Origin of the sequence: Aeromonas salmonicida (genome assembly GCF_028355655.1) — a bacterium.
GTDB lineage: Bacteria > Pseudomonadota > Gammaproteobacteria > Enterobacterales > Aeromonadaceae > Aeromonas > Aeromonas salmonicida.
Genome location: NZ_CP110645.1, coordinates 2,833,598 through 3,064,283 on the forward strand (window position 1 = coordinate 2,833,598; position 230,686 = coordinate 3,064,283).

At 58.1% G+C, this 230,686-nt stretch carries 184 protein-coding genes, 6 tRNA genes, 1 other RNA gene, 1 pseudogene and 1 riboswitch (2 of these 193 cut by a window edge); of the genes and pseudogenes, 75 read left to right on the plus strand and 117 right to left on the minus strand.

Translation table 11 applies throughout. From position 1 onward, the window contains the following. The 4 genes from ONZ54_RS13390 to pspA all read right to left on the minus strand — a co-directional run. On the minus strand, positions 1–1,223 hold the 5' portion of the coding sequence (locus tag ONZ54_RS13390; RefSeq protein ID WP_265431797.1) for a YcjX family GTP-binding protein. Its footprint begins 184 nt before the window's first position; the window shows 1,223 of its 1,407 coding nt (coding positions 1–1,223); it begins with the start codon at positions 1,221–1,223; the stop codon falls past the left edge of the window. Between the two features lie 131 nt (positions 1,224–1,354). Further along, entirely contained in the window at positions 1,355–1,759 is a 405-nt protein-coding gene (gene pspC / locus ONZ54_RS13395) for an envelope stress response membrane protein PspC (protein WP_271786409.1), read from the minus strand. Next, a complete protein-coding gene (pspB, locus tag ONZ54_RS13400) occupies positions 1,756–1,992 on the minus strand; it encodes an envelope stress response membrane protein PspB (protein ID WP_005310764.1) in 237 nt (78 codons plus the stop codon). Before pspB ends, pspC begins: the two co-directional genes overlap by 4 nt. Positions 1,993–1,995: 3 nt before the next feature. Then, positions 1,996–2,676 (minus strand): phage shock protein PspA, encoded by a 681-nt coding sequence (pspA, locus tag ONZ54_RS13405; RefSeq protein WP_005310762.1) that lies wholly within the window; start codon positions 2,674–2,676, stop codon positions 1,996–1,998. Between the two features lie 195 nt (positions 2,677–2,871). Here pspA and pspF point away from each other — a divergent pair, with 195 nt between their 5' ends. From pspF to ONZ54_RS13435, 6 genes are all read left to right on the plus strand, one after another. After that, on the plus strand, positions 2,872–3,906 hold the full coding sequence (pspF, locus tag ONZ54_RS13410; protein ID WP_271786410.1) for a phage shock protein operon transcriptional activator: 1,035 nt from the start codon (positions 2,872–2,874) through the stop codon (positions 3,904–3,906). A 182-nt stretch (positions 3,907–4,088) separates the two neighbouring features. After that, positions 4,089–5,684 carry an ABC transporter substrate-binding protein SapA gene (gene sapA / locus ONZ54_RS13415; RefSeq protein ID WP_155603451.1) on the plus strand — a complete coding sequence of 532 codons (1,596 nt, stop codon included), beginning with the start codon at positions 4,089–4,091 and terminating at the stop codon, positions 5,682–5,684. Positions 5,685–5,686: 2 nt separating this feature from the next. Next, entirely contained in the window at positions 5,687–6,646 is a 960-nt protein-coding gene (locus ONZ54_RS13420; protein WP_005310757.1) for an ABC transporter permease, read from the plus strand. 35 nt (positions 6,647–6,681) lie between these two features. Next, the gene (locus ONZ54_RS13425; RefSeq protein WP_058394657.1) at positions 6,682–7,575 is read left to right on the plus strand and encodes an ABC transporter permease subunit; all 894 of its coding nucleotides are present in this window, start codon (positions 6,682–6,684) and stop codon (positions 7,573–7,575) included. Further along, complete coding sequence (locus ONZ54_RS13430) at positions 7,575–8,573, plus strand: peptide ABC transporter ATP-binding protein (protein WP_017411679.1); 999 nt, start codon at positions 7,575–7,577, stop codon at positions 8,571–8,573. Before ONZ54_RS13425 ends, ONZ54_RS13430 begins: the two co-directional genes overlap by 1 nt. Before the next feature lie 34 nt (positions 8,574–8,607). Next, positions 8,608–9,393 (plus strand): peptide ABC transporter ATP-binding protein, encoded by a 786-nt coding sequence (locus ONZ54_RS13435; protein ID WP_005310752.1) that lies wholly within the window; start codon positions 8,608–8,610, stop codon positions 9,391–9,393. Between the two features lie 156 nt (positions 9,394–9,549). On the opposite strand, the gene miaE is transcribed toward ONZ54_RS13435, so the two are convergent. From miaE to lrp, 8 genes are all read right to left on the minus strand, one after another. Next, positions 9,550–10,308 (minus strand): tRNA isopentenyl-2-thiomethyl-A-37 hydroxylase MiaE, encoded by a 759-nt coding sequence (gene miaE, locus ONZ54_RS13440; RefSeq protein ID WP_271786411.1) that lies wholly within the window; start codon positions 10,306–10,308, stop codon positions 9,550–9,552. A gap of 223 nt (positions 10,309–10,531) precedes the next feature. Beyond that, on the minus strand, positions 10,532–12,052 hold the full coding sequence (purF, locus tag ONZ54_RS13445; RefSeq protein ID WP_005310748.1) for an amidophosphoribosyltransferase: 1,521 nt from the start codon (positions 12,050–12,052) through the stop codon (positions 10,532–10,534). 21 nt (positions 12,053–12,073) lie between these two features. Continuing rightward, positions 12,074–12,562, minus strand: coding sequence for a CvpA family protein (locus tag ONZ54_RS13450; RefSeq protein WP_271786412.1), 489 nt, complete (start codon positions 12,560–12,562; stop codon positions 12,074–12,076). Between the two features lie 187 nt (positions 12,563–12,749). Further along, positions 12,750–14,045, minus strand: a complete 1,296-nt coding sequence (serS, locus tag ONZ54_RS13455) for a serine--tRNA ligase (protein WP_271786413.1) — start codon at positions 14,043–14,045, stop codon at positions 12,750–12,752. Positions 14,046–14,400: 355 nt separating this feature from the next. Next, positions 14,401–15,744 carry a replication-associated recombination protein A gene (locus tag ONZ54_RS13460; RefSeq protein ID WP_271786414.1) on the minus strand — a complete coding sequence of 448 codons (1,344 nt, stop codon included), beginning with the start codon at positions 15,742–15,744 and terminating at the stop codon, positions 14,401–14,403. A gap of 118 nt (positions 15,745–15,862) precedes the next feature. Next, positions 15,863–16,471, minus strand: coding sequence for an outer membrane lipoprotein periplasmic chaperone LolA (gene lolA, locus ONZ54_RS13465; RefSeq protein ID WP_005310741.1), 609 nt, complete (start codon positions 16,469–16,471; stop codon positions 15,863–15,865). A 77-nt stretch (positions 16,472–16,548) separates the two neighbouring features. Next, entirely contained in the window at positions 16,549–19,074 is a 2,526-nt protein-coding gene (locus ONZ54_RS13470) for a DNA translocase FtsK (protein WP_058394661.1), read from the minus strand. Between the two features lie 202 nt (positions 19,075–19,276). After that, a complete protein-coding gene (gene lrp, locus ONZ54_RS13475; protein ID WP_005300047.1) occupies positions 19,277–19,768 on the minus strand; it encodes a leucine-responsive transcriptional regulator Lrp in 492 nt (163 codons plus the stop codon). A gap of 150 nt (positions 19,769–19,918) precedes the next feature. Between lrp and ONZ54_RS13480 the strand changes: the two are divergent. From ONZ54_RS13480 to ONZ54_RS13490, 4 genes and pseudogenes are all read left to right on the plus strand, one after another. Then, a pseudogene (locus tag ONZ54_RS13480) lies at positions 19,919–20,119 on the plus strand (alanine dehydrogenase); the annotation flags it as partial. Positions 20,120–20,435: 316 nt separating this feature from the next. Further along, a complete protein-coding gene (locus ONZ54_RS23285; RefSeq protein WP_225854437.1) occupies positions 20,436–20,624 on the plus strand; it encodes a hypothetical protein in 189 nt (62 codons plus the stop codon). 218 nt (positions 20,625–20,842) lie between these two features. Then, positions 20,843–21,793 carry a thioredoxin-disulfide reductase gene (gene trxB / locus ONZ54_RS13485; RefSeq protein ID WP_021140586.1) on the plus strand — a complete coding sequence of 317 codons (951 nt, stop codon included), beginning with the start codon at positions 20,843–20,845 and terminating at the stop codon, positions 21,791–21,793. Between the two features lie 57 nt (positions 21,794–21,850). After that, positions 21,851–23,098, plus strand: a complete 1,248-nt coding sequence (locus ONZ54_RS13490) for a response regulator (protein WP_271786415.1) — start codon at positions 21,851–21,853, stop codon at positions 23,096–23,098. 102 nt (positions 23,099–23,200) lie between these two features. On the opposite strand, the gene ONZ54_RS13495 is transcribed toward ONZ54_RS13490, so the two are convergent. After that, positions 23,201–23,671 (minus strand): outer membrane lipoprotein, encoded by a 471-nt coding sequence (locus ONZ54_RS13495; RefSeq protein ID WP_005310731.1) that lies wholly within the window; start codon positions 23,669–23,671, stop codon positions 23,201–23,203. Positions 23,672–23,690: 19 nt separating this feature from the next. On the opposite strand from ONZ54_RS13495, the gene aat reads away from it, so the two are divergent. The 3 genes from aat (at position 23,691) to infA (ending at position 25,398) form a co-directional block, all read left to right on the plus strand. Further along, positions 23,691–24,398: a leucyl/phenylalanyl-tRNA--protein transferase gene (gene aat, locus ONZ54_RS13500; RefSeq protein ID WP_005310730.1), complete on the plus strand. Its 708-nt coding sequence runs from the start codon at positions 23,691–23,693 to the stop codon at positions 24,396–24,398. Continuing rightward, positions 24,395–25,111 carry an arginyltransferase gene (locus ONZ54_RS13505; protein ID WP_005310729.1) on the plus strand — a complete coding sequence of 239 codons (717 nt, stop codon included), beginning with the start codon at positions 24,395–24,397 and terminating at the stop codon, positions 25,109–25,111. Before aat ends, ONZ54_RS13505 begins: the two co-directional genes overlap by 4 nt. 68 nt (positions 25,112–25,179) lie before the next feature. Then, a complete protein-coding gene (gene infA, locus ONZ54_RS13510; protein ID WP_005300033.1) occupies positions 25,180–25,398 on the plus strand; it encodes a translation initiation factor IF-1 in 219 nt (72 codons plus the stop codon). Between the two features lie 68 nt (positions 25,399–25,466). On the opposite strand, the gene clpA is transcribed toward infA, so the two are convergent. Together clpA and clpS are read right to left on the minus strand one after the other, a co-directional pair. Then, complete coding sequence (clpA, locus tag ONZ54_RS13515; RefSeq protein WP_059169068.1) at positions 25,467–27,719, minus strand: ATP-dependent Clp protease ATP-binding subunit ClpA; 2,253 nt, start codon at positions 27,717–27,719, stop codon at positions 25,467–25,469. 59 nt (positions 27,720–27,778) lie between these two features. Next, positions 27,779–28,096: an ATP-dependent Clp protease adapter ClpS gene (gene clpS / locus ONZ54_RS13520; protein WP_005310725.1), complete on the minus strand. Its 318-nt coding sequence runs from the start codon at positions 28,094–28,096 to the stop codon at positions 27,779–27,781. 229 nt (positions 28,097–28,325) lie between these two features. Here clpS and cspD point away from each other — a divergent pair, with 229 nt between their 5' ends. Further along, positions 28,326–28,544 (plus strand): cold shock-like protein CspD, encoded by a 219-nt coding sequence (cspD, locus tag ONZ54_RS13525; protein ID WP_005300025.1) that lies wholly within the window; start codon positions 28,326–28,328, stop codon positions 28,542–28,544. Positions 28,545–28,654: 110 nt separating this feature from the next. On the opposite strand, the gene folD is transcribed toward cspD, so the two are convergent. After that, the gene (gene folD, locus ONZ54_RS13530; RefSeq protein WP_005310722.1) at positions 28,655–29,518 is read right to left on the minus strand and encodes a bifunctional methylenetetrahydrofolate dehydrogenase/methenyltetrahydrofolate cyclohydrolase FolD; all 864 of its coding nucleotides are present in this window, start codon (positions 29,516–29,518) and stop codon (positions 28,655–28,657) included. Positions 29,519–29,721: 203 nt separating this feature from the next. Between folD and ONZ54_RS13535 the strand changes: the two genes are divergently transcribed. The 3 genes from ONZ54_RS13535 (at position 29,722) to ONZ54_RS13545 (ending at position 30,040) form a co-directional block, all read left to right on the plus strand. Continuing rightward, positions 29,722–29,798 (plus strand) — tRNA-Pro (locus ONZ54_RS13535). A gap of 37 nt (positions 29,799–29,835) precedes the next feature. Next, positions 29,836–29,912: transfer RNA gene (locus ONZ54_RS13540), tRNA-Arg, on the plus strand. A 52-nt stretch (positions 29,913–29,964) separates the two neighbouring features. Next, positions 29,965–30,040: transfer RNA gene (locus ONZ54_RS13545), tRNA-His, on the plus strand. On the opposite strand, the gene ONZ54_RS13550 is transcribed toward ONZ54_RS13545, so the two are convergent. From ONZ54_RS13550 to dauA, 28 genes are all read right to left on the minus strand, one after another. Further along, positions 30,041–31,297 carry a hypothetical protein gene (locus ONZ54_RS13550; protein WP_271786416.1) on the minus strand — a complete coding sequence of 419 codons (1,257 nt, stop codon included), beginning with the start codon at positions 31,295–31,297 and terminating at the stop codon, positions 30,041–30,043. A gap of 177 nt (positions 31,298–31,474) precedes the next feature. Continuing rightward, the gene (locus ONZ54_RS13555; protein ID WP_271786417.1) at positions 31,475–32,041 is read right to left on the minus strand and encodes a hypothetical protein; all 567 of its coding nucleotides are present in this window, start codon (positions 32,039–32,041) and stop codon (positions 31,475–31,477) included. Further along, positions 32,031–34,757 (minus strand): glycoside hydrolase family 19 protein, encoded by a 2,727-nt coding sequence (locus tag ONZ54_RS13560; RefSeq protein WP_271786418.1) that lies wholly within the window; start codon positions 34,755–34,757, stop codon positions 32,031–32,033. The genes ONZ54_RS13555 and ONZ54_RS13560 overlap by 11 nt, the downstream gene beginning before the upstream one ends. Positions 34,758–34,791: 34 nt before the next feature. Beyond that, the gene (locus ONZ54_RS13565; RefSeq protein WP_271786419.1) at positions 34,792–36,837 is read right to left on the minus strand and encodes a type VI secretion system Vgr family protein; all 2,046 of its coding nucleotides are present in this window, start codon (positions 36,835–36,837) and stop codon (positions 34,792–34,794) included. A gap of 11 nt (positions 36,838–36,848) precedes the next feature. Continuing rightward, a complete protein-coding gene (locus ONZ54_RS13570; RefSeq protein ID WP_111588344.1) occupies positions 36,849–37,136 on the minus strand; it encodes a type VI secretion system PAAR protein in 288 nt (95 codons plus the stop codon). A 291-nt stretch (positions 37,137–37,427) separates the two neighbouring features. After that, positions 37,428–38,864 carry a VasL domain-containing protein gene (locus ONZ54_RS13575; protein ID WP_271786420.1) on the minus strand — a complete coding sequence of 479 codons (1,437 nt, stop codon included), beginning with the start codon at positions 38,862–38,864 and terminating at the stop codon, positions 37,428–37,430. Between the two features lie 44 nt (positions 38,865–38,908). Beyond that, entirely contained in the window at positions 38,909–42,406 is a 3,498-nt protein-coding gene (gene tssM, locus ONZ54_RS13580) for a type VI secretion system membrane subunit TssM (protein ID WP_334312707.1), read from the minus strand. A 41-nt stretch (positions 42,407–42,447) separates the two neighbouring features. After that, complete coding sequence (tssA, locus tag ONZ54_RS13585) at positions 42,448–43,893, minus strand: type VI secretion system protein TssA (RefSeq protein ID WP_271786422.1); 1,446 nt, start codon at positions 43,891–43,893, stop codon at positions 42,448–42,450. Between the two features lie 8 nt (positions 43,894–43,901). Next, positions 43,902–44,507, minus strand: a complete 606-nt coding sequence (gene vasI / locus ONZ54_RS13590; RefSeq protein ID WP_131730997.1) for a type VI secretion system-associated protein VasI — start codon at positions 44,505–44,507, stop codon at positions 43,902–43,904. Beyond that, positions 44,507–46,045, minus strand: coding sequence for a sigma-54 interaction domain-containing protein (locus ONZ54_RS13595; protein ID WP_271786423.1), 1,539 nt, complete (start codon positions 46,043–46,045; stop codon positions 44,507–44,509). The genes vasI and ONZ54_RS13595 overlap by 1 nt, the downstream gene beginning before the upstream one ends. Before the next feature lie 2 nt (positions 46,046–46,047). Continuing rightward, positions 46,048–48,690, minus strand: a complete 2,643-nt coding sequence (tssH, locus tag ONZ54_RS13600; RefSeq protein ID WP_271786424.1) for a type VI secretion system ATPase TssH — start codon at positions 48,688–48,690, stop codon at positions 46,048–46,050. Positions 48,691–48,711: 21 nt separating this feature from the next. Continuing rightward, positions 48,712–49,491, minus strand: coding sequence for a type IVB secretion system protein IcmH/DotU (gene icmH, locus ONZ54_RS13605; RefSeq protein ID WP_059112428.1), 780 nt, complete (start codon positions 49,489–49,491; stop codon positions 48,712–48,714). Between the two features lie 23 nt (positions 49,492–49,514). Further along, entirely contained in the window at positions 49,515–50,849 is a 1,335-nt protein-coding gene (tssK, locus tag ONZ54_RS13610) for a type VI secretion system baseplate subunit TssK (protein ID WP_271786425.1), read from the minus strand. Positions 50,850–50,851: 2 nt separating this feature from the next. Next, a complete protein-coding gene (gene tssJ / locus ONZ54_RS13615) occupies positions 50,852–51,367 on the minus strand; it encodes a type VI secretion system lipoprotein TssJ (protein WP_005310697.1) in 516 nt (171 codons plus the stop codon). Next, complete coding sequence (gene tagH, locus ONZ54_RS13620) at positions 51,367–52,602, minus strand: type VI secretion system-associated FHA domain protein TagH (RefSeq protein WP_271786426.1); 1,236 nt, start codon at positions 52,600–52,602, stop codon at positions 51,367–51,369. Before tagH ends, tssJ begins: the two co-directional genes overlap by 1 nt. A gap of 40 nt (positions 52,603–52,642) precedes the next feature. Beyond that, entirely contained in the window at positions 52,643–53,641 is a 999-nt protein-coding gene (tssG, locus tag ONZ54_RS13625; protein ID WP_271786427.1) for a type VI secretion system baseplate subunit TssG, read from the minus strand. After that, positions 53,605–55,371 carry a type VI secretion system baseplate subunit TssF gene (gene tssF, locus ONZ54_RS13630; protein WP_005310691.1) on the minus strand — a complete coding sequence of 589 codons (1,767 nt, stop codon included), beginning with the start codon at positions 55,369–55,371 and terminating at the stop codon, positions 53,605–53,607. The genes tssG and tssF overlap by 37 nt, the downstream gene beginning before the upstream one ends. 3 nt (positions 55,372–55,374) lie before the next feature. Next, entirely contained in the window at positions 55,375–55,806 is a 432-nt protein-coding gene (gene tssE, locus ONZ54_RS13635; protein WP_087755878.1) for a type VI secretion system baseplate subunit TssE, read from the minus strand. Positions 55,807–55,812: 6 nt separating this feature from the next. After that, entirely contained in the window at positions 55,813–57,291 is a 1,479-nt protein-coding gene (tssC, locus tag ONZ54_RS13640; protein ID WP_256688174.1) for a type VI secretion system contractile sheath large subunit, read from the minus strand. Between the two features lie 38 nt (positions 57,292–57,329). Next, positions 57,330–57,833, minus strand: a complete 504-nt coding sequence (gene tssB / locus ONZ54_RS13645) for a type VI secretion system contractile sheath small subunit (protein WP_111588352.1) — start codon at positions 57,831–57,833, stop codon at positions 57,330–57,332. A 656-nt stretch (positions 57,834–58,489) separates the two neighbouring features. Then, positions 58,490–59,848: a tetratricopeptide repeat protein gene (locus tag ONZ54_RS13650; protein WP_271786428.1), complete on the minus strand. Its 1,359-nt coding sequence runs from the start codon at positions 59,846–59,848 to the stop codon at positions 58,490–58,492. Positions 59,849–61,323: 1,475 nt separating this feature from the next. Further along, a complete protein-coding gene (locus ONZ54_RS13660; RefSeq protein ID WP_271786429.1) occupies positions 61,324–61,545 on the minus strand; it encodes a hypothetical protein in 222 nt (73 codons plus the stop codon). A 2-nt stretch (positions 61,546–61,547) separates the two neighbouring features. Next, a complete protein-coding gene (locus ONZ54_RS13665; protein WP_271786430.1) occupies positions 61,548–66,395 on the minus strand; it encodes an RHS repeat-associated core domain-containing protein in 4,848 nt (1,615 codons plus the stop codon). Next, complete coding sequence (locus ONZ54_RS13670) at positions 66,392–67,123, minus strand: DUF4123 domain-containing protein (RefSeq protein ID WP_271786431.1); 732 nt, start codon at positions 67,121–67,123, stop codon at positions 66,392–66,394. The genes ONZ54_RS13665 and ONZ54_RS13670 overlap by 4 nt, the downstream gene beginning before the upstream one ends. After that, positions 67,113–69,158, minus strand: coding sequence for a type VI secretion system Vgr family protein (locus ONZ54_RS13675; RefSeq protein ID WP_271786432.1), 2,046 nt, complete (start codon positions 69,156–69,158; stop codon positions 67,113–67,115). The genes ONZ54_RS13670 and ONZ54_RS13675 overlap by 11 nt, the downstream gene beginning before the upstream one ends. A gap of 306 nt (positions 69,159–69,464) precedes the next feature. Then, on the minus strand, positions 69,465–69,983 hold the full coding sequence (gene hcp1 / locus ONZ54_RS13680) for a type VI secretion system effector Hcp1 (RefSeq protein ID WP_021140316.1): 519 nt from the start codon (positions 69,981–69,983) through the stop codon (positions 69,465–69,467). Positions 69,984–70,571: 588 nt separating this feature from the next. Then, positions 70,572–70,659, minus strand: a tRNA-Ser gene (locus ONZ54_RS13685). A gap of 274 nt (positions 70,660–70,933) precedes the next feature. Continuing rightward, on the minus strand, positions 70,934–72,670 hold the full coding sequence (dauA, locus tag ONZ54_RS13690; protein ID WP_058394667.1) for a C4-dicarboxylic acid transporter DauA: 1,737 nt from the start codon (positions 72,668–72,670) through the stop codon (positions 70,934–70,936). A 290-nt stretch (positions 72,671–72,960) separates the two neighbouring features. Between dauA and ONZ54_RS13695 the strand changes: the two genes are divergently transcribed. The 13 genes from ONZ54_RS13695 (at position 72,961) to ONZ54_RS13755 (ending at position 85,888) form a co-directional block, all read left to right on the plus strand. Continuing rightward, on the plus strand, positions 72,961–73,248 hold the full coding sequence (locus tag ONZ54_RS13695; RefSeq protein ID WP_271786433.1) for a hypothetical protein: 288 nt from the start codon (positions 72,961–72,963) through the stop codon (positions 73,246–73,248). Then, positions 73,239–73,314: transfer RNA gene (locus ONZ54_RS13700), tRNA-Asn, on the plus strand. Before ONZ54_RS13695 ends, ONZ54_RS13700 begins: the two co-directional genes overlap by 10 nt. 2 nt (positions 73,315–73,316) lie before the next feature. Next, a tRNA-Asn gene (locus ONZ54_RS13705) sits at positions 73,317–73,392 on the plus strand. A gap of 213 nt (positions 73,393–73,605) precedes the next feature. Further along, the gene (locus tag ONZ54_RS13710) at positions 73,606–74,070 is read left to right on the plus strand and encodes a hypothetical protein (RefSeq protein ID WP_192895780.1); all 465 of its coding nucleotides are present in this window, start codon (positions 73,606–73,608) and stop codon (positions 74,068–74,070) included. 231 nt (positions 74,071–74,301) lie between these two features. Next, entirely contained in the window at positions 74,302–74,787 is a 486-nt protein-coding gene (locus ONZ54_RS13715) for a YqhA family protein (RefSeq protein ID WP_005310510.1), read from the plus strand. A gap of 121 nt (positions 74,788–74,908) precedes the next feature. Next, on the plus strand, positions 74,909–75,358 hold the full coding sequence (locus ONZ54_RS13720) for a hypothetical protein (protein ID WP_271786434.1): 450 nt from the start codon (positions 74,909–74,911) through the stop codon (positions 75,356–75,358). 4 nt (positions 75,359–75,362) lie between these two features. Continuing rightward, entirely contained in the window at positions 75,363–78,383 is a 3,021-nt protein-coding gene (locus tag ONZ54_RS13725) for a YncE family protein (RefSeq protein ID WP_271786435.1), read from the plus strand. Further along, complete coding sequence (locus ONZ54_RS13730; protein WP_271786436.1) at positions 78,383–79,222, plus strand: FTR1 family iron permease; 840 nt, start codon at positions 78,383–78,385, stop codon at positions 79,220–79,222. Before ONZ54_RS13725 ends, ONZ54_RS13730 begins: the two co-directional genes overlap by 1 nt. Before the next feature lie 86 nt (positions 79,223–79,308). Then, entirely contained in the window at positions 79,309–80,733 is a 1,425-nt protein-coding gene (locus tag ONZ54_RS13735; protein WP_271786437.1) for an NAD(P)/FAD-dependent oxidoreductase, read from the plus strand. A gap of 142 nt (positions 80,734–80,875) precedes the next feature. Beyond that, positions 80,876–81,436 (plus strand): hypothetical protein, encoded by a 561-nt coding sequence (locus ONZ54_RS13740; RefSeq protein WP_271786438.1) that lies wholly within the window; start codon positions 80,876–80,878, stop codon positions 81,434–81,436. A 106-nt stretch (positions 81,437–81,542) separates the two neighbouring features. After that, the gene (locus ONZ54_RS13745) at positions 81,543–82,817 is read left to right on the plus strand and encodes a hypothetical protein (RefSeq protein ID WP_271788286.1); all 1,275 of its coding nucleotides are present in this window, start codon (positions 81,543–81,545) and stop codon (positions 82,815–82,817) included. 96 nt (positions 82,818–82,913) lie between these two features. Continuing rightward, positions 82,914–84,560: a 6-pyruvoyl-tetrahydropterin synthase-related protein gene (locus ONZ54_RS13750; RefSeq protein WP_271786439.1), complete on the plus strand. Its 1,647-nt coding sequence runs from the start codon at positions 82,914–82,916 to the stop codon at positions 84,558–84,560. A 125-nt stretch (positions 84,561–84,685) separates the two neighbouring features. After that, positions 84,686–85,888: a Bcr/CflA family multidrug efflux MFS transporter gene (locus ONZ54_RS13755; RefSeq protein ID WP_219590920.1), complete on the plus strand. Its 1,203-nt coding sequence runs from the start codon at positions 84,686–84,688 to the stop codon at positions 85,886–85,888. A 120-nt stretch (positions 85,889–86,008) separates the two neighbouring features. On the opposite strand, the gene nhaD is transcribed toward ONZ54_RS13755, so the two are convergent. Next, positions 86,009–87,433 carry a sodium:proton antiporter NhaD gene (gene nhaD / locus ONZ54_RS13760; RefSeq protein ID WP_005310493.1) on the minus strand — a complete coding sequence of 475 codons (1,425 nt, stop codon included), beginning with the start codon at positions 87,431–87,433 and terminating at the stop codon, positions 86,009–86,011. Positions 87,434–87,542: 109 nt separating this feature from the next. Next, positions 87,543–88,010: a DUF4357 domain-containing protein gene (locus ONZ54_RS13765; RefSeq protein WP_005310491.1), complete on the minus strand. Its 468-nt coding sequence runs from the start codon at positions 88,008–88,010 to the stop codon at positions 87,543–87,545. A gap of 197 nt (positions 88,011–88,207) precedes the next feature. Between ONZ54_RS13765 and ONZ54_RS13770 the strand changes: the two genes are divergently transcribed. From ONZ54_RS13770 to ONZ54_RS13780, 3 genes are read left to right on the plus strand one after another with little or no spacing between them, the layout of a single operon-like run. Further along, positions 88,208–88,888, plus strand: coding sequence for an ABC transporter ATP-binding protein (locus tag ONZ54_RS13770; protein ID WP_271786440.1), 681 nt, complete (start codon positions 88,208–88,210; stop codon positions 88,886–88,888). Positions 88,889–88,915: 27 nt separating this feature from the next. Then, the gene (locus ONZ54_RS13775) at positions 88,916–91,357 is read left to right on the plus strand and encodes an ABC transporter permease (protein ID WP_271786441.1); all 2,442 of its coding nucleotides are present in this window, start codon (positions 88,916–88,918) and stop codon (positions 91,355–91,357) included. Next, positions 91,354–92,433, plus strand: a complete 1,080-nt coding sequence (locus tag ONZ54_RS13780; RefSeq protein WP_271786442.1) for a lipocalin-like domain-containing protein — start codon at positions 91,354–91,356, stop codon at positions 92,431–92,433. The genes ONZ54_RS13775 and ONZ54_RS13780 overlap by 4 nt, the downstream gene beginning before the upstream one ends. A 197-nt stretch (positions 92,434–92,630) precedes the next feature. Here the strand turns inward: ONZ54_RS13780 and ONZ54_RS13785 are convergent, their stop codons facing one another. Next, positions 92,631–93,578, minus strand: a complete 948-nt coding sequence (locus ONZ54_RS13785; protein WP_334312735.1) for a hypothetical protein — start codon at positions 93,576–93,578, stop codon at positions 92,631–92,633. 782 nt (positions 93,579–94,360) lie between these two features. Between ONZ54_RS13785 and ONZ54_RS13790 the strand changes: the two genes are divergently transcribed. Then, the gene (locus ONZ54_RS13790; protein WP_271786444.1) at positions 94,361–94,846 is read left to right on the plus strand and encodes a hypothetical protein; all 486 of its coding nucleotides are present in this window, start codon (positions 94,361–94,363) and stop codon (positions 94,844–94,846) included. Positions 94,847–95,199: 353 nt separating this feature from the next. On the opposite strand, the gene ONZ54_RS13795 is transcribed toward ONZ54_RS13790, so the two are convergent. Beyond that, complete coding sequence (locus ONZ54_RS13795) at positions 95,200–95,991, minus strand: alpha/beta fold hydrolase (protein WP_021140618.1); 792 nt, start codon at positions 95,989–95,991, stop codon at positions 95,200–95,202. Positions 95,992–96,097: 106 nt separating this feature from the next. Between ONZ54_RS13795 and ONZ54_RS13800 the strand changes: the two genes are divergently transcribed. The 3 genes from ONZ54_RS13800 to ONZ54_RS13810 are packed head-to-tail and all read left to right on the plus strand — an operon-like array spanning position 96,098 to position 97,330. Continuing rightward, the gene (locus ONZ54_RS13800) at positions 96,098–96,454 is read left to right on the plus strand and encodes an MmcQ/YjbR family DNA-binding protein (RefSeq protein ID WP_271786445.1); all 357 of its coding nucleotides are present in this window, start codon (positions 96,098–96,100) and stop codon (positions 96,452–96,454) included. Positions 96,455–96,462: 8 nt separating this feature from the next. Next, a complete protein-coding gene (locus ONZ54_RS13805; RefSeq protein ID WP_416995538.1) occupies positions 96,463–96,939 on the plus strand; it encodes a GNAT family N-acetyltransferase in 477 nt (158 codons plus the stop codon). Between the two features lie 55 nt (positions 96,940–96,994). Further along, entirely contained in the window at positions 96,995–97,330 is a 336-nt protein-coding gene (locus ONZ54_RS13810; protein WP_005310468.1) for a DUF3802 family protein, read from the plus strand. Between the two features lie 355 nt (positions 97,331–97,685). Here ONZ54_RS13810 and msrA read toward each other — a convergent pair whose 3' ends face one another. Then, on the minus strand, positions 97,686–98,318 hold the full coding sequence (msrA, locus tag ONZ54_RS13815) for a peptide-methionine (S)-S-oxide reductase MsrA (RefSeq protein WP_271786447.1): 633 nt from the start codon (positions 98,316–98,318) through the stop codon (positions 97,686–97,688). 270 nt (positions 98,319–98,588) lie between these two features. Here msrA and argA point away from each other — a divergent pair, with 270 nt between their 5' ends. After that, positions 98,589–99,917 carry an amino-acid N-acetyltransferase gene (argA, locus tag ONZ54_RS13820; RefSeq protein ID WP_017411372.1) on the plus strand — a complete coding sequence of 443 codons (1,329 nt, stop codon included), beginning with the start codon at positions 98,589–98,591 and terminating at the stop codon, positions 99,915–99,917. A gap of 108 nt (positions 99,918–100,025) precedes the next feature. Then, positions 100,026–100,250, plus strand: a riboswitch (Lysine riboswitch). A gap of 89 nt (positions 100,251–100,339) precedes the next feature. Then, positions 100,340–101,692: a lysine-sensitive aspartokinase 3 gene (lysC, locus tag ONZ54_RS13825; RefSeq protein WP_271786448.1), complete on the plus strand. Its 1,353-nt coding sequence runs from the start codon at positions 100,340–100,342 to the stop codon at positions 101,690–101,692. A gap of 91 nt (positions 101,693–101,783) precedes the next feature. Here lysC and ONZ54_RS13830 read toward each other — a convergent pair whose 3' ends face one another. Next, positions 101,784–102,872, minus strand: a complete 1,089-nt coding sequence (locus ONZ54_RS13830; protein WP_021140612.1) for a protein kinase family protein — start codon at positions 102,870–102,872, stop codon at positions 101,784–101,786. Between the two features lie 252 nt (positions 102,873–103,124). Here ONZ54_RS13830 and ONZ54_RS13835 point away from each other — a divergent pair, with 252 nt between their 5' ends. Further along, positions 103,125–105,398, plus strand: coding sequence for an LTA synthase family protein (locus ONZ54_RS13835; RefSeq protein WP_271786449.1), 2,274 nt, complete (start codon positions 103,125–103,127; stop codon positions 105,396–105,398). Positions 105,399–105,467: 69 nt separating this feature from the next. Here ONZ54_RS13835 and ONZ54_RS13840 read toward each other — a convergent pair whose 3' ends face one another. The 8 genes from ONZ54_RS13840 to ONZ54_RS13875 all read right to left on the minus strand — a co-directional run bounded on the left by ONZ54_RS13840 (position 105,468) and on the right by ONZ54_RS13875 (position 115,263). Further along, on the minus strand, positions 105,468–106,481 hold the full coding sequence (locus ONZ54_RS13840) for a S66 family peptidase (protein ID WP_271786450.1): 1,014 nt from the start codon (positions 106,479–106,481) through the stop codon (positions 105,468–105,470). Between the two features lie 193 nt (positions 106,482–106,674). Then, the gene (locus ONZ54_RS13845; protein WP_271786451.1) at positions 106,675–107,433 is read right to left on the minus strand and encodes a substrate-binding periplasmic protein; all 759 of its coding nucleotides are present in this window, start codon (positions 107,431–107,433) and stop codon (positions 106,675–106,677) included. A gap of 168 nt (positions 107,434–107,601) precedes the next feature. After that, positions 107,602–107,919, minus strand: coding sequence for a heavy metal-binding domain-containing protein (locus ONZ54_RS13850; RefSeq protein ID WP_005310453.1), 318 nt, complete (start codon positions 107,917–107,919; stop codon positions 107,602–107,604). Between the two features lie 208 nt (positions 107,920–108,127). Next, complete coding sequence (locus ONZ54_RS13855; RefSeq protein WP_005310451.1) at positions 108,128–109,420, minus strand: NAD(P)/FAD-dependent oxidoreductase; 1,293 nt, start codon at positions 109,418–109,420, stop codon at positions 108,128–108,130. 78 nt (positions 109,421–109,498) lie between these two features. Continuing rightward, positions 109,499–110,038, minus strand: coding sequence for an alpha/beta hydrolase YcfP (ycfP, locus tag ONZ54_RS13860; protein WP_005310449.1), 540 nt, complete (start codon positions 110,036–110,038; stop codon positions 109,499–109,501). A 385-nt stretch (positions 110,039–110,423) separates the two neighbouring features. Beyond that, positions 110,424–112,232, minus strand: coding sequence for a M3 family oligoendopeptidase (locus tag ONZ54_RS13865; protein ID WP_271786452.1), 1,809 nt, complete (start codon positions 112,230–112,232; stop codon positions 110,424–110,426). 154 nt (positions 112,233–112,386) lie between these two features. After that, a complete protein-coding gene (locus ONZ54_RS13870; protein ID WP_271786453.1) occupies positions 112,387–114,165 on the minus strand; it encodes a M3 family oligoendopeptidase in 1,779 nt (592 codons plus the stop codon). Positions 114,166–114,345: 180 nt separating this feature from the next. Next, positions 114,346–115,263, minus strand: a complete 918-nt coding sequence (locus tag ONZ54_RS13875) for a DUF808 domain-containing protein (protein ID WP_005310445.1) — start codon at positions 115,261–115,263, stop codon at positions 114,346–114,348. 211 nt (positions 115,264–115,474) lie between these two features. Between ONZ54_RS13875 and ONZ54_RS13880 the strand changes: the two genes are divergently transcribed. Next, positions 115,475–116,077, plus strand: coding sequence for a DUF924 family protein (locus ONZ54_RS13880; protein ID WP_271786454.1), 603 nt, complete (start codon positions 115,475–115,477; stop codon positions 116,075–116,077). 260 nt (positions 116,078–116,337) lie between these two features. Here ONZ54_RS13880 and purL read toward each other — a convergent pair whose 3' ends face one another. After that, positions 116,338–120,255, minus strand: coding sequence for a phosphoribosylformylglycinamidine synthase (gene purL, locus ONZ54_RS13885; protein ID WP_271786455.1), 3,918 nt, complete (start codon positions 120,253–120,255; stop codon positions 116,338–116,340). A gap of 150 nt (positions 120,256–120,405) precedes the next feature. Here purL and mltF point away from each other — a divergent pair, with 150 nt between their 5' ends. Together mltF and ONZ54_RS13895 are read left to right on the plus strand one after the other, a co-directional pair. Then, complete coding sequence (mltF, locus tag ONZ54_RS13890) at positions 120,406–121,896, plus strand: membrane-bound lytic murein transglycosylase MltF (RefSeq protein ID WP_034524249.1); 1,491 nt, start codon at positions 120,406–120,408, stop codon at positions 121,894–121,896. A gap of 176 nt (positions 121,897–122,072) precedes the next feature. After that, positions 122,073–122,219 (plus strand): hypothetical protein, encoded by a 147-nt coding sequence (locus ONZ54_RS13895; RefSeq protein ID WP_011898860.1) that lies wholly within the window; start codon positions 122,073–122,075, stop codon positions 122,217–122,219. 30 nt (positions 122,220–122,249) lie between these two features. Here the strand turns inward: ONZ54_RS13895 and ONZ54_RS13900 are convergent, their stop codons facing one another. From ONZ54_RS13900 to trmJ, 20 genes are all read right to left on the minus strand, one after another. Further along, entirely contained in the window at positions 122,250–122,483 is a 234-nt protein-coding gene (locus ONZ54_RS13900) for a zinc ribbon domain-containing protein (protein ID WP_265431326.1), read from the minus strand. A gap of 104 nt (positions 122,484–122,587) precedes the next feature. Beyond that, positions 122,588–124,087, minus strand: a complete 1,500-nt coding sequence (der, locus tag ONZ54_RS13905) for a ribosome biogenesis GTPase Der (RefSeq protein ID WP_271786456.1) — start codon at positions 124,085–124,087, stop codon at positions 122,588–122,590. A gap of 74 nt (positions 124,088–124,161) precedes the next feature. Further along, complete coding sequence (gene bamB / locus ONZ54_RS13910) at positions 124,162–125,346, minus strand: outer membrane protein assembly factor BamB (RefSeq protein ID WP_005310434.1); 1,185 nt, start codon at positions 125,344–125,346, stop codon at positions 124,162–124,164. Then, a complete protein-coding gene (locus ONZ54_RS13915) occupies positions 125,339–125,989 on the minus strand; it encodes a YfgM family protein (RefSeq protein WP_005310432.1) in 651 nt (216 codons plus the stop codon). The genes bamB and ONZ54_RS13915 overlap by 8 nt, the downstream gene beginning before the upstream one ends. 3 nt (positions 125,990–125,992) lie before the next feature. Continuing rightward, positions 125,993–127,270 carry a histidine--tRNA ligase gene (gene hisS, locus ONZ54_RS13920; RefSeq protein WP_099993729.1) on the minus strand — a complete coding sequence of 426 codons (1,278 nt, stop codon included), beginning with the start codon at positions 127,268–127,270 and terminating at the stop codon, positions 125,993–125,995. A gap of 138 nt (positions 127,271–127,408) precedes the next feature. Next, positions 127,409–128,524: a flavodoxin-dependent (E)-4-hydroxy-3-methylbut-2-enyl-diphosphate synthase gene (ispG, locus tag ONZ54_RS13925; RefSeq protein ID WP_058394700.1), complete on the minus strand. Its 1,116-nt coding sequence runs from the start codon at positions 128,522–128,524 to the stop codon at positions 127,409–127,411. Between the two features lie 10 nt (positions 128,525–128,534). After that, positions 128,535–129,473: a RodZ domain-containing protein gene (locus ONZ54_RS13930; protein WP_271786457.1), complete on the minus strand. Its 939-nt coding sequence runs from the start codon at positions 129,471–129,473 to the stop codon at positions 128,535–128,537. Beyond that, positions 129,463–130,254: a PilW family type IVa pilus biogenesis/stability lipoprotein TapF gene (gene tapF, locus ONZ54_RS13935; RefSeq protein WP_087755913.1), complete on the minus strand. Its 792-nt coding sequence runs from the start codon at positions 130,252–130,254 to the stop codon at positions 129,463–129,465. The genes ONZ54_RS13930 and tapF overlap by 11 nt, the downstream gene beginning before the upstream one ends. Before the next feature lie 12 nt (positions 130,255–130,266). Continuing rightward, positions 130,267–131,370: a dual-specificity RNA methyltransferase RlmN gene (gene rlmN / locus ONZ54_RS13940; protein WP_005310420.1), complete on the minus strand. Its 1,104-nt coding sequence runs from the start codon at positions 131,368–131,370 to the stop codon at positions 130,267–130,269. 169 nt (positions 131,371–131,539) lie between these two features. Continuing rightward, positions 131,540–131,968 carry a nucleoside-diphosphate kinase gene (ndk, locus tag ONZ54_RS13945; protein WP_005310418.1) on the minus strand — a complete coding sequence of 143 codons (429 nt, stop codon included), beginning with the start codon at positions 131,966–131,968 and terminating at the stop codon, positions 131,540–131,542. A gap of 283 nt (positions 131,969–132,251) precedes the next feature. Continuing rightward, positions 132,252–133,535: an aminopeptidase PepB gene (gene pepB / locus ONZ54_RS13950; protein ID WP_271786458.1), complete on the minus strand. Its 1,284-nt coding sequence runs from the start codon at positions 133,533–133,535 to the stop codon at positions 132,252–132,254. 37 nt (positions 133,536–133,572) lie between these two features. Next, complete coding sequence (pepB, locus tag ONZ54_RS13955) at positions 133,573–134,877, minus strand: aminopeptidase PepB (protein WP_271786459.1); 1,305 nt, start codon at positions 134,875–134,877, stop codon at positions 133,573–133,575. A gap of 159 nt (positions 134,878–135,036) precedes the next feature. Next, positions 135,037–135,375, minus strand: coding sequence for an ISC system 2Fe-2S type ferredoxin (fdx, locus tag ONZ54_RS13960; protein ID WP_005310414.1), 339 nt, complete (start codon positions 135,373–135,375; stop codon positions 135,037–135,039). A 1-nt stretch (position 135,376) separates the two neighbouring features. Continuing rightward, positions 135,377–137,224, minus strand: a complete 1,848-nt coding sequence (gene hscA, locus ONZ54_RS13965) for a Fe-S protein assembly chaperone HscA (RefSeq protein WP_265431331.1) — start codon at positions 137,222–137,224, stop codon at positions 135,377–135,379. Positions 137,225–137,252: 28 nt separating this feature from the next. Then, positions 137,253–137,771 carry a co-chaperone HscB gene (gene hscB / locus ONZ54_RS13970; protein ID WP_265467551.1) on the minus strand — a complete coding sequence of 173 codons (519 nt, stop codon included), beginning with the start codon at positions 137,769–137,771 and terminating at the stop codon, positions 137,253–137,255. Positions 137,772–137,886: 115 nt separating this feature from the next. Beyond that, complete coding sequence (gene iscA / locus ONZ54_RS13975; protein WP_005310407.1) at positions 137,887–138,210, minus strand: iron-sulfur cluster assembly protein IscA; 324 nt, start codon at positions 138,208–138,210, stop codon at positions 137,887–137,889. Between the two features lie 15 nt (positions 138,211–138,225). After that, positions 138,226–138,609: a Fe-S cluster assembly scaffold IscU gene (gene iscU, locus ONZ54_RS13980; RefSeq protein WP_005310405.1), complete on the minus strand. Its 384-nt coding sequence runs from the start codon at positions 138,607–138,609 to the stop codon at positions 138,226–138,228. Between the two features lie 41 nt (positions 138,610–138,650). Next, on the minus strand, positions 138,651–139,865 hold the full coding sequence (locus ONZ54_RS13985; protein WP_059112288.1) for an IscS subfamily cysteine desulfurase: 1,215 nt from the start codon (positions 139,863–139,865) through the stop codon (positions 138,651–138,653). Positions 139,866–139,922: 57 nt separating this feature from the next. Then, positions 139,923–140,426: a Fe-S cluster assembly transcriptional regulator IscR gene (iscR, locus tag ONZ54_RS13990; protein WP_271786460.1), complete on the minus strand. Its 504-nt coding sequence runs from the start codon at positions 140,424–140,426 to the stop codon at positions 139,923–139,925. A gap of 93 nt (positions 140,427–140,519) precedes the next feature. Beyond that, entirely contained in the window at positions 140,520–141,242 is a 723-nt protein-coding gene (gene trmJ, locus ONZ54_RS13995; protein WP_271786461.1) for a tRNA (cytosine(32)/uridine(32)-2'-O)-methyltransferase TrmJ, read from the minus strand. 180 nt (positions 141,243–141,422) lie between these two features. Here trmJ and ONZ54_RS14000 point away from each other — a divergent pair, with 180 nt between their 5' ends. After that, positions 141,423–141,839: a hypothetical protein gene (locus ONZ54_RS14000; RefSeq protein ID WP_271786462.1), complete on the plus strand. Its 417-nt coding sequence runs from the start codon at positions 141,423–141,425 to the stop codon at positions 141,837–141,839. Here ONZ54_RS14000 and ubiT read toward each other — a convergent pair. Then, positions 141,786–142,325 (minus strand): ubiquinone anaerobic biosynthesis accessory factor UbiT, encoded by a 540-nt coding sequence (gene ubiT, locus ONZ54_RS14005; protein WP_125607807.1) that lies wholly within the window; start codon positions 142,323–142,325, stop codon positions 141,786–141,788. The genes ONZ54_RS14000 and ubiT overlap by 54 nt on opposite strands. A gap of 189 nt (positions 142,326–142,514) precedes the next feature. Between ubiT and ubiU the strand changes: the two genes are divergently transcribed. Both ubiU and ONZ54_RS14015 read left to right on the plus strand, forming a co-directional pair. Next, the gene (gene ubiU / locus ONZ54_RS14010) at positions 142,515–143,510 is read left to right on the plus strand and encodes a ubiquinone anaerobic biosynthesis protein UbiU (RefSeq protein WP_271786463.1); all 996 of its coding nucleotides are present in this window, start codon (positions 142,515–142,517) and stop codon (positions 143,508–143,510) included. A gap of 77 nt (positions 143,511–143,587) precedes the next feature. After that, the gene (locus ONZ54_RS14015; protein ID WP_096118509.1) at positions 143,588–144,460 is read left to right on the plus strand and encodes a U32 family peptidase; all 873 of its coding nucleotides are present in this window, start codon (positions 143,588–143,590) and stop codon (positions 144,458–144,460) included. Positions 144,461–144,780: 320 nt separating this feature from the next. On the opposite strand, the gene nlpI is transcribed toward ONZ54_RS14015, so the two are convergent. The 7 genes from nlpI to queA all read right to left on the minus strand — a co-directional run bounded on the left by nlpI (position 144,781) and on the right by queA (position 151,777). Continuing rightward, positions 144,781–145,728, minus strand: a complete 948-nt coding sequence (gene nlpI / locus ONZ54_RS14020; protein ID WP_282790523.1) for a lipoprotein NlpI — start codon at positions 145,726–145,728, stop codon at positions 144,781–144,783. Positions 145,729–145,818: 90 nt separating this feature from the next. Next, on the minus strand, positions 145,819–146,187 hold the full coding sequence (locus ONZ54_RS14025) for a rhodanese-like domain-containing protein (RefSeq protein ID WP_005310388.1): 369 nt from the start codon (positions 146,185–146,187) through the stop codon (positions 145,819–145,821). 99 nt (positions 146,188–146,286) lie between these two features. Next, positions 146,287–147,234, minus strand: a complete 948-nt coding sequence (gene secF, locus ONZ54_RS14030; RefSeq protein WP_131731039.1) for a protein translocase subunit SecF — start codon at positions 147,232–147,234, stop codon at positions 146,287–146,289. A gap of 9 nt (positions 147,235–147,243) precedes the next feature. Beyond that, complete coding sequence (gene secD / locus ONZ54_RS14035) at positions 147,244–149,097, minus strand: protein translocase subunit SecD (RefSeq protein WP_011898866.1); 1,854 nt, start codon at positions 149,095–149,097, stop codon at positions 147,244–147,246. An 18-nt stretch (positions 149,098–149,115) separates the two neighbouring features. Continuing rightward, positions 149,116–149,451: a preprotein translocase subunit YajC gene (gene yajC / locus ONZ54_RS14040; RefSeq protein ID WP_021139832.1), complete on the minus strand. Its 336-nt coding sequence runs from the start codon at positions 149,449–149,451 to the stop codon at positions 149,116–149,118. A 51-nt stretch (positions 149,452–149,502) separates the two neighbouring features. Beyond that, complete coding sequence (tgt, locus tag ONZ54_RS14045; protein WP_005310380.1) at positions 149,503–150,639, minus strand: tRNA guanosine(34) transglycosylase Tgt; 1,137 nt, start codon at positions 150,637–150,639, stop codon at positions 149,503–149,505. Positions 150,640–150,709: 70 nt separating this feature from the next. Further along, positions 150,710–151,777, minus strand: coding sequence for a tRNA preQ1(34) S-adenosylmethionine ribosyltransferase-isomerase QueA (gene queA, locus ONZ54_RS14050; RefSeq protein ID WP_271786464.1), 1,068 nt, complete (start codon positions 151,775–151,777; stop codon positions 150,710–150,712). Positions 151,778–151,988: 211 nt separating this feature from the next. Between queA and ONZ54_RS14055 the strand changes: the two genes are divergently transcribed. From ONZ54_RS14055 to ahpF, 3 genes are all read left to right on the plus strand, one after another. Beyond that, a complete protein-coding gene (locus ONZ54_RS14055; RefSeq protein WP_017411391.1) occupies positions 151,989–152,435 on the plus strand; it encodes a CBS domain-containing protein in 447 nt (148 codons plus the stop codon). Between the two features lie 655 nt (positions 152,436–153,090). After that, positions 153,091–153,657: an alkyl hydroperoxide reductase subunit C gene (gene ahpC / locus ONZ54_RS14060; RefSeq protein WP_005900002.1), complete on the plus strand. Its 567-nt coding sequence runs from the start codon at positions 153,091–153,093 to the stop codon at positions 153,655–153,657. Positions 153,658–153,768: 111 nt separating this feature from the next. Continuing rightward, entirely contained in the window at positions 153,769–155,361 is a 1,593-nt protein-coding gene (gene ahpF / locus ONZ54_RS14065; protein ID WP_113720347.1) for an alkyl hydroperoxide reductase subunit F, read from the plus strand. 72 nt (positions 155,362–155,433) lie between these two features. Here ahpF and ONZ54_RS14070 read toward each other — a convergent pair whose 3' ends face one another. Beyond that, positions 155,434–156,717 (minus strand): MFS transporter, encoded by a 1,284-nt coding sequence (locus ONZ54_RS14070; protein ID WP_034523940.1) that lies wholly within the window; start codon positions 156,715–156,717, stop codon positions 155,434–155,436. Between the two features lie 130 nt (positions 156,718–156,847). On the opposite strand from ONZ54_RS14070, the gene ONZ54_RS14075 reads away from it, so the two are divergent. Next, positions 156,848–157,093: a helix-turn-helix domain-containing protein gene (locus tag ONZ54_RS14075; RefSeq protein ID WP_005310368.1), complete on the plus strand. Its 246-nt coding sequence runs from the start codon at positions 156,848–156,850 to the stop codon at positions 157,091–157,093. A gap of 84 nt (positions 157,094–157,177) precedes the next feature. Here ONZ54_RS14075 and ONZ54_RS14080 read toward each other — a convergent pair whose 3' ends face one another. The 7 genes from ONZ54_RS14080 to ONZ54_RS14110 form a co-directional block, all read right to left on the minus strand. Then, on the minus strand, positions 157,178–161,506 hold the full coding sequence (locus ONZ54_RS14080; protein WP_271786465.1) for an NACHT domain-containing protein: 4,329 nt from the start codon (positions 161,504–161,506) through the stop codon (positions 157,178–157,180). Positions 161,507–161,753: 247 nt separating this feature from the next. After that, positions 161,754–164,630, minus strand: coding sequence for an aminomethyl-transferring glycine dehydrogenase (gene gcvP, locus ONZ54_RS14085; RefSeq protein WP_271786466.1), 2,877 nt, complete (start codon positions 164,628–164,630; stop codon positions 161,754–161,756). Between the two features lie 303 nt (positions 164,631–164,933). Beyond that, on the minus strand, positions 164,934–165,323 hold the full coding sequence (gcvH, locus tag ONZ54_RS14090; protein WP_271786467.1) for a glycine cleavage system protein GcvH: 390 nt from the start codon (positions 165,321–165,323) through the stop codon (positions 164,934–164,936). Positions 165,324–165,413: 90 nt separating this feature from the next. Continuing rightward, positions 165,414–166,511 (minus strand): glycine cleavage system aminomethyltransferase GcvT, encoded by a 1,098-nt coding sequence (gene gcvT, locus ONZ54_RS14095; RefSeq protein WP_271786468.1) that lies wholly within the window; start codon positions 166,509–166,511, stop codon positions 165,414–165,416. 415 nt (positions 166,512–166,926) lie between these two features. Further along, positions 166,927–168,162, minus strand: a complete 1,236-nt coding sequence (locus ONZ54_RS14100; protein ID WP_271788287.1) for an FAD-dependent 2-octaprenylphenol hydroxylase — start codon at positions 168,160–168,162, stop codon at positions 166,927–166,929. 102 nt (positions 168,163–168,264) lie between these two features. Beyond that, the gene (ubiH, locus tag ONZ54_RS14105) at positions 168,265–169,488 is read right to left on the minus strand and encodes a 2-octaprenyl-6-methoxyphenyl hydroxylase (RefSeq protein WP_271786469.1); all 1,224 of its coding nucleotides are present in this window, start codon (positions 169,486–169,488) and stop codon (positions 168,265–168,267) included. Positions 169,489–169,716: 228 nt separating this feature from the next. After that, a complete protein-coding gene (locus ONZ54_RS14110) occupies positions 169,717–170,286 on the minus strand; it encodes a UPF0149 family protein (protein WP_017411397.1) in 570 nt (189 codons plus the stop codon). Between the two features lie 173 nt (positions 170,287–170,459). On the opposite strand from ONZ54_RS14110, the gene zapA reads away from it, so the two are divergent. Then, positions 170,460–170,792: a cell division protein ZapA gene (zapA, locus tag ONZ54_RS14115; protein ID WP_005310350.1), complete on the plus strand. Its 333-nt coding sequence runs from the start codon at positions 170,460–170,462 to the stop codon at positions 170,790–170,792. Positions 170,793–170,808: 16 nt separating this feature from the next. Further along, a non-coding RNA gene (gene ssrS / locus ONZ54_RS14120) (6S RNA) lies at positions 170,809–170,991 on the plus strand. 80 nt (positions 170,992–171,071) lie between these two features. On the opposite strand, the gene ONZ54_RS14125 is transcribed toward ssrS, so the two are convergent. Together ONZ54_RS14125 and fdhD are read right to left on the minus strand one after the other, a co-directional pair. Next, on the minus strand, positions 171,072–173,363 hold the full coding sequence (locus tag ONZ54_RS14125) for an FdhF/YdeP family oxidoreductase (protein ID WP_271786470.1): 2,292 nt from the start codon (positions 173,361–173,363) through the stop codon (positions 171,072–171,074). Next, complete coding sequence (fdhD, locus tag ONZ54_RS14130; RefSeq protein ID WP_271786471.1) at positions 173,350–174,138, minus strand: formate dehydrogenase accessory sulfurtransferase FdhD; 789 nt, start codon at positions 174,136–174,138, stop codon at positions 173,350–173,352. Before fdhD ends, ONZ54_RS14125 begins: the two co-directional genes overlap by 14 nt. 180 nt (positions 174,139–174,318) lie before the next feature. On the opposite strand from fdhD, the gene ONZ54_RS14135 reads away from it, so the two are divergent. Continuing rightward, positions 174,319–175,227, plus strand: coding sequence for a LysR family transcriptional regulator (locus ONZ54_RS14135; protein WP_271786472.1), 909 nt, complete (start codon positions 174,319–174,321; stop codon positions 175,225–175,227). A 54-nt stretch (positions 175,228–175,281) separates the two neighbouring features. On the opposite strand, the gene emrD is transcribed toward ONZ54_RS14135, so the two are convergent. From emrD to ONZ54_RS14170, 7 genes are all read right to left on the minus strand, one after another. Next, a complete protein-coding gene (emrD, locus tag ONZ54_RS14140; RefSeq protein WP_021139812.1) occupies positions 175,282–176,481 on the minus strand; it encodes a multidrug efflux MFS transporter EmrD in 1,200 nt (399 codons plus the stop codon). Positions 176,482–176,771: 290 nt separating this feature from the next. Then, positions 176,772–178,205: an ABC transporter ATP-binding protein gene (locus ONZ54_RS14145; RefSeq protein WP_271786473.1), complete on the minus strand. Its 1,434-nt coding sequence runs from the start codon at positions 178,203–178,205 to the stop codon at positions 176,772–176,774. Next, complete coding sequence (locus ONZ54_RS14150; protein ID WP_059112307.1) at positions 178,202–179,008, minus strand: ABC transporter permease; 807 nt, start codon at positions 179,006–179,008, stop codon at positions 178,202–178,204. The genes ONZ54_RS14145 and ONZ54_RS14150 overlap by 4 nt, the downstream gene beginning before the upstream one ends. A 2-nt stretch (positions 179,009–179,010) precedes the next feature. Then, positions 179,011–179,973 (minus strand): ABC transporter permease, encoded by a 963-nt coding sequence (locus tag ONZ54_RS14155; protein ID WP_334312708.1) that lies wholly within the window; start codon positions 179,971–179,973, stop codon positions 179,011–179,013. Further along, a complete protein-coding gene (locus ONZ54_RS14160; RefSeq protein ID WP_271786475.1) occupies positions 179,970–181,499 on the minus strand; it encodes an ABC transporter substrate-binding protein in 1,530 nt (509 codons plus the stop codon). Before ONZ54_RS14160 ends, ONZ54_RS14155 begins: the two co-directional genes overlap by 4 nt. 228 nt (positions 181,500–181,727) lie before the next feature. Continuing rightward, complete coding sequence (locus ONZ54_RS14165; protein WP_021139807.1) at positions 181,728–182,390, minus strand: glutathione S-transferase family protein; 663 nt, start codon at positions 182,388–182,390, stop codon at positions 181,728–181,730. Between the two features lie 196 nt (positions 182,391–182,586). Continuing rightward, positions 182,587–183,042, minus strand: coding sequence for a hypothetical protein (locus ONZ54_RS14170; RefSeq protein ID WP_011898874.1), 456 nt, complete (start codon positions 183,040–183,042; stop codon positions 182,587–182,589). Positions 183,043–183,241: 199 nt separating this feature from the next. Between ONZ54_RS14170 and suhB the strand changes: the two genes are divergently transcribed. Beyond that, positions 183,242–184,045, plus strand: coding sequence for an inositol-1-monophosphatase (gene suhB / locus ONZ54_RS14175; protein WP_005310327.1), 804 nt, complete (start codon positions 183,242–183,244; stop codon positions 184,043–184,045). Between the two features lie 366 nt (positions 184,046–184,411). Here suhB and ONZ54_RS14180 read toward each other — a convergent pair whose 3' ends face one another. Next, positions 184,412–186,043 carry a methyl-accepting chemotaxis protein gene (locus ONZ54_RS14180; RefSeq protein ID WP_059168972.1) on the minus strand — a complete coding sequence of 544 codons (1,632 nt, stop codon included), beginning with the start codon at positions 186,041–186,043 and terminating at the stop codon, positions 184,412–184,414. A gap of 367 nt (positions 186,044–186,410) precedes the next feature. On the opposite strand from ONZ54_RS14180, the gene ONZ54_RS14185 reads away from it, so the two are divergent. From ONZ54_RS14185 to ONZ54_RS14205, 5 genes are all read left to right on the plus strand, one after another. Continuing rightward, the gene (locus ONZ54_RS14185) at positions 186,411–187,343 is read left to right on the plus strand and encodes a ZIP family metal transporter (RefSeq protein WP_058394724.1); all 933 of its coding nucleotides are present in this window, start codon (positions 186,411–186,413) and stop codon (positions 187,341–187,343) included. A 97-nt stretch (positions 187,344–187,440) separates the two neighbouring features. Continuing rightward, entirely contained in the window at positions 187,441–188,199 is a 759-nt protein-coding gene (locus tag ONZ54_RS14190; RefSeq protein WP_011898876.1) for a substrate-binding periplasmic protein, read from the plus strand. Between the two features lie 103 nt (positions 188,200–188,302). Beyond that, positions 188,303–188,995, plus strand: coding sequence for a 5'-methylthioadenosine/S-adenosylhomocysteine nucleosidase (mtnN, locus tag ONZ54_RS14195; protein ID WP_271786476.1), 693 nt, complete (start codon positions 188,303–188,305; stop codon positions 188,993–188,995). Continuing rightward, on the plus strand, positions 188,992–189,942 hold the full coding sequence (locus tag ONZ54_RS14200) for a cobalamin biosynthesis protein CobD/CbiB (RefSeq protein WP_271786477.1): 951 nt from the start codon (positions 188,992–188,994) through the stop codon (positions 189,940–189,942). Before mtnN ends, ONZ54_RS14200 begins: the two co-directional genes overlap by 4 nt. Then, positions 189,935–190,750, plus strand: coding sequence for a cobalamin-binding protein (locus tag ONZ54_RS14205; protein WP_271786478.1), 816 nt, complete (start codon positions 189,935–189,937; stop codon positions 190,748–190,750). The genes ONZ54_RS14200 and ONZ54_RS14205 overlap by 8 nt, the downstream gene beginning before the upstream one ends. 104 nt (positions 190,751–190,854) lie before the next feature. On the opposite strand, the gene ONZ54_RS14210 is transcribed toward ONZ54_RS14205, so the two are convergent. The 7 genes from ONZ54_RS14210 to flaA all read right to left on the minus strand — a co-directional run bounded on the left by ONZ54_RS14210 (position 190,855) and on the right by flaA (position 197,990). Beyond that, complete coding sequence (locus ONZ54_RS14210; RefSeq protein ID WP_271786479.1) at positions 190,855–192,942, minus strand: motility associated factor glycosyltransferase family protein; 2,088 nt, start codon at positions 192,940–192,942, stop codon at positions 190,855–190,857. Positions 192,943–192,949: 7 nt separating this feature from the next. After that, positions 192,950–193,249: a hypothetical protein gene (locus ONZ54_RS14215; protein WP_271786480.1), complete on the minus strand. Its 300-nt coding sequence runs from the start codon at positions 193,247–193,249 to the stop codon at positions 192,950–192,952. Continuing rightward, positions 193,246–193,668, minus strand: coding sequence for a flagellar export chaperone FliS (gene fliS / locus ONZ54_RS14220; protein ID WP_005310311.1), 423 nt, complete (start codon positions 193,666–193,668; stop codon positions 193,246–193,248). Before fliS ends, ONZ54_RS14215 begins: the two co-directional genes overlap by 4 nt. A gap of 25 nt (positions 193,669–193,693) precedes the next feature. Then, positions 193,694–195,088 carry a flagellar filament capping protein FliD gene (fliD, locus tag ONZ54_RS14225; RefSeq protein ID WP_017413037.1) on the minus strand — a complete coding sequence of 465 codons (1,395 nt, stop codon included), beginning with the start codon at positions 195,086–195,088 and terminating at the stop codon, positions 193,694–193,696. 27 nt (positions 195,089–195,115) lie between these two features. After that, entirely contained in the window at positions 195,116–195,556 is a 441-nt protein-coding gene (locus ONZ54_RS14230; protein WP_011898878.1) for a flagellar protein FlaG, read from the minus strand. A 34-nt stretch (positions 195,557–195,590) separates the two neighbouring features. Next, complete coding sequence (flaB, locus tag ONZ54_RS14235) at positions 195,591–196,496, minus strand: flagellin B (protein ID WP_087755942.1); 906 nt, start codon at positions 196,494–196,496, stop codon at positions 195,591–195,593. 582 nt (positions 196,497–197,078) lie between these two features. After that, positions 197,079–197,990, minus strand: a complete 912-nt coding sequence (gene flaA, locus ONZ54_RS14240; protein WP_096118487.1) for a flagellin A — start codon at positions 197,988–197,990, stop codon at positions 197,079–197,081. 401 nt (positions 197,991–198,391) lie between these two features. Between flaA and ONZ54_RS14245 the strand changes: the two genes are divergently transcribed. Both ONZ54_RS14245 and ONZ54_RS14250 read left to right on the plus strand, forming a co-directional pair. After that, a complete protein-coding gene (locus tag ONZ54_RS14245) occupies positions 198,392–199,024 on the plus strand; it encodes a trimeric intracellular cation channel family protein (protein WP_005310300.1) in 633 nt (210 codons plus the stop codon). 102 nt (positions 199,025–199,126) lie between these two features. Continuing rightward, complete coding sequence (locus ONZ54_RS14250) at positions 199,127–199,519, plus strand: hypothetical protein (RefSeq protein ID WP_271786481.1); 393 nt, start codon at positions 199,127–199,129, stop codon at positions 199,517–199,519. Between the two features lie 98 nt (positions 199,520–199,617). Here ONZ54_RS14250 and thiI read toward each other — a convergent pair whose 3' ends face one another. Next, on the minus strand, positions 199,618–201,066 hold the full coding sequence (thiI, locus tag ONZ54_RS14255) for a tRNA uracil 4-sulfurtransferase ThiI (protein WP_271786482.1): 1,449 nt from the start codon (positions 201,064–201,066) through the stop codon (positions 199,618–199,620). A gap of 177 nt (positions 201,067–201,243) precedes the next feature. Here thiI and ONZ54_RS14260 point away from each other — a divergent pair, with 177 nt between their 5' ends. Continuing rightward, on the plus strand, positions 201,244–202,203 hold the full coding sequence (locus ONZ54_RS14260; protein WP_271786483.1) for a hypothetical protein: 960 nt from the start codon (positions 201,244–201,246) through the stop codon (positions 202,201–202,203). 73 nt (positions 202,204–202,276) lie between these two features. Here the strand turns inward: ONZ54_RS14260 and pbpC are convergent, their stop codons facing one another. From pbpC to ONZ54_RS14275, 3 genes are all read right to left on the minus strand, one after another. Further along, the gene (gene pbpC / locus ONZ54_RS14265; protein ID WP_416995552.1) at positions 202,277–204,631 is read right to left on the minus strand and encodes a penicillin-binding protein 1C; all 2,355 of its coding nucleotides are present in this window, start codon (positions 204,629–204,631) and stop codon (positions 202,277–202,279) included. Positions 204,632–204,638: 7 nt separating this feature from the next. Beyond that, entirely contained in the window at positions 204,639–209,528 is a 4,890-nt protein-coding gene (locus ONZ54_RS14270; protein WP_271786485.1) for an alpha-2-macroglobulin family protein, read from the minus strand. Between the two features lie 169 nt (positions 209,529–209,697). After that, positions 209,698–211,386 (minus strand): FAD-dependent oxidoreductase, encoded by a 1,689-nt coding sequence (locus ONZ54_RS14275; protein ID WP_271786486.1) that lies wholly within the window; start codon positions 211,384–211,386, stop codon positions 209,698–209,700. 134 nt (positions 211,387–211,520) lie between these two features. Here ONZ54_RS14275 and ONZ54_RS14280 point away from each other — a divergent pair, with 134 nt between their 5' ends. The 3 genes from ONZ54_RS14280 (at position 211,521) to ONZ54_RS14290 (ending at position 216,040) form a co-directional block, all read left to right on the plus strand. Further along, on the plus strand, positions 211,521–214,460 hold the full coding sequence (locus ONZ54_RS14280; protein ID WP_198315531.1) for a sensor domain-containing phosphodiesterase: 2,940 nt from the start codon (positions 211,521–211,523) through the stop codon (positions 214,458–214,460). A gap of 65 nt (positions 214,461–214,525) precedes the next feature. Then, on the plus strand, positions 214,526–215,311 hold the full coding sequence (gene pflA / locus ONZ54_RS14285; RefSeq protein ID WP_059168524.1) for a pyruvate formate lyase 1-activating protein: 786 nt from the start codon (positions 214,526–214,528) through the stop codon (positions 215,309–215,311). An 87-nt stretch (positions 215,312–215,398) separates the two neighbouring features. Beyond that, positions 215,399–216,040 carry an energy-coupling factor ABC transporter permease gene (locus ONZ54_RS14290; RefSeq protein WP_058395758.1) on the plus strand — a complete coding sequence of 214 codons (642 nt, stop codon included), beginning with the start codon at positions 215,399–215,401 and terminating at the stop codon, positions 216,038–216,040. Positions 216,041–216,144: 104 nt separating this feature from the next. Here the strand turns inward: ONZ54_RS14290 and ONZ54_RS14295 are convergent, their stop codons facing one another. Further along, positions 216,145–216,669 (minus strand): acyloxyacyl hydrolase, encoded by a 525-nt coding sequence (locus ONZ54_RS14295; protein WP_212540394.1) that lies wholly within the window; start codon positions 216,667–216,669, stop codon positions 216,145–216,147. An 842-nt stretch (positions 216,670–217,511) separates the two neighbouring features. Here ONZ54_RS14295 and ONZ54_RS14300 point away from each other — a divergent pair. From ONZ54_RS14300 to ONZ54_RS14345, 10 genes are all read left to right on the plus strand, one after another. Further along, positions 217,512–218,312, plus strand: coding sequence for an ABC transporter permease (locus tag ONZ54_RS14300; RefSeq protein WP_271786487.1), 801 nt, complete (start codon positions 217,512–217,514; stop codon positions 218,310–218,312). 4 nt (positions 218,313–218,316) lie between these two features. Further along, complete coding sequence (locus tag ONZ54_RS14305; protein ID WP_271786488.1) at positions 218,317–218,967, plus strand: ABC transporter ATP-binding protein; 651 nt, start codon at positions 218,317–218,319, stop codon at positions 218,965–218,967. A 31-nt stretch (positions 218,968–218,998) separates the two neighbouring features. Then, positions 218,999–220,192, plus strand: a complete 1,194-nt coding sequence (locus ONZ54_RS14310; protein WP_271786489.1) for a KpsE/RkpR family capsule polysaccharide export protein — start codon at positions 218,999–219,001, stop codon at positions 220,190–220,192. A gap of 13 nt (positions 220,193–220,205) precedes the next feature. Further along, positions 220,206–221,858, plus strand: coding sequence for a polysaccharide biosynthesis/export family protein (locus ONZ54_RS14315; protein ID WP_271786490.1), 1,653 nt, complete (start codon positions 220,206–220,208; stop codon positions 221,856–221,858). Positions 221,859–221,947: 89 nt separating this feature from the next. Further along, positions 221,948–222,907, plus strand: coding sequence for a CgeB family protein (locus ONZ54_RS14320; RefSeq protein ID WP_271786491.1), 960 nt, complete (start codon positions 221,948–221,950; stop codon positions 222,905–222,907). Positions 222,908–222,958: 51 nt separating this feature from the next. Beyond that, positions 222,959–224,134 (plus strand): non-hydrolyzing UDP-N-acetylglucosamine 2-epimerase, encoded by a 1,176-nt coding sequence (gene wecB, locus ONZ54_RS14325; protein ID WP_271786492.1) that lies wholly within the window; start codon positions 222,959–222,961, stop codon positions 224,132–224,134. Positions 224,135–224,205: 71 nt separating this feature from the next. After that, positions 224,206–225,456 (plus strand): UDP-N-acetyl-D-mannosamine dehydrogenase, encoded by a 1,251-nt coding sequence (gene wecC / locus ONZ54_RS14330; RefSeq protein ID WP_271786493.1) that lies wholly within the window; start codon positions 224,206–224,208, stop codon positions 225,454–225,456. 30 nt (positions 225,457–225,486) lie between these two features. After that, positions 225,487–228,621, plus strand: a complete 3,135-nt coding sequence (locus ONZ54_RS14335; RefSeq protein ID WP_271788288.1) for a glycosyltransferase — start codon at positions 225,487–225,489, stop codon at positions 228,619–228,621. A gap of 177 nt (positions 228,622–228,798) precedes the next feature. Next, positions 228,799–229,815, plus strand: a complete 1,017-nt coding sequence (locus ONZ54_RS14340; protein ID WP_271786494.1) for a galactosyltransferase-related protein — start codon at positions 228,799–228,801, stop codon at positions 229,813–229,815. A 171-nt stretch (positions 229,816–229,986) separates the two neighbouring features. Then, positions 229,987–230,686 carry the 5' portion of an alpha/beta hydrolase family protein gene (locus ONZ54_RS14345; protein WP_271786495.1) on the plus strand. The gene runs 545 nt beyond the window's last position, so 700 of the gene's 1,245 nt are visible here — the first part of the coding sequence; its start codon is at positions 229,987–229,989; its stop codon lies off the right edge, out of view.

Here is a 230,686-nt window from a genome sequence, read left to right on the forward strand (position 1 = left end):
GAGAGGCTGGTACCGCGGATGGCGGGAAACTCACGGCCATTGGCCACTCCCTTGCCCACCTCGGTCGCCTTGATAGCAGCCAGCGCCAGACACTCTGTGGTGATCCCCTCAAAGCGTGCCTGACCCCGGCCGCTGCGCACCAGATGCTGGAGCAAAGAGACCAGAGGGCCGTGCTGCTCGGGGGTGACGTGATCGGCCTTGCTCGCCACAAACAGCAGCTTGTCGATGCGCGGCGAGAAGAGCCGTCGCCACCAGTTGCTCTTGCCGTAGGCAAAGCTCTCCATGATGCGGGCGATGGCCTGCTGCATGTCACCAAAGCTGGCGGCGCCGGCATTGAGGGGTTGCAGGCAGTCCACCAGCACTATCTGACGATCGAAACCGGCAAAGTGCTGCTCATAAAAACCCTGCACCAGATGCTGTTTGTACTGCTCGAAACGCTGCTTGAGGGTGGCATAGAGGGTGCCATCGGCGGGCTCGCCAGCAGGTTTGGCCCACATCCATGGCACAAACTGCAGCATGGGGGCACCGGCATACTCTCCCGGCAGCACAAAGCGACCGGGTTGGATGAGGTGCAGCCCAAGCTCGCGCTTGCAGGCATGGAGGTAATCGGTGTAACGCTCGGCAAGCTCCGCCACAGGCCGCTCTTCGAAGGTCTGCTCGGCCTGCCACTCAGTCGCCAGCCACGCGGCCGCCAGCGCCTGCAACTCGGGGCGACGCAGCTGATCACGCACCTGTTCGCTCCACTGCTCATAACTCAGTTCAAGCAACGGCAAGTCGAGCAGCCACTCCCCCGGATAGTCCACCAGATCCACATAGAGGGTGGACATGTCTCCCAGGTGCTTGCGCAAGGGATGGCGGGTGCGATAGCGGATCTCGAGGCGAACCTCGGCCACCCCGCGAGTGGGATCGGGCCAGGCAGGGGGATCGCCAAACAGGGCATCGAGCCCGCGCTCATAGGCAAAGGTGGGAATATGGGCATTTTTCTGGGGCACCCGACGGGCGCCCAGGATCCGCCCCTGCCGCTGGGCATCCCACAACGGCAAGCGGCCATCGATGGCCGCATGTTCAAGCTGGTTGACCAGCGCTGTGATGAAGGCGGTCTTGCCGCTGCGGGAAAGACCCGTCACTGCCAGTCGTATGTGACGATCCCGTACCCGGTTCACCACGTCGGTGGCCTTGTGCTGCAAGAGCGACCATTTTTGTTCGAGTTTGTTGCGTATCAAAGCGGATCCCGTTCTCCCGTTTGTCCCATTTATTCTCGATCGTACGACCCGGTTGCACTCACCGAACCTGCCAACCAGATTGGTCATGCAGGTTCGATGAGTCCGGCAGGCCTCATCGAACCGTCACGGATTCACAGCTTGCTGAATTCCCGTTGCAGGGTGAACTCCTTGGAGGTCACCAGCTTCTCGATGCGCTGCAGCCTGGGCTCCAGAGTATCGAGCTCCTGCGCGATACGGCCCAGTGCCTGATGGGGCGTGATCCCCGCCTGCCAGCTGCGCGCCTTCATGCGCACCTCGGCAAAATCTCCCTCCTCGTTTTGATAGAGGGTGACCGGCTTTTTATCGAGCAGAAACCAGGCTGCTATGTAGGCGGTTAAGGTGATGAAACCTGCAAAGATGAGACCGCTGATGGCCAGCAGCCGCACGATCCAGGTCTCCACCCCAAAGTAGTCGGCAAGGCCGGCACACACACCGGCTATCTTGCCCTGTTGGGGGTCGCGATAGAGATTGCGCCCCTCCCGATTCGATGGACTCATACCTTGTTCCTCCAGCCCGGGACTTCCGCATCCAGAATGGACTCCAGCGCGCCGACCCGCTCCTGCATCTTCTCGGCGCGGGCCAGCAAGCCTTGCAGTTGCTCCCGTTCGCTATCGGCGAGACCGGTACCGATCCGCCCCTTGGCTCTGTAGTGCAGCACCAGCCAGATAGGGGCCACCACCACCATGAAGACCACCATGGGAACCATCAATACGCCCAGCAGATCTTCCATCCGTTACTCTCCCTGTTTTGGTGTGGTGTCGCCCTGGCCCAGCTTCTGACGCATGGCCTCGAGCTCTTTGCTTATCTGATCGTCGGCTTCCAGCTCGGCAAACTGCTGGGCCAGGGCCTTGTCCGATTGTCCCAGATCGGCACGGGCTTCCATCTCGTCGATGCGACGCTCCATGCGCTCGAACTTGCTGACCACGGCCTGACTGTCGCCACGGGCAACCTGGCTCTGCACATTGAGGCGGCTGCTGGCAGCTTCGGTGCGGATCGCCATCGCTTTTTGACGGCTGCGGGCATCTTCCAGCTTGGCTTCCAGCTGACGTATTTCGTCACCCAGTTTCTCGATGCCGCTGTCCACTGCCTGCTGCTCGCGATAGAGGGTTTCGGCCAGCTCGCTCTGCTTCTTCTTCTCGATAAGGGCGGCACGCGCCAGATCTTCGCGCCCCTTGGCCAGCGCCAGCTCGGCCTTGCCCTGCCACTCGTTCACTCGCTCCTGATGGCGACTGACCTGACGGCCTATCTCTTTCTGGCTGGCAAGGAAGCGAGCCAGATTGGAGCGCTCCTTCACCAGTTCATCTTCCATTTCTTGGATGATCAGGCGCACCATCTTCTGGGGATCTTCTGCCTTGTCGAGCAGGGACGTCAGGTTCGAATTGATGATGTCGGCCAGACGGGAAAAAATACTCATGATAGAACTCCTGTGGTTGGCATACGTTGTTTCTCCATTGACAATGGCAACTTGTGTGCCAATCTGGAACAGAATTTAACTTGTTGATTTATATGGGGCCTATGGGTCGAGTTTCAAGATACCCCATGCAAGTGATGATTAAAATCACCAACTTTTGGTAAGATTGACCAGATTTTACAACTGACAGGGATCACTATGAGCACGGCCACGGAAAGCCTGTTGGGGGAATCCAACGCATTCCTCGAGATCATTGAGCAGGCCTCCCGCCTCGCACCGCTGCGCAAACCCGTGCTGATCATCGGCGAACGGGGAACGGGCAAGGAGCTCATCGCCCATCGCCTACATTATCTCTCGGGGCGTTGGGATCAAAGCTTTGTCACCATCAACTGCGCCACCTTGAGCGAGAGCCTGCTGGAAACCGAGCTGTTCGGCCACGAGGCAGGATCCTTCACCGGCGCAGCCAAGCGCCATCAGGGCCGGTTCGAGCGCGCCGATGGCGGTACTCTGTTCCTCGACGAGCTGGCGACCACCAGCGCCCGGGTACAGGAAAAACTGCTGCGGGTCATTGAATACGGTGAATTCGAGCGAGTAGGTGGAGCCAAAGCCCTCAAGGTGGATGTACGGCTGGTGTGTGCCACCAACGAGGATCTGCCCGCGTTGGCCGACAAGGGGCACTTTCGCCACGACTTGCTGGACAGGCTTGCCTTTGATGTCATCACTCTGCCCCCCTTGCGGGAGCGGCGCGAGGACATACTGATGCTGGCGGAGCACTTCGCCCACGGCATGACCCGGGAGCTGGGTTATCCCCTGTTTGCCGGATTTTCGCGCAAGGCGACCCAGCTGCTGCTGGATTACCCCTGGCCCGGCAACGTGCGGGAGCTCAAGAACGTGGTGGAGCGCAGCATCTATCGTCAGGGCAATCCCCAGTTGCCGCTCTCGGATCTGGTGCTCAACCCGTTCGATTCCCCCTGGCGGCCCCGTGCGCAAGGCGCCCCTGCCATGCACATCGCCAGTGAGAGCCTGCCACAGACTAACCCGGCCGCTCAGAGCCTGCCGCTGGATCTCAAAAGCGCGGTGGCGGAGTACGAGATTAATTTACTCAAGCAAGCCATGCAGCAATCCCAGTATAATCAGCGCAAAGCCGCCCAGTTGCTGGCCCTGAGTTATCACCAGTTCCGTGGCATGCTGCGCAAATACCAGCTGCTGGACAGTGATAACGATGCGGATTGACGCCACAGGAAATGCTGGCCCTGCGCTATCACCAGTGCCGTGGCATACGGCGCAAATACCCGCTGCAGGATAGTGATAACGATGCGGATTGAAACCACAGTAAGCCCGGTTCAGGCCGACTCCTGCAACTCGCCAGCCCCGATGCTGGCACATTTGTATAAAAACATGGTTCTACAATGAGAATGCTCAAACCCTTGCTGCTTGGATTGCTGGTGCTGGTTACCGGTTGTCAGAAACAAGACGACGCGTCCAGGACGGGACTCATCTACTGTGCGGAAGGCTCGCCCCAGACCTTCAATCCCCAGGTCTCCAACTCCGGGGTGACCCTGGATGCCAGCTCCCGCCCGCTCTACGATCGTCTGCTGGAGGTGAACCCCAACACGCTGGCGCTGGAAGGGGGGCTCGCCACCCGCTGGAACGTGAGTGAAGATGGTCTCTCTTACACACTGACTCTGCGCAAGGGCGTCACCTTTCACCACACCCCCTGGTTCAATCCCTCACGCAACCTGAATGCCGACGATGTGCTGTTCACTTGGCAGCGGCTGCTGGACAAGCAGCACCCCTATCACGCCATTTCGGGGGGCGAGTATCCCTACTTCTACAGCCTGGGGCTGGATCAACTTATCAAGCGGGTCTACAAGAAGGGACAGCTGCAGGTGGTGTTTGAACTGAATCGGCCGGATGCCTCCTTCCTCGCCACGCTGGCCAGCGACTACGCCATAGTGCTCTCCGCCGAATATGCCGACCAGATGCGCAGCGCTGGCACACAGGCACTGCTGGACACCCAACCGGTCGGAACAGGTCCGTTCAGCTTCAAGGAGTATCGCCACAACGAATATGTGCGTTACCTGCGCCACCCGGGTTACTGGGGCGGCGAAGCCAAGATTGAACAACTGGTCTATGACATCACGCCAAAGTCTGCCAAGCGACTGGCCAAGCTGCTGACGGGCGAGTGCGATGTGATGAGTACCCCCGTTGCCAGCCAGTTGTCGGTGATCAAGCAGAACCCGAAACTGAGCCTGTCCATACAGTCGGGCATGAACGTGGCCTTCCTTGCCCTCAACACCCGCAAGGCACCCTTCAACAAGGTACAGGTACGTCAGGCCATCGCCAGTGCCATCAATATCGACAACCTGTTGCAAGCGGTCTACTTCGAGACAGGACAACCGGCCAACAGCCTGCTCCCTCCCCTCTCCTGGGGCTACAATCCTTCTCTGCCTATGCGTCAGCAAGACTTGAAGCGATCACGTCAGCTGCTCAAGGAAGCCGGGCTTGAGCACGGATTCGAGATGCAGGTGCTGGTACAGCCGGGCTCGCGCCCCTACAATCCGGATGCCCTCAAGACAGCCCAGCTGATGCGCAGCGATCTGGCCAAGGTCGGCATCAAGCTGAAAATCGTGCAGCAGGAGTGGCCTGTCATCGAGACGCGCCTCGCCCATGGCCACTATGACAGCCTGCTGTCGGGCTGGATTGCCGACAACGCCGACCCCGACAACTTCTTTCGCCAGTTGCTGAGCTGCACCGCCGTCGAGCGTGGCAACAACTACAGCCGCTGGTGCAGCCCGGCCTTCGATCAACTGCTGGATGACGCTGTGACCACACCCCAGCTGGCGTTCCGGTTGCGCAACTACTATTACGCCCAGACCCTGCTCAACGAGCAGTTGCCGCTCATTCCGCTGGCCCATGCCCTGCGCACCCAGGTCAGTCGCAGCGACATTGAGGGACTTTCCCTGATGCCTTTTGGCGGCACCGTCTTCTACCAAGCACACAGGGAGTAAGCATGTTTCTCTATATTCTGCGCCGCATCAGCCTGCTGCTTATTACCCTGCTGGCGCTGACCTTTGTCGCCTACCTGCTGGATTATCGGCTCATCGGCCTGCAAGCCAGCTTCTGGAGCGGTTATCCTGACTTTCTGAGCAACATTCTGGACGGGGATCTGGGGCTTTCCAGTGTCTCAGGTCTGCCTGTGCTAGACGAGATCCGCCACTACTTCCCGGCCACCCTGATCCTCTGTGCAACGGCATTTGCCATCTCGCTGCTGGTGGGCATTCCGCTGGGCACCCTGGCGGCACTCTCACAAGGCAAGCCGCTGGATCTCTCCATCATGACCGCCGGCCTAATCGGCTACGCGGTACCTGTGTTCTGGCTGGCGCTGCTGGTGGTGATGTTCTTCTCGCTGGATCTCGGCTGGTTGCCCGCCTCCGGCCAGATCAGTCTGCTCTATGACGTGCCCTCCATTACCGGCATAGCACTGATCGACGTGTTGATGAGCCATGAACCCTGGCGCCAGGCGGCGCTGCACGACGCCCTGCGCCACTTGATCCTGCCCTCGCTGGTACTGGCGGTGGTGCCCACCACAGAGGTGATCCGCCACGTGCGCAGCTCCCTCATCGACGTGATGAAGCAGAACTACATCAAGGCAGCCGCGAGCCGTGGTCTCTCCCGCCGGCAAATTGTCTGGCGCCATGGCCTCAAGAATGCCTTGCCCCCCGTGTTGCCGCTGCTGGGTCTGCAGCTGGGCAGCGTGCTCACCTCCGCCATGATCACGGAGGTGGTGTTCGAGTGGCACGGGATCGGCCGCTGGCTCATCAGCAGCATAGCCCTGCAGGACTATGCCGCCATCCGGGGCGCCACCCTGGTAGTGGCTGGTTTCGTCATTTTTACCAGCGTCAGTACAGAGCTGCTCACCACCATCATCTATCCGGCGCGGCGCAAAGAACTCTATGCAAAACAAGACTGAACGTGCTCATGGCATGACCTGGAGCCAGGAATCCTATGCAAGACAAGACTAGCCTCTACCCCGAGCTCAAGATCCTCTCCCCGCTGGAGCAGACCTGGGCCTCCTATCGCCGCAATCCACTGGCAATGGGGGCACTCTGGTGCTTCGTGATCCTGCTGCTCATCACCCTCATTGGCCCATTGCTGGTGCCCTACGGCATCGATGATCAACACAGCTCCCGCCTGCTGCTGGCCCCCTCCTGGGCCAACAGCGGCAACATAGACTACTTCCTTGGCACAGACGATCTGGGCCGTGACATCCTCTCCCGTCTGGTGGTGGGCGCGCGCTTCACCTTCGGCAATGCCTTGCTGGTGGTGCTGATCGCCATGGTGGCCGGCACCGCCATCGGCATCCTGGGCGGCATGAGCAAGGGGCTCAAATCGAGCGTACTGCACCACCTGCTCGACACCCTGCTCTCCATCCCTTCCCTGCTGCTGGCCATCATCATGGTCGCCATTCTGGGGCCCGGCCTGTTCAACACCCTGATCGCCATCACGCTGGCGCTGATCCCTCCCTTCATCCGGGCGACCTACAACGCCGTTCACACCGAGATGCAAAAGGAGTACATCATTGCCAGCCGCCTCGATGGATCGCCCCCGTTTCGTATCATGCGTCTGGCCATACTGCCGAACATAGTGGAGACCCTGGTCGCCCAGACCACTCGCACCCTCTCTGCCGCTATCCTCGATATCTCGGCGGTGGGTTTTCTCGGTCTCGGTGCCCAGTCTCCCCAACCGGAGTGGGGTGCCATGCTGGCCGACTCGAGCGATCTCATCTATCTCGCCCCCTGGACCGTGACCCTGCCGGGCATGGCCATACTGTTCAGCGTACTGGTGACCAATTTAGTGGGTGAAGGCATTCGCGAAGCACTCAAAGAGGGGAATGATTAATGCCCTTGCTCGACATACGCAACCTTACCATCGAAATTGACACGCCACAGGGCAAGGTCAAGGCGGTGGACAAGGTGAGCCTGACCCTGACCGAGGGGGAGATCCGCGGCCTGGTGGGGGAATCCGGCTCCGGCAAGAGCTTGATTGCCAAAGTGATCGTCGGCATCCAGAAAGACAACTGGACGGTACGTGCCGATCGGATGCGCTTCAACGACATGGATCTGCTGACCATGGCCCCCAAGGAGCGGCGCCGGATCATGGGCCGCGAGATAGCCATGATCTTTCAGGACCCCATCAGCTGCCTGGATCCGTCCGGGGAGATTGGCGCCCAACTGGAAGAGGCTATCCCGACCGATTCGTTTGAAGGGAAATTCTGGCAACGCTTCCAGTGGCGCAAGAAAAAAGCCATCGCGCTGCTGCACAGGGTCGGCGTCAAGGATCACCGCAAGGTGATGCGCGCCTATCCGCACGAGCTCTCCGACGGCATGTGTCAGAAGGTGATGATCGCCATGGCCATTGCCAACAAGCCGCGCCTGCTGGTAGCCGATGAGCCCACCAGCGCCATGGAGTCCACAACCCACTCCCAGATCCTGCGGCTGCTGGACAAGATGAACAAGCTGGGCAACACCACCATTCTCATCATCAGCAACGACATTGCCGCCATCGCCAACCTGACCGACACCATCAACGTGATGTACTGCGGCCAGATGGTGGAGGTTGGTACCCGGGATCAGATCCTGGATACCCCGCACCACCCCTATACCGATGCCTTGCTCAAGTCCATTCCCGACTTTGACAAGCTGGTGCGCCACAAGTCGCGACTCGAAACCCTGCCCGGTGTCATTCCACCGCTGCAGCATCTGCCCATAGGTTGCCGACTCGGTCCCCGTTGCCCCTATGCCCAGAAGCAGTGCGTACAAACGCCGCTGATGAGCAAGATCAAGGGCCACCAGTTCAGTTGCCACTTCCCGCTGAACATGGAGGAGCCGAAAAAATGATGTTCGTTAACGCCCCCGTCAAGGAGCACAGCTTGTGATTGAACCCTCCCTGTTGCAGGTCAGAGGCCTTAGCAAGACCTATCAAAACCGCACCGGCCTGTTTCGCCGCCGGGCGGTGGAAGCCATCAAGCCGCTCTCGTTTGATCTGGACGTGGGCCAGACGCTAGCCATCGTCGGTGAAGCCGGCTCCGGCAAGAGTACCCTGGCACGGATCCTGGCCGGCATGATAGAGCCCACCAGCGGCGACATCGCCATCGAGGGTCAGACCCTGGTCCACGGCGACTACCAGACCCGCTGCAAGCTGCTGCGCATGATCTTCCAGGACCCCAACTCCTCCCTCAATCGCAAGATCCGGGTCGGCCAGATCCTGGAGACACCGCTGCGGCTCAACACCGAAATGAGTGACGAGGAGCGCCACGACAAGGTAGTACAGACCCTGCGCATGGTGGGCATGCTGCCGGATCACGCCCTCTTCTACCCCCAGATGCTCTCCGCCGGTCAGCAACAGCGGGTGGCGCTGGCACGGGCGCTCATTCTCAATCCCAAGATAGTGGTAGCCGATGAGGCGCTCTCCACCCTGGATATCTCGGTACGCTCCCAGATCATCAACCTGCTGCTGGAGATGCAGGAGACCATGGGACTGAGCTATGTGCTGGTAGCCAACGATCTGGGGGTAGTCAGCCACATCAGTGACGAGGTGCTGGTGATGCACGACGGACGAGTGGTGGAGCGCGGCAAAACCCTCAAGGTGTTCGCCGATCCCCAGCATGAGGTGACCCGCCGCCTGATCCAGAACTACAACAACGAATACCGCCGCTGATCCCGTGGCCGGTGCCAGCCCAGGCACCGGCACTCACCCCTGCTCACCTGCTTGAAAACGCGCAAAAAAATCCCGGCTCAGGGGCCGGGAATTGCGCTCAAAAATGATGCGTCGCTCGTAGTAGGAACAGGGTCATGGTAGGCAGCCCCCTTTACATCAACAACTGTCAGATCTGACAGGCAGCCCGCTATGGAACCTGAACTGCGGATCCGGCGAGCAGATAAGCTCGGCTTCGAGTTTGCCAAAATACGCGACCCGCGAGCTGATATCCTCACCCGCATATTGCTCAGCCAGGGCCAGATAGTCCTGATAATGGCGCGCCTCGGAGCGCAGCAGGGAGACATAGAAGCGGCCCAGCTCCTCGTCCAGATGGGGCGCCAGCTTGGCAAAACGCTCGCAGGATCGCGCCTCTATGTAGGCACCGATGATCAGCTTGTCAACTATGGTTGCAGGCTCGTGGGTGCGTACATGCTGCATCAGGTTGCGGGCGTAGCGGGAGGCGGTCACGGGGCCATAGGGGATGTTGCGCGCGGCCATCAGCGCCAGTACCTGCTCAAAGTGGTGCAGCTCCTCCTGGATGAGGCGCACCATGGGAAACAGCAGCGGGTTGCGGGCCAGCTCCTCAAACACGGTGCGATCGGACTCCCCCATGCTGCGCTTGCCCAGGATCTCGGCCTTCTCCGGGATGGCATCCAGCTCCCGATAGAATTCCAGCTTGGGCAGCAGATGACGTTTTCCCTTGGGCAGGCAATAGCGACGCACAAGGCTGTGGGCTGTGAGCGCAGCCTTGTTCTCGCAGTTGGCGTGATCGATAAGCAGGGTGGGCAGATGGGCGGGATCGCGCGCCATTGCCACCCACTCGTCCGGGGTCTCACACTGCAAAAACTGGCGCACGGGGGCTAACAAGTCATCCATCTGAATTCTCGTCTGTTCTGGTTGATACGGCATTTAGTCGAGTGGATACGACTGCGCGAAGGGCGCGACAGGGCTACTATGCTAGCGGATCCCGCCGCCACTGCCCATACCCGGCTGCATAAGTGCTTTTTTTTCAATCAGATAAAATCCCTCCCCCATTGCCCAGACACAACAATGGGGGCCGCAGCCCCCATCTCATCTCTGTCATTGACAACGAAAACGTTTAACTGCCTTCGTTGAAAATTTCCAGATTGCTGGTGCCTTCCTGCCACTCACGCACCGCCTTGTTGTCATCGCTGCGCATGGCGTTCAAGTGATCCAGATAGGACTGATCCACGTCGGAGGTGACATAGTGACCGTTGAACACCGAGGTCTCGAAGTGGCGCAACTCGGGGTTGATCTCCCGCACCGCTTCTTCCAGATCTTCCAGATCCTGGAAAATCAGGCCATCGGCACCAATCAGTGCACACACCTCTTCCACTTCCCGGCCGTGGGCGATCAGCTCGTTGGCGGTCGGCATATCGATGCCATAGACGTTGGGGAAACGGATTTCCGGTGCCGCCGAGGCGAAGTAGACCTTGGCCGCGCCCGCTTCTCGGGCCATCTGGATGATCTGCTCAGAGGTAGTACCGCGCACTATGCTGTCATCCACCAACAACACCTTCTTGCCCTTGAATTCGGAGCTGATGGCGTTGAGCTTGCGGCGTACCGATTTCTTGCGCTGGGTCTGGCCCGGCATGATGAAGGTACGGCCTATGTAGCGGTTCTTCACGAAGCCCTGACGGTACGGCAGGTTCAGGGTATGGGCTATCTCCAGCGCCACGTCACAGGAGGTCTCCGGGATGGGGATAACCACATCCACATCGAGATCTTCCCACTCGCGCGCAATCTTCTGGCCCAGCTTGCGACCCATGTTGAGGCGGGCGGCGTAGACGGAGACCTTGTCGATGCACGAGTCGGGACGGGCGAAGTAGACATATTCGAAGATGCAGGAGCTCATCTGCGGGTTTTCCGCACACTGCTCGGAGAAGAGCTGGCCCTGCTCGGTAATGTAGATGGCTTCACCCGGCGCAACATCGCGCACCGTCTCGAAACCGATGGCGTCAAGCGCCACGCTCTCGGAGGCGAGCATGTACTCCACCTGGCCCTGCTCGTCTGCCCGACGACCCAGGATCAGCGGACGAATGCCGTTGGGATCACGAAATCCGATGAGGCCATGACCAATCACCAGGGAGACGACGGCATAGGCGCCACGGATCTGCTGATGGGTCTTGCGCACCGCAGAAAAGATATCCTCCGGACGCAGCGCCATCTTGTCGCAGAGATCCAGCTCGTGGGCCAGCACGTTCAGCAGCACTTCCGAATCGGAGGTGGTGTTGATGTGACGACGGGCCACCTTGAACTGCTGCTCCTTGAGATCCTTGGCGTTGGTGAGGTTGCCGTTGTGGGCCAGCACCATGCCGTAGGGAGAGTTCACGTAAAAAGGTTGGGCTTCAGCGGCACTTGAGCTGCCTGCGGTGGGATATCTGACATGACCTATGCCGATATGCCCCTTCAGTCGCTGCATGTGACGCACTTCAAACACGTCCTTCACCAGGCCGTTGGCCTTGCGTTGCCGGAAGTTTCCACTGTCTATGGTCACGATCCCGGCGGCATCCTGTCCCCTGTGCTGCAACACCGTCAAGGCGTCGTAGAGGGCCTGATTGACGGGGGTGGTGCCAACTATACCGACAATACCACACATGTCTTTGCTACCTCGAAGTCACTATACCTGTTTAAGAAAACTGGATGAGTTCAACATGAACCCGAAAAACCACTGGATAACCGGTTTGAACTCGGGTACCAGCTTGGATGCCACCCACCAGTCGCTCTGGGAGAGGCTGGTGAAGGTATCCATAAAAAACAGCAGGGCACTGACGATCAGCACTCCGCGAATGGCGCCAAAACAGATGCCAAGCACCCGATCCGTTCCTGACAGGCCGGTCTTTTCCACCAGCAAACCCACCACGTAGTTCACCACGCCGCCCAGGATCAGGGTAGCCACGAACAGGGCTGCAATGGCCAGGCCGTTGCGTATCAGGGGATCGGAGAACGAGGTGAAATAGACGGCGAGATCGGGATAGAAATGGCTGGCGATAAAGAAGGCGATAAACCAGGTGACAAGGGACATGGCCTCCTTGACGAAGCCGCGCACCAGGCTGATGAGGGCGGAGAAACCGACGATGCCGATGATGGCGTAATCAATCCAGACCATAGGAAAAAGTGTCCTGCGAAATTGCGGCGCAGTCTAACAAAAACGATTGCGCAATGCTTGATAAAAATGTGTTAAATGTTCGACCGGGGGCCGGATGAAGCACTTTTTTCGGCGCCAACGCGAAGATTTGGCGCCCAAACGCACAACGCCATGGCATGGCCATGGCGTTGTATTTACGCGAGTGCGCTTAGCCTATGTGGGTCAGACCGCCCATGTAGGATTGCAGCGCCGCCGGGATGGCGATGCGGCCATCTTCCTGCTGGTAGTTCTCCATCACGGCCACCAGGGTGCGACCCACTGCCAGGCCGGAGCCATTCAGGGTGTGCAGCAGCTGGGGCTTGCCATCGATACGCACGCGAGCCTGCATGCGGCGCGCCTGGAAATCGGTGCAGTTGGAGACGGAGGAGATCTCGCGGTAGGTGTTCTGGGCCGGCAGCCACACTTCCAGATCGTAGGTCTTGGCGGCGCAGAAGCCCATGTCACCGGTGGCCAGCGCCATCACGCGATACGGCAGCTCCAGCAGTTGCAGCACCTTCTCGGCGTGACCGGCCATCTCTTCCAGCGCTTCCCAGGACTTTTCCGGGTGAACCAGCTGCACCATCTCGACCTTGTCGAACTGGTGCATGCGGATGAGGCCGCGGGTGTCACGGCCATAAGAACCGGCTTCGGAACGGAAGCAGGGGCTGTGGGCCGTCATCTTGATGGGCAGCTCCTGCTCATCGAAGATTTCGTCGCGGGCCATGTTGGTGAGCGGCACTTCGGAGGTCGGGATCAGGGAGAACTTGCGCACCTTGCCCTCGTCTTCCCCTTCGCCCTCGATACCGGTATTGAACAGGTCCAGGGAGAACTTGGGCAGCTGGCCGGTACCGTACAGGCTGTCCGGGTTCACCAGATAAGGCACGTAGCACTCGGTGTAGCCGTGCTGCAGGGTGTGCAAGTCCAGCATGAACTGCGCCAGCGCACGGTGCAGGCGGGCAATCTGGCCCTTCATCACCACGAAGCGGGCACCGGACAGCTTGACGCCGTTCTTGAAGTCAACGCCCTTGGCCGCTTCACCGAGATCGATGTGATCGCGCACCGGGAAGTCGAACGCACGCGGGGTACCCCAGCGGCGCACTTCAACGTTGTCGTTCTCGTCACGACCCACCGGTGTGGTGTCACTCGGCAGGTTGGGAATGGCATCGGAGATGGACTTGATCTCAGTCAGCAGCGCGTCGAGCTCAACCTTGCTGGTTTCAAGCTCGTCGTTGATCTTGGTCACCTCGGCCTTGAGCGGGACCACATCTTCACCACGACGGGCAGCCTCACCGATGGACTTGGAGCGGGCATTGCGCTCGGCCTGCAGCTCCTGGGTACGGGACTGCAGATCCTTGCGTTTCTCTTCCAGAGCATTGACAGCCGCTACGTCCAGAACGTAGCCACGTGTCGCCAGACGAGTGGCAGCTTCATCGATCTCGCTACGCAGATATTTGGGATCCAGCATGGTTTACCTACTTTTTTAAAATGGGATCTGGGCCTGGGTCATCAGACCGGGCGAGAAAACAGATCCGGAAGTTAACATCGGTTGGCGCACCCCTATCGTCTTCAGCTTCGGGCCTTCAAAATCAGGCCTTCGAAATCAAGAAGATGGCGCAAGGCCAAGACAAGCGGGGTCAGAGGGGCAGTGTATCAGACCGCCCCCCCGCGCGAACAGGGACTATTTATGTCGTTTTTACTGACGTTACCTGCCATGTAAGGGCAAATACGCCCCCTGCTGGCCCCTTGACGATGCAAGGCTCATATAGCACCGGGGATCACCCAGCACACTTAGTCGAATGCACATAGGCTGGCTCGCCCTGTCAGGTGTCCCGCTTGCGTGGGCTCTGTTTATCCAGCTCGTGGAGATAATCGAGCTTCTGGGCGATCTGCTTCTCGAGACCGCGATCCGTGGGCTGGTAGTACTGCTTGCCAGCCAGCTGTGGCGGGAAATAGCTCTCCCCGGCAGCATAGGCCCCGGGTTCGTCGTGGGCATAGCGATACTCGGCGCCATAGCCCAGATCGCTCATCAGCTTGGTGGGTGCGTTGCGAAGGTGCGGCGGCACCTCGAAGTCAGGCAGGTTTTTGGCGTCGTTGAGCGCCGCTTTCCAGGCGGTGTAGACCGCATTGCTCTTGGGAGCGCAGGCGAGGTAGACGATGGCCTGGGCGATGGCCCGCTCCCCTTCGGCAGGACCGATGCGGTGGAAGCAATCCCAGGCCGATAACGCCACCTGCATGGCACGCGGATCGGCATTGCCCACATCTTCCGAGGCAATCGCCAGCAAGCGGCGGGCGATGTAGAGGGGATCGCAACCTGCGCTCACCATGCGGGCATACCAGTAGAGCGCCGCATCGGGGGCAGAGCCGCGAATGGACTTGTGCACCGCCGAGATGAGGTCGTAGAAGTGATCGCCGCCCTTGTCAAAGCGCGCCACATGCTCACCCACCACGGCGGCGAGCAGGGCACTGTCGATCACCCTCTCCCCTGCCCCATTGGTCTCGGCCATGTCGGCCAGCAGCTCCAGATAGTTGAGGGATTTGCGCCCGTCACCATCCACGGCTTTGGCCAGCGCCTCCTTCACTCCGGGGGCAAAGGTGAGTGCCGGATCATTGAGGCCGCGGGAGTCTGTCATTGCCTGATCGATCATGGCGAGGATGTCGTCCTCTTCCAGCCGCTTGAGCAGATAGACCCGGGCCCGGGAGAGCAGTGCGTTGTTGAGTTCGAACGAGGGGTTTTCGGTGGTGGCACCGATGAAGGTGATGGTGCCATCTTCGATGTGGGGCAGGAACACATCCTGCTGGCTCTTGTTGAAGCGGTGCACCTCATCGACGAAGAGGATGGTGCGCACCCCGCGCCAGCTGTTCTCCTTCGCCTTGTCGATGGCGGCGCGGATCTCCTTGATGCCGGAGGTCACCGCGGAGAGCCGCTCCACCTCGGCCTGGCAGTAGTGGGCCATCAGCTCGGCGAGGGTGGTCTTGCCGGTGCCGGGCGGCCCCCAAAAAATCATGGAGTGGCAGTGACCGGCCAGGATCGCTTTGCGCAGGGGCTTGTCAGGCCCCAGGATATGCTGCTGACCTATATACTGGTCGAGGTTTTGCGGCCGCATCCGGGCCGCCAGCGGACGAAAGTCCGACGAAAAATCCAGCGATAAATTGCTCATCTGCATTGACCATCCAGCGTCATGCCGACCGCCAGTGGCGGACAGCTCGACGATAGATCCAAAGACATCATGCGGGCCGCCAGCAGGTGATGGCCCGACGAGACATCCAAAGAGAAATTGCTCATCAGCGCTGGTCGTCCAGCTCGACCCCCTTCGGGATCTTGAAGACAAATTCGTTGCCCTTGAGCACCGGCTTTCGGTTGAAACTGCTCAGGGTGAATTCGCTCCACTGCCCCTGTGCCTCTTTCACATCGAAACGACTGATGTTGTTCTGCCTGTCGAACGTGACGCGAAAGGAAGCGATCAGCTCATCCTTGTTGCGGCTGGTAACGGTGTAGACATTCCCTTCTTGGGTCACGTCATAGTGCTTCCAGAATTTGTCATCGTTGCCGGCGATCAGGATGAAGGGGGTATTGAGGACCGCATCCTTGAGTTTGAGGGCGGTTACCTGCTCGACGAAGGGGTCATAGACCCAGACGTCCTTGCCATCCGCCACTATCAGGCTCTCGTCCGGCGAGGTGGTATGCCAGTTGAAACGATTCGGGCGCTGCACCAGCAGATCGCCACCGGCCTTTTGCAGCTCCTTGCCCTTGCTGTCGTAGACGGTCTGGGCAAACTTGGCGGAGAAGAGGCTCACATCGGCCAGCTTCTGCTTGAGGCTGCTGGCCGCATCCGCCCACACCTGACTGCTGGCAACCAGCAATACAGACCCTATCAACAGTTGTTTTTTCATCACGCTTTTCATGAAGACGCTCTCGATAAAAGGCCACGCCCGGTGAGGGCATGGCCAGGGTAGAGGAAGGGTGAGCCTTAGTCCCGTACCGGCGGCGGTGCCAGCACATCGCGCTGACCATTGCCGCCCGGCGAGCTGACGATACCCTGATTTTCCATCTGCTCGATGAGACGAGCCGCACGGTTGTAACCAATCTTGAATTTGCGCTGCACGCTGGACGTCGAGCCACGGCGCGACTCCACCACAAAGGCCACCGCCTCGTCAAACAGGGGGTCGAGCTCTTCGTCGCCACCACCGCCATATTCGCTGCTGCCGCCCTCGCCGCCCGACTCACCGGAGAGGATCTCTTCGATGTAGTTGGGCTCACCGCGCAGTTTCCAGTCCGCCACCACCTTGTGTACCTCGTGATCATCGACGAAGGCGCCGTGGACACGGGTGGGGTTGGAGGTGCCGGCCGGCATGTAGAGCATGTCGCCCATGCCAAGCAGGGATTCGGCACCGCCCTGATCCAGAATGGTACGCGAGTCGATCTTGCTCGACACCTGGAACGAGATCCGGGTCGGTATGTTGGCCTTGATAAGACCGGTGATCACATCCACAGAGGGACGCTGGGTCGCCAGTATGAGGTGAATACCGGCGGCCCGCGCTTTCTGGGCAATACGAGCGATGAGCTCTTCGACCTTCTTGCCGACAATCATCATCATGTCGGCAAATTCGTCCACCACCACCACTATGTGGGGCAGTTTTTCCAGCTCCGGCGGCATCTGATCCATGGAGTCACCCGGGCGCCACAAGGGATCCCGCATCGGTTCACCCTCAGCAGCCGCGGCCAATACCTTGTCGTTGTAGCCCTTGAGGTTACGCACCCCGACCGCCGACATCAGCTTGTAACGGCGCTCCATCTCGCCCACACACCAGCGCAGGGCGTTGGCAGCATCCTTCATGTCGGTGACCACCTCGGTCAGCAGATGAGGGATCCCTTCGTAGACAGAGAGCTCCAGCATCTTGGGGTCGATCATGATGAAACGCAGATCGTCCGGGGACGACTTGTAGAGCATGGAGATGATCATGGTGTTGACCCCCACCGACTTGCCCGAACCGGTCGTACCGGCCACCAGCAAGTGCGGCATCTTGGCCAGATTCACCACCACGGGCTCCCCTGCAATGTCCTGACCGAGCCCCATGGTAAGGGGGTTGCGGCTATCGCGGAAAGCATCGCAATCGAGGGTCTCGCGCAGGTAAACGGTCTGGCGCACCCGATTGGGCAACTCGATACCGACGAAAGTCTTGCCCGGGATCACTTCCACCACCCGCACACTGCTGGCGGAGAGGGAGCGGGCCAAGTCCCGCGACAGGTTGGTGATCTTGCTCGCCTTCATGCCAGGGGCCAGATCCAGCTCGAAACGGGTGATGACAGGGCCCGGATAGACACCGACCACCTTGGCCTGCACGTTGTAGTCGGCCAGCTTGGCTTCCACCAAACGGCCCATACGGTCCAGCTCGTCTTTGCTCATCATCTGAGTCTTTGCGGGCGGTCTGTCCAGCAGCTCAATGCTCGGCAAGGGAGGCATGCTCAGTTGCACACGGCGCTTGGGCTTGCCCGGCGCGGCGGCAACCGGTGCGACCGGCTCATCCTCACCCTCGGCCCAGGGCAGATCGAATTCGTCATCCTCGTCATCTGCCGTGGTCAGGGCCGGCTGGCGACGGGCATTGGCAGCGGCAGCGCGCTTGGGTTTGGCCACGGGTGCCGGCTCGTCATCTTCATCATCAAACTGCGGGTCGAACTGGAAGGTATCGTCATCGAGCTCCGGCAGCCACTCATCGGAGGTTGCCTTCTGGCCCTTGGCGGTACCGTTACCCTTGGGACGACGGGTCCAGCTGGAGTGCGGCTCATCCTCGTCTTCATCATCGAGCTCGAGGGCACCGACACCCCCTTCCAGTAAGGGATCGGCTCCCTCGTAACGGGGCTGACGCCAGCCACCGGTCAACCAGCGACCCAGTGTAGTGGGGAAGTGGTAGATGGCGCTGACCGAACCGGTACAGGTGGCGCCAATCCGCTCGACTATGGTGAGCCAGGACCAGCCGGTAAACAGTGTGATGCCGGTTGCCACGAAGCAGAGCAGCATCAGATTGGCACCGACGCCGCCAAACAGCGGCACCACGGCGGAGGCGATCACGTCCCCCACCAGGCCACCGGCGGAAAAATTCTGCATGTCATTGAAGTTCATGCTGGCAATGGCGGACATGCCGAGCACGGTCAGCACGAAGCCGACGATGCGCACCGACAGGGTGAGATAGTCCACATCCAGCAGCCGGCTCGGACGCCAGAACAGGCTCCAGCCCAATAAAACCACCAGGGGGGGAACCAGATAGGAGAAAGCCCCAAAGGTAAACATGGTGATATCGGCGAGCCAGGCCCCCGCGCTACCGGCGAGGTTCTTCACCTCCCCTTGCCAGGAGGTCTGCGACCAACCGGGATCGGCGGGATGATAGGACAACAGGGCAAGCAAGAGATAGGCAGCCATCAGAGTGATGGCGATCAAGACGGCTTCGAAGATCCGTTGTGTACCTGATAAAGGAGTAAACAGCTTTTTATCGGCCAAACTCCGGCTCCTTTCTGAAAACATATAATGCGGGGGGATAAGGGGGCCTAGTATCCCTGAAAAGCCCACCGATTGTCAGCCAGTGCCTGATGGGCTGGGCCATATTCACAACCAACTCGATAAGAAGAAACGAGCGGACCGGCCGCTCGTTTCTGACTGTCGTGACTTGTCATTAGCCTGGCAAGCCACAGCATAACCCAACTCAACGGGTGCTGATCACCAGACGACTGCTCTGCTTGACCTCTTCCATCACCACATAGGTGCGGGTGTCATTGACGCCGGGCAGTCGCAGCAGGGTTTCCCCCAGCAGGCGGCGATAGGCCGACATGTCGCTGACGCGGGTCTTGAGCAGATAGTCGAAATCGCCGGAGACCAGATGGCACTCCTGGATCTCTTCAAGCACCTGAACAGCCTTGTTGAACTGTTCAAACACATCCGGCGCACCGCGATTGAGGGTAATTTCCACGAACACCAGCAGAGACGCATCCAGATAATGAGGGTTCAGAATAGCGGCATATCCTTCGATATAACCTTGTCGCTCGAGGCGACGAACCCGTTCCAGACACGGTGTAGGACTCAGGCCAACTCGCTTGGACAACTCAACGTTCGAAATCCTGCCATCCTTTTGCAGTTCATTCAGAATGTTGCGGTCAATCCTGTCCAAATCCTTTAGCCGACTCTTAGCTTCCATCATTTTATTCCATCCTTTGGCTATTTTTTGGTAAGAATCACCAGTCATTTTATAATTATGGTCACAAATCCTGTCAATACCTGAATATGCTAGGCGCAAATGTTACGTAACCTTGAAGCAACATAAAACACCGGTCGATAGACGAGGGATAGCATGATTATCGGTGTACCTAAAGAAATAAAAAACCATGAATATCGCCTAGACATGGTTCCGGCCAGTGTACGTGAACTGACAGCACGAAACCATACTGTTTTCGTCCAAAGCGGCGCAGGAAGCGGCATTGGCTTGGATGAGGCAGATTATCGCGCTGTCGGTGCCGATATTTTGGTCTCTGCAGCAGCCGTTTTCGCCCAGACCGGATGATCATCCAGACCAGATAACTCCGCACATCAAGCATGCCTGATCCGCGGGGAACATCCCCTCTTTTAATCCCGTTGTGCCACCTGTTTGCATTGGGTCCCGGGCACTGACCCTATCCGTCAATCGCGGCCCCCTCTAAACCATCCGCCCGAAATGACCTGACGCTGCCGCCCATGACGAAGAAAGTGGCTGAACGCATCTCTATTCATTTGAATAGCCCGCATGCTCCTCTTCTGCCTGACTGTCTTGGTGCTCTGCTGAGGGTCATCTTGCTGTTGAAGTGGTCAAGACAGTGTTCAGCTACGCAATGATGGCACCGGGCGCCACTGCGCCAAGAGTTGTCAACCATGACCATATTGTCCGCATGAAGCCGGGTTCGGCCATCGTCGACATGACACAGATACGGGCAAAGACGAGAAGCCCCCTCACCCGTACACATCCGGTTGACGGCTTCTCCAACGAGGCAAGACACGACAACGCAGCCGAAATACCGGGGTAACCAAGGCCATCCCGAGCGAACTCGCAAGCCACGCCCAACATGGCGTCGGCAAACGCACTTCTCTGAGTCAGGATCCGTCCAGAATGGACTCTTTTCACCTCAAAATGAGCATCAGCCTGCACCTATCATCGATTGGCACAATCGACTCACTGACCTTTGACCCCATATCACGAATTACCTACAATCGCGCAAACTCATCACGTCTCGGAAATCACATCATGAGCCAAGTCACTCACAGCAAACTGCTGATCCTGGGGTCAGGCCCGGCCGGTTACACTGCCGCCGTCTACGCAGCCCGCGCCAACCTGAATCCTCTGCTCATCACAGGCATGCAGCAAGGTGGTCAGCTGACCACCACCACAGAGGTGGAAAACTGGCCCGGTGATCCCGAAGGTCTGACCGGTCCAGCCCTGATGGAGCGCATGAAGGCCCATGCGGAGAAGTTCGATACCCGCATCCTGTTTGATCACATCAATGAAGTGGAGCTGACCCAGCGTCCGTTCCGCCTCAAGGGCGACAGCGCCGAATACACCTGCGATGCGCTGATCATCGCCACCGGCGCCTCCGCCAAATATTTGGGACTGCCTTCCGAAGAGGCCTTCAAGGGACGCGGCGTCTCCGCCTGCGCTACCTGTGACGGCTTCTTCTATCGCAACCAGGAAGTGGCGGTGATCGGCGGCGGCAATACCGCAGTGGAAGAGGCACTCTATCTTGCCAACATCGCCAAGAAGGTGCACCTCATTCACCGCCGCGATGAGTTTCGCGCCGAGAAGATCCTGATCAAGCGTCTGCACGACAAGGTAGCGAGCGGCAACATAGTGCTGCACACCCACCAGACCCTGGACGAAGTGCTGGGGGATCAGATGGGCGTGACCGGTGTGCGCCTGCGCAGCACGCAGGATGACACCACCACGGATCTGCCGCTGATGGGCGTATTCATCGCTATCGGCCACCAGCCGAATACCCAGATCTTCGAGGGCCAGCTGGCGATGCAAAACGGCTACCTGATCGTCCGTGGCGGGCTGGACGGCTTTGCCACCCAGACCAGCATTGAAGGGGTATTTGCCGCCGGTGACGTGGCCGATCACAACTACCGTCAGGCCATTACATCTGCCGGCACCGGCTGCATGGCCGCCCTCGATGCCGAGCGATATCTGGACGCGCAATAAGCGCAAGGGATATAAAAGGCATGCCGTGAGGCATGCCTTTTTACGTTAAGGAGCCGGATGAAACAGAAAATATTGATTGTCGAAGATAGCATGACGATCCGTCGCATGTTGATCCAGGCCATCGCGCAGCAAACTGGCCTGGAGATTGATGCCTTCGATACCCTGGAGGGGGCACGTCACTGCCAGGGAGACGAATACGTGGTCGCGCTGGTGGATCTCACCCTGCCTGATGCTCCCAGCGGGGAAGCCGTCAAGGTGCTGCTGGAACGAGGCTTGCCAGTGGTGATCCTCACCGCCGACATCAGCGAAGACAAGCGGGAGGCCTGGCTGGAAGCAGGGGTGCTGGATTATGTGATGAAAGATTCACGTCACTCCCTGCAATACGCGGTCGGTCTGGTGCATCGCCTCTATCTCAATCAGCAGATTGAAGTGCTGGTCGTCGATGATTCACGCACCTCCCGCCACCGCACTATGGCACAGCTACGCAAGCAGTTGTTGCTGGTCCACGAGGCGAGCCATGCCCGCGAAGCCCTGACCATCCTTGAGCAGAATCCGGCCATCCGGCTGGTACTGGTCGACTACTATATGCCGGAAATTGACGGCATCAGCCTGGTGCGGATGCTGCGAGAGCGCTACAGCAAGCAGCAGCTCGCCATCATAGGGATCTCGGTGTCGGACAAACGGGGCTTGTCTGCCCGCTACCTCAAGCAAGGGGCCAACGACTTTCTCAACCAGCCGTTCGAGCCGGAAGAGTTGCAGTGTCGGGTCAGCCATAACCTGGAGGCGCTTGAGCAGTTCAACAGCATTCAGGAATCCGCCAACCGCGACTACCTGACCGGGCTTTATAACCGGCGCTACTGGTTCAACGAGGGGCAAAAGTGGTTTGAGGAGCATCAGCGCCAGCAGACGCCGCTCGCGCTGTGTGTCCTCGATGTGGATCACTTCAAGCAGGTCAACGATCACTGGGGTCATGCCATCGGCGATCAACTGCTCTGCCACCTCACCCGGTTGCTGACCCAGTTCTTCCCCGATGCCATGATTGCCCGCTTTGGGGGAGAGGAGTTTGCCCTTATGGTGCCCCATTGCACAGTGCCAGTGCTGCTCAAACGGCTGGAGGGACTGCGCCAACAACTGCGTCAGCAACCCTTGTCACGGGAGACGCCGCTGTTCGTTCGCGCCAGTTTCGGGGTGATCAATGTCGGGCGAGTCTCCATGGACGAGGCACTGAGTGAAGCGGATCGCCTGCTCTATCAGGCAAAAAACACAGGTCGCGACAAGATAGTGTCTCAGGGCTCATCTGCATGAGCTAGATGAGTTCCGTGTAGTACCGCCCGACTGGCTCCTGTCAATGGAGACCGTCGGGTTGCTCCCCTTCCCTCTTCCCTGCTTCGCTCGATGCGCCCTGTCTCAGTAGGTCTTGTCGACTCGTACCCCATCGTCGAAATAGAGGATGCGCACCTTGTCTCCGTTCATGAACACCATGGCCGGATCGTAATCCTGGATAACGTTGACCAAACCGTTTTGCTCGTTGCGAATGAGCAGCTCTACCAGCTTGTTCTCCACCACGGATCCACCTGATTGATAATGCTGCGCGGCAGCGGCCCCTGCCAGTGCCCCCACGGCGGTGGCAATTTCACGGCCGTGGCCGCCGCCAAACTGGTTGCCAAGCAGTCCACCCAGGACGGCCCCGCCCAGGGTTTTCCAGCCGGAATGTTCAGACTCCAGGATCTGGCGCTGGGTGATGTTGCGTACCGTCTCCACCTGGCCAAACACCACCTGATTGACGGGCCGCGCCGTGTTGCGCTCGTAAACCTGGGCCCCGGCAGGCGCAGTGACAAAGCAGAGCAAGCTGGATACTATCAGGATAATGGCCTTCATCTGTGAACCTCTTCGCCTTATGTCTCGCTATCTTACCCAATTGGATGATGCGCTGTGCTGGTTTCCCGACCCCGAGCACGCACTGGATGAACCCAACGGCCTGCTGGCGATCGGCGGGGATCTCTCCCCTGAACGATTGCTGGCAGCTTACCACAAGGGGATCTTCCCGTGGAATGAGCCCCACCAGCCGTTGCTGTGGTGGTCGCCGGATCCCAGAGGGGTCATCATCCCCGAACAGCTGCACATAGGTCGCAGCCTGCGCAAATTTATCCGCCGCACCTCATTCGATATTTCCATCAATCGCGCCTTTAATGAGGTAATAGCGGCCTGCGCCGCCCCCCGTCGCAGCGCCAGTGGAACCTGGATAAGCACGCCCATGATCGACGCCTATCGACAACTTCATCGCCTTGGCCATGCCCACTCCGTCGAGATCTGGCAGCATGGCCAGTTGCAAGCTGGCCTCTATGGCCTCTCCCTCGGCCGCCTCTTCTGCGGTGAGTCCATGTTCAGCCGCATCGACAACGGCGCCAAGCTAGCCATGGTGGCGCTCTGTCACCACTTCGCCAGCCACGGTGGTGCACTGATCGATTGCCAGATGCAGAATGATTTTCTGGCTACCATGGGGATCCAGGAGTGGCCAAGAGAGACGTTTTTGACGGCGCTGACCAAACTGAGCCGGCAGCCGTTGGCAGATAACTGCTGGCAAGCGGGGAGCATCAGCCTATGACAGAAGAAGTGATCCTAAAAGTAGGTCTGACCCCCAAGCATCAATGCAGCTATCTGGGCCATGAACAGGAGCAACTGCTGGTATTGATGGACCACAACCTGCTCAATGCCAGCGGCTATGAGCGGTTGCTGACGGCGGGATTTCGGCGCAGCGGAAATGACATATATCGGCCCCACTGCCCGGCCTGCAGTGCCTGCCAGTCGCTGCGCATTCACAGCGAACGCTTTGTGCCAAGCCGCAGCCAGAAGCGGATCCGGCAGTTGAATCAGGACCTTGAACTGGTGCTCAGCTATGACGACAAGCCCGAGTATTACCAGCTCTACGAGCGCTACATTCGCGAGCGTCACCATGACGGCAGCATGTATCCCCCCAGCCGGACCCAATACAAGGGCTTTTTGCATTGCGACTGGATGCCGCCACTTTACCTCGAAATGCGCAAGGACAACCGGCTGATCGGGGTCGCTACTACGGATCTGCTCCCCCACTCCTTGAGCGCCATGTATACCTTTTTCGATCCGGCTCACGCCGATCGCTCCCTCGGTACCTTTGCCATTCTGAGTCAGCTGGATCTGGCCAAGCGCACAGGTCGCACCTGGTTGTATCTTGGCTATCTGGTAGAGGCGTGCCGCAAGATGAATTACAAGCGCCAATACCTGCCTCACGAGCGGCTGATACAGGGGGAATGGAAAAATATCGACACCAAGCCCGAGTAAACTTTACACATAGCCTTAAATCCGGCATGATCCAGCGGATTTTTGTTGTGGCTTATCAAGAGGATTCAATGGCTAAAGAAGACAGTATTGAGATGCAGGGCACCATTCTCGAAACCCTGCCCAATACCATGTTCCGTGTGGAACTGGAAAATGGTCACGTGGTTATCGCTCATATTTCCGGCAAGATGCGCAAAAACTACATCCGTATCCTGACTGGGGACAAAGTAACGGTAGCTCTGACTCCGTACGATCTCTCCAAGGGACGTATTGTTTTCCGCTCTCGCTAAGCCAGGAATTCAGCAAAAAACCCCAACCTCTCGGCTGGGGTTTTTTGTCGCTTTCTAACTATCAGTGCTTAGTGGGAGACAGCTTCAATATTGACCTGAAAGTCAAAGCTGAGGCTGTCATTTACCAATTCAACCTTCACTACCCCTCCATCAACCAGTGATCCAAACAGGATTTCATTGGCCAGTGGTTTCTTGAGGTGTTCCTGGATGACCCGTCCCATGGGTCTGGCTCCCATGGCCCTGTCATATCCCTTCTCGGCCAACCAGTGGCGGACACCCTCGGACACTTCAAGAGACACGCCCTTGGCATCCAGCTGTACCTGCAACTCGACAATGAACTTGTCGACCACCTGGTGGATCACCTGCATATCCAGATGGTTGAACCAGATGGTGTGATCCAGCCGGTTGCGGAACTCAGGACTGAACGTCTTGTTTATCACCGCCATGGCATCGTGACTCATATCTTGTTGCTGGAAGCCAATGGACTTGCGCTGGGTCTCCTGCACACCGGCGTTGGTGGTCATCACCAGGATCACGTTACGGAAATCCGCCTTGCGCCCGTTGTTGTCCGTCAGGGTCCCGTTGTCCATTACCTGCAACAGCAGGTTGAACACATCCGGGTGCGCCTTCTCAATCTCGTCCAGCAACACCACCGAGTGGGGATGCTTGAGCACTGAGTCGGTCAGCAAGCCGCCCTGTTCAAAACCGACATAACCGGGAGGGGCACCAATCAAACGTGAGACGGTATGGCGCTCCATGTACTCGGACATATCAAAACGAAGCATTTCCACCCCGAGCGCCTTGCCAAGTTGCTGGGTGACCTCAGTCTTGCCCACCCCGGTTGGGCCGGCAAACAGGAAGCAACCCACCGGGCGGCGTTCATTGCCAAGACCTGAGCGTGACAGCCGGATAGCATCGGTCAACACCTCTATGGCCTTGTCCTGGCCAAACACCACCATCTTGAGATTGCGCTCCAGGTTCTTCAGCACTTCCTTGTCGGAAGAAGAAACAGATTTCTCCGGGATACGGGCAATCTTGGCAACGATGGCTTCGATTTCCGGCACATTGATCACTTTCTTGCGCTTGCTCACCGGCAGCAGACGCTGCCCTGCCCCGGCCTCGTCGATCACGTCGATGGCCTTGTCAGGCAGATGGCGGTCGTTGATGTACTTGGCCGAGAGTTCGACCGCAGCACGGATCGCCTTCACGGTATAACGCACACCGTGGTGCGATTCGTAACGGCTCTTGAGCCCCATCAGAATGCGGGTTGTATCATCCACGCTCGGCTCGACGACATCGATCTTCTGGAAACGACGGGCCAAGGCACGGTCTTTCTCGAAGATCTGGGAGTATTCCTGGTAGGTTGTCGACCCGACACAGCGCAGCAAACCATTGGAGAGCAACGGCTTGATGAGGTTGGCTGCGTCAAGCTGGCCACCCGAAGCCGCACCGGCCCCAATAATGGTGTGGATCTCGTCGATGAAGAGGATGGCCCCTTCTTGGCGCTCAATCTGCTTGAGCAACACCTTGAGGCGTTTTTCGAAATCACCACGATACTTGGTGCCCGCCAGCAAGGACCCCATATCCAGTGAATAGATGGTGCTACCGGCAATCACCTCGGGCACATCTCCCTTGACGATGCGATAGGCCAGGCCTTCGGCGATGGCTGTCTTGCCAACACCGGCTTCACCCACCAGCAGCGGATTGTTCTTGCGGCGACGGCACAATACCTGGATGGTACGGCTCAGTTCCTGATCGCGGCCGATGAGCGGGTCGATACGCCCTTCCAGCACCAGCTGATTCAGGTTGGTGGCAAAGCTTTCTATCTGGGCAGCAGAGACATCATCGTCAGACTCGGCATTGTTACTGCTGTTGTCCGGCTTGCTATCTTTTCGCACCCCGTGGGAGAGGAAATTGACCACGTCCAGCCGGCTTATCTCGGCCTTTTTCAGAAAATAGGCCGCCTGAGATTCCTGCTCACTGAAGATTGCTACCAGCACGTTGGCGCCGCTGACCTCAGTATTGCCAGAGGATTGCACATGGAAGACAGCACGCTGCAGCACTCGCTGGAAGCCAAGCGTGGGCTGGGTTTCTCTGTCTTCATCATCGCGGGGAATAAGCGGGGTTGTTTGACCGATGAATGCGCTGATCTCTTTGCGCATCAGTTCCACATCAGCACCACACGAACTCAACGCCTCATGGGCTGAGCTGTTATCCAGCAGGGCTAACAACAGGTGCTCGACAGTCATGAATTCGTGGCGCTCGTCACGGGCCAGTTTGAAAGCCTCGTTCAGCGTCTTTTCTAGATCTTTATTCAACATAGGCACCTCCCCTAGTACAGCAACAATGTGGTGTCGTTCTCGCCATCAAGTCATCAGATTCAAGCCTTTTCCATGGTACACAGCAGTGGATGTTCGTTGTTACGTGAATAGGTGTTGACCTGGACCACTTTGGTTTCGGCAATCTCGGCGGTAAACGTACCACAGACTCCCTTACCACTATAATGCACACTCAGCATCACTTGGGTTGCCTTGTCCAAATCCATACCAAAGAACTTTTGCAGCACCTCCACCACAAACTCCATCGGTGTGTAGTCATCGTTGTTCAGGACGACCTTGTACATGGGTGGCGGTTGCAGCTTCGTTTTCTCTGCTTGTGCAATCTCTTCATTAGCAAAGAGTTCTTTCTGCTTGCTCATAGTCGCGCTTCGGTACCTCTAGATTACTACCGTCTAACACAAGATTGTCAATAGACTTGTTAACCAGATCACATCAGTTGTTAACAACTCCTTGACTCGCTCAAAAGTTAGACTAGATTGGTTACTTGCTAATCGGCGCCCGTCTGCTATAGACGTATGCTACTAGTTATAAAGGGCTGGCGCAGGTTACTCAACGACTTCAGGGTAATCAATAAAAGGATGTAGATGTATGGCAACCGGAACAGTCAAGTGGTTTAACAACGCAAAAGGATTTGGGTTTATCTGTCCGGAAGGGGGTGGTGAAGATATCTTCGCCCACTACTCCACGATACAAATGGAAGGTTACAAGACCTTAAAAGCAGGTCAGGCAGTCAACTTCGAACTGCAGCAGGGGCCGAAAGGAAATCACGCCTCTGTCATCGTGCCAAACGAAGCACAGAACATGTAAGAGTCAAACTGGATAAATAAAAAACCCGGCGAACCGCAAGGTTGCCGGGTTTTTTATTGTGAGCTTTGAGTGCGAGCGTGAAGCCAATCAGATGCAGGCTTCACCCATCATCACAGTGCCTGGTCGTGATAGTCCTGACAGGCACTCAGGGTGTTTTCCATCAGGCTCGCTACCGTCATGGGGCCGACACCACCCGGAACCGGTGTGATGAAAGAGGCATGATTACGCGCCGTCTCGAACTCCACATCCCCCACCAGAGAGCCGTCAGCCAGACGATTGATGCCCACGTCGATCACCAGGGCCCCCGGCTTGACCCACTCTCCTGGAATGAAGTTCGGCTTGCCCACGGCCACGACCAGCAAGTCGGCACGACGCACCTGTTGTTCCAGATCCTGAGTGAAGCGGTGGCAGGTGGTCGTGGTGCAACCAGCCAGCAGCAGCTCCAGCGTCATCGGGCGCCCCACTATGTTGGATGCACCGACCACCACAGCATGCAGACCATGAGTCTTGACGCCAGTGGTCTCTATCAGGGTCATGATGCCCTTGGGCGTACAGGGGCGCAGTGCCGGAATGCGTTGCGCCAGACGGCCCACGTTGTAGGGGTGAAAGCCATCCACGTCCTTGTCGGGACGAATACGCTCCAGCACCTGAGTCGTATCACAATGAGCCGGCAGCGGCAGTTGCACCAGAATGCCGTCTACATCCGCATCATCATTGAGCCGATCGATCAGGGCCAGCAGCTCTTCTTGGCTCGCCGTCGCGCTCAAATCGTAAGAGCGGGAGATAAACCCAACCTCTTCACAGGCGCGGCGCTTGCTGCCGACATAGACCTGAGACGCTGGATCCACCCCGACCAGGATCACCGCCAGACCTGGCGCCCGTTTACCTTGTGCCAACCGCTGTTGGACTTGCGCTGCGACCTGATTGCGAATCGTTTGCGCAACCTGTTTTCCATCAATGATTTTGGCAGACATCGTTCTTCACTCACCATGTGTTCAACTGCCGCGCATTGTCGCATTTTTTTGGCGCGGGTGTTAGCAGCGCTCGCTGGGCGGGCAATAAGTAGGCACTTGAATTTACTAGCGGAAAAATACGTTGACGCTGCCTTTCCCGCTTGGGTATGATGCCCGCCCGTTGCCCAGTACCGCCGCTATCGGTATGCTGGACAGGAAATTTTCGGTGATTAGCGCAGCCCGGTAGCGCATCTGGTTTGGGACCAGAGGGTCAAAGGTTCGAATCCTTTATCACCGACCAAGTTCATCGATGAGCCACCTTGGCTAATCGATACAGAGCGCCCTTAGCTCAGTCGGATAGAGCAACGGCCTTCTAAGCCGTGGGTCGCAGGTTCGAATCCTGCAGGGCGCACCATTAATAAATCCTCTCTCCCCGGGATGGATGGTATTAATGGATATTTTCAGTGGTGGCTGTAGCTCAGTTGGTAGAGTCCCGGATTGTGATTCCGGTTGTCGTGGGTTCGAGCCCCATCAGCCACCCCATTACCCCCTCGCCTGCTCATTCCTTTTCTCAGAATCATCTTTGCTACCCTGCTCGGTCACAAACACCTCAAAGTGCACGGCTTTACTGTCGGCGCCTTTCACGAAGCCGCTTGCACCGGCAGTGGCTATCTGATGTTCGCCCCAGTGACCGATGACCTCTCCGGCCTGCACCGCTATCGGATTATCACTTCGGTCAACAACGGGCGCATTCTCTTTGAATTCGACGGGTAGGCACGGCTCGGTGGCCAGTCCCGCACCCATCTTGCTTTTTGCCAACCAACCAAGCGACCCTGTGCCTGCATTGGTCATCACCCGATTGGCGCTGTCTTTGACGGAGCCGCTGCCCGCCTTGAACACCTGCACTTTACGAAACTCGGTCGGGCCGCCACCGACGGTCACCATCTGTGACTCACCAGATACCACCACCTCACTGCCAGCAGGCAGCCCCAGGCTCCCCGCCGTGGTGTCAGCCGTTTGCCGTAACCAAGTGTTACTGGGGATGTTATGACGGGCCGGTTTGCCTTCTGGTGGGGTCATCCACTTCGGCTTTTGCGGATATTCCTGCTGCAACTGGCTTTGTGCGATATAGAACGGGCTGTTCGGTTCATCGACGTAGTGCACCAGAAAGTAATTGTGGACCTCATCTCTGTGGTTTTGCAGATTGCTCGGAGTTTGCTGGAGCAACTTCACCTCAGCCCCCGTTTTCGCATGCACAGGGTTATTGCCCGACAGTCGACGTGTCAGCTTGAGGGGATCCCCCTCCGCCACCGGTTCATAGGTGGACACGCCTGTCCCCTTGACGGTCACTCGCGCCGCCTCTGGGCTGTTGTAAGTGTTCTCACACGCGATGTGCATGTAGAGGCTGTAAAAGGTCAGACGGTTCTTGTTTTGCTCACCCGCCTCGTAGTGATGGCGTACCAGACAAAACGACTGGGAGGTATACAAGTCAATGCCTTCCCCCGGTTTTCCTGCTTCGGGGCTGCGGGTCGCCTTGGCGGGTTCGGTCGCCAGCCGGTAGGCCACGATTTCCCCATCCGCAATGGAGCGTACAGCGCCGCTCGGGTGCCAGCCCCCTTTCTCATTGAGGTGGATGCCGCCGTGCCAGATGCGGTTGCGACCAATCAAGAAGGTGCCGCTCTTGAGACTGTTGATCTTCTCGATAAACGCATCAAGGGATGCAACCTCGCTGGGGGACTGCCTCCCCCAGCTGTCATCCCTGATCTTGAAAAGCGACTGTGGTGATAACGGGCCAAACAACGCCTTGCTCAGAAAGGTGGGTGTCCTAGAATTTCTTTATGTCGCTAATCATTAACAATTAATTCAGCGAGATCAGCAGCCATGGCGTGATCACCATCACGCCACAGACCAGACATTCGGAAAGAAAACCTTAACCCAAAAACATCCCCCTTGTTGCCTTGGGGAATACTATTTTTGTCAATTTATCTTGAATTCCTCAAACATGCCTGTATCGACATTAAATGTTTCGCTATGGTTCTCATCACAAAGTTGAGAGAAAACATTTTTTTTATATTCATTACGTTCCTTTCTGTCAACCTTTAGTCCCATTTTTTCTGACTCTAAAGTATGGTCATTAAAATTACCTTGATAGAAAAATGAATATCTGAATAATCCAGAATAAAATGTTAAAGCAACAGAGCGTTTAATTCCACCCTCACCACACATTTTATTTTTCTCATCTGGGCCACCAATAACACCACACGAACCATCAATTTTAAAAAAAATCCCCTCTGGGCTCATTGCCTCTTCAGGATATATTAATTCTATCTTTTTAGGTGTACCGTATCTATATTGAACCAATGTCATATCTTTGTTTTTATCGCCCACAGGGACACCGCAAAATGAAACTATTTTTTTATTTTTAAGTGTACATGACGCATATACTTGCTCTTGGCTGCTACACAGAGAGCCTAAGATATAATCGCCCGCATAAGAATGCGATGAGAAAATGACAAGGGGGATTAATATATATTTATTGATCATGGAGAACCTCCTCATTCCATAGGCGCCAAAAGTTATTTTTTCTTTTTTGTCTGGAATCTGTATTAAGATTTATGATGTTAGTAATTCTATCCACTGCTGCATCGCTTGCTTCATTTGCATAATCAAAGCATTTTGCGCGTGAATCTGGATTTGCATTACTACTATTGCTTATCCAAAACCATGCTGCTGACCTTGTAGCAAACTTCATTTTGGATAGTATTTCAAAATCATCAACAGCATTAATTATATCATTAGGCCATTTCGACTGATTGTTTTGATGCCAGTAATTAAAACTTGTATAGTTACTTTTTCCTGTGACTTGCTTCAGGCCTCTTCCTCTATAGTTCCACCCATCATTAGAGCTATAGGAGCCATTACCCAGTTCAGCTCTATTACCATATATTGTATTGACAATGGCAATTTGATCATCAATGGTAACATCGTTGCCATCGTTTTTAATATATCTACGTGGTCTTTCTGTTTTTGTAACATATCCATGGACATCTGCATAAAGACGCCCATCTGGATAGCGACGAGTTCTCCCCCCCCGAAAAGATTTTATAGCACTAACACTCCAAACCCCTCCTTCAATAACATTCAAGTCCGGCCCTGTTTCCTGTAGGATTTGTGCAAAAAAATGGGTTCTCTTTAACGGGGTGTCAAGCTGGTAAAATTCAATATGTTCATTCAGTTCATCAGCTATTCCTTGTAACTCATTATCCTTACTATTGTTACTCTGGAAATTGGAGTATATACGTTTCATTACATCGAGAGTAAATGTAAAGCCACGTTTTTTTCTTCCCACCAACCCCATCATCCCCGCAGGATGAATAAACCAAGGCTTGGTATCACCCAATATCGCGCTGGCATCTTCCATCCACGCCATATTGTTGTGTACCTGCTTTGCGTACTCATAGAGCTTCGGCTGGTCAGCTAACTCCTGCTCTAAACGCGGCCACTCGCCTGGCTTTACCCATTCGCTTTTGTGCTTGATAAACAACATGCGCAACTTGCCCGCCAACTCCTCATCGGCCAGCGCGGCCTTGATATCGTTGCCGCTCAGGGTGCCATCGTTGTCCCTGTCTGTCACCAGTTTGTCATAGAGGGTGCTGAAAAATTCGCTCGCCTCTTTCTGCTGGGACTCTTCACTGTCAGTGGCCGTATCCGCCTTGTCCAAAAAGCCATCTTCATCACTGCTGCCATCGACCAGCTTGACGCCCAGCTTGTGCCAGTCATGCTGGCTGACCACCTCGACACCATCGGCCAGCAATACAAACTCGCCCGCCAGCTCCCCGTCAGCCGCCGTCCGTTCACGCACCTTCACAAAGTTGTTGGCACCGTGACTGACTTTATCGGACTCTTTCACGGCCAACGGTAAGACCAGTGGCCCAAATTTGGCAACATCGTGAAAACCATGCTGGCTATCGCTGGTGAGACGATAGGTGGTGACCTCTTGGTTCAATAGCAGGTAGCCTTGGCCACCGCTTACCCGCGCCTTGTTATTGATACAATCTTCCAGCGCCTGCTTGTCGCTGTCTGCAACAAACACCTCAAAGTGCACGGCTTTACTGTCGGCGCCTTTCACGAAGCCGCTTGCACCGGCAGTGGCTATCTGATGTTCGCCCCAGTGACCGATGACCTCTCCGGCCTGCACCGCTATCGGATTATCACTTCGGTCAACAACGGGCGCATTCTCTTTGAATTCGACGGGTAGGCACGGCTCGGTGGCCAGTCCCGCACCCATCTTGCTTTTTGCCAACCAACCAAGCGACCCTGTGCCTGCATTGGTCATCACCCGATTGGCGCTGTCTTTGACGGAGCCGCTGCCCGCCTTGAACACCTGCACTTTACGAAACTCGGTCGGGCCGCCACCGACGGTCACCATCTGTGACTCACCAGATACCACCACCTCACTGCCAGCAGGCAGCCCCAGGCTCCCCGCCGTGGTGTCAGCCGTTTGCCGTAACCAAGTGTTACTGGGGATGTTATGACGGGCCGGTTTGCCTTCTGGTGGGGTCATCCACTTCGGCTTTTGCGGATATTCCTGCTGCAACTGGCTTTGTGCGATATAGAACGGGCTGTTCGGTTCATCGACGTAGTGCACCAGAAAGTAATTGTGGACCTCATCTCTGTGGTTTTGCAGATTGCTCGGAGTTTGCTGGAGCAACTTCACCTCAGCCCCCGTTTTCGCATGCACAGGGTTATTGCCCGACAGTCGACGTGTCAGCTTGAGGGGATCCCCCTCCGCCACCGGTTCATAGGTGGACACGCCTGTCCCCTTGACGGTCACTCGCGCCGCCTCTGGGCTGTTGTAAGTGTTCTCACACGCGATGTGCATGTAGAGGCTGTAAAAGGTCAGACGGTTCTTGTTTTGCTCACCCGCCTCGTAGTGATGGCGTACCAGACAAAACGACTGGGAGGTATACAAGTCAATGCCTTCCCCCGGTTTTCCTGCTTCGGGGCTGCGGGTCGCCTTGGCGGGTTCGGTCGCCAGCCGGTAGGCCACGATTTCCCCATCCGCAATGGAGCGTACAGCGCCGCTCGGGTGCCAGCCCCCTTTCTCATTGAGGTGGATGCCGCCGTGCCAGATGCGGTTGCGACCAATCAAGAAGGTGCCGCTCTTGAGACTGTTGATCTTCTCGATAAACGCATCAAGGGATGCAACCTCGCTAGGGCCATTCTCACCTTCCAGCTGCATGGGATAGACGATTTTCATCTTTGCTATTCAATCCTGTGTTATTCGTCGAACATCAAGCGGAGGGCTGATAATCGCTATCGGGCTCCAGCGCCTTGAGCAACGCCTCCATCGCCTTCTCGGTGGCGATCGCTTTGCCCAGCTCAACCAGTTCGGGGGCTTTCACCACTTCCACCCCTTTGGGGATGACGGGCACCTGACCCGCCCAGCCGGATCCTGAACCTGCGCTGCCGCCTGCGTTGAGCTTGATGGCGGGGCCGACCAGCTTGATGCCGCTCGGGTCAACCTTCACAAAGCTGCCGCCCCCCTTGAGGGTGATCTCGGAGCCCGCCTCCAGTACCAGCTTGTCGCCCACCTTGATATGCACTTCCTGACCGGCTTCCACCAGCAGGGACTGGCCCAGCTTCTGATGCAGGGAGGCATCGACGGTCAGCGAATAGTCTGCCTTGATATGGTCCCGCTTCTCCCCCTCCACGCTCAAATGGTCGTTGGCCTTGATGCGGGTGACGCGCTCGTTGTCGATATCTGTGTGCTGGTCATGCTTGATGTGCCAGGCGGCATCGTTTTCGATGAGCACGTTTAGGTCTTTCTGACCGTGGATATAAATCTCTTCCTGACCTGCCTGGTCTTCGAAACGCAGCTCATTGAACCCTTCACCCTGGTGGGTTTCGGTGCGCAGCACGGTACGAGTCTTGTTGGCAGGCAAGTCGTAGGGCGGCCGGTTGGTGGCGTGGAAGGTGCGACCGGTGACGATAGGCTGGTCGGGGTCCCCTTCCAAAAATGAAACGATAACTTCGTGGCCGATGCGCGGAATCGCCATCATGCCGTATTGGCCACCGGCCCAGCCCTGACTGACACGCACCCAGCAGGAGCTCTGGTCGTTGGAGCTGCCATATCTGTCCCACGGAAATTGCAGCTTCACCCGACCGTGTTCGTCGCAGTAAATCTCCTCCCCCTCGGGGCCTACCACGATGGCAATCTGCGGGCCGTCCACCATGGGCTTGTGCGGCGCTTGTGGGCTGCCGATACGGGCACGCCAGGTGGTCGCAGCTTTGACCACCCCAAACTCGTTGTGGTAGACGGTAGGGCCGCTGCCCCCCTCCTCTTCCAGCGCCTGGGGCTGCAAGCCGGTGTGGCTGATGCGCACAATTTGCCAGTCGGTGTTGAGCGCCCCGTTCGGGTGCTCGGTCAGCGAGAAATACTGGCCCGGCAGCAGGGCTGCACTGTTGGATTTGCCGCTGCCCGCCACGGCGTCATTGCGAAGCGCATCGAGCCAGTGTTGGGCAAACGCCTTGCCACTCGGGTCCTGCTTGTAGCGGCCGGGGTAGTCGAAGTGCTGGTAGCTATCACGCTGATGCTCCAGCTCGCTGCCCTGCTTTTTGTGGGAGAGCCCGTAGGCCGGGGTCTTGAAGCTGTAGTCCTTGAGCTCCACATCAGAGGGGCGCACCGCTTCCCGGTAGTGGAACTGACGCACATAAGGGCCCTGCTCCAGCGAGCGGTTGCCGAGATTGAAGAAGAGTTCGGGGCCGGCTGTTAATGCAGCCGCATCGTCGGCAAACACGATGCGGTGCTTGCCTGCGTCGAATTCATGAAAATAGAAGAGCCCCTCTTCCGCGGCGAGCCGGTTGACGAACGCAAGGTCGGTTTCCCGGTACTGCACGCAGTATTCCCGCTTGGCGTGCTCATTCTTGAGGGCAAAGGCGTAATCGGTAATGCCGTGCTCTTGCAGCAGGATGCTGAGGATTTCATCGGGTTTCTGCGCCTGGAAGATGCGGGAATTGTGACGAAGCGAAAGCCGCCACAACGCCGGCTGCACCAGCAGCTGGTAGCGGGTGCGGCGAAAACCGCTGTCCCCTTGCGCAAAATCACTCACTACCCCGCACACCCGCCGCTGCAGCTCGCCGTTGTACCACACCATGAGCTCGCACGGCTGATCCAGCACATCGGCAAAATCGACATCCGGCTGGGGGCTGGCCAATTCCAATCGCAACTGGAACGGGCTGTTCAGCGCCTCTTCCAGCGCAAACTCGGCCACCACGAAAGTGCTCTCGGGCAGCGCCCCTACCTTGACGGTGAATTGTAATCCTGTGCTGTCTGCCATAACGCTGTTCCTTATCCTGCCTGTCCGCTGCCCGAGCCAATCACTACCCCACCGCAACCGATGGCGGTACCGGTCACGGCGATGGGCTTGCCGTTGACCAGAACTGTGCCGACGCCCCCCGAGATACTGCGCGGATGGGGGGGATTGTTGGGTTTGTCATGGGGCGCCAGCGGATCGCCCTGCCGGGCCACTGGCTTGCCGTCGAGAAAGACATCCGGGCTGGCGGCAATCACGGGGGATGGGTGAAAACCATCGTGGTCGGTGCCTATGTCACCGAGCAATGCAATAGAGGGACACATATGAACTCTCCGTATGGGCAAGGGAGCCACCCGAGGGACTCCCGCCATGCCTCGTGCTCACCGTCGTGACCATGGGCTCAGATACACTTGGGGTGGCTACCCAGCAGCCTTTGTGCCATGACAAAGATGCCAATAATACTGTTTTAAATCAGCCTATTAGGTTTATGGACCACAAGGCTGGCAGGGGCTGCTGCAATAGCTTGCGCAATACAGTGTGATCGCCAGGCCAGATATTGCGTTGGCAGTCAAACACACCATAATGCACGCAACTTGTTGCTCAGCGCAGCATGATCAACTGCCTGCGCTGCTCTGCTGCAACTGGTAGAGGCGGATATTGAGTGCTTTCAGGTCGTTCTCCAGACCTTTCAGCTCGGCTGCCGTGACGGGCTCCTGGGATGCCTTTCTCGCCTCCAGTTCGCTCAGGCGCAGACTGAACGGGATATCCTGCATCAGGTTTTTCTGCACCTCATAGAGCTGGGACTTGAGATAGGAGATGGTCACCGTCTTGCGCTGGCGCTCCAGCTCCAGCAACTGATCGAGCAAGGCGTCGACACCGGCGCGAGCATCCAGATAGGTCGGTACGCTGATCACATCCCCCTGCTGACCTGCCAACGCCGTCTGCCACTGCTTGTCCAGCGCCTTGACCGCCAGCGAGTCGGGATAGAGCATCTGCAGCGAGTTGCGCAGCCCTTCCCCATAGCGATACCAGTAGAGCGGCGAGGTCTGCTCAAGCCGTCCCAGCTGGGCTTGATAACGGGCCACCAGCTCGCTTTCCATACCTTGCAGGGTCTGTTCCCCCAGTACGATGCGTGCCTGGCGGATATCGTCATAACTGAGAGCCCGTGGCAACTCGGCGGCCGGTTGCTGCAAGCGCTGGGCAGCCACGGCTTTCTCCTGCTGCAGATGCTGCCAACCCAGCCAGCTCATCACTGGCAGGGCACAACTGATCAGACCGCAGCCAAACCAGAACCAGGCAGGGCGCTGCTTGCGGTGAGGTTCAATCTTGAGCACTGTGGGTTTGACCTGCCCCTTCTCGCGACCAATCAGTATGCTGCCCTGGGGCAGGTGTGGCGTGCTGGAAGAGGGCGCTGAAGAAGAAGGGCTGTCGTGCTCCATGTCGGACTTGAAGAACACCATGGGCGGGATCTGCAGCTCCTCCTTGAGACCGGGCTCATCGGAGACGATGACGATCTCGGTCTCGTCGAACAGATGGGTATACCCCTCGATGAAGTGCACCAGATTTTCAACCCGGGGAATGCGGCTCAAGCCCACGTTGTGCAGCTTCTCGCTGATAAGCTGCAACGCCCGCTCGCAGCGATAGACGAGGCGCTTGTCTTCGTGGCTGATCTGGTACTGGCGGATCACGTCGCTGATGCGGGCAATGAACCAGTCCAGCATTTCGATACGGGCTCGCTCCTGATGCACTGGTGGCCAAAAGCTCTCCCACTGGGTCACTATCAGGTTGGCCAGAAACTCGCACCCTTCGGTAAAGCCGTTCAGCCCTTGCAGGCGCGACCGCGCCAGGGTGAAGTAGATGGCGGTTTGCAGGTCCACCCCGTGCTTTTCAAAGATAAGGCTGGCGAGCCGATGGATCTTGAGCCAGTCCACCTCGGGGCGGGAGGCATGGCTGAGTTTGTTGATCTCGCTGCGCAACGCCTCGTATTCCGGCAACATGCGGGGATCGCGCCCCACTTTCAGCGCCTGCTGGCCTTGTTGATTCTGTGACATATCGGCTTCCAAAGCTTGAGGGGGCACACAGTGCCCCCACTTTATCAATAGAGAGACTCAGGCAATCTGAACTGACTGAACAGGCCGCCGGTGAAGGGGTTTTGCGCGCTGTCGGTGTAGACGCGATAGGTCATGGAACCCTGATCCACCGGGAAGCGCACATCGAAGGTGGCTTCATTGACCTGGGTCAGCTCCCCCTTGTCCATCAGTCGGAACATGGCCCAGGGGCCGACGAAGCCTTCGCTGCGCGGTGAACGTTCCCTCGCTGCCGGCACCAGGGTGATCTTGCTCTCGGCACCGTCACGCATGGTGTTTGGCCACACCAACGGCACCTTGGTACGACGGCCATGGGCATACTCCAGCAACTGACCGTCCAGGTTCAGCACGCTGCGCCGCTTGTTGGCGGTGAGCTCGATGGGCTCGAGGGCGAACTGCACCTCCAGGTTGCCCTGCTGGGTGAAGAAGATCTGGCGGATACGAGCGGCTCTGTCCAGCTGTTTCACCAGCTCGGTCTGGATAGGCGAGCTGAACTCACCCTCCATCAGGCCACTCTCCACCATGGGCTTGAGGTTGACCTGATAGAAGCTGTCCAGGGTGCCACCCGGCGCGAAGAAGCGCTCCATCTCGGACAGCGGCACATCCTTGGTTGAGCCCGGATCAAACGGATAACGACCGGCCAGCTGGCTGTTGAACGGTGCCAGTACCTTGTCCTGCCACTCTCGATTAAGGGACGACATGGCCAAGTCGATCACCAGACGAGAGCTCTGCTCGGAGAGCTGACCCACCCAGCGATCCAGCGGGGCCGGCAGGCTGCGGGCATATTGCTGCAGGGCGAACACGGGATCGGCGTACTTGTTGGTCAGACGCAGCTGCACCGCCTTGAGGGCGGACTGGCCCGGCTCGGTGGCGTTGACGATGAGTTCCAGATAGTGCTGCAGCTCCACCAGCTTCTGATTGACCTCCTGGATAAGCGGCCCCTGCTCGCCACGACCGCCAAGGGCGGCATTGGTCGCCATGAAGGGACGGCCGATGCGGGCCGTGATGGCCTGAGCCGGGTCCCCTTCCACATCCGATATCTTGCGGATCCGGGTGTTGTCATCCAACGAAGCCAATACCCGCTGGAACGGCTGATCGTTGCCGGTAATGGCAGAGAGCACGTCCAGTGCCTGCTCCGGGCTTTCAAGGGTCTGCACGTCCAGATTGGTCAGCAGTTTCTGCCACTGGTTGACGTAATCGGTGACATAACGGTCGTTGACCTGACGACCGATCTCCTTGCGATCCGCCTCGCTCAATTGACTCAGCCTGCGCTGACCCAGCACCCAGGCATCCATGGCGGTGAGATCAATCAACGCCTTGTCCTGCTTGAGGAAGAAGTCGTTGAAACCGGGCCAGGTCAACAGGCGTGGCACTTGCCCTGCATTGTCACTGCGCAGGGCAAACACGGTGTCAAAGGTTGGCCCCACTTCGTCACGTACGTTGAGATCCGGCGGCAATACGTCGTTCGCCTTCACCACCAAGTTCTGATAGACCCGCTGATACATGGGCAACTTGCCAAGCTCGCGCTGGGCGCCGTAGACAGGCTCCTTGAACGGTGCGAAGGCGATGATGGCGGCCTGATCACGTTCAACCCTGGCACCATGCCAGTCGGTATGATCGAGGGCGTAATCCAGGTGCCCCATCAGCTGCTCCTGCACAGCGCCCTGCCCCGGGAAGGCGCGCTGCCAGCGGCTTGCCATGTACTGCTCCACCAGGTCCTTGTTGCGACCGGAGGCATCATCCAGCATCCGCATCACCCGCAGTATGGAGAGCTTCTCCTCGCTGCCGGCCGGCGCCTGATTGAGATCCTCCAGCAGCCCCTGCATCTGGGCTGGCAAAAAGCGCTGACCCAGCAGTTGCAGATAAGAGCCTTCCACATGAGGACCGATTTCGTCCCCCTGATAGAGACCCAGATCCGCCACCAGCGGCGTGCGTTCGCGGTAGTTGCCAAAGGCGAGGGTCGCCTCGCGGATGAGGTTCAGACGCGGCAACTGACTCACACCGAAGGCATGCTCATCGACGACCTCGTTGGTCTCCATGAAGGCTTGTGCCTTGGTCAACACGTTGCGACCGGCCTCTTCGTTGACCCGATAGAAGTAGTGCCAACCGCCGATCAGCGCCGCCGAAAAGAGTGACAGGCAACCGAGGCCAATGGCCATGCGCCGACGACGATAGAGAGTATGCAGCCGGTTCTCCCCGGCCAGGTGGGCTTCAGGGAAAATGATGGAGGAGAACAACCTGCGCACGAAATAGGTATTGGACTCCCCGCGCAGGGCCGAGTGAATGGGCTCTGGCAGGTTGTAGCGGCGGGATGCCGCCTGGGCAAACGCATCGAACGGCACCCCTTGCTGATAGACGGAGCTGATATAGACGCCGCGCACCAGCAGTGGCTTGCTCTCCTCAATTTGTAGCGTCTCATCGAGCAGCGCTGTCACATAATCCTTCAGCCCCGCCAGCTGACGCACGAACGAGAAAAGCGCGTTGCGCTGGGTGGCATCGAGCCGTGCCAGCATCAGCTCGGGCAGGTTCTGGTTGAGGTTGTCCACCCACTGATCCCAGAACAGAGCCAGATCCTGCTGCCAGGATTTTCCACGGCTGTCGGCCGGGTTGAACGTCACCCCCAGCACGGCCTCGCGGGCCTCCTTGTCGAGCTGCTCATACACCACATCGAAACCGCGCAGCAGATCGAGCTTGGTAAAAGTGACATAGAGCGGCAACCGGGTATTCATGGTGGCCGACACCTCTTGCAGGCGAGAGCGCATCAGCTGGGCATAAGCCTTGCGTTCGGCCACGCTGGCGCCGGAGAGCCAGGCCAGATCCACGGTCAGCACCAGACCGTTGAGGGGCTGGCGGCGGCGGTGTTCGGAAAGCCAGTTCAACAGGTGCAGCCAGAGCCGCTCATGCTTGCGCGCCAGCGGATCGAGTTCCGGCTCGGATTGAGACAAGAGCTCACCGGCGGGATCCAGCATCACCGCCTGCTCCCCCAGCCAGCAATCGATCAGCTGATCCTGCGCCACGTCCCTGAGCTCGGTATCGAGTCTGGGGTTGAGCTTGTTGGCCGGATTGGCTCTGTGGATCAGGCTGCTCTTGCCGCTGCCGGGCAGACCCAGCACCAGATACCAGGGCATGGCGTAGAGCGCCCCCTTGCCCAGGTGTTCGCCAAGGGCCTGCAACCAGCGATTGAGAAACAGCGCCTGCTTGTCGATGAGTCCTTTCACCGGATCCTGCACCAGCACGGTTTCATGCTGACGCTCGGCCTTGAGTTGCTGCATCTTGCGCCACACGCGCCAGGAGAGGATCCCCAGCATCAGCCAGAGCCAGAGCAGGGTGAATACCACCCGCCCCCACAGCGGCTCGAACGGTTTGGCGCCGCGGATCTCGAGGCGAGGACCCAGCCACCACACCAGAATGAGGGCAAGTCCCCAGAGCACCACGCCGAGCAGGGGCCAAGAGGGTTTCAATTTCGGCAGCTGTTGCCGCAGAAAAGTTAAGATGGTTTTGAACATAAAATGTGATCCAACTCCGACTCAATGACTCATTTCGGCACTTATTTCGACAACGGGGCCGCATGGCTTTCCAGGCGACTGACCAGCCCGGGCTCCCATTGCGCCAATCCCAGGCGACTTGCCTCTTGCCTCAAGTGTTGATAGTGCTGGCTAGCCAGCGAATTCATGCCTTCCTGCGCCAACAGCTCCGCCTGCACCAACTGGGCATGGAAGCGGGCTCTTGGCTCTTTCAACTGCGCCATCCTTTCATCGAGCAGGGTGAGGGCCGCAGCCACCCCCAGCTCCCCATGACGCAGGGCAACCTCTTCGGCCAGACTGGACTCCCCGTCCCCACCTGCACCACCCACCTTGGCAGGCTGCAACCAGCGGCTGCACTCGGGTGACAGGAAGGGACTGCCATCGCTGAAGGTGAGATCCCGCAGCGCCGGCAGACGCTGCAAGAAACCATCCAGCTCCTGCATGATGGCCTGGGCAACGGTGCCAAACCCCAGCTTATGGGCCACTTCGGCCGAGAGCCGATGCCCCTCGAACCAGTAGGGCGCCAGGGTCAGGCTCTGTTCGATCCGCTGCCAGAGCGCCAGATCCGGCGCGGACCGCTCCAGTGTGGCCAGAGCGGCGCGGTACTCATCCACCATGTCCACCGACATGGGGGCCAGCTGGGTTTTATTGCCCTGAGCCGTCATGGGTGGCGTGGTGATCCCGGCCCAGATGGCGTGGCGACGCAGACGATAGCCCACCGCCGCTTCCGGCTGGCGCTCGATAAGCAACTCGGCCACCTTGAGCAGTGTCTGGCGCCAGGCACGATCGTTGGAGCTGTCAATCTCGACTCCGGAGCCCTTGCTGCTGCCACTGAGCACCATGGTTCCCGACATGCCGCTCGCACTGGCTGTGGCAGCAACAGTGCTGCTTGAAGGTTGGCCACCGGCATCTGCCTGGGCCTGGGCAACCTGCTGGCGCTGGGCCCGTTTCAGCCCCATCAACAAGGGGGCGAGCAGCTCGCCCTTGTCCGGGCACTGGGCCAGCCAGCAAGCCTCCAGCTGCTCGGCCTGGGCCAGCAGCTGGGCCAGTTCAGCCGGCGAGGCGCTCTCGCTCACTCGCGGCAAGGCCCCTTCAAAGCGTTTGACGATCTGTACCATCAGCCGCTGTTTCTGGCTGGTATTACCGGGCCAGGCTTGCAGCCAGTAGGCCCGGATCCAGGACTCCAGCAAACTGAGCGCGGCCCCCAGAGGGGTCGCCTTGGCCGGATGTTGCAGGCAGCGCAGCAGCTGGGCCAGCACCCGCATGTCCTTGGTACGGCTCTCCAGCAAGCCAAGGCAGGCTTCGGCCACCGCATTGAGATCCACCTGGCTGTGGGCCAGAGAGCCCAGCTTGACCAGTTCGGTCTCCACGTAATCCCAGCGCGGCTCGTCGGCCAGCACGGCACCTTTTATCTGCTCTTCCGGCAAACTGGTGAGCAAGCGGGCACACCAGGGGTGTTGATAGCTCATGGCGCCCCCTACCAGCGACACTGTTGGCGCAGGGGCTGCAGCGCCTCTTTCAAACCGCTGAGATCGACCCGGAGCAAGGCGCCGTTGTCGGCCTTCACCTGCAGCTCGCGATGACCTATCCAGCGCTTGAGCTCCTCGATGGCGGGCAAGCCGCGGCCATATTCCAGCAGCAGGCCCTGATCCCGGATAAACCAGCTCTGGGCGTTGCGGCTGGGCTGGCCATCCAGTTCAATCTGTACCCGCTCACCAACCCAGGGGGCATCAAGCCTTAACCGGATATGGGTAATGCTGTCGACACAGCCTATGGCCAGGGTCGCCCCGCGCAAGGCTGGGCGAGTGAGGGTTTCGCTGCCACGCCCCGCATCGCTTTGCAGCAGGAAGGTAGCACTCTCAGGCGTGCGGGCCTGCTCCTGTGCCCAGATGGCCTGCCAGGCGGCAGACTTGGAGGCACCGCCCTCGCTCGTCTGGGCGAGGCCATTGCCGATGGCGTCATAGCAGGCCAGCCGGATCAGCGGCGATGGCTCGCGGCGACACGCCTGCAAACTGGCCATGTCTTGTGGGGGTAATGCGCTGCCGGTCGCCAGCAACAGGGGCAAAAGGCCAAGGGCGCTCATCAGTTCACCTCCAGTTTCTGGCACTTGTGATCCAGGGTGCGCTTGGGAATATTCAGGCTCTCGGCCACCAGCATGCGATTGCCCTGGAAGTAGCGCAGACGCGCCTCGATGACGGAAGCCTCGTACTGCTGCATGGCCCGGCGCAGATCCCGAATGTGGTTGTAATCATCCAGCGACCCGGGCAACTCGACGCAGACTCGCTCGCGCAGCTCGGGGGGCAGCGCCTCCAGTACCACCTCTTCCCCGTGACGGGTGTGGGCGCAGGCGACCTCCAGCAGATTGCGCAGCTCGCGCACATTGCCGGGAAAGTCATAACTTTGCAGTTGCTTCAAGAACTTGCGCTGCAGCCCCGCCAGGGTCTTGCCATCCTGGGCGGCAAACTGGGCCATGAAGTGCTGGCACAGCAGGGGGATGTCATCCATGTGTTCCCGCAGGGGGGCGATGAGCAGCAGACACTGGCAGAGGCGGTGATAGAGATCGGCCCGGAACTGCCCCTCCTCCACATGCCGGGTGAGCGGCTGATGGGTCGCGGCGATGAGGCGAAAATCGGAGTGGCACTCCTGCTCGGCCCCGAGCGGCCGGTAACTGCGAGTCTCAAGCACCCGCAGCAGCTTGGCCTGCATGGCGGCGGGCATGTCGCCCACTTCATCCAGAAACAGGGTGCCGCCATTGGCCTGGGCCACCAACCCTGTCTTGTTGGACAGCGCGCCGGAGAAGGCCCCCTTCTGGTAACCGAACAGCTCGCTCTCGATGAGGTTCTCCGGAATGGCGGCGCAGTTGATGGCCACGAACGGTTTGGCGGCGCGATCCGAGCACTGGTGCACCAGCCGGGCGACCACCTCCTTGCCACTGCCTGTCTCCCCTTGAATGAGCACGGTCAGTTTGTGTCGGCCCGCCAGGCTTATCTGCTCGCGCAGCCCGCGGATCACCGCCGACTGGCCGATCAACTGATCGCCCAGCAGCTTCTCATGCTGGCGCTGGCGCTCTCCCTCCCCCTTCATCTGGCGCAAGGAGTCGCGCAGCACGCTTTGATCCCGGCGGCTAAGCCCCAGATCGCGGATAAGGGTGAGCTGGTTGCAGAACACCTGTGACAACTGGGCCAGCTCGGGGCGGGCCGCCCACTCTTGCAACACATCGCCGCTGTCCATCATGGCCAGCACGGCGAACGGCTTGCCATTGCCATCATTGAGGGGAAAGGCATGCAGGCCGCACTGCTGGCCCAGATTGGCAAGCAAGGTACGAAACGCGACGTGCTCGATGCGGGCGCCGCCGTGCAGGGAGTCCCAGGTACGGGACTGGGCCTTGTGCAGCACATAGGCGAGCGGATGTGAAAAATCATCCACCGCCAGCGCCAGCGACACCGCCTGCCCCTTGACCCAACCGCTGCATTCGAGCTGGCGCCCGCTCACATCCAGCATGCCCAGCAGTATCCCCTTGGGCTGAAAGCTGGCATTGAGGGTCGAGGTCCACCAGTGGCACAGGTGCTGCTCATCGCGCTGCTGGGTCAAGGCGAGGGCAAATGCGAGGGCTTGTTCCATGTTCAGCCCTCCACCTCGGCCACGAACTGGCGCTCGCTCACAGAGAAACGCACCCGCTTGATGGGCTCACCGGCCGAGAGACGCTGCAGCAGTTGCAGGGAGACTGGCGGCAGCAGGGCACCGTCGATGACGGATTCCAGCATGCGGGCCCCGTTCTCGCTGCGATTGGCGCGGCGCAGTATCTCCTCAGCCACCTCGTCCTCCAGCACCACCTCGGCACCGAAACGCTCCTTGAGCAGCTTGACCAGTCGGTTGAGTTTGCCACCCACGATCTGCACCAGCGTATCGTGACCCAGCGGCAGATAGGGGATCACTTCCATCCGTGCCAGCAGGGCCGGCTTGAAGAAGGCGGCCAGCTCCGGATACAGCGCATTGAGCAGCTCGTCGGGCTGCTCGGCGTAATCGACTATGGTCTGGAAGCCGAGGTTGGAGGTGAGGAAGAAGACCACGTTCTTGCAGTCGATGATGCGCCCTTCCCCGTCGGCCAGCTCGCCTTTGTCAAACGCTTGATAGAAGAGGTTGAGCACGTCCGGATGGGCTTTTTCCACCTCGTCCAGCAGCACCACCGAATAGGGCTTCTGACGAATGGCCTCGGTCAGCACGCCCCCTTCGCCAAAGCCGACATAGCCGGGAGGTGAACCAATGAGGCGGGAGACAGTGTGTTTTTCCTGGTACTCGGACATGTTGATGGTGGTCAGATACTGGCGACCGCCAAACATCAGCTCGGCAATCTGCAGCACGGTTTCGGTCTTGCCGACTCCGCTCGGTCCCACCAGCAGGAAGGCTCCCAGCGGACGGCCCGGGCGGCGCAAGTCGGCGCGGGCCGTGAGCAGGTGCTTGTGCAGATGGGCCACCGCCACATCCTGCCCCTTGATAAGCTCGCCCAAGTACTCCGGCAGACGGGTCACCACGTCCAGCTCCCCTTGCGAGATGCGATTAAGCGGCACTCCGGTCCACTCGGCGATCACGGCCGCCACCTGGGTTTTGTCGACATGGGCCGAGACCAGCACCTCACCCTGTTGCAGCTCGGCCAGCTCGCGCTCAAGCCCGGCCAGCTGCTCGGCGGCCGCTTGCGGATCCAGAGGCGCATCAGCGAGATCCAGCGCCTCTCTGGTCAGCATCTCATCCTGCTGATCGGCGAGCAGGGCGGCGCGCAGCTCGACAATCTTATGCACCAGCCCCTGTTGTTGTTGCCACTTGGCTTCCTGCTCGCGCAGGGCATCACGGCTGGTCTGTTGGGCAGACTGCAGCTCGGCCAGTCGCTCTGTGTTGTCACCCAGCCCGATCAGGCTCTGGCGCTCCAGCTGGCGGATCTCCAGCTCACGCTGACGCAACGCGTTTTGCAAATGACTGACGGCACGCGGCGGCGTAGTCAGGTTGATGGCCACCCGGGCACAGGCGGTATCGAGCACGTCGATCGCCTTGTCCGGCAACTGGCGACCTGAAATATAACGGGCGGAAAGCTGGGCAGCGGCTTGCAGCGCCTCTTCGTCGATCAGCACACCATGGGCCTTCTCGTAGATGCTGCGCAGGCCGCGCAGGATCACGGTAGCCTCATCGGCATTGGGCTCGCCCACCTTCACCAGCTGGAAGCGGCGCGAGAGGGCGGCATCTTTCTCCACGTATTTCTTGTACTCACCCCAGGTGGTGGCGGCTATGGTACGCAGCTCGCCCCGGGCCAGCGCCGGCTTGATCAGGTTGGAGACATCCAGCCCACCGGCCTGATTGCCAGCCCCGATCAGGGTGTGGGCCTCATCGATAAAGAGGATGATAGGACGCACCGAATCCTTGACCTCCTGCATTACCCCCTTGAAGCGCTTCTCGAACTCCCCCTTGACCGACGCACCGGCCTGCATGGCACCAAGGTCGAGCGTCATCAGCTCCACCTCGCGCAATTTTTCAGGCACCTGATCCGCCACGATGCGCAGCGCCAATCCCTCTATGAGTGCGCTCTTGCCGACACCGGCCTCCCCCACGACGATGGGGTTGTTCTTGCGGCGCCGCGACAGGATGTCGATCATGAGATCGATTTCGTGATCCCGACACAAAACTGGGTCCAGACGGCCCTGGCGTGCCTGCTCGGTCACGTTGATAGTAAAGCGGGCCAGCAGGCTGGCATCGGCTGGCAGGGCGGCCTGAGTTGAGGTGCCGTTTGTAGAAACAGTAACTTGGGTCTCGGCGGACTCTTTCACCCACTCGTCAAACTGCTGGCGCAGCAGCTCGCGGTTGACGTTGGCCAGCAGCCGGGTCACAGAGCCTGGCAGGTAACGCTGGGGAGTCATCAAGAGCACCAGCAGCATGACGCCGCTGCGCAATTGGGCGTGCTGCAGCTCGGCGGAAGCCAGCAGCCAGCTGTCTTGCAACCACTCCACCAGGAGCGGCGAGAAGGAGGGGTAACCCTGGGCATAACCACTGTCTGCACCGGCAGGCTGAAGCAGGGTTTTGAGCTCGTCGACCCCGACGTCGGCCCGCTTGAGGATCTGGCGCACATCACTGAGTGGTGTCTCCAGCATTTTGAGCAGCAGGTGCTCGATGCGGATCTCCGCCCCCTGATGGTTGACGCAGAGGGCCGCAGCCTCCTCCAGCATGTGACGACAGATGGGGTTGAGTCTTTCCACCAGTACGGGTAGCTCTATACGAATCAAGGCGTGCTCTCCTCAGAATAATTATTTTAATAATTCGCCCAGTTGACGCAGTACGTCCTGGGTCTGGTTATTGAGTTGGTGATGATAGAGGCCAAAGATAATGGCCAGGATCAGCGTGCCCCCCATGAACAGGCTGCGCAGGGAAATCTGCTTGCGCAGTCTGTAACGGGAAGCCTGACGACCGAGATCGAGGTGAAAGACGCTGGGGGCTTCACCGCTTGTCTCGGGGGCCAGCTGCTTGTGCAACTGTTTGACGATGCGCTCGAACTCATCCCGCCCCTTGCTCATCACCTTGTAGCGTCCCTCGAAACCGAGACACAGGCACAGATAGATGAACTCCAGGATGTCGCGATAACGCACCGGGTCTTCCTGCAGACGGGCGAGCAGCACGAACACCTTCTCCCCGCCCCAGGTCTCGTTGTGGAAACGGGTCAGCAAGGAGTGTTCCGACCATTCGCTCTGGCTACCCCAGTCGCGACCCATGACGGCCTCGTCGATGAAAGTGCAGAGGATGTAGCGAAACGACAACACCACACCGTTCTCGTAGCCCTGGGCCATCAGCTCCTGCTCTATGGCCTGGATCTCGGTCACCACCCGCTGGTACAGCTCGGGCACCCGGTCGTAGCGCGACAGCAGGCGCACCCGCTGCACCAGCCCCAGCAAGGGGGTCACCGCATCAATCATGGGGTTGATGCTCTGGCCGCGCAGGCGGAACCAGTAGTCCGAGTCCATGTCCAGCTGCTCGGCATGATCGAACAGCAGATCGCTGAGTTGCTCGTTCTTGATAATGTCCGTGGTCATCTCTGCTTGTTTCCTTGATGCGATCACTGGCTGCGAATGGCCCAGAGCTGCATGTCGAGCTCGGGGAAATCACCGGCGATGTGGAAGGCGAGCGTGTTGCTGACCGCCAGCATCTGCCAGGCCGGGCTTTGCCGATCGAGCTGGAAGTAGCTGTAACCGGCGTGATAGGGCAGCTGGCGCGGCGCCACCGGCAGCGGCAACAACGGAATGCCGGGCAGCTGCAGGCTGATGAGCTCGCGGATCTTGTCGCTGGAGGCAACCTTGGTCTGCTGCAGCAGTTGCTTGCGCAGCTGCTCCTGGGGCATGCGGGCGCGCACCGCCAGCACGAAGTCGGCGCTTTGCATCAGCTCGCTCTCGTTGATCATGGCCACCATGACGCCGTACTGGTGCTTGCGCAGCTGGATGGAGACGGCACGTGGCGACAGCACTGTGCTCAGCGCCTGACGCAGAGCCAGCATCACAGGCTCGAAACTCACCTGCTGATCGTCGTGACGATAGGCGGCAAACTCGGGTGGCAGACGGGACTCATCGGTGAAGGTCATCAGCTCGCCACAGATCTGCACCAGGGCCTCGTGCAACCGTTCCGGATGCAGGGTGCCAAGACGCGCCAGATGGGAAAGCTGGGGCTGAGCGCGGTTGAGCAGTTGCAACATCATGAACTCGGCCACATCGGCGACTCCCTGCTGACCCGGCGCGGCGATACGCTGGGAGAGGCTGCGAGCCCGCTCGGCCACGAGGCCAGCCGACTCGCCGAGGAAGCGCTTGAGGGTCGGGATGGCGGAGACGCTGATGCTGCAGGGCATGAAGTTGGGATCCAGCACCAGACCACCGTCCGGACGCTTGTCCAGAATGCGGGCGATGGCGAGCGAGGCATAGGCGCTGCGATCTTCGCGCTCCAGCATCAGCCGCAGGCTGACTCGCCCCACTTCCAGGGAGACAACATCCCCCCCTTCGCTGTGCAGATCGCGCACATCGTGGCGATGGGCCTGCAAGCGGGTCGCGACCTGGCCGCCCTGATTGACTTCGTTGACCCCGTTCACCGAGAGCGGCAATGCCAGGTAAACCTTCTGGTTGGCGACCGAGGCGTCGGTAATTTCCAGGGGCGCCGGCAGCACATCGTCATTGGGAATATTGAAGACGGTGCCATCGGGCAGTATGCCGGTGGCACCTACCAGGGCGATACGGCCAAACCCCAGGTAGTCCTCGTTGATGGCCAGCGACTGCAAGCCATAGAAATAGTCGCTGAGCGCACTCAGTCTGGCGTGCAGCGCATACTCTGAATGTCTTTGTTGTTGCTGGAAGTGCTGGGGCTTGATGAAGAGCCCCTCACGCCAGATAACCCGATTTCGACTCGACATGGTTATTCTTCTTCTTTTTGCAGTTCTACTTCATCCAGACGCAGATGAACCAGGATTTGATAGGCTCGCCCCATGCTCTTCACCTTGATGACCTTGCGCCACTCGGCGCTGTCCGGATCGGCATAACGGGCAATCACGCCGATGTAGCGGGTCTTCTCATCGAGCTTGATGGGCGGCAGATACTTGAACTGGCCCGGCAGCAGTGTGTAGTCCTGATGATCCAGGTAGTTCTTGCCAAGGGCCTTCTCCACATCCTCGGTCACCTGGTCGTAATCAGTGGCAAGCAGCTTGGAGTCTTCGGCCAGCAACACCACCTGGAACTCGATGGGTGCCGCCTCCCCGCTCTCGTTGGGATTGACATCCCGCTCGGCCAGCAGGCTCAGCCCCAGGGTGGTGGCTTGTTCATCATTGCTGCCCACCTGGATATCCGGGTCCATGGCCACATCGGCCATCTTGCCCATGGTGGTACAGCCTGCCAGGGCCAGCAGACAGGCCCCCAGCATCAGCGCACGTATCATCAAATCAGTCCCTGTTGCTGACGCACGGCCTGGTCGTATGCCTGGGCATAGACCTGATGGAACAGCTTGTCGAACCCCTGCTGACGGGCAGAAGTGAGCTCGCGGTAGTAGTGCTGGTACATGTTCCAGGCCCAGCCTTCGTCGGCTACACCGGGGGCGCCGGTACGGCGGTAGTGCTCGAAACGGCCAATCAGTGCCTCTGGCGAGAAGGCTTGCAATATGCTGTCCAGCGCCGCGCCAATAGCCTGCTGGTTCGCCACATGATGAATGCGCACATTGCGCAGGCTCTCGGCCACGGCCGCAGGCGCCGTCAGGTGCACCGGACTCTTCTGCTCGGCAAACATCACCGCCAGGGTCTCGTCATAGTCGAGGCCAAGGCGCAGCGGGTTGTCTTCAATGGGACGCAGGTGCTTGTCTGCCAGCGCCGCCTGATCGGTTTGCAACTGCAGCAGTCCTTCCACCATGGCGCGCACCGTTTTGCCCATCTCTTCGAGCATGTCGTGAGCCTGCTGGGTATCCTGCAACTGCAGGGACTGACCCAGGCCGCGCATCAAGGGGGTCAGCGCCACGTGGTCCACCCCCTCCAGCGGAGGGTGGTAATCGGGGTGATTCTCTATGGTGGGCATATCCAGAAATTCTTGGTTCATGGTGTTCTCGACAGCAGAAAAAGGGGCAAGGGATACGGCATCCATATCCGGTTGTGAACGCAGTGGTGACGGCTGGCGAGGATCCACCAGCGGGGTCAGCACCGAGCGTTCATGTTGCAGTGCCAGCAAGGGGTCGACTGCGAGGGCGTGTGGATCCTCCATGGCTTGACCGGTCTCCTCCCCGGCAAGCCACTCATCGAGCTGCTCGGAGGGCCGGTTGCCCAGCACCTGGTGCAGGTTCTGCTCGGGGGAAATTGCCCCCAGATAGGCGCGCATCCGGAACGGACCGACGATCAGTTCGTCACCCTGCTCAAGGTGTACCTTGCGGGCCCGCCCTATGGGCGAGGTCGCGCCGTTGATGTAGGTCTGACCGCTCAGATCGCACAGGCAGAAACGGCCATCGTTCAACTCGATCCGGGCGTGGGCTGGCATGACCGAGCCCAACCTGTCACGCAGTTGCCAATCATCCTGCTCTGAGGCACCCAGAGTGCCCCCCATCTCGTCGAAGCGGTACTGCACCTGCTGGCTGCCATCGAGCTGTTCGCTGTTGAGCACCACCAGGGAAAGTTGCTGATTAAAATCGTCCACATTCACTCCTGCACTGATTCCTACACCGAATTTCCTGCGTTTATTCCTGTACACAGATAGTCACAAACGGGTCGCTCGGCGGTTGGCCGAGAAAGGTACTCCACCCCAGGCGCGCACTCTGCTCCTCCCCCAATCGCAACCCCCTGGCCTGCTCCTGGCCAAAGCCGAGTCGCAGATCCCAGGCCAATTGGTCGCGCAGGATGAAGGAGACAAAGGTCACCAGCGCATGGAAGTGTTCCCCGTTCGGGAGAAAACCGAGAAACTGGCCAAAACTCAGGTCATTGATCTTCAATAAAAACTTGCCCGCACAATCGTTCACCTTGTCACCGATGACGAAGTCGCCGCCCAACGTGGCGCAAGCTCCGCCCAGCCGGTTTTGCTGATCCTGATGGATGGGTACCTTGCGCCACTGCCAGGCACTCACTTCCACATCCGCCAGATCGAAACAGTGCGCCACCAGACCGGCCACCACCTCGGGCGAGCGGCTGGGGCTGGCCAACATGCCTGCATAAGAGAGCATCTTGGCGCGATTGACCGGCAGGCTCTGGCAGACGGCCTCATTGCCCAGCCCCACCAGGGCAAACATCAGGCTGGAGAAACCATCCTCGCCGTTGTCCTGAAAGCGCACGTGATAGCGATACTTGCGCCAGATCCTGTGCAGCAGCGTCAGCAGGCGGTTGTGAAAGAAGTCCAGAAACAACCCGAGCTTCTGCTCCCCTTGCGCGTACTCCCACGCCAACGAATCCAGGTAATAACCGGGCATGGGTGACTGGCTGCCGTGCAAGCCGAGAAACGCCACTTCAAGCTCATGGCGACCCTTGCCATCACGCCCCACCTGCAATACATCGCTGGTGGGAAAACCCAGAGACGCGGTCGCCTTGAAGCGGATATTTTCGTCACTCGGCAAATGGTCGAGGCCGCGCTCCTGATCGGCACCGTCCAGCCGGTTGAGCAGTTCAACCAGCTGGAAGAAATTGAAACGGGGCGCGTCCCTGGTGGAGGTCACATCAGGGAGTGCTGACCGATCTGGACTGGCCATTGATAGCGCTCCTTGTTGTCGAGATTGACCACCTCCAGCAGGTGGAAAGCATTGACGCTGGCATACAGGGAGAAAAAGTGAGCCAGCACGGTGCTGAAGAGATAAAGCTCCCCTTCGCTGCCAAAGGCGGATTGGCGAATGGAGAGTACCGACTTGAGCCCCCGCACCGGCATGCCGCGCACCAGCCTGTCCACCGGTTTGGTCTCGATCTCCTCAATCCCCGCCAGTCGCTTGCGCGATGCCTGTTCTGCCTGCTTGTCATGGAGTGCGGGGAAGTCATAGGTGCGCAGCACTTGCACCAGGGCATCCCGACGCAGCAGAGAGACATAGTTGAGCGACAGATTGGAGATGAGGGTCCAGTGCAGACTGCCATCCAGCGCCGGACGCAGCGGCCGGGTCGGCCGGATCAGATTGCGAAAGGTGGCAAAGGAAGGCGAGCTGCCGGTGGGCACACAAATGCTGCCAGCCTTGAGACGGGCAGCTCGGGAGCGGTTGGTGCAGGTGAGCGTGACCGAAATGGATTCGTCCAGCTCGACCGTGGTGGTCTCATCCCCGCGTACAAACGAGAGGTTGTGCTCGAAGCCATCCCCGCTGACCGACTCTTTGACCCGCACCCGGTAATAGAGTGCCAACCTGTGCTTGGCCCGTTCGATCTGGTGCTGAAAACTTTCAAACGGCTGGTAGATACGCGGCGTACCGCGGGAGCGTCCCAGGTTGCCTTCCACCCAGCCCTCGACTTGATCCACCGAGAAAATTTCGAAACTGTCCGCATGGCGATAACTCGCCTTGAGGGGATATTCCGCCTGACGGCCATTGAGGTTGACCGGCTCACTGTCGTGCTGGAACAGGTTGATGGCCGGCACACAGTTGAGCATGAAGGAGTCGGGCCGGATCTTGAGCTCCGCAGGCAAGGGCCTGTCGAAACAGAAATGGAGCTTGAATTCGCTCACCGGCAAGGGTTGTTTCGGCCAGTCGCCGCCGCTGAGTTCAAAGAAGAGGAAGCTTTCCGGGAAGCAGAAATACTCCTGCAAGATCCGGTAGCCGGAATAGACATTGTTCGGATAAGGCAGGAGCGCGTCGTCGCGCTCGAAACCGACCGATTTCAGGGCCTTGGCCTCCTGGCGAAAGCGCTTGCCATCGATCTCCAGCTCGATATGGGAGAGCTGGTTGGCGAGCCAGAAATAGAGCTCATAGGCGGTATAGCTGTCGCCACCGAGGAAGAAACGCAGCTTGTCCAGCTGCAACTCGCAGAGCGGCAAGGGAGCATGCAGGGCAATATCCAGCGAGATGGTGGAGAGATCGTTACCACTTTGCGCCGAGATATGGCGGATATCTGCCGGATAGACCCAGGCATCGTGACAGGTCTGAAAGTGACAGGTCACCTCGTCGATGGGCAGGCTGTCGAGCTGACACCCCTGCTTGACCAGCGCCGGTTGAGCGATGGCCCCCGGAATAACCGAAAACTGCATTATGGTCATGCTGGGTACGGGACGCAGATAGTTGGGCCAGAGCATATTGAGCAGACCATGGGTCAGCTCGGGAAACTCATCCTCGATCTTGGCGCGCAAATTGCCGGTGAGAAACGCGAAGCCTTCCAGCAGGCGCTCCACATCCGGATCGGTATTTTGCTCCGACAGGAAACGGGTGAGCTCGGGATAGGTATCGGCAAATTCGCGCCCTTGCAGGCGCAAAAAAGCCAATTCATCCCTGAAGTAATGTTCCAGCGACATTGATCAGACCATGCGGTAGTGACGGTGACTGTCCATATGGACGTTGAACGAGGTGACCTGCTCGATATGCTCCAGCCTCACGTGGGCCGTCACCTGAAACGACATCTCAAGCGGACTCGCCTGATAGTCGGGTGACCTTACATCCACATGAATGATCCGAGGTTCATAACGACGGATGCACTGCCGGATCGCCTCACGGATCCGCCCCTTGATATCCGCACTGCCCTGAGTAGCGTCATTGAGATCAATGACACCCAGATCGGGCGCGCTGCGGCAATTGCCGGGACGAGTATTGAGAACCTGTTCGAGCTGCCGTTTGACAGATGCGATCAGTTCCTCAGACTCCGTGCGGGGGGAAGAGCTCAGCCCCTCCCCCCGGATACGATCAAACAGACTGGCCGCATTTCCTCTATCCCAGGAAGAGAGATACGGCATCGGGCATTATTCCTTGTCCAGTCGACCTACCAGAGACAGCTCGAAGCTGGCTCCCATGTACTTGAAGTGCGGACGCACAGCCATGGCAACCTGGTACCAACCCGGCTCCCCTTCCACGTCCAGCACCTTGATCTGGGCGGCACGCAATGGGCGACGGCTGCGCACCTCTGCCGGCGGGTTTTCCTGATCCGCGACGAACTGCTTGATCCAGCCGTTCAGTTCACGCTCCAGATCCTGACGCTCCTTCCAGGAGCCGATCTGCTCGCGCTGCAGCACTTTGATGTAGTGCGCTAGGCGGTTGATGATGAACATGTAGGGCAGCTGGGTACCCAGCTTGTAGTTGGTCTCAGCTTCCCGGCCTTCCTTGGTATTGGGGAACACCTTGGGTTTTTGAACCGAGTTGGCGGAGAAGAAGGCTGCATTGTCGCTGTCTTTACGCATGGTCAGGGTGATGAAACCCTCTTCTGACAGCTCATATTCGCGACGATCGGTGATGAGCACTTCGGTCGGGATCTTGGCTTGCAGCTGACCCATGGCCTCGTAGACATGTACCGGCAGATCGTGGATGGCACCACCGCTCTGCGGACCGATAATGTTCGGACACCAGCGATACTTGGCAAAGCTGTCGGTCAGGGAGGTGCCCATCAGATACGCGGTATTGCCCCACAGGTAGTGGTCGTGATCCGAGCTGATGTCTTCCTGATAGTTGAAACCCTTGATGGGATTCTCGGTCGGATCGTACGGCAGACGCGCCAGAAAACGCGGTGCGGTCAGCCCCAGATAGCGAGCATCTTCCGATTCGCGCAGTGCGCGCCACTTGGTGTAGGACGGGCCTTCGAAAACAGACTTGAGATCCTTGATGGAGGACAAGTCCGTGAAGTTGTCGACCCCAAAGAAGGCGGGTGCTACCGAGGAGATAAAGGGGGCATGCGCCATGGCGCCAACGGCACTGACATACTGCATCAACTTGATGTCGGGTGAGCTGTGGGTGAAAGCATAATCACCTATCACGGCACCGACGGGCTGGCCACCGAACTGGCCATAACCACTGGAATAAACATGCTTGTAGAGGCCGGACTGGGTGATCTCGGGGGAGAACTCGAAATCTTCCAGCAACTCTTCCTTGGTCGCATGCAGTACCTGGATCTTGATGTTTTCACGAAAATCAGTGCGATCCACCAGCAGCTTGAGTGAACGCCAGGAAGATTCCATCTCCTGCAATTCTTTGGCGTGCAGGATGACGTCCATCTGTTTGCTCAGCTTCTTGTCGAGTTCGACAATCATGCTGTCTACCAACGCCTTGTTGACAGGATCGCTGGTGGTACCGTTATCAAGAATATTGGCGATCAAGGCGGCAACGCCTTGTTTGGCAACACTGTAACCCTCATCAACCGGGCTGATACGGGCCTGCGCCATGATTTCGTCCAGCAAGGACGGGGAGGCGGTATTGGCCCCCGCTTGAACCTGTTCTTCGACCAAAGACATGTTGTTTTCCTTTCTCGTCAATCAATCCAACCTACCGATCACTCGGCAGGCTTAATCAAATCCAGCTCCTTGAGCAGTTGCTCACGAGCTTCATCACTGGACAGCAGGTCCTGCAAACGATTGCGGAAGGAGGGAATGTTTCCCAGCGGTCCCTTCAGGGCAACCAGCGCCTCACGCAGTTCCAGCAGCTTGCGCAGTTCGGGTACCTGCTGGGCCACGCTGTCAGGGGTGAAGTCATCCAGTGACTGGATCTTGATCGAAACCGGCATCTCCTCCTGGCTGTTCTCCTCCAGGCGGTTGGGAACGTAAAAATTCAGTTCCAGTGCAGATTCTTTCATGACGGAAGAAAAGTTGTTCTTGTCGATGGAGACGGTCTGACGCTCCTCGATAGGGGTTTCTTCGGTACGGCCTTTCATATTGCCTACCACCATCATGGTCAGCGGAAGTTCAACTTCTCCCTGCTGCCCACCGGTTGCCGGCACATATTTGATATTGATGCGTTCTTTGGGCGCAACAGTGGCGCCATCGATACTCTTTCCCATGCTCTAAATACCAAGTTGTGGATCTGCCAAGACCCAAAAGCTTATAGCCGATGGATTAACCAACAACTGTCAAAAATGACAGTTGACTGTGTTGCTGAATAGCGACACGCGACTCCATAGGCCGACTGATATGTTTTTGATACAAAAAGAGCAGAGACTCTAATAATCAAAAACACAATATACACCTTGTTATCTATACAACCCGATTATGCCTCTGCTCTTTGTCAGAGGTCATGTTGGCTTAAAGTGCCAATTGCGGAGAATGGTATATTCATCCATTCAGCAACGTCAATAAGACATGATTAAAATAAAATATTTACGTTAAAAAACAAATACTTACGAACTACCACTGAAAAAAACAAAAAATATTAAAACCTATATGCAAGATGAAACAAAAGATATTCGAGATGACTATTATAAAAGAACATCCAATAAAGCAATGACGACGCGACAGGTATTGACGCCAAGCACCTGTTGCTGCGTCAACCCTTGTCACATATGTTCATTCACTCATTTTAAAACTCATCTGACACAGGAATTACCAATGGAAGGGTAAAAAGATACGTTAAAACAAAATGAATATAATAAGAGGTGACACTCAACCCCCAGATGACAGGCATATGATTTACAACGCTTTTAATAAAAAATTCATTCGATTAAATCGCGCCTTTCAACTTAACGAACCAGTGCTGCGCCAGTTTCTGACCGGTACTCTTCTCTTTTTCTGTCATCCCCTTTTCCAGCTCATCGCGCGCCTTGGTTGCATCACTATTACCATCCGTTGCAGCAAGCAAGTACCATGCATAAGCATGCAATCTGTTACGTGGTGCTCCCCACCCTTGCTCACGCATTATCCCCATACGATATTGCGCGTTTCTGTGATTGGCATTGGCTGCCAGTCGATACTGCTGCAGTGCCTGACTGTAATCCTCCTTGCCGCCCAACCCCAGTCGCAGCATCTCGGCATAAGCGTACCGGGCATCGACATTGCCTTGTTGGGCTGCCTGCGCAAAACTCTGACGGGCTGAGGCCAGCTCCCCCCGTTCTTGTTGCAGCTCCGCCAATGCAACTTGTGCCTGACTGAACCCTCCCTGGGCCGCCAGCGTCAACCAATGCTCACGTGAAACAACATCGGTCTGCAGCAAGCTCAACTGATATTCAGCCTCATGGGAACCACGACCAGCCGCCAGCTCCAGCCAATATCGACCCAGCGCAAGATCCTGAGCTACCAGATCGCCGGCCTGATAGGCCAATCCCAACCACAACTGGGCAGGCGCAGAACCCGCGTTAGCAGCACGCTGATAGGCAGTAAATGCCTCTGCCGAACTTGCCTGGCGAGCAAGCACCAGCAAGGCGTCCGGTTGCTGCTGGGCGGCAGCCTTCTCAAACCAGCGCTGGGCAATATCGGATCGCTTGTTTACCCCCTTCCCCTGCTCGTAACGCAGCCCGAGTTGGTACTGAGCGTCACGATTGCCCTGCTCGGCCGCTTTTTCCAGCCATTTGATGGCCTCTGTATCGGCACCTGACTGCTTGGCATACCACTGCCCCAGGATCAGTTGCGCTTGGGCATGATCCTGTTTGGCCGCCTGTTCGAACCAGTCGAGACACTCGCTGACCAATTTGCCTTTATGGTGGAGCTGGCAATCCATTCCCAGCTGATAACTGGCCTCACGATTACCCAGTTTGGCCGCACGTTGCCACCAGTCATTGGCCAACGTTAGGCTCTTCGGCTCACCCAGGCCGGACTGATACCAGCGACCCACCTGCAACGCCGCTTCACCCCGAATATCGCTATCCGCCGCCAAGGGGCCAGATTGCTGCGCCGCCTGCTTCATCCAGCGCATCGCCTCGGGATAATCAGGCTTGGCCGCCAAACGCTTGGCCAGTTCATACTGGGCTTTGCCATGGCCCTGTTGGGCTGTTTGAGATAGCTCTGACTCAGTGAGTGATGTAGTTGTGGTACAGGCGGTTAACCAGCTGCTCGCCAGTGCAAGCCATAAAATTCGATGGTTCATGGTTTCTATCTACGATAAGTGAAATTAATGGATTGATGGACGATGGCCATTCTACAGGCTTGCCCGTTATGCTGTGCCGCTACCCGATTTCGACCGATGTGCATATTTAAAAGCCTGTGGCCAAGCGCCATCATCGATCTGTTTTGGTCACAGCTGAACTGTATTTCACGGCCATCTGGCAGATATTATTGAGCAAGGGCTCCATGGCATCGCGCTCATAGAGGGTAACCAGCCTGGTGTCCGGCTTGCCAAACTCCACCTTCTCACTCAAGTGACCGTTGGGGTTGAGCTGTAAGCAGTCGTGCGGCCATCAACGCCGGTTTACGTGCCACCAAACCATTGGGGAAATAATGAATATGGTGCGGCTCACCTGATGCATCCCAGAGTAATATGCATAGCGCATCTCGCGGCCCAGGTCATACTACTAGGTCGTTCGACCGTCACCTTGCTATAAGCGTCATATTCGAAATGACGGGAACCACCGTCGGACAGGTACACAGCTTGTAGGCGGTCTACGGCACGCACCCACTCACATGTGTCATGTAACCCGTATTTTTGATAGACGAGTCCGATAGACCGACAGTTTTGATGTCTGCCTCAGTATTTTTGATCTTGTAAGAAATTCCCAAGTGTAGCGAGTATTGGGAAAGTGATAACTCGATGGCTAATTAGGGAAACAAATCAACCTTGGACATACCCGACCGTTGACAATCAAATCATTAAATTTTCATTTAAATGAAATAACCTCTGCAATTAACTCCTTCCCATCTTACTCACGAAACATAATTTTTATTTTTTTACAAAAAAAATGAATCAAATAAATTTTATTCACCCCCTTTAAAATCCATATTATCAACATTTAAATAATAGTTATCCCCACCTTCATCGACAAAAACATACCATCCTCCCTCACCATGCAAAAAACGCACATTTTTCATAATCTATCCCTTTCATTTAGTTATGTGCCGTTTACCGCACAGCTTACCTCTGTCTGTCGGGTTGTGTCCTGTTTCCTGGCCCACCGGGGGCTGGCGATGCTTGCGCCATAAAGGCTCGCTCTACTCCAGTCAATGTAGCAAGCTTGGTGTAACCAGGTCAGCAGCGCCATATTAAGTTGCCAGATTCCTTGAACTTGCCAAGAGCAAGTCCTCCCACGGGAGTCCAGAATACCGTTGAGAACGGCATAGTCATCGAGGCGTGGACGGCCACCCATGGCAAATGATGTTGGGGTGGCAGAAGTGGCTGCAAGGATTTCCAGAGCTGCTTACTGATGATTTTTCGTGTCATACCTGCTATGTGGGGATTGGCATCGTTCAAATCAACTCGGTTTTGTAAGCGGCTCTTAATAAAGGGCTAGTCTAGAGTCAGGCTATAATGATACTTATCCGTGAATGCCCGATTACACTGCGCTAATCGAGCCTACTGCACTAAAATGGTATCATCACATTCTGTAATAACTTAGGTTATAATTATATTTAGCCATAATTATGCATAGCTTCACGAAGCAGATCTTTCTCTTCATCAGTATATTTTGACGGGTCGCATTTTCTAACTCTCTCCCAAATAGCTCTAATGGGGATGCCACTATCCTTGTCCCTAAGGATCTCTATGAAAGTCTCATAGCTATCTGTGAAATCATCCTTATGATTTTCTATAAAAATTATTAACTGCTCGCTAAAATACTCACCCTCAGTCATAATCACTCCTTTGGTAAGATATCTATTTCATCAGCCTTTATATAAATAGGCTCTCTTGTATTAGGTACTAATTGTCTAGCCCCACCCTTTCCATACTGTGGATAAGCCTCAGTAAATGGTTCTAGCTCAGGCCCTTCTCCTCCATGACTTTTAGGCACTTTTACCCTTGGAACACCTGATTCATCATATAACTGCAAGGTATCAAACTTGATACGTAAGCGCCCATCACTCCATGACTCTCCAGGGTCTTTTAGGGTCGTGTGTTTCGGTGCTCGAATCTGGAACGCCTCTGTAACCTGATCACCTGTATCTAATTTATCAAAACCAAAGTATGACAGCCGAGCCTCTCCCGTATTAATTGCATCTTGGCCGTATTTATATAATGAGCCATCATCATTTAAATATCTATCATACCGATACCCAGTACTCGGCAAAGTCGAATCCGAGCCACTTGGTCCAACATAAAAGTCAGGTTTACTACCATCAACACTCGGCGGCTCTTCCGGCCCGCCTTGTTGCTTAGGTCGAGCAACCTCATTAACATCAGGACATTGCCCCGGTACATTACTTAACCCTAGCGGATCAACCCAGCCGGTCGGGTTGGGGGCATACTGGTAGTTGTTGAGCCCGCCAGCCAAGCCTATCGGGTCGGGGGTGATAAATCTACCCGTTTCAGGTTGGTAGTAACGGTGACGGTTGTAGTGCAACCCTGTCTCGGCATCATAATACTGACCTTGGAAACGCAAGGGAGTTGCCACCTCAGCAACCTCCTCCCGCCACACATTGCCATAAGCGCGATAACGCACCAGCCAGGCGGTCGCCCCATTGTCGCGGGTCAGCGCCAGCGGGGTGCCGAGATGATCCAGCTGATAGTGGAAAACCTCTGCATCCTGCCCCTCTCCTTCCAGTTGCACCAATGGCTTGAAGCTGCCCGGCTGGTAGATAAAGCTGCGGTATCCGCCATCCCGACGGCTCTCGGCAATCAGGTTGTTGGCCTGCCACAAAAACTCGGTAACCTGTTCGCCAGATGGCCCTTTATGCCCGCTGACTGCTTTACGAATACGGCGGCCAAAGGCATCGTAGTCATAGCGGGCTATGCTGCCATCAGGTAACTCGGCCCGGATAAGTTGATGCTGACAGTCGTAGTGATAGCGGGTGAGCAACGACTGGCCCTTGCCACGTCGCTCTACTGCCAGTCGGCCAAATTCGTCGTACTCAAAATGGCGATCGCCACTAAACAACAGCCGGTTTCCCTGAGTACGCGCCCCATCAAACTGGCCCCCCAGGGTCTGGCTCAACAGATTGCCCGCCGGATCGTGCAGGAACCGTTCGGTCAGTTCACCGCGCACCTCCAGCAACCGATCCAGCGGGTCGTAGCGGTAGTGCTGCTCCCCTTGTACGCTGTCATTGATCTGCAGCAGGTTACCGGTGCTGTCATAGCCGTAACGTCGCTCACGGGCTACCTGCTTGCCCCGCTGCACACGCATCGCGGTCAGGCGCCCCTGCTCGTCATATTCATATTGCTGGGTCAGCGCCCCCTGGCTGCGGCGCATCTCGAGCCCACCCACCATCTGGTGGCGGGTCAGCTCGCTCCCATTAAGATCGATGCCGCTTAATGTGCCGTGCTGATAGAGGTAATCGAGCTGATTGCCATCCGGCAACTGCCAATGAACAAGCTGCCCCATGGCATCGTGCTTGAAATAGCTGGAAGCCCAGCCCTGGTGCTCCGCTACCAGATTGCCGCCGGTGTCATATTCAAAGGCCAATGGCCAAGCGCCATCATCAACCTGGGTCAACTGGCCATATTGGTCATAGCTAAACTGAATTTCACGACCATCTGGCAGGCATTTTTTGAGCAGGCGCCCCATAGCATCCCGCTCATAGCGAGTCACCAGCTCGGTTTCCTGCTTGCCCAGCTCCATCTTCTCGCTCAGGTGACCATTGAGGTCGTAGCGATAAGCGATGGTGCGGCCATCAAAGCCGGTTTCCCGCGCAACCAGACCATTGGGGTAGTAGTGGATGCGATGCTGCTCGCCGTGCTCGTTTTCGACTTCGCTCAGGAACAACTTGGCATTGTCATAGCGATACTTGAGCTCGCTGCCATCGGGGTTGATGCGACGACTTATCAGATGCAGGCCGGGGTGGTATTCATAGCGGGTCTCGCGGCCCAGCTCGTCCCACTCGGCCGTCACCTTGCCATAGGCGTTGTATTCGAAACGACGGGTACCACCACCAGGCAGGTGTACCACCTGCAAACGGTCGGCGGCATCCCACTCATAACGGGTGATGCCACCACGCGGATCGCGTCGCACGATCTGACGACCACGCTCGTCATAACGCCAACGAGTTAGCGCACCATCGGCCCCCTTCTCCTCGATCAGCTGTCCCTGGCGATTCCAGACAAGTTCGACACGACTGCCATCCGGTTGTACGACCGAACAGAGTTTGCCTTGTGCGGTATAGCCGTAACGAGTCTCACGACCTAGGGGGTCTCTTTTTGTGACCACATTCCCATACTCGTCGCGATCGAAACGCCACTCACGATCCCCTTGCACCACCTTGCGGACACGCCCATCCCAATAGTGATAGGCGGTCTGACTGCCATCCGGAGCTACTTCGAATGCAAGCAATCCTTGCTCGTCGTAGTGGTAGTGGGTTTCACCACCGAGTGCATCACGGGCCAGTACCTTCTGACCCTTGTCGTTGTAGCCAAACTCGGTGACTGCACCGTCAGGATCCTGCTGTCGGACGAGGCGAGCATTGCTGTCATGCTGATACACTTCCAGGCTACCATCCGCATTGCTGACGCTCACCTCCCCCCTGGCATCATCCCAGCGATAGCTGACATCAAAACGGGCGACGTCACTCCAGTGACGGATTGCTCGGGCAACACCCCCCTCTCCTTCCCACTCCCAGAAGAAACCGGCTCCACCCGCGAGACGGCGCTCCAGGATCACTCCATCAGGGCGGTAACGGTAGCGCTCGCACTCACCCACCCCGTTTTCGGCGGTGACCAGATGCCCGGCCTCGTCATAGTAATAACGTTGCAGCGTGGCTTGTGGCTGCCAGTTAATCCCATCGAAATGGTGCAATTCAACGGCAGTAAGAAAGGCTTTTTGATAGACAATCCGAAGAGCCATCCCGGCATCGTTCTCAACCCAGCAGGGGCGACCTTGACGGTCAGGACGAACGATCAGCCGATTGCCATAGACGTCAGACATAGCAGTCAATCGCCCGGCGTTGCCATGCCAGGTGAAATGCAGGAAGGGAGACCCTGCCTTGGCAACGATCACCTCGTCTACCTCATCTCCCAGATAGACGGCTGCTTCTGACAGCAAATTGGTTACCACTGGTCTGGCTAGCGATGGCAAGGGCAACTCGATGGCAAGGGACTCATCGTCCCACCAGGTCAGCGTTTCGCCATGGCGTTCAAGCCGATGGGCCAAAGAGTGGCTCCACCCCCCCCCCATGCTACATGCTTGCTCTACCGCTGAGGTTCGGTAAAGGCGACCGAAGGTAAACGGCAACATGCCGGGCAGATGTGCATCTTCCAGCGTCAGCAACTCCTCCCCTGTCACCATGGAAACCGGGCATTTATTCTTGCAGGTCTGCGCTTCCGGCTGATGGGCTTGGCCGGATGGTGTCTTGGCTTGCTTGGAGACATCAGGTGTTGTTTTGAGTTGCTCTATCTCGGAGTGAGACCGGAATTGGCGCTTGGCAGCAGTGCCCTTCTCAACCAGGGTTTTGGCACTGCCATCCACCAGCTTGAGATCGGCCTTCTTGGCCGGATTAAACTTGGCCGATCCGGCAATCAATACTTTCTTGGCTATCTGGGCATGTTGCGCCAGATTATGTTTTTTGGAGAGGTTGACCAGCGAGGTCACCAGGCGCATCACCCTATCGCTGTTCTTGGCAGCGGAGGCAGCTTTGGCACCATAGCGGGCAGCAAGCCCGGCTCCCCCCGTCAGCACAACGCCAATAATGACGTCGATCAGTACGGAGGAAATCACCTGGGCACCAAACTCGGTCTGCTGATCCGGCGGCAACATCTTGACCCAGCTCACCAGAGCATAGGCATAGAGATAGAGCAGCGCTTCATCCTGTAGCACCAGCATGGCTGCCTCCATCTGAGAGGCGCCGGCCTGGGCCATGGCTGCGGCATCGACGCCAAATTCAGCCAGCTTTTTGGCATTGCCCACCGGATCGGCCAGCAGGTTGTAGATGGTGTTGAGATCGTCCCACACCCCGACGAGTGCCTTGCCAATGCCGCTGGCGGCAGCCAGGGTATGACTGCCAAATCCGTCACCTGCTGCGTTATAACGACTCCAGGCGGCTTTGTGTTCGCTGTTCCACTCCTTGGTGAGCCAGGCTTCGAGGTCTTTTTGTACCGGAACATAGGATGCAAACAAGGCATCAAGATCGCTTTTTTTCACATTGGGGTAAAAGGTCACCCGATAGGACTTGCCCGGTGCAAGGTTGCCAACTTCAGCAATCCCCTTGGCATCCAGCGTTCCCTCCTTGGCTACTGCTTCACTGACAAAGCGCCCACGAACCATCTTGCCCGCTTCCACCTTGTAAGGGGTATCGCCAATGGGAATGAAGCGCACGGACTCAAACATGTGAACCAGCCGCAGGGTGCCGCTCAGTGGGCACTGAGTCACAACGGATTGTACCTTTTTGCTACCCGATGAAGCCGTTATGGTCTTGTCGCCGACCTTGATGGTCTGCTCCATATCCATGCTGAGCATATCGCCAAGAAAGAAGCTCTCGGCATCCTTACGATACTCTTTCAAAGCATTGCGATAATCAGCGAGCACCTGGGTGAAGACAGCCTGGCCGGCATTACTCATACTTGAACCTCTTTGCACAACGCGGCTTCCAGCGCCGGAAATAAATCGATATCAGTAGATGGGTGACGGGCGATGAAACGGGCAACCTTGAACCGTAAATTGGCCTCGGGAAAGGACCAGTAGAGCTGGCCATTCTGGTCGGCCAACTGCTGCATCAGGTTGTTGACAAGGGGGCTGGTATCTCGCGTTGCCAACATGGCAGCCAGGGTCTGCGGCAAGCTCCACCAAGGAAATGGGCGTGGCACTTCGGGAGTAGAACTCTCCCAGCTGAAAGCCCGGCCACTGACCCACAGTGAACTTAGCTCGGGCAATAGATGGGTAAAACTATCCCCAAGCTGCTCAACAATGGGGGCAAGGTAGGCACCATCCCAGTAGCGAAAGAACACTGTCTCACCTTGATGCCAGATCTGGGTAAGTCCCTGCAAATGGGCATAGAGGGTATGAACAGATTGTGCTGTCGACAGCAAAAATCCCCAGTCACGGGCATCTGTATTAGCAGCCCATTCGATAAAGGCGCTCCCCTCATCCAATTCAACCAGATAGGGCATAACAGGATGCCAATCCTCATAGGCAGTGCCGAGATACAAACCACGGGGAGTACTGCGACCATCCAGCTGATAGTAATGCTGCACAGGGGCAGCATCACTGGCACCTGCCAAGACGGCATACAGGGGGGTCAATCGAGGTAGTGCAACCCATTCGGCTAATGACATGGCCTCAGATTTCACAGCTGCCCTCCTTGCACTTCTCGCACTCTTCGCAGAAAGGAGCCGCACTCTTCATTGTGGCAAGCTGGGCTGGGCTAAGGGGTACCTTGGGGGGGGGAGGCACAGCAACACCGTTGGGACCAATAGGGGATTTCCCCGCCCAGCCAGCACCTGAACTAGGGCTGCCACCCGAGTTCATCTTGATGGTGGGGCCGACCAGAGTAACGCCGCCACCATCGACCTTGATAAAACAGCCGCCCACCTTGACGGTGATCTCAGATCCCGCCTCCAATACCACTTTGGCGCCGGCCTTGACGTGCACTTCCTGCCCTGCCTGGGTGAGCCAGCTCTGCCCCAGTTTCTGGTGCATGGATGCATCGACGGTCAGCGACAGGTCACCCTTGATATGGTCCCGCTTCTCCCCCTCCACGCTCAAATGGTCGTTGGCCTTGATGCGAGTGACTCGCTCATTGTCGATATCTGTGTGTTGGTCGTGCTTGATATGCCAGGCCGCATCATTTTCGATGAGTACGTTCAGGTCTTTCTGGCCGTGGATATAAATCTCTTCCTGCCCTGCCTGGTCTTCAAAGCGCAGTTCGTTGAAGCCCTCACCCTGATGGGTTTCGGTGCGCAGCACGGTACGGGTCTTGTTGGCAGGCAAGTCGTAGGGCGGACGGTTGGTGGCGTGGAAGGTGCGACCGGTGACGATAGGCTGGTCGGGGTCCCCTTCCAAAAATGAAACGATAACTTCATGGCCGATACGGGGGATGGCCATCATGCCGTATTGGCCACCCGCCCAGCCCTGACTGACACGCACCCAGCAGGAGCTCTGGTCGTTCGAGCTGCCATATCTGTCCCACGGGAATTGCAGTTTCACCCGGCCGTGTTCGTCGCAGTAAATCTCTTCCCCCTCGGGGCCCACCACGATGGCAATTTGCGGGCCGTCCACCATGGGCTTGTGCGGCGCTTGTGGGCTGCCAATGCGGGCACGCCAGGTGGTCGCAGCTTTGACCACCCCAAACTCGTTGTGGTAGACGGTCGGACCGCTGCCCCCCTCCTCTTCCAGCGCCTGTGGCTGCAAGCCGGTGTGGCTGATGCGCACGATTTGCCAGTCGGTATTCAGATTGCCGTTCGGGTGCTCGGTCAGCGAGAAAAACTGGCCCGGCAGCAGGGCCGCGCTGTTGGACTTGCCGCTGCCTGCCACTGCATCGTTGCGCAGCGCATCGAGTCGGTGCTGGGCAAACGCCTTGCCGCTCGGGTCCTGCTTGTAGCGACCGGGAAAGTCAAAGTGCTGATAGGTATCGCGCTGATGCTCCAGTTCGCTGCCCTGCTTTTTGTGGGAGAGCCCGTAGGCCGGGGTTTTGAAGCTGTAGTCCTTGAGCTCCACATCGCTCGGGCGCACCGCCTCGCGGTAGTGAAACTGGCGTACATAAGGGCCTTGCTCCAGCGAGCGGTTGCCAAGATTGAAAAAGAGCTCGGGGCCAGCTGTCAATGCAGCCGCGTCGTCGGCAAACACGATGCGGTGCTTGCCTGCGTCGAACTCATGGAAATAGAAGAGCCCCTCTTCGGCGGCGAGCCGGTTGACGAACGCAAGGTCGGTTTCCCGGTACTGCACGCAGAATTCCCGCTTGGCGTGCTCATTCTTGAGGGCAAAGGCGTAGTCGGTAATGCCGTGCTCTTGCAGCAGGATGGAGAGGATTTCATCGGGTTTTTGCGCCTGGAAGATGCGGGAGTTCTGGCGAAGACCAAGCCGCCACAACGCCGGCTGCACCCGCAGCTGATAGCGGGTACGGCGAAAGCCGCTATCCCCTTGCGCAAAGTCACTCACTACCCCACACACCCGCCGCTGCAGCTCGCCGTTGTACCACACCATGATCTCGCACGGCTGGTCCAGCACATCGGCAAAATCGACATCCGGCTGAGGGCTGGCCAATTCCAACCGCAACTGGAACGGGCTATTCAGCGCCTCTTCCAGCGCAAACTCGGCCACCACGAAAGTGCTCTCGGGCAGCGCCCCTACCTTGACGGTAAATTGTAATCCTGTGCTGTCTGCCATCGGTGAGCGCCTCTGAGATATGGTGCAGCCCCGTACATTCGGGGGCTTTTCAAACTGTGTGAGAGATCCGCCATCGCCCTGGTTTTTCTGACACCATGGCTACCGCACGCCCTTGACGGCGTGCGACAAGACGTGAATTCGGTTTTTTTCTTGTACCCACTCGAAAAGAGCAAACGGGTACAAGAAAAACTCGGGGCGGTGCAGAACGGGGGAGTAGAAGACAGTCGGCGAGATATCCTCAAATGGATGCTCGTCGATCGCGCAGATAGCAAAGGGCACCGACAAGCAGTGCCCCTTTGTATCAACTTACGCTTCGCTGGGTGCGCGCCAGTCGTCAGAGCCGGAGGTACCGGCGACCGTGTGTTCCCAGTCAATCTTGCGGTAGGCCAGAGAGACCTGGATCAGCTGGGTGAAGTCAGACTTCGCCGGATCCTGGCAGTGGGGCATCTGACAGTCGATATCGACTATGGTGGCATCGGTCAGCACGGTAGAGAAAAAGTGCTCCTGCTTGCCTTCCACGGAAGTGCGATACCACTTCAGGGTCACTTTCGGCAGCATTTCACCGGAGGCCAGGGCGTTGTACATCAGCGGTACGGCCTTGTTCAGAGCAACGGTGAATTTGAACGGCTTGTGGACACGCTGGCCGGCAGGCTGACCGGATTGCGGGTCAGTCGGTACGGTCACAACGTGTTGGAACTCTTGTACCAGCATCTCGTCTTCGTGGCCCTGCACGAAGATGTTGCCGACGGAATCGGAGGTGAAGGCACTCGCGGTGATGTTGCCCTGGGTTTTACCTTCGATGCTGATATAACATGGAGTTGGCATGTGTATGCTCCTGATTGGTTGAACGGTAATGACACTCGACCGAAACCATTAGCAGTGACCATGCCAAACATTTTTACTCATAAAAAACAAACTCTTACGAAAAACTCAGGTCTATACCCTCACAAAGAGAGCGCAACAAGTTGCGCGAGCGGCATATAACACTGCAAAAGTTTGCACACCCAGCATTTAAAACCAAATTTAAAGCAATACTTTGCTCATAATGACACTTAACCCCGTTAAGCAAGTGACAGCCTCTTGTGGCTGACCTTCCCACTGAGCTATCAATTAGTAGGAGAGCAGTAGCTGAGGTAATCCACTGATGACGCATACGAACAAGGTTCTGGCAATGATGACGGCCAGATCACCCGATGCGATCAGAGTAATGAAGAGGATGGGTGAATAGCTGAACCGATATGGGGTCGAATGGCTGCCATGGAAAAACAAAACCCCCGGACAATCAGATTGCCTGGGGGTTTGCTGCATGTCAGTGATAACGAGATCTGTACACAAATCACGTTCGAACCGGGCAGTCCGTCAAACGGGCATAAAGAAAAGGGCCTGTCTTGCGACAGGCCCTTTTCTTTTATTTGGCGGTGAGGGAGGGATTCGAACCCTCGATACGTTGCCGTATACACACTTTCCAGGCGTGCTCCTTCAGCCACTCGGACACCTCACCAAATCTTTACTTCTTTGAAGTGGCTTTCGGAGCACGCTACGCGTGCTTTCTTGCCGACTTCGTCGGTGGGCAGCCATTCTGACATCCCACCAAATTTTTTCTCACATTTTCAGGTGCCTGAGTTGCACCGTCGGTTGCGAACCATGCCGCAGCGACGGGGCGTAATGTAAGGGATGCATTGTGTTGGGGTCAATGCAATTTTGCGGTTTTCAATCTGTTTGCTCAAGAACCGAGCCAACTGCGCAAAATCTTTCCACCTCTGCATCCCATACAATCAACTGGCGGCCTGCTCGTGACTCTGCTCGCCTTTCAATGCCTCTTCCAGAGAGCCATAAAACTCCAACTGACCCGGCACAGGGCGCACCTTGGCACGCGCCAGTGTCTTCAACGGCTGAAACTGCAACTCGGCTACCCGCAGCTCCACTCCGGCCTTGGCCATCTGCTTTTCAAACTGCAGGAAAGCAGAGAGTCCCCCGGCATCCAGGATGGAGACAGCCTCCATCTGCAATACCAGCAGCTTGTGCCCCTGAACCTGAGCCACCAGCTCGCCAAAGACACGCTCTGCTGCCGCAAAAAACAGCGGGCCGTTGATCTTGTAAAGCAAGGCATTCGCCGGTACTTCGTCGGCATAGCGCTTGTGATCGGCCAAATCGTGCAGCTTGGTCATCTTGGCAATTTCACGCATGAACAACAGCGACGCCAGGATCACCCCGAAAGTGATGGCAATGACCATGTCAAAGATGACGGTGAGGGAGAGACACACCACCAACACCAGCACATCGGATTTGGGGGCGCGACGCACAAGCTCCACCACCTTGTGTGCCTCACTCATGTTCCAGGCCACGATCAGCAACAGCGCGGCCATGGCCGAGAGCGGCAACCAGGAGAGCCAGGGTGCCAGCACCAGAATGGCGGCCAGTACCACAAGCGCATGCACTATGCTGGAAACCGGCGAGGTGGCACCCGCCCGTACGTTGGCGGCGGAACGGGCAATGGCCGCCGTTGCCGTGATGCCACCGAAGAAAGGCGCCAATATGTTGCCCAGCCCCTGCCCCACCAGCTCGGCATTGGAGCTGTGCTTGCGACCCGTCATGCCATCGAGCACCACGGCGCAGAGCAGCGACTCAATGGCCCCCAGCATGGCCATGGAAAACGCAGCCGGCAGCAAGCGCTCGATGGCCGCCAGGTTCCATTCGACCGGTGAACCATCCGGCCCCGGCAGTGCCCAGGGCATTACCAGAGTCGGCGCTATGGGCGGGATCCCCATGCCTTGTGTGCCATCGGCCAGGGTATAACTGAACTTGCTGCCAATGGTGGCCACATCGACACCAAAGTAGTGCAGACCAAACCCCAGCCCCACACCCACCAGCACGGCGGGCAAATGTCCGGGCACCGGCAAGCGCAGCCGTGGCCAGAGCAATAACACGGCCAGGGTAGCAATCCCGACCAGCGTGTCACCCCATTGCCAGCTTGGCAGAGCATGTACCAGCGCCTCTACTTTGCCTATGTAATTTTCCGGCATATCGGGCACCTGGAGCCCGAAGAAGTCCTTGATCTGCAAGGTGGCGATCACGATGGCGATCCCGCCGGTAAAGCCCAGGGTCACTGACGGCGGAATGTACTCAATCAGGCGCCCAAGTCGGGCCATCCCCATGGCGACCAGAAAGAAGCCGGAGATCAGGGTCGCCATCAGCAGGCCACCGACCCCGAATTGCTGGGCCACCGGGTAGAGGATCACCACGAAGGCGGCGGTCGGCCCCGACACGGAGAAACGGGATCCACCAGTCACGGCAATGACGATACCTGCGATAATGGCGGTATAGAGACCATGTTGCGGTGGCACGCCGCTGGCAATCGCCAGCGCCATGGCCAACGGAATGGCGATGATGCCGACCGTGACGCCGGCGATCAGGTCACGGCCAAAGCGAGGGATGCTATAGGGTTCATCAATACAGGATTGGCGTAAAGCAATGGCCAGCTTCACGCTTTGCAAGGGAGCTTGGTTGTGCATGTATGTCGTAATACCAGAAGAGGGAGATAAAGGCCGGATTGAACCGGCGCCCGATCATCATCAAGGGCCGGCAGAACTGTCGACACGGCGATGGTATCCGGGGCAACCATACTCCAGCCGAGGAAATATTTCGATGGGCAGGATCAATGAATGACCATTACACCGCAAAATAGCGGTTTTTTGCTGGCATATCGCCGATTTTTATCACCATTACTCAGATTTTTCACTTCGCCTGCTAACCAAATGCACGCAACCCGCGGCAGACACTTCTTTCCCCATAGAGGCGGTTCATGAGGCATGGGACCTCCCATTCACCCACCCCATTTTTATTGAACGGGCAGGAATGGTTTGCCATCACTGAGCAGCCAGAACGTAATCCGCCACTAGCGCAAAAATTGATAACGTGGCAGCAAAAGGCCAATCTCAAGCTGCTGATTGTGCTGAAAATAGTCCATAATGACCAAGTTTTGGACAAACAGGGCGGAATTCCATTTTTGGCGCCGGATCGCGGGTTGACACCCAGCCGACAGGCTATTAATATCCGCACCGTCTCAACGAGACAGGCAATTCCTCCTTAGTTCAGTCGGTAGAACGGCGGACTGTTAATCCGTATGTCACTGGTTCAAGTCCAGTAGGAGGAGCCAATTCCCTCGTAGTTCAGTCGGTAGAACGGCGGACTGTTAATCCGTATGTCACAGGTTCAAGTCCTGTCGAGGGAGCCAAATTTCAAAGCCCAGCCTTTTGGCTGGGCTTTTTCATGTCTGCCACATCCTCCACTTACTCCCCCTCCTTTCCTCTCCATCACGGCTAGCACCCCATTGCAAAGCTGGCTCTCGCCTCCCGATCAGGAGACGGACGCAAGCAGGTAGCCCTTGGTCGCACGCAGTACTAAAGTGGACGAGGTGAATAACCTGACAACAGAAGCGAGCAATATGATGCACAAAACCATGATTACGGCGGCAGCGCTGGCCCTGCTGATCCAGTCCCCTGCCCACGCCATCAGTGCCAAATACCGCCAGCAACTCGAAAACTCCGGCTGCACCCAGGCCTCCGAGTTGCAAGGGTGCGATATCACCAAGAGCAAGGCCGAAAATGCCAAGGCTGGTTTTGGCGAGGCAGCCACTCCCGCGAGCACGGAGGCCGCAGCAGATACCACACCCTATGCTGGACAATGGGTGGCAAAAAGCAACGAAGGAGCCACAGTTGCCACCATCCGTATCGATGGCAAAGAGCAGGTTTGGGTCAATGGCAAACAGGTCAAGGCAAAGCGGGCTGACGGTGCACTGCTGTTCAAGCAGGGCACCATCACATTTACCATTCAAGGCGATCGCCGTCTGAAGGGGGAAGATGTCTGGATCGACAGTGATGCGGGCACCAAGGGCCCCATCAATATCGAGTAATAACCAAGGTGCCCGGCCCGCAACCGGGCGCCTGTTCTGCATTCTGACTGCATTGCATCAGTACCGAGCGTTTGCCATCTGTGAGAGTGGCATATCGACTGTCAGGGCTGGCCCCACCGATGCGACACCTTCTACCGAGCAAGCGGCCATGCAGGCTTTATCAGTAAAACATGCATTCGTCGCCTGACTCAGGCGATAATCAGCCCAATCTCACCCTACTCAGGAGTTCTCATGCGTCGATTCAACTTTATGCTCAATGGCAGCCGGTTGATGATGTTCCCGTTTTATGTGTGCATTCTGGTGTGCGTGGCGCTCTTGATGGTGAAGTTTGCCATGCAGCTCTATACGCTGTGCCGCGACATCATCGACATCCATTATCTTGACCTCATCACAGGGGTGCTGACTCTGGTGGACTTCGTACTGGTGGCGCAGATGCTGATCCTGGTGGCCATCTGCGGCTATGTGCAGTTTATTCAGACTCAGGAGCAGCGCGAGGCGCTCGGCAACAACTGGCTCAGCAAGATCAACTTCGCCTCCCTGAAGCTCATCGTCATCAACTCCCTGGTGACCATCGCCGGGATCGAGGTGCTCAAGGCCTTTCTGGACGATGGCACCGGCAATGAAGTCGAGATGAAGTGGTCAGTCATTGTCTTTTTGGCCTTCTCGGTGGCAGCACTTATCTATGCAATCACAGAAAGGTTGGCAGACCACAAGTAGCCAGCCCCTGTTTTCATTCAGGATTGATTCATCAAGACCGGAATTGATAACTCTTTTCATTACCTTTACCCCATTGTAAACTTGCTCCCCCGGGCTGCATTGCCCGGGCGCTGGAGCACCTATGACAAGCCTTTCTCTCTCACCCCGACACTGCTGGCAGTGGCTTGCCTATCACCATCAGGCCGCCGAGGGCTCCCTCTATCTGATGTTCTTCTCCGGCCTGCTGCTGTGGGAGCCGCTGACCCCGCTCTGGTTCCTGGCGCGCTGGAATCTGTTTCTCCACGTGATGCTTTCGCTCACCCTGTTTCCCCTACTGTTTGGCGCCTTCTGGCTCTCTCATCGCAGCCTGCTGAACAAGAGCCACAAACCCTTCTTGCGGATCACTGGTCGTATCATCGAAGGGCTGCTGCTGGTGTGTCTGGCCAGCGGTCTGCTGCTGCTGCTGCACGGCACCCCGGGCGACAGCATGGGCAGCCTCGCCAGCTGGGCCCACTGGCTGAGCGCTTTGGCGTTAACTCCTCTGGTGCTGCGCCACGCCTGGCGCTGGACCATCTTGAAATGGCGCGCCTGATCCCATGTTGAAGTCATCGTTCTGTGCATTTTTGCCAGCCCTGCTGGCCCTCCTCCTCCTGCTGGTCAGCCCCTTTGCGTTTTCCCAGCAGATGGGCGCTGGGATGGTCGCCTATGAAGAGGGGAGCACGCCACGCCTCGTCACCGCCAACCTGAGCGCAGGCTCGGTCACTCTTCTTGAGCGCGATAGCGGCAAGCGACTCAAGGAGGTGCAGCTGGGGGGCGATCTGCGCCAGATTGCCCGCGCCGATGACGGCACCCTGCTGGTCACCGATTACAGCGGCGATCGCCTGCTGCTGCTGGATGATGATCTCGACCTGGAAAAGGCGATCCCCACCGGCCATAGACCCTATGGGGTCATCTTCGATCCCAAGCGGCAGTGGTTCTGGGTCACGCTGTTCGAATCAGCTCGCCTGCAAGCCTACGACACAGCGGGCAACCTGCAGCTGGATACAAAGACCGCCGAGACTCCGCGCGGACTGGCCCTGACCGACGATGATCGCCTGCTGCTCACCCACGCCATGACCGGCCAGCTCGCCATCTATGATCTCGCCAAGCTTGGCAACATAGCCAAGGGCGCCACTCCGCTCAAAACCACCCTGCCAAAACCCAGACTCATCACCCTGGCAGAAACCCACAGCGACACGGCTAGCGATTCGCAGGGATTGCCGCGCCTGCTCGATGGCATCGCCCTCTCCCCCGATGGCAGCGAAGCCTGGCTGCCCCACGTGCTGTGGAGCTTTGGCCACCCCTTCCAGTTTCAGAGCACCGTCTTTCCGGCCGTCTCCATCATCGATCTGGATGAGGAGAAAGAGCGGGTCGACGAGCGCAAGCAGCTCTTTTTGCAAATCAATCTGCCAAGCGTCGGCAACCGCAGCCAGATCGTCTCCAACCCCTTTGCTGCGCGCTTCGCCACCGATGGCAAGCGGGTCTATCTGACCCTGGCGGGCTCGGAAGACTTGTTGGTGTTTGACCTGTCGCGCAGCGGCAAGTCCAACAACAACCGCCACCGTCGCAAGAAGTTTCAGGGGGGCGCCAAGGCGACCCAGCTCTTGCGTCACCTGCCGGGCCAGAATCCGAGGGATCTGCTGATCGATGGCGACCATATTCTGGTGCACAACGCCATGGGGCAGGATCTTACCCGCCTCAATAGCGGCGGCAGCGGCCCGTTTGCCCGGGTCACCGTCGATGTGCCCCACTTCGCCAAACTGGTAGAGACGGATCCGCGCCCCGAACCGCTAAAGCGCGGCGAGCGGCTATTCAACCTCGGCAACACCGCGGCCAACAGTCGCCTCCCCATGGCGGGGGACAACTGGATGAGCTGCAACTCCTGCCATCTGGATGGGTTCAACTTCACCAATCGCCATCTGATGGCGGCCCATCGCCAGAAGAGCGGCGACAACGCCATCAACGGCCACGCCAACCTCACCAACATGGTGGCGGGGGATTTTGTCGGCGAATACCTGCGCATGACCCAGCAGACCCAGGGCGGCATGGGCCATGACACCCGCGATGGGGCCGAGGCGGTTGACCCCGCCAAGCCCCAACCGGAAGTGAAAGCGATGATGGAAGATCTGCACGCCTTCGTCACCGCAGATGGCAACCTCCCCTATCTCGCCAACTGGCTGCGGCTCGATGCCCCGCGCACGGATCCCGCCAAGGCACCGACCACCCACCCGAAAGAGTGGCTCAACTCCGCCTCCTGCCAGAACTGCCACAGCCAAGCGTTCAAGGATTGGAGCGAGAGCAACCACCGGCTGATGGGCAATTCCCACCCCTACTACAAGGTGGTGCAGGCGCTGGCCCGCGAAACCGAAGGGGAAGCGTTCGGCCAGTGGTGTCAGGGCTGCCATATGCCCCAGCAGGTGATGACCGGCCAGCAGAATTTACCCAAGGGCTCCCACATGTTCGAACAAGGCGGCGCCTCGCTGATTGCAGCCCACAAGGCTGGTGAACCTGTGGTTGAGGAAGGCACCGGCTGCGTGCTCTGCCATCGCATCACCAAAGTGGAAGATGCGGGCGGCAACAGCGCCTTTACCGTGAATTTGAAAGACCGCGAGAGCTATGTGTTCGAGGATGCCCCGGGCGGCAGCCTCCAGCACTGGCTGGCCGAGCGGCAGATTAACGCCCGTCCGACGGCCCACAAAGCCTCCTATCAGAAGGATTTCTACCGCGACGCGGCCCTGTGCAAGTCGTGCCACAACGAGTTTGCCCCGGGCACCGGCGCCAATATCGTCAACACCTGGGACGAGTGGGAAAAATCCAGCTTTGCCAAGGCCGAGGATCCTGCCAAGCGGCGCACCTGCATCGACTGCCATATGAACCCGGAGCCGGGCAACGGCGGCGCACCGGTGGCGGGCCACTCCACCGAAAACGGCACCATGAAGGCGCGGCTCTATCGCCACAACTTTACCGGCGCCCAGCACCAGCTGGTGGGGCTGCGCAATCCCGACCTTGAGCAGGAGAGTCTGGCCCTGCTGCGCTCCAGCGCTACCCTCTCTGCCCGTATCGAACAGGCTGCCAATGCACAGCAACTGGTGGTGCGAGTCACCAATACAGGCGCAGGCCACGCCCTGCCCACAGGGGTCGCCGATTTTCGTGAACTCTGGCTGGAACTGACCGTCACCGACGCCACCGGCAAGCTGGTGCTCAAAAGCGGCCAGCCGGTGGATGGCGCTGTCCCTGAAGATGCGCGGCTGTTTAGAAAAGTGTTCGGCGATGCCGAGGGCAAGCCGGTGGGGCTCAAGTTCTGGCGCTACGCCAAGCTCTTGGAAGATACCCGCATTCCGGCCGATGGCTGGCGCGATGAAGCCTGGCCGCTGCCCGCAGATGCCCGGGGGCCCTTCAAGGCCGATATCAAACTCAATTTCCGCACCTACCCCAAGTGGGTCAATGATGCGGTGCGCGCCGCCGAGCCCAGCTTGCCGGAGCCACCCATAGTGCTGCTCAATCGACTTCAACTCAATCGGCTGCAACTTACCTTGCAGCCTCTCCCCGTCACGCCCGCTACGGAGCCTCAATCCTGATGTTTGCAAGTTTTCTCATTACCCTGCGCGAGGGGCTGGAAGCCTTCCTGCTGGTCGGCATCTGCCTCTCCTACCTCGCCAAGCTGGGGGCGAGCCGCTACAACAAGTTCATCTATCTGGGGGTGGGGCTTGGCCTTATCGCCTCCCTGATCGTCGCCTTCCTGTTCCAGGTGGTGGTGAGCCAGTTCGAGAGCGAGCGCTACAACCACCTCTTGATGGCGGGGATCCTCATTTTCGCCACTCTGGTGCTCACCTATATGGCGATCTGGATGCAAAAGCAGGCCAAATCCCAGGTGGGAGCCATGACGGCGCGCATCGATGCGGCCATCGATGGCGGCAACCTGTTTGGTCTGGTGCTGCTCGCCTTCCTGGCTGTGATGCGCGAAGGGTTTGAAACCGTGCTGTTCTTCTCCGCCCTGCTCTACTCCGGGCAAGGGGTGGATCTGCAATCCGGCCTGATGGGCGCGCTGGCGGGGCTGCTGGTGTCGGTAGCATTGGTGTGGGGACTGCTGCGTTCCACCCGCAAGGTGGCGCTGGCCCCCTTCTTCCGCTGGACCGGGCTGCTGATCATCATCATAGCCGCAGGCCTATTGTCGTCCGCCGTCAACATGTTGCAGGCGGCAGACATCATCACCTTCTGGACCACGCCGGTGTTCAACATCAGCCACATTCTCGACGATCAGGGGGTATTTGGTACCTTCCTGCGCGCCCTGTTTGGCTACAATGCCTCACCGGCTGGCCTGCAGCTACTGACCTGGGCCCTCTATCTGGCGATCTTCGTTACCCTCTGGCAGCGCAGCTATCGGCCGCAAGTGAGCTCCGCGCCCAGCAAGGGCTGAGTCCTCACCCCCTGCGGTGACAATATCATTCGGGGACCGCGCCTTGGCGCGATTCCCTTATCTATCAAGCAGTTTCGGAATAGGTCATGAGCGATAACAACAAGCAGAAAATTGCGGTTCTGGGCGCTGGTCCCGCCGGTTTGATGGCCGCCTGGCGCCTGCGCCGCGCCGGTTTTGCGGTCACCCTGTTTGAGCAGGAGCCGGTCGTCGGCGGCATGTGCGCCACCCAGACCTTCAAGGGGCGCGATGGTGAGTATCGCTTCGACTACGGCGGTCACCGCTTTATCACCAAGAACCCCGAGCTGCTCGCCTTTATCGACGAGCTGATGGGGGACGACCTGCTCCACGCCGAGCGCAAGAGCGTGATCCGCTTTGGCGGGCGCACTTATGACTACCCCTTGAACCTCACCAATTTGATCAAGACAGCCCCGCTGCCGCTGATGGCGGGTGCGGTGAAAGACTTGCTGCTGTTGCCTTTTGCCAAGAAGCCGGATGATTTCGCCAAGGCGAGCTTTGCCGAGTGGATCCAGAGTCACTTTGGCCGCACCCTCTACCGCCAGTTCTTCGAGGGCTATACCGGCAAGCTCTGGGGCATCAACCCGGACAAGCTCTCCGCCGACTGGGCAGGGCAGCGCATTAGCCTCATCGATCTCAAAGACGTAGCGCGCCGCCTGCTGCCAAGACGCAACGGCAACCTCTCGGTGCGCACCTATGCCCGTAAATACCGCTACCCCAAATATGGCTTCGGCCAGATCTTCACCACTCTGGGGGAGCGGCTGGTGGCAGAGGGGGCCCTGCTGAAAACCGGCGCCACCATCACTCGCCTTGAGCAGGCCGATGGCCGGATCGAACGGGTTTATTGGTCACAAGATGGCGTTGAGCAGAGCGCCGCCTTCGATCTGGTGATCTCCACCCTGCCGCTGCCGCTCACCTGCCAGCATCTCGGCTTACCGTGCGATCTGCACTACCGGTCGCTTCGCTTCGTCAACATGCCGCTCAAACAGGAGAACCTGTCGGACAACACCTGGCAGTACCTCTCCGACCCCCATATTCTGGCCACCCGCCTGCAGGAGCCGCGCCGCCGCAGCCCCTTTATGGCGCCCCAAGGTCAGACATCGGTGATGCTGGAGATCCCCTGCAATCCGGGGGATGCCACCTGGCAGGCACCGCTTGCCGACTTGCGCGGTCGGGTCACGGCCGATCTGGCAAGCCTTGGCGTGGACACCACCAAGCTTGGCGATGAGACCTTCGAAGCGCGCAGCGAGTACGCCTACCCGCTGATGGATCTCGGTTATCAGGCGCGCCGCAACGAAGCCATCAAGGCGCTGATGCCTATAGTCAACCTCATCATGACCGGCCGTCAGGGGACATTCCGCTACATCTTCACCGACACCGCCATGGAGATGGGAATGATGGCCGCCGACATGGTGATCGACGGGGTAGACAGACGCCACGCCATCTTCAACCATCGCAACGAAAATACCGTGATTGAAACCCAGAGCGTGGCATGAGAACGATGGCAGGTGCTTAACCGGCAAACAGACGCCGCAACACCTTTAACCACCGCAATGAAAATACCGTGATCGAAACCCAGCGCGTGGCCTAATGGCCGCGCCATTGGCATAGCCTCTTGGCATAAGTAAGGAGAACAGGATGACCATCCGCCCGGGTTTACTCGCCCTCACCCTGCTGCTGACCCTGAGCGGTCAGGCGCAGGCTTACTCCTACGCCGCCGCCGGCAAGGAGCCACTGATCGACGCCCGTGAGGCGCTGCTCGGCGCCGCCACTGACGGCAAAGATGCCAGCACCACCTTGAGCGAGATTGCCGACGAGCTGCTCTATCTGGAGCAGCACCACAAGGTCGAACTGCAAGCACCGCTGGCCGCCGCCATCAAGGGGAAAGACGCTGCCGCCACCGCCGCCCTGCTCAACCGGGCATACAAGGCGGAGATCGAGCGCCGCCTCGAAGGGGCCAGCCAGAATCTTGGCGACTACCAGACTGCCAAGGTGCTGGTGGTCAAGAGCAAGCGCTTCCTCGATTTGATCCTCCCCTCCCTCAGTGAAGGGGATCGCAAAGCGGCCGAACAGGCGCTGGCCAAGGTGCTGGACGCCATCGGCAACCCGGGTGTCTTCGGGGTGGGGGCCAAGCCTGCCGACGCGACCGCCTTCGCCGAGGCACAAAAAGCGCTGATGGCCGTGCTGGCGCCGCTTTGATGGCCTCTCATTAATGACGACGGCCCCCCTCATCCCCGGCCCTTCTCCCGCAAGGGGAGAAGGGGGGCTTCGCCACGGCCGATTACGCTTCGCTAATCGACCCTACCTGCTGATCCTGCTGCAAGGGGTCTGGATGGGCTGGCTCTTTGCCTTTCCCATAGCCCTGGATTCCGACGATGCCCTCAATTTCGCCCACGGGGTAACACGTTTCAGCGTACTGGAGTTCTCCCCCCACTTTCCGGGCTACCCCGCCTTTATCTGGTTGGCGCGGCTGATCAATCTGTTGGTCGACGATCCGGCCCGCGCTGTGCAGTGGGCAAGCCTGCTCGGCACCAGCTTGCTGGCGCCGCTGGCGGCACTGTTGGCGGTCAGGCTGTGGCATCGCCCTGCCCTGCTCACCCCCATCTGGCTGCTGGTGCTGGCCCTGCCGCTCACCCCGACGCTCGCCCTCTCCGGTCTCTCGGACGGACCGGCACTGGCGGCATGGCTCGGGGCTCTCTTGGCCTTGCAGCAGCGCAGGATGGCGCTGGCGGGCCTGCTGGTCGGGCTGCTGCTGGCCCTGCGCCCCTCCTATTTTGTGCTGGCCCTGCTGCCCCTTTGGCTCGGGATGGCGCAGAAGGGAACGCGCGTCAGGTTTGTGCTCCCCATCGCGCTGGTGGGGCTCACCAGCCTGCTCTTTGTCTGGCAGGCCGATGGCTGGGCCTATTTCAGCGAGGGACGGCGCTTTACCGACGGCCACTTTACCCTGTGGGGCAACACGGCGGCGGCCCACGGCGATCGACTGCTGAGCTGGGCGCGCACCTTCAACGATCAGCTCACCCCGCTCTGGCCCCTGGCTGTCGGAGCCTTGCTGGTGCTGCCGCTCTGGCAAAGAGCAAAAGGCCAAGCGACCGCCCTCTCGCCGCTTTGGACGCTCTACTGGCTCGCCCTGCTGCTCTGGACCCTGTTTGGCCAGAATCCCGACAATCCCCGCCATCTGGCCCCCATCACCCTGCTCGGCATAGTTCTGCTGGCAGGCTGGTCGCCAAGGCGCGGTGACATGCTCACAACCCTGGCTGCCCTCTTGCTGCTCTGCGTTACCCTGACCCCACCTGCGTTACCTGCCATGGTGCAAGCGGCCAGGGTAGCAGAGAAAGCGTGTCCTGCGCTGGTGACTCAGTGGGGGGTACGACTGCTGCGAGAGACCACTCCCCTGGCCGTCACCGATGGCTGGTATCGGGGGGATGCAAGGCTCGCACTGGCACTGGGGGCCTGCCGCCTCAGCCGACGCCCCATCGCCACCGGTGACATGCCGGTACCAAACCAGCAGCACTGGTTTTCACCTCGCTTTCATGCTGAACCAGGCATCTGGCTCGGAATACCCGCCTATTTTTCTCCTTAGTTGGCAGTGCAACGCACTTTGGCGACCATTTGACTAGCGGCTCTGGCGCCCTGGTCGGCTACACTCACTGCGCATCCGTGACAAGTGAGTCTATCCATGAAGAGATCAAGCGAGTGGTTTCTCATCCCCCTGGCACTGATACTGGCCAGCGGAGCCTTGCTATTGCCACTCTGGTTACAGGGGGGGAGCCAGGGGCATGACCTGTTTCATCATCTGCTTTCCGGCCACTATTTTGCACAGCAACTGTGGCAGGGGGAGATCTATCCACGCTGGTTGATGGCCATGAATGGCGGCTTTGGCAGCCCCACCTTCTTCTTTTATCCCCCCTTGCCCTACTATGTCAGCGCCCTGTTTGCCGGCCCCCAGGCCCCCCTTCATCACGCCATCACGCCCTTGCTCTGGAGCGCCAGTCTGGCCTTGCTGCTATCCGGCCTCTTTGCCTATCTCTGGCTGCGCAGTTTTGCCTCTCCCTTGCGGGCCCTGGCCGCCACCCTGCTCTATCTCGCCTTGCCTTATCATCTGGGCATGGATCTCTATGCCCGCTTTGCCCTGGCCGAATTCTGGGCTTTCGTCTGGGCCCCCCTGATCTTGCTGGGACAAGATCTCGCCAACCAGCGCAGTCGCAAGGGACTCCCCTTGCTGACTCTGGCGCTGGCATTGCTGGCGTTTTCTCACCTCCCCAGCCTGCTGCTGATGATGGGGCTGATCACACTGCGCGCCCTGCTGCAAGCCTGGCGATCCCGCATCCTGTTTCCGATCCAGCTAGTGGCAACGGCCCAAGTGCTGGGGCTGGTCATGGCTGCGACCCTGCTGCTGCCAGCCCTGCTGGATCAAGGCGCCATCTCCATGGAGTTGATGCGGGGCGGCATGTTCGACTTCAGACGCAACTTTCTCGACCGTTTGCCCTCTGGCTGGGGTGACTGGCGCTTTCGCGGCCACCTGGCCTGGCAAAGCATGCTGACCATGGGGCTGCTGCTGGTCGCCTGGGCGGCGACCCGTGAGCCACGTCATCCCGAATTATTGATATGGGGGATCATAGGGACAGTCTCCTTTCTCATGATGCTGCCCCTGGGCGAGCCCATCTGGCATCTGCTGCCACCGTTGCAACGGGTGCAATTTCCCTGGCGGTGCAACCTGATCCTGGCCCTGGCAACGGTGGCCGTAGTGGCGCTGGGCACCCCTGTCGACCGGCCCTGGCAGTGGATCTGGTGGGGCCTGCTGCTGGTCACGCTCGTCTCCAGCCTTGCCTATGTGGCTTATTCCCCTCTCACCCAGGCACCGCGCAAGGACATGATTGAGAGCGAATTCGACAGCAAGCGCAGTGCCCAGGAATATCGCCCCAATCAGGTACCCAGAGGGCAGTTCACTCCGACCTTGCTCGCCTGGAAAGGGGAGTTTCAACCCCCCGTCACCACAGAGCAGCCGGGCGCTGCGTGGAAGATCATTCGCTGGCAACCCAGATGGCTGGAGCTGGACGTGAAGGCGCAGCAGCCCACCAAGCTCATACTGCACCAATATGACTACCCCGGCTGGCAGGCCAGACTGGATGATTCGCTGGCACTCGCTGTCAGTGCAAACCGGCAAGGACTGCTGCAGGTCTGGATACCGGCGGGTCAGCACACCCTCACTCTCAAGCTGGCGGCACGCTGGCCAGAGCAGTGGGGAATTGGGCTCTCCCTGTTCGGTTGGCTGTGCTGGCTGGTGCTCGCCTGCCTGGGGGCCAACACCCCAAAAAGAGTGTGACCCGGACAGGGGTGATAGCGTGACGGGGGGCGGGCTTGGGCATAGTCCTGCCCAAGTCTGCCAAAACTGATAGACTCACCCCTGTTACCTTATTTCACGCGAACTTGCTCACGATCGGACATCCTATGCCCCAACCCTTACCCCTATCTCCCCGCTTTCTGTTTATCCTGCTTGGCGCTCTGGCGGGCCTGACCCCGCTGGCGGTCGACATGTACCTGCCCGCCATTCCGGCCATCGCCCGGGATCTGGCCACCAGCATAGATGGGGCCCAGCTCACCATCAGTGCCTTCCTCGGTGGCTTTGCCATCGGCCAGCTGTTTTACGGCCCGCTGGCAGACAGCTATGGCCGCAAACCGGTCATCCTGGCGGGGCTCACCATGTTTGCCATCGCGTCTGTAGGCTGCGCCATGGCAGACTCCCTGCCCGAACTGCTGGCTTATCGGATGCTGCAAGCGGCAGGCGGGGCGGCGGGCTCGGTGGTGGTCAATGCACTGCTGCGAGATCTGTTTGAAAAGGATGCATTTTCCCGCGCCATGTCGTTTGTCATCCTGGTGATGACACTGGCACCGCTGGTTGCCCCCGTGATCGGCGGCTACATTAGCGCCCACAGTGACTGGCGCGTGATCTTCTGGCTGCTGGTGGGGATCAGCCTGCTGGTCTGCGTGGTGATGCAGTGGAAAATTCAGGAGACCTTGAAGCCTGAGCACAGACAACCGCTCAAGCTGGGCCAGATCCTGAAGAACTACTGGAGTGTGCTCTCCCATCGCGGTGCCATGGGTTATGTGCTGTGCGGATCCCTGTCGAGCTCCGGCATGTTTGCCTTTATCAGCGCATCCCCTTACGTCTACATCGAATATTTCAAGGTGCCGACCGAGCACTACGGCTGGTTGTTCGGCCTCAATATCCTGCTGATGATGGTGGTCACCTTCGTCAACAGCCGGTTGGTGAAAGGGGTGGGCGCCGAGCGCATGCTGCAATACGGGCTGCTGATGCTGCCTTGTGCCGGCGCCCTGCTCATCTACAACGCCTGGAGCCAGACCGGCGGCCTGTGGGGCATCGTCATCCCCGTGGTGCTGTTCGTCGGTCACATCAGTCTGGTGGGGGCCAACGCCATGACGGGCCTGATGGGGCACTTCCCCCAATCGGCGGGCACGGCCTCCGCGCTGGCCGGCACCCTGCGTTTTGGCATCGGCGCCGTGGTCGGCATCCTGGTCAACCTCGACCCACCGCAATCCCCGCTGCCCATGGCCATCGCCATCGCCGGCTGCGGCTTTGGTTCGGCCATCAGTTACTGGCTGCTGACCGGCAAGCGATCTGCTGTGGCCTGATTATCTGCACCTCACTCTGATCCTGAAAAAGCCCTGTCTGCATGACAGGGCTTTTTCGTATCAAGAGTCGGCTTGGGACAACCGACTCTTGCCTCGGTCGGGCCAGGCGCCCTGCGTATATCAGAACATGGCACTGTTGAGCCAGAGATGCGCACCTATGCTCACCAGATAGCCGAGCAGGATGGCCGGTAACCACTTGAGATGGCTAAAGAAGGTATACATGCCGTGCGCCTGCCCCATCAGGGCGACCCCGGCCGCAGAGCCGATGGAGAGCAGACTGCCCCCCACACCGGCGGTAAGGGTCACCAGCAGCCACTGACCCAGCGCCATGTCCGGGTTCATCGACAACACGGCAAACATCACAGGAATATTGTCGATAACGGAGGAGAGCAAACCGATAAAGATGTTCGCCATCGTCGGGTTGCCACCGTCATACAGCAAGTGTGACACCAGCTCCAGATAGCCCATGAACCCCAGGCCCCCCACGCACATCACGACGCCATAGAAGAACAGCAGTGTGTCCCACTCCGCCTTGGCCACCTTGTTGAAGACATCAAATGGCACTATGGAGCCGAGACGACGCAGCCGTTCGTGATCCCCGGTGCGCTCATAGAGTGCCCGCTTGCGTGCCAGGGAGTGCGGCAGTGACTTACGCAGATAGAAGCCGAAAAATTGCAGGTATCCCAGACCCAGCATCATGCCGAGCACAGGGGGCAGATGCAGAAAACTGTGGCAGAGCACAGCCGTGGTGATGGTGAGCAGGAACAGCAGCACTATGCGCCTGGCCCCCCGCTTCAAATCGACATCCTCACTGGCGGCATCGGGCACATGACGAGGCACCATCAGACTCATCAGCAGGGCTGGCACCAGGAAATTGAGCAGGGACGGAATGAACAGGGCGAAGAACTGGCCAAATTGCACCTTGCCAGCCTGCCACACCATCAGGGTGGTGATGTCGCCAAAGGGACTGAAGGCGCCACCGGCATTGGCCGCGATCACGATATTGATGCAGGCAAGATTGATGAAGCGTCGATCCCCGTTGGCGACTTTCAGCACAACGGCGCACATCAAGAGTGCAGTGGTGAGGTTGTCGGCCACCGGCGAGATGCAAAATGCCAGCCCCCCCGTCAGCCAGAACAGGGTTCGCAACTGAAAGCCGGACCGGATAAGCCAGGCCCTGAGCGCATCGAACAGATTTCTGTCTTCCATGGCGTTGATGTAGGTCATCGCCACCAGCAGAAACAGCATCAGCTCGGCATATTCGAGCAGGGTGTGGCGAAATGCCTGCTCTGCGGCCGGGCTCATGCCATTTTGCGCGTAGGCAATCCCGATCAGGATCCAGATCACGCCGGCAGCCACCAGCACGGGTTTTGACTTGCGCAGTTGCAGATACTCTTCGGCCATCACCAGCGCATAGGCCAATACGAACAGGCCCACGCAAAACAGGCCGATAGTGGACAGGGTTAACGGAATGGGGCCGCTACTGGCCTGGGCAGGAGAGATGAACAGGGACAGCAATACGGCAAAGCGGGTGAGCACAGACATGGGCCTCTTCCTTTTGGAACCATCTGGCTGTGATGCTAGCACCTGGATGAAAACAAAAGTTCATCCAGGTCAATGAATTATCAATTAATGTGCGGCCGGACCCAAACCTTTACTTCTTGCCAAAGCCCGACAGCTTGAGGGTGTAGCCAGCGCTGTTTTGCCAGGCATCCAGGCCACTGCGGTTGTTGCCCGCCACCAGACTGGCAGCCAGGCTCGGGCTGTTGAACAGCTGATCGGCGGTGAACACAAACCCCCCTTCACTGCGCGGGGTGAGGATCCCCTTGCCCAGCAGCTCCTGGCGCAGTTCGATCACGGCTTCGCGCAGGGAGGCCGCATCCTCGCCATTGGCGGTGGATCCCGCCAGCACCATGAAGCCGGGATTTTGCCGCTTGCCCACAGGATAACCGTGAGCTTCGGCACCCTTGCCGTTGAAGTGGTAGAGCTCGCGCTCCCCGGGCTTGTTGTCGGAGAGCGCCTTTTGAAGGGTCATCAGCTCGTTATAAATCTCGATGGGGACGACGGCAGCCTGCTTGTTGCCCTTGCTATCGATGATAAAACTGACTTGCTTGTGTAACATCCTTGCTCATCCTGTGACCCATGGAAGCTCCTATTCTAACCACCTCTGCCAAGCGGGATCCAGCGAGGATCCTCACCTCTTTTGCTGGGGTGATCACTAACTGGCTCTCTTGATCAGTTGCAAGGCGTGTTGATCATTCCCAGCCGTGGTAGCGTAGATGACATAATGAAAGCCATTGACCATCAAGCGGTTATCCCATGCTGACCCTGCGCAACCTCTGCAAGAGCTTTGATAACGGCAGCGAACGCCTGCCGCTGTTCCACAGTCTGGACCTCACTCTGACCGCTGGCGAGACAAGCTTGCTGCTGGGGCAGAGCGGCTGTGGCAAGTCGACCCTGCTCAACCTGATAGCAGGCCTGCTCCCCCCGGATGAGGGGGAGATCTGGCTGGGGGAAACCCGGCTCGACACCCAGTCCCCGGATGAACGGGCCCGCCTGCGCGGCCGGCATTTTGGCATCGTCTATCAGGATTTCAACTTGCTGCCGACCCTGACAGTGGAGGAGAACCTCTGCCTGCCCCTTTCGATCAACGGCCTGCCACGCCATGAGACAGAGATTGACGATTTGCTGAAAAGGCTCGATCTCGTCCACAAGCGCAACGCCTGGCCGGAGCAACTTTCCGGCGGCCAGCGCCAGCGGGTGGCACTGGCCCGCGCCCTCATTCACAAGCCCCGCTGGCTGTTGGCCGACGAACCCACGGGGAGCCTCGATGAGCACAACGCCGAGCAGGTGATGGCACTGATGATGGAAGCGGTGCGTGAAACCGGCGCGGGTCTCTTGCTGGTGAGCCACAACCCCGCCTATGGCGCCCTGGCAGACAGAGTGCTTCGCCTCGAAGGGGGCCAGCTGATTGAGCTCAAGGGGGCGCACCATGAGTGAGGCCAACCGTGATCGCGAGGCCGCCTTATGCTGCCGCTGAAGGCGCTGCTGCGCCTCTATCGCTGGCATCCCTGGCTGCTGCTGATGAGTCTGACCGGGCTCATGCTGGGGGTCTCGCTGGTGGTGGCCATTGATCTGCTCAACCACAGCGCCAGCACCAACTTCGTCGCCGCCCGCACCCAGCTGGCAGGAGATGCCAACTATCGACTGGCCCCGAGCGGCGGCCTGGATGAGCAGCTTTACGTCAAACTGGTGCGCAGCCAACCAAGCCTCAATGCCATGCCGCAGCTGCACGCCTGGCTCAAAGATGAGCAGGGTCGCAGCGTCCAGTTGCTGGGGATGGATCTCTTCAACCCCGGCCCCCTGAGCCAGCTGTTTACCCGCGCGAGTAAAGAAGCCCCCTCTTTTTCCCTGAACCAGGCAGACAGCGTCTGGCTGGCGACGCCGGAGGCCAAACGGCTAGGTTGGCTGCCGGGCCAGTCCCGCACCTTTGTGCTGGGCGGCGGTGGCGAGGGTGAGCACCCGCTGATCCTCACTCTGGCGGGCACCTTCGAGCCCGGCGCCGTGCCCATGGAGCGGCTGCTGGTGACCGACATAGGTCTGGCCCAACACATGCTGGGCAAGGCAGGAAGGCTGGATCGCATCGTGTTCAAGCTAAGTGACGCCGAGGCCCGAGTCCTGCAAGCACTGCTGCAAACCTATCGCCCCCATCAGCCGCTCTGGCTAGAGCCCATCAGCCCGGCGCTCGATGCCAGCCAGCTCGGCGATGCGCTGGCGCTCAACCTCACCGCCCTCTCCCTGCTCGCCATGGCGGTGGGACTGTTTCTGGTGTTCAATGCCCAGCGCTTTGTACAGAGCGTGCGTCGCCCCCAGCTGGCCCAGCTGATCATTCTGGGGCTGCCGCCTCGCCGGGTACTGCACTGGCTGGTACTGGAGCTGCTCCTTCTCGCCACTCTGGGCACCCTGCTCGGACTGGTGCTTGGCAGCCTCCTGGCCCTCACCCTCATGGGACAACTGACCCAGGCGCTGGCCGACCTTTATGGCCCCAATCCCATCGATCTGCTGCGCCTCTCCCCCATCAGCCTGTTCAAGGCGCTGCTGATTGGCCTTGGCGGGACGCTGGCCGCCAACCTGCCCGGCTGGTGGCAACTGCTGCGCCAGTCCCCCCTTGAGCTTCGTGAGGGCAACAGCCGCCACGCCACCCATCCGTGGCGTCGGCGCTGGCTCGCCATCGTCATACTGCTGCTGTGCGCCCTTTGCCTCGCCCTGCCCCGGACAGGGTTGCCGGGTGCCCTGTTTATCGCCGGCGGCTGGCTGCTGGCCATGGCGCTCTGGCTGCCGGATGCCCTGCGCTGGGTGCTGGGTCAGTTGCGCCAACGCATGGGTCGCCAGCACGGGCGCAGTAGCCTGACAGCCCAACTGGCGGTGGCCGAGACCCAATATCATCTGGATCGCACCGCCATCGCCGTCATGGCACTGCAACTGGCCATCGCCGCAGCCATCGGCATAGGGGTCATGGTATCGAGCTTTCGCTCGAGCGTGGAGATCTGGCTGGACCAGCGTCTGGCCGCCGATCTCTATGTCACCGCCCCCAAGGGCGCGGCGGGCAGCAGGGGCATACTGAACCAGGCCACCCTGGATGCCATTCTCGCCAACCCCGCCGTGGCTCAAGCCTCGCGGCGTTCTGTGCAACCCGCCCGCTGGCAGGGGCAGCCCATCGAGTGGGCACATATGGATTTTATCCCGCCCCTCAAGGCGGCCTATCCCCTGCTGGCCGGGCGCTGGCCCGCCACTCCAGACGAGGTGCTGGCCAGCGAGCCCCTGACGGTGCGACTCGGAGTCAGGGTGGGCCAGACGCTCAGCATCACCAGCGAACAGGGGCCAAGGGAGCTCACCGTCACCGGCGTCTATCAGGATTACGGCAGCGACAAGGGGCAAGTTCTGCACGCCTTCGAAGATGGCCCAGTGCAATCCCTCGCCCTCTTTAGCAAAACGCCGGAGCAGCTGGCCGACAGCCTGCGCACCCGTTTTGGCGAGAGGGTCAACCTGCTGGCGGCCCCTGCCATTCACGCCGCCGCCCTCAAGGTGTTCGACCAGACCTTTGTGGTGACCGAGTTGCTTAAACTGCTGATCCTGGGCATCGCCTTTGTCGGCATCGGCTCGGCCTTCATGGTGCTGGGGCTGGCAAGGCGCAGCGAGTTGCAGACCTTGCAGAGTCTGGGATTGAGCCCGCGTCACTGTCGCCGCCTGCTGGTGTGGCAAGGTGCGGGCCTGGGGCTGCTCACTGCGCTGCTGGCTCTGCCAGTGGGTTATGGGCTGGCCTGGGTGCTGATCGAGGTGGTCAACCCCCGCGCCTTTGGCTGGCGTCTCGCCTTCGAGGCCGCCCCCTTGCATGCCGTCACGGCCCTGTTGCTGGCCCCTGTGTGCGCGGCGCTCGCATCCTGGTTTGCCGCAAGGAAAGTGGTATGAAAAAACGCAATGTCTGGCTACTGCTGCTCACCTGCACCCTGTATGGCGGGGCGGCCTGGGCCAACGATCTGGGCACCATCCTCGGCGGCGGCAGCGATCAGTTCAAAAAGGCCCTGCCGGGCCAGCCCATCAAACTGCCCGCCGATCACGCGGCCCACCCCGACTACAGATCCGAGTGGTGGTATCTCACCGGCAACCTCAAAGATGAGCAGGGGCGCGAATATGGCCTGCAGTGGACCCTGTTTCGGCAAGGCATCGAGCAAGCGATAAAATCGGACAACCCCTGGCTCACTCCCCAGCTCTGGCTGGCCCAGTTTGCCATCACTGACCTCGGCAAAGGCAGCCACCGCCAAGATGAGCGCACCAGCCGCCAGGGCCCCGGGCTCGCGGGTGCCAGCAGCGGCGAGTATTGGCTCAGGGAATGGGTGCTTACCTCACAAGGGAAGGCACTCTTTCCCGCCACCCTGGATGTTCAGAGCAAGATAGGCGAGCTGAACCTCAAGGTCGATGCCGCCAAGCCTGTGGTCATGCAGGGCAAGCAGGGTTACAGCGAGAAGAGCCCGGGCAACGCCTCGTTTTACTACTCCTACCCGCGCTTGACGCTCACCGGCACTTTGACCCTCGATGGCGAGGCGCGCCAGGTCACGGGTCAGGGCTGGTTTGATCATGAGTGGAGCAGCTCGGTGCTGGCCGACTGGCAGTCAGGCTGGGACTGGTTCTCGCTGCAACTTGCCGATGGCCGCGAGCTGATGCTGTTTCGCCTGCGCACCAAGGCGGGCCGCGCCAATCCCGAAAACCAGCCCGAGAACCGCTACGGCATTTTGATTGAGCAGGACGGCAGCAGCCGGGTGCTCTCCCCTGACGCCATCACACTGACTCCAGGCAAGACCTGGCGCGGCCCCAAGGGGCAGCCCTACCCCATCGAGTGGCAACTAAGCGCTGGGGATCTCAACCTCACCATTCGTGCCCGCCAGCCTAATCAGGCCATGACAGGGCGCTTTGACTACTGGGAGGGGGCCGTGACGATATCAGGGGATGCAAAGGGGCTGGGGTATCTGGAGATGACGGGGTATTGAGCGCAATGGCTGCGAATGCTCACACCCAATCCCCCCATACGGTTGCGAATTAACAACGTCCTGTTCTCACCGACGCAGGCTTTCATTCCAGCAAAAAGACCCCGGCATGGCCGGGGTAAACACGGGGTGGAACATAAAACACTTTGGTCTACACCTTGGCTGCGCTATGCGTCAGCCAAGGCGGCTTCAACAGTGGCTCAGGGCTGTTTGTCCGCCATCAGCACCAGACCGTGTTGCTCGGGGAAACCAACCACCAATGCAGTCTGCTTGGTATTGGGGATGGTGAACGCGGCGGCATAGGCCAGAGCCCCGTCCCTGGCGTTGGCCAGGCTCAGCACCCACTTGTTCTCAATCGGCGTGAAATCGCTCGAGGCCTTGAAGCGGCACTTGTCAAAGCCGCTCACGGTCAGCTTGCTCAGGCCATTGTGCTGATCGGCCTTGCCCTTGCCGGTCAGGGTGCAACCGGCGCTGGGGAATTCCATCTCCACCGTCAGGGAGCCGCTGTTGTTGGTGCTCTTGATCTGGCCCACCATGGCGTCGGTGAAGCCCTCATCGTCTGCAACTGACCAGCTGTCGCTGCTGATCGCCCGGGTAGTCAGCTTGCTGACGGCGACGTGGCCGCTCCAGGATGGGTAGAGGGTCGTGCTCTGATCCGGCTCCCGGAACCGGGTGCCGGTACGGGTAAAGTCAAAGGTCCAGCGCTTGGCCTCTTTACCATTCACGTCAATCACCGACTGATCACGGAAGGTGATGAGGTTGTGGTCGTTGTTCTGGCTATCGACCTTGTTGCCACGCTCGGAGGTACGCTCCAGCAAGACGGGGTATATCCCATCCTTGTTCTCTTTCTGAGCCGCCTTGCCGATCCATTGGCTGTTGGTTGCCACCTTGCCCGCATCCTTATCGACCCAGACACCCCAACGCTGCTCGCGATCCGCCTTGGGATAAATGAGTGCCATCCCTTCCAGCCCCTTGATCATTTTGAACGACGCCTTGTCATTATCGCGGCTCAACAGGCTGGCCTCGTAAAGGCCCGCATCAGGCAGTGGCAGCGCTGCGCGCTTGGCAATACTGTTGGCGGCTTTCTCGCTGTCGCAGGCAGACAGGGCGGCGGTGCAGGCGATGGCCAGCATGGCTTTGTGGTGCATTCTCATTGACGCTTGTTCCTTGCAATTGCTTTGTTATGTGAGGTGCATTCAATCGCCGCTGAATTTACTGGAAGGAAGGTTCGCCGATCGACTCAAGATCTGTAACCAGCTGTTACAAGGCATTGATGGGTACAGTTATGATAAGTGCCCAACAGTAAGCGCCATTGAACCGAGTGACCGTGGGCCATGAGTGGCTGTTCTGACTAGCGGGAGGGTGCCGTTTCCGTCCTAGGAGACGCCAGTCGCGTTGGCTATCTGGAGATTACCGGCTACTAAGCTAGTAGGCTTTATGAACGACCCAACGCCGACAGATATAACATAGCGGCCCTTGCTTTTTTATTGCATAGTAGCCACCTGACCCATAGTACTTACCTTTCTTCCCAGCGCTACGCTCCTGAACCACGTCAAAAAACATTCAACAAAAATATTAATTAGTGTTTTGCTTACTAAATAGATAAGGACTTGATACGATACCCATGTGAAGCCCATTCGTGTGAGTAGAAGAAGTCCATGTGAGCATATGATTGGATAATAAGGGTCACTTCTTAATATCCATAGACAGGATCACGATGAAGGCATATAAAAATTATATAATACTTTAAGGTGTTTAATATATATTAAAAATATCGACAGTTTGTTACCCTATAGGTAAAAGCAGTCATTATAAACTATTGAGCCATTTAAATTAAAGCTAAGTGTAGCTGTAAAACACTACAAAGAAAGTTTGCACTGTTTCACAAAAAAACACTCTATGCGGAGTAATTAATCACAACGGGGGAAGTATGAGGAAATCAATATTCTTTATTATGATGGCATGTTCTTTTTCTACACAAGCTGACTGGCATAAAGCATATGAGACAGACAATTCAGGTAATGTTACTTATGGTGAGCTCTGTATATTAAAAACATACATAGAAAATGGTTATGATGTAAAAGTAATTATTTCTGGAAATGGACCATACAATAATTACTGGAGCGCGTCCATATACCCATCAGCTATTTCTTTTAAAGATAGTTATGTTTATGCCAGAGCTGCCCCTAGTCTTTCTGAAAAGTTCAATGAACAAGGATTAATTGACTTTCAAAATACAAAAAATGCAGCAGATATGTATAAAGCAGAAAGTATAATAGATAGCTCTGGTCGCGTGGTGACACAGCGTTATAGCCTTAATGGAGATAGATTAAGCGAGAAAACCATTTTTGTAGCTGCAACAAAATGGTTTGTTGATACAGCCTCTCCTTTGCTCTCCAAGAGTGCATGTCAGTAAATGGATATAATAGAAGCGATTAGGATGTAAAATTTAATTCCAACCACCTCTATATTATCCGTGACTTTCATTAATGTGTTTGTACAGATCTAGTTATCACCCGACACCGGCCTCAAACCGGTGTCTTCTTTATGCAAATTTAGAACAGGGAGGAATGCTCGGTAGAGGAGGTCCTGACGGGGTTTTATTTATCTTGTCGCCAGATCAACCAGATATAGAATACTGTGATAGGGAATGCTGGCGTGCTGGCTGAGCCCCACCTCGCTGGTACGGCTATTCCAGTAGCATCGAAGATGCTGGATAAGCGCTGACTATATCCCCTGCTTTGCCTGTGCAGGGGATTGGGCGAAGATTTATTTTCGGCCGCGAGCCAGGGATTTGAGAAACGCCAGGGTGCGGCGGTTGAACTGCTCAGGCTGCTCCACATTGCAGACATGGCCGCACTGTTCGATCACCGCCAAAGAGGAGCTGGCATCGCGGGCCACCTGCTCGCGCACCGGTGCCAGGAACATATGATCCTCCTCCCCCATCACGTAGAGGGTCGGGATTGGCAAGGCTCGCTCCTTGAAGTAGCGCATCAGGGGGTTGACCTCGGTGGCGAGGCGGAACCAGCGTTTGAACTCCTTCTGGCAGAGCTTGCGGGCCTCGCGCACGAACAGGTTGCGCGACTCCTGATGGTGCTGGCGCGGCATTATGATGAAGGCGAACAGGCGGTAGAGCCACATGTAGGGCAGGATGTGCTGGCCGAGGCGCCCCAGCTGTACCAGTACCCGGGAGCGGATGTCGAGGCGCAGTATGGCACCGCCCAATACCATGCTCTTGACCCGCTCCGGGCAGAGCTCCGCCAGATGGCGAATAAGGATGGTGCCAAGGGAGATGCCGACAAAGTGGGCGCAACGGATATTGAGATGATCGAGCAGGCGCACTATGTCTTCGGTCACGGCCCGAAAGCTGTAGTGCCCCTTGACCACCTGCTGCAACTGGTGGGACTGACCGTGGCCACGCAGGTCAAGCAGCAGCACGTTGAAGTGCTCGCGATAGGCGCGCAGCTGCTTGAACCAGATGGAGGAGCTGCCACCGGCGCCGTGCACGAATACCACCCAATCCCTGTCGGGGCCAAGCTCGAACGTCTTGTGATACAGCATCTTGCGACTCCCTCATCGACGGCATTGGGGTATAGTAGGCGCGCATCTTAGCAGATATTTTCACCTAAAAAATACGTTTGCATGGCAACTGGCGAGGAGCGTGACCATGGAGTTGACGAGTTTGAGAGCCTTTCTGCTGACCCTGCCGGGCACTCAGGAGGACACCCCCTTCGGCCCGGAGATCCTGGTCTATCGCATCGCAGGCAAGATGTTTGCGCTGGTGGATTGGCAGGCAGAGCCGCTCACCATCAACCTCAAATGTGAGCCCGAGCTCGCCCTGCTGCTGCGGGAGATCCACCCCGAGGTCAAACCCGGCTGGCACATGAACAAGCAGCACTGGAACACGGTTACCCTGAGCGACACCCTGGCCAGCGATCTTTGGCAAGGCTGGGTGCACCACTCCTATGAGCGGGTGGTCGCCGGCCTGCCCAAGACCAAACGGCCGCAAGCGCCGACACTGTGAGCCACTCCATGCCAGAGCAGCCAAAAATAGTCCCGCTGAGCGAGCCGCATATCCCCGCCCTCATTACCCTGTTCGAGCAGTCGGTGCGCCAACGCGGCCCCGAGCACTACAGCGAGGCGCAGGTAGCGCAGTGGGCACTCGGCGCCCATCATCCGGGCTTTGTCAGCCAGTTGCGTGAGCACCACGGCTGGGTGCTGGAGCAAGCCGGCACCGTGCTCGGCTTCGTCACCCTCAGCGACGATGGTCACCTGAGCCTGCTTTATGTGAGCGCCGACCATCAACGCCAGGGGCTGGGCGGCCTCTTGCTCGCCACCGCCCTCAGTCAGGCCGGTCGGCTCGGCATCGAGACCCTGACGACGGAAGCCAGCGCCTTCAGCTATGGGCTATTTTTACGGTATGGCTTTGAGCTGACCGGATTGGAAAGTGTGGAACGGGGTGGAGTCAGTTTTATCCGCTATCGTCTGCACTGCCGCTTGCCAAGCTAGGACCAGCCACTAAAATACGCACAGTTTTTTCGTATTGTTGAGGATTGAGGCCGCCATGGTTGTAGAAAGCGAAGGCTATATCGCCCTGATTGAGTATCTGGTGGAGAGTCTGGGACTGTTTGAAGCCCAGCAGCAGAGCGGTGGTGAACAGACCATCGAAGATCTGGTGAGCAGCCGGGTGGCGAGCAACCTGATGGCCATCTGCGAGCAGAACCCGCAGCTCGATCCCAAATTGCGCTTCATGATCATGCAGGAAGCCGATGCCGTGGTCGCCGATCTGGAAGAGGTGCTCTCCGCCGTTTGGCTGCGTGCCCCTACCCCGGCCCAGCAAGCCTTCCTCGAAGAGTTCATTGACCTCATCAAGAATCTGTTTGACGGCGCCATCAGCTAATCCGTCGAGACACCTGATCGCCGTGGCGCCGACCTAGACGCCCGTATTTTTCCGCACACAGCACACATGAAAAGGGCCGCCTCAATGGGCAGCCCTGCTTGCTATCATTTCAATCTATCCAGCTTTTCAGTGGCGTTCAGTGAAGGTCGAGGCAAGAAATGTGTCTGGTCTTGGCTGCCATCCTTGGAAGCTACTTAGTTCGGCAGGGCCAATTCTATTTAGTTCCCGTTCATGACATATTTTTTTACGATTTTTTTCACTGCGCCGACAGTCAGTCGAGATCAGGTGCAAAAGAGGCCGCAAATGCGGCCTCTTTTGGTATCAAAGCAGGGGTGATCTAGCATGGCGCCATCTGTTAGCGATTGAGGCTCGGCGGCAAACAGACTCCGATCCCCCCCAGCCCGCAATACCCTTCCGGATTTTTCTCCAGATATTGCTGATGGTAATCCTCGGCGTAATAGAAGGGCGCCAGCGGCAAGATGCGGGTGGTGATGGCACGGCTGTCGCCACTGGTCATCATGGCCTGCTGATAGGCGGCCAGGCTCTGCTGGGCGATGACCTGCTGGGTCTCGTCGCCATAGAAGATCACCGAGCGGTACTGGGTACCGACATCGCCACCCTGACGCATGCCCTGGGCCGGATCATGCTGCTCCCAGAACAGCTTGAGCAGGGCGGCATAACTGATGACGCTGGGGTCAAATACCACCTGTACCGTTTCGGCGTGACCGGTCAGACCGCTGCACACCTCCTTGTAGGTGGGATTCTGGGTGACGCCACCCTGATAGCCAGCGGCGGTGGAGTAGACGCCGGGCTGCTGCCAGAACAGACGCTCAACACCCCAGAAACACCCCATGCCAAACCAGGCTACTGCCATATCTTCAGGCCAGGGGCCCTGAGTCGGGTGACCATTGACGGCATGTTGCTGGCCAATCACCATCGCATCGCGGCGTCCCGGCAGTGCATCTGCCGGTGAAATAATCTGTTCCATGAACCCTGTCCTTGTATAAAAACCTGTGTCATCGCACAGCTGACGAAAAGGAGTCTCGAAGATAACAGGTTATGAGCCGGGATCAACCAAGGCCACAGCCAGACTGGTGTTGCTGTATTTTTCGCCACCTTCTCGTCTCTCGTTTTTCTTCTGCGTCATCAAGTGGACAAAATGGTGGCATAAAATGGCAAAATCAATATTTAGTCTTGATTTGTGAATTTATTTTCATATATTGAGCCCATTGCTGTTTTTTTATGGAAGAAGCCTCAAGTGCGTGAACGCGAACCCAGCCTGGTCTATGCCTTTCGGCAGTCTACCCCCTATGTCAATGTGCACAGAGGTGCCACCTTTGTGCTGATGATGGGCGGGGAAGCCATCTGCCACCCCAATTTTGCCAATATCGTCAGCGATATCGCCCTGCTGCAGACGCTGGGAATTCGTTTGGTGCTGGTGTTCGGTTCACGTCCGCAAAACGACGAGGCACTGGCTCGCGCGGGCATCGAAGCCCAGTACCACAGGCGGATCCGGGTCACCGATGACGAGAGCTTCGCCATCATCAAACAAGTGTGTGGCGGCCTGCAGTACGACATCACGGCCCAGCTCTCCATGGGGCTGGCCAACACCCCCATGCAGGGGGCACGCATCAGCGTGGTGAGTGGCAACTTCGTCACCGCCCAGCCGCTGGGGGTGGATGATGGCATCGACTTTTGCCACAGCGGTCGGGTACGCCGCATCGACGTGGAGGGGATCACCCGCCAGCTGGATCAGAAGGGGCTGGTGCTCATCTCCCCCATCGGCTGCTCGGTCACCGGCGAGAGCTTCAACCTGAGCTCGGAAGAGGTCGCCCGCCGAGTGGCGGTGGATCTCAAAGCCGACAAGCTTATCTGTTTCAGCAGCACCCAGGGCGTCATGGACAGACACGGCGAAGCCATCTCGGAGCTCTTCCCCGAGCAGGCCGAGGAGCTGCTGGTGGAGCTGGAGCAGGCGGGTGAAGAGATGTCCGGCACCGCCCGTTACCTGCGTGCGGCGATTGCCTCCTGCCGGGGCGGCGTGCCCCGCTCCCATCTGGTGAGCTATCAGGATGATGGCGCCATGTTGCAGGAGCTGTTCAGTCGTGACGGCCTCGGTACCCAGATAGTGCGGGAAAGCGCCGAGCAGGCCCGCGCCGCCACCATCGAAGACATTGGCGGCATTCTGGATCTCATTCGCCCGCTGGAGGAGGACGGTATTCTGGTGCGCCGCTCGCGTGAGCAGCTGGAGATGGAAATAGACAAGTTCACCATCATAGAGCGCGACGGCCTCATCATCGGCTGCGCGGCGCTCTACTGCTTCATGGAAGAGGCGATGGCGGAGATGGCCTGCGTCGCCATTCACCCCGAGTATCGCAACTCCAATCGGGGGGATCAGCTGGTGGCCAAGGTGGCCGAGCGGGCCAAGCGGCTCGGTATTCGTCGCCTGTTCGTGCTCACCACCCGCTCCATTCACTGGTTCCGGGAACGGGGCTTCGATCCGCTGGAGGTGGAAGACCTGCCGGTGGAACGGCAACGGCTCTACAACTGGCAGCGCCGCTCCAAGGTTTTGTCAAAAACCATTTCGTAACTTGTTGATCTTGTGCCGAGTTGTCGTCGATTGTTAACTTTTTCACGATCTCGATTGACAGTGCAATCCAGCACAGGGTATTTCTAATTGCACTCCACCGCCTGCGGTGGAGCCAGAAGAGGAGCGCTGCCCAGGCAGCCCAAGGGAGGACACCAGCGTCCGATGAACTTGGGTCAGGGGGAGCAGCGCCGAGACGTGTGAGGCAACTGGATACCTCAACGTCGGCTGCGGGGGCTGAATCCCCCGGGTTGTCATCGGTAGTGGTCATCCCCCACCGCGCCCCATCAGGGGCGGGTACGGGATGGGCTCTGCGGGTGGAGTGCTTCTGGCCGGGATAGCTTCTCTCATTCCTGCCATTTTCAGCCTCCTCCTCTCTTTTTGCCCGATGGAACCGGATTTTTATATTAAGACAGGAGTAAGCAATGAGCCCGATCAATGTCGCCAAGTTTGGCGGAACCAGTGTCGCCAATGCCGCGGCCATGAACAATTGCGCCAACGTGGTGCTGGCCAATCCGGCAACCCGGGTGGTGGTACTGAGCGCCAGCGCCGGAGTCACCAATCTGCTGGTGGCACTGGCCCAGGGCGATCTGGACGAGGCAGGCCAGGAGGCACAGCTGGCCAAACTGGCCGAGATCCAGCAGGCCATACTGACGGCTCTGGGCGATCCCGCCGAAATGAGCACCCTGATCCATGCCACCCTCGGCGAAATCCGCACCATGGCCCGCCAGGCCAGTCAGCATACGGATGCGGAACTGGCTGACAGGCTCATCGCCTGTGGCGAGTTGATGTCTACCCGCCTCTTCACCGAGCTGTTGCACCAGCGTGGCATCAAGGCCCACTGGCAGGATGTGCGCCAGCTGATGCGCACCGACAGCCGCTTTGGCAAGGCGACCGTGGATCTCGCCGCCACTCGCGACCTCTGCCAACAGACGCTGGGGCCTCTGCTCGGCGACAGCCTCATCATCACCCAGGGCTTCATCGGCTCGGATGCCGATGGCCGCACCACAACGCTCGGTCGCGGCGGCTCCGATTACAGCGCCGCACTGCTCGCCGAAGCGCTGGATGCGGGCAGCATAGAGATCTGGACCGATGTGCCCGGCATCTACACCACGGATCCGCGACTGGTGACACGTGCACGCCCCATTCCCGAAATAAGCTTCGTGGAAGCGGCCGAGATGGCTACTTTTGGCGCCAAGGTGCTGCACCCGGCCACCCTGCAACCTGCGGTGCGCCAGGACATTCCTGTCTTTGTCGGCTCCAGCAAGGATCCCGCCGCCGGCGGCACCTGGATCCGTGCCAGCACCAGCACCAACCCGCTGTTTCGCGCCGTGGCATTGCGCCGCCAGCAAGTGCTGGTCACACTGCACAGCCTCAACATGTTCCACGCCTACGGCTTCCTGGCCGAGGTGTTCGGTATCCTGGCCCGCCACCGCATCTCGGTGGATCTCATCACCACCTCGGAAGTGAGCGTGTCGCTCACCCTGGATCACACCGGCAGCCAGAGCAACGGCGAGCCCGTGCTCAGCGACAAGGTGCTGGCCGAGCTGGGTCAGCTGTGCAAGGTAAAGGTGGAAACCGGTCTGGCACTGGTGGCGCTTATCGGCAACCGCATGAGCGAGGCGGCCGGGGTGGGCAGCCAGGTCTTTGACGCCATTCGCGAGCACAACATCCGCATGATCTGTTATGGCGCCAGTGCCCACAACCTCTGCTTCCTGGTCAAGGAAGAGGAAGCGGGCCACATCGTCAACCGCCTCCACCAGGAGCTGCTCGACTGAGCCAGCCGAGGTTTGACACAGCATAAAAGAGGGGCACTCAGGGTGCCCCTCTTGTCGTTGATGCCCATGTCATCGATGCAGATACCAGCCCCTACCCCGCCAGCGTCGGCACCGGCAACAGGCAGGTGCGGATCTCCTCACGCAGACCCGCGAGTCTGGCCAGCAGCGCTGCCTGGCTATAGCCTGCCTCGTCAGGCCCCAGATTATCCGCCAGCTCGGCGAAATGGTCGGTCACCGCCTTCTCAAGCCAGTCGAGCCGGCGCAGGGTGAGCGGGCCGCAGCTCTTGCCGCTGAGGTCATCCATGATGTCGAGCCGATGGCTGCGATACATGTCCCGCCACCAGTTGGCGGCCAGCGCGTCGTCGCTTGCCAGTGCCGAGCGCCACTCCCCCTGCAACCCCTGCAATCGAGCCAGCACTGCCGAGCTTGCCCCCTCCCGGGTCAGATATTGCAATTCGCGCTGCACCCAGCTCAGACAGAGGCCACGCCAGTAGCGAAACTGCGGCAACGGATCCGGCTCGTCGAGCCAGAGACCCGAGAGGGTGCGGGTCTCCAGCCGTTCCGGCACATGAAACTGGGGATCGGAGAGGCCGTTTGAATTGAATTCATGGCGGGGATCGAACGGCCACATGTAGCCAAAATCGAACACGGCGATCTGCTGGCCATCATCGAGCAGGTTGCCCGGGCTCGGATCCCAGTCAAACCAGCCCCAATGGGCGAGCTCGGCCTGCACCGCCAGCATCTGGGCCAGATTGCGCTCATTGAGGTCGTGTACCGGCACCCCTCGCAACCAGGGGGAGACGAGCACCCCTGCCCTGGCCGAGCCAAAGCAGGTACAGACCACGTGAGAGAGAATGGTGGGATGCAGCTCACGCAGCGCCTCTATCTCGCGGCGCCGCTCCAGCTCGGTCAGGAAGGCGGTCTTGCCGTCGATATTGGCCACCAGAGAGTCATGCCTGCGCCGTTTCAGACACCAGTGATGCCCCTCCACCTTGAGGTGAAACACCTCGGCGGTGAGCCCGTGACGATAGACCTTGAGCACGGCGGGATGATCCTCTCTGAGTCTCACCAGCTGTGCCAGTGGCAAGGGGCAATCCTGCTCGCGCCCGATCCGGATCTCCTCCTTGCTCTCCAGCATGCGGAGCAATCTTGCCTGACGTGCCGCTACCTTGGGATTCATACATGTACCTCCATCCATTATTGAGAGACTAAGCAGCAAGGCAGGTGCAGACCAGCAGCAAAGCGTCATGATGACGCTTTCATCACAGAATGAGTGTGACGGCCCGATCCGGATCACAGTTTGCATGGCTTCATGGTCACGAAATATTCATTGTTTGGTCATTAAATTGACAACAAGGAACAAGCCCCTCACCATCGGGTCACATTAAATGCAGCAGCCATTCGTCGTTACTCGCTCAAAGGATGAGCTCATATGAAAGTCCCCTCCTCCGCACGCCGGTCAGCCAGGATCCCCAGCCTGCCTTCCCTGCTGCTTGGCTTGCTGGCTGCGCTGCTGCTGCTGACCCTGATACTGCCGCAGATCAATCCCGGCAGCTGGCTCGGCCAGGCCCGGCCGCTGGTGCTGGGACCTGCTGACCAACCCATAGCGACGCTCACTCGTCACTCTCTGCTCTACAAGAGTGACAACCGTGGCCTCTATCTGGTGGTGCGCAGCCAGTGGCAGCTGCTCAAACCGCTGCAAGCGGGGGACAAGGTGCGGGTGGAGCTGCTCAACGACAAAGGGGAGCGCATAGATCAGCTGAGCCAGGCGGTAGAAAAACGCCAGCGATGCAATAAAGGGCGCTGCACCCTGGATCTCAACAGCACCTTGCGGGCACCGGACGATGCCCTCGCCAGTCGCTATCAGCTGCGGATCGGCCTGCTGCTGGCAGATAGACCCGAGAGCGCTGAATTCAGCCAGATCCTGCAGACTCTGCCGGAGCAGGGTTTCAACCTCACCTACCTCTTCACCAGCCTGGTACTGGTACTGGCACTGAGCGCCGCCGTGCTCAAAGCCTTGCTGCCCAAGCTCAGGCGCAGTTTGCGCTGGCGGATCATCGGCAGCCTGCTGCTCGGCAACCTCACCTTCGTGCTGCTGCACGGCTTTGTGGTATTCAAACTGGGGGAGTTTCTGCTCTGGTCCGGCTTCAGGCCCGAGCACTACTACCTCGCCTGGGGCAGCATGGTACTGGGCTGGAGCCTCTGTGCCCTAGCGGGCTTCAATCTCTATATGGGACTGGTGTTCACGGCGCTTTCCGGCATTGGCCTGCTCGCTAACTTCATGAAGATCGCCATCTACGGTGTGCCGCTGGGGGGTGACGACCTTGGCAATCTGCTGGCACTGCTGCGGATCCTGCTGGATCAGCATCCGGTATTGCCTGTGCTCGGCGTCGCTGCGCTGCTGTTTGTCTGCTGGCGTTTCGCCCTGTCACGCTGGGTCTTGCGCGGCCTGTTTCGCACGACCGCCGCCACCGCCGCCTTTTTTGCCCTGTGTGTATTCGCGACCCAGACCGGCAACAAGCTGCTGGGGGCCAACATTCGCTACGTGGACAGAGCGGTAAACTATCACAGGGATCTCATCCGCTCCGGGCCCGGCCTCTATCTGTTCAATCTGGTGGACGAGATGCTGCAAAGCGGCAGTGTGTTTCGCTATCCCTTGCAGATCAATGAGTTCACTCCACAGATCAGCCATGTGAGCCAGGGACAGCCCCCCCGCTTCGATCTGGTAATAGTGCTGCAATACGAGTCGCTCTGGCTCGGCTGGCAGGGCAGGATCTGCGCCCCGCCTCCCACATTGAGCCTGCCCGCCAGCGTGCAGCAGTGGCAAAAGACCATCCACTCCCCCACCACAGGCGGCATGACGGTGCTGGCCGAGTTCGAGATGAACACGGGTCTGCCGGTGGGCCTGCTCAAGCAGGGGGTCGTGCCCTATTACTACCTGTCCGAGCAGGTGCCCGGCCTTGCACAAAGCGCAAAGCAAAGCGGCTATCACACCCTGTTTGCCCACCCTTACGTGGAGAAGTTCTGGGGCCGTGCCAAGGCGATGCCGGCCCTTGGCTATGAGGAGCGCTGGTTCGATACCCGCTTTACCAGTCTCGAGCACAAGGGGCTCTACATCTCGGACGATGCGCTGATCGACCATCTGCTCAGACGCAGCGAGCAGGACGCCTCACCGCTCTTTGCCTACGCGGTTACCATGCAGGGCCACGGCCCCTTCGACGGGGATCGCTATCAGGCCCAGCAGCTCGACAAGGCCTGTCCGGATCAGAGTGCGGCAGACCGCCAGCTGCTCAACACCTACTATACGGGGGTGGTGGATGCCATGGCTTCCCTAGAGCGGCTGCTCAAACGGCTGGACAATTCTGGCAAACGCTATCTGGTGGTGGCCTTTGGCGATCATCAACCCTTTCTGATGTCGGCTGGCAAGGGCATTCACGGCGACAAACCGCTCCGCGATGCCAGCTACCAGATCCCCATGATGGCCTTTACCCGCGATGATGGTGCCCTCTCTCTCGAACGGCAATTCGCCCCTGTGCGCCAGCTCTACCAGATGGGCCAGGCCACCCGTCAGCTGCTGGCAGGGGATCTGACCCCGATCCCGGATCTCCCCCTGCTCCACCCTGTGCTGGGGGAGGAGAAAGGCTTCGACGTCTCTCCCCTTGTGCCCCAGATCCGGGCCAGCTTCAGGGCCAATGCCCTGCCCTGATCCCGGACCTGAGAAAGTGAAAGAGGCCGCTGTTGCGGCCTCTTTGCATAATGCGGTTGACGGGATAACTCACTCGCCAAGCCAGGGTTCGCACAGGGTAAGGGTCCGGGCATCGAGATCCAGCTCAGCCTCTATGCCAAGAGGCAGAGTCAGCATGGGATGAGTGTGGGCACAGTCAAACTCCGCCAATATGGGGAAACGCGGCGTCCCCACCACCTCCAGCAGAATATCGAGCGGCCGCTTGCCACTGCCCTGATGATCGAACAGCTCGTGCTTGCCGAGAACCAGGGCGCCGATGCGGTCAAACACACCGCACAGCTTGAGATGGGCGAAGGAGCGCTCCACCGTATCAGCTGTCAAGAGGCTGTCTTCCAGCAGCAGAATATCCCCGTGCGCTATGGCAGGCATGTAAGGAGAGCCCCAGATCCCCGTCAGGGTATTGAGGTTGCCACCCAGCAGCCGTCCCCGCACCCGACCTGTCCCCACCGAGATCAACCGATTGGGCTGACACTGCTTGGCCCGAGTCTGGTTTTCCCAATCGAGCCGCTCGTCAGTCCAATAAGCAGGGGTCGGCAAGGTATGAGGCACGGCGCCCCCACCCGCCAGGCAGACCTGGCTGAACCCGGCCAGGGTCTCATCCACCAGGGGCGGCCATTCACCGAACGAGGCCACCAGCGCCGGGCCATAAAAGGTGACGAGGCCGGTTTGGGCATAAATGCCGAGCAGCAGGGCCGTCACATCCGAGTAGCCGATGATGATCTTGGGATCCCGTTTGAGCGCCTCGTAATCGAGATACGGCAACAGGGAGTTTGAGTTGCTGCCGCCAATCACCGACATGATGCAACGCACGTGCGGATCGCGAATCAGTTCATTGAGCTCGGCAGCCCGCGCGGCGATGGTGCCGGATCGCCAGTGATCCTGCTGGCCGGTGAGGCTGCCCGCCTTGAGCCTGAAGCCCCGCGCTTCCATAAACCGCTTTGCACGGGCAAAGCGGTTTGGCGCCCAGGCCGTGGCCGCGCTGGAGGGGGAGAAAAAACCTATGGTGTCGCCAGGCTTGAGCCCTGGCGGCTTGAGTGATGTCATTGTCAGGTGTCATGTCCCGAGTGCGGCCATCTGGCATTATGGCGCCGACCTTTAAGGACTCATAGTAACCCTCAAATGACCCTAAAGCCATCAGGATAAGCTGCTTGGCCCCGGTGAGCGATTCGGCGAAACGCGGCGAACCATCACAACCCCCTTGCCACCTCAGTACTGAAATGGGCCGCCGCGCAGACGCTCATTCGCTCGCCGGCCTGATCCAGAAGCGACGCTCCCATTTCTGGGTGATCTCATCGTAAGTCCCATCCGCGCGCATGCTGTCCAGGGTCCCTTGCAGTGCCTTGATGATGGCCTCGTCCGTCTCCAGGCTGAAGGCAAAGTAGAACTGCTTGGTGTCCTGATACTGAAACAGGGGGACAAAATCCGAATAGCTGTGGCCCAGCGACTCTATGTGATAGGCCGCCCCCATCTGCAGGGCAGGTGCTATGTCCGCTCGCCTGCGCAGCATCATGCGAAACTTGTCATCCTCATCGTGCACCAGCACCAGGTTGAGCCCCATCTCGGCAAGCTCCCGTGCCGCTGCGGAATTACGCACCACCGCAATCCGCCAGGGCGTCAGCTCAGAGAGATGGCTGGCCGTCACCTCTTCCCGTTTCGCCAGGCGATAAAACCAGAGGGTGCGAGGCGCTATGGGGCCAACCCAATGAAAGAGATCCTCTCGTTCCGGCAGACGTACAATGCTGAAGATGACGGTGTTGGGCTGATGCAATGCCATCTGATAGGCCCGCGCCCAGGGCAGGAGTTGCACCCCCTTGCTGTCGAGCGAAAGCTTGCTCCTGTCGACCATCCGTTGCAGGAGATCCACCGACAGACCCGTTACCAGACCGTCTCTGTCCCGATAGTTGTAAGGAGGAAGCTCCTCTGTTACCGCCTGAATGTTGGCTCCTCCGGCGCTGCCCAGCCAGCACCACAACAATAACCAGCGAAAATGCCACATGATTGACCTCTCTGCCTGTTTCCCTTGCTTCAGTATGGCGGCAGTGGGCAACCCTGCGTATGCAGGCTGGCCAGCAAGATCACAGGATTTGTCACAGTTCCGGTCAACGCCGGGGCAGAAACAGAAAAACCGGCAGAAGGTTGCCGGTTTTTCAATGGCTGACAGGGCTCAGATTACAACGGCGGTACCGCTGATACTGACCATCAGCATGCTGCCGTTCTGCCCCACCACCTCGTAGTCGATATCGATACCGACCACGGCGTTGGCGCCCAGTGCCTGCGCGCGCTCTTTCAGTTCATCGAAGGCAATCTCGCGGGCGCGGGCCAGCTCTTTTTCGTAGGCACCGGAGCGGCCACCAATGATATCGCGGATACCGGCAAACAGATCCTTGAAGATATTGGCGCCGAGAATGGCTTCGCCAACGACGATGCCGCGGTATTCACGAATGGTTTTGCCTTCCAGCGTGGGGGTGGTTGAGAGGATCATCTTGCGCTCCTGAGGTGAAAATGGGTTTCAGACTACCCCAAACTTCTACCGGACAACATCCCCCGCCCCCTAATAGCCAGTTGCACGATAATGGTTGCCGTTGCAGGCGACCATGCCGCCATTTGGCTCGCGCTCATCGCCGGAACCTGGGCCCGAACGATAAAAAAAGGAGAGGCCAGGCCTCTCCTTTTCGTGTGCTGATGGCAGCTTAGTGCAGCTTCAGGGTCGGGCGCAGTACCCGGTTGATGCGGCCCACCAGCATGATGAGACCCGTCTTGATGTAGCCGTGCAGAGCGACCTGGTGCATCCGGTACAGCGAGATGTAAACCATGCGCGCTATGTAGCCTTCCACCATCATGGAGCCGCGCATCAGGTTGCCCATCAGGCTGCCCACTGTGGAGAAGCGGCTCAAAGAGACCAGGGAGCCGTGATCGTGATAGAGGTAAGGCTTCATCTCGCCGCCTTCCAGCTTGGCCAAGATATTCTTGCATGCCTGGGTCGCCATCTGGTGGGCGGACTGGGCGCGTGGCGGCACGAATTTGCCATCCGGCTGCGGGCAGGCAGCGCAGTCACCGATGACGAAGATGTTCTCGTCACGGCTGGTTTGCAGTGTCTCTTTCACTACCAGCTGGTTGATGCGGTTGGTTTCAAGGCCGGCGATATCCTTCATGAAATCCGGCGCCTTGATACCGGCAGCCCACACCATGAGATCAGCTTCGATGAGCTCCCCATCCTTGGTGTGCAGCCCATCGCTGGTGGCTTCGGTGATCATGGTGGCGGTACGCACATCCACCCCCAGTTTGACCAGTTCCTGATGAGCCGCGCCACTGATGCGCTCCGGCAGCGCTGGCAGTATGCGGGGGCCCGCTTCCACCAGAGTCACCTTCAGGCTCTCTGTGGTGAGGTTCTTGAAACCGTAGGCATAGAGCTGCTCCACAGCGTTATAGAGCTCGGCAGAGAGCTCGACGCCAGTGGCACCGCCGCCAACGATGGCGATCTTCACCTTGTCACCAGGCTGGTATTCGGTGGCGAACTGCAGGAAGCGGTTCATCATGCTGTTGTGGAAACGGTGCGCCTGGGAGGGGCTGTCCAGAAAGATGCAGTGATCCTTGATGCCCTTGGTGTTGAAGTCGTTGGAAACGGAACCGATCGCCATCACCAGGATGTCGTACGGCACCTCCCGCTCATGCACCACTATGTCGCCGTTCTCATCGACGATCTTCCCCAGCACGATGCGTTTTTCGTCACGCTTGATGTCAGTCAGGCTGCCCAGCTGGAAATCGAAACCATGGTTTTTGGCATGGGACTGGTAGCTCAGGGCATCGATACCCGCATCCATGGATCCGGTGGCCACTTCGTGCAGCAGGGGTTTCCACAGGTGGGTACGGTTACGGTCGACCAGGGTGATCTTGGCCTTGTTCTTCTTGCCCAGTTTGCGACCCAGGCTGGTAGCCAGCTCCAGACCGCCAGCTCCACCGCCGACGACAACAATATTGGTCATGGTTAATTACCTCGGTTCCATTAAAGCGAAGGGAGCCATCGGCTCCCTTGATAGTTGAATCCATGACGTGACAATCGATCAGGCTTCTTTGAAAGCCTTCATCTGTTGCAGGTGATGAGAGATATTTTTGAACTTGTGAGTCTCTCGCTCATCCCACACGATGTTGTAATAATTCTTCAATTCACGCTCAATGTCGCCATTATCGCGGATTTCATCCTGAACGGAAAGGATGCAGAGGCAATTTCCTGAATTTTTACTACGAAATTCAGACACACATTTGGTGCCTATATCCTCGTACTCTTCCGGTCTGTCTATCTTGCCCTGCATGGTGATCTCGGGGTGCAGATTAGGGTTGAAGATCACCTGTTTGATGCCGCACAAGAAGCCGATCCGCTCGCTCCAGTAACCTCCCAGCCCCACCCCGCAGATGAGAGGCTTGGGGTCTGTGCTCATGTCGAGCTGCTTTTTCACTTCCTTGAGCAGGTGGCTCATGTCATGACGGGGATGAACCGTGCTGTAGTGCACAAAACGCACATCATCATCGATAAACTGCAACTGCAGCACTTTTTCATGATTGCCGAGGCTGGTGGCATCAAAGCCATGCAGATAGATGATCATGGACAAGACCTCAAAAACTGTGTCGGTTCTATCGAAACTACCCCAGCGGCGGGGCCTTGCGCCACCAAAACATCCCACTTTCTTGCTTTGGATCACGCCTCCAGTTGCGGATGAAACCAGATTAAGTCAATCAGATACCTCACCTGCTCCGTTCGACAATGAAAGTGGGCACCCGCTGTGGCGAAGGGATCACCTGGCCAGCGAGGCAAGTGGCTGTGCCATGGGGCAGCAAACGATTGCCTACCAAGGTTGTTCAGTACCACAAGGCCGCCCTCTTTATCAGCCATGATCAGCCCCACGCTCTGCACAGCATCATCTGTGGGAAACCATGAAAAAACCGCCGGGCAGACACACTGCCCGGCGGTTTTTTACGCGGCAAAGACCCCTAGCAGCAGGTCTGCTCGAAGCGATCCACCGCCGCCGCCACCAGCTCCATGCTGCCCTGCCAGAAGGCAGCTTCGCGGATATCCTGACCCAGGTGTTTTGCCACCAGATCTTCGGCGCTCATACGGCCGGTATCCCGCAACAAGGCGCGATAAGCCTGCGCCACATTCGTTTCCCCCGCCGCCTTGCGGCTCATCAACTGCTGATAGACCCCGAGGCTGAACAGATAGCCAAACAGGTACGGATAGTTGTAAAAGCCGAGTCCGGCGATGGAAAAATGCGCCTTGGCCGCCCAGAACAGAGGGTGATAGCGCACCAGACTCCCCTCATACCAGCGACCCCAGGCTTCATCCGTCATCGTCTTTAGCCGCTGTGCCGACACATAGCCCTGTCCACGGGCAGCCACCAGTGCCTGCTCGAAGTCGAATCGGGCCGGAATGTTGACCAGGAAGGTGGCAGCACCGTCGGCTTCGGCCCAGGCGATGGCCTGCTGCTGCTCCGGCGTCTGCGCCTGTTCGAACAGGGCGCTGCGCACCAGAGTCTCGGCGAAGATGGAGGCGGTCTCCGCCAGTGTCATGGGGTAGCTGCGTTGACTCATGGGCAGATCGCGAATGAGCCAGTTGTGCCAGGCGTGACCCAACTCGTGAGCGAGCGTGATGACGTTGTCCATGGTGCCGGCATAGGTGATAAAGACTCTCGGCTCCACCGGCTCGGCAAACTTGGTGCAGTAGGCACCGGTACGCCGGTTCGGGGTGGGCGCCGCATCAACCCAGCCCTTCTCGGCCATCATGCGGGCAAACTCCCCCATCTCGGGATCGAAGCGGGCAAAGGCCGCGGCTATGATCTCGATCGCCTCTTCAAACGGGATCTCGCGACTGCTGGCCGCCGGGGGTGGTGCAAACAAGTCCTCCGGCCCCGGATCTGTGATGCCAAGCTGCCGGGCCATCAGCCCCAGCGCCCGCTGGCCCAGACCCCGGGCTTGATACGTCTCGGCCATGAGCGTATCCAGGGTGGTGCGCTCTATGTGGCTCTGATGGCAGGAGAGATCCAGCGCATCGAGCACACGCTGCTTGCCACGCTGGCGCGCCAGCTCCAGCCGCCAGCCGTTGAGGGCATTGAGGATGGCGGCCACCGTCTCCTGCTCCCCTTCCCAGCCGGCGCTGATGGCATCAAAGGCCTCGCGGCGCAGGGCCCGTACAGGGCTGGAGAGCAGATTGCTCGCCTCGGCCAGCCCCATCTCGCGGCCGTCGATAACGAGGCGGATCTTGCCCACCAGATCGTTGTAGAGGTTGCCCCAGCCATGCAGCCCATCGGTGCCAAGCCCGATCACCAACTGCTCCGCCTCCACCGGCAGGCGCTGATCCTGCAGCCGGCGCTCATGGCGCAGTCGGTACGCCTCTTCCCCCAGCAAGGGATCCTGCATCAGCCGCTCAAACTCGGGCTCGGGCAGTCCCAGCATCAGGTCTTCGACCGGCGCCAGTATCTTGAACAGGTCGGCATTGAGGGCCCTCGCGCGGGAGGCCAGCTGCTTGGCGAGCGGATCGCAGGCATCCTGACTGCCCTTTGATGCCGCCAGCACGGCGACGTTCCAGCCGATATTGCGGATCCGCTGGGCCCGCAGGCGCACTTCCCGCAAAAAATCGGGCAAGGCGTCGGTATTGCCCAATACCTGCTCAAGACCGTCGATAAAACCGGCAAGCTCGACGAGGTTGGCTCGGGCCAGGCTCATGTCAGCGTCCAGTTCGGGGCAATCAAGGGCGGGATAGATATGCTGGTTGTGCCACTGCTGTGGGTAGACTCTTTGTTGCATCAAACGCTCGTCATCAATATCAAGGGGCAGAGGCTGCCCTGGGTGAAATGCGCATGGCCGGGCCGCTGCGGGCCCGCCACGAAAGAAACAGGGGCCGCCGGGGCGCCCCCGAACGGCCGGTCTGATCAGCCAATGCGATAGACGGGCCAGCCCGTCACACCAGTCGCTCGAGGCGGTCGACCGCCTCCTCCACATAGCGCAGGCTCTCCTGCCAGAAGGCGGGTTCGCGAATGTCGACCCCCAGGTGTTTCTCCACCAGATCCTCGGCGCTCATACGGCCCGTGTCGATGAGCAGCGCGCGATAGGCGTGGGCAAACTCGCCCCCGGCCCGCTCCTTCTGGGCATAGAGCCCCAGGCTGAACAGGTAGCCGAACAGGTAGGGGTAGTTGTAAAACCCGAGCTCGGTGATGGAGAAGTGGCCCTTGCTGGCCCAGAACAGCTCGTCGTACTGGCTGAGGGTGTCACCATAGCACTGCTGCTGCGCGGATTTCATCATCTGCCGCAGCTGGCTTGCCCCCATATAGCCTTGCTCCCGCGCCGCTACCAGGGTCCGCTCGAAGGTGAAGCGGGCCGGAACGTCGAGCAGCAGGCTGGCGGCGCGCTCCCCGTCCAGCCAGGCGATGGCCCTGCGCTGCTCCATGTTGTCGGTGGCGGCCAACAGGGCATCACGCACCAGGGCCTCGGCAAACAGGGAGGCGGTCTCGGCCAGCGTCTTGGGGTAGTCGCGCTGCTCCAGCGGCAAGTCCCGCAACAGCCAGCTGTGCCAGGCATGGCCGAGCTCGTGGGCCAGGGTGATGAGGTTGTCCATGGTGCCCTCGAAAGTGAGAAACACCCGAGGCTCGGGAGGATGGGCATATTCGGTACTGTAGGCACCGCTGCGCCGGTTTGCGCTGGGGGCTGCATCAATCCAGCCCTTCTCGGCCATCATGCGGGCAAAGGCCCCCATTTCAGGGTCAAACCCGGCGAAGGCATCTGCCACCAGGGTCAGTGCCTGCTCGAAGCTGAGCAGGGCCGAGGGCGCGGCGGGCGCAGGGGCATAGAGATCCCAGGGGGTAAAATCGGTGATCTGCTGGGCGCTGGCCATGGCGCGCAGGGCTCGCCGTCCCAGCGCTTTGTGGGCGTCAGCCTCGGCCATAAGGGTATCCAGAGTGGCGCGCTCGATATGGCTCTGATGGCAGGAGACATCCAGCGCATCGAGCCGACGCGTCTTGCCACGCTGGGCGGCGAGTTCGTTGCGCCAGCCGTTGATGGCGTTGAGGATGGCGGCTACCGTCTCCTGCTCTGCCTGCCAGGCGGCCTGGATGCCGTGCCAGGCGCTGGCACGGCGCGCCCGATCCGGGTGAGCCAGCAAGTTGTCCGCCTGGGCCAGTCCCATGGGCTCTCCGTCCACCACGGGCCTGAGTCGGCCCACCAGACTGTCGTAGAGATCCCCCCAGCCTTGCAGTCCATCCACCGAGAGCCCCTCGATCAGCTGCTCGCTCTCGAGCGACAGCCGTTGATCCTGCAGGCGGCGATCATGACGGATGAGGTAAGCAAGCTCGAACAGCTCGGCATCCTGCAGCAAGGCTCGAACCTGCCCCTCGGGGGCACTTGCCCAGAACAGGGTCACCGGCTTGCTGAGCTGGGCCAGGGTCGCCTGCAACTGCTGGCCACGGGATAGCAGCACCTTGGCAGCTTCGTCGCAACCATTGCGACTGAGCCGGTTGTAGGCATAGGTCTGGCTGTTCCACACCAACCGGTTCACATCGGTCCAGCAGGATCTGATGGCCCGCAGCAGGTGGCGCAAGCCATTGACGTCAGTGGTTTGAGGAAGCTCGTCCAGCAGTTGACTCAAGGTCGTCAGCGTAAGGCGGGCCTGATGAAAATCGGCGTCGACCGCCGGGCAGTCGGGGGCGGCATAGATGTGATCATCCAGCCATTCGGGTGGGTTCATAGTAGTCCTTGTTTGTTTGCATCCATGTCATGTGACCCTGCCTCTATGGGCGGGTGCCAGTTCGGATAGTACGAAGGGGGCCGGCACTTGCCTAGCCCCCATCCGAGTCAACAAACAGGACAAACAATCATCTGTGCGACGGCCTCTGTCGGCCGGACACCGAGAGTGGACAAACCGCCGTTATCTGGCGGGTTTGAGTTTGCTCACCAGTGTCATCGCCAGCACCAGCAGCAGGCCTGCAACCACACCGGCCACGGCGTTGAGCAGGGTTGGCGTGATGGCGGCCAGCACTGTACCCACTGTTGGCAAGGTGGCAAGTGCCCCGGCCGCCCCTTCTATCAGGTGATGGGCGAAGGGCCAACCGTGCACCAGTATGCCGCCCCCTACCATGAACATGGCGATGGTCCCCACCAGCGCCAGCAGATGCATCAAACGGGGCGCCGTCACCAGCAGCCCCTGCCCGACTGCGCGGCGCAAGGCGCTGCCGTCGGACTTTTGCAGCAGGTGCAGACCTATGTCGTCGAGTTTGACGATAAGTCCCACCAGACCATAGACCCCCACCGTCATCAAAAGCGCTATGCCTGCCACCACGGAGATCTGCAAACCCAGGCTGCTGCCTTGCACAGTGCCGAGCGCGATCACGATGATCTCGGCGGAGAGGATAAAGTCGGTGCGAATGGCCCCCTTCACCTTCTGCTGTTCAAAGGCCACCAGATCGTCGGGAACAACCTGGCTGCTCGGCTCACCTTCTGCTGCATCGTGTGGCAACAACTTGTGGGCCAGCTTCTCCGCCCCCTCAAAGCAGAGATAAGCGCCCCCCAGCATCAGCAAGGGGGTGATGAGCCAGGGCACCAGGGCACTGATGGCGATGGCGGCAGGCACCAGGATCAGCTTGTTGCGAAACGATCCCTTGGCCACCGCCCACACCACAGGCAGCTCCCGCTCTGCCCGCACGCCGGAAACCTGCTCGGCATTGAGGGCAAGATCGTCCCCCAGCACGCCGGCCGTCTTCTTGGCAGCAACCTTGGTCATCAGCGCCACGTCATCGAGCACGCTGGCAATATCATCGAGCAGGGCCAACAAACTGGTTCCGGCCATATCAGGCATTCCTCATATCAGTGGAAAACTCCCCCCGGGCACGCAGGCCATCTCGCCGGGCAGGCGCCACAGGCGAATGCCGACCAGAGGGGGTTCCTCATTTCGGGTAAAAGATGGCACAGTGTAACGAGAAGCCGCCATTTCGGCAGCTACCACATCAGGGTCAATTGGCCTTGTTTTCCTCCCAGACCCTCTGATCCAAGGAGTTCACATGCAACCCTGGCAGCCTCTGCTCGATTTCTGGTTTGGCGATGATGCCGACGATGCCACCCGTGCCGCGCGGCAAGCCCCCCTCTGGTGGGGAAAAAGCCACGAAACCGATTCCCTGCTGGCGAGCCGCTTTGGCGAACTGGCCGAGGCAGCGGCCGCTGGCAGCCTGGCCCACTGGGCCGAGGTCCCCGTCGGTCGGTTGGCACTGATCCTGCTGCTGGACCAGCTGCCGCGCAATGTACACCGCGGCACACCCGGCGCCTTTGCCCGGGATCCCCATGCTCGCGACCTCTGCCTGAAAGGATTGTCTATTGGAGCAGACAGGGCGCTCTCCCCGCTGGCACGGGTCTTTTTCTACCTGCCGCTGGAGCACGCCGAGTCTCGCGAGCAGCAAGCCAGGAGCGTGACCCTGTTCGAAGCGCTGGCGGCCGAACAGTCAGCAACCCCGGCCCAAGCGACCTTCGAAGGGTTTGCCGACTTTGCCCGCCGCCATCAGGTGATCATCGAACGCTTCGGCCGCTTCCCCCATCGCAATGCCATACTGGGTCGCACAGACACGCCACAAGAAGCCGATTTTTTGCAGCAACCCGGCTCGGGTTTTTAGTCCATGAAAACCACGTCATAGAGAAATGGCTCACCAAGCCGGGATGCCATGCGCCAAGATCCATTGCTCCCTGCGGCCGATGCACAAAATCCGAAACCAGCCCGGTTGGTTCCGGATTTTTTATCTGCATCGAACCAACGCTCGTCTCCTCCACAGATAGCAGGGATGCCCACACTGAACATGCCTGCGCCACGCCTCCGCCAATAAAAAAACCGGCCAAGTGGCCGGTTTTTGATGCGCTGCAGCGTGGGTGACGGGATTTAACCCAGTCGTACACGGGCGTTGCGGAACATCCGCATCCAGGCGCCATCCTCGCCCCAGTTGTCCGGGTGCCAGGAGTTGGCCACGGTGCGGAACACCCGCTCCGGGTGCGGCATCATGATGGTGGCCCGGCCATCCGTGGTGGTCACGGCGGTAATGCCATCCGGCGAACCGTTCGGGTTGGCCGGGTATTGCTCGGTCACCTGACCACGGTTGTCGACAAAACGCAGACCCACCAGACCACTGGCTTGCAACGCGCTCAAGTGAGCGGCGTCGCGCACCTCCACCCGTCCTTCCCCGTGGGAGACGGCAATAGGCATTACTGAGCCCGCCATGCCAGCGAAGAAGGCGGACGGAGAGTCCTGCACCTCCACCAGGCTGAAGCGCGCCTCGAAGCGCTCGGAGCGGTTGCGCACAAAGCGCGGCCACAGATCGGCCCCCGGGATCAGGGTGCGCAGGTTGGACATCATCTGGCAGCCGTTGCACACGCCCAGCGACAAGGTATCGCCACGCTCGAAGAAGCGCTGGAACTGCTCACGGGCGTTGTCGTTGAACAGGATGGACTTGGCCCAGCCCTCGCCCGCCCCCAGTACGTCGCCGTAGGAGAAGCCGCCACAGGCCACCAGGGTCTGGAACTCTTCCAGCTTGATCCGGCCGGAGAGAATGTCGCTCATATGGACGTCGACAGCGGCAAAACCGGCACGATCGAACGCAGCCGCCATCTCCACATGGGAGTTGACCCCCTGCTCGCGCAGCACCGCCAGACGGGGGGAAACCCCCTTGGCGATATAGGGCGCGGCCACATCCTCGGACGGGTTGTAGGTCAGCTTGGCCTGCAGACCCGGGTCGGTGGCATCCTGACGAGCCGCGTGTTCCTGATCCGCGCACTCGGGGTTGTCCCGCAGACGCTGCATCTGCCAGCTGGTCTCGCCCCAGAGGGTGCGCAGGGCGGTGCGGCTGGCACGATACACTTCTGTACCCGCGCGCTGCAGTGTGATGAGGTCCCCCTCGCGCACTGTGCCCAGCACATGGGAGCAGGCAGCCAGGCCGTGACCGGCCAGCAGTGTCATCACGGCTTCCTTGTCGTCGCGACGTACCTGAATGACGGCGCCCAGCTCCTCATTGAACAGCGCAGGCAACAGCTCGCCACCGATGCGATCGAGCTGAATGTCGAGGCCGCAGTGACCGGCGAAAGCCATCTCGGTCAGGGTAACGAACAGGCCGCCGTCGGAGCGGTCGTGGTAGGCGATCAGCTTGCGATCGGCCACCAGCGCCTGAATGGCGTTGAAGAAGCCTTTCAGTTGTACCGGATTGTCGAGATCCGGCGCCTTGTCACCCAGCTGACGGTAGACCTGCGCCAGGGCCGAGGCGCCGAGGCGCTGCTTGCCGTTGCCAAGGTCAATCAGGATAAGGTCGGTCTCACCCAGATCGGTACGCAGTTGCGGCGTCACCGTGTTGCGTACATCTTCCACCCGGGCAAAGGCGGTGATGAGCAGGGAGAGCGGCGAGGTGACGCTTTGCTCCTTGCCATCCTGCTGCCAGCGGGTCTTCATGGACATGGAGTCCTTGCCCACCGGTATGGTGATGCCAAGGGCCGGGCAGAGCTCTTCACCCACCGCTTTCACCGCCTCATAGAGACCGGCATCTTCCCCCGGGTGACCGGCTGCGGCCATCCAGTTGGCGGAGAGCTTGACCCGCTTCAGTGACCCGATATGGGTCGGCGCCAGGTTGGTAAGCGCTTCCGCTACCGCCATGCGGGCGGATGCGGCGTGGGAGAGCAGCGCCACCGGGGTGCGCTCGCCCATGGACATGGCTTCGCCGTGGTAGCTGTCATAGGTCGCCGCAGTAACGGCGCAATCGGCTACCGGGATCTGCCAGGGGCCGACCATCTGGTCACGGTTGACCAGACCGGTCACACTGCGATCGCCGATGGTGATGAGGAAGGATTTCTCCGCCACTGTGGGCAGACGCAGTACCCGTTCGGCTGCATCGTTCAGCGTGATGCCGTCCAGTTGCAGCGGCTTGCCCTGAGCTGGCAGGGTAGTGACATCGCGGTGCATCTTGGGCGCCTTGCCCAGCAGCACGTCCAGCGGCAAATCGATGGGCTGGTTGTCAAAGTGGCTGTCAGAGAGGGTGAGATGTTTCTCTTCGGTGGCGGTACCGATCACGGCATAAGGCGCGCGCTCACGCTCGCACAGTGCCTTGAACAGTGGCAGCTTGTCCTGGGCGACCGCCAGCACGTAGCGCTCCTGGGATTCGTTGCACCAGATCTCCAGCGGGCTCATGCCCGGCTCGTCGCTCTGGATGGCGCGCAAATCGAAACGCCCACCGCGCTCACCGTCATTGACCAGCTCCGGCATGGCGTTGGAGAGGCCACCCGCCCCCACGTCGTGGATGAAGACGATGGGGTTGGCATCGCCCAGCTGCCAGCAGCGGTCGATCACTTCCTGACAACGACGCTCCATCTCGGGGTTGTCGCGCTGCACCGAGGCAAAGTCGAGATCTTCGGCTGACTGACCGGATGCCATGGAGGAGGCTGCGCCGCCACCCAGACCGATATTCATGGCCGGACCACCCAGCACTATCAGGGCCGCCCCGACCGGGATCTCCCCTTTCTGAACATGATCGGTGCGGATGTTGCCGATGCCGCCCGCCAGCATGATGGGCTTGTGATAACCACGCACCTCGATGCCGTTGTGGCTCGGCACCTCCTCTTCGAAGGTACGGAAGTAACCGAGAATGGCCGGGCGACCGAATTCATTGTTGAAGGCGGCGCCGCCGAGCGGCCCCTCTTGCATGATGTCAAAGGCACTGACGATGCGGCTCGGCTTGCCGAAATCCTGCTCCCAGGGCTGTTCGAAGCCGGGAATACGCAGGTTGGAGACGGTAAAGCCCACCAGACCCGCCTTGGGCTTGGCACCACGACCGGTTGCACCCTCGTCGCGGATCTCGCCGCCTGAGCCGGTAGCCGCCCCCGGGAAGGGGGAGATGGCGGTCGGGTGGTTGTGGGTTTCCACCTTCATCAGTATGTCGACCTGCTCCTGATGATACTGGTACTCACCACTGGCAGGGCTCGGGAAGAAGCGGCCACCCAGGCTCCCTTCCATCACGGCGGCGTTGTCTTTATAGGCAGACAGGACATGATCCGGCGTCTGCTCGAAGGTGTTCTTGATCATCTTGAACAGCGACTTGGGCTGCTGCTCGCCGTCTATGGTCCAGTCGGCGTTAAAAATCTTGTGACGACAGTGCTCCGAGTTCGCCTGGGCGAACATATAGAGCTCGATGTCGTTGGGGTTGCGACCCAGCTTGGTGAAGTTCTCCACCAGGTAGTCAATTTCGTCATCGGCCAAGGCCAGACCCAGCGCCACGTTGGCCTCGGCCAGCGCCTGGCGACCACCACCCAGTACATCCACCTGGGTGAAGGGACGCGGCGCCTGGTGGGCAAACAGGGCGCTCGCCTCTTCCATGTCGCCGAACACCACTTCCATCATGCGATCGTGCAGCAGGGCTGCGACCTCATTGCGCTGGGCTGCGCTCAATTCACCCTTGGTCTGCACGTAATAGGCAATGCCGCGCTCCAGCCGCTTGACCTGGGTCAGGCCGCAGTTATGGGCGATGTCGCTTGCTTTGGAAGACCAGGGGGAGATAGTGCCGGGACGGGGGGTAACGAGAAACAGCTGACCGCTGGGGGTGTGTTCAGGAATGGTCGGGCCATAGCGCAGGAGCTGGCCCAAGGTCGCTCGCTCAGGCGGCGACAGGGGGGCCGACAACTCGGCAAAATGCACGTATTCCGCGTAAACGCTCTCTATCTCTACTCCGCTCTCTACTCCACTCGCCGTTGCCATCTGTGCAAAGCGTTGCAACAGTTTTTGGATACGAAACTCAGACAGTGCAGGCGCACCTCGCAAGATTTCCATATGACCTTTCTCACCAAGTTTTAAAGTGTGGGGGGATTTGAGACGCGCGTATTATAGGGATCTGGCTCACGCCGGACAAACGTTTTTCTTGATTTACCGAGTGTGACTCGGTGCACACTCTCTGGTATAAAGGTCCCTCTTTTCTGACAAATGCCGATTTTTTCAACAAGGGTACTCACCTACTTGCGCTGCATTTTTCGACTGTTTATCGGGCTGATGTTGCTGCTGACCCTGGTCGGCTGCGACTTCTACACCCCCTCCAGCCAGCTGGAACAGATCCGCCAACGGGGCGAGATCCGGGTTGGCACCATCTATGGCTCCACCTCTTATTACCAGCGTGACGACCTCGCCCAGGGGTTCGATTACGAGCTGGCGAAGAGCTATGCCGACTGGTTGGGGGTCAAGCTCACCATAGTCCCCGTCTACTCCATCGCCGAACTGGTCGAGCTGCTTGAGAAAGGCAAGCTGGATCTCGCCGCCGCCGCTATCGTCGTTACCCCGGAGCGGCGTGCCCTGTTTCGCTTCGGCCCCGGTTTTTATCAGGTCTCCCCCAAGCTGGTGTATCGCTATGGCTCGCCCAAGCCAAAGGACATTGGTGATCTGAAAGGTTCTATAGTGGTACCGGCAGGCTCCACCGGTGAGGATCTGCTCAGGGAGCTGGCCAAGGAGTACCCCGGGCTGAAATGGAGTACCAACCGGGACGCTGACGTGGAAGAGCTGCTCAAGCAGGTGGCCGACGGCAAGATTGACTATACGGTGGTGCAGGATACGGTGCTGGCCCGCACCCAGCGCTACTACCCCGAGCTCACCGAGGGGCTGACGCTCTCCAAGAACCAGACGGTGGCCTGGGCCATGACCAAGCTGCCCGACGACAGCCTCTACGCCAGCATCATCGACTTCTTCGGCCAGCGCTTCATGGATGGCGCCATCGCCAAGCTGGACGAGAAATACTTCGGCCATGTACAGAACTTCGACTTCGTCGACACCCGCACCTTTTTGCAGCGGGCCAAGAGCCTGCTGCCCAAGTATCAGGATCTGTTCAAGACTCATGCCCGCATGGTGGACTGGCGCCTGCTGGCGGCCATCAGCTATCAGGAGTCCCACTGGGACCCGCAGGCCCGCTCCTACACAGGGGTGCGCGGCATGATGATGCTGACCGAGCCCACCGCCAAGGCGATGGGAGTCAAAGACAGAACTCATCCGGCGGAGAGCATCGAGGGTGGCGCCCGCTATCTGCAGCATATGATGGAGAAGGTGCCCGCCTCAGTGCCCGCCGATGAGAAGGTGTGGTTTGCCCTCACCGCCTACAACATCGGCTATGGCCACATGATGGATGCCCGTCGTCTGACCAAGGAGCTGGGCAAGAATCCCGATGCCTGGAGCGATGTGAAAGAGGTGCTGCCTCTGCTGCAGCAGGCACGCTGGCACCGCAAGGTCCGCTACGGCTATGCCCGTGGCGGTGAGGCGCGCAACTACGTCAACAACGTGCGCCAGTACTACCAGAGCCTGCTCTGGCTCGACAACGAACAGCAAAAAGCACACAGACGTGAAGAGCTGGATGAGGACGACAGCAGCGAGCCACAGAGCACAGAGCGCCCCACCGTCATCGCCGAAGTGGTCAAGCAGATCACACTGCGTTGAGCCCTTGTTGACTGATTTGTTTTCCGAGTGAGTTCTCTGTTACCATCCAGACAGACCGGAGCCTGTCCGAAATTGTTTTTATCGCTTTATTTCATCAAGTTAACTACTGGTAGACAGCATTTTCGGATAGGCTCCATTCGTAATGCCAAATGGCCACCCAATGGGAGGAGACCAAGATGCGAGCTCGCAGAAGAACCACTCTGGTCAGAAAAGCCAAGAGCGCCTGGAGCCCCAGACGCAAACTCAAGCTCAATGACATCAAACGCAAGATTTGGCGCAGAAACCGCTCCTACACCTTGCTGATAGCAGAACACACAGCATAAACCCGGCATTTGCCGGGTTTTTTTATTCTCTTATGGTTGCGCGGCCGGGGTCGCCTCAAAGATCACCGACCGCTTCGATACCAGGCAGTTGCAGTGATTGCAGAAGTAATCCACAGCGCCGCACGCCTTGAGCCGCTCCAGCTCCTGCTGGCAGGCAGGACACAAAGCCCGGACTCGATAACGGACCTGACACTGGCTACAACTCACCTCGCGACTACGGCTGTCCAGCGCTGTGTTGCAGGCCGGGCAAATCAGGGAATTCATACTCGACTCCTCTCAAAGTGGATCTGCTGTGGGCCAACCCACAGCAGATCCCCCTCGCCTCTTCCCAAGAAAAAACGGCTGCCGGTGAGGGCAGCCGCTGGGCCTTATTTCTTGGTTTTGGCCTTGAGCAGGCGCCTGCGTTGACGCTCCTGACTCAGGGTCATGGTGTTCTTCCGACCCTCGAACGGGTTGGCAGACTCCTGGAACTCGACCCGGATCGGGGAGCCCATGATCTTGAGCGACTTGCGGAAGTAGTTGATGAGATACCGCTTGTACGAATCCGGCAGGTCATTCAACTGGTTGCCGTGGATCACGATACGGGGCGGGTTGTAACCACCGGCGTGGGCATATTTGAGCTTGACGCGGCGACCGTTGACCATGGGCGGCTGGTGATCTTCCTGCGCCATCTGCATGATGCGGGTCAGCATGGCGGTGCTAGTACGGCGGGTGGCGGACTGGTACGCCTCCTGAATGGATTCGAACAGGTGGCCGACACCGCTGCCGTGCAGGGCTGAGATGAAGTGGACACGGGCGAAATCGATGAAGCCCAAGCGTCTGTCCAGCTCGTTCTTGACGTCCTCTTTCACCTTCTGATCCAGGCCGTCCCACTTGTTCACCACCAGTACCACCGAGCGGCCTGAGTGGAGCACGAAGCCGAGGATGCTCAAGTCCTGATCCGTGATGGTCTCCTGGGCATCGATCACCAGCAGGCAGACGTTGGCATCTTCAATGGCTTTGAGGGTCTTGATGACGGAGAACTTCTCCACCGTCTCGTGCACCTTGCCACGACGACGCACACCGGCGGTGTCGATGATGACGTACTTCTGCTCGTCACGCTCCATCGGAACATAGACGGAGTCGCGGGTGGTGCCCGGCATGTCATAGACGATGACGCGGTCTTCACCCAGCATGCGGTTGGTCAGGGTCGATTTGCCGACGTTGGGGCGACCGACGATGGCGAACTTGATGGGCAAGTCGGCGAACGGGGTCTCCTTGGTATCTTCCCTGGTATCGAGATCACCGGCGGCTACCATGCGCAGCAGGGCTTCTTCGTCGAAGTCCTCCTCTTCTTCATCCTGCGCATCTTCTTCGGCAGCGGCGTCGACCAGGGTTTCCAGGTGGGGAGCCAGGGCCAGTTCCAGCAGGCTCAGCACACCACGACCGTGAGCGGCCGCGATCTGGTAGACATCGCCCAGCGCCAGGCTGTAGAACTCGGACACTGCGGAGTCACCGTCGATGCCGTCGGTCTTGTTGGCCACCAGAAACACCTTCTTGTGGGTCTTGCGCAGATGCGCTGCGATAGCCTGATCGGCTGCCGTCAATCCTGCGCGCGCATCCACCATAAACAGCACCACATCGGCTTCTTCGATGGCCAGCAGGGATTGCTCGGCCATCTTCAGCTCGATCCCCTCTTCGGTGCCATCGATACCACCGGTATCAACCACGATAAATTCCAGCTCGCCCAACTTCGCCTGACCGTATTTACGGTCCCGGGTCAAACCGGGGAAGTCGGCCACCAGGGCATCCCGGGTACGGGTCAAGCGGTTAAACAGGGTGGATTTCCCCACGTTGGGGCGGCCCACCAGGGCTACTACAGGAGTCATAAAAGCCTCATTCTCAAGACGACAAAGGCTCCGGGTCCGAAGACCAGGAGCCGGATATTCACATTGACGGACGATCAGGGACGCGGGATAGCGTACAACTTGCCGCCACGGCTCTGCACATACAGGGTGTCACCGTCCACCAGGGGGGCGGCGTAGAGACCACTGCTGTCGAGCTGCTGCATGGCCTTGATGGTACCGTCGGTACGATCCAGCCAATACAGGTAACCTTCCACATCGCCGACCACCACATAGTCACCCAGGATGACAGGGGCCGTAACGGTGCGATTTTCCAGCTGGGTGTTGGACCACAACTCAAGCCCGTTGCGACGGTCGACCGCAAACAGATGGCTGCGGCTGTCGGTCAGCACTATGGCATTGCCGGTCACCGCCATGTCGCGGTAGCCGGAATACTTGCGCTTCCACACCTCGTCACCGGTCATCAGCTTGCGTGCCATCAGCTGGCCATTATAGGCGATGGCATAGAGCTCATCGCCCGCGATCAGCGGCGTCGCATCCACGTCCACCATGCGATCCAGCTCGGTCGCACCGCGCGGATCCGCCACCTTGGACTGACGCACCGGCTGACCGTTGCTCAGCAGGGCTATGCCCACCTTGCCATCAGCGCGGCCATAGAGCACGGCGCCGTTGGTAATGACGGGAGCACCGGCGCTGCGCAGGGTCAGCGGCGGCTGCTCTTCAGCCAGGGTCCACTGCAACTTGCCTTCATCGGTATCGAGGGCCACCAGACGACCGGATGTCGTCAGCACCACCACACGACCGTCTTCGACGGCGGGGCTGGCCACCACTTCACCCGGCACAGTGGTCTGCCACAGCACTTCCCCGTTCTCTTCGTTCAGGGCGTAAACCACCCCGTTCTCGGATCCGAGGAACAGCTTGCCATAACGGGCAACCAGGCCGCCGGAGAGACGGGCACTGCGCTTCTCGGCATTGACCGGCAAATCGGCCAGGTCCACGCTCCACAACTCTTTTCCGCTCGCACGATCAAAGGCCGTTACGTCGCCATCGCGGGCTGCGGCATAGATGCGCTCCTCTTCCACCACTGGCTTGAGCTGGGAGTAGAAGTCGCCGATGCCATCGCCGACAGACGAGGACCAGGCGGTATCAGCGGTGAAGGCAGATTCAACCACGGGCAAAGGCGCCATGGGGTTGAGATCTTCTTCCGAGCTGAACAGGGAACACCCCTGCAGGGCGAAGGAGACTGCCGCCCCCAAGGCCACCATTTTGAACAAATTACGCATCCGGAGCACCACCCGTGGTCACGGCTGGCAGCGCCAGATCGTCCATCTTCAGCTTGAGCTCGGCGCTGCCCTGCAGACCACCGGCATCAGCCGCTGCCTGATAAGCATCGCGGGCCTCTTCGGCCTTGCCCTGCTTGTAGAGTATGTCGCCACGCACTTCCGCCACCTGGGCTTTGAAGGCATCGTTGTTGATCTTGCCAAGCTGGGTCAGGGCCTCGTCAGCCTTGCCCTGATCGTTCAGCACACGGGCCAGACGCAAAGCAGCGATGGGACGAATGCTCTCATCGCCATTGCTCGCGACCTGAGTCAGCTGTTCGGCAGCCAGATCCAGCTTGTTCGCCTTGACGGCAGCCGCAGCGAGTTGCAGGGCAGCCAACTCGGCATAAGCCTCACCCTTGTGATCAGTGATGAAGGCTTGCACCTGTTCGAAGGTGGCAGCATCACCCTTGGCCAGCTGGGCCGAGATCTCGTTGTAAGCCTGGGAGGCAGCTTCCTGATTGGTGAGCTGATAGTCGTTGTAATAGCGCCAGCCAAAGAGTCCGACCAGACCGATAACAGTTCCTGCGAGCACCGAGGTTCCGTTCTCTTTCCACCAGCTCTTGATGACCTCAACCTGTTGTTCTTCGGTGGTATAAACTTCCACTGCTTAGTCTCCTTTGGCTGCCAGCAGGGCAATGGCGGCGTCGACCGTGACGGTCTGTTGCTCAGCCTGGCCACGCAGGTATTTGATGGTAATCTCCCCGTTTTGCACCTCGGTCTCGCCAAGGATCAGGGCAATGGCCGCGCCGCTCTTGTCGGCACGCTTGAGTTGTTTCTTGAAATTGCCGCCACCGCAGTGGCTCATCAGGCGCAAATCCGGCAGGGCATCGCGCAGACGCTCTGCCAGCTGGAAGCCTGCCTGCTCGGTGCCCTCACCCACCATGGCCAGATACACATCCACCGCAGGACGGATATCGGCATTGAGTTCCAGCGTTTCGAGCATCAGCACCAGACGTTCCATGCCCATGGCAAAGCCCACGGCCGGCGTCGCCTGACCACCGAGCTGCTCCACCAGACCGTCGTAACGGCCACCGGCACAGACAGTCCCCTGGGCACCCAGGCTGGTGGTGACCCACTCGAACACGGTCAGGTTGTAGTAGTCAAGACCCCGAACCAGGCGCTCGTTCACTTCATATTTGATGCCGGCAGACTCGAGCAGGCGTTTGAGCCCCTCGAAATGGGCCAGACTCTCTTCCCCCAGATGGTCGAACAGGCGCGGAGCCTTCACCAAAATGGCCTGTACCTTCTCATCCTTGGAGTCGAGCACCCGCAGCGGGTTGCTGTACATGCGGCGCTGGCTCTCTTCGTCCAGTTGATCCTTGTACTGCTCCAGATAGGCTACCAGCGCATCGCGGTAAGCGGCGCGCTCACTGCTCTGACCGAGCGTGTTGAGCTGCAGGGTGACGTGATCGCTGATGCCGAACAGACGCCACAGACGGTGGGTCAGCATGATGAGCTCGGCGTCAATATCTGGCCCGTTGATGCCAAACAGCTCGACACCGAACTGATGGAACTGGCGGTAACGGCCCTTCTGGGGACGCTCGTGACGAAACATGGGGCCCATGTACCACATCCGGCGTTCCTGGTTATAGAGCAGGCCGTGCTCGATGCCGGCACGCACGCAGCTGGCTGTCCCTTCCGGACGCAGGCTCAGGCTGTCGCCGTTGCGGTCCTCGAAGGTATACATCTCTTTTTCGACCACATCGGTCACTTCACCGATGGCACGCTTGAACAGATGAGTCTGCTCGACGATCGGCATGCGTACTTCGCTGTAGCCATAGCTGGCAACCACCTGGCGCAGTATCTGTTCTACTTTCTGCCATACCGGGCTCTGCTCCGGCAGGCAATCGTTCATACCGCGAATAGCTTGGATCTGTTTTGCCACGTTGATACTCGAGAAAAGACGTGAAATTTGGCCGCATTATAGGGATTTTCGACCCCGAGGTAAAATCAGGGTGTTCCAAAGCGGGATTTAAAATCAGCAACCTAAAGACGGGGCCACCCTAGGTGGCCCCACATTGGCTCAACCTTTATCCACCTGGATCTGGTTGGCTGGATCCAGCATGGCCGCCCGGGCACGAATACGGCGCTCCAGGATCGGGATGAGATCCTTGTTGTCGAGCCGGTCGACCCGCTGGCCCCCCTCGTAGAAGGCGCTCTTGTTGGCCGCTCCCGCCAGCCCGAGATCAGAGACCAGCGCCTCACCCGGACCATTCACCACACAGCCGATAATGGAAACATCCATCGGTGTGATGATGTCTTCCAGCCGCTCTTCCAGGGCATTGACGGTGGCGATCACATCGAACTCCTGACGGGAGCAGGAGGGACAGGCGATGAAGTTGATGCCGCGGGAACGGATGCGCAGGGATTTGAGGATATCAAAGCCCACCTTGATCTCTTCCACCGGGTCGGCCGCCAGGGAGATGCGGATGGTATCGCCGATGCCATCCGCCAGCAGCATGCCGAGCCCAACTGCGGATTTCACCGCGCCAGCGCGAAAACCTCCCGCTTCCGTGATGCCAAGGTGCAGCGGCTGCTCGATCTGCTTGGCCAGCAGGCGATAGGCACCGATGGCCAGGAAGACGTCAGACGCCTTGACGCTTACCTTGAAGTTGTCGAAGTTGAGGCGATCCAGGTAGTCCACATGGCGCATGGCTGACTCGAGCAAGGCCTCCGGGGTCGGCTCGCCGTACTTCTCCTGAATGTCTTTCTCCAGAGAGCCGCCATTGACGCCGATGCGGATCGGGATGTTGTAGTGGCGCGCGCAATCGACCACGGCACGCACCCGCTCTTCGTTGCCGATGTTGCCCGGGTTGATGCGCAGGCAGTCGGCGCCGTACTCGGCCACTTTCAGGGCGATGCGGTAGTCGAAGTGAATATCGGCGACGATGGGAATACGGGTCTGCTGCTTGATGAGCCTGAAGGCTTCGGCCGCTTCCATGGTGGGCACCGAGACCCGGACTATGTCGGCGCCGACCCGCTCAATCCGCCGGATCTGCTCGACGGTGGCGGCCACATCCGTGGTCTTGGTGTTGGTCATGGTCTGCACAGTGATGGGGGCATCGCCCCCAACCGGCACGTTACCGACCATGATCTGCTTGGATTTACGACGAATAATGGGAGATTCGTGAGCGGACATGGCGGACAGATTACTCCTGCGGCAGTGAGAGGCGAGCAGTCCGGCCGTTGTTGTAACGGCTCATGTCGATGGACTTGCCCTGATACTCGATATTGACCGCCATGGGCGCACCAATGATGAGCTTGAGCGGCTCGGATCCTTCCAATACCAGTTGATCATTTGCTTTTTTCAGACCGCTGAACAGCGTCTTGCCATTGGCATCCTTGACGTCAAGCCAGCAGTCTGCGGTGAAGTTCATCTTGAGTTGGGAGGCAGTGGCTGCATCACTCACTGTCTCGCCTTCCCCAGCCGATGTTGCCACCTCAGCGGACACATCCGTTGCAGCTGCACTGCTTGGGGTCGCTGGCGCAGCGGTTGCAGCAGCACTGCTCACGGTCTGCTCAACGGCAGTTGCCGCCGCATCAGAGACCGCCGGATCCGCCATCTCCATCGCAGGGGCCAGGGTGGCGCCCGGCATATTGCCAGTCACACCCATGTCAGTCGTACTGCTCATTTCTGTTGCCGCCAGAGCCTCGTCACCAGCGGAGCGACGCGCCGTACTCTGCCACCACCAGGCGACGGAGAGCGCGATCAGCACCAGGATCACCAGCCAGGTCACCACCTTGAGCCGACTGTCGTTGGCTTGCTGGCGGGAACGGCGGGAGAAGCTCTGCATGTCGATGTTGTCAGGTGGCGTCAGCCCCAGCTTGTCGTAGGCAGCCAGAATGGTTTCATCCGGGATGCCGACCAGCTTGGCGTAGGTGCGCAGATAACCCCGAATGAAAGTATGGGAAGTCTGTTTGTCATACGTATCTGATTCGATCGCAGCAATCAGGGTCAGACGAAGGTGAATGCGGGACGCAACCTGTTCTCGTGTCCAGCCAAGCTGTTCACGGGCGTTGCGCAGCAGCTGGCCTGGGCCTGCTGCCTGAGAGTCGTCTTGAATATCGTGTGGCTGTTCAGTAGTCATTGGCTAAGTAACGCTTGGCTTGTTGCGAAGTGGGATATTGCCTTACCAGCTCAGTCCCGAATTGGTGAAGGAGTGCCGGTTTGTCCATGGCCTGAGCCAGCCGCAATCTCAACCAGAGACTGCTTTCATTCTCGTCTGACACATCGGCAAAACGAACGAGATAGGCCTGCACATCAGGCAGCTTGCCATCTTTCATGGAAAGCTCAGCCATGTCCAGCAATAACCTTGGATTGCGGGGATTATACCCCAAGGCCAAGCGATAGTACTCGCTTGCTTTATCATTTCTGCGATTTTGAGCGGCGCAAAGTGCCGCATTTTCATAGGTATCGGCAATCCGGATATAGTCGGGTTGACTCACGGCCTGCAGGAATGCCTTCTCCGCCTCGTCGAAGCGGCCTCGGTTGCACAGGAAGGCACCATAGTTGTTCATTGCGTCAGCATTGGACGGATCCATGGCGAGGGCTTTCTTGTAGCTCTCTTCGGCCGCCTTGTAGTCCTCTACCTGCTGGTAGAAGTAGGCGAAGCCGATCTGGACCTTGGGGTTGTCGGGGTCGTATTGAAGGGCGCGATCAAGGTTGAACTTGGCCTGTTCGGCATTGCCCTGCCGCAGATATTGAATACCTAAATCCAGACGGGTCTGAGCAGCCGCCTTGAGGTCGGGACCCACTTCACGCTGGGTAGAGTTCTGGCCAGCGTAAGTGGTCTCGGTAACACAGCCGGGCAGCGCGCTGAGCGCTGCCACTACGATCAATGTACGTGTATCCATTCCCTGACTATACAATGGCTTAGCAAGTTAAACCATTTTGACGGAAATCCCATCCTGTTGCATCCGATTTTTCATGGTGCGCTTGGTGCGATCGATGACCTCACCCACCAGCTGACCACAGGCGGCATCGATGTCGTCACCACGGGTCTTGCGGACGATGACGGTGAAGCCATATTCCATCAACACCTTGGAGAAACGGTCGATGCGGCTGTTGCTCGGCTTGCCATAGGGATTGCCCGGGAAGGGGTTGAACGGGATCAGGTTGATCTTGCTCGGGGTGTCTTTGAGCACCTTGGCCAGCTCATGGGCATGCTGCATGTCATCATTGATGTGATCAAGCAGCACATACTCCACGGTCACGCGACCGCCGTTGGCATTGGACTTGGCCAGATAACGGCGCACACCGGCGAGGAAGTCCTCGATGTTGTACTTGTCGTTGATCGGCATGATCTCGGAGCGCAGCTTGTCGTTCGGCGCATGCAGGGAGATGGCCAGGGCCACATCAATTTGATCACCGAGAATGTCCAGCGCAGGCACCACACCCGAGGTGGAGATGGTGACACGACGCTTGGAGATGCCGTAACCGAAGTCATCCATCATCAGGCGCATGGCCGGTATCACATTGGCGAGGTTGAGCAGCGGCTCACCCATACCCATCATCACAACGTTGGTGATGGGGCGCTTGCCACCGACGATTTTGGCGGCGCGCCACACCTGGCCGATGATCTCGGACACTTTCAGGTTGCGGTTAAAACCCTGTTGAGCGGTAGAGCAAAATTTGCACGCCAGCGCACAACCCACCTGGGAGGAGACGCACAGGGTCGCCCTGTCCTCTTCCGGGATGTAGACGGTTTCCACTTCCTGACCGCCCACCTGCAGCGCCCACTTGATGGTACCGTCAGAGGAGCGCTGTTCACGGCTCACTTCCGGCGCACGGATCTCGGCGATCGCCTTCAGGCGCTCGCGCAGTACCTTGTTGACGTTGTTCATCTGATCGAAATCATCACAACCGAAGTGATAAATCCACTTCATGATCTGATCTGCCCGGAATGGCTTCTCGCCCAGTTCGACGAAGAAGGCACGCATGGCATCCCGATCAAGATCCAGCAGGTTGGTTTTTATTTCGCTCATCAAAGGCCTCAGTCCACAAACTACATAAATTATTGGCTGACGATGTCAGGGGGCGGCATTGTACAAATAATGGGTCTGGCTTTCTACCCGGAGAATAAGGGGATATTGACCAAAAGGCCAAAAAACAAAAGGGAGCCGAGGCTCCCTTGATCATCTTCAAACGCCAGACTCAGCCGCGCGGGCAGATCTCGTCGTCGGAGAAGAAGTAGGCAATTTCACGGGCGGCAGAGGCAGGCGCGTCGGAACCGTGCACGGCGTTGCGGTCGATGCTCTCGGCGTAGCAGGCACGCAGGGTGCCGGCCAGGGCCTCTTTCGGGTTGGTCGCCCCCATGATTTCACGATGACGGCGGATGGCGTCTTCCCCTTCCAGCACCTGTACCATGACAGGACCAGACGTCATGAAGCTGACCAATCCGTCATAGAAAGGCTTGCCCTGGTGTTCGGCATAGAAACCAGCGGCTTGCTCGCTGCTCATGTGCAGCATCTTGGCGGCGATGACTTTCAGACCCGCGCTCTCGAAGCGGTTATAGATGGCACCGATCAAGTTTTTGCTGACTGCATCCGGCTTGACGATAGAAAAGGTACGTTCGATGGCCATTGAGATCTTTCCTTAACTACAGAGTTTTATTGTTAGAATCCATGTTCGGCGGCGATTATACGTAAACAAAAACCGAAATAACACACAAAAAAGCAACTTTTTATTAAACAAACACGTCCTTAAAACAACATCACCACTCATCTTGGCCCAGTGCGGCAGGAAAAAATGTGCGCTTGTGCACGATAGCCGTGTTAAGCCCCTGAAACCCTGCCTATTGCTCACTAATGCAGCACTGCTGAAAAGGGCACCCTCAGGTGCCCTTCCTTGACGATTGTCATCCTGCTCAGCGCGCTTCCGCCAGCAGGGTATGCGCTATGGTGCGCATCCCCAGAGTGTTGGCGCCCGGCGCCCACAGGCTGTCACCGTTCTCGCTGAAACAGGCGGCCAGATCGACGTGCAACCAACCCCGTCCTTCATTGCCGACGAAGCGGGAGAGGAAGCCCGCCGCGTTGGAGGCGCCGCCCGGGCCACCGCCCGGCACAGGGCGGCTGTTGGCCGTGTCGGCATAGTGAGACGGGCACTGCTGGCGGTGCCAGGGCTCCAGCGGCAGCGGCCAGGCGGGCTCCTGCTCGGCATCGGCGTAAGCCATGGCACGACTCACCAGTCCCTTGTCCAGGCCAAACAGGGCGTTGTAACGCCCCCCCAGCGCCATGACGGCGGCGCCCGTCAGGGTGGCTGCATCTATGATGAGCGGCGCCCCGCTGTCGCTTGCCAGTTGCAGGCCGTCGGCCAGCACTAGGCGCCCCTCGGCGTCGGTATTGACGATCTCGACCGTGGTGCCGTTCTTGTAGGTGAGGATGTCACCCAGCTTGTAGGCATGGCCGGAGACCAGGTTCTCGGCGCAGCAGAGGATGAGCTTCACCCGCTTGTCGAGGCCGCGCAGTATGGCCAGCGCCAGAGCACCAGTCACTATGGCCGCCCCCCCCATGTCATGTTTCATGGTGAGCATGCCCTGGGAGGTTTTCATGGAGTAGCCACCGGAGTCGAAGGTAATACCCTTGCCCACCAGGGCCGCCGCCACCGGGGCGTTACGATCCCCGGTCGGGTTGTAGTCCAGCTCCAGCAGCACGGGCTCGCGATCGCTGCCACGGCCAACCTGATAGAGACCGACCCAGCCCGCCTGTTGCAACGCCTCTCCTTTCAGGATGCGATGACTGATCCTGTCCGGCGCCAGCTCGGTGATAAAGGCTGCCGCCTCCACCGCCAGCTCCAGCGGCCCCAGTTGCTCCGGGGTGGCATTGGTCATCTCGCGGACCCAGCGTCCGCACAGCCAGCGTGCCTCCAGCTCCTCCCTGTCCTCTTCGGACGAGGTGGCCCACTGCAGCTCGACTTCGGCCTTGGGGGTCTGCAGCCCCTGGGCGAAGGCCCACTGCTGCTCGCGCTCCCAATGACCGGCCAGGGCCACTTTCTGGATCCCCTGGTTGCACAGGCGACGCGCCGCCTGCTGGATATCGATCAGCGGCGTAGCTGTCACCAGATGGATCACCATGCCATCGGCACGGTGAGAGAGCAGTGCCCCCTCCCCCCACTCTGCGGGAGCAAACTCACGGCTTAACCAGACGTTCATCCAAGTACCTCCTGCAACCGGCAATGTAAGCTGACCTTCATGCACTCACCTCCTGCAGCCAGCGTGCGATAGTGCGCAGACCGTGGCCTTTGGCCCCGGTTGCCCAGAGATCATTACCTGATTTTTGATAAGAAGCCGCCAGATCCAGGTGTACCCAGCCCTTGCCCTCGTCACGCACGAAACGGGACAGGAAAGCGGCCGCCGTGGTGGCCCCGGCCGTGCCTTCGGCAGAGGTTACGTTGCCCAGCTCGGCAAAGGCAGATGTGAGCTGGCCCACGTGCCAGGGTTCGAGTGGCAGGGCCCAGGCCTTCTCATGTTCGGTTTTAGCGGCTGCCAGTGCCCGTTGCTGCTCGACTTCATCGAGGGCAAACACGGCGTTGTAGTCACGGCCTAGCGCAGTCTTGGCGGCGCCGGTCAGGGTAGCGGCATCCAGGATATAGGTCGCGCCACTGTCGGAGGCGGCCATCAGACCATCGGCCAGCACCAGACGCCCTTCGGCATCGGTATTCTGGATCTCGACCGAGATGCCGTTCTTGTAGGTGAGGATGTCGCCGAGCTTGAAGGCATGGCCGGAGACCAGATTCTCGGCGCAGCAGAGAATGAGCTTCACGCGCTTGTTCAGGCCACGACTGATGGCTAGCGCCAGGGCACCGGTGACCATGGCTGCACCGCCCATGTCGGACTTCATCGGCAGCATGTTGTCAGAGGACTTCATGGAATAGCCACCGGAATCGAAGGTGATGCCCTTGCCCACCAAGGCGGCCACCACGGGGGCATTACGATCCCCGGTCGGGTTGTAGTCGAGCTCCAGCAGCACGGGCTCTCGCTCGCTGCCACGACCTACCGACCAGATGCCGATATGGCCGGCCTCACGCAACGCCTCGCCGGCTGTGATACGGGCAGTGACCTGATCCCCACCCAGACCACGGATCAGCAGCAAGGCTGATTCCGCCAGGCTCATGGGATAAATGGCTTCCGGACAACCGTTGGTCACCTCGCGTACCCAGCGGGTCGCCTTGATCAGCGCATCCAGCTCGCGGGCATCCGACTCGCTCTGTGGGCCGAAGTCCAGCTCACGCGCCCCCTTGGCGGCGTAGAAGCCCTGGGCGAATGCGTAACGGCGTTCCAGATCCCAATCATCACCGGCCAGCTTCACTCGCTTGATACCGCTGGACTCGAGACGGCGGGCCGCACGCTGTATGGTGCGCAAGGCGTCATCTTCCTGGGCGATAGCGCCCAGATGAATGCGGGTCTCGTCACCGTTGAAACTGAGCTGGGCACCTTCGCCCCAATGGGCGGCGGCGGCCTGGAGGGACAAGCATACGTTCATCATGTCAGCCATGTTCTCTTGCTTCCTTTTTATTGGCACTTTTCATTAATCAATAGGGAAATAACGAGCACAAAAAAGGCCGTTCCCCTCAAGGGTCACGGCCTTCACCATATCATTACTGCACCATGAGATGCTGCACGCTCAATTCACTCATGTGTAATTAAGGTGCCATCAATGGCGTTCTGAAGCGAGGTTGATGGTGTACTTGGGCAGCTCCACCACCAGATCCTCGTCTGCCAGTCTGGCCTGGCAACTGAGACGGGATTCCGGCTCCAGTCCCCATGCCTTGTCCAGCATGTCATCTTCCAGCTCATCGCTCGGCTCGAGGGAGTCAAACCCTTCTCGCACCACGCAATGACAGGTGGTGCAGGCACAGGACTTCTCGCAAGCATGCTCGATCTCGATGCCGTTGCGCAGCGCCACATCCAGGATGGTCTCGCCACTCTTGCCTTCGAGCGCGGCACCGTCCGGACAGAGCTCGGGATGGGGCAGAATAATCAGTTTTGGCATATTACACCTTGTTGACGTTTTGTCCGGTCAGCACCTTGCGGATGGAGGCGTCCATCCGGCGGGCTGCAAATTCACCACTGACAGCGTCCGCCGCCTCGATGGCATCTTTGATTTGATTGGTTGTCCCTGCTGCGCGCACAGACAGCAGATGGGTGATCGCACTGTCGATGGCAGCGCGCTCGGCGGTGCTCAGCAGCGCATCGCCATCGGCGGCCAGGGCAGCATTGAGACTTTCGACCACACGGTCGGCCTCCACCTGCTGCTCTGCCAGCATGCGGGCATCCATGTCTTGCTGGGCATTGGCGATGGAGGCACTCAGCATGGTGAGTATGTCCTCCTCCCCCAGCCCGTAGGAAGGCTTGACCTGGATCTCGGCCTGCACGCCGGAGGATTTCTCCATGGCACTGACCGACAGCAGACCATCCGCATCCACCTGGAAGGTGACACGGATGTGGGCGGCACCCGCCGCCATGGGGGGGATCCCGGTCAGGGTGAAACGGGCCAGAGAGCGGCAATCGGCTACCAGCTCACGCTCCCCTTGCACCACGTGGATTGCCATCGCGGTCTGGCCATCCTTGAAGGTGGTGAACTCCTGGGCGCGGGCCACCGGAATCGTGGTATTGCGCGGTATCACCTTCTCGGCGAGGCCACCCATGGTCTCAAGGCCAAGGGAGAGCGGGATCACGTCCAGCAGCAGCATCTCGGCATCAGGCTTGTTGCCCACCAGGATATCGGCCTGGATGGCGGCGCCAATGGCGACTACCTTGTCCGGGTCGATACTGGTCAGCGGCGTGCGCTGGAAGAATTCCCCCACTCGCTCGCGTACCAGCGGCACCCGGGTAGAGCCCCCGACCATCACCACCTCCAGCACTTCCACCTGCTCCAGCCCCGCATCACGCAGGGCGCGGCGACAGGCCAGCAAGGTACGCTTGACCAGCGGAGTGATGAGTTCCTCAAACAGGTGGCGGCTCACCTCCCCCTGCCAACCGGCAAAGGCACAGGGCACCAGATCAGAATCGGTCAGGCCGTGTTTGACGGCGGCAGCTACATCCAGCAATTCGCGCTGGGTGCTGGCATCGAGCTGACCTTCAAGGCCGGCTTGTGCCTTGATCCAGTCCGCCAGCAGGTGATCGAAATCATCGCCTCCCAGCGCCGAGTCACCGCCGGTAGCCATCACTTCAAACACACCGCGGTGCAGACGCAGAATGGAAATATCAAAGGTCCCGCCGCCGAGATCATACACTGCTATCACCCCTTCCTGACCGGAGTCGAGGCCGTAGGCAATCGCGGCGGCAGTGGGTTCGTTGAGCAGGCGCAGTACATGCAGACCGGCCAGACGGGCCGCGTCCTTGGTACCCTGACGCTGGGCATCATCAAAATAGGCGGGCACGGTAATGACAACGCCATCCAGCTCGCCACCCAGTGCGGCGGCGCCACGCTCTGCCAATTTCTTCAGAATTTCGGCTGAAACCTGCACCGGGTTGACCAGCCCCTGACGGGTCTGCAGCTGGGGCATGCCGTTATCGGCGGCCACAAACTGGTAAGGCTGCTGGCGAGTATCGATGTCGGCCAGGGCCTTGCCCATCATCCGCTTGGCGGAGACGATGGTGTTGTGAGGATCGAGTGAGGCTTCACGCTTGGCGTCAAAGCCGACACGGATAGCATCAACCTGATAGTGCACCACTGAGGGCAGCAGATCCCGCCCCTGCTCATCACAGAGGGTATCGGCGTGGCCGCTGCGCACTGCCGCGACCAGAGAATTGGTGGTGCCAAGATCGATGCCAACGGCACGTTTATGCTGATGAGGTGCGGCGCTCTGGCCGGGCTCGGCGATTTGCAGTAATGCCATGGGTAATCAAAATTCCAGCGTTAAAGGATCAAGACTCGAACAGTGAGTCTTCGAATCGTTCCAGCTCTTCGAGGAGCTTGTCGACAAACTTGAGTTTGCGGACGCAATCAGCCGCGATCAGATCATCGCCAGCGGCAAGCGTCAGTGTCAGCTGTTGCATCAACAGCTGGTGATCATGCCCTATTTCCTGGCGAAAATCCTTGATGGCCCCCTCAGGGTCGGCTTCCCCTTTCAAGTCGGCAAGGCGCTCACGCCACTCAAGTTGTTGCATCAGGAAGCTGGTGTCTTGCAGGGTTTGCTGCTCGCCACGAATATCGGTGCCTCGCAGGGAGAGCAGATACTCGGCTCGGCGCAGGGGCGTTTTGAGGGTGGTGTAGGCATCGTTGATCTGGGCGGCTCGTTGCACCGCAACCAGTTGTTCCCGCTCGGGCGCCGTGGCAAAACGATCGGGGTGGAACTGGGTTTGCAACTGACGGTAGGTTTCCGCCAGCTGACGGGTATCGAGCTCGAAGCCTTCAACCAGCCCAAACAGCTCGAAATGATTCATGCAAACCTCTTAGACACAGACGTTTTCACCGCCACCAAACTCGCTGAGCCGGGTGTTGTTGAACTGGTCGTTTTCGACCAGTTCAACCGGCAGGACATCATGTATGTCAAACCTGTCAGACACTGAAACTTTCGCCGCAACCACACTCGCCCTTGGCGTTGGGGTTATTGAACTGGAAGCCCTCATTGAGGCCTTCCTTGACGAAGTCCAGTTCGGTGCCATCCAGATGGATCAGGCTCTTGGCATCGACGATGATTCTGACACCGTTTTGCTCAAACACCTGATCTTCATCCGCCAGCTCATCGACAAACTCGAGCACATAGGCAAGACCCGAACAGCCGGTGGTCTTGACGCCGAGGCGAAGGCCTATGCCCTTACCCCGGTTGGTCAGAAAAGAGGAAACCCGTGCCGCTGCGGCATCTGTCATGGTAATGGCCATACTGCTCTCCTGACCTTAGAGACCTTTCTTCTGCTTGTAATCGGCGATGGCGGCCTTGATGGCATCCTCAGCCAGAATGGAGCAGTGGATCTTCACCGGTGGCAGAGCCAGCTCTTCGGCGATGTCAGTGTTCTTGATGCCGGCGGCTTCGTCCAGGGTCTTGCCCTTGACCCACTCGGTCACGAGGGAGCTGGAGGCAATGGCGGAGCCACAGCCGTAGGTCTTGAACTTGGCGTCTTCGATGATGCCGTCGTCGCTGATCTTCAATTGCAGCTTCATCACGTCGCCACACGCCGGAGCACCGACCATACCGGTCGCTATGTTGGGATCGTTCTTGTCGAAGCCACCTACGTTGCGGGGATTCTCGTAGTGGTCGATTACTTTTTCACTGTAAGCCATATCTAACTCCTGCTAATTCCGTTGATCACTGATCCGATGGATCAGTGATGAGCCCATTCGACCGTGTTCAGATCGACGCCGTCTTTGTACATCTCCCACAGGGGAGACATCTCGCGCAGACGACCGATGGAGTCACGGATAAGCTTGATTGCGTAATCAATCTCTTCTTCTGTGGTAAAGCGACCCAGGCTGAAACGGATGGAGCTGTGCGCCAGCTCGTCGTTCAGGCCCAGCGCGCGCAGCACATAGGAGGGCTCCAGGCTGGCCGAGGTACAGGCAGAACCGGAAGAGACCGCCAGATCTTTCAGCGCCATGATCAGGGATTCCCCTTCCACATAAGCGAAGCTGACGTTGAGGTTGCCCGGTACACGCTGTTCCAGGTCACCGTTGATGTAGACGGCTTCAATATCCTTGATGCCATCCCACAGACGCTGACGCAGGGCCATGATGTGCTGGCCTTCGCTCGCCATCTCTTCTTTGGCGATACGGAAAGCTTCACCCATGCCAACGATCTGGTGAGTCGGCAGTGTGCCTGAACGCATGCCACGTTCGTGGCCACCACCGTGCATCTGGGCTTCCAGACGAACGCGGGGCTTGCGACGCACAAACAGGGCACCGATCCCTTTCGGGCCGTATACCTTGTGCGCAGAAACAGAGAGCAGGTCAACTTTCAGCGCTTCCACATCCACCGGGATCTTGCCCACGCTCTGGACTGCGTCCACGTGCAGCAGGATCTTGCGGGAGCGGCACAGCTCGCCGATGGCGGCAATATTTTGCACAACGCCAATTTCGTTGTTGACGTGCATGATGCTCACCAAGATGGTGTCATCGCGCAGGGCGCCTTCGATCTGCTCCAAGGTGAACAGGCCGTTCGGCATCGGCTCGAGGTAAGTCACCTCATAGCCTTCACGCTCCAGCTGGCGGCAAGTATCGAGTACTGCCTTGTGCTCTGTCTTGGAGGTGATGATGTGCTTGCCCTTGCCAGCATAAAAATGGGCAACGCCCTTGATGGCCAGGTTGTTGGATTCGGTCGCGCCGGAGGTAAAGACGATCTCGCGCGGGTCTGCACCGATCAGCTCTGCCACTTGATTACGGGCCAGGTCCACCGCCTCTTCGGCTTGCCAGCCAAAGCGATGGGAACGGGAAGCTGGATTGCCGAACAGGCCATCCATGGTGAGACACTGCATCATTTTTTCTGCGACACGCGGGTCCACCGGACAGGTTGCCGAATAATCAAGGTAAATAGGCAGTTTCATGTTTTTCTCCGTTACAGCCAGGGTCACACATCGACCGGCTGTGGAAAGCACGTTTGTTTATAGTTGGACTTTCAAGCTCACATCGCCGTGTTCTACCCGATCAACCAGGGACAACACGGTTTTCATTTGTTCATCTTGCTTGCCGGCAATCCGGCGCACGTCCGCCTGACCCACCAGCTCAGCCAGGGTGATATCCCCCAGGAAACTGGAAATACGCTCGCTGAGATCACGCCACAGGGAGTGAGTGAGACACTGGGTGCCGCCGTGGCAGCCGCCTTTGCCGAGACACTTGGTGGCATCAACCGACTCGTCGACTGCAGTGATCACCTGACCGACAGAGATAGCATCAGGGGCCAGACCGAGGCGATAACCACCGCCCGGACCACGCACACTGCTCACCAGACCATGCTTGCGCAGGCGGGCAAACAGTTGCTCCAGATAGGACAAGGAGATGCCCTGGCGCTCCGAAATATCAGCCAGGGGCACGGGCCCCTGCTCTGTATGCAACGCCACGTCGAGCATGGCAGTCACAGCGTAACGTCCTTTTGAGGTCAGTCTCATATGCCTTACCGTCTTGCGAACCAATCAATATGGGCACATGGTCACATACCCGACTAAAACAGTCAAGTATATGGTTGAGTAATACAGTCGGGTTTAATCCTGCGGCTTTGGCTTCTGGATCGAGGTCAGAATGCCGCGCAAAATATTGAGCTCTATCGCTTCCGGACGGGCCCGATTGAACAGGCGGCGCAGCTTGCTCATCACCTGACCCGGGTGGTCGTCGGCAATGAAGCCTGTTTTGAGCAGAGTCTGCTCCAGATGCTGATAAAAGCCTTCCAGCTGATGGGCGCTGGGATAATCCGCCTCGCTCTCCACCTCGGGAGCCTGATCCTGCAGCCAGCACATCCGCACTTCATAGCAGATAGTCTGTACCGCCATGGCCAGATTGAGGGAGCTGTATTCCGGATTGGCCGGAATGGCCACATGGTAGTGGCATTTCTGCAGCTCATCGTTGGTCAGGCCGGTACGTTCACGGCCAAACACCAGGGCAACCGGATGCTTCATCCCCTCCCCCACGGCTTTTTCCCCTGCTTCACGGGGATCCAGCATGGGCCAGCTCAGGGTACGGGAACGGGCACTGGTGCCGATGACCAGACCGCAGTCAGCAATGGCTTCATCCAGGGTCGATACGATACGGGCATTGGCGAGCACATCACTGGCACCTGCAGCCAGCGCATGAGCGCCGTCATCAGGCAAGGCTTGCGGATCAACCAACACCAATTGGGTCAGCCCCATGGTCTTCATGGCTCGCGCCGCGGATCCCATGTTGCCTGTGTGAGAGGTGTTTACCAAAACGATACGAATCTGATCCAACATGCCCAGTCAATCTTCAGTCAAAAATGGCGCGCAATTGTAACATAGCCAATCGCTATTTTGGCACCGTAAATGGCGTCCCATTTCACAACAAAACCGTCATTTTGTAGAACAAAGCATCATTAGCCAACCGGGGAGGCTGGCTAAACTTGGAGGATGGTGAAGGAAACGAGTGGAGGCGACATGTGCCCACGCTGGCTTTATGAGAAGTTGCCTGCCTGCTATCTGTTGACGGCGGTCGGCATGATCATGCTCACTGACTCCCCTTTGCTCTGGCTGGCAGGTGCCTTGCTGTTTGTAGCCGGTGCGGCGAGCTGGATGATGCGCTCCAGCTATCGGCGTACCGACCTGGTCATCTTTCCGACCAAGCGCTGGTTCCAGCCGGAATGGCTCTACGAGGCCCAGCCCTTTATCTGGCTGGCGCTGGGGTTGCTGCTCTCTCACCTCCCTAATACCATGGCCCTGGTAGCCTTGCTTCCTTGTGCCTGGGCATGCCGCTGCCTGTGGGTTCGCAGTCACTACCGCCACCATGCCGCTGGCCTGGCTTCACACTTGAGACGGGATCCCGCCCGTCGGCGCAGAGTGCGACTCCTGCGCTGACAGGGTGCGCGCACCTTCGATAAAGGTGGCGAGATCCATCAAGGAATAGCGCATCAGGCTCGGCAAACCGTCCAGATCCAGGCTGTCCATCAGATTCTTCACCTCCAGTCCCAGCTCGGTATCTCCCTCAATCTTCAGCTTGCGCTGAAAGAAAAGGGAATCTGGATCCTCTTTGCGACCAGCGATCAGGATGAGGTCGTTGGTGGTACCGCTGAAACAGACATCCGCACGATCGCAATGGCGTGCCACCACCAGCTTTCCATCCTGTTCGCTGATAAACCAGCAAAGCTCGAGATCCGATACCTCGACTTTCAGCCATTTCCCGGCCAGAAACGCGAAGTCACCATCCTGGATGGCCTCCTTGAACACCCGCGCCAGCAGGCGCTCCATCAGGTTCTGCTGCAGAGTAAAAGGCACCAGTTTGAGGGGGTGACGCAAAAAGCGGGGGGCCTGTTCGACCAGACGACGTTGCAGTTGTTGAAACACGATAAACTCCCAAGTTTTTTCGCATTCAAGCACAGGGTTGCACTCTGGATCCTGTTGGAAATCAAACTTGTGCCGACTTACCTCAAGAAGGGTAAAGCCACACAAAGCTGCCTCAGGTCAAAAAGTGGGAAGGCATCGATGAATACAATCGGGCCACTTTTGCATTTTTCCCCTCTCGGAGCGTACCCGATGGAATTACTCTGTCCGGCAGGCAGCTTGCCGGCACTGAAAACAGCCGTGGATAACGGGGCCGATGCGGTTTATATCGGCTTCAAGGATGACACCAATGCCCGCCACTTTGCCGGTCTCAACTTCACCGACAGCAAGCTGGAAAAGGCGGTGGACTACGTGCATCAACATGGCCGCAAGCTGCACATCGCCATCAATACCTTCGCCCACCCGGGCTCCGATACCAGATGGAAACAGGCAGTAGACAGGGGGGTTGCCCTCGGTGCAGATGCACTGATCATCGCCGATCTCGCCGTGCTCGATTACGCCAGCCGCCATTATCCGGACATGGAGCTACACGTTTCTGTGCAAGCCAGCGCCACCAACGCCGCCGCCATCCGTTTCTATCAGCAGCATTTCAACGTCGGCCGGGTGGTCTTGCCACGGGTGCTCTCCATGCACCAGGTCCGGCAGCTGGCCCGCGAGACCGATGTCGGCCTGGAAGTGTTCGCCTTCGGCAGCCTCTGCATCATGGCGGAGGGTCGCTGCTACCTATCCTCCTACATGACAGGGGAGAGCCCCAACACGGTCGGTGCCTGCTCACCGGCCAAGTTCGTGCGCTGGGAAGAGACGCCACTGGGCCTCGAATCCCGCCTCAACGAGGTGCTGATCGACCGTTATGGCCCTGGTGAAAACGCCGGTTATCCGACCCTGTGCAAGGGGCGCTTCGAGGTAGATGGCCAGACCTATCACGCACTGGAGGAGCCGACCAGCCTCAACACCCTTGGCCTCTTGCCCGAGCTGTTCCAGACCGGCATCCAGTCAGTCAAGATTGAAGGGCGCCAGCGCAGCCCCGCCTATGTGGAGCAGGTCACCCGGGTCTGGCGTGCGGCCATCGATGCCTATCAGGCCAATCCCGAAGCCTATCAGGTCAAGGCCGAGTGGGATGCCCAGCTCGCCCGCCTCTCCGAAGGGAGCCAGACTACCCTGGGTGCCTATCACCGTCAGTGGCAATAAGGAGGCCCGATGCCATTTCTTCCCGAAACAACCGATTCTGCCTTCAGCCCCTTCAGTCGCCACAAGGAGCACAACTAATGCAATTTTCTCTCGGGCCCCTGCTCTTCTACTGGCCCAAGGCCGACACCCAGGCCTTCTACCAAGCCGCTGCCGACAGTCAGGCAGATATCATCTATCTGGGAGAAACCGTCTGCAGCAAACGCCGCGAGCTGAAAGCAGATGACTGGATTGCCCTGGCCCGCCAGGTAGCCAGCACCGGCAAGCAAGTGGTGCTCTCGACCCTGGCCCTCATCTCTGCCCCCTCCGAACTCAAGGAGGTGAAGCGGCTGGTCGACAACGGCGACCTGCTGGTCGAAGCCAACGATCTCGGCACAGTTCAACTCGCCAGCGAGGCTGGGCTCCCGTTTGTCTGTGGCCCCGCCATCAACGCCTACAATGCCGATGTGCTGCGCATGCTGCTCAAACAGGGAATGACACGCTGGGTGATGCCGGTGGAGCTCTCTCGTGACTGGCTGGTTCAGCTCAGTCAGGATCTGGGCGCTGCCCGCCAGCAGTTTGAAGTGGAGGTGTTTGCCTACGGCCATCTGCCGCTCGCCTATTCGGCGCGCTGCTTTACCGCCCGATCCCTCGACAAGCCCAAAGACAACTGCGAGCTCGCCTGCATCCATTACCCCACTGGCCGGCTGGCCAGCAGCCGCGAGGGGCAGAAGGTCTTCAATCTCAACGGCATCCAGACCCAGTCCGGTTACTGTTACAACCTCGGCAACGAGCTTGGCGGTATGGCGGACCTGGTGGATGTGGTACGCCTCTCCCCGGAGGGACTGGACACCCTTGATATGCTGGCTCGCTTCAAGGCCAACCAGCAGGGGCAGGCCCCTCTGACCCTGCAACAAGAGCGGGACTGCAACGGTTACTGGCGCCAGATCCCTGGCATGAGTCTGGTGGAATGACACAGCACCAAGGCCGGACCTGAGCGCGGCGGCCACGGCTGCTGGTGTCAAATATCCCCGGCATAAGTCCTGGTGGAATGACACAGCGCCAATGCCGGACCTGAGCGGGGTGACCACGGCGGCTGGTGTCAAATATTCCCGGCATAAGTCCTGGTGGAATGACACAGCGCCAATGCCGTGCCTGAGCGGGGCGGCCACGGCTGCTGGTGTCAAATATCCCCGGCATGAGCCCTGATGGAATAACGCCGTACCAATACCAGAACACAGACAGCAAAAAGGCCTCATCAAGAGGCCTTTTTTACATCGCAGACACAGGCAAATCAGGAGGCCTGCTTGCTGCTCTTGCCCTGTGAGCTCTGGGCGCCCGGCGGCAAGGGTTTGCGCGCCATCAGCTCCAGCTCCAGCAGGGCGTATCTGTGCTCGATGAAGTCATACACGTTGTTGGCGAGCGCCAGCTTGAAGTAGCTGATAGCTTCCTTGCGGTTGCCCTTGGCCAGTTCAAACTTGCCCAGATAGAAGTAAGTTTCACACAGGCGCTCGGCGAGCTCCCGGTTATCCTTCACTCCTTTCACCACATTGCCCATCAACTGGGTGGCATTGAGCTCACCGGTATAGAGGCGAACCAGATCCCAGTTCCAGGCGTCGTCATCATACTTGTTGAGACGCTCGCGCATCCGGCTCATGGCAGCCGGCGCATTGAGCTTCTGCTCCGCCAGATAGAGCCACATCACCCGATACGGGTCTTCCGGCTGTGCTTCATAGAAGCGTTTCATGTCGGCGGCGGCCAGCTCGGGGCGATTACCGTAATAGAGTGCGATCCCGCGGTTGAGATAGGCATAGTCATAGTCGGGAGCCAGTTCGAGGGCGGAATCAAATGCCTCGTAGGCTTCGTCATAATTCTGCTGCTGCACCAGATAAACGCCGATGAAATTATAGGCCTCGGCAAAATCCGGTTTCTCCCGCAAGGCACGGTTGAAATCCAGCCTCGCCAGGGAACGCAAACCGACCCGATCAAACACCACGGCACGCTCATAAAACAGTTCGGCACGCTGCTCGGTGGTCAATTCCATCTCACCGAGCATCTGACCGAGTCGCGCCAACGCCAACTCGCTCTGGTAAGAGACCTGCAGGGGGGTCGCCAATACCAGTGAAGCGGGTTGCGGCTTAGGAACTTGAGGCGCTTTAACCTGACTGCTACTGCTGCAACCCCACATGGGGAGCAACAACAGGACACCAAGGAGGTATCCAATCCCTTTCCTGACGTTCAATGAACACTCCGACGCTTACGCTTGACCCCGCATATGGTAAAGGTCCACCGACACTTTGTCATGTGGCGGTTCCCCTCTCCCTCAAATAAATCAGGATTCGACAGGGTATCCGGCATCACACCAGCCCCGAAAACCGCCATCGACACTGACAATCCGGCTATAACCCATTTTTTGCAGATTTTCCGCCACCAGGATGGAGCGGAACCCCCCACCACAATAGAGATAGAGTTCAGTCTGCGGATCCGGATAGCGGGTCTCGATATCCCGTTCAATCACACCACGACCGAGGTAGGCAGCCCCTGGCAGGTGACCTCTGGCCCACTCGCTCTCTTCCCGCACGTCGATCAGGTGGAAGGCTCGCCCCTCATCCTGCCAGCGCTTTATCTGGTGCACGTCAGTCTCTTTCACCTGGGTGCGAATAGCCTCGACCAGGGCCAGAAAACGGGGATTATGTTGCATGGCTTGCTCCTTGCCTTGAGTAATAGGAGATCGATGATGGGGAGCATAATGACTCACCCGGCCCATAAGAGAAAGGGCGCCTCGCGGCGCCCTTGTCAATTACGGCAGGATCTCTTGCTGATCCGCGCCCTCTTTTTCCACCTGGGTCGGCAGCATGTGCTCCCGCTTGACCCCGAGGAACATGGCGAAGGCACTCGCCACATAGATGGATGAGTAGGTGCCGAAGGCCACCCCGATCACCATGGCGACCGAGAAACCGTGGATCAGCGGACCGCCCTTGAGCAGCAGCGCCAGCACCACCACGAACGTCAGACCCGAGGTGATGATGGTCCGGCTCAGAGTCTCTGTCATGGAGAGATCCAGGATGTACTCGGTATCCCCCTTGCGCACCTTGCGGAAGTTCTCCCGCAAGCGGTCAAACACCACTATGGTGTCGTTCAAGGAGTAACCCACCAGGGTCATCAGTGCCGCCAGCACGGTCAAATCGAACTCGTACTGGAAGTAGGCAAACACGCCAAGGGTGATGACCACGTCGTGCACCAGGGAAATAATGCCCCCCAATGCCAGACGCCATTCGAAGCGCACTGCTACGTAGATCAGGATACAGATAATGGAGGCCAGCATGGCCATCGCACCGTCTGTTGCCAGTTCGTCACCCACTGAGGGGCCGACAAACTCGACGCGCTTGAGCACGGCACCCTGATCAAGCTGCTTGGCAGCCGCCAGCACTTCATTGCCCTGCTGCTCGACCTTGACCCCCTCTTTCGGGGTCAGGCGAAACAGCACGTCGCGACTGGAGCCGAAGTGTTGCAGGGTTGCCCCTTCAATCTTCTGCTCATCCAGCACCTCGTGGATCTTGTCCAGGCTCACCGATTGCTGGAACCCCACCTCGATAGTGGTACCTCCGGTAAAGTCCAGCCCCCAGTTCAGGCCCCGATCGAACAGGAAGAACAGGGAGATCACCATCAACAGGGCAGAGAAAACCACACCCGGCTTGGCATAGCGCATAAACGGGATAGGTTTTTCAAAATGTAGAATCTGAAACATGTCTCTTCCTTAGATCGGCAGCTTGTCGATGCGCCGTCCACCCCAGCCCAGGTTGATAATGGCGCGGGATACTGTGATGGCAGTAAACATGGAAGCACTCAGACCGATACCCAGCGTCAGGGCGAAGCCCTTGATGGCGCCAGTGCCGATACCGAACAAGATCACACAGGTGATGAGCGAGGTGACGTTGGAGTCAGCGATGGTCGAGAATGCACGATCAAAGCCCAGATGAATGGCCTGCTGTACCCCGCGACCGTTCCGGATCTCTTCCCGAATACGTTCATAGATCAACACGTTGGCATCCACCGCCATCCCCAGCGTCAAGACGATACCGGCAATGCCTGGCAGTGTCATGGTGGCTCCGGGGATCATGGACATGATACCGACGATCAGTACCAGGTTCATGGTGAGCGCCAGATTGGCCACCCAGCCGAACGCGCGGTAGTAGATCCCCATGAACAGCACGATAACCAGCATGGCCCAGCCGATGGCTTCCATACCGCTGTCGATGTTCTGCTGACCCAGGCTTGGGCCAATGGTCCGCTCTTCAACGATCTGGATGGGTGCAATGAGGGCACCGGCACGCAACAGCAGCGCCAGGTTGTGGGCTTCGTTGGCATTGTCGATACCCGTGATGCGGAACTGGCTGCCAAGGCGCGACTGGATAGTGGCGACGTTGATCACCTCTTCCTGTTTGCGGAACTTGCGCTTGCCATCCGGGCCTGGCTGACCGACAGGCTTGTATTCAATGAAGACGGTGGCCATGCCTTTACCGACGTTGTCCTTGGTAAAGTTGGCCATCTTGTTGCCACCCTGGCCATCAAGCTTGATGTTGACCTGGGGACGGCTGTACTCATCGAAACCGGACTGGGCACCCACTATGTGGTCACCAGTCAGGATCACCCGCTTTTGCAGCACAACGGGGCGACCGTTGCGGTCGTTGTACACCTTGGAACTCGGCGGTACGCGACCATCGGCAGCAGCTTGAATATCGGCCGTTTCATCGACCATGTGGAATTCCAGGGTCGCGGTCGCACCCAGGATCTCCTTGGCACGGGCCGTATCCTGAATACCGGGCAGTTCCACCACGATGCGCTCGGCACCCTGCTGTTGTACCAGCGGCTCAGCCACCCCCAGTTCATTCACCCGGTTGCGGATAATGGTGATGTTCTGCTCGAGGGCGTACTTTTTCACTTCCTTGATTTTGGCTTCACTCAAACCAGCCAGCAGAATGAACTCATCCCCCTTCTGCTCTGTGGTGAAGGTCAAATCCGGATTCTGGCGACGCAGGTGAGACACCGCCTTGGCTTGATCCGCTTCATCACGGAACAGAACCTGTACCTGATCACCGACCCGACGTACGCCGGAGTAACGGATCTTCTGGGTACGCAGCTCGGTGCGAAAATCCTGCACCATCTGCTCTTGCTGCTTGGTGAGTGCTTCCGCCATGTCCACTTCCATCAGAAAGTGCACACCGCCACGCAGGTCAAGACCCAGCTTCAGGGGTGCCGCACCGATGGCTTCAAGCCAGGCGGGGGTAGAAGGCGCCAGGTTAAGGGCAGTAATGAAATTATCGCCAAGCTTGCTGGCAACGACATCACGCGCCTTGAGCTGATCTTCAGTGTTCTTGAAGCGGATCAGAATGAAGCCGTGCTCGAACGCAGCATGTTTGACCGGGATCTGAGCCGCCTCGAGCGTCTCCTTCACTTGATCAAGCGTCTCTAACTTGACTTCGGCACCACGGCTGGCAGAAATCTGCAAGGCCGGGTCTTCGCCGTAAAGATTGGGGGCTGCATATAGAAAACCGATGGCGATCACGAAGACCACCATCAGGTATTTCCACAGCGGATAGCGATTTAACACGCTGTGCTCCTCAGGAGATTAAAGGGACTGGATAGAACCCTTGGGCAGTACGGCAGAGACGAAGTCACGCTTGATGGTGACCTGGGTCTGATCGTTCAGGGACAGCACAATGTATTCGCTATCGGCGGACACTTTGGCGATCTTGCCAACCAGGCCACCTGAGGTGAGTACTTCATCACCCTTGGCCAGGGAGCTCATCAGGTTGCGGTGATCCTTGGCGCGCTTGGCCTGGGGACGATAGATCATGAAGTAGAAAATAAGACCGAACACGGCCAGCATGATGATCATTTCCATACCACCACCCTGTGCACCCGGAACTGCGCCTTCTGCATACGCCTTGGAGATAATGCTCATTTAACAACCTCTTATTTGATGTAGATTTGATAACTAACTTATATATCGTTGTTATTTCACGTCATTTTCAGCTAACGGAGGCACAGGCTTCCCTTGCCGACGGTAAAACTCAGTTACAAAGTCGTCTAATTTACCCTGCTCGATCGCGTCCCGCAAACCCTGCATCACACGCTGGTAATAACGCAGGTTGTGAATGGTGTTCAGACGGGCACCGAGGATCTCGTTGCACTTGTCCAGATGATACAGATAGCTGCGGGTGTAGTTCTTGCAGGTGTAGCAATCGCAGTCCGCATCTAGGGTACTGGTGTCGCTGCGATACTTGGCGTTGCGGATCTTGACCACCCCATCCGTGGTGAACAGGTGACCGTTGCGGGCATTGCGGGTCGGCATCACGCAGTCGAACATGTCGACTCCACGGCGCACCCCTTCCACCAGATCTTCCGGTTTGCCCACGCCCATCAGGTAGCGCGGCTTGTCAGCCGGAATTTTCGGGCAGACGTGCTCGAGGATCCTGTGCATGTCTTCCTTGGGCTCACCCACCGCCAGACCGCCAACCGCATAACCGTCGAAGCCGATCTCCAGCAGGCCGTTGAGGGACACATCCCGCAACTCTTCATACACGGAACCCTGAATGATACCAAACAGGGCGTTCTTGTTGCCCAAGGCATCAAACTTGTCGCGGGAGCGCTTGCCCCAGCGCAGGGACATCTCCATGGACTTGCGCGCTTCTTCGTAAGTAGCCGGGTACGGGGTGCACTCGTCGAAGATCATCACGATATCGGAACCCAGATCGTACTGGATCTCCATGGATTTCTCGGGGTCCAGGAAGATCTTCTCGCCGTTGATGGGGTGACGGAAGTGCACGCCCGCTTCGGTGATCTTGCGAATATGCCCCAGGCTGAATACCTGGAAACCACCCGAGTCGGTCAGGATAGGGCCCTGCCAGTTCATGAAGTCGTGCAGATCGCCGTGGGCGCGCATCACTTCCTGCCCCGGCCGCAGCCAGAGGTGGAAGGTGTTGCCAAGCAGGATCTCGGCGCCGGTCTCGCGTACTTCTTCCGGGGTCATCCCCTTGACGGTGCCATAGGTACCGACCGGCATGAAGGCGGGAGTCTGCACAGTGCCACGTTCGAAGACCAGTTGACCGCGACGGGCACGGCCGTCAGTGGTTTTCAGTTCAAATTTCATTGCTACCTCGTTGCGTCAGAGAAACAGTCTGACAATAGAGAGCCCGAAGGCCCGGTATAAAGGGCGAGGCTTATGCCACTGCCCGGCGACGGGTGACGAACATGGCGTCCCCGTAGCTGAAGAAACGGTACTGCTCGGCCACGGCCGCCTGATAGGCCGCCATCACGTGATCGTACCCGGCGAAGGCGCTGACCAGCATGATCAGGGTCGACTCCGGCAGATGGAAGTTGGTGACCATGGCATCGACTACCTGAAACTGGTAGCCGGGGAAGATGAAGATGTCGGTGTCGCTGAAAAAGGGCGCCAGCGGCTTGCCCTGGGCCAGACTTGCCTTGGCTGCGCTCTCCAGGGAGCGTACCGAGGTGGTCCCCACCGCAATCACCCGGCCACCCCGGGCGCGAGTTGCGGCTATGGCATCCACCACCTCCTGCGGCACTTCGGCATACTCGGAGTGCATGTGGTGATCTTCAATCTTGTCCACCCGCACCGGCTGGAAGGTCCCCGCCCCTACATGCAGGGTGACGAAGGCCGTTTCAACCCCTTTGGCGCGGATCTTTGCCAGCAGCGGCTCATCGAAGTGCAGGCCGGCGGTCGGCGCCGCCACGGCGCCCGGCTTCTGATTGTAAACGGTCTGGTAGCGCTCCTTGTCGGCGTCCTCATCGGGCCTGTCGATATAGGGGGGCAACGGCATATGGCCTATGGCTTCCAGAATCTCCAGCACGGGGCGCGGGTCGAGAAAGTGGATCTCGAACAGGGCATCGTGGCGGGCACGCATCTCGGCATCGACCTTTTCGCCATCGGGGCCGCCATCCAGGATGAGGCGGGTGCCCGGCTTGGGCGCCTTGGAGGCCCGCACATGAGCCAGCACGCTGTGCTCGTCCAGAATGCGCTCCACCAGCACCTCCAGCTTGCCGCCGCTGGTCTTCTGGCCAAACATGCGCGCCGGAATGACACGGGTGTTGTTGAATACCAGCAGATCGCCGGGGTTGAGCTGGTCCAGCACATCCACAAATTGACCATGGCGTAGGGCGCCGCTTTGACCATCGAGCTGCAACAGGCGGCTGGCGGTGCGCTCTGCCATCGGATAGCGGGCAATCAGCTCGTCTGGCAGATCAAAATGAAAATCGGATACTTGCATCTTTCACCTCGGGGGAATCGGCGGCTAGTCTAGTTATCCCCCTCTTCCAAGGCAACCCAAAAGACCAAAAACCCAAGAGAGACAAGGGATAGCGAGCAATATTGCGACATCCATCCGGTTAATGATTCTTTAATGATCTGTATTGACCCTGATCATGTTTTACCTGCGGGGGCTGGGCTAGGGTGAAAGCAGATACACAAGGAGGCCCACCATGATGACCTTATCCGAGATCATGACAGAACATCCCTTCACTCTGGGTCCGGAAAACAGCGTCAAGCAGGCGATGGATCTGATGCAGCAGGAGCGGATCCGCCATATTCCCATCGTCGACGAACACCATCATCTGCTGGGTCTGGTCACTCTCACCGACATCTTGGCCACCCGCGAGTCCAAACTGCTGCTCATCAACCCGGAGCGGGAGGCGGAATTCACCGACAGTGTCCAGCTCGACGAGATCATGACCCGCCAGGTGGCGAGCGTGGATCCCCACGCCGGCATCAAAGAGGCGGCCCTCTACCTGCAGCGCCACAAATATGGCTGCCTGCCGGTTCTCAAGGGGCGCAAGCTGATCGGCATAGTGACAGAGTCGGATTTCATTGCGGTCGCCATCAACTTGCTCGAACTGATGGAGGAACAGGAGCCACCCAGCGACTTCTGATCTAAAAATAATGTAATAAAATTACAATAAAAGCGTTTTCGGCATATTAAATCGACATTAAAGCTGAAAGACTTTCATTTTGATTGAAAATTTACACCACAACCTTGCTTTGTGATCTGCATCACACTATTATCTCCCCCATGCAATAGTTGCCGAGGGGGAGACGAGGGATTGTGCACCCAGCCTCTTCCTCTCATATGTCTGCAAGTTTGCACACCCCGTAGTTAGTCTTTGCTGTAAAGCTTTTGTTTATATAGCCATTCCTTGTTTGATGACCCGGCCTTGTCATAGCGACAACGCCGGGATTTTTTTATCTGCACTATCCTGCCCGGCCTTGCCCTTCCTGCTCCCATTGCGTAGCACGCCACTGCACCGTCCTGCCGCCTCACAAAACAAATAGCCATTCGGACCTTGAAAAGCCGATGTGCCGCACAGATGTTGAACCTCGACAAGGAGTTACCTCTGTACGTCAGAGATATTCATGTTAGGTACAGCAGCGATAGGTTATCTAATAGATAGATTGAAGTGATTCAATTTTGCGGCTTTAATCGATTAAGAAAAGCCCCTATGATGAATCCATCGAACGTTAAACGCCTGGTCCGGACAGACTCTTCAATACCAGACAGGCACATGTACATCACCAAGGAGCTAATACATGTCTACCTATATCAACACTGAAATCAAGCCGTTCAACGCCACCGCCTACCACAATGGCAAGTTCGTTCAGGTGTCTGACGCAGACCTGAAAGGCAAGTGGTCCGTGGTGTTCTTCTACCCGGCTGACTTCACCTTCGTTTGCCCGACCGAGCTGGGTGACCTGGCTGACAACTACGCCGAATTCCAGAAGCTGGGCGTCGAGATCTACTCCGTCTCCACCGACACCCACTTCACTCACAAGGCGTGGCACGACACTTCCGACACCATCCAGAAGATCCAGTATCCGATGATTGGTGACCCGACCGGCGCCATCACCCGCAACTTCGGCGTCATGATCGAAGAAGCTGGCCTGGCTGACCGTGGCACCTTCGTTATCGACCCGCAAGGCATCATCCAGATCGTTGAAATCAACGCTGGTGGCATCGGTCGTGACGCGCTGGAACTGCTGCGCAAGGTCAAAGCGGCCCAGTACGTTGCTTCCCACCCGGGTGAAGTGTGCCCGGCCAAGTGGAAAGAAGGCGACGCCACCCTGGCCCCGTCCCTGGATCTGGTAGGCAAAATCTAAGCCTCCCGCTTCCAAGACCGGCCCATTCAAGGGCCGGTCTGCTTTCTGGCCTCCTCTTGGAGCACCAGGCCAGTCATCGCCGACCCGCAATCATTAAGAAGGAATTCGAAGATGTTGGATACCAACCTCAAACAACAGCTGAACACCTATCTGCAGTACATCGTCAATCCCATCGAGATCAGCGTGTCCGGCAACGACAGTGACAAATCCGCAGAACTGCTGGCATTGGCCCGCGAGATCAGCGAGATGTCCCCAAAAATTGCCATGACTGATGGCAGTAATGCCCGCAAGCCTTCCATGAGCGTTGCACCACAGGGCCAAGCCCCGCGCGTTCATTTTGCCGGCATCCCCATGGGTCATGAATTTACCTCTCTGGTGCTCGCCTTGCTGCAAAGCGGCGGCCACCCTTCCAAGACAGATCCGGCCGTACTGGAGCAGATCAAGCAGCTGAAGGGCGAGTTTCACTTCGAGACCTATATCTCCCTCTCCTGCCATAACTGCCCGGACGTGGTACAGGCGCTGAACCTGATGGCGACCCTGAATCCCGGTATCACCCACACCATGATCGACGGAGCCCTGTTCCAGGACGAAGTGAACGAGCGCCAGATCATGGCGGTGCCGAACGTCTACATGAACGGTCAGCCGTTCAGCCAGGGCCGTATCTCGCTGGAAGAGATCATTGCCAAGCTCGATACCGGTGCGGCCGATCGCAAGGCCGCCGAACTGAGCGAAAAAGCCCCCTATGACGTGCTGGTAGTGGGTGGTGGCCCGGCTGGTGCCGCAGCAGCCATCTATGCCGCCCGTAAAGGCATTCGTACCGCCATCGTCGCAGAGCGTTTTGGTGGTCAGGTGATGGACACGGTCGGGATCGAGAACTTCATCTCCGTGCCCTACACCGAAGGTCCCAAGCTGGCTGCAAGCCTGGAGCAGCACGTCAAGCAGTACGGTGTGGAAGTGATCACCGAGCAGCGCGCCGCCGCCATCAGCAAGGACGGCTATGTGAATGTGGAGCTTGCCTCTGGCGCTACTCTGAAGAGCCGCGCCGTGATCCTGGCGACCGGTGCCCGCTGGCGTGACCTGAACGTGCCAGGCGAGCTCGAGTACCGCACCAAGGGCGTGGCCTACTGCCCCCACTGCGACGGTCCCTTCTTCAAGGGCAAGCGGGTGGCAGTGATCGGTGGTGGTAACTCCGGTATCGAAGCAGCCATCGATCTCGCCGGCATTGTCGAGCACGTCACAGTGGTGGAATTTGCCGATACCCTGCGCGCCGACGAAGTGCTGCAGAAAAAAGCCCGCTCCATGGGCAACATCGACATCATCATGAGCGCCCGCACCACGGAAGTGATCGGTGATGGCAGCAAGGTGGTGGGGATGGATTATGAAGATCGCACCACGGGTGAAATCAAGCACCTGGCGGTGGCTGGCATCTTCGTCCAGATCGGACTGGTGCCGAACACCGAGTTCCTCAAGGGGAGCGAGGTGGCACTGACCCGCTTCGGCGAGATCGAGATCGACACCAAGGGCGCCACTTCCCTGCCCGGTGTATATGCTGCCGGTGACGCCACTACAGTGCCGTTCAAGCAGATCATCATCTCCATGGGAGCTGGTGCAACCGCAGCGCTGGGGGCATTTGATTACCTCATCCGTAATGCGGCGCCGGAAGCGGCAGAAACATCCGCCAAGGCCGATGCCGTGACCGCTTGATAACGGCCCTCGTGCCAGTAAAAAGCCGACTCCCTGGAGTCGGCTTTTTTTATCCGTGTTATTCACCAAGTGCTAGTTGGCCTTCACATCCTCCGCCTCGGGCGTGGCAAAGGTCGCAGGCACAGCTTCCCCTTCCAGATCCGTTCTCGGCTCCAGCTCCGCTGTCATGGGGGTATTGGGTGGTACCGGCATGAACACCTGATGCTCGGCCAGTGGAATGGGTGCCCGCTGCCGCTTGCGCCAGCCCAGATACGCCGTCAGCAGAGCGCCGCACAGGGCAAAGTAGACAAACAGCCCCTGTGGCCCGAACTGCATCATGACAAAAGGCGCCAGCAATGGCCCTATCATGGCACCCAGACTGTAGGCGAGCAGCAACCCCTGATTGGCCCCCAGCACCTGATCCGGGCGCAGCTCATCGCAGGCATGGCTCAGACTCAGGGGATAAATGGAGAACGCCATTCCCCCCAGCAAGAACACCAGGACGCCGGCGATCGGCTCGCGCCAATCCTCGGGCAACAACACCATCAGCAAAGCAAGCAGGGTCAGCACGGCACTGAGCAGCAGGATCACCAGCCGCCGGTCATAGCGATCAGAGATGCGGCCAATGGGATACTGCAGGCACATGCCCCCCAGGATCACCAGCGCCATCATGTCCGCCACCCGCGAAAGCGAAGCCCCGCTGTCGGTAAAATAAAGCGGCAACAGACCGTAGATGGCACCGAGGATAAGACCGGAGGTGAAGCTGCTGCCCATGCCCGCCGGGGTGAGCCGCACCAGCTCAATCACCCCGACCGGTTGGGGCGCAACCATGGCCGGTGTGGCCACCCGGGAGAGCGCAAGCGGCACCACCGACAGGGTGGCCGCCATGGCACACAGGGCAAACGGTGTCAGCACCATGGGATCCACCCACTTGAGCAGCAACTGGCCCATGGCCAGTGAGCCGTAGAGCAGGATCATGTAGAGCGACATCAGCCGCCCCCGGTTGGCCGGGGAACTAGAAACCAGCATCCAGGACTCAAGCACCACGAACAGACCGCCGGTGGCAAAGCCCCCCACCAGCCGCAGCGCCGCCCAGCTGACGGGTTCCACCACCATGCCGTGCAGCAAGAACAGAAAACAGAGCAGGGAGGCGTAGGCCGCATAGGCCCGGATATGACCCACCCGGATAATGAGGCGCGCATTGACGAAAGCTCCCAGCACCAGACCGCCAAAATAGGCGGCCGACACCAGGCCTATGGCTTGCACCGACACCTGCTCGGCCGAGAGGCGCACCGTCAGCAGGGTATTGAACATGCCGTGGCCCAGGATAAAAATCACCAGACTGGCCAAGGGTGACAGCAACCTTGTGAGTGACATTGGGTCTCCCTGTGTGGCTCATTAATGAGCTAAACAGTCATGGTACCGCTTGCTTCCTGCCCACATCAACCCAACCGGCCCTGCAAGGGGCGCGCTATCCTTGATGAGCCCCCTCCTTGAGGTAACAAACATGAAAACCAAACTGCTGATGATCGGCCTGCTCTTTGCCGGCAACGCCCTCGCCTTTCACTGCCCTGCAGACATGAAGAGCATCGATGACGCCCTCGCCAAAGGCCCGGCTCTCAGTGCAGAGCAACTGGCCGAGGTGAAAAGGCTGCGCGCCGAAGGGGAAACCCTGCACAAGGCAGGCAAGCATCAGGCATCCGTCGATACCCTGGCCAAAGCCCTGGCGCTGCTCGCACCGGGCAAGTCCTGACGCAACCCACGACTGAGGTTGCCCCGATGCAGAGCACCTGTATGTGACTCAAAAAGAGCAAGCCCCCGCCAACTTACGCAGAGCTTATAACTTCTTCACCTTCCTAGGTCGAGACTGCTTTTCTGTCAGCAGCCTCGGCCTGAGATCCAGCACATGTATGGTCAATGAAACTGCACCTCCCATCTCCCGCTCTACACGTCTGGCTTCATCACCCAACAGCTCCTTGAGCTCTTCTAAGCCGATTCTTTCCCCGCTATCAGGATGATCCCACTCCCGCACCTTGGACAAGGTGATCAGTAATGCACCGGTTCGGCGAGTTTCAAGCGACAGATATTTTCTTACCAATTGAAATTCGATAGTGTCACGCAGGTCACGAGCCGTGCGATTATCGCCAAGTTTCAACTCAATTACTGTCTCATATTCAGAAGCAGTCGAACGAAGGCGAATATCGGTCTCCTTTTCATCAGCGGTTACTGACTCCTGATCCACCTTATAGATGCCATTGGCTGCATGTTGTAACTCGCGCGCGATCTCGCGGCGCATTAGCTTTTCCTGATTGATTTCAGCCCACAGTTCACGTGGCGACTCATCGCTATTTAATAATTCATCAAGATCAGCCAAACGATCACGCAGCAAGGTGAACATAGCCGCATTCGTTGTCAGTGGTGCTTCACATTTTTCTGCGAGTTCACAACATTGTTGTTCATTCAAGAGCTCGGAATCAATTTCTTTAGCCCATGCTTCCTGAGCTAATGCCAGAATTCTATCTTTGAAATGAGTAAATAGGGGATCAATAGCCATATCATGTTTAACTTGCCATCCTTCTTCCCCTTGTGACTCCAATAATGCTGTCAGAATTGCATTGCGTGCATATTCGGCATTGTCACGCATATCGGGTGTATAACAACCTTCATGTTCAGCATCATCCTGACGCCTTACATGCCGGTAAGCCAGACGGGCAAGCCTGAGCAATAATTCAGGTGTGAAACCATTATTTCTTATATTAATGCCATCATGGCGTTCATTAAATAATTTTGTAAACCATTCCACGGGCTTGCTTAAGGGTTCAGGTTCAATATCTCGTAACTTTCCTTCAAGTACATCAACACCCGACTCAGGATTTAAACGTATCAAGGTTGATAACCAGATCAGCATAACCGGCTCTGCCAGCTCTTTACTTACATATTCCTTAGCCATGAAACATAACTTGGCTTGGTGGTCAACATCACCGTGGATTAAAATTAATTCAATCACTCGAGAATAACGAGACATAAAATCTGATGATTGCGATTCATCATCGATTAGAAGTCCAATTTCACTCAACCATGTAACAAGGCGAGGAACAAAAAGCATAGTCACTGAGTTGGGGGCATGATGGAGGCGTTGCAACAGCATGGAGTGATGAAGTTCATGGGTAGAGGTAGATAGTACCCACTCAAGCTCTTTACCAAAAATTTCACTGACAGCCGATGGGTGATACCTCACCAAGTCATTAATCCAGTCCGGTAATTTATTCAGTTCAAGTAATGAATAACGTGCGGCTAGCATTGCCTTCTCCTGAGTCAGCGAGCTCGCCCAGTCAGTATCCTCTGCTTCTGCATAGAGTCCGGCCAAGCCGAGTCGCCATATCTCCAGATATGTGCTTCGCTGATCTTCTGGTCTCTCACAAATCAGCATCGGACAATGCTCTCGCCAAGAAGCCATAAAAAGCGTACGAAGCCGACCGGTGACTATGCCTCCAAAATGAGATTCAAGGAAGGGACGGTTCCAACCAGATAAATTATTATCATCAGCGGTTATTATCATTACCCTGAATAAATCCCACACCATATTTTTATAATGGTCATCTAAGAATACATTTTCAGTATATTCTGAGATCTCACGATGCAACATCATCCAACTGGCTCGTATCTCTGCTGCATCCATCTCTTGCTGTTTACGCAGTTCCGCATCTTGGCGCTGTAACTCTTCACAGGCTTTATCATGCTCGGATGGCTTTATTGCTTCATCAAGTAATGAGAGCAAATCTGGTTGGTCTGCAACTAACTCTCGCAAATCTGATAATGGGATTCGCAATCGATAGATCGCAATATGCATGAGTATCTGATGCTCAAAATATGACTTATTTTTATCTTGAAGGTCATTGACTACCCAAGCCTGATCCAGCTGTACCGTGAGATTAATAAGCGAATCATAAGGAATGATTTCACCCACCCGTTGCCATATATCATCGATTGGACACAGAGATTGTACCAAAACGTCAGTTGTCCAAAAAACAAGCTTCCTATTTTTGCTATCAAGTTCATTTATCCGCTGTGCTAACGCCTGATGAATTTTATCATCATCGTATTCACGCTGCCGCAGGCGTGATGCAAGTACACTGGCATGGATCCATTGGCCGGAACACTGGTACTCAAGCCCTCGAATACAGGTCGCAGCTAGAGCACTACTCAGATACTGGTGGGAAGAGACCATATGTGGCCATTGCTCTTGCCGCCATTGCAACCCATCCGAGATGAGGGTTACTAATTTGTCCCGCAGCTCCTCCTGTTGTGACATGACTAGTGGTGCATTTTTGATTAGCGATGGCAGTCGCCAACTCAGGTTGCTAACTGACCGCTTTTTCCATTGCAGCCAGCCTAATGACTGACAGAGCTGTGACACAGAAAGATAACTTGGAAACAGAGCAAGAATTGCTTCACGCACTATTTCGTCAGGCCAGTCAGGATGTTGAGAAACCATAAGTGCAGCTATTTCACCCAATCTTGGGTCGTTCAGCGCTTGCAGTGCATGAATTGCATAAATACGCTCCACCTCAACAAGCATTGAATCAGTGGCAACTGAATATACAAGATCAGAACAGCCACAAATCACTCCTCGCTCAATGAGCTCCAGCAAAACACATCGCACTTCCTGATTATCGATACCTTGCTGCCACTGCAGATTAATCTCATCAGTCAACTCAGGAGTCGCAAAGCGTTTAATTTGGATAGATGGAGTGTGTAAACCACGCCTCCCTCCTTTTCCATAACGCTGAATATATGCACCAAGAGCTTGTTTACGCTGAGCAAGAGTCAATGATGCAGGATCACCTTCATCCAGTAGCAGCGTCGGCTCATGATCACGAATTGCTTGAAAAATGTCGTCATTCAATGCTGCCAACCAGCCCGCAATCGCCCGTTTGGAAGGAAGTACAATGGTATTACCCTTGGTCTCAATAAGGAGCAGCCGCTTGAGGGCACGAAGCGACATGCCTTTATCCCTCATTTCCTGCAATTTTTTTGCGGCAAGAAATTCTGACACTGAACGATGGTGAAAACGTACTCGCCCATAGGAGGCAAACCCAAACAGGGGGCGCTCCAATAACGTTTGTCGTTCCTCTTGTGTCCAGTCTGACAGGATTATCGACGGATCAAGCGCAGCCTCACCCTGTTGACCATTATCCGATTTGGCGCTGTGTCTGATCGTCAAACGACGGGTCAGCCACATGGCCAGAGCCAGCCTGCTCGCCCCCTCGATAGCTTTATCTATAGAAAGTTCGGCAAGCTCATGCCGCTCTTCCCTATCTCGGGGCTTAAGTTTGATTCGAATACTGGCTTCAACTTGCTGGCGGTGGGTTCGAAGCTGAAATCCCGCCTGCCAATCAGCGCAGAGTTCAATAAGATCTTGAGGACGTCTGGCAAACTCAAAGGCGTTTTGCCTCTCAATGTCACTAAACAATTCGGCTGTATTTTTGACACCTTGCTGCTCGGCAAACTCGACAATCTGTGGATTAGAAAGCGGCATCAGCGCAACTGTGCGCCAATCGGGAATGGGCTTTTCATTCGATTGGCCAGAGGAGATAGGCATATGCTCGCCCAATGCCATGCTGGCAAATTCTCTTTCCTTTTCTTCCGTCGACCGAGGCTTTATCTGAAGCGGTACCGGCAGTTTGCTGCGAACAAGTTGCATATCAAAAGGGATGGGGCGAGTCGTCACCACCACACGCACCCTTCCCAAGTTATTTTCAATACCCCTTACGAAACGATCCAACGCTTGTCGGAAGCTGCCTCTGGTCAGCTGTAATTCGTCGACAGAGTCCAGAAAAAAGGTGGCCATCTCAGACTCTGAGGCCAGCCATAGATCAAAACGTGTCTTCTCCTCATAACCCAGCAGATCCCGCAAATGTGTGGATGCCAGACTGGCCAACTCAACAAAGAATGCGGCTTCACCCTTTGCAGCCAAAAGACGGGCTTGCTCGCGACACTCATGGGTCTTGCCTGACCCCGCCTCGGAAATAAGCAGGATACGTTTTGAGCGTAATAACGCTTCCCAGGTGAGACCGTCAGACCAACCTAGCTGAGTCAGAAAATATTGCTTATCAGCATCAAATATTTGTTTTTCATCAATATCTTTGAAAGTGCGTTCGATCATGACTGCTCGCTGAGTGCTGCTAGATGGATGACAGTAATAAGCAGAGAAGAGAGCTTCAAACTGCCGCTGGCGGTACTAAGCGTATCTTACGAAAGATGGGGGCAACAAATCTCGATTAACCGGTAAGTAAATCAATAACCAATTGATTTAAAACAACAATTTAAGAAATGAGCTCTTTGCATTGAAAAAAAGGCCACCCGCTTGGGTGGCCCTGTGGTTTATTGCTCTTGTCCGCAGCGTACCGCGCTTACTTGACGTAATCCTCGGTGGGGATGCAGGAGCAGAACAGGTTGCGATCGCCGTAGACATCGTCGATGCGATTCACTGACGGCCACAGTTTGGCTGCGCGCACTGCGTCGGACGGGAAGACCGCCTCGGCGCGGCTGTAGCCACGGGACCACTCTGCATCCATCACGTCATCCTGGGTGTGGGGCGCGTTGACCAGCGGATTGTCGGTCAGGCTCCAGTGGCCGTCCTGCACCTTGGCAATCTCGGCACGGATGGCGGTCATCGCCTCGACGAAGCGATCCAGCTCGCGCTTGGATTCGGATTCGGTCGGCTCGACCATCAGGGTACCCGCTACCGGGAAGCTCATGGTCGGCGCGTGGAAGCCGTAGTCCATCAACCGCTTGGCCACGTCCATCTCGCTGATACCGGACGCCTCTTTCAGCGGACGGATATCCAGGATGCACTCGTGAGCCACCCGGCCGTTACGGCCGGAATAGAGCACGGGGAAGGACTCCCCCAGCTTCTTGGCCAGATAGTTGGCGTTGAGGATGGCCACCTGGGTGGATTTCTTCAGCCCCTCGTCGCCCAGCATGGCGATGTACATCCAGCTGATGGGCAATATACTGGCCGAACCGAACGGTGCCGCCGACACTGCGCCGTTGTTGCGGCTCTCCTTGTCGGTCTTGACCACGGCGTGGCCGGCCACAAAGGGTGCCAGGTGTTTCTTCACGCCGATGGGGCCCATGCCCGGACCGCCACCACCGTGAGGGATGGCGAAGGTCTTGTGCAGGTTGAGGTGTGACACGTCCGCGCCGATAAAGCCCGGGGCAGTGAGGCCCACCTGGGCGTTCATGTTGGCACCGTCAAGGTAGACCTGACCACCGTGCTGGTGAACGATGTCGCACACCTCCTTGATGGTCTCCTCGTACACCCCGTGGGTGGAGGGATAGGTCACCATCAGACAGCTAAGCTTCTCCCCCGCCTCGGCGGCCTTGGCGCGCAGGTCGTCGAGATCCACGTTGCCGGACTTGTCACAGGCGGTGACGATGACCCGCAGCCCCGCCATCTGGGCTGAGGCAGGGTTGGTGCCGTGGGCAGAGGCAGGGATCAGGCAGATATCGCGATGACCGTCGCCACGGGACTCGTGGTACTTCTTGATGGCGAGCAAGCCTGCGTATTCACCCTGGGCGCCAGAGTTGGGCTGCATGCAGACCGCATCATAACCTGTCACCTTCACCAGCCAGTCTTCGAGGTCTGCCAGCAGCAGCTGGTAGCCCTTGGCCTGGGCCAGCGGAGCGAAGGGGTGCAGCTTGCCGAACTCGGGCCAGGTCACCGGGATCATCTCGGCGGTGGCGTTGAGCTTCATGGTGCAAGAACCCAGGGAAATCATGGCGTAGTTGAGCGCCAGATCCTTGGCTTCGAGACGGTGGATGTAACGCAGCATCTCGGTCTCGGAGTGATACTTGTTGAACACCTCGTGGGTCAGCACGGCGTCGGTGCGCAGCAGATCCTGCGGGATGCCCTGATGGGTCTGGGCCGCCTTGTCGAGCGCCTCCACGTCCAGGCCGTGGCCCTTGCCGAGGAAGAGATCGAACAGCTCGGCCACGTCGCCACGAGTGGTGGTCTCGGAGAGAGATACGCCTACGGCACCATCCAGATCGGCGCGCAGGTTGATGCCCAGCCCTTCGGCCTGGGCGATCAGTGCCGCCTTGTCGCCCGTCAGTACGGTAAGCGTATCGAACCAGCTGGCGTGTTTGAGGGCCACGCCCTTGGTTTTAAGCCCCTGCGCCAGGATGCTGGTGAGACGGTGCACACGGGAGGCGATGGTTTTCAGTCCCACCGGGCCGTGGTAGACGGCGTAGAAGCTCGCCATGTTGGCCAGCAGCACTTGGGCGGTACAGATATTGGAGTTGGCCTTCTCGCGGCGGATATGTTGCTCGCGGGTCTGCATCGCCATGCGCAGGGCACTCTTGCCACGGGCGTCCTTGGAAACGCCTATGATGCGACCCGGCATGGAGCGCTTGTAGGCGTCGCGGGTGGCGAAGAAGGCGGCGTGAGGGCCACCGTAACCCATGGGCACGCCGAAGCGCTGGGCTGAGCCGAACACCACGTCGGCGCCCAGTTCACCCGGGGACTTGAGCAACAGCAGGGAGAGCAGGTCGGCGCTGACGCAGGCCAGCCCCTTCTGGGCTTGCACGGCGGCGACCAGCGCCCGTACATCCTTCACTTCCCCCGTGGTGGTGGGGTACTGGAACAGGGCACCGAACACCTCTTCGCTCACCGCCTCGCTGGCAGGGCCGACGGCCACGTCGAAGCCAAAGTGCACGGCGCGCTCCTTGACCACGTCGATCACCTGGGGATGCACGTCATCGGCCACGAAGAAGAGATGAGACTTGGACTTGGCCATGCGCTTGGCCAGCGCCATGGCTTCGGCAGCGGCAGTGGCTTCATCCAGCAGGGAGGCGCTGGCGAGATCCATGCCGGTCAAGTCCAGCGTTAGTTGCTGGAAGTTGAGCAGGGCTTCGAGGCGGCCCTGAGCCAGCTCCGGCTGATACGGGGTGTAGGCAGTATACCAGCCCGGGTTTTCCAGCACGTTGCGCAAGATGACATGGGGCACATGGGTATCGTGATAACCCATGCCGATGTAGCTCTTGGCAATCTTGTTCTGGGCGGCGTAGCCCTTGAGTTTGGCCAGTGCCTCCACTTCGGTCATGGAGGCACCAATGCCAAGCGGGCCCGGACGGCGAATGGCGGCGGGGACCGTCTGCTCAATCAGGTCATCCAGACTCTCGGCGCCCACCTCGGCCAGCAGCACACGCAGCTCTTCCTCACCCGGGCCTATGTGGCGGCGGATGAAATCGGTTTTTTGTTCGAGTTCAAACAGTGACTGGGTCATTTCCCTATTCCTGGTAATAAGTCCTGGTAACCAAGACCTGATGTTCCTGATAGCCGGCTGATACCGACTCCACTCATGTTCTGAATACCGCAGGCAGTGTGCACAGTGCAGTACCGGATGCTGCGACAGCATCGACAGGGGGTCACCTTGTTACGCATAACCTGGCGCACAAACAGACTGGCCCGATGGCAGGCCATGCCTGCAAGCGGCGGGCGCGGGCGACTTCACCCTGATGCCGGCCGGTACGGGTCCGGCTGGCAGACATACAAACGGGCCCTGCCGTGTTGGCAGGGCCCAGGGGCATTACTCTTCGTCCACCAGGTTCTGGTAGCCTTCGGCATCCAGCAGGTTGGCGAGCTCACCCGCATCGTCCAGCTTGATGCGGAACAGCCAACCAGCGCCGTAGGGGTCTGAGTTGACCAGCTCAGGGCTGCCTTCCAGCTCCTCGTTGACGGCAACAATCTCGCCACTCACAGGGCTGTAGATGTCAGAGGCGGCCTTGACCGACTCGGCCACGGCGCAGTCATCACCGGCACCAATTTGCTTGCCCACTTCCGGCAGGTCGACAAATACCATGTCTCCCAGCAGATCCTGGGCGTGCTCTGTGATACCAATCACGGCCTCGCCGTTGGCTTCAACACGGATCCACTCGTGGGAGGTGGCATATTTCAGTTCGCTCGGGATATGGCTCATTTGTGCTTCCTTATTCACTTGGATCACTTGTACCTGGAGGGGGTACAAGGGGTACTGGCGAAGGCGATCCCCTTCGCCGCAATGGGGTTGTTACACCAGTTTCTGGCCGTTGCGCACGAAAGCGGGCTTGGTGACCTTGACGGTGACCAGCTTCTTGCGGATCTCCACCTCGGCCTGCTCGCCGATATCGCGGGGCACCCGCGCCAGGGCAATACTGTAGCCCAGGGTCGGCGAGAAAGAGCCGGAGGTGATCACACCTTCCCGTTTTTCACCGCTGGCGGTGGTGAAGGTGACTGGCATGCCGGCACGCAGTACGCCCTTCTCTTCCATCACCAGACCGACCTGCTTGGGCTGGGTACCCGCCGCTTTTTGTGCTTCCAGCGCGGCGCGACCGATAAACTGGCGGGAGGCCGGTTTGAAGGCCAGGGTCCAGGCCATGTTGGCGGCGAGCGGGCTGATGCTTTCGTCCATATCCTGGCTGTAGAGGTTCATGCCGGCTTCGAGACGCAGGGTATCCCGCGCTCCCAGCCCGCACGGGGCCACGCCGTTATCCAGCAGCGCCTGCCACAGGTCACACGCCTTCTCTTGCGGCACCACGATTTCATAACCGTCTTCACCTGTGTAACCGGTGGTGGCGATAAAGAGATCCCCTGCCTGCACGCCGAAGAAGGGCTTCATGCCTTCCACTGCCGCGTTCTGCTCAGGGGTGAACACCTTGGCCGCCTTGGCCTTGGCGTTGGGGCCCTGTACCGCGATCATGGCGAGTTCGGGGCGTTCGGTCACGCTCACGGCAAAATCGATGGCGTGGTGGCGGATCCAGGCCAGATCCTTCTCGCGAGTGGCGGAGTTCACCACCAGACGGTAGAAGGTATCGGTCAGATAATAGGTAATGAGGTCATCGATGACGCCGCCATCGGGGTTGAGCATGCCGCTGTAGAGGGCCTTGCCCGGGACTGTGAGTTTGGCCACGTCGTTGGCCAGCAGGTGTTGCAGGAAGGCTTTGACCCGCTCGCCGGTCAAGTCGACTATGGTCATGTGGGAGACGTCGAACATGCCGGCATCGGTGCGCACCGCGTGGTGCTCTTCCAGCTGGGAGCCGTAGTTGATGGGCATTTCCCAACCGTGGAAGTCCACCATTTTGGCGCCGGCTTCCAGGTGCTTGGGATGCAGTACTGTAGTCTGGATCATCGCTGTGTTTCCTTAAGCGTTCGCGACAACACTCGCAATCCGCCTTCCTCTGACAGCCAACAGTACGGTCAATCGCCTGTGCAACAGAAAGAGAAGAGACAGTCGGAGTCTGTGCTCGTTCCAGCCCCGCGGGGCAAGAGTGATTCCTTGAACGCAGCGGATTATATGACAAGAGGGCGAGCACGCCGCTCAAAAAAAACTAATCCACCGCCAGTAAACAGACCCCAGACACTAAGGTAAAAACAGTGATAAAAACAGTCGAACAGCGACTCACACGAGATTAAATTTTGATTTTTACCGTTTCGTCACAATTTGAAGAAAAACGTTTCGCCCACCACCCAGATTAAAGGCTGATGCCCAAAATGGGTCATCAGCCTCGTCACATTAGTTTTGTTGTAAAAAAACCTGAGTAGTATTAGATTTTTTCACCCTTGGCCAACCCAGGCAGTTCGCCATCGAGCCCCATGGCGGCCCGGATCACCCCCTGCTTGAGCGGCACCAGCGCATCGAAGGCGCACAATCCCATTCCGCGCACCAGCTTCTTGAGGGGGTTGGCCCCGCTGAACAGTCGCTTGAGCCCTTCCATCGCCGCCAGCATGCGGGCCGCCTCGCTCTTGCGCCAGCGCTCATAGCCACGCAAGTTGGCCAGCAGACCGATATCAATGCCAGCGCGCTGACTCTGCACTATCTGCTCGGCCAGCGCAGCGGCATCCAGCAGGCCGAGGTTGACCCCCTGCCCCGCCAGCGGATGTATGGTATGGGCCGCATCCCCCACCAGCACCAGCCGCTCGCGGGCGAAGTCGCGGGCATAGCGGGCGGTGAGCGGGATGGCGCTGCGCGCCCCTTCCACCTTGCACAATCCCAGCCGACCATCGAAGGCGGTGGTGAGCTGGCGGTTGAACTGTTCATCATCGCAGGCGCACAGCGCCTCAGCCCGGGTGGCGGGCACGGACCAGACGATGGAACAGAGGTTGGGTTGCCACAGGGGCAGGAAGGCGAGCGGGCCATCCGGGGTGAAGATCTGGCGGGCCACCGCCTCATGGGGCTCGGCACAGCGTACCGTCGCCACCAGGGCATGGTGGCCGTAATCCCAGCTGGTGAGCGGAATATCGGCCTGGCGGCGCACCCAGGAGTGGGCGCCATCGGCGGCCACCACCAGTTTGGCCGACAAGGCACGACCATCATCCAGCAGCAGGAGTGATCCCGCCTCGCCACTTTGCAGGCTGGCTGCCCGGACGGGGCTCAGCAGGCTGATGTTGCTCGCCTCCCCGTTACTGTCACCGAGGATCGCCTCCAGCAGCGCCAGCTGGATGACCCGGTTCTCGACTATGTGGCCGAGCGCCGCCTGGCGCAGGCTGGCGGCATCAAAACCAATTTGGCCGAAGCTGTCTTGCTCCCACACCTGCATCTTCTCGTAGGGCTGCAGGCGGCGCGCCTCGATACCGGCCCAGGCACCAACCTGCTGCAAGATGCGCTGGCTGGCCAGACTCAGGGCACTGACCCGGTTGTCCGGTGCCTCGCCGAGCTGGGGTTCGGGCAACTGCCCCTCCACGATGGCAATCTTGAGGCCGCTCTGCTTGAGTGCGGCGGCGAGCCCCAGGCCCACCATGCCACCTCCCACAATAACCACATCCACGTTTTGCATCTGCATCATCTGTTCCTTTCGTGGCTGACCGACAGGGTCAGCAGGGGGCGCCCATTGGCATCGACCCCGTTCAATACGCGGTTTGCTGCCGCCTATGGGCGGCACACCTTATTTACGGCACAGGTCGGCTACAAACCCCAAGGTGCGGGAGGCCAGCGGCGCCTTGAGACAAGTCAGCCGCCCCATCAGGGAGAGCAAGAGGTTGCGGCCTGCCACCAGGGGCTCATGACTATTGGAGAAGAGCTGGGCCAGCGAGGAGGTGAGCCAGATGGTCTTGGCCTGATCCTCCTTGCGTTGCTGCCAGTAGCCGTTGAGCACGCCGAAACTGCCGATGTCCTCCCCCACGGCAAGCGCACGAGCAACCGCCTGGGTGAGCAGGTCAAGGTCGCGCATGCCGAGGTTGAAGCCCTGCCCTGCGATAGGGTGCAGCAGGTGAGCGGCATTGCCCACCAGCACTGTGCGCTGGGCCAGTGGATAGTCAGCCGCCGTCAGCACCAGCGGATAAACGTGGCGCTGACCGGCCCGCTCGAAGCGCCCCAGCCGCCAGCCAAACGCCTGTTGCAGCCGGGCGAGAAAGGCGGCCTCATCCAGCGCCATCAGTTCATCCACCTGATCCCGCCCGACGCTCCACACCAGAGAGGAGAGCCCCTCCTGCATCGGCAACAAGGCCAGCGGGCCCCCCTCGGTGAAGCGCTCGAACGCCCGACCGGCAGGATCCTGCGCCGTCTTGACGGTAGCTATGATGGCGCTCTGCTCAAAGTCGTGGCGGGTCACCGCCATCTTGAAGTGCTGGCGCACGAAGGAGTTGCCGCCATCGGCCGCCACCAGCAGTCGGGTCTGGTAACGCTCACCGCTGGCCAGCAGTAAATCCACCCCCTCTTCCAGCGGCTCGACCCTGGCCAGCATGGCCGGGCACTGCATCCGGATCTGCGGGCAGGCCGCGATCGCCTGTTGCAGCTCAATCCCTGCCGCCGAGAGCTCGATCACCTGACCAAGCGCGGGCAAACCATATTCCGTCGCCGACAGTCTGGCCTGACCGCCATGGCCCCGATCCGAGACATGGACCTGGGTGATGGGGGAGCAGTGAGGGGCGAAGCGAGGCCAGAGTCCGTGGCGGGCAAGCGCCTCGCAGGTGCCTGCAGAGAGCGCTATGGCACGGGCATCGAAGCCAGGGTGAAGCGTGAGCTCGGGGGCGCTCGCCTCCAGCAGCAGGATCTGCAGGGGTTTGCCGTCAGCACCTCGTAGCGCTGCGAGGGAGAGCGCCAGCACGGCGCCACTCATTCCACCGCCGACGATAGCCACATCGACGTGAACCAGATCAGATTGAGACATGAGATGAGAGGGAGAAGCTAAAACGTGGCCTCATGCTATCACAAAGCAGTGGGCCAGGATGCGAAGCCACGGGCAAAAATCGGGGGGCAGCCATGACGCAATCGAAAACCTGCCGGACTATGTCGGCAAGCCGACACCTGCAACAAGGCCGGATAAAAGCAGAGCGCCACCTGGGCGCTCTGCGTTGTTTTATGCTGTTTCTGTCGCAGTGACGACCGCAAGGGCCAATCAATGCAAAGTCGGCGGTGCGATCGGGGTATCCGGGCGTTTGCCAAACTCCTCGAAGGTCATCATGACCCCCAGGCGCACATGCTCGTAGAGCACCAGGAAGGAGGCTTCGTTTTCATCATCTTCCTGATCGAACTCGGCAGAAACCTGGGTGATGCTGGCGATGTCCTGGATCATCTCCTGCAACTCTTCAGACGCTTTGGACAGCTCCTGCTGCGCCACACCAAAACCGGCCAGGAATGCCTGGGACCAGTCCACCAGCGAATCGATACGCTCATCGAGCGGCGCCTCGTCGCTTGGCAGCAGCAGCTCGACACCCTTCTGGGCCATCAGGCTCTCGACTATCTCATGATAGAGATCTGTCATCACCTGGCGCACCGGGGCCGGCAGGCCGAAACCGTCGTTGACCAGGTCGTTGAAAGGCGGCAACCAGCTCTTGTCATCCAGTGCCACGCCACCGCAGACGAGACCGCAGATCACGCCATGGGCCTCCACCGCCGTTGCCATCAGCTCATGCTGTTCCATCAGGTCGGCCACGGCCGTGTATTTCAGGGGGTTCGTTTTGCTCATCGAAGATCCGCTCAAAGTTCAGGCAAATATGCAGAATTAATGGTCAGGATCCTAGCATTCTCCCCCTTCCAGAGCCAGCAAGGCCTTGAAACTTCTGCATCTGCGCTATATAGTCCCGCCCAGTTGTCCACGTGGATAAAGGCGGAAATCAGCACCGCCGTATTGAGGAAGGCATGAGCACAGAGGCCGTAGAAATCGTCATTTTGGGACGTCCCTACAAGGTATCCTGTCCCTTGGGACAGCAGGACGCCCTGCGCCAGGCCGCCGACCAGCTGACTGACAAACTCATAGAGCTGCGTCAGCGCTCCAAGGTCTCCAGCAACGAACAGCTGGCGGTAATGGCAGCACTCAATTTTTGCCATGAGCTATGCCTTGAAAAAGAGAAGAATCACCAATACTCTGAGACCATGGACAAGCGGATCAAGATGCTGCAACGCACCATAGAAGCGGCGCTGATCGAACACGGACAGTATGGCGAATCCAGCGAACAGGGCCAGCAGCCCTAATCGCGCAACGTTTTAAAATTCCCTGGGATGTGCGTCAGCCGGTTCAAGTCCCCGAGCCGATAATCATACCCAACAGGGGATCGGCCTTCTGGCTATTGCGCATGCTCGGCACGACCGAGAAGCCTGCGGTCAGATTCGATTCCCGCCTTGAACCTACGGTTCAAGGGCCCAAACCGGCAACGGCATCTCCGGGGTACCAACAGCAAAAAGCCCGTCATCACGATGACGGGCTTTTTCTTTGCTTGAAGATCACTCACCAACCGGCACAGCTGCGCTATCTCATTTGCTCAGCAGCAGATTTTCCTGCTGACGAGAGGCGCTCACCAGCACGGGTATCGACTTGGAGGTGGGGGTAAACGAGCCCTCCCCTATGCTGTCGATGGGCACCAGCGGGTTGGTTTCGGGATAGTAGGCCGCGATATTGCCCTGCGGGATCTCATAAATCACCACGTTGAACCCGGTCACGATCCGCTCGCGCCCATCGTTGCAGATGGCCGCCATATCGACCCGATCCCCTTCGGCAAAACCGAGACGGTGGGCATCCGCCCCGTTCATAAATACCACGTTGCGCTGGCCCTTGATGCCGCGATAGCGATCGTCCATGCCGTAGATGGTGGTGTTGTACTGATCGTGGGAACGCAGGCTCTGCAGCAGCAAGACCGGCTGATCGCTCATCTGTTCGGCATGGCGGGTACACTCCGGCAACACAGAGCGCGGCAGGGTGCTGGCACGAAACTCGGCGCTGCCGCTGGCGGTATTCCACCTCAGTTGCGCCGCGGCGTTGTCCAGATGAAAGCCACACGGCTGCTGGATGCGGGCATTGAAATCGGTGAAACCTGCGATGGTCTGCTCGATGAGATCGCGAATGCGGCCATAGTCATCGCGCAGCGCCAACCAGTCGACCCGCTCGCGGCCAAGGGTAGCGTGGGCCATCCGCGCCACTATGTCGGTCTCTGACAAGCAGAGCGGCGACACCGGCTCGGCCGTACCGGTCGAGGCGTGCACCATGCTGAAAGTATCCTCCACCGTGATCTTCTGGTTGCCCGTGCGCTGGATATCGAGCTCGGTACGACCCAGACAGGGCAGGATCAGCGCCGCCTTGCCCACCTGCAGATGGCTGCGGTTGAGCTTGGTGCTGATCTGTACATTAAGCGCGGCCCTCTTCATGGCTCCGTAGGTGAAGTCGGTGTCGGGTGCTGCGGCGGCCAGGTTGCCGCCCAGGCAGATGAGCACCTTGCTCTTGCCCTCGTGCAATGCCTTGAGCGCCTCATAGACGTTGTGACCACGCGCCCTGGGCAGACTCACCTGCAGGTGATGCTCTAGGCGGTCGATAAAGGCCGCGGTCGGCTTCTCGTTAATCCCCATGGTGCGGTTGCCCTGTACGTTGCTGTGGCCCCGTACCGGACAGAGCCCCGCCCCCGGCTTGCCCATCTGGCCACGCATCAGGTGCAGGTTGGCTATTTCGCGGATGGTGTCGACCGAGTGCAGATGCTGGGTCAGCCCCATGGCCCAGCAGCTGATGACGCTGCGACTGGCGGCAAACACGCGGGCAGCCTGCACGATATCGGCGCGAGTCAGGCCGGATTGCTGCTCGATCTCGACCCAGCCTGTGGCGCGCACCTGCGCCTCGTACTCATCAAAGTGGCGGGTATGGCGGGCGATAAAGTCGCGATCCACCACCTCGGGCGCCTCTTCCAGCATGTACTTGGCCATGCCACGGATGGCAGCCATGTCGCCGCCCAGTTTGGGCGTCAGGTATTGGTGGCTGATGGTGGTCGCCGCCGGGGTCAGCAGCTCGAGCGGGCTCTGCGGACTGGCAAAGCGCTCAAGGGCCACCTCTTTGAGATTGTTGAAGCTGACAATCTTGCAGCCGTTGCGCGCCGCCTTGCGCAGGGCATTCATCATGCGCGGATGGTTGGTGCCCGGATTCTGGCCATAGACGAACACCGCCTCGGCACGGTCAAAATCATCCAGCACCACAGTGCCCTTGCCGACGCCGACCGACTGAGTCAGCGCCACCCCGCTCGCCTCGTGGCACATGTTGGAGCAGTCGGGGAAGTTGTTGGTGCCAAACAGGCGGCCAAACAGCTGATAAAGGTAAGAAGCCTCGTTACTGGCGCGGCCCGAGGTGTAGAACTCCACCTCATCCGGGCTGTCGAGCCCCTTGAGGGTGTCGGCGATCAGCGAAAAGGCCTCATCCCAGCTTATCGGTTCATAGTGATCGGTCGCCGGGTCATAGCGCAGCGGCTCGGTCAGCCGCCCCTGATACTCCAGCCAGTAGTCGCTCTGGGTGGCCAGCTGGCGCACCGAGTGGGCCGCAAAAAACGCGGCCCCCACCGTCTTGCCGGTGGACTCCCAGGCCACCGCCTTGGCGCCGTTTTCGCAAAACTGGAAGGCGCCGTGATCGTTGTCGCCCCAGGCGCAGCCCGGACAGTCGAAGCCATCGGTCTGGTTGACCCGCAGCAGATTCTTGATGTTCTGGCGGGTCTTCTGGCTGCGCAACACCTGCTTCATGGTGGACTGCAGGGACGAGAAACCGCCTGCTTTGGCAGGTTTTTCAATATGACTCATGGCACTCTCCGATGGGATCCGCCGGGCGATAGCTGGAGTAGCTGACCGGGGCATCAAACTTGGGAATATGGACGACATTGAGGTTGTATTTGAGGGCCAGCCTGACCGCCAGCTGGCTGGGCGAAGCCAGACAGACAAGGTGGCGAGCGCCGAATAGCGCCGCCTTTTGCACCAGCTCGCTGCCGCAGCGACTGGTCACCAGCAGGGTGTCGCAGGCCTGTGGTTGGCGCAACAGGAGACCAATCAGCTTGTCGAGGGCATTGTGGCGCCCTATATCTTCGCGGCAGTGGAGGATCCGCCCCTGCTCATCCAGCGCCAGCGCAGCATGGAGGGCGCCAGAGTGCTGCCCTTTGAGCTGCCACTGCGCAATCTGCGGGCGCAGTTCGGCAAGCAAGGCGAGATCAAGGGGTGGGGTGAGCGGCAGAGCTGGCAAGGGGGGAAATGCCTGCTCGACCGCCTCCACCCCGCAGATGCCACAGCCGGTCGCGCCGGTCAGCCTGCGCCGACGCAGTTGTAGCTGCGCCATGCAGCGATTGGCAATGGTAACATCCAGCACAAAGCCATGTTCAGCGGGGGATACCCGGATATCGTGCACATCGTGGTTGTGCCGGATGATCGACTCGCAGAACAGAAATCCTATGGCAAAATCGTCGAGATCGTCCGGCGTCGCCATCATCACCGCATGGTTGATGCCATTGATATTGATGGATACCGCCACCTCCTCCACCAGATGATCCAGCGAGGGCAAGGCATGGTGGACGGCAGGTTGAACCATGGGGTTGGCTGCAGGCATGAAAGGTTGGCCTAAAAATGCAAACTGCATTCAAGTTTAGAGAGCCCGGCGGTGCAAAACCAATGAATTAAATCTATCTCTCGATAGAATCACTCTATTGACGATGAATTTTCAATTGATTAATTTGAACTATCACCCCGCCAGACGCCTCGCAAGATCGCGATGAACATCAAGCAACTGCACTATTTCCACGAACTGGCCAGGCATCGGCATTTTGCCAAGGCCGCCAAAGCCTGCCACATCACCCAGCCGACCCTGTCGGCCAGCATCACGGCGCTGGAGAAAAACCTGGGCACGGATCTGGTGGTGCGCACCAGCCAGTTCGTCGCCCTCACCGAGGCGGGCGAGCTGGTGCGCCAGTACGCCGAGCGGATGCTGCTGGAACAGGAGGCGCTCAAGCAGGAGCTGGCACTGTTTCACGGCGAACTGTCGGGCACCTTGCGCATCGGCATAGTGCCCCAATCCAATGTCGACATCATGCCGCTTATTGCCAGGTGCAAGCAGCGCTACCCAGATATCGTCATTCGCCTGTCGGTGCTGAGCAACGAAGCCCTGCTGTCACAGCTGGCGCTGCACCAGTGCGACATAGGTCTGAGGTTTGACGAGCCCCCCGGTGAACCCGGCAGGCACGCCTTCAACCTTTACCCTCAGGGTCACAACTGGATGGCGGTGCTGATGAACCGCGGCGCGGCGGAGCCTCTTTCCTCCTCTGCGCCCATGACCCTAGCCAGTCTGCAAACCCGGCCACTGGTGCTGCCAAGCCGCTCCATGCAGTTTCGCCGATACCTGGATCTCGCCGCCGAACGCGCACGGATAAACCTGAATGTGGTGCTGGAGACAGACTCCCTGTTCCATCTGGTGAGTGCGGTGCGCCACCAGCTGGGCTGGGCCATCGTCAGCGCTGGCCTCGCCCACTCCGCCAGCCAGCTCTCTGATCTGGTGTGTCATCCCCTAGAACCGATCGAAGCCGGCAGCACCGTCTTCCTCACTCGCCAGCACAGCATCACCCCCGCCATGAGGGCCTTTCTGGATCTGGTGGCAGAAGACGCCACCATAGGCCGGGCGCCATAACGAAGAAGCCCGCCAATGGCGGGCTTCTTCGTTATGCAAGGAGCACAGACAGGATCAGGTCGCCATCTGCTCGTGGGGCGATCCATGGTGGCGCAGCCAGGCAAAGCTCAGGGCTACCAGCAGGACCATGATCGTCATGATGGCCCCCAGGGTCACCTGGCCCTCCATCGGGAAGCAAGCCGCCAGCAGAGTGACTATCCCCGCCCCCAGGTTCTGCATCCCGCCAAGAATGGCACCAGCCGTTCCTGCCTGACCCGGGAAGGGTTCGATGGCGCAGGAAGTCGCGGTCGGATAGAGAATGCCGCTACCGATGAAGTAAACAGCGGCTCCCCCCACCAAAGAGGCGGCACTCACCACCCCGAACAGGCCTGGCAGCAGTATGATGAGCGACCCCAGCGCCAGGAAGGCGATGCCAAGGCGCATCAGTTTGCCCTGGCTCAGGCGAAAACTGAGCTTGGCAGAGAGCCAGGCACCGAACAGATAACCGGGCAGCGGCAGCACGAACAATACGCTGACAGTGCGGGCGCTCAGTTTGAGCACATCGCCCAGCAGCACGCCTGCCGCCGCTTCAAACACGGCAAGTCCTGCAAAGGTCGCCATCAGGCAGAGCAGGTTGCCCTGGAAGCGTGGATTGCCCAGCACATGGCGGTAGGCGGCGCCGACCCGCAGCCGCTCTTGACGCGCCGCCACCGGCAGGGTTTCACCAAACCAGGCCAGCAGGGCCAAGGTAGTCACGGCACCAAAACCAAACAGGAACCAGTAGCCGGCACGCCAGTTGAACAGCTCGGTCAACCAGCCGCCCAGCACGGGGGCCAGCAGCGGGGAGAAGATCACCCCCATGCTCACCAGACTGTTGGCCCGGTTGAGCTCGGCACCGCTGTAGCGGTCGCGCATCACGGTCCGGCTCATGGCACCACCGGCACCGGTACCCAGCCCCTGGATCAGGCTGCCAATCAGCAGGGCCGTGAAGCTCGGGAGCAGCTGAATGGTCAGTGTCCCCACCAGAAACACCATCATGCCGATAAGCAGCACGGGGCGACGGCCGATGCGATCCGACAGCGGACCATAGACAAACTGGGAGAGCCCGTACGGGATCAGGTAACAGGCCATCACCGCCTGCAACTGGCCGGAGGCCACGTTGAAGTCCCCCGCCATCATGGGAATGGAGGGCACATACAGGGTCTGGGTCATCTGGCCCACAGCGACCATGAGAATGGTCAGAAAAAACAGAGGGTAAAAACTGTGCCGATACATATCTCAGTCCCGCAAATCATCAAAAGCTGCCGCACCCCTGGCAGATAATCTGCAGAGGGGATCCAAAAAACAGAGTCAATCAAAGGTGAAAATACAAGGCGGAGAACCCGCACCGGCCGGGAGCAGGACACTCCCTTGGCTTGGGGTGATCTTAGTGATTCAGATCACGAAAAACGAACGAATCTTTATAATCAGCTTTCCCTAGTTTTCCTAATGTGACGGGGTTGTTCACCCCGTCAGCGACACAAATCAAGGGGTTATCATCGACAAGATGCCTTCAGACCTCATCATCATACTGTCCGCCGCACGCGGGCAACATCCAGCCCCTCATCTTGGGTGCCTGCCGTCATCCCCAGCCGCAGGCAGCGTTCCCCCACCTTGTCGGCCAGGGCTTCGTCATGGGTCACCAGCAGCAGGGCACAGCCGATCTCTCCCAGCTCCTCCAGCAGGCAGGTCATGGTCTGCTGCTGACTGAGGGGATCGAGCCGGGAAGTGGGCTCATCGGCAAACAGCATTACGGGGCGCAGCAACAGGGCCCGGATCAGCGACAGGCGCTGCAACTCGCCCCCCGATACCTGACCCGGCAGACGCCTCAGCAAGCCCTCATCGAGCCCCAGCCTCGCCAGATAATCGATGAGACGCTGACGGGGCAACCGATGGCGGCGCAGCAGATCGTCAAACAGGGTCCCGAGGCGCACCCGACTGGCAAACGCCTGCACAGGATCCTGATAGAGTTTCTGCCAGCGATGGTGAGCGACCCCTTCCCGGCGCAGCACATGCCCCTGCAAAGGACGCTGCAGACCGAGCAGCACATTGCCGAGGGTGCTCTTGCCCGCACCGCTCGGCGCCATGATGGCAAGGCGCTCCCCTTCTGCCAGTTGCACATCGAGACCCTGAAACAGGGTCTGTTCGCCATACCCCATGGTCAGCCCCTCCCCCCTGAGCAACCAGTCGCCTGTGGCCGGTGCACTTTTCCTGGGCCAGGCCGCCGGCTCTGCCGCCAGCAGGGCCCGGGTGTAGGCGTGAGCCGGGTGATGCAACACCCGCTCGGCGGGCCCTTGCTCCACTATCTCGCCCCCCTTGATCACCAGCACCCAGCCGCCCAGCGCCCGGGCCAGAGTCAGGTCGTGGGTGATGGTCAACAACTGACGAGCCTGCGCCAGATAGCCCAGCAGCAGCCCTTGCAGCCTGGCGCGGGCCAGACTGTCTAGGCCCTTGGTGGGCTCGTCGGCAATGAGCAGTCGGGCCTGCCCCAGGGTGGCGGCCGCAAAGGCGGCTCGCTGGGCCATGCCGCCGGAAAGCTGGTGCGCGAAATGACGCTCACGCCCTGCAAGCCCCAGGTGCTCGAGGGAGGCTCTCGCCCGCGAGCGGGCCTGTTGACCTCCCGCAAGCCAGCCCTCCTCCACTTGGTGCAGCAGCCCCATGGTAGGGTCGAGTGCCATCACAGGCTCTTGCGGCAACATCGCCAGCTCCCGCCCCCACAGGGCACGCAGTCGATGGGGCTCGGCCAGGTCGTAGTGATGACTGGCAACCTCAAGCTGGCCTTGCCCAATTAGCGGTGCAGGCAGCGTGCCCATCAGGGCATGGGCCAGCAGGGATTTGCCCGAGCCACTCTCCCCCACCAGGGTCAGGGCACTGCCGGGAGTCAGGGTCAAGTCCAGCGCTTGCAGCAGGGTCTGCTTGCCATCGCCAACCTGCACGCCCTTGATGTGAATAGCAGTCATGACCTGGCTCCTTGTGAAGAACGGGGATGGGGCACTGCCTTCTGGTTGAGCAGCACCAATGCCAGCAGCATCAAGCCCATCACCATGATGGGGGCCAGCAGCAAACGGGGTGCCTCCTGATAGTGCGGCAACGCCTCCGTCATCATCAGCCCCAGCTCGGGGGTGGGAGGCTGAATGCCCACACCGACAAAACCCAGTGTGGAGAGGGTCAGAATGGCCCCCGCCAGACCGAACGCCATCATGGTCAGCAACTGGGGGGCCAGTTCGGGCCAGAGGTGGCGGCGCACTATGTAGCCGTTGCCAAAACCGAGCAGACGGGACGCCTCCACCTGGGGTGATGCGAGCAAGGTGCGACTGCGGGCCCGCACCACCCGGTAGTATTCCACCCACTGCGCCATGGCCAGACCGAGATAGAGGATGGCAAAGCCGCCCTGAGCCATGGCGGAGAACAACAGCACCAGCAGCAGGCTGGGCAGGGCCAGCACACCGTCGGCCAGGCTGCGCAGCAGCCCGTCTGCCCAACCACCACGCCAGGCCGAGAGCCAACCCAGCAGAGAACCGAGCAGGGCGGCCGTCATGACGCACAGGATCCCCAGCAGCAGCGACAAGCGGGTAGCAGCGGCCAGCCGCGCCATCAGGCTGCGCCCCAACTGATCCCGCCCGAGGGGCTCCTGCCAGGAAGGGTCGGCCAGAAAGTTGACCAGATCCTGGGCGGCAGGATCGGGCCAGATGAGGGGTGCCAGCAAGGCAAACAGCACCACCAGCAGGAGCAGGCTCGCGCCGGCTTTCAATGAGAGAGACATGATCAAGACTCCTTGGGACCACGAGGATCAATGGCGAGGCAGAGCAGATCGGTCAGGGTATTGAGCAGCACAAACAGCGCAGCCAGCACCAGCACTGTGCCCTGCACCATGGGCACGTCGCGCCAGAAGATGGCATGCACCAGCGCATGGCCGATGCCGGGCCAGGCAAACAGACTCTCGACCACCACCACACCTTCAATCAGGAGCACCAGCTGTACGCTGGTGTAGGCAATGACGCTGACTCCGGTATTGCGCAATCCGTGGCGCAGAAATACCCGTGCTGGCGACAGCCCCTTGGTGAGGGCAAAGCGGTAATAATCGGACTGCACGACAGTGAGCACGCTTTCTCGCACGACCCTGGCCAGCACGCCGGACAGGCCGAGCCCCAGGGTAAGGGCGGGCAGCCAGAGGTTGTGTCCCTCCCCGTGCCCGGCGGCACTGAACCAGCCCAGCTCCACCGAGAGCAGCACCATCAGCACCAGACCCAGCAGAAAGGGCGGCAGTGCCCGCATCAGTACGCTCCAGGCCAGAGTCAGCCGATCGCAGAGCCCCCCCGGACGCAAGGCGCTCAGGCTGCCAAGGGGCAGCGCCAGCAACAGGGCCAGCACAACGGCGGCCAGTGCCAGCGACAAAGTCGCCCCCAGATGATGACCAATCTCATTGACGACCGGAGCCCCGGTGACCAGCGAGCTGCCCAGATCCCCCTGGAGCAAGGCGGCAAGCCAGTCGCCGAAGCGGGACAGGGCCGACTCGGCCAGCCCCAACTCATGACGTACAGCGCTCGCCGCCTCTGCGGTGACATAGTCATAGCCGTAGCGACCGGCGGCGATGCGAAAGGCGATATCCCCGGGCAGGGATTGCACCATCAGAAAACAGAGCCCGGCCACCAGCAGCGCCACCATCAGTGCCTGTACCAAGCGCTGACTCAGGACGCCCACGACAGCAGACAAGGGCAAGCCTGTCATTGCGCACCCCAAGTCAGCCTGGTCAGGTAATAACTGCGCTCTTGGGGATCCAGTTCAAAACCCTTGAGCTGGCGGCTGACGGCTGCACTCTGGCGATACCAGGCAATGGGCAGCAGCGGCAACTCCTGTTGCAAGGTAGCGGCGATGTCGCGCCTCAGCATGGCGGCCTCTTGCGTGGGCAAGGCTTCACGACCAAGCCGCGCCAGTTGAGCTGTCAGTACAGGGGATTGCCAGTTCATTACCCCCCAGTCAGCACCGGCAGGGGCCAGGTCCCCCAGCAGGGTCACCAGCGGATCTGGCACCAGCGCATAGTTGCGGGCATAAAGACCGAGCTGGAGCGAGCCATCCTGATGACCTGCCGGGATCTCGCTCGAGTTGCCCACCGCCACCTTGAGCTCGACACCCACTTCCTTCCACTGAGCCTGCAACGCCGTCGCCAGCTGAGGCAACTCGGGGCGATCCGGGAAGGTGCGCAGAGTCAGAGTGAAGCGCTCCTTCCCCTTGTGCAGCACGCCATCTGCCCCCTTCTGCCAGCCTACCGCAGCAAAGGCCGCTTGCGCCGCCTGCACGTCATAGGCAAGCGGTGTCAAGCCGGGCTGATGCCATTCCTTCAGACTGGGAGGAAAGAGCTGGGTCGCCGCCATCTCGGGATCCCGAAGCAGGGCTGCCGCCATGCCGCTGCGGTTGATGGCCAGACTGAGCGCACGCCGCACGGCCGGATCGCTCAGGCGTGGATCGGCCCCATTGAGTTTGAGCTGTATGGTGCGTGGCAAGGTCACAGAGGCGATGCTCACCCTGGGCGCTTGTTGCAAGCGGCGTATGCTGACCGGATCCAGCCCCCATACGATGTCGGCCTGACCACTCTCTGCCATCAGGGTACGGCTCTCGGCGCGGCCGACCGTCAGGTAGCTGACCTGCTCAATGGCGGCCTTTGGACCATCCCAGCGGTCAAAACGCGCTGTTTCGATCCGCTGAGGCTGCTGCAAACGGGTAATGCGATAGGGGCCGGATCCAATCACCTGCGTCACCTCCCCCTTGTCGTCATAGGCCCCCCTGGCCAGGACCTGGGTACTGGGATGGGCCAGCACAGCCGCCAGCGAGGCGAAGGGATGGGCAAGGGTGACAAGCAGCGCCCCCTCTTTGGCCTCAATAGCGACAATCGGTGCGCTGGTCAGTACCCCTGGTTTGCGCCAGGCCTGTTGCAACGCAAACGCAGCCTGCTCGGCATTCACCTTGCTGTCATCGTGAAAATGGGCGTGGGGGCGCAGTGTGAATCGCCACTGCAAGCCATCCTCTGAGCGGGACCAATCACTGGCCAGCCCCGGCTGCAAGCCTCCCTGGCTGTCAACGTCGACCAGGGTCTCTGCTACCTGCAAACGGGTAAAAAAGACACCGTTGCTGGCCGGGTCGATACTGTGGATTTCCCATGGTCCCACCATGGTCAGCGGCTTGCCATGGGCACCAGCACTCATGCCTGCCAGCAACGCCAGGGCACACCATCCTGAATAGGCGTATTTTTTTGTCATCGTCTCCATCCGAATAATCATTGTCATCAACCGAAAGGCTTTCGTTATAACATAACAATTAATCAGGCAGAATGACTTTCCACTCTTGATGAGTCACTCGTTTGTGGGGAGTAAATAGTGGGGCCAGACGCCCCTTCTCAAAGGGCATGGATGATGTGGCGGGGTGATGTAAAAACAAGGCGGAGAAGCGAGAAAAAGATGGCCCCGTCACGGGGCCATCTTGTCAGCTTAGCGAGTCACCATCTGCTGGGCTTGCTTGACCAGATCGGCCGGGTCCTCGTTGCGCGGCGGTATGGCAATCCCTTTCTGGCACGCGGGGCGAGCCGCCATACGCGCCATCCAGGCTTGCAGATGGGTCAACCCGTCGATGGAGATACCGCTCCAGTCATAGATGCGCACCCAGGGCCAGGTGGCGATATCGGCGATGCTGTACTCATCCGCCAGATACTCGTGCTCCGCCAGATGGGTGTCGAGCACTTCGAACAGGCGACGCCCCTCTTTCTGATAGCGCTCGATGGCGGCCGGGATCTTCTCCGGGAAATAGCGATAGAAGACGTTGGCCTGCCCCATCATGGGACCGACACCGCCCATCTGGAACATCAACCACTGGATGGCCTGGGAGCGACGCTTGGGATCCTGCGGCAACAGCTTGCCTGCCTTCTCTGCCAGATAGAGCAGGATGGCGCCGGACTCGAACACCGCGAAATCGCCGTTATCCCGATCGACGATGGCCGGGATGCGACCATTGGGGTTGATGGCCAGAAACTCGGGCTTTTTCTGATCCAGCGCCGACAAATCGAGCGGGATCACCCGATAGGGCAATCCCAGCTCTTCGAGGGCAATCGCCACCTTGAAACCATTGGGGGTGGCTGCGGTATAAAAATCGATCATCATGGACTCCTTGTGATTCAGGCCCGGGCGCAGAGGCTAACCTCGGCCCATTTATGCCGGATCCGGGTTGGTGTTATGTGCACATGCAGCAAGACAACTTGGATGTGGGCTGCGCATCTCGCAGCAGCGGCACAATATCGGCCAGTTATGACAAATATTGCGCCGCTTGAACAGCCCGATAAAAGAGGACGCCAGGTTAGCTGCACAACCCCATGGGTTGGCGCTGGCGCAGCAGAATTAGGCGGGACAGCAGCGGAAAGTAGGACTCAAGCTTGTTTAATAGCACCCGGCTGCAGGCGGGATCAGCCAGTTCAGACTCGGCCAGCGCTATGCCATTGGAGACAAAATAAAAACGGGGATCCCGTACATCCGGCCCCTGAATGGTGAGGGAATCATCCCCCCTGTGCATCAGCAGCGGCAATACCGGCAAGCCGAAGCTATCGCCACTTCGCTGCCAACCGAACTCGGGCCAGACAGTATCGCCATCGAGCAGCAGAATGGCCGCCTCCTCTTTACCCGGCTGCCATTGCGATGGCTGGGTAATATTCACCTCGTCGAAGTAGGCGCCATATCCGGTTGATGCTCTCAGCGCCGCAAGCAGTCCCTGGGTAGTTGCTGCCGACGGTTTTTGACTGACTAATGACAAATTCATGATCCACATCCCTATGCTCATGCAGCCTGTTATTCGGCTACTGCCATAAGACTAGACCAAAAAGAGTCTGTATTGGAGCCGTCAGATCTGGCAGTCGCCAAGGTCGGGGAGAAGGCGTATAACGGTTGCCATTATCGAAAAGACTGGTATCATACCGCGTCCTTTTATCCCCCGTTCTTTAACATCCAGTGGTGAACCTATGCATCCGATGCTGAATATCGCCGTGCGCGCTGCGCGCAACGCCGGTCAAGTAGTAGTAAAAGCCTTTTCCCAGCCCGAAAACATCGAGGCCATCCAGAAAGGCAGCAATGACTTCGTGACCAACGTTGACCGTGACGCCGAAGCGGCCATCATTCACACCATCAAAAAATCTTACCCGGAACACAGCATCATTGCTGAAGAGTCTGGTGAGATTGCCGGTACCAATCCGGACTACCAATGGATCATTGACCCACTGGATGGCACGACCAACCTCGTCAAGGGCATTCCGCACTTTGCCGTCTCTATCGCCCTGCGCGTCAAGGGCAAGACAGAACAAGCCGTCGTCTACGATCCCATCCGTGACGAGCTGTTTACCGCGACCCGTGGTAACGGCGCTCAGCTGAACGGCTACCGCATCCGTGTCGGCAAGGCCAAAGAGCTGGCTGGCACCGTTCTGGCCACCGGTTTCCCATTCAAGCAGAAGCATCATATCGAGCCCTACCTGAAGATGTTCCAGAGCATGTTCATCGAATGTGCCGACATCCGTCGTTCCGGCTCTGCCGCACTGGATCTGGCCTATGTGGCCGCCGGTCGCGTCGATGGTTTCTGGGAGATCGGCCTCAAGCCCTGGGATACCGCAGCCGGTGAACTGCTGGCCAAAGAGTCCGGTGCCATCGTCACCGACTTCGTGGGTGGTCACAACTACGAAAACTCCGGCAACATAGTGGTTGCCAACCCGCGTGTCCTGAAAGAGATGCTCGGCAAGATCCGTGAGAACCTGCCGGAATCTCTGGCCAAGTAAGCCGTTACCCGCAGCGCACACACATTGAACCCGGCCCAGGCCGGGTTTTTTTATGTCTATTGCAAAGCAATTTATCTGCAAAGCCGCAAAACAATCCTGCCCGGCACGTACCATACCCTCAGCCGGAAGCTTGCTATACACATGCACTCAGCAAGTGTCTTGCAACCGATATCAAGCCCCTCCCCCTTTGCAGCCTGCCCGCCTTAGCTCAATCAGCCACAAGCGGGGGGCTTATCCACTGAGTGCCGGCCTTTTCAGTACTGTCTTTGCCAAATAACAAAACCCGGCATGAGCCGGGTTTTGTTATCAATCCAACGGGGGCAGTGCCAGTTCAGCGTGAGCCGACCCGGCACTGCCCTCCTGTCATCAAGCCAGACGGAAGCGACCCATGGTCTGCTTCAGGCCGGCGGCCAGCTGGCTCAGCTCCAGACAGGCACGGGCGGTGTGATCGGCGCCGATGGCAACCTCGTTGGAGGATTCATTGATCCGCTCCACGTTGCGACCCAGTTCATCGGAGACAGCATCCTGCTCGCCACAGGCACTGGCAATCTGGATGGCCATGTCGGCAATCTGGGCAACCGCTTCTTCAATTTGCTGAATGCCGTTGCTGGTCTGCTCGCTCTGCACCACGCACTGGCGGATCATGTCACAGCTTTGGCCTGTCACCTCTTTCGCCTGGTTGGCACGTGCCTGCAAGGTTTCTATGATGGCCACTATCTCGCCGGTGGATGCCTGGGTACGCCCCGCCAGAGTGCGTACCTCATCGGCCACCACGGCAAAGCCACGACCCTGCTCACCGGCACGAGCCGCCTCGATGGCGGCGTTGAGCGCCAGCAGGTTGGTCTGATCGGCGATGCCGCGGATCACGTCCACCACCAGATTGATCTGGGCAGATTCACGCTCCAGCTCGGCGACCAAGGTCCCTGCCTGTTCAATCTCCTCGGCAACCCGGGTAATGGCCACCAGCGAGCTCTGCACATCCTGATTGCCGCGACGGGCCAGGGCGTTGGCGGAGCTGGCAGATTCGGAAGCTGTCTCTGTGTTGCCTGCCACGTCGGCCACGGTCGCCTTCATCTGGGTCATGGCGGTCGCGACCAGAGAGATCTCCTGCTGCTGGCTCTGGATCCCTTGCGCCGACTGTTCGGAAACGGCGCTCACCTCTTCGATGGCGGCGCCAAGCTGAGTCACGGCAGCCACCACTTCTTCAATCAGACCACGCAAATTGTCCTGCATCTTGAGGGATGCCTTGGCCAGCATACCCAGCTCATCGCGACCTATGTGCTGACGATCCAGCTGATGGGTCAGGTCACCGGCGGCGATAGCGTTGGCCTGCGCCACGACGGCGTGCAGCGGCAAACAGATCTGGCGAGTCAGGAACCAGGTCATGGCCATCATGAACAGCAGCAGGCCACCGATGCTCACCATGGCAAAACTGGTCACCATGTTGACGCTGTCGAGCAGGCTGCCCCGATTCTCTTTCACGAAGCCGAGGTTCACCTCCACCAGGTTGTTGACCGACTGCTCCAGGGCGCCATAGGCGGCGTTTGACTGGAATAGCAACGCCTTGGCCTCGGCAGGCTGACCTTGCACCAGCATCTGATCAACGGCATTGACCGAGTTCAGGTACTGTTGCCAGTCCTGCTTAGCACGATTGAATACCTGACGCTCATGATCGGCGCCGACCGTTGCCTCGTAGGCACGAAAAGCACGCTCGACCTTCTGGACATTGTCCTGGATGCGGCCACGACGGGCCTGCAGATCGGCGGCATCGTCAACCATCAACAGGGCAAACTGGGCACGACGCACATAGGAGACGTCGTAGAGCAATTTTTCTACCGAGAGCACGCTCGGCAGGGTGGAATCGGTAAAGTTCAGCACGCGGTCGCGCACGCCGCGCAGCTCGCTGGAAAGGAAAATACCGAATATCACATTGACGGCGGCAATGACCGCAAAAACCACGGCAATCTTTTTGCCGATAGACAGATTTTTATAAAACATGGTGGCTGGTGATCCTCAACTGCTGACAAGCAGGTGCACTGTGGCGATCACATCCGTATGAGCTGATACCCGGGCATTCCTGCCGGGAGGTGGGGCGTTGCGAAAGACCAAGGGAAGGGCGGGTTTCGCGAGGGCGGCACTTTACCATAAAACCGCTCACTCCTTCACCGGATTTATCGGCGAGAAAGCAAGTTGTTTTTCCCCATAACCAGACTTTCATCACGCACTTTTTATAGCGACCAAATCATTTCAAATAGTTAGCCGATGGAGACAATCGACGGGCGGGCATGGACAAAGCTGGTCAGGCTGGGTGTAATGCACAGGATGGTTACAAGCCATCCTCATCTGCTGTAGAGAGGTCAAGTTTATGGATAACGTGTCGGCCCTGCCGGTTTCCTCCTGGTCAGTCCAACTGCGCGAGCAGGTGCAGGCTCGCCCACTGACCGCCCTCGGTCTGCTCATCGCGCTGGCCGCCGTCTTGCTGCTGCTATTGCAGAGCCTCATCATGCTGGCGACTGACGATATGAGCACAGGCGTCCGTTATGGTCTCATCGGCGGAGTAGCGGGCTTTGCCGCCACCGCCCTCGGCGCCCTGCCGGCACTCTTCTTGCGTTCCGTGCCACAACGAGTGGAAGACGCCATGCTGGGCTTTGCCGCCGGCATGATGCTGGCCGCCAGCGCCTTCTCCCTGCTGCTGCCGGGGCTCGAAGCAGCAGAAGGGATCACAGGGGATGGCTTTCTCGCCGCTGCCGTGGTGGTAGCCGGCATGACCCTGGGGGTACTGCTGATGCTGGGGCTGGATCAGTTCACCCCCCATGAGCACGACAAGACAGGCCCCTGCGGCCCAGGCCACCAGCAGTGCTCCCGGGTCTGGCTGTTCGTGTTTGCCATTGCCCTGCACAACCTGCCGGAGGGGATGGCCATCGGGGTCAGCTTCTCTCAGGGGGACATGTCGGTGGGACTGCCGCTGACCACGGCCATCGCCCTGCAAGACATTCCGGAAGGGCTGGCGGTGGCGCTGGCCATGTGCGCCGCCGGATTCAGACCCTGGGTTGCGGTATTGGTCGCCATAGCAAGCGGCTTGCTCGAACCCCTCGGCGCCCTGCTTGGGGTCGGCCTCTCCAGCGGCATGGCCATCGCCTACCCTATAGGGCTGGGGCTGGCCGCAGGCGCCATGCTGTTTGTGGTCTCCCACGAGGTGATCCCGGAAACGCACCGTAATGGTCACCAGACCCACGCCACTCTGGGCCTGATGGCCGGCTTTGCCCTGATGATGACCCTCGACACCGCCTTGGGTTGATAACATGCTGATAAATAGCCTGATATCTCATTCGTTGACGATACTGACATAGCTGGCATCGGGATCTCCCCGATCCTTCATCAAGGGCCTGCATGACATGAGATCCTGGGTGGCCTCACTGCTTTGCCTGCTTGCCCCTGCACTCTGGGCAGCCAGTTCCCCCGAGGTTTATCACACGGCGGCGCAACCGGAATCGGCGCCCAAGTACATTGGAAACCCGGATGGCCGGATCGGCGGCATTTGCGTCGACCTGTTTCGTCTCATGGAGCAGCGAGAGCCCGCCCTGCGCATCCAGGGCGATCAAGCCTTCCTGCCGCTAAAGCGGTTGGAGAAGAGCGTGCGGCATGGCCAGCTCGATTTTATCTGTGGTGTCGGCGACAACCCGGCGCGTCGGCATCAGTTCATCTATCTGCAACCACCTGTGTTTACCGTGCGCTACCACCTGGCGGTGCGCAGCGACGACACTGTCGAGGTCAAGGGCTGGGATGATGTCAGAGCACTCGGCAAGGAGGGCACCATCCTTATCAATCATGGCAGCGGCGCCATAGAGCGGCTGCAAACCATAGGCGGTCTCATCATAGATAGCGGCGGGATCAGCAGCTCCGCCAATTACCACAAGCTGCTGATGAAACGGGGACGTTTCGTCTATTACCGCTCACCGGGTTTTGAATTCGATATCCGCCAGCACAACCTCGCCAGCCAGATCCGCGTACTCCCGACAGTCATGGAGGAAACGCCCTTTTATATCCTGTTTTACCAACAGACTTCGCCCGAGCGGCTTGGCCTGTTTGCCAACACGCTGCAGCAAGTCGCCAACAGCGGGGAGCTGGCCAGCCTGGTCGAGCATTACCGCTAGCGTATCTTCCCCCATGTCATCTGAATGCTCGGCGCCATCACCAACTTTTGTTATGATCCACAACAACTTATTCGGCCGTGCGGCCATCGAGACGAGGTGAGTGATGAAAGTAGGTATTATCGGCGCCATGGAACAGGAAGTGGCCCTGCTACGCAGCCAGATGAACGAGCCAACCACGCTGCAACTGGGCGGCTGCGAATTCTATCAAGGCAAGCTGGCAGGCAAAGAGGTGATCCTGACTCGCTCCGGCATCGGTAAGGTCGCCGCCAGTGTCGCCACCAGCCTGCTGCTGGAAAAATTTTCCCCGGATTGTGTCATCAACACAGGCTCAGCTGGTGGCTTCGCTCAGGATCTGCACATCGGTGATGTGGTCATCGCCGATGAGATGCGCTTTCACGATGTGGACGTGACCGCCTTTGGTTATGAGATGGGCCAGATGGCACAGCAACCTGCCGCCTTCCCCTGCGATGGGAAACTGATCGCGGTGGCGCAGGATTGCATCGCAGAGCAAGGCAAGCATCAAACCAAAGTTGGCCTCATCTGCACCGGTGATCAGTTCATGTGCAAACCAGACGCCATCGCCAAGGCCCGTGCCGATTTCCCGCAGATGCTGGCGGTCGAAATGGAAGGGGCCGCCATCGGCCAGGTGTGCCACATGTTCAAGGTGCCCTATCTGGTGGTGCGCGCCATGTCGGACATCGCCGGCAAGGAACAGGTTGAATCCTTCGACGCCTTCATCGAGGTGGCGGGCCAGCATTCCGCCGAGATGATCATCAAGATGCTCGGCAAACTGTGATCGACCTCGCCACACTGGAACACATGGCCGCCACTCCGGCGGCCATTTTGCTCGGGGCCGTGCTGCTGGAAGCCATACTGCCCTGGCCTGCCCAGTTCAGACTCTCTGCCCTGGTACCCCTGCTGACCCGCCTGGGCCACAAGGTTCACCGCCCTGATGGCTCCCCCCAGCAACAATTTCGGGCCGGCCTGCTGGCCCTGCTGGTCGTCTGGCTGCCATGCGCCGCCGGACTCTGGGCTGTGCGCAACCTCTCCCTCTCCGAGCCGCTGTTTGACCTGTTGTTTCTGTTGCTGATGATAGAGTCCCGTCCGTTGCGTGAGCTGGCCAAGGCAACCCGTTCTCTGGCAAGCCAGGAGACGCTGATCGTTGCCCGCCTGCAGGCAACGCCCTGGCTCAGGCGCGATACCGGCAAGCTCTCCGTGATGGGGATTGCCAAGGCCGTCAGCGAGACCTGCGCACTGCGCCTGGCAGGACAATGGGCCGGTCCCTTGCTCGGGTTTGCACTGGCAGGCGTTCAGGGTGCCCTGCTGTGGCGACTCGCCCAATTGATGGATCAGGGCTGGAGCCCCAAGCAAGCGACATTCAGCCACTTCGGCCGCGCCGCCGCCGTGCTTTATCAGGCCCTCTGCACCCCAGCCATACTGCTGCTGACACTGCCCCTGTGCCTGACTCAACTACGCCAGCTGGGCGCCAGGATGCGCACTGCCATTCAGTGGCCCTACCCCGCCATGGGCATCTTGCTCGCCCAGCTATCCAGCTCGCTTGGCATCCGGCTGGGTGGCCCCCGCTATTATCAGGACACCCTGTTTCGCTTCCCGGTATTTGATGCACCATGCGACCCTGCCGCCGCCACTGCGCTACGCGTACTCAACCGGTTGCAACTGATTGGCTGGGGTTGGCTCGCACTGGCCGCATTGCTCACAGTGCTGGAGCAACTCCATGGCTAACTATTTCGCCCTGCTTTGCCTGCTCTGCTGTTCGCTAACGCTGCAGGCTGCAACACCGATGCGCATCGTCAGTCTGACCCCCCATTTGACCGAGCTATTGTTCCTCGTCGGGGCAGGCGATCGCATCGTCGCCACCGATGATGCATCGGATTTTCCGCCAGAAGTGAACGATCGCCCGCACGTGGCCAACTACCGCAGCATCAACCTTGAAGCCCTGCTGGCCCAGAAACCGGATCTGGTGGTGGCCTGGCGCTCTGCCCAATCCCGTATGCTGGCACCTGTCGAACAGCTGGGGATCCCTGTGTTCTACTCTGAGCCCACGGATTTTGCCTCTCTGGCCACCGAAATTCGGGCGCTGGGAGCACTGCTGGACCTGGAGCAGACAGCGAACACTCAGGCCGAGGCCTACCTCGCCAGATTGGCGGCGCTCAAGCAACGTTATGGTCAGCCCAACCATATCAAGGTGTTTTATCAGCTCTGGTATCCGCCCCTGACCAGCGTCAGCGGCTCGGCATGGCCAGCCCAAGCCATCGAACTGTGCGGTGCAGAGAACCTGATGGCTGGCGCCAGAACCCCTTACCCTCAGGTCAATTTGGAGCAGGTGATCAAGTCTGACCCTGCGCTCATTCTGGCTGGTAGTCAGGATCCTGACGCTTTACGTCACTGGCAACAATGGCCCATGGTCGATGCAGTCAAACATCAACGATTGCAACTCATCAACTCGGATGAACTGCACCGCTTCACCCCGAGGGCGCTCAATGCCGTGGAGCAGGTATGTAATGCCATCGCTCGCGTGCAAGCAAAATAGCCACTGGCAATAACTCAACGATATTGAAAACAGAGACGCCGGCATCCGCCGGCGTCTTGTTGTGTCTGAAAACTATCTCTTCACTGAAAGGCATTACCTGCTGGTCAGGTATGTTTGAACACATTGAGCCCAGCAAAGTAGGTGGAGTCCTGCCGCTGGAATGCATCTGCATACATGACCTTGCTCTCCTCAAAGAAGCGCCCGAGTATTGATTCAGCTTCTTTCAGCTTTATTTCAAACTCGTCAGAGTCTGCATTTACCAAGGCCATCATCAGGCTGATGATATTGGCATAGAAATAGTTTATCGAGCCTATCATCACACGATAGAGATGGCATTCACGGCTCATGAGCAAGTAGAGAAGATAGTCATGGTGTCGTTGCATAAGTGCCAACACGGCATTGTGCTCACGCGGAACCTGTTGCCAATCCGCTTGAAATTTATCTATCAGCTCATCGAAAAGCGATGCATTGAGCGCGGCATTGAAGTCAATGCTGGTCATGTCGAAAGGCTGGAAACAGCGATCCATCACCTCATCCATCAATCGTACTTTATCCAGTTCGGGCCAAGATGGCTGCAAGGATTCGACACCTTGAGGTATGGCGCCCTCGATATAGGCCCCATCACTGCTGTTGATGCAGCGCAAATCAGGATAATTATTCAGCACACGCTCCATATTATGGATGGCGAGCCCAAACAAATGATTGATACGCACCTCCCCACCAAAATTGCCTGGTGCCGGGAAGGTATCTTTCAGATTCTCGTTATATTTGGCTTCTTTCTTGTCGTTGTAATACAAGCTCAAACTGGAGTGGTGTTTGCCTGCCGACTTGTAGCCATTATCGATGCCAAATAGATACACCTGCTTGAAGCCCAGCAAAGCGGCATAGTTGAGTCCGGTATTCCCCACAAACGGGTTGGAAAACTCAATGGTGTCATATTCAAATGCCTGACCAAAGGCACTGATCAGCATGGAAAACATGGGTTCATTGGGTTTGAACGTCAATCCCGTCTTGCGGAAGAATCCTTTGCACTCGGGGTGAATAACATCAACGCTCAGGAAGACGGTATCCTTGATAAAGTCATCCGCATCAAGAATGCGCAGGAAATCTGCCGAACTCTTGGTACGCTCTACGGCCACATAGATATCTGGCTTGACGCCCGCCTTGTGAAGCGCACTGACAGCCGTACCACAGGCGATGATGACAGCCTGTTGCTGATGCTGCTTTATAAAGTCAATGCTCTGATCCAGAGAAGGACCATTGCCCACAACAAACACAGGCACCTGGCTGAATGCCGATGTATCACGTTGCCGCTTCAGGAACGGGGTTCCCTCTTGCAGATGATTATGGCTGTGAGCCAGCGCGTAGATATTGTCGTCAAAGAAGCCCCAGCCCGTTTTGAGCAGGTAAAACTCGCTCTCTACTTGATTTATCAGCGCGTGCAGCTTGGGAGAATGGTAATGGCAAAAAGAGAAGTAGCTAGCCGACCAAAATGCCCCCTTGCGATGGAGGGCTTCCATCATATCCGCTACCAGCAGTTGTTCGTCGACACCGATGAACAGATGCAAGCTAAGTGACTCGCGTTCCATATATTCGAACAATTCATGCCAATCGAAACAGTAGAGTGAGGCATAGAACATATCGAGATCGGGCTCGAAGGCAAACAGGTTCCTGATCTTGCACTGCTCATAGAGATAACCCAGCTGGTATCCCAAGCCGATCCCGTACATCAGTGACAACGGAATATCTGAGTGCAGGGCACTGTTCAACCGCAAGCCTTCCAAGGCCGACTTTTCTTTTAACTTGGATATTTCATTATTAAATTTGATGTGGATCTGGCCATCGATATGCCATTGAGGAATAAAATCAATGCACTGCAACACACTCTGATCGATCACTTCTGCTATCTGTGCCTGTACCTCGGCAAATGGGTCCTCACCATAGAGAGACACCCCATCATCAAGCCACAAGATATTGGGAATACCATTGTCATTGCAGAAAAAACGAAATGGCCGGACGGGCTGGTAATCTTTGAAATAATCATGAATGCCGGGCATGTGTTTTGCGAAAGCAGCCATATTGAGCTGATGACGAACAGGCAGCACATCCAGCATGGCGGCTTCCTGTTTTTTTTGCCGCTCGAGGCGAGAGAGTTCATTTTCTACATCGGCAATATTTTTATTAAAATCCATGATATGCCTAACCTGCATTCAGCTTGTAAAGATCAGATGCGCGACCCGCCTTGGAAAACTGCAGCAACTCCTCTTCTGCAAGATGTTTTTCTTTTCCCACCCACTCATGGATGGCTTGAAACTGCTGCAAGGCCTGACGGTGCTCCGCATCAAGCACAGCACCCGATGGAATGTGTTGAAACGCACTATCAAGCGCACCGAGATAAGGCTCTACCAGCTTGTCAGCCGCCTGCAGCTGGCGCTGCTCGAGCAGCGACAACAGCTGGTTACCGGTTTCCATCAATACAATAAGAGGGGGGCGGTTCATTCCGCCCTGCCTACTTTTTGCTGTGCCAGCGCCTTGTCGCGCTCTTCGACGGGAATCGCATCCCACCCGCTTTTTACGGTCAGCATCAAGTTAATCACCTCGTCAACCGCACTGATATCCATATCGCGGCTGGCATCCATCATCCGGGCCTTCATGTAATCATAAAGCGCGAACAAATCCTCGGGTACCTTGCCATAAGAGAGATCCAGCGAGTCCTGCAGACCGTTGATGATGGCCATCGTTTTGGAGATGGACAGAGACTTGTGCTCAAAGTCGCGACGCTCAATCGCGCCACGCGCCTGAGCAAGACGTTCGAGACATCCCTGCATCAGTAGCTGAATGACACGATAAGGGTCGGCCACTGCCAGCTCGGATTGCAGACTCTGGGTGGTATAGGCTTTGATATTTTTCCGATACATATGAAACACCGATCCTGACTACAAATTAGCTGCTCTTGGTATTGAGCAGGTTCAAATATGAGGCCGACTTGTTCATCTTGGCCAGCATGCTATCCAAGCTCCCGTAACGGGCACGCAGTGTCTCTTCGTACTTGGTCAGCTGGGCAGAGACATCTGACTGCTTGCGATTGACATCACGCAGATCCGAATTCAGGCTATCTTCCCGCTTGGCAAGCAAGCCACCAGTCTTGGAGTAACTCTCCAGCTGTCCGGCCATCTTGCCGGCCACACCATCCTTGCCACCAAACAGAGCCACGACCTGATCGAAATTCTTGTCCACTGCCTCATCGAATTTCTCACTATCAAGGGAGAGCACTCCCTTGTTGTCCATCTTGACACCCAGCTGAAAGATGCTTGAAAACGTGGAGGAGTTTTTGGAGGGCTCAGTGATGGCACCATTCATCATATTTATCACGGCGCGCGTGGTGGCATCGCCAGCCAAGGCACCACCATCATTTTGACTGACCCCGGCCACAATTGAACTACGCTTGCCAAGATCACCGCTCTTCTTCACCAGGGCGTTGTAGCCATCGATGAAGCTCTTGACCATGTCCTTGATGCCAGCCTTGTCAGTAGTCACATCGACCTTACTCGATTTGTAGGTAGTCGTAGTTCCATCTGTCGTGCTGTCTGACGCTCTCAACACTGTTACCTTGAGCCCGAGAATCGTACCATCAAAGGTATTGGTCGCACTGGTCAGCGTACTCCCGTCCACGCTAATCTCAGCATCCTGAGCATCTTGTTTCTTGGTCAATTTGGAAATGAAGTTGTCGGTCAACTCTGTGGTGTTGCCAGTTATCTGCAAGTCCTTGCCAGTACCACTGACACCGGAGTCAATAACAAGTTTGGACTTGCCATCGGACGTGTTCATGATGTTGACGCTGAGACCGAAGTTATCGCCATCATTATTGATACGTTTGCGGATGGATTGCAGCGTATCACCCGCCTTGACATCCACATCAAAAGTTTTGTCACCCGCCTTGAAGGTCAGTTTCCCGTCCTGGGTGACCATAGGGTCGGTGGACTTGTCGAACACGCCTTCAAACTTGCTGGTAGTTGCCAATTTTTTGACACTAATATCATACTGCCCGTTGGAGGCACCCGTTTTACTCTCCACCTTGAGTACGGGATTGTCCTTGTCCTGAGTGATGTTGATGGCGCGTTTGTTGAATGCATCATCCTTGGACATCGCTTTGAGCGTGGTCACAAAGGAAGCGATGGCTGATTTCAGTTGCCCAACACCTGAGAGAGTGATTTGAGCATTGGTCTTCTTGGTGGTAATTGGCTGAAGCAGTTGTGCCTTTTTGGCATCCACACTGGCAGCAATCACAGACTCCAGATCGAGTCCCGAGCCGGCACCTGCAGAAGTAATCGTGGTCATACTCACTCTCCTCGTTATGCTTGCGTATTAGATCTCGTTATCGAGCAGCAGCCCGACACGGGAACCTCCGCCGGTCGCATCACCTTCGCGCAGATCCTTGATCCGTTTGCTGATGGCCAGTAACTCTTCGCTCGGGATCTGGCGGATCATAGACTTGGTGTGGGCATCCATCACCTTGATGACAACCTGCTCGAGATCCTTTTCGACACTGAAGTTGACAGTCCATCCTTGCAACTTACTGAACTCCTGCAAGTTTTGGACCTCCTTTTCAATATCAACCTCAGAAATATCCTGTTTGCTGGCTTTTGCTTGTGCCTTCTCCTCTTGCTGTTTCTTCACATCCTGTGCCATCACCCGCTGCTCTTCCGTCGTGCCAGATAGCACTTGAGCGGCCGATTGGCCGCTCTTGCTACTTGACTGAAGAGAAGAAGGAGTGACCGATGAGGGTATTCCAATGTCATTGGCCATATCGTCGCTCCTCTTTCTATCTCATCACTGCCTGTTAACCCAGCAGGGACAGAGCAGACTGCGGTCTTTGGTTGGCTTGCGCCAGGATGCTGGAGGCCGCCTGTTGCAGAATGTTCTGCTTGGTCAGGTTGGCTGTTTCAGTCGCAAAGTCTGCGTCGCGAATACGAGAGCGTGCTGCACTCAGGTTTTCAGAGACGTTGGACTGGTTGCGAATGGTCGAGTCAAACCGGTTTTGCACCGCACCCAGCTCTGCCCGTTTGCTATCAACGGCCTTGATCATGAAATCAAGGTTGGCCATGGCCAGTTGGGCGGCACTGGCAGTGGTGATGCTGCTCACACTGGTGGAGGTCACTGCCGTGGTGCCCTTGGTCACAGTGTAGGGTTCGCCAGTAGAACTCGTGGCAACGGTAGCACTCCCCTTGGTCGATGACGCAATACCGCTGATGGTGAACGCGGATGTCATCTTGAAGGTGATGGTCTGACCGGCATCGGCACCAACCTGGAAGGAACCCTTGTAGTTACCATCCAGCAATTTCTGGCCACCAAAGGTAGTATCGCTGGAGATGCGGTCAATTTCGGTAGTCAGCTGATCGAACTCTTGCTGCAGTGCAGTACGGTCGTCAGTGTTGTTGGAACCGTTGGCTGATTGCTGGGCCAGGGTACGCATACGCTGCAACATGGAGGTGACTTCATCCATGGCGCCTTCAGCGGTTTGTGCAACCGAGATACCATCGTTGGCGTTGCGGTTACCTTGGTCCAGACCATTGACTTGTGAGGTCAAACGGTTGGAGATCTGCAGACCGGCTGCATCGTCCTTAGCAGTGTTGATACGCAGACCGGATGCCAGTCTGGTATAGGACGTATCCAAGGACTTGTTGGTGTTCATCAGGTTACGCTGGGCGTTCAGTGATGAAGTATTCGTGTTGATGTACATGGCCATAAAAATATTCTCCCGAAGAACATGCGACTGCGGGTTGCGCCGACAAAGCGACGTCCCACCGTTAGAAGAACAGGTTGAACAATCCTGTGTCTTCTGGCGGGTGTCTGTTTGAACGAACAGGCCACCCGCAGTAGTGCAAGCGTTGGATTCCGAACACCCCTCGATTGCTTCACTTTATTTAGCGGCCGCAGGGACACAAGCTTTAGGAAAATAATTGCCGAAGGCGGCAAGTTTTATCCGGCAGACGGCAAAGGGGAAGAGGACAGGAGAGTAGCCAGGGGGTCTAGAGTTGGCCAAGGAGCCGGATAGAGGCGTTAATTGCTTTTGGCACGGTTTGTGCTTTGATATGGGCGAGTGGCGTCAATTTGACGGCACAATAAAAAGAGGCCGGAAAACCGGCCTAAAATGAGCATACGCTCAGGAGAATATGACCAAGGGTGACAGAACTGAACAGCTGTACAACACTTGGCATTACTAATATAGAGAATTGATTCTCTCCCGATAGAACAGAGTGCAAACCGAACACCCCTTTGTTCCATCTCTTGACCAGGGCGGCCTGAACAACCGCCCTGTTTTCTTTTGTTAGCCCTGCAGCAACGAGAGTGCAGACTGGGGACGCTGGTTTGCCTGCGACAGTATGGTGGATGCCGCCTGTTGCAAAATGTTTTGCTTGGTCAGGTTGGCCGTTTCGGTCGCAAAGTCTGCGTCACGAATACGTGAGCGAGCTGCACTGACGTTCTCGGAGATGTTCGCCTGGTTGCGGATGGTTGAGTCAAACCGGTTCTGTACCGCACCCAATTCCGCACGCTTGCTGTCCACCACCTTGATCATGTAGTCCAAGTTAGCCATGGCTGACTGGGCTGAACTGGCCGCCTGGATGGACGACATGCTGGCAGAGGTGACTGCAGTTCCCGGGTTTTTGGTAACCAGGTAAGGCTCGCCGGATGCCGTCGTCGTGACCGTTGCACTGCCACTGGTGGCAGATGCCATGCCCGAGATGGTGAAGGCAGTGGTCATCCGGAAGGTGATGGTCTGACCTGCATCAGCGCCAACCTGGAAGGAGCCTACATAGCCACCACTGAGCAAGTTCTGTCCACCAAAGGTGGTGTCTTTTGCCACCCGGTCGATTTCAGTCATCAGCTGAGTGTACTCTTGCTGCAAAGCGGTACGGTCATCGGTGTTGTTGGAACCGTTGGCAGATTGCTGAGCAAGGGTCCGCATCCGTTGCAGCATGGAGGTCACTTCATCCATGGCACCTTCTGCGGTCTGGGCAACGGAAATACCATCGTTGGCGTTACGGTTACCCTGGTCCAGTCCATTGATCTGGGAGGTCAAACGGTTGGATATTTGCAGACCTGCCGCATCGTCTTTTGCGCTGTTGATGCGCAGACCAGATGCCAGACGGGTGTAAGAAGTATCCAGAGATTTGTTGGTGTTCATCAGGTTACGCTGGGCGTTAAGCGATGAAACGTTCGTATTGATATAAAGTGCCATAACCATTCTCCTAAGCTATTAAATTTACTATCTAATTTGCTCGGACTTTATTGTCTTTCCTGTCCGATGCGTCTTATTTAACGGCCTCTTTTTCGATGTCTTTAGCATTATTTTTAACGCTTCATCGCATTAACGCCGCTTACCCTATTTATCGGCACATTCCCATTTTACTTAAGAGAAAAAATCCAAAAAGTTCCCCTTATCAGAAGGATGCCGCACAGGCCAAAGGCCATGGCAAAGCAAGTGCCCTGACCTGCAAGGTGTCAGCGCTCATCCGCGCACCCACATCCCGTTTGCAAAAACTGGGGCTGGCTCTCATTTTTGCAGGCCATCATTGGTCAGAAGCCTGTCCACCCCCTAAAATCGCGACCCCATCAACAATTGGACGTGAGTTGTTCTCCATGCAGACACTGGTTGAGCAGATTGTTTACATCAGCGACATGTTTGGTACTGCGGTATTCGCGTTTTCGGGCGTCCTGGTGGCAGGGCGGCTCAGGATGGATGCCTTCGGCGTCATGGTACTGGCGGCAGTAACCGCCATTGGTGGCGGCACCATCCGCGACATGATATTGGGTGCCACCCCTGTGTTCTGGGTGCGTGACCCTCTCTATATCTGGGTGGTGATTGCCACGGCGCTGGTGGGTATGTGGATGGTCAAGCTACCCAAGCGTATGCCCTGGTATGTGCTGCCGGTGGCGGACGCCTTCGGGCTGGCTCTCTTTACCGTGATCGGTGCCCAGAAGGCTCTCAACTTCGGTACCCCAGGTCTGATAGCGGTGATCATGGGGACCATGACGGGTGTGGCAGGCGGCATGATCCGCGATGTGCTGGCACGGGAGGTGCCCATGGTGCTGCAAAAGGAGATCTATGCCACCGCCTGCATTCTGGGGGGCATCCTCTATACCTTGGCACTGGAGGTCAACGTGGACAGGGTGACCGCCATGCTGATCAGCATGCTGGGGGTATTTGGTCTGCGGGTCGCTGCCATTTACTGGCACCTGTCACTGCCCACCTTTTCGCTGCAACGCCATTGATGTTCGGGCCGGGGGGCATGTCGCACTCCCGGCCTCGTTACGTTGAACCAAGCGGGCTTTTCTGTTGTCATAGGATCCAGTCGTTGTAAGCCGGAATCCCTCATGCAAAAACTTGGGCTCATTACTTCCCTGCTACTGATGAATGTGGCAACGGCGCACGCCGATGCACAGGTACTGTTTGGACGACTGGCTTCTACCCCGGTGCAGCAGTTCAACCAGCAGATCCGTCAGGCAAGCACGACCCGGCAAACTTGGGTCAATGATTATCGTGAAGTGGCACTGCGTTTTGTCGGCCATAGCGACATACCCAGTCGCATCCAGGCACAGCAACTGGATAATGATCTGGTGCTGTCGGTTGCCCTCGATGGCAACAAGAGTGACATACTTTATATCCTGACCCTGTTTCGCAGCAATAATCTGTGGCAGATGAAGCAGGCCGAAATGGGCTGGCGTTGCCAGGGCGAGTCAACCTTTACCCCTGTCCCCTGCCCCTGACCCCCACTTTATCTCGACGCGCCATCAGAGCGTGATGCGCAGTGAAATAAAAAATCCGGCTCATTGGCCGGATTTTTTATTCGAAACGTCACCCCTGATTAGGGGCGGTACACCTTGACGTTGTCAAAGCCCTTCTCTTTCAGGTAGAGCGCCTGCAGCTTGCTCATCACGCCGCGATCGCAGTAGAGCAGATAGGTCTGCTCTTTGGGCAGATCACCAAAGGCGGTGGCCAGCTTGAAGAAGGGGATGTGCAGCACGTCACGGCCTTCCACCACCAAAGGTTTCTCGTCGCGCTCATCACTGGAGCGAATGTCCAGGATCACCTCGTCAGCAGCCAGCACTTCTGTGGTCTCTATCTCTTGAACCTCGGCGGCGGTCTCTTCACCTATGCGGCGAATGTCGAGGTAACGGGCCTCGGACACCACCTTGTCCAGGATGGCGAAGTCGAAGTTGGCCTCTTCCGCCTCGATGTTGGACAGCACAGCCTTGATGGTCGGCTTCTTGGAGATGACGCCGCAATACTCCGGCATTGTCTCGGCAAACTCCAGAGTGCCGATACGACGGGCTTCGCTGATGATATCCGGCTTGTCCCAGGTGATGAGCGGGCGCAGGATCACCTTGTCGGTCACCCGATCGATGACGTTGAGGTTGGTGAGGGTCTGGCTAGATACCTGACCCACGCACTCCCCTGTCACCAGGGCCGGGATCTGGAAGTAGTCAGCCACCTGGCCTGCGGCACGCATCATCATGCGCTTGAGCACTACCCCCATCTGGCCGTTATCCACCTTTTCCAGGATCTCGGCGACCACGGGCTCAAAGTCGATTGCGGTGAAACGTACCTTATGGGAAGCACCAAACTTGCTCCACAGGTAGTAGGCCACCTGCTTGACCCCGATCTCGTGGGCGGCACCACCGAGATTGAAGAAGCAATAGTGCACCCGGCAACCGCGCTTGATGAACTGGTAAGAGGCTACGCCCGAGTCAAAGCCGCCGGAGAGCAGGCTCAGTACGTCTTCCTGGGTCGCCATGGGGAAGCCACCCATACCATGGTGAACGGCGCTGATGATGTAAAGCTCGTCGTTTTCTACTTCCAGGTTGACCTGGATGTCAGGCTTTTTCAGACGTACGCCGGCAGTTTCGCAATGCTGGTTGAGGCCACCACCCACATAACGCTCCAGCTCCAGCGAGCTGAAATCGTGCTTGCCGACACGGCGAGCACGCACGCAGAAGGTCTTGCCTTTCAGGCGATCGCCCCAGACGGCGCGGGTCTGCTCGAAGATGTCATGCAGGTCGGTGAAGTTGCTCAGTTTCACTTCGAGGAAGTACTGAATGCCAGGGATACAAGCCAGGGTTTCCAGATACTGGGCGTGGAACTGATCATTGCGGGAGCTCACTACCAGCTTGTCCCAATCCATCCGTACGCGGGCATCTTCGTCGAAGCGGCGCAACACGTTGCGAATGTTGCCCTGCAACATCTTGGTGAAACGCTGGCGCACTGACTTGCTCTTGATGGTGATTTCCGGGAACAGCTTGATAATGAACTTCATGGTTTCAACTCGGGTGGCCTTGATTTAAGGGCGCGGATTATATCAGAACTTTGTTGCCAGCGCCTACAGGCTGAGCGTTCACCCATATTCTCCCACTCAATGTTTGCGGCCCGGCGGCAATCTTGCGTATATTCCCGAACCTGCGCCCTGGCAAGATGCTTCAACACAGAAGATCCGATGAAGACTTATATCTACTACCCCGGCATGGAGGTACGTGACGAACTCTGGCTCAAGTTTGCCCTGCTCTATCTGGAGCGACTCGCCTTCGTCTTCACCATCAGTGAGAAAAGCGGCCTCACCACTTTGCTAAGTACGCTGGAGCAGCGAACCGACCTGCTGGCAGAGCGGCCTGAGCCAGCTTTCTTTGCAGATATCACCCCTCAGCTGGAGAGTCAGCTCGGCGGTCTTGTCGCACCCGACTTTGCCCGCCACAAGGTATTTGGCAACAGAGATCTCATCACTCGCTGGCGTCAAAGCGCCAATCACGACTGCTTCTGCCCGACCCAGGCCGGTCTTGAGCGGCTGCACGGCTTTTGCCTCGCCCACGGCTTTGCCAGCCAGGATGAGGGGGGGATCAAGATGGCGCGGCGCTTTGCCAATCTGCTCTCCATGCGCCTCGCCCGTGAGTGGGCACTCGCCAATGAGGGGGCGCTCATCACGGATCACGACTATCTGGACAGGCTGCTGCACCTGCTCGAATCCCGCTACCACAATCGGGGCGGCCAGGATTGCTTCCACCTCGAGATACCATTGCAAGTGCCCACTCACCTGAGCGAAATCTCCTTCGATGAATTGATTGCACTGCGTGCCCGCAGCGGCTTTCGCCAGCAACTGGCCGAGTTCCATCAGGCCCTCGATGCCATGCTCACCATGCTGGGCAGCGGCTATGCCGAGCCAGCAGCCCTGACCCGTTTCGAGCTGGCGCAGCAAGGGCTCAATCAGCTGCTGGGGCCAGCGACCCACAGCCTGCCGCTCACCACCCTGATCAGCTGTTCATTGCCCGCCATGGCGATGATCCATCAGCTCAAGGCAAGCCACCCGACTAGCAACCTCATCTTCCATCCCATCAAGAAGAGCCACTTTCACCAGCGCAAGAGCCAGCACTTCTTCACCCGGCTGGGCCAGGTCAAATCCTGAGTCCGCCGTGATGATATAAGGCGGCGCCAATATTCCAGCGCGCTGCCCGGCCAAATCAGGAGGATCCCCCTCTTCAGGAGGGATTCTCCAACCGAAACTCCACCCTGTCGCTGTTGCCCGCCTCATCGACCACCACCAGCTGGTAGCGGCCTGCCTTGCTCAATACCTGATCCCCATCCCAGCGCAGGCGCTGGCCATTGAGAAACCAGAATGGCTTGCCCACGCCACCCAGCACCCTGGGTTGCAGGCGATAGCGCTGGCTACGGATAAGGTTGCCCTCCCCCAGGGCGACGATGCGAATCGGCGCCTGCAGATCCGCCCACTGTGCCTCTCCCTCACAACCGCTGGCGAGCAGCGCCTTGCGCCGCTCGCCAGGCACGCGCCAGGGCTCCAGCGACAAGGGCCACAGCGCCCGCCAGACAGATTGGCTGGCATCGTCACAACGGGTCAGCGTCGGCTTGCCCTGACTGGTCAGTGCCACCTGGCGCAGGGGGGAAGGCCAATCCATGGGGTCTGGCAAGGTAGGGGGATCCCGCTCATCCAGCAGCCAGGCGCTCTGATGCTGCAAGCAGGCCTCAAGCAGGGTGGCACTCACCCGCCGCCCCAGTGGCCAGCAGATCTCGGCCTCGCTCACCGTATTGGGTTGCGCTGGCAGGGGGCTGTTGTCCCCCAGTCGCGAATAGACGGAGAGCAGCAGCGGCACAGCCGCGCTCTGGCCATAAAAACCGGGCAAGGGGGTCCCATCGGGCCGCCCCAGCCAGACCCCCAGGGTCCAGCGGCCGGAGACTCCCAGCGCCCAGCTGTCCCGATAGCCATAGCTAGTGCCCGTCTTCCAGGCCAGCCGATTGACCCGGCCGGTCGCCTCGCTGGCAAAGGGCTGATCCGCCCGCCCCTGCGAGCTTAAAATTTGCCAGGTGATCCAGGCCGCCCCGGGGCTCAACAAGGGGCGCGAGACTGCCTGTTGCCCCGCCAGCCAGACCGGCATCGCCACCTGCCCCTGCCGGGTGAGGGAGCTATAGAGCGCCACCAGTTGTTCCAGCCTGACGCCGGCCGCCCCCAGCGCAATAGCCGGATTAGGCTTGTCGGAGAGGGCCAGCCTGACCCCGGCGTTATCCAGTCGATTGACCAGAGTATCGGGCCCCAGGGCCTCCAGTACCTGCACGGCGGGGACGTTGAGGGATTGCTGCAACGCCCGGGTCAGGGTGACAGGCCCCTGAAAGGCGCCGGTAAAATTGGCGGGTCGATAGTCCGACCCCAGCCTGGGGGCATCGGAGAGCAGGGAGGCCGAATGAACCAGGCCAGCATCGAGGGCCAGACCATAGATAAACGGCTTGAGGGTGGAGCCGGGTGAGCGGATCGCCTGCACCATGTCGAGGTAGCCATGACGGCGCAAATTGCCATATTCGGCGCTGCCCACGTAGGCGCGCACCGCCATGGTCTGGTTATCCACCAGCAGCAGGGCGGCGGAGGTCTGTTCCGGGAAACGACGGATATAAGTCGCCACCCGCGCCTCCAGCCAGCGCTGCAGATCGCCGTCTATGGTAGTGTGCACCAGGGCGCCCGGCTGGCTGTCAGCGGCGAGACGGGCAAACAGCGGCGCCTCCATGGGAGTGAAGTGACCGCGCGCCAGCACGGGTTCTATTCGCCCTTCACGCCACACGGCGTCTGGCCAGGCTCCCTGTTTGACCAGTCGCTGCATCACCTTGTCACGGGCGGCGCGGGCACGATCCGGATGGCGATCGGGTCGGTAACGGCTGGGGGCCTGCGGCAGCACCGCCAACAGGGCGGCCTCGGCATGAGTGAGCTTGGCCGCACTCTTGCCCAGATAGGCAAAGCTGGCCGCCTGTACTCCTTCCAGATTGCCACCAAAGGGAGCACGGTTGAGATAAACGGTGAGCAGGGTGCGCTTGTCGTAGTGCCACTCCAGTTGCAGCGCCCGCGCCATCTGGCGCAGCTTGCCGGGTACGCTCCTGTGATAGGGCTCGATCAAGCGGGCCACCTGCATGGTAAGGGTAGAGCCCCCCGATACCGCCCGCCCGTAACGCAGCCACTGCCAGACCCCGCGTACCATGGCCACAGGGTTGACCCCGGGATGGCGCCAGAAATGGCGATCCTCGTAGCCGAGCAATGCCTCTATGTAACGGGGAGAGACCTGCTCCAGGGTCACCGGATAGCGCCACACCCCGCTGGTATCGGCAAAGGCGCGCAGGGGACGCCCCTTCATATCGAGCACCACCCGCGCATAGGCAGGATCCAGCGGTGGCGGCGGGAAGGCGCGATCCAGCACCAGCAACACCAGGATGAGAGCCCCCATTCCCAACCCCGTCAGCCGCAGCCAGCGAGGTAAACCTGGCAAAGCAAGCCTGCCCTGATGCAACCACTGGCGAGCGCGCGACCAAAAAACGGCTGGACGCGCCTCGTCCTGCAAAGGCGAATTACTCAGAAATGGTCACCTCATGGATATCCTGGCCCACCGCCCTCAGTTCGGGTCGATACATGTCTTCCACCTGAGTCGGCGGCACCTGATAGCGGCCCGGGGTCACTGCTCGCATCAGATAGACCAGTTGCTGATTGCCCCCCTCGCTCAGATCCAGCGCGGCCGTATAACGATCGTCTCTAAACTCCTGATGTTTGAGGTAATCGCTCCACTCACTCTGCCACGCAGGCTTGCCCTCGATACTGAGCTCCTCGAGCTTGATGCTGGTGCCAAGGGACGGGTTTTCCAGCTCAAATCCCGCCGGCAGCATCTCCACCAGCAAGGCATCGGGCACCGTCTGTTCGCTGCTCACATTGAGCCGCACCACCACCAAATCGCCCACCTTGACCTTGGCAGGATCGAGCGGCTTACCATCGGCATTGAACCAGCTGCGGGTCACGCTCATGCCCTGGCTGATGCGTACGGGGGCCTGTTCGGGATAGCCTACCAGGGTGCGCTGCACATAGAGGGAGCCCTTGCCCTCGTTGGTCACGCCAGTGGCCGCCAAGGCCTCGGGGGCACCGATCTGCACACTGTTTTTACCGGCAATGGCCTGGTTGCCACTGATTGACACTACCCTGGCCTGCCAGTCAGCCGCAGGATCGACCTGTGCCAACCGCAACAGGGCCAGCCGCTCCTGAGTGCTTAGCCACTGGCGATGGGCCAGGGTGTCGGCCACCTTGGCGCTGAACTCGGGCCAGCGATCCTCGGCCAGCTTGTGCTGGCGCAGCAGGGCGAGCTCCAACGCCCCATCGCGCAGGGGCGAACCGTAATCGGCCAGATAGTCATCGCCGCGCGGGGTTGCCAGCGCCCGAGTCAAAACCTTGGCAGCCGTCTGCTCATCCCCCATGGCGGAAAGCGCCAGCGAGAGGTGCAAGAGCGGCAAACCGGAGCGGGCATGATCCGCCTGCTGCTCCCAGATGAGGCGCAAGGTGGAAAGTGGCGCCTTGCCTACTCGCGCCAGCACGAAGGCACTGTAAGCCTGATAAGCCAGCCGGCTGTGTTCAGGGGCACTGCTCCAGCGCTCCCCATACTGGCTGTCGGTGAGATAGCTCTGCAAACGGTTGATGACCTGATTGAGCATCGCCTCGGGCACGGCATCACCGGCCTCTTTTCTTGTCAGCAGATAATCGGCCGCATAGGCGGTGAGCCACTGCTCCTCATCGGAGCGGCCATCCCACAGACCAAAGCCGCCGCCGGGCAATTGCAGTCGTTGCAACCGTTGCAGCAGGGCGCGCTGCAGGTCCGCCTCGCTCACCGGCTTGTCCACGTTTGGCAGATTGTTTGACCAGGCAGCACGCTCATCCGCCGTTGTCAGCAAGTAAGGCCAGGCGCGAGACAGGGTCTGCTCCAGACAGGCGTAGGGGTACTGGGCAAGCGCTTGCCACTGGCCGGCCGGATCCCAGGGAGGAGTGCCGGAGAGGCTGAGCAGCCCTTGCAGATTGGCGGGATCCAGCCCGGCCAGCTCGCTCTGGGCAAAGCTCATCTGCTGACCTGGGGTCAGCATCTGATAGCGCTGGCGCGTCTGGGCTGGCCAGGGGGATCGCAGCGGCAGCGACCATTCGCGGTTTACCGCAAAATCCTTGCCGCTGGCCGCCAATTGCAGGCGAGCCACACCGCTCGCCCCGGTCACTGTGAGCGGCAGGGTCAGCCACAGCTCCTCGCCGTTTTTCAGCTCCAGCGTCTCGGGCAGTTCGCCGCCCGCCTGCAAGCCACCGGTCAGGGTCCAGGTCAGCGACAGGCTCTGATCTTCACCACTCATGTTGCGCAGTTGCACCAGAGCACGGGTCTCATCCCCTCTGGCCCCAAAACGCGGCCAGCCTATCTCGGCCACCAGCGGCGCCACAACGTTGACGGCACGCTCGGCCTGACCCACCTGCTGCTCGTTCCAGGCCAGCGCCATCAGCGCCAGCTCGCCGTTGAAGTTGGGCAGATCAAGCGGGATCACCGCCTTGCCACTCTCGTCAAAACTCACCTCGCCGCTCCAGAGCGCCGCCACCTCGACCCGGCTCTCCAGCGCCCCTCCCTTCTTCAGGGCCGGCGCATCACCGCCGTAGTTGAGGCGAGCCAGCTTGCCATCCTGCGGCGGGATCACCTGACCGTAGTTGTCGAACAAGTCTTGCGCGAAGCGCTTGCGGCCAAAGAAGATCTCGAACGGATCGAGGGGTTGGTAGTCGCTGATATTGAGCACTCCCCTATCCACCGCAGCAAGAACCACCCGGCCCTGGCTGTTTGGTGTCGAGGTCACCGCCACCTCAAGGCGAGTGAGAGGCACCGCCTTGTCCGGCGCACTCAAGGTGAGCGGCAGGCGGCGGGCCTCACGGTCGAGCGCGAGCGGCACCAAACCGACCGAGCGCAGGCTCTGCACACTCTTTTGGCTCACCGGCTTTGATTCGCTGTCAGGGGCGGCAATCTGGGCAGAGATATGCAGATCGTGGCGCTGCCACTCAGGGCTGACGGGGATCTCGAACTCGCCACGCGCCTCTGCCAATCCACCACCTTCGGCTCGCAGCTCGATACGCTGCCACCAACGCAGGCCGTCACCATCCTCCACCAGCAAGAGCCCCTTGCCCGCACGGGGGGCAACCAGAGTCACTTTCGCCTTGTCACCCGCCTGATAGGCGCGTTTATCGAGGGTGATGGCAATCTTGTCAGGCCGCGCCTGCTCACCACCGCCACCCCAGGCGTAACTGCCGATCTCGACCCGCAGACTGGACTGATGGCCCTGGCTGTTCTCCACCTCCAACCGATACCAGCCCGCCGCCAAGGGCAAGCTGAGGGTGGTCGGCCCCTTGCCATCCAGTTGCAGTGTCTGCTCCTGCTCCAGATAGGGCTGACTGTTGAACTCGTACTTCCACCCTTCGCCATCGGCGTAGTGCCAGTAGTAGTCACGGTATTCGTTGACCAGACGCACCTTCACCTCGCCCGCCACCGGCTGGCCCTGCTCATCGAGGTTGAGGATCTGGAAAGGCAGCGTCTTGCCCCCCTCCACTCTGTCTGCCACAAAATCGGCCTTGAGCGCAGGCCACTGGCTACCGGTGGGCCAGCCGTACTGGGTACGGCTGCGATTGACCGCCCTGCCACCGGGCTCGGATAAAGAGACCCGATAAGCCACCTCCAGCGGCCCCAGGGTCCCCACGCTGGCAAGTTGATCCACCAGCGAAAATGCGCCATGCCCCTGCTTGTCCAGGGTGAGCGTGACAGGCTCCAGATCCCTGGCCTGCTCGGTCAGCAGCACATCCCCCAGCGTAAACTCCTGCCACTGGGTGAAGGGCATGGTGGCGCGACTTATCTTCACCTCTGCCTTGGCCTTGGTGGCGCTCGCCGGGGCGCCATAGAGATAATCCCCCTGCAACGGCAAGGTGAGTGCCTCCTGCGGGTTCAGTAATTCACCATCCGGTCCCTTGCCAAGTTGCAGCTTGAGCCGCTCCGGCAGGAACTCTTCCACCAGGAAGGGCCACTCGAAGCGGCTGCCGGCGGCGGTTTTCAGGGTGATGGTCCAGCGGCCGAGCGGCGCATCATCTGGCAGGCGCAGGCCGTAATGGGCTGCGCCCAGGCTGTCCGGCAGCAGACGTTTTTGCTCCAGCAGCTGGCCATCCGGCTGTTTCACATCCAGCTCCACCGCCATGCCCGGCAGCAGCTGGCCATCCTGCCCTTTTAGCAAAATTTCGCTGTCAAGCCGCTCGCCGGGGCGGTAGAGATCCCGCCCGCTGAACAGATAAAGCTGCTGGGCCTGCCAGGGCTGGGTGCCCAATTCAAAGGCGGAGAGATCCAGCGCGGCGCCATCGAGGCGCAGCACAGCCAGATGCTTGCCCTGCTCGGCCAGCAGCAGGCGCGCGCCCTGCACCTGATCGAAGCGGCGATGCCCCCGCAGATCGGTTTGTTGCACCTGCAGCCGGTTGCCCTTCTCGTCGAGCAAAGATAGTTGTACCTCCTTGAGGGGATCCGCGCTCGAGAGCGCGCTGACAAACACCTCCAGCTGGTCCCGATAGCGACGGGCACTGAGCCCCATGTCGCTCACCGCGAAATAGGTGGTCTCCTTGCGCCAGTCGTAGTTGCCCAGGGGGGACATGACCGCAAAGTAGACGCCGGCCTCGGCCAGCTGCGGCTCCTTGACGTTGATGAGGCGGGTCTCGCGGCGATTGGGATCCAGCTCAAGGGCGTAACGGCCGCTGAACACCCGCTTGGCGCGGCTGGTGATCTGCTCCAGCTCCCAGTTGCCCATGCCTGCGCCGGGTCTGTATTCGGCCAGAAAACGTGGCAGATATTCGGCATCGACCCGGAAGAAATCGATATTGACCTCATCCACGTTGACCGCGCTGATGGGCAGGCGCAGCTCCTGACGAAGCGGCAGCACCATGCCGCTCGCTGCAAAGGAGGCTCCCGCCTCCAGTGGTCGGGTCTTGAGGGTCCAGCTCTGCGCCTCGGGCCCCAGCCCAGCCTTGAGGGTCACCTTGTAACTCTTGTCGGGCGCTACCTGCGGGAAGTAGAGGGTGCGGCCATCCTCGGCCAGAACCCACTCCCCCTGCAACTGCTTGCCCCCCTCGCTCACACTGAGCCAGGTTTGCCAATTGGACTTGGGCGCCAGCGGGCCGGAAAAGACCAGCGCCAGCGCCGGTGCATCCCGATACTGGCGGGCATTGGCCTGCACTACAGTGTCTGGCGCCCCCGCAACTTGCCGGGCTGCGGACGCTTGATCGGCGGTTGCCGCTGGCTTGTCTGGGCCGCAACCGGCCAAGAGCAGACCGGTCAGCCCTGTGAGCAACAGGGCTGACCAACGGCGCCTAAGTGGTGAGACGAGAGCATGGGCACATTGGTGAGCAGCAGGGCGAGGGTCGAAAGGGCGCATAGGTTCCATCCCGGATTGGATTGCTGCCATAGCAGCGCGATAGGCAACAGGATAAGACATCCGACTCGCTTGACACAAAACTCATTGCAAAATGTCGAGAACGATTGCCACCAGACAGATAACAAAAAGCCGACCCTGAGGTCGGCGTTTCACGGCAGCGGTGAGTCGGTTAGTCCATCACCGCCATCTGCCAGGTTTTAAAACCACCGGAGAGGTTTTTCACCTTGAAGCCGTGCTGGCTGAGCAGGCGGCAAGCCACGTGGCCACGCAAGCCCACCTGACAGCTGATGAGCAGCTCCTTATCCCTGGGCAATTCATTCAGGCGAGCGCGCAGCTCATCGAGGGGAATGTGCAGGGCACCCGGGATGCGACCCAGCTTGTCGAGTTCGGGGCCATTGCGCACATCCAGCACCTGTTGATGGGGGTAACGGGCCTGCACCTCGGCAGCGTGGCAGAGGATGGTATCCCCCTTCAAGTGGTTGCTCGCCACAAAGCCCGCCATGTTGATCACATCCTTGGCCGACCCGAACGGCGGCGCATAGGTGAGCTCCAGATCCTGCAAGTCAAACACCGTCAGCCCGGCGCGCTGGGCCACCGCCAGTACGTCGATGCGCTTGTCGACCCCGTCCTTGCCGATGGCCTGGGCACCGTAGATCTTGCCATCGGGGGCGAACAGCAGCTTGAGGCTGACCGGATGAGCACCGGGGTAGTAACCGGCGTGGCTGCCTGGATGCACATAAGCCTTCTCGAACGGCAAACCCAGTTGCACCAGTCGCTTCTCGTTGAGACCCGTGCTGGCCACCGCCAGATCGAACAGCTTGCAGATGGCGGTGCCCTGGGTCTTCTTGTAGGTTTCGGCTCGCCCCAGCATGTTGTCGGCGGCGATGCGCCCTTGCCGGTTGGCAGGCCCCGCCAGGGGGATCAGCACGGATTCGCCGGTCACAAAATCTGTCTCTTCCACCGCATCCCCCACCGCATGGATGAAAGGATCCGAGGTGCGCATGCCGGCATCTACCTTGATGCCGCCGCGCGGGCCCAACTCCAGCCCCGCTTTTGCGGCGAGCAGGGTTTCTGGCTTGACGCCGATGGCCAGGATCAACAGGCCGGTTTCAAGATGTGAACCATCACTCAGGGTCAGACGCAAGCCACTGCGCGTGGCGCTCGCCACGGCGGCGGTTTTCTCAGCCAGCACATCCAGACTCTCGATAGCGGCAAGACCGGTACGCAGCCGCAGATCTATGCCCTCTTCCCGGATGCGGGCGTGGAGCATATTGGCCATCTCTTTATCCACCGGCGCCATCACCTGATCGGAGAGCTCCAGCAAGGTGACCTCCAGCTTGCGCTGATGCAGTGCCTCCATCATCTCCAACCCGATAAAGCCGCCACCGACCACAGTGACATGGCGCGGATGATCATGCTGCAGGGCAGCAAGGATGCGATCCATGTCAGGGATATTGCGCAGGGTATACACATGCGGGCTGTCGATGCCGGGGAACGGAGGACGGATTGGCGCGGCCCCCGGGCTCAGCAGCAGTTGATCGTAAGGCTCTCGCCGCTCTTCACCGGTTTGCAGATGACGCACCAGCAGTGTCTTGCCAGCCTTGTCTATCTCGATCACATCGTGAAAGACTCGCACATCCACATTGAAACGACGCTTGAAGCTCTGGGGCGTCTGCAACAGCAGGGCATCCCTATCCTGTATGTCCCCCCCTATGTGGTAAGGCAGACCGCAGTTGGCGAAGCTGACAAACTCGCCACGCTCGAACACCACTATCTCGGCCTCTTCGCTCAGACGGCGAGCTCTGGCCGCCGCAGAGGCGCCGCCAGCCACACCGCCTACAATCAGGATCCGTTTCATCAGCAAGACTCCGGTGAACAACAAATTGCCATTAAATTAGCGATCTCTAATTTAGATTTCAATGAAATTTTGTTTGCACCGATTTTGCAGTATTCTTGCCACCCGACAGTTGTTCAACAGGATGTTATCAGTTCATGTCGTCTACCGCGCTCAGTCACCTTCCTCCTGCCAGCCAGACACCGCTGTTCTTTCGTCTGGATGTGCGCAGCCAACGGCTGGTCGCCCTGACCGATGTGATGCAAACCCCGCTTCATTGGCTGGATGAACCGAGAAGTGCCTGGCCGGCCCAACTGCCGGATGCCCTGCGACTGCCCATAGAGCAAGCCCTTGCCAAGGGTCAGGGGGGCAAGCTGATGCTGCGCTTCGCCGGACAGCAGTGGCATATCGCCCTCTCCCATGAACAGGATGCCTTCTGGCTCATCTGCCTGCAGACCCAGCGCCAGGAACCCATCGCCGATCTCGCCTTGCAGCTGCCACGCCTGAGCCAGATGGCCAGCCAGCAACAGTTCGTCGCCATGCTGGAAGCCCTCAAGGAGAGCCTCGGGGCCGATCGCCTGATCCTCTGGCACTATCAGGCCAATGGCTCCCTCGGCAGCGAACAGCTGACCCCTGTCTTTGCCCTCGGCGCCGAGGGGCTTTCGGCCATTCGCGGTGACAGTCGCTACATTCGCGCCTTGCGCACCCGCAAATCCTTGAGTTTTTCCGAGGCGGCCCACCAGCCCATGCTGAGCCAGCACTACTATCTGGCCAATGCGGGGGTGAGCTCGCGCCTCGATGGCGCCCTGCTGGAGCAGGAAAAACTCATCGGCGTATTGAGCCTTGAGTACCTCAGCGCCACCGTGCTGAGCGAAGAGATGCTGCAACTGGTGCGCCACAGCGCCCAATTGCTCGGCCACTGGCAGCCAGAGCCTGAACCCCTCATCAATCCTGTGCTGGCCTTGCCCGGCGAGCTGACCCTGTTGACCGGCATCGCCTATTGCCGTGCACTGGTAAACTGGGCCGTCACCATCAGTGGTGCCCGCATCGGCTGGGTCGGCGAATACCAGCCGCGAGGCCAGGAGCTCTGGATCATTCCGCGCTGCGTGCTGGAAGGAGAAACCTTCTCCATCCTCAAACCCATACAGCTGGATCCCGGCCCCGCCCAGGAGTTGTTCCAGCACGGTCAAGCCCTCTATGTGGAAGACCTGCCCCTGCGTTATCCCCTAGCCACCCAGTTGCTGGCCCTCAATGCCAAGGCCTATGTCGGTGTGCCGTTGCACGGTCCGAGCGGCGCCCCCATGGGACAGCTCACCTTGCTGCTCGACACGCCGCTAGCCGACCCCATGCCCTTGCTTGATGCCCTCAGCAGTCAGCACGAACGGGCCGCCATCGAATTGCAGCGGCTCGCCGCCGACGATGCTCTGCGCCTGGCGGAGGTGGCCTTCAACACCCACGACGGCCTGCTGGTCATGGATCACCAGGGGATCATTCTCAAGGTCAATCACTCCTTTGGCCGCATCACGGGGTTTGGCAACGATGAGATGATCGGCCAGCATATTGTCAGGCTTCGACCGACCTATTATGGCGATCACCTGAAAGAGGATGTCAGACGGGCCATCGGTGAGCAGGAGTTCTGGATGGGCGAGGAGCGCTGCCTGCACAAGGATGGGCATCTGTTCCCGGTGCGTCTCATGGTGAGCGGGGTCAAGGATGAACTCGGCGAATTCAGCCACTACGTCTGCAGCTTCTACGACATCACCAAGGAAAAAGACGCCGCCCGCCACATAGAGCAGCTCGCCTATTACGACGATCTGTGCGGCCTCTACAACAGGCGCAGCCTCAACAACATAATGCAACGCACCCTGCAGGCACCGAACGGTCAATGGGGCGCCTTGCTGCTGGTGGATCTGGACAACTTCAAATCGATCAACGACTCCCTCGGCCATGCCTGTGGCGATCAGCTGCTGCAAGCCGTGGTCGAGCGGCTCAAGGGACTGCCTCAGGACAACCTGGTGCTGGCCCGCATCTCGGGGGATGAATTCGCCCTGCTGTTCACCGCCCTGGGTCAGGGTTATGTCACTGCCAAGATCCTGGCCGAGCACTTCGCCCGCGAGCTGATGGGGCTGTTTCGCACCCCGTTCGACATCGAGGATCACAAACTCCATTGCAGCGCGTCTGTGGGGATCAGCCTGTTTTCCAGCGAAGACCAGGATCATCTGGTGCTGATGCAGCAGGCCGACACCGCCACCCACATGGCCAAGCGGGCCGGTCAGGGCAACTATGTTTTCTTCAGCGAGGCCATGGCCGAGAAAGAGAAGAGCAAGCTCACCATCAACAACCAGCTGCGCGATGCCCTGCGCCACCATGAGCTGCAACTGCACTATCAGCCGCAATACAGGGTCGACAATGGCAGCTTGTCCGGCATAGAGGCACTGCTGCGCTGGCAGCGCAGCGACGGCACCATGGTGCCACCGGCCGAGTTCATTCCCATCGCCGAAGAGACCAGTCTCATCCAGGACATTGGTTACTGGGTGATGAAGACCGCCTGTGCCCAGTACAGCTTCTGGCTCAATCGCGGCTTTGCCATTCCCCATCTGTCGGTCAACGTCAGCGCCCGCCAGTTCCACACCGCAGGCTTCGTGCAGCAGGTGGAATACATACTGCGCGACACAGGGGTGCCCCCTTCCCGCCTGCTGCTGGAAGTGACCGAATCCGTGGTGCTGGAAAACCGGCTGGAGAGCATAGCCCGCATGCGGCAACTCAAGGATCTCGGCATACTGCTCTCCATCGATGATTTCGGCACCGGCTACTCGTCGCTGGCCTATCTGCGGGATCTGCCGGCGGACGAAGTGAAGCTCGACCGAAGCTTCATTCAAACCCTGGTTCACAGCGAACAGGACAAGGCCATCGTCAAGGCCATCCTGGATCTGGCCAAGGTTTTCCGCTTTACCGTCACCGCCGAAGGGGTGGAAGATGAGGAGCAGCTCGCCATCCTCAAAACCTTGGGATGCCAGCATTATCAAGGCTTCCTGACCAGTCGACCGCTGACGGTAAAAGCCCTGGAGAGCCTGCTCGGCGCGGCCCAGTCGGGCTAAACAGGTAGGATTTATAGGGATTTATGTAATAAAATCACGGCCTGCTCGAATCGTTGGAGTCGTCTATGTCTGTCAGTAATCAGATCCCTGCCGTTGAAACCAGTGCATCCGGTGTCATTGGCCGGATCCATTCCGTTGAAACCTGCGGCACCGTTGATGGCCCCGGAATACGGTTTATCGTATTCATGCAAGGCTGTCTGATGCGCTGCAAGTACTGCCACAATCGGGATACCTGGGATACCCAGGGTGGCCGCGAAGTGACAGTGCCGGAGTTGATGAGCGACATCACCAGCTATCGCCACTTCATGAATGCCTCGGGTGGTGGTGTCACCGCCTCCGGTGGCGAAGCCATGTTGCAACAAAATTTTATCGCCGAACTGTTTGCCGCCTGCAAGGAGAAAGGTGTTCACACCTGCCTCGATACCAACGGCTTTGTGCGTCACTACGACGAACAGCTCGACAAGGTGCTCGACAACACGGACCTTGTGTTGCTCGACATCAAACAGATCAATGACGAGAAGCACATCCCTCTCACCCATGTCAGCAACAAGTACACCCTGGAGTTCGCCCGTTATCTCGCTGCCAAAGGCAAGACAATGTGGATCCGCTACGTGGTGGTGCCGACCTGGTCAGACGATGACGAGAGCGCCGAGGGACTGGGCCAGTTCATCGCCGAACTGGGGGATAGTGTCGAGAAGGTGGAACTGCTGCCCTATCACGAGCTGGGCAAGCACAAGTGGGACGTTCTGGGTGAAAACTATGATCTGACCGGGATCAAGCCCCCCAGCAAGGAGACCATGGACAGAGTTCAGGGCATACTCGCCAAGTACCACAACAACGTCAAATACTGATGCCTCATCAGGGCTGGCAAGGAATACGCCAGCTCTGATGATATTGACACTGCATCACTGCACGCCATCACATGACAAGGAAATGCCATGAGTGAAGGACAAGCGGCCGCCCTCCTGCTCTGGGTATTGCTGCTTATATTCAGCCTGCGTGGCACCCTGCTGCGTACCCTGCTTGATCAACCCCTCTATCAGCATCTCTGCCTTGGCGGCGCCATCGTGCTGGTCCCGCTCTGGACCTTGCGCGCCGGCTTGCATGAAGGGCTGGAGGTGCACTTTCTCGGCCTCACCAGCCTGACCCTGCTGCTCGGGTGGCGTCTGGCACTGCTTGCTCCCTGCCTGACACTGCTTGTTCTGGGCTACTTCGGGGTTGCCTCCCTCGCCGATTTCGGCTGGCAGGCACTGATTGGCATCGCCCTGCCAGTGGCCACCAGCTGGCTGCTGTTCCTGGCGAGCTGGGCCTGGATGCCCCGCCATCTGTTCGTCTATCTGTTCGTGGTCGCCTTTTTTGGCGGAGCGCTGAGCATCTCGGTCAAGATGATCGCCAGCGCCCTGCTGATGGGGATGAGCGGCGCCTATCCGTGGCATACCATCAGCGCCGACTACCTCTCCATCTGGCCGCTGCTGCTCTTCCCCGAAGCCCTGCTCAACGGCATGACCATGACCTTGCTTGCCGTCTACCGCCCACACTGGGTCAACACCTTCTTCGATCGGGAATACCTGGGGCGCTAAGCGCGTACGCCATGCTTGTGGCCAACCTGCCCGTAGCTCAGTACTCACCCATGGACAGCAAAAGCCCCTGACGAGCAGGGGCAGGGCAACAAGAGGAGGAGAGCTTAGAAGCGGTATTCGATATGCAAAGTATGGGTATCCAGGCCGGGGTTTTGCTCATACATGTTGGCGTTGGACATGTGCTCATACTGATAGCCAATCAGCCAGTTCTTGGTGATCGCATACCCCAGACCAATACCGGTGACAAACTGAAAAGGGCCGCCGTAATCTTTGAAGCCATTGCCGCGATGGCCGAACTCATGATCAGCCAGCCAGATCATCTCCGCTGGCAACCATACTACCCAGTTCCCCCACAGACATTCGGCGCGCGCCCCTGTGCCCAATCTGGCCGTGCGCTCATCCCCGACCTTCAGCATGCCGCCACGCACGCCCAGACCAAACTGGCAGCCAGAATCCCCCCAGCGCCAGAACATGTGGTGATATTTGGCGTCTGCCGTGAAGATGCTGAGTTTCTCGTTTTCGGATGGTGTGCCCAGTTGCAGGGCAACAATGTTGTCATTGGCGATGGCTCCGGTGCTGGCTATCAACGAAGCCAGCAGTCCCGAGAGCAAGAGTGTGTTAGCGCGCATGTCCCCTCCTACATCCTTGTTATCGTCCTTGTTATCCGACATGCCCTCTCAAACTCAAATGGGCACACCTCAGGAATAGTCAGTGGGGAGCAGAGTTGTCAACAAAACAGGTAAAACTAAAAAACAAGATTTTTACAGGGAATTGGTCTAGCTGGCAAAGGTGTTTCAGTTGAAGCACAGTATAAAAGCCCGCGACAGTCTATTTGTTGAGCTCACTAAATAACCAATTAACGTTTATGCTCTATTCGCCAGATTTATCGGCCAAATAACAACCATACAAAAAACTGCGCTATGTAAGAGCATTCTGAATTAGTCGTTTTTTCGCCATAGATACTCATCCGACAAGTATTAAGCCTAAATAACAGCTTAAATAAACCTTATAAAACAATAACTTATGAATTAATCGTAATTCCTCGGATTGATTATTGAGTGTTGACTCAATCGCGCCTGATAAGTAAGATGCGCCTCAAATAAAATAAAGCATGATGCTCGTCACAGATTGACGCGCAGAGGGCACGGGGTAATCAACCTGCACAGCAGGATCATTTTCTGAACAACATTGTTGTTCAGCGCCCTCCTATTAACCTCATGTTTTGAAAAACCACGAATTGATTGTTTTTAGAACGGGACTATGTCATTTCCGTGCGGTAGCCATGGTGAAACACCACCTTTTTTAACCAAAAAAGACACCATGAAGAAACAAAAAATCAACAATCAATTCCGTTGCCATTCTGGATGCAGCAGCAGGCTGTTACGTTTGCATCGAACGCACATGGTAGACTCGCGCCTCACTTGATGTCAGCAAGACAACGCCACTCCATTTTGCAAGAAAAGACCAACCATTGAACAAGCCAATTCTATCCAGCCAGCATCGCTCACCCATGACAGTGCTGAAGGATGTCACCTTCGGCCTGCTGATGCGTGAGCTCAAGACCCGTTTCGGCAGCTATCGCATGGGCTACACATGGGCTGTACTCGATCCTCTGGTCGCAATTTCTGTGTTCTGTTTCATCTTCGGGATGCGTGAGCGCAGCGGTTTTGGCGGGGTTGAAGCGCCTGTGTTTATCGCAGCGGGTTATCTGCCATTTATGATGTTTCAAAACGTGGTCGGTCAGTTGCAGTCTGCCGTCAGCGCCAACAAGGGGCTGTTCTGTTATCGACAAGTAACCCCCTTTGCCACCCTCTTCTCTCGCTTCTTGCTGGAAACCCTGATCGGCGTGCTGGTGGCCTTTGTACTGATCCTGGGGCTGATGTGGTTCGGCTTTGATGCCATGCCTGCAGACCCGCTGGCCGTGCTGACGGGGTATGGCCTGCTGATGGTCTTCTCCTTTGCGCTGGGGACCTTGTTCTGCATCGCCACCTCCCTCTCCGAAGAGGCAAAAAAACTGATCCCCATTCTGATGCGCCCCATGATGTGGATCTCGGCGGTATTCTTTCCGCTGGCGGCCGTGCCCCAGAGCTATCAGCACCTGCTGCTGTGGAACCCTATCGTGCATGCCATGGAGCTTATTCGCTCTGGCTGGATTGCCGGTTTTCAGACCCAGGGCGGCAGTTGGTCTTATCTGGTGAGCATTACATTGATATTGCTCACTTTCGCCATGAGTGCCTATCGCCTCAGCCATCGACGACTAATCGCAAGTTAACAAGATGATCACTCTGGATAACGTCTCGAAATATTACCCCACCAAGTTTGGCCGCCATTATGTGCTGAAGGATGTCAACTTTATCCTGCCCGGGGATCGCAACATCGGCATTCTGGGGGCAAACGGCGCCGGAAAATCCACCCTGCTGCGCCTGCTCGGCGGTATGGATATGCCCAATCAGGGCAAGGTGATCCGCCACAGCCGGGTTTCCTGGCCTCTGGCTCTGAGCGGCGGCTTTCAGGGCAGCATGACGGGGCGTGAAAATACCCGCTTCGTCTGCCGTATCCATGGGGTACACGACACAGAAGCGGTAGAGGAGTGGGTGAAAGAGTTCTCGGAGATTGGCCAGCACTATGAGCTGCCCATCAAGGGTTACTCGAGCGGGATGAAATCCAAGTTCTCCTTCGCCGTCAGCATGGCCTTTGATTTTGATATCTATCTGACCGACGAGATCACCTCGGTGGGGGATGCCAGATTCAGGCAAAAGTGCATCGATGTCTTCACCCAGAAGCGGGAAACCGCCAGCCTGATCATGGTCTCCCACGATATGAAGACGCTGCGCCAGCAGTGTGACATGGGCATAGTGCTGCAAAACGGGCAACTGACCCTGCACGACGACATCGAAGACGCCATCGCCATCTACCAGACGCTCTGATATTCCATTTCAAGTATCTCCACGGACCTTTATGACCAAAGCCAAATTGACCGCCCTGCTTGAACGCAAGTTGCGCAAATTCAAGCGTGACCCCAAGCTGTTTCTTATCGATTCAAAGGGCTATCAAGTCGCCCATCACTCCTGGAAAAAAGCCATCAAGCTTGGCAGCTTTCTCTGGGTGGTGATCTGCTTCAGCCTGGCAGCACTCTATTACGGCACCCTTGCCAGCGATCGCTATGTCAGCCAGGCAAGTCTGATAGTCAAGCAGGCAGACCAGCTCAAGATGCTGCCAGATGCGCTCTCCATGCTGGGGCTCGGGGGCAGCAATCATCAGGATGTGCTGGTGATCCAGGACTATCTCAAGTCCTGGGATATGCTCAACACCCTGGATAAGGCGCTGCAACTGAAAAAACACTATCAGAGCGACAATGCCGACGCGTTCTCCCGCCTGCCTGAAGATGCCACCCGCGAAGAGTTTCTGGCGTTTTATCGGGATCACCTCACCGTCAGTCTGGATGAGCTCTCGGGTGTGCTGACCGTCAGCCTGCAAGCCTTCGATCCTGACTATGCCAAACAGGTTGTCAGCCTGATGCTCAAAGAGAGCGAGGGCTTTATCAACCGCTTGAGCCGTCAGGTGGCCATGGAGCAGCTCAAGTTTGTAGAGACCGAAGTTGCCCGCTCCCACGAGCGGCTACTGGGGGAGCAGGCCAAGATGCTGGCCTTCCAGAACCAGCACCAGCTGATGAGCCCCGAGGCCACCAGTACCGCCATGATGGGAGTGGTGTCTGAACTGGAAGCCGAGCTGGTACGCCAGGATGCCGAGCTTAAACGGCTGCAAATCTATATGAATGCCAATGCCCCAGACGTGGTGGCGGTCAGAGACAGGGTAGATGCCCTCACCCGTCAGCTGGCGCAAGAAAAAAATCGCCTGACCGGCAGCGAGAAGCAGTCCCTCAACGAGGTCAACGCCGACTATCAGGCAGTACAAGTTCAAACCCAGCTGGCCGCCGACGTCTACAAGACAGGGCTGGTGAGCATGGAGCAGGCGCGCGTCGAAGCGTACCGCAAATTGAAACACCTGCTGGTGGTGAGCCAGCCCAGTCAGGCCGAAGAGGCCGAATATCCCCGTCGTCTCTACAACCTGGCCACCATCGGTGTTCTGCTTTGCCTTTTCTATGGTCTGGTCGTGATGGGTCTTGCCACCCTGCGCGAACACCAAGACTGACAGGAGTATGTCGTTGAATACCTTCTTTACTAGATCACTCATTATCAAGCCGAGTCTGCTGGCCCTGAGTCTGGGCCTCTTGTTGCAACCCGCTTATGCGCTGGAAATCTCCCAGGAAGGAGCCCCGGTGCGCAAGGTCATCACGGATACCCAGACCCGGGATCCTGTGTTTGGCAACTGGCTGTTTCGCGGTGAGTTTGCCCGGGAATCCTTCAATGGCTTCAACCCGGATTACCGCATCGCCATCGGCGATCGGTTGCAGGTGCAGCTGTGGGGGGGGGTCGAATTCGATCAGCCCCTGACGGTCGATCACCAGGGCAATATCTTCCTGCCCAAGGTTGGGCCCATCAAGGTGGCAGGGGTTCGTAACGAACAACTGAATGACACCCTGCTTGGCGCCGTCACCACCGTCTATCAGAAGAATGTCAGCGTTTATGCCACCCTGGATGTGAGCCAGCCGGTCAAGATCTTCGTGACCGGCTTTGTCAAGCAACCGGGCCTGTTTGCCGGCCAGTCAGGGGATTCCATCCTCTATTTTCTGGACAAGGCGGGCGGTATTGCCGCCGAGCGCGGCAGTTATCTTGACGTCGCCCTCAAGCGCAATGGCAAGACACTGCGCCACTACAACCTCTACCAGTTTCTGGTCAATGGTACCCTGCTGCCCACCCAGCTGCGCGATGGCGACATCATAGTGGTGGCACCGCTGCGCTATCAGACCACGGTCAGGGGCAAGGTAGCGAACGCCAACAAGTTCGAACTGAGCAAACCCCATGTTACCCTGGCCGAGCTGATGCAGATGGCCAGGCCCGATCCCGATGCGACCCATATTCGGGTGAGCCGCAATCAGGGGGAAGATATCCACATGGATTACTACCCCATCAATGACGCCCAACTGGCCAAAAACATGATCAGCTCGGGTGACACAGTGGAAGTGATCGCCGACAAGCGATATGCCTCCATAGCAGTGCGGGTTGAAGGGGAACACGACAGTGCCCAGGAGTATGTGCTCAAGTACGGCGCCCGCCTCGGCGATATCCTCAATGGCCTGAAACTGACCCAGGATGCGGACTTGAGCGCCATCCAGCTTTATCGTGACTCGGTCAAGGTGCGTCAGAAGGAGATGCTGAACTCCTCCCTCAAGGCGCTGGAAGCCAGTATCCTGACCGCCCGCTCCTCTTCCGAGGGGGAAGCCAAACTACGCAACAGCGAAGCACAATTGTTGATGCAATGGGTCGAGCGCGCCAAGGATATTCAGCCCAACGGTCAGGTGGTGCTCGCCAATGGCACCAATATGGAAGATGTGCGGCTCGAACCGGGCGATATCATCCGCATTCCGCGCCAGACCAACCTCATCATGGTGCACGGGGATGTCATGTTCCCGAACGCCATCCTGATGGACAGCAAGCGCACTGTGGCCGACTACATCGATCTGGCCGGCGGCTTTACCCAGAAAGCCAGCAACTCCCGTATTCTGCTGCTGCATCGTGACGGCACCTTCAGCCAGATTGAGAAGGGCGATCTGGACAATAAAGAGATCGCCATCAAGCCGGGTGACGAGATTTTCGTCCTGCCTCAGGTCGATACCAAATCACTGCAGATCACCAAGGATATTACCGAGGTGCTCTATCAAATCGCCATTTCGGCAAGAGCCCTGGTGCTCTTGTAATAACAAGAATAGAGTGGCAGTGGCTGCCACTCTATTTCACTTGTGAGTCAATTCCTTTGCATAATAATAAACGACCACGTATCGCTTTAGTGGCAGACCAGTTCACGACGTTCAGCTTGGCCCCCGATGCCGACCTTATTCAGATCTCCCCGCTCGACTGGCAATGGAAACTCAGGTTTTTCAAACCTGATTTTTTGTTTGTGGAGTCAACCTGGCGTGGCTACAAGAATAGTTGGCAAGGCAAGATTGCCAGTTATGCGCACAGTTCACCCAATAAACCAGAACTGAGAAAATTACTGGAATTTTGCCGAAAACGGCAAATTACAACCATCTTCTGGAATAAAGAGGACCCATTTCATTTCGAGCGTTTTGCCGATGCGGCTGCGCTGTTCGATGTGGTCTATACCACGGATGCCGGTTCCCTTGAACGGTACCATTCCCTTCCCCATCAGGCCTTTGTGCATGTTGGTGTCCTGATGTTTGCCGCACAACCCAGCTGGTATCAACCGGCGGTGAGCGGTGAACGGGGGCCAGGGATCGCCTTTCTGGGGGGCTATTATGGCAATGAGCTGGCCGAGCGTAGCCGAACGCAAGAAGATGTGCTGTATGCATTGCGGGACAGAGGCCTGATTATTTTCGATCGCTTCTGGCAGAAAAATAACGGTTGCAGTTATCCGGATAAACTTCAGCCATACTGCAAACCCGCCATCTCGCCAATATCTGTCGCCAAGGCGTATCGGCAATATCAGCTTTATTTGAATTTCAATACGATAAGTCAATCGCCGACCATGTTATCCCGCCGGGTGTTCGAATTGGCGGCAGCGGGCTGCCCCATTATCAGCACCCCCTCGATAGCGATGGAGAGCATTTTTGGCAAGAGTATCGTCGCGGTACAGGATGGTACCGCGGCACGCGAGTGGTGTGTGCAATTACAAAGAGATATTCGTCAGAGAAACGAATTGGGCGAGCAAGCCAGGGAAATAGTGCTAGCCCAACACACCTGGCAACACCGACTGACACAGCTCAATAGTGAGCTCAGTCTTTATTAGTCATTTCGGGACAATACGAAAAACCAATTAACTCACACGGGAGTGATTATTATGCCGATAAAAGCGCAGCGGGTATTGATTGTGTTTGGTACCAGACCGGAAGCAATCAAGATGGCTCCGATCGTCAAGGCCTTCCAGGCCAATCGCAAGATTGACGTCAGAGTCTGTGTCACCGGGCAACACAGGGAGATGCTGGATCAGGTTCTCAACCTGTTCGAGATCGAGCCGGAGTATGATCTCAATATCATGAAACCGGGTCAGGATCTGACCGATGTCACCACCGCCATTTTGGAAGGACTCAAGCCAGTTTTTGCCGAGTTCAAGCCGGATCGCATTCTGGTGCACGGTGACACTGCCACCTCTTTTGCGGCAACGCTGGCGGCCTACTACCACCGCATCGCGGTCGGTCACGTCGAGGCAGGCCTTCGCACCGGCAATATCTACTCACCCTGGCCGGAAGAAGGTATGCGTCGTCTGACAGGGGGCATTGCCGATCAACATTACACCCCGACCATCAGCTCGCTGAAAAACCTCATCATGGAAAACATCGCCCCCGAGACCATCTTCGTGACTGGTAACTCAGTGATCGATGCCCTGATCGAGGTTTCCCACCGCATTGATAACAACGTCGGCATGAAAACCGAGCTGGCCAGCCGTTTCCCCTTCCTGGACAAGAGCAAGAAGCTGATCCTGGTGACGGGTCACCGCCGTGAGAACCACGGCGACGGCTTTGAGCGCATCTGCAAGGCGCTGGCAGCGCTGGCCCAACGGGATGACGTACAGATCGTCTATCCGGTACACCTCAACCCCAATGTACAAGAGCCGGTCAACCGCAACCTCAAGGGGCTCGACAACGTGCACCTGATCGAGCCGCAGGATTATCTGCCTTTCGTCTATCTGATGAAGCAGAGCTACCTGATCCTGACCGACTCTGGCGGCATTCAGGAAGAGGCGCCGACCTTGGGCAAACCTGTACTGTGCATGCGCGACACCACTGAGCGCCCTGCCGCCGTCAAGGCCGGCACTGTGCGCCTGGTCGGTACCTGCGACGAGACCATAGTGGCAGAGACAGTGCGTCTGCTGGATGACGAGCTGGCCTATCAAGTGATGAGTCATGCCAACAACCCCTATGGGGATGGCAAAACCAGCCAGCGTATCGTTGAGGCCGTCACTGGCATGAGCGGCGCCCTGGGCCAGCAGATTGACAGCAGCCTGCAAGTTGCCTGATTTACAGATTACATACCTGTCTTTGGGGGCATGCATGATGCCCCCTGTTTTACTATCGAGAGCACAAAATAATGAAATTTGAAACCATCTCCGTTGTTGGTCTGGGTTATATCGGTTTGCCAACTGCAGCAGTCATCGCCAGCAACGGCATTCGTGTCGTAGGTGTGGATGTCAACCAGCATGCGGTAGACACCATCAACCAGGGCAAGATCCACATTGTTGAGCCGGGTCTGGAAGACCTGGTCAAGCAAGCCGTGCAAGATGGCCATCTGAGCGCCCACACCAGCCCGCAGAAGGCTGATGCCTTCCTGATCGCCGTACCGACCCCGTTCAAGGGCGAAGATCATGAGCCGGACCTGAGATATATCGAGAGCGCCTCCCGCGCACTGGCCCCCATGCTGGAAAAAGGCAACCTGGTGGTGCTGGAATCCACGTCACCGGTCGGCGCGACCGAGCAGATGGCCAAGTGGTTGGCCGAAGAACGCAGCGATCTGACCTTCCCGCATACCGTTGCTGAAGGCCAGACCCCTGATATCTTTGTGGCGCACTGCCCGGAGCGCGTACTGCCCGGTCAGGTGATCCGCGAGCTGGTTGAGAACGATCGCATTATCGGTGGCATGGACGCAGCCAGTACTGCCGCTGCCACCCAGGTCTACAAGATGTTTGTCAAAAAGGGCGAGTGCATCGCGACCGAAGCGCGCACTGCCGAAATGAGCAAGCTGACCGAAAACGCCTTCCGTGACGTCAATATCGCCTTTGCCAACGAACTGTCCCTCATCTGTGACAAGCAGGGTATCAATGTGTGGGAGCTTATCTCCCTGGCCAACCGCCACCCCCGTGTCAATATTTTGCAGCCAGGCTGCGGCGTGGGTGGTCACTGCATCGCCGTCGATCCCTGGTTCATCGTCAACCAGAACCCGGACACGGCCCGCATGATCCACCAGGCGCGTCTGGTCAATGATTACAAACCCCACTATGTGGTGGAGCAGGTAGAAAGTGCGATCGCCGGTATCAACAACCCGAAGATCGCCTGCCTGGGGTTGGCATTCAAGCCGGACATCGATGATCTGCGCGAAAGCCCGGCCCTGGATATCACCAAGACCCTGGCCAATAACCCGGCCTATCAGATCCTGGCGGTGGAACCCAATATTGAAGCGCTGCCGGCTGCGCTGGAAAATCGTAATAACGTCAAGCTGGCATCGGTTTCTGATGCATTAAATAGTGCTGATTTAGTGCTCATTCTTGTCAAGCACAAGCAGTTTATTGGCATCAACGCATCTGATATCAAAAATGCAAAAATCCTAAATTTTGTTAACGCATAAAAACAACTTTATAAGGAAAAGTGGGTGTTAATGCCCACTATTTTTACTATGAATGCACGGCAAAAAAAGAAACTTTTAAAAAAGAACATTGTAGCGTCTCTGAATACTCAAAGCCCCTTAATAACAACTGCGCCACCCCATCAAATATATAATATTGTAGATGAACAGTCCATCACTTCATTAAGGACACAGCTTGTTCAGATTCACAGTGAAATAATGAATCAACAAGACCATATTCATACACTTTCTAAACTTTCTCAAAGAAATCAACATGACTACTTAAAACCACTGATCGCCGAAAATCAACACTTGATCAGTTCTCTTGAGAGGACGAGTCTAAACAAGTCTATTTTTAATGCTTTCCGAGAACAAATCTACACATTAGAAAGACAGAATTATGAGCTACAAATAGAACTAGAAAAAGAAAAAGAACGGACTATAAAAGTAAAAAGCTCGCTTTCTTTCTTGCTGGGAAACACATTAATAATGTACCGCAAGAACAATGAAAGTTTATTATCTTTGTTCAAAAAACTATCCGCAATTAAAAAGACTGCAAAAGCGCGCCGAGCGCCTGATAGTGCTGTAATAATGCCGGCCTCCCCCTCTTTTAAAAGCAACCTTAGCGTTACCCACAGATACTCTGATTCATCTCTAAAGATAATTCCGACTCTTAATGAGGATGAATACTTACCACTAGATAAGGGACCATCTTGGTTCAGCTTTACACCGCATGATTCTGGTGAAATCCGACTTTTATTCTCGCTTCATAAATCAGAAAATGTTAAATACAAGGACCTTCTTGCCCGCATCAGATACTTGGGTATGGATGGTAATGATATATCTGGGGAGATTTCCAATACCTACATATCCGCCACAGTAGGAAGATATGTGTATCTTGATACTATAGACGAAGAAAGTAAGGCACAACTGATACTTACCCCACCTTCTGTAGTAGGCACAATACTAATTGGCCTCCAAACTTGGCAGTCCAAAAATGAAATTAGAGTCTTAAACCGTTTTGAATCAGCCTCAGAAACAAGCAATTCAATTAACCATGATGCTGATGAAGAGTTCATATCTTTAAAAGACGGGGTAAGTATTATTATCCCTAGCTTTAAGGGAAATGAGACCATACCTGATATGCTTAACTCGATTGTTGAGCAGTCACTTTCAAAATCATTGATGCAAGTTGTTATCATCGTTAACGGTGATGACACGAGTTCACTCTCTCTGTATGAGAAATTTAAAAAAAACCATAGGGATATGGATATAGTCGTACATCATGAGTCTATCCCTAGTGCATCAAATGCAAGAAACGTTGGTATTGGCTATGCTGACAGGAAGTTCACACTTTTCCTCGATAACGATGACATGTTGTCTGAGAACTATATCCAAGCTTTGTATAACAAAAGGGATCCTAGCGCTATTGTTATAGGTGGTATCCATGACATTAACGAACTTGGGGATGTAATTAAAGATAACAGTGCCAACAACCAATATTTGCTAGCATCAACTAAGCCATTCATTTCTTACAATGATGTCACTGCAATTACAACTATGATTGCATGCAAACTATTACCTACTCATCACCTTAAAAAGGTCAATTTTGTACCACATCTACGCAGTGGTGAAGACGTTGTATTCTTTTGTGACTACATGGCGAAATTTAAACCAGAAATCAGAGCGGTTGCAGAATCAGATAATGCTTTCTATATTAGGCGAATAACTCAAAACTCTGTATCACGACAAAAATCCACCTTTGATTTCTGTGTTCGTCAACGGCTTCAGGTTATAAAAGAACTAAAGGCACTACAAGCCATCACTGACGATGGCAAACAAGTAAGTTTTATCCAGTCAAAAATAAATGCTCAGTGTACATTTATTAAAAAATTCCTCGATGAATCACCAGAATATAAAGAAGAGTTGCTTCTAGAGCTGAAGGCCCTATCGCTTGAGGACTTTTCATATGAAGTAATAAATAGAGGGAAAGCAAAGTCTTTAGTCATATCCTATTGCTTCCCGCCGTATGTAGATACAAGTGCTTGTGTTATGGCAAAGCGGCTCAGAGCTGAAGGAAAAGTTGTTGATGTTGTACATAACAATATGAGCAAAGTGAGAAGTGTTTCTAACGATCTTAATCTGCTCGTCAACGATCTTATAGAACAAAGAAAAGTTGTCAACACGCCATCTACCTTTGCTAATTGGTCAGGTATATATAGTTTTGCTCTCGAAACGCTAAAGTGGGCTACACGAAAACAGTCTGCCTATGAATCGATATATAGTAGGGCAATGTGGCCAGCATCACACTTTGCTGCATTTTTGGTAAAAAGAGCTAAACCAGAACTAAAATGGATAGCAGAATTTTCTGATCCAATACAGTGGGATATTAAGTCCCAAGAAAGATATGCAAAACTAGACCTCGACTTTATCAACGAGAATGTATTCGGTAAATCAGAAAAGATCGATTCCCTTCTCTTAAAGTACAAAGATAATGACAATCTCTATTTTTGGTGTGAACTCCTACCTTATCTGTATGCTGATGAAATAATTTTCACTTGTACTAATCAACGCGACTATATGCTGTCAAAGATTAGCGATGAAAAGATTAGAAAAATCGCGTTAGATAAATCAATTATCTCACAACATCCAACATTGAAATCATTCTATTACACTCTTGGAAGTGCTAATTACCCTATAGATAACTCAGTAAAAAATATAGGTTACTTTGGAGCATTTTACTCTAAAAGAAACCTAGACGATGTAGTTCAGGCTTTAAAAGCCTATAAGAATAATGGGCAAAAAAATATTATTCTCCATGTTTTCACAGAGCAGAAGGATGATGCTACAGCCTTTGTTAAAGACAATGATCTTAGTGAATACATTAAGATTAATGGTTATTTGGATTATTTGGATTTTCTCAAAGTAATCAATGTGTTTGATTGCCTAATAGTTAACGACTCAATAGTAAAAAAAGAAAAGGGAATTAATCCTTATCTTCCTTCAAAACTCAGTGACTACATGGGGGTTAAATCTTCTATATGGGCAATTGTTGAAGAAGAGAGCGCACTTTCAAAGATTGAAGGAATCCACTATATGAGTCAAGCTGGAGATGTCGGCACCGCAACTAGCATTTTAGAACAGATCTCTAGAGAGTCCTTTAAATGACAGGAATCACTGATAAAATAAATACCAATTTTTACTTTAGTCTGCCTGAAGGCCTAAAGTCTAATTTCTATCAACAATATATAATGTTTGGTCTAAAACCGTATGCAAAAAACAATTCGGATGAGTTCTTGGTAGTTACAAACCATTTTAACTCTCATTATAAGATAGCTCTATAATATGTCTAGTTACCTTGACATCATAATCCCATGCACGTTAAGTAACCAAGCATCCGATCCCATCAGAAAGAACCGACTACAGCAATGTAAAGCTCACCTTAATGGTGAGCATACCCATAACATAATCGTTTCCCCTCTCCTCAATCCAGAGGGGATTTTCTCACCAGGGAAAGCTAGAAATGAATTAATAAATAATGCAACAGGAAAATATATTTTCTTGTTGGATGTAGATTTATTGTCCAGCCCGACATTAGTTTCTTATTTATCAAATAGAGTTCATCCCCTAACTCAACATCGACTATATGAGTTTGAGATGTACCCCTGTCTCTATCTAACCAAGGAAGAAACAGAGCGGTTTGACGGGGATTTTCAAGGCTGCCTCGAATCCTTTCTGCGCGGTGAAAATCACAGGGTGGAGGGGATTGCCCTGGCCAGCAGTTGCTTGCTGATCCAGCGCGAGTGGTTTTTGCAGTTAGGAGGCTTTGACGAACAGTTTGTCGGCCACGGTGGCGAGGATCTGGAACTGATTGACCGGCTGACTCGCCATTATCCCATAGGGCCAAGGCCCGATGATTATGGCTTGAATATCAAGGCGCAGCACCCGGGGAATTATCAGGGATTTCGCCGTTATTTCAGTTATTATGCCCTGCCCCATCTGTTTGCCGGCCGGTTTCTGGTGCATCAGTGGCACCCCCGCCCCCTGACGCACCCCTATCACAAGCGCAGGGCGGGCAACGATCAGCTGCTGGAACAGATGCTGTCACGCTCCGAGTCAGAGCGAGGCCCCTTGAAAGGAGCGATCATGCCCTGCAATGACCTCAATGGAGAGCTGCCGGACTTTCGGGAGTGGATGATCCGTTTGCAGGAAGAGGCGGGTTATCCCGTCCGTGACTACCCGGGGCTGTTGCGCTGGCAGGATGGCATAGGCCCCAAGCGCCCCCTGTGGCGAAAACTGCGCAAGCTTTACCTCAACCCACGTGCTTTTTTCAGAGACATGTTCAAACCCGCATCTCACTGAGATCAATTACCATCCAAATAATTAACAAAAATAAGATTAAGAGCAATACCAGTCATTCTCTACCGATTCTTGGTACTGAGATAGATACGGCACTGAATATTTCAATAACTATTAAAATATTATCTGTCATTCTCCCTTAATTATACTTTAAAGTGGCTTTCGGTTGTAAACATGAAATCATTTAAAACGTTAGCAGTTGATCATATATGCAACATAAACATCCAGCGTGAAGATGCTACCATATGTGAATTGAAAATAGATGACTCTTTGACACTATCAGGCTTATACTATATAAAGAATGATACAGATAAGGTTGTTGTATTTTTTAACGGGGCAACAACTAGTCCGCTAGATGGTAAAAAAATATATTCAAGATGGAGTTGGGGATACAATACTGGCACTTCGTTTATTTCATTTGATGATCCAATTGTCTCCTGCACAAGACTAACTAACTTGGGATGGTACATTGGAACCAAGGACACGGATATTCAGGACATAATAAATAAAATACTTTTACATGTCTGTGATAAGTTTAACATCCCTCTTAATAGAGTTGTTTTTTATGGTTCATCTGGCGGTGGTTTTGCTGCCATTATGGCGGCCATAAAACTCCGTGGATCTACAGCGATTGCCCTCAACCCACAAACTAATATTTTAAAATACAATAAGAAACCACATGAAACAGTGTTAAATAATTTCTTTTCTATTAATAATGCTATACATGAATCAGTTCTCACTTATTTGGATAGATTTTCAATTCTAGAAGCTATAAAAAGAACATCATATTTACCCAATGTAATATATATACAAAACACTCAGGATACATTTCATTTAAATAATCATTACATTCCATTCCATGATCTTTATGTTA

What these genes read in the sequence shown, in the direction of transcription:
- pspC (WP_271786409.1), bottom strand. Translation starts at nt 1,759, where the DNA reads ATGAGTCCATCGAATCGGGAGGGGCGCAATCTCTATCGCGACCCCCAA.
- pspB (WP_005310764.1), bottom strand. Translation starts at nt 1,992, where the DNA reads ATGGAAGATCTGCTGGGCGTATTGATGGTTCCCATGGTGGTCTTCATG.
- pspA (WP_005310762.1), bottom strand. Translation starts at nt 2,676, where the DNA reads ATGAGTATTTTTTCCCGTCTGGCCGACATCATCAATTCGAACCTGACG.
- pspF (WP_271786410.1), top strand. Translation starts at nt 2,872, where the DNA reads ATGAGCACGGCCACGGAAAGCCTGTTGGGGGAATCCAACGCATTCCTC.
- sapA (WP_155603451.1), top strand. Translation starts at nt 4,089, where the DNA reads ATGCTCAAACCCTTGCTGCTTGGATTGCTGGTGCTGGTTACCGGTTGT.
- ONZ54_RS13420 (WP_005310757.1), top strand. Translation starts at nt 5,687, where the DNA reads ATGTTTCTCTATATTCTGCGCCGCATCAGCCTGCTGCTTATTACCCTG.
- ONZ54_RS13425 (WP_058394657.1), top strand. Translation starts at nt 6,682, where the DNA reads ATGCAAGACAAGACTAGCCTCTACCCCGAGCTCAAGATCCTCTCCCCG.
- ONZ54_RS13430 (WP_017411679.1), top strand. Translation starts at nt 7,575, where the DNA reads ATGCCCTTGCTCGACATACGCAACCTTACCATCGAAATTGACACGCCA.
- miaE (WP_271786411.1), bottom strand. Translation starts at nt 10,308, where the DNA reads ATGGATGACTTGTTAGCCCCCGTGCGCCAGTTTTTGCAGTGTGAGACC.
- purF (WP_005310748.1), bottom strand. Translation starts at nt 12,052, where the DNA reads ATGTGTGGTATTGTCGGTATAGTTGGCACCACCCCCGTCAATCAGGCC.
- ONZ54_RS13450 (WP_271786412.1), bottom strand. Translation starts at nt 12,562, where the DNA reads ATGGTCTGGATTGATTACGCCATCATCGGCATCGTCGGTTTCTCCGCC.
- serS (WP_271786413.1), bottom strand. Translation starts at nt 14,045, where the DNA reads ATGCTGGATCCCAAATATCTGCGTAGCGAGATCGATGAAGCTGCCACT.
- ONZ54_RS13460 (WP_271786414.1), bottom strand. Translation starts at nt 15,744, where the DNA reads ATGCAGATGAGCAATTTATCGCTGGATTTTTCGTCGGACTTTCGTCCG.
- lolA (WP_005310741.1), bottom strand. Translation starts at nt 16,471, where the DNA reads ATGAAAAAACAACTGTTGATAGGGTCTGTATTGCTGGTTGCCAGCAGT.
- lrp (WP_005300047.1), bottom strand. Translation starts at nt 19,768, where the DNA reads ATGATGGAAGCTAAGAGTCGGCTAAAGGATTTGGACAGGATTGACCGC.
- ONZ54_RS23285 (WP_225854437.1), top strand. Translation starts at nt 20,436, where the DNA reads ATGGCACCGGGCGCCACTGCGCCAAGAGTTGTCAACCATGACCATATT.
- trxB (WP_021140586.1), top strand. Translation starts at nt 20,843, where the DNA reads ATGAGCCAAGTCACTCACAGCAAACTGCTGATCCTGGGGTCAGGCCCG.
- ONZ54_RS13490 (WP_271786415.1), top strand. Translation starts at nt 21,851, where the DNA reads ATGAAACAGAAAATATTGATTGTCGAAGATAGCATGACGATCCGTCGC.
- ONZ54_RS13495 (WP_005310731.1), bottom strand. Translation starts at nt 23,671, where the DNA reads ATGAAGGCCATTATCCTGATAGTATCCAGCTTGCTCTGCTTTGTCACT.
- aat (WP_005310730.1), top strand. Translation starts at nt 23,691, where the DNA reads ATGTCTCGCTATCTTACCCAATTGGATGATGCGCTGTGCTGGTTTCCC.
- ONZ54_RS13505 (WP_005310729.1), top strand. Translation starts at nt 24,395, where the DNA reads ATGACAGAAGAAGTGATCCTAAAAGTAGGTCTGACCCCCAAGCATCAA.
- infA (WP_005300033.1), top strand. Translation starts at nt 25,180, where the DNA reads ATGGCTAAAGAAGACAGTATTGAGATGCAGGGCACCATTCTCGAAACC.
- clpA (WP_059169068.1), bottom strand. Translation starts at nt 27,719, where the DNA reads ATGTTGAATAAAGATCTAGAAAAGACGCTGAACGAGGCTTTCAAACTG.
- clpS (WP_005310725.1), bottom strand. Translation starts at nt 28,096, where the DNA reads ATGAGCAAGCAGAAAGAACTCTTTGCTAATGAAGAGATTGCACAAGCA.
- cspD (WP_005300025.1), top strand. Translation starts at nt 28,326, where the DNA reads ATGGCAACCGGAACAGTCAAGTGGTTTAACAACGCAAAAGGATTTGGG.
- folD (WP_005310722.1), bottom strand. Translation starts at nt 29,518, where the DNA reads ATGTCTGCCAAAATCATTGATGGAAAACAGGTTGCGCAAACGATTCGC.
- ONZ54_RS13555 (WP_271786417.1), bottom strand. Translation starts at nt 32,041, where the DNA reads ATGATCAATAAATATATATTAATCCCCCTTGTCATTTTCTCATCGCAT.
- ONZ54_RS13560 (WP_271786418.1), bottom strand. Translation starts at nt 34,757, where the DNA reads ATGAAAATCGTCTATCCCATGCAGCTGGAAGGTGAGAATGGCCCTAGC.
- ONZ54_RS13565 (WP_271786419.1), bottom strand. Translation starts at nt 36,837, where the DNA reads ATGGCAGACAGCACAGGATTACAATTCACCGTCAAGGTAGGGGCGCTG.
- ONZ54_RS13570 (WP_111588344.1), bottom strand. Translation starts at nt 37,136, where the DNA reads ATGTGTCCCTCTATTGCATTGCTCGGTGACATAGGCACCGACCACGAT.
- ONZ54_RS13575 (WP_271786420.1), bottom strand. Translation starts at nt 38,864, where the DNA reads ATGTCACAGAATCAACAAGGCCAGCAGGCGCTGAAAGTGGGGCGCGAT.
- tssM (WP_334312707.1), bottom strand. Translation starts at nt 42,406, where the DNA reads ATGTTCAAAACCATCTTAACTTTTCTGCGGCAACAGCTGCCGAAATTG.
- tssA (WP_271786422.1), bottom strand. Translation starts at nt 43,893, where the DNA reads ATGAGCTATCAACACCCCTGGTGTGCCCGCTTGCTCACCAGTTTGCCG.
- vasI (WP_131730997.1), bottom strand. Translation starts at nt 44,507, where the DNA reads ATGAGCGCCCTTGGCCTTTTGCCCCTGTTGCTGGCGACCGGCAGCGCA.
- ONZ54_RS13595 (WP_271786423.1), bottom strand. Translation starts at nt 46,045, where the DNA reads ATGGAACAAGCCCTCGCATTTGCCCTCGCCTTGACCCAGCAGCGCGAT.
- icmH (WP_059112428.1), bottom strand. Translation starts at nt 49,491, where the DNA reads ATGACCACGGACATTATCAAGAACGAGCAACTCAGCGATCTGCTGTTC.
- tssK (WP_271786425.1), bottom strand. Translation starts at nt 50,849, where the DNA reads ATGTCGAGTCGAAATCGGGTTATCTGGCGTGAGGGGCTCTTCATCAAG.
- tssJ (WP_005310697.1), bottom strand. Translation starts at nt 51,367, where the DNA reads ATGATACGTGCGCTGATGCTGGGGGCCTGTCTGCTGGCCCTGGCAGGC.
- tssG (WP_271786427.1), bottom strand. Translation starts at nt 53,641, where the DNA reads ATGGCCAGTCCAGATCGGTCAGCACTCCCTGATGTGACCTCCACCAGG.
- tssF (WP_005310691.1), bottom strand. Translation starts at nt 55,371, where the DNA reads ATGTCGCTGGAACATTACTTCAGGGATGAATTGGCTTTTTTGCGCCTG.
- tssE (WP_087755878.1), bottom strand. Translation starts at nt 55,806, where the DNA reads ATGCCGTATCTCTCTTCCTGGGATAGAGGAAATGCGGCCAGTCTGTTT.
- tssC (WP_256688174.1), bottom strand. Translation starts at nt 57,291, where the DNA reads ATGTCTTTGGTCGAAGAACAGGTTCAAGCGGGGGCCAATACCGCCTCC.
- tssB (WP_111588352.1), bottom strand. Translation starts at nt 57,833, where the DNA reads ATGGGAAAGAGTATCGATGGCGCCACTGTTGCGCCCAAAGAACGCATC.
- ONZ54_RS13650 (WP_271786428.1), bottom strand. Translation starts at nt 59,848, where the DNA reads ATGAACCATCGAATTTTATGGCTTGCACTGGCGAGCAGCTGGTTAACC.
- ONZ54_RS13660 (WP_271786429.1), bottom strand. Translation starts at nt 61,545, where the DNA reads ATGACTGAGGGTGAGTATTTTAGCGAGCAGTTAATAATTTTTATAGAA.
- ONZ54_RS13665 (WP_271786430.1), bottom strand. Translation starts at nt 66,395, where the DNA reads ATGAGTAATGCCGGCCAGGCTGTCTTCACCCAGGTGCTCGCTGATTAT.
- ONZ54_RS13675 (WP_271786432.1), bottom strand. Translation starts at nt 69,158, where the DNA reads ATGGCAGACAGCACAGGATTACAATTTACCGTCAAGGTAGGGGCGCTG.
- hcp1 (WP_021140316.1), bottom strand. Translation starts at nt 69,983, where the DNA reads ATGCCAACTCCATGTTATATCAGCATCGAAGGTAAAACCCAGGGCAAC.
- dauA (WP_058394667.1), bottom strand. Translation starts at nt 72,670, where the DNA reads ATGCACAACCAAGCTCCCTTGCAAAGCGTGAAGCTGGCCATTGCTTTA.
- ONZ54_RS13695 (WP_271786433.1), top strand. Translation starts at nt 72,961, where the DNA reads ATGAGGCATGGGACCTCCCATTCACCCACCCCATTTTTATTGAACGGG.
- ONZ54_RS13710 (WP_192895780.1), top strand. Translation starts at nt 73,606, where the DNA reads ATGCACAAAACCATGATTACGGCGGCAGCGCTGGCCCTGCTGATCCAG.
- ONZ54_RS13715 (WP_005310510.1), top strand. Translation starts at nt 74,302, where the DNA reads ATGCGTCGATTCAACTTTATGCTCAATGGCAGCCGGTTGATGATGTTC.
- ONZ54_RS13720 (WP_271786434.1), top strand. Translation starts at nt 74,909, where the DNA reads ATGACAAGCCTTTCTCTCTCACCCCGACACTGCTGGCAGTGGCTTGCC.
- ONZ54_RS13725 (WP_271786435.1), top strand. Translation starts at nt 75,363, where the DNA reads ATGTTGAAGTCATCGTTCTGTGCATTTTTGCCAGCCCTGCTGGCCCTC.
- ONZ54_RS13730 (WP_271786436.1), top strand. Translation starts at nt 78,383, where the DNA reads ATGTTTGCAAGTTTTCTCATTACCCTGCGCGAGGGGCTGGAAGCCTTC.
- ONZ54_RS13735 (WP_271786437.1), top strand. Translation starts at nt 79,309, where the DNA reads ATGAGCGATAACAACAAGCAGAAAATTGCGGTTCTGGGCGCTGGTCCC.
- ONZ54_RS13740 (WP_271786438.1), top strand. Translation starts at nt 80,876, where the DNA reads ATGACCATCCGCCCGGGTTTACTCGCCCTCACCCTGCTGCTGACCCTG.
- ONZ54_RS13750 (WP_271786439.1), top strand. Translation starts at nt 82,914, where the DNA reads ATGAAGAGATCAAGCGAGTGGTTTCTCATCCCCCTGGCACTGATACTG.
- ONZ54_RS13755 (WP_219590920.1), top strand. Translation starts at nt 84,686, where the DNA reads ATGCCCCAACCCTTACCCCTATCTCCCCGCTTTCTGTTTATCCTGCTT.
- nhaD (WP_005310493.1), bottom strand. Translation starts at nt 87,433, where the DNA reads ATGTCTGTGCTCACCCGCTTTGCCGTATTGCTGTCCCTGTTCATCTCT.
- ONZ54_RS13765 (WP_005310491.1), bottom strand. Translation starts at nt 88,010, where the DNA reads ATGTTACACAAGCAAGTCAGTTTTATCATCGATAGCAAGGGCAACAAG.
- ONZ54_RS13770 (WP_271786440.1), top strand. Translation starts at nt 88,208, where the DNA reads ATGCTGACCCTGCGCAACCTCTGCAAGAGCTTTGATAACGGCAGCGAA.
- ONZ54_RS13775 (WP_271786441.1), top strand. Translation starts at nt 88,916, where the DNA reads ATGCTGCCGCTGAAGGCGCTGCTGCGCCTCTATCGCTGGCATCCCTGG.
- ONZ54_RS13780 (WP_271786442.1), top strand. Translation starts at nt 91,354, where the DNA reads ATGAAAAAACGCAATGTCTGGCTACTGCTGCTCACCTGCACCCTGTAT.
- ONZ54_RS13785 (WP_334312735.1), bottom strand. Translation starts at nt 93,578, where the DNA reads ATGCACCACAAAGCCATGCTGGCCATCGCCTGCACCGCCGCCCTGTCT.
- ONZ54_RS13790 (WP_271786444.1), top strand. Translation starts at nt 94,361, where the DNA reads ATGAGGAAATCAATATTCTTTATTATGATGGCATGTTCTTTTTCTACA.
- ONZ54_RS13795 (WP_021140618.1), bottom strand. Translation starts at nt 95,991, where the DNA reads ATGCTGTATCACAAGACGTTCGAGCTTGGCCCCGACAGGGATTGGGTG.
- ONZ54_RS13800 (WP_271786445.1), top strand. Translation starts at nt 96,098, where the DNA reads ATGGAGTTGACGAGTTTGAGAGCCTTTCTGCTGACCCTGCCGGGCACT.
- ONZ54_RS13805 (WP_416995538.1), top strand. Translation starts at nt 96,463, where the DNA reads ATGCCAGAGCAGCCAAAAATAGTCCCGCTGAGCGAGCCGCATATCCCC.
- ONZ54_RS13810 (WP_005310468.1), top strand. Translation starts at nt 96,995, where the DNA reads ATGGTTGTAGAAAGCGAAGGCTATATCGCCCTGATTGAGTATCTGGTG.
- msrA (WP_271786447.1), bottom strand. Translation starts at nt 98,318, where the DNA reads ATGGAACAGATTATTTCACCGGCAGATGCACTGCCGGGACGCCGCGAT.
- lysC (WP_271786448.1), top strand. Translation starts at nt 100,340, where the DNA reads ATGAGCCCGATCAATGTCGCCAAGTTTGGCGGAACCAGTGTCGCCAAT.
- ONZ54_RS13830 (WP_021140612.1), bottom strand. Translation starts at nt 102,872, where the DNA reads ATGAATCCCAAGGTAGCGGCACGTCAGGCAAGATTGCTCCGCATGCTG.
- ONZ54_RS13835 (WP_271786449.1), top strand. Translation starts at nt 103,125, where the DNA reads ATGAAAGTCCCCTCCTCCGCACGCCGGTCAGCCAGGATCCCCAGCCTG.
- ONZ54_RS13840 (WP_271786450.1), bottom strand. Translation starts at nt 106,481, where the DNA reads ATGACATCACTCAAGCCGCCAGGGCTCAAGCCTGGCGACACCATAGGT.
- ONZ54_RS13845 (WP_271786451.1), bottom strand. Translation starts at nt 107,433, where the DNA reads ATGTGGCATTTTCGCTGGTTATTGTTGTGGTGCTGGCTGGGCAGCGCC.
- ONZ54_RS13850 (WP_005310453.1), bottom strand. Translation starts at nt 107,919, where the DNA reads ATGATCCTCTCAACCACCCCCACGCTGGAAGGCAAAACCATTCGTGAA.
- ONZ54_RS13855 (WP_005310451.1), bottom strand. Translation starts at nt 109,420, where the DNA reads ATGACCAATATTGTTGTCGTCGGCGGTGGAGCTGGCGGTCTGGAGCTG.
- ycfP (WP_005310449.1), bottom strand. Translation starts at nt 110,038, where the DNA reads ATGATCATCTATCTGCATGGCTTTGATGCCACCAGCCTCGGCAATCAT.
- ONZ54_RS13865 (WP_271786452.1), bottom strand. Translation starts at nt 112,232, where the DNA reads ATGCAACAAAGAGTCTACCCACAGCAGTGGCACAACCAGCATATCTAT.
- ONZ54_RS13870 (WP_271786453.1), bottom strand. Translation starts at nt 114,165, where the DNA reads ATGAACCCACCCGAATGGCTGGATGATCACATCTATGCCGCCCCCGAC.
- ONZ54_RS13875 (WP_005310445.1), bottom strand. Translation starts at nt 115,263, where the DNA reads ATGGCCGGAACCAGTTTGTTGGCCCTGCTCGATGATATTGCCAGCGTG.
- ONZ54_RS13880 (WP_271786454.1), top strand. Translation starts at nt 115,475, where the DNA reads ATGCAACCCTGGCAGCCTCTGCTCGATTTCTGGTTTGGCGATGATGCC.
- purL (WP_271786455.1), bottom strand. Translation starts at nt 120,255, where the DNA reads ATGGAAATCTTGCGAGGTGCGCCTGCACTGTCTGAGTTTCGTATCCAA.
- mltF (WP_034524249.1), top strand. Translation starts at nt 120,406, where the DNA reads ATGCCGATTTTTTCAACAAGGGTACTCACCTACTTGCGCTGCATTTTT.
- ONZ54_RS13895 (WP_011898860.1), top strand. Translation starts at nt 122,073, where the DNA reads ATGCGAGCTCGCAGAAGAACCACTCTGGTCAGAAAAGCCAAGAGCGCC.
- ONZ54_RS13900 (WP_265431326.1), bottom strand. Translation starts at nt 122,483, where the DNA reads ATGAATTCCCTGATTTGCCCGGCCTGCAACACAGCGCTGGACAGCCGT.
- der (WP_271786456.1), bottom strand. Translation starts at nt 124,087, where the DNA reads ATGACTCCTGTAGTAGCCCTGGTGGGCCGCCCCAACGTGGGGAAATCC.
- bamB (WP_005310434.1), bottom strand. Translation starts at nt 125,346, where the DNA reads ATGCGTAATTTGTTCAAAATGGTGGCCTTGGGGGCGGCAGTCTCCTTC.
- ispG (WP_058394700.1), bottom strand. Translation starts at nt 128,524, where the DNA reads ATGTCCGCTCACGAATCTCCCATTATTCGTCGTAAATCCAAGCAGATC.
- ONZ54_RS13930 (WP_271786457.1), bottom strand. Translation starts at nt 129,473, where the DNA reads ATGACTACTGAACAGCCACACGATATTCAAGACGACTCTCAGGCAGCA.
- rlmN (WP_005310420.1), bottom strand. Translation starts at nt 131,370, where the DNA reads ATGAGCGAAATAAAAACCAACCTGCTGGATCTTGATCGGGATGCCATG.
- ndk (WP_005310418.1), bottom strand. Translation starts at nt 131,968, where the DNA reads ATGGCCATCGAACGTACCTTTTCTATCGTCAAGCCGGATGCAGTCAGC.
- pepB (WP_271786458.1), bottom strand. Translation starts at nt 133,535, where the DNA reads ATGAACGTCTGGTTAAGCCGTGAGTTTGCTCCCGCAGAGTGGGGGGAG.
- pepB (WP_271786459.1), bottom strand. Translation starts at nt 134,877, where the DNA reads ATGGCTGACATGATGAACGTATGCTTGTCCCTCCAGGCCGCCGCCGCC.
- fdx (WP_005310414.1), bottom strand. Translation starts at nt 135,375, where the DNA reads ATGCCAAAACTGATTATTCTGCCCCATCCCGAGCTCTGTCCGGACGGT.
- hscA (WP_265431331.1), bottom strand. Translation starts at nt 137,224, where the DNA reads ATGGCATTACTGCAAATCGCCGAGCCCGGCCAGAGCGCCGCACCTCAT.
- hscB (WP_265467551.1), bottom strand. Translation starts at nt 137,771, where the DNA reads ATGAATCATTTCGAGCTGTTTGGGCTGGTTGAAGGCTTCGAGCTCGAT.
- iscA (WP_005310407.1), bottom strand. Translation starts at nt 138,210, where the DNA reads ATGGCCATTACCATGACAGATGCCGCAGCGGCACGGGTTTCCTCTTTT.
- iscU (WP_005310405.1), bottom strand. Translation starts at nt 138,609, where the DNA reads ATGGCTTACAGTGAAAAAGTAATCGACCACTACGAGAATCCCCGCAAC.
- ONZ54_RS13985 (WP_059112288.1), bottom strand. Translation starts at nt 139,865, where the DNA reads ATGAAACTGCCTATTTACCTTGATTATTCGGCAACCTGTCCGGTGGAC.
- iscR (WP_271786460.1), bottom strand. Translation starts at nt 140,426, where the DNA reads ATGAGACTGACCTCAAAAGGACGTTACGCTGTGACTGCCATGCTCGAC.
- trmJ (WP_271786461.1), bottom strand. Translation starts at nt 141,242, where the DNA reads ATGTTGGATCAGATTCGTATCGTTTTGGTAAACACCTCTCACACAGGC.
- ONZ54_RS14000 (WP_271786462.1), top strand. Translation starts at nt 141,423, where the DNA reads ATGTGCCCACGCTGGCTTTATGAGAAGTTGCCTGCCTGCTATCTGTTG.
- ubiU (WP_271786463.1), top strand. Translation starts at nt 142,515, where the DNA reads ATGGAATTACTCTGTCCGGCAGGCAGCTTGCCGGCACTGAAAACAGCC.
- ONZ54_RS14015 (WP_096118509.1), top strand. Translation starts at nt 143,588, where the DNA reads ATGCAATTTTCTCTCGGGCCCCTGCTCTTCTACTGGCCCAAGGCCGAC.
- ONZ54_RS14025 (WP_005310388.1), bottom strand. Translation starts at nt 146,187, where the DNA reads ATGCAACATAATCCCCGTTTTCTGGCCCTGGTCGAGGCTATTCGCACC.
- secF (WP_131731039.1), bottom strand. Translation starts at nt 147,234, where the DNA reads ATGTTTCAGATTCTACATTTTGAAAAACCTATCCCGTTTATGCGCTAT.
- yajC (WP_021139832.1), bottom strand. Translation starts at nt 149,451, where the DNA reads ATGAGCATTATCTCCAAGGCGTATGCAGAAGGCGCAGTTCCGGGTGCA.
- tgt (WP_005310380.1), bottom strand. Translation starts at nt 150,639, where the DNA reads ATGAAATTTGAACTGAAAACCACTGACGGCCGTGCCCGTCGCGGTCAA.
- queA (WP_271786464.1), bottom strand. Translation starts at nt 151,777, where the DNA reads ATGCAAGTATCCGATTTTCATTTTGATCTGCCAGACGAGCTGATTGCC.
- ONZ54_RS14055 (WP_017411391.1), top strand. Translation starts at nt 151,989, where the DNA reads ATGATGACCTTATCCGAGATCATGACAGAACATCCCTTCACTCTGGGT.
- ahpC (WP_005900002.1), top strand. Translation starts at nt 153,091, where the DNA reads ATGTCTACCTATATCAACACTGAAATCAAGCCGTTCAACGCCACCGCC.
- ahpF (WP_113720347.1), top strand. Translation starts at nt 153,769, where the DNA reads ATGTTGGATACCAACCTCAAACAACAGCTGAACACCTATCTGCAGTAC.
- ONZ54_RS14070 (WP_034523940.1), bottom strand. Translation starts at nt 156,717, where the DNA reads ATGTCACTCACAAGGTTGCTGTCACCCTTGGCCAGTCTGGTGATTTTT.
- ONZ54_RS14075 (WP_005310368.1), top strand. Translation starts at nt 156,848, where the DNA reads ATGAAAACCAAACTGCTGATGATCGGCCTGCTCTTTGCCGGCAACGCC.
- ONZ54_RS14080 (WP_271786465.1), bottom strand. Translation starts at nt 161,506, where the DNA reads ATGATCGAACGCACTTTCAAAGATATTGATGAAAAACAAATATTTGAT.
- gcvP (WP_271786466.1), bottom strand. Translation starts at nt 164,630, where the DNA reads ATGACCCAGTCACTGTTTGAACTCGAACAAAAAACCGATTTCATCCGC.
- gcvH (WP_271786467.1), bottom strand. Translation starts at nt 165,323, where the DNA reads ATGAGCCATATCCCGAGCGAACTGAAATATGCCACCTCCCACGAGTGG.
- gcvT (WP_271786468.1), bottom strand. Translation starts at nt 166,511, where the DNA reads ATGATCCAGACTACAGTACTGCATCCCAAGCACCTGGAAGCCGGCGCC.
- ONZ54_RS14100 (WP_271788287.1), bottom strand. Translation starts at nt 168,162, where the DNA reads ATGCAGATGCAAAACGTGGATGTGGTTATTGTGGGAGGTGGCATGGTG.
- ubiH (WP_271786469.1), bottom strand. Translation starts at nt 169,488, where the DNA reads ATGTCTCAATCTGATCTGGTTCACGTCGATGTGGCTATCGTCGGCGGT.
- ONZ54_RS14110 (WP_017411397.1), bottom strand. Translation starts at nt 170,286, where the DNA reads ATGAGCAAAACGAACCCCCTGAAATACACGGCCGTGGCCGACCTGATG.
- zapA (WP_005310350.1), top strand. Translation starts at nt 170,460, where the DNA reads ATGAGCACAGAGGCCGTAGAAATCGTCATTTTGGGACGTCCCTACAAG.
- ONZ54_RS14125 (WP_271786470.1), bottom strand. Translation starts at nt 173,363, where the DNA reads ATGAGTCATATTGAAAAACCTGCCAAAGCAGGCGGTTTCTCGTCCCTG.
- fdhD (WP_271786471.1), bottom strand. Translation starts at nt 174,138, where the DNA reads ATGGTTCAACCTGCCGTCCACCATGCCTTGCCCTCGCTGGATCATCTG.
- ONZ54_RS14135 (WP_271786472.1), top strand. Translation starts at nt 174,319, where the DNA reads ATGAACATCAAGCAACTGCACTATTTCCACGAACTGGCCAGGCATCGG.
- emrD (WP_021139812.1), bottom strand. Translation starts at nt 176,481, where the DNA reads ATGTATCGGCACAGTTTTTACCCTCTGTTTTTTCTGACCATTCTCATG.
- ONZ54_RS14145 (WP_271786473.1), bottom strand. Translation starts at nt 178,205, where the DNA reads ATGACTGCTATTCACATCAAGGGCGTGCAGGTTGGCGATGGCAAGCAG.
- ONZ54_RS14150 (WP_059112307.1), bottom strand. Translation starts at nt 179,008, where the DNA reads ATGTCTCTCTCATTGAAAGCCGGCGCGAGCCTGCTCCTGCTGGTGGTG.
- ONZ54_RS14155 (WP_334312708.1), bottom strand. Translation starts at nt 179,973, where the DNA reads ATGACAGGCTTGCCCTTGTCTGCTGTCGTGGGCGTCCTGAGTCAGCGC.
- ONZ54_RS14160 (WP_271786475.1), bottom strand. Translation starts at nt 181,499, where the DNA reads ATGACAAAAAAATACGCCTATTCAGGATGGTGTGCCCTGGCGTTGCTG.
- ONZ54_RS14165 (WP_021139807.1), bottom strand. Translation starts at nt 182,390, where the DNA reads ATGATCGATTTTTATACCGCAGCCACCCCCAATGGTTTCAAGGTGGCG.
- ONZ54_RS14170 (WP_011898874.1), bottom strand. Translation starts at nt 183,042, where the DNA reads ATGAATTTGTCATTAGTCAGTCAAAAACCGTCGGCAGCAACTACCCAG.
- suhB (WP_005310327.1), top strand. Translation starts at nt 183,242, where the DNA reads ATGCATCCGATGCTGAATATCGCCGTGCGCGCTGCGCGCAACGCCGGT.
- ONZ54_RS14180 (WP_059168972.1), bottom strand. Translation starts at nt 186,043, where the DNA reads ATGTTTTATAAAAATCTGTCTATCGGCAAAAAGATTGCCGTGGTTTTT.
- ONZ54_RS14185 (WP_058394724.1), top strand. Translation starts at nt 186,411, where the DNA reads ATGGATAACGTGTCGGCCCTGCCGGTTTCCTCCTGGTCAGTCCAACTG.
- ONZ54_RS14190 (WP_011898876.1), top strand. Translation starts at nt 187,441, where the DNA reads ATGAGATCCTGGGTGGCCTCACTGCTTTGCCTGCTTGCCCCTGCACTC.
- mtnN (WP_271786476.1), top strand. Translation starts at nt 188,303, where the DNA reads ATGAAAGTAGGTATTATCGGCGCCATGGAACAGGAAGTGGCCCTGCTA.
- ONZ54_RS14205 (WP_271786478.1), top strand. Translation starts at nt 189,935, where the DNA reads ATGGCTAACTATTTCGCCCTGCTTTGCCTGCTCTGCTGTTCGCTAACG.
- ONZ54_RS14210 (WP_271786479.1), bottom strand. Translation starts at nt 192,942, where the DNA reads ATGGATTTTAATAAAAATATTGCCGATGTAGAAAATGAACTCTCTCGC.
- ONZ54_RS14215 (WP_271786480.1), bottom strand. Translation starts at nt 193,249, where the DNA reads ATGAACCGCCCCCCTCTTATTGTATTGATGGAAACCGGTAACCAGCTG.
- fliS (WP_005310311.1), bottom strand. Translation starts at nt 193,668, where the DNA reads ATGTATCGGAAAAATATCAAAGCCTATACCACCCAGAGTCTGCAATCC.
- fliD (WP_017413037.1), bottom strand. Translation starts at nt 195,088, where the DNA reads ATGACCACGATTACTTCTGCAGGTGCCGGCTCGGGACTCGATCTGGAG.
- ONZ54_RS14230 (WP_011898878.1), bottom strand. Translation starts at nt 195,556, where the DNA reads ATGGCCAATGACATTGGAATACCCTCATCGGTCACTCCTTCTTCTCTT.
- flaB (WP_087755942.1), bottom strand. Translation starts at nt 196,496, where the DNA reads ATGGCCATGTACATCAACACGAATACTTCATCACTGAACGCCCAGCGT.
- flaA (WP_096118487.1), bottom strand. Translation starts at nt 197,990, where the DNA reads ATGGCACTTTATATCAATACGAACGTTTCATCGCTTAACGCCCAGCGT.
- ONZ54_RS14245 (WP_005310300.1), top strand. Translation starts at nt 198,392, where the DNA reads ATGCAGACACTGGTTGAGCAGATTGTTTACATCAGCGACATGTTTGGT.
- ONZ54_RS14250 (WP_271786481.1), top strand. Translation starts at nt 199,127, where the DNA reads ATGCAAAAACTTGGGCTCATTACTTCCCTGCTACTGATGAATGTGGCA.
- thiI (WP_271786482.1), bottom strand. Translation starts at nt 201,066, where the DNA reads ATGAAGTTCATTATCAAGCTGTTCCCGGAAATCACCATCAAGAGCAAG.
- ONZ54_RS14260 (WP_271786483.1), top strand. Translation starts at nt 201,244, where the DNA reads ATGAAGACTTATATCTACTACCCCGGCATGGAGGTACGTGACGAACTC.
- ONZ54_RS14270 (WP_271786485.1), bottom strand. Translation starts at nt 209,528, where the DNA reads ATGCGCCCTTTCGACCCTCGCCCTGCTGCTCACCAATGTGCCCATGCT.
- ONZ54_RS14275 (WP_271786486.1), bottom strand. Translation starts at nt 211,386, where the DNA reads ATGAAACGGATCCTGATTGTAGGCGGTGTGGCTGGCGGCGCCTCTGCG.
- ONZ54_RS14280 (WP_198315531.1), top strand. Translation starts at nt 211,521, where the DNA reads ATGTCGTCTACCGCGCTCAGTCACCTTCCTCCTGCCAGCCAGACACCG.
- pflA (WP_059168524.1), top strand. Translation starts at nt 214,526, where the DNA reads ATGTCTGTCAGTAATCAGATCCCTGCCGTTGAAACCAGTGCATCCGGT.
- ONZ54_RS14290 (WP_058395758.1), top strand. Translation starts at nt 215,399, where the DNA reads ATGAGTGAAGGACAAGCGGCCGCCCTCCTGCTCTGGGTATTGCTGCTT.
- ONZ54_RS14295 (WP_212540394.1), bottom strand. Translation starts at nt 216,669, where the DNA reads ATGCGCGCTAACACACTCTTGCTCTCGGGACTGCTGGCTTCGTTGATA.
- ONZ54_RS14305 (WP_271786488.1), top strand. Translation starts at nt 218,317, where the DNA reads ATGATCACTCTGGATAACGTCTCGAAATATTACCCCACCAAGTTTGGC.
- ONZ54_RS14310 (WP_271786489.1), top strand. Translation starts at nt 218,999, where the DNA reads ATGACCAAAGCCAAATTGACCGCCCTGCTTGAACGCAAGTTGCGCAAA.
- wecB (WP_271786492.1), top strand. Translation starts at nt 222,959, where the DNA reads ATGCCGATAAAAGCGCAGCGGGTATTGATTGTGTTTGGTACCAGACCG.
- wecC (WP_271786493.1), top strand. Translation starts at nt 224,206, where the DNA reads ATGAAATTTGAAACCATCTCCGTTGTTGGTCTGGGTTATATCGGTTTG.
- ONZ54_RS14335 (WP_271788288.1), top strand. Translation starts at nt 225,487, where the DNA reads ATGCCCACTATTTTTACTATGAATGCACGGCAAAAAAAGAAACTTTTA.
- ONZ54_RS14340 (WP_271786494.1), top strand. Translation starts at nt 228,799, where the DNA reads ATGTCTAGTTACCTTGACATCATAATCCCATGCACGTTAAGTAACCAA.